Origin of the sequence: Clostridium sp. CM027, assembly GCF_024730565.1 — a bacterium.
In the GTDB taxonomy this organism is placed as follows: domain Bacteria; phylum Bacillota; class Clostridia; order Clostridiales; family Clostridiaceae; genus Clostridium_AD; species Clostridium_AD estertheticum_B.
The window spans coordinates 2,249,189-2,479,874 of record NZ_CP077725.1 but is presented as its reverse complement, the minus strand read 5'-3'; the positions used below and the strand labels follow the sequence as shown (position 1 = coordinate 2,479,874).

Genomic DNA, 230,686 nt, shown 5'->3' with positions numbered 1-230,686 from the left:
AGTATAATGATAAGATAAGAAAATAGTAGGAGTTGAGAAATATGGCTGCGTCAATAAAAGATGTTGCAAGAGAAGCGGGAGTTTCTATTGCCACAGTATCCAGAGTTTTAAATGATATAGATGTGGTAAATGAAGACACTAAGAAAAAAGTAAATGATGCTATAAAAAAATTGTCGTATAGGCCTAATATAGTTGCAAGAAGCTTAAAAACTCAAAAATCTAGTACTATAGGGATAATTATACCGGATATATCAAATCAATTTTATCCTGAAATTGTTAGAGGCTGTGAGGATGTAGCTAATATTTATAAATACAACATTATGCTTTGCAACGCGGATTTAGACGTAGATAAAGAAATGGAATCTTTAAGAATACTTAAAGAGAAAATGATAGATGGGGTTATATACATGAGTAATTCCATAGAGAATAATGTTATAGGCTTAATAAAAGAGCTCGAAATGCCGACGGTTCTTGTAGAAACTACAGATGCTGGAGGAATATTACCTAGTGTTACTATTGATAATGTAAGGGCAGCGGCTGATGCGGTAAAATATTTGATAAATAAGGGCAATAAGAAAATTGCATATGTAGGTACTGATATAGAAAAAGTTAATGCGCTAGCTAAAAGGCACACTGGCTATATAAAAGGGCTTGAGGAAATGGGAATAACACTTGATAAAGAGCTAATTTATCTTGGCGGAGTTAAGGCTAGAGATGGATACAAGGGGATTAATGCGATATTAGATAAAGGTGTCCAAATAGACGCAGTATTCTGTGCTAGTGATGAAATTGCTATGGGAGTAATAAATGCATTAAGAGATAAATCTATTAAAGTTCCGGAGGACATAGATGTTATGGGCTTTGATGATATTTATTCAGCTTCAATATTCTATCCTAAATTGACTACAGTGGCTCAACCAATGTATGACATGGGATCTGTAAGTATGAGAATGCTTATAAAAGCTATAAATAATTTAGAAGTTGAGGAAAAACATTTTGTATTACCATATAGAATAGTGGAGAGAGATTCCTGTAAATAAATATAAGTCTTATTAAAACAAAATAAGTTTTAATAAGACTTTTTACATTATTTTCATGAGCCTTGAATATACAATTAGGTGATTTTATAAATGTCAAATTAACAAGTTGGAGGTAACGAAGTTTTGAATATTAATAATAAAGTAGAAAAAATATTTTCATATTTACTAAGTATAAAAAATATGAATCAAAAAACTATAAGAAATATTAATGAATATGAAAATGTACATTGGCAAAAGGAACTCCAAAATATTAGTGGGTGCACTTTTAATGTTGATGAAAATAAGGATTATTGGTTAACTATAGATGAGAGAGCAGGAAAATTATACGCTCAGTTTCAGAAAACATATTTAAAACTAGAAAAAAACAGTGAAGATTTAGAGGTGATTTGGTCAAATGGGCTTTTAACTTGGGAAAAAGAGGGCAAAAAAGTAGTCCATCCTATTTTTACGACTAAAATAGAAATAAAGCTTGATTCAATGAAAAAAATATTTACCCTAAAACCATATAATAACCAAACCAATGTGGAGCTTGAATTTTTAAATGAATACCTCGAAGTAAACTTAGACAGTTTACTAAGCATTCGCAATAAAGCAAAAGATATGGCTCTGGATGTAAGAAATATTGAAATGGCTTCGAAAATATTCGAAGAGATAGCTATGCTTTTAAAAGCTCACAGGTCGGGTTTTTATATTGAGGAGCTAAGCGGTGAATCAGATATAAAGATTCAAAGTAACATGCAATTTTACAATGCCCCATGCATCATACTTCGTAAGGTTGACACAAGACTTTGGAATATGGAACTAAATGATGTATTAACGCAAATAAGAGCGGGATTTCCTATTCCTAAAACTATAGAAGCTTTAGTTTCGGAGGAAGATATGGTGCAAGATATCGAGGAACTTAAAGAGTGGACGGAAGTGGGACAAGATGTATTATTTCCTTTGCCTGCAAATCAGGAGCAAATGGAAATAACTAAGAGACTCGCTGAAAACTTTGGCATTGTTGTACAGGGACCGCCAGGTACTGGTAAAAGCCATTCTATAGCTAATTTAATATGCCATCTTTTGGCACATGGCAAGAGGGTACTAGTGACAAGCCAAACAGATAGAGCATTAAGGGTTTTGTCTAATAAAATCCCCGAAGAAGTTAGGGCATTATGTATAAGTATATTGGGAAATGATACGAAATCACTAGAAGAATTGGACGAGTCTGTTAGAAAAATAACTGAAAATTTATCAATGGATACTAAAGAATTACATAAAGACATAAAACTCTTAAAATATAAACTTAGTAAGTGCATCGAAACTCAAAAAAAATTATATGAAGGGTTAAAATGCATTGAAGATAGAGAAAACGACAAGGTAGAGTATGAAGGTCAAAAATACACATTAATGCATATGGCTAAGTGGGTTAAAGATAATGAAGATGCTCATTCTTGGCTAGTAGATAAGGTTGATTTTAATAAACAAAATCCCTTAGGTCATGAAGAATTTAATAAGTTAGTTACATTATCAAGTAGAATTACAAAAGAGCAAATACATGAAATAAATAACATAGATAAGTACAGAGCGATATTGCCTAAAGAAGACGAGTTATGTTATAAAATATTAGAATTATTTAAATTAGAACAGTATCAACATATTCATGAGAATAATATTAAAGACTGGAATAATGTTAAGTCTATAGATTATGGAAATAGAAGATTACTAAAACTTGTAGATGATGCAATAGAAAGACTAGAAGGGTTTGAAAATAGCTGGCTAAATAATGTTATGACACATTATTATTCTAATAACGAATCACAAGGTGTTTGGCAACAATTAGTTAATAAGTGTAATGAATATATAAGAAGTATAAGGGAAATTAAGCAAGAATTAAATGATCACAAGTTAGAAATACCGACTGATGTTGATATAAACAAATTTAAAAATGACTTTGATGTTGTATCAAAAACAATAAATGAAAAAGGCAAACTGGGAATTGTATTTAAAATGATCCATGGTAAGTTTAAATATATATTCGCGGGTTGCAAGGTGGATTATGAGCTTATAAATAATAGTGAACAAATAAGGGTAGTTAATTTATATATAAAGCTACAGCTATTAGAAAGAGAACTTAAAAATACTTGGAATAATACAATAGAAGAGTATGGGGCAAAGATTATAGATGATTCAAACTTAAACTATGTAAGTGAAGTCGCGGGTTGCATTAGGGGTATTGAAACGATTATTAACTGGGACAAAGACTTTAGAAATAATATAATTAATTTTTTACCAGATAAAAACCTGACGATTAGTTTACGTTGGTATGAAAAAGAATCATATATCTATCTAAAAAATGGATTTGAGAGTTTAAGGCTTATAAATAAATATAATAAATTAAAACTAGAAATGGAAGGGATAGAGAAAACATTCAATAATGTAGGGTGCATGCAAAAGTTACACAATGCTATAAAAACAAGAGACGTTGATAGTTTACATTCTGTTTATATGGAGATTGATAGTCTAATGCAAGTGGCGAGTAGTGTGTTAGAATTAACACAATTAAGCAAAAAGATAGAAAAATGCTGTCCGATATTACTTGAAAATATCACAAATGATAATAAAAAGGCCATGAAGAGTTTAGAAAATTTAAATTGGGAAAAGGCATGGAAGTGGAAAAAATGGAATGATTTTTTGTGCGAATTAGAAGAAATTGATGTAGAAGCTTTAGAGAAAAATATAGCCCAGGAAAAAATTAAAGAAAAATATATTATAAGAGAACTTGTTTCTAAAAAAAGTTGGTTTAATCAAATAGAGCGTACTACTGAGGCTCAAAAAAGAAGCTTATTTACTTGGATGGAAGCTATAAAAAGAATAGGAAAGGGCACAGGAACTCAGGCAGTGAAATATAGGAAAATTGCACAAAAGGAAATGGAAAATTGTAAGGATGTAATTCCTGTATGGATTATGCCAATAAATAGAGTCATGGAGAATTTAAAGCTTACGGATAATTTATTCGATGTGGTAATTGTGGACGAGAGCAGTCAAAGTGATATATCAGCTATAACAGTTTTAATGAGGGCTAAGAAGGCAATTATTGTAGGAGATGAAAAGCAAATAAGCCCAGAAGCCATTGGAAAGGACCATGTTGCTGTAGAAACTTTAATAAACACATATTTAGAAGACATTCCACATGCAGAATGGTTTGATCTAAAAACTAGCTTGTACAATACAGCCCTAAGGGTATTCCCAAATAGATTATTATTAAAGGAACACTTTAGGTGTGTTCCAGAGATAATAGGATTTAGTAATGAATTGTGCTATTCGGGCGAAATAATACCTTTAAGAAGAATAGACGCTAAAGAGATAGTTGGCCCATTTATAGTAACCTCTAAAGTTACTCAGGGATGTAGGGATGAAGCTAAGGCTATAAACGCAAACGAAGCAAAAAGCATTGTAGATAAGATAGTAGAGTGTTGTAGTGATGAGAGGTATAATGGCATGACAATGGGAGTTGTATCGTTACTAGGGGACGCTCAAGCTGAATTAATACTGGGCATGTTGGTAGAGACACTTGGCATGGAGGAAATACTGCAAAGAAGACTTATATGTGGAGATGCTTATTCCTTCCAAGGGGATGAGAGAGATGTAATGTTCCTATCGATGGTTATTGCAAATAATGCTAAATTTACAGCTTTAACTAAGGGATCAGATATAAGAAGATTTAATGTAGCGGCAAGCCGTGCAAGGAATCAAATGTGGCTATTTCACTCAGTCGATTTAGATAACCTCAATAATAAATGTGTTAGATACTCACTATTAAAATATTGCCTTGAGGAGAATGAACCTAAGGAAGAAATTAAATCACAACAATATTTATTATTAAACGATTTTGAGGAGCACATAGAAAAATGCATAAAAGAAAATGGATATAAGATCACACCAAAGGTTAAAGTGGGAAAATATACTATAGACTTTGTTGTAGAAACGGATTTATCCTTGGATATTCCTGGAGGTCATTATAAAAAAATAGCAGTTAAATGCATTGGAATGCCACAAGATGAAAATTATAATTGGCAAAAGCAGTATGAAATGCAAATGTGTCTTGAAAGGGTTGGATGGGAGTTTTATAAAATACGTGCCAGTGAATTTTATAGAAATCCTAGTGTAGTTATGGATAGATTATCACAAAAATTAAATAACTAGAAAACACATAAAACCTACTTAGTGAAATTTTTGTTTGCATATTATTCCAATTAAGTTATAATAAGTATAATGACAGAGCATGATAATAGTATGATTTTTAATAAGAGGGTGAGAGGAATGACTAGCAAAGTGAAGAACGTAATATGGATGATATGGAAGAATGAACAAGAAGAAACATTTAAAGTAGGCGAATTAAGTAAAGGAACGGAAAAATATTATTTCAAATATGATATTGAGGGTGTTAAAAAGGCTGAAGCATATGGATTCTCTCCATTGCCGCGTTTTCCTATAGTAAATTCAAAGTATTTCAGCGAAGAATTATTTCGTTCATTTGTAACGCGACTACCATACCAGGGAGAAAAGGATATGACCTCTGTTTTAAAGGAATATAATATTGACGAATACGATGATTTAGAATTACTTGGAAAAAGCGGAGGCAAAATGTCAACAGACAGATTTGAATTTGTTTCGCCTTTTGATGAAGAGCGTATTGTTTTAGATAAAGAAGGTATTATCTCGGATGAGAAATAAAAACATCTAGACAAAAAGTGTGTAGGATGAAAAATATATTTTTCAGCCTACACATTTTTTGTTTTTCAAAATATGATAAGAAGTATAAGCAATTTTCAAATTTATAAAACTAAATACTTAAACAATATTATAAATTGTTCTCACAACATAGACTTATGAATCATAAAATGAAATGAGTAATAATTTGGGGTGGTATTTTGCTATACGTACTAATCTTAGCAGGTGGAAAAGGAACAAGACTTTACCCTCTATCTCGTGCACAAAACCCGAAGCAGTTTTTGAATATTATCAATAATAAGAGCTTTTTAAGAAGCACTGTGGATAGAATAAAATGTTTAGTTAGAAATGAAAATATTTATGTAGTTACAAATGAAGATTATTTTGATAAAATATGTGAGGAACTTCCAGAAATTAATAAAAAAAATATATTTGTGGAACCTAGTAATAAAGAAACTGCCACTTGTATAGGTCTATCCGCTGCCAAGCTAGTGAAGCAGGACAAGGAAGCAACCATGATAGTTTTACCTTCTGATCATTATATAGAAAATGAAAAGGAGTTTAAAGAAACTATTTTACAGGGAGTTGAAATTGCAAATAAAAAAAGAGGACTAGTCACCATAGGTGTACAGCCCACAAGACCAGAAACTGGGTATGGTTATATAGAAATGGGAGATAGGGTAAACGCTGATATGCCTACGTTCAAAGTAGAACGATTTTTAGAAAAACCTAATACCGAAGTAGCCAAGGATTTGCTCTTAAAAGGAAACTTCCTTTGGAATAGTGGTATGTTTGTATGGAGAGCAGATGTGTACTTACGAGAGATGGAGAAGTATTTACCTAAGATGTATAAAAGATTAATGACTATATATCAAGCTTTAGAGACTGATGAAGAAACCGAGGTAACAAAAGAACAGTACAATGAAATAGATGGAATATCAGTAGATTTTGGCATAATGCAGAAAACTAGAAAGGCATTTGTTATAAAATGTGACTTTGTATGGGATGACATAGGAACTTTTGCAGCACTTTCAAGGTTTCTAAGTAATTTACGAGGTAACAATGTATTGGGTAACACGTTTATGGAAGAGAGTGAAAATTGCTCAGTATTTGGTAAGGACAGACTTATAATTGGGTTTGGTGTAAAGGATCTTATAATTGTCGATGCAGGAGATGTAATACTCGTAATGGACAAGAATAAGGATCAGGAGATTAAGCATTTGGTTAATGAACTTAAAGAGTATGAAGAAACGGAAAAATATATATAATTTAATTTTAATAAGCCCCACCTATAGGGGGGGCTTATTGGTTACTTTATCCATACAAATTCATAGGGGTTTAGATCAATATTACCCTTTATTTCTCTGCCTGTAACTATGTCAATCCCCACAATATTAGGGTTGATTTTTACTGTTTTTGAGTCTACATTTACTATAAATGTTATCTTTTCTTTAGTATGGTCATTATATCTTTCTAATACAAATATATTTTCTCCTAAATCTAAAACCTCTTGAGATGCAAAAGGTGAAAATGCTGAATGTGTTTTTCTAATTTCAACTAATTCCTTTGTTCTATTAAATATAGCCTTTTTTCTTTCATCATTATCTAATTCATTAGATAGCTTGCTAAATTCAAGCTTTTCTCTATTAATTCTTCTATTTATTCCTGACGATTCTAAGCCCTTATAATCATTTCTTGATCCTAATAATGAATGATAGTATATAGCAGGTACTCCTACAAAAGATAGTAATATTGAAATTGAAGCTATTATCTTATTAACTTCATCCTCTAAAGTAATATCTTCATCTATATTTATAATAGCATCATTATAATTAATATTAAGTTCATATACCGACCTACTTCCATCCGCATTATTCTTATAAGAAACTCTTCCTCCATTTTTATTAACCTTATCTACTAAAACTTGTCTTTCATTATCAGTTAAGATTCCTTCTGTTGGTCTCATCCCTATTCCATCATGACTTGATAAGAAGTTAAAATATGTAGCTGTATCAGATACCTTATCTATAGTATTTGCCCACTCTGTTAACTTTTTAGAATTATGGGTTGTAAGAGTGTATAGTACTAGTGGTGGTAACGGAAATTGATATACCATATTTGCTTCATTACTCTTATCTCCAAAGTAACTTATATTTTCACTGTGAGGTACATTAGTCTCCGTTATTATTTGAGTGTTTTCTTTAAAGTAATCAAACAATAGTCTCCAAACCTCAATAACTGCATGGGTTTGAGGGAGATGCATGCAGTTTGTGCCAGACTGCTTCCATAAGAAACCTATAGCATCTAACCTTATTGATGTTGCGCCATTTCTAGCATAGTTTAATAATATATCTGTCATTTCTAATAAAACTGCAAAACATCCAAAGTTCACATCGATTTGGTCTTCACTGAACGTTGTCCATACTGTTTTTATTCCACTTTCGCCTTCATACTTATGGAATAATGGTGATGTTCTGGGCCTTATAACATTTTTAGTATTAAAATTATTATCTTCTTTTATAAAATAATTTTCATATTTTTTTTCATTACTTAAGTAGCCCTTAAACCAGCTACTTGATTTAGAAATGTGATTAGCTACAAAATCAAACATTAATCTATAATCCTCAGATAAATTTTTTATACATCCCCAATCACCTAAATCTTTATTTATTTCCATATAATCAACCACAGAAAATCCATCATCAGAGGTATAAGTAAACATTGGAAGAATGTGAATGTCTGTTATAGTGTTTCCTACCTTTTTATTTAAGAACTTCTTTAAAGTTCTTATTGTTGGAACCCCCTCCTCATAGATGCTATCTCCATAAGTTATCAAATATACATTTTTTTCTGAAATAGCATCTGCCTTTGTAAGTCTTATTTCTTCCCACTTATTTATCAGTTTTTCAATTTCATCTTTAAATTCATCTTTATATTCTGATCCATAAATAAACTTTAATTTTTCAACTACAGCGCTAGTTAATTCTAAATTATTCATAAAAACCTCCACTTCTTATACTATTATCTTTATAGTTACATATCCTCTAGGCTTAACTTTAATTTCTCCATTAACTTCTTCAATCTCTTTTTCATAAAGATTAGTTAACTTTATGGATTTAAATTTATCACAATATAAGTTAACCACTTCTTCACTATATCCTGGATTAAATAATCTTACTATAAACCCATCTTTCTCGTAGGATTCTTTACATACACTTTGTATTATATTTGCGTTATCTATTTTCATTAATGAATATTCATCTCCATTAACATCAAGATTTAATGGAATCTCAAACCTTTCTACTCTCTCTTCAAATAAATTCAGATTCTGCTTTTGGTAACTTGTATATCTTCCAATGAATTTGTCAACTTGTTTAAATAATTCTTCCGAGGAATCCCTTAGAGTTATGGCATATTCAAAATTCATTTTTTTGATCATTTGTGCATCTGGAGTGTAAACAACCTTATTGTTTATTCCAGAAGCTCTACCTGGTCTCCAGAGTAAATCATCACGTCCAAGTAACCCAACACTTCTAAATAGTGTTAATGCTATCTTTGAATTCTCTAGAATTTCATATTCTTTAATGCCCTTGGTAATAACCCCATAAGTATACTTTTCATCCTTTAACATAACCATATTCTCTAAGGCATATATTGGTACTGGTGCTTCTACAAATCCACTTTCTCTCCAGTTTTTTAGATATTTATTAGTATTACTTCTTTCAATAAAAGAGAATCCCTGGTCACTTAGTGAAGTTGAACTAACTACATTAGTATTTAAAACAACTCTTACTCTATGATCCTTTGCCGTATTATCTATATGATGCTTGATTCTTATAGTGGATTCACCATTTCTAAGCTCTATTTCTGTGTTTACAATTATCTCACAAGATTTATAATTAACTCCTCTATGCTGAATAATCATCTTGTTTATGTTCTTAGATTTTTTAACTTCTAAAAGAATAGCCTTACTTATAACTGTGCGTTCTCCATTTGAAGATGGAGAATAATCGTAAGAATCTCCACAATCTTCACTATCTTCAAAATAGAAGATGTCCGTAACTTCTTCACTTGTTTTTTTGTTTATTAATGTAATTTCATTATCCTTTAACCTTATTTTATAGAAGTTATTTTCTATTTCATGGTCCTCAATAACTTCTAGTATATTTTCACTGTTTATTTCACCTTCATTAACGATAAGGGTCTTATATCCCAAAGCTTTAAGCTCTTCATTTTTTATAATTACTTCACTTCTATAATAGCCAGGAAGCTCTATTTGAGTATCTCCATCAGCACTTGCCACTACTTGCTTTCCGCCACTTATATAATCTCTTTTAACTATATCAAACTCGGCCGAATTTCCTTCTATTGTATTTAAGTTAAAGTTTTTTTTCACACTAAATATAACTGTTTCAACATTTTCTACTGAGCTATAAACTTTAGTATTAAATAATACAACTATATTTTCATTTCTTACTTTTTTACTAATAGCTGTAGTAATTTGCTTTTTAATTACATTAATTAATCCTGAGCAAATCCTATCAGACTTCTCGATCCTATTTAAAATTCCTCTATTTGTAGCATCAGAATTACATCCACCTATACTATCATGAGCATGAACATCAAATAATGATTTCCACATTATATCTACCCATGGAGTTGGATATTTTAACCCTAAGGAGTTCCCTATAACAGCAAGTGGCTCTAATATATAAAGTATCTTATTTTCCACATCATAGTTAGCTTTTTTAATATCATACCTTTGAGATTTTATAGTATTATGTATCCTTGATTTTTGACAAGCTATTAGTTCTCCTTTTATCTCATTTTCAAAAGATTTATTCATTGTATCCTTCATAAAGTCTTCATAGTTAGACAATATAAACTCATACTTATACTGCTTTTCATTAAGCTCTTTTATAGTTTTTGGAAAATGATTTCTAACTAGAACTTGGTCTCCTCCTGCTGGCAATAATAGGTCATCTGAGCCCACATTTAAAGATTCCAACTTTTCTAACATTGGTATTAGTTTTTCTTCTATATATTTATCATCTGTAGTTAGAAATTTACCCGGGCCATAACCCAAGAAAATATTATTAGCCTTAACTCTTTCTCCATCAGGTGATGACCATCTAAAGTTTAAATTATCTTTTAAATCCTCTGTGTATACTCCTCTTTGAAGTATGCTGTCTTCTATATCAAAACCCCTAAAAATTGAAGGTAAATATTGATTTTGTCCAAATACATCGGGTAGATATCCTACCGTCATAGAGTGGCCAAATTTATTTCCTAGTCTTGTTCCATATAATAAGTTTCTTATTATTGATTCTTTATTTACAAGCAATGTATCAGTTTGAGTATACCAAGGCCCTACAAATATTCTTCTTTCCTTAATCAATTCTTCTAATTTCACCCTATCTTCTGGATAAAGCACTAAATATTCCTCAACTATTGATAATTGTGCATCTAATGTATAAGAATTAAATTCTGAGTCCTTTTCTAACACTTCAATAAGGTATGGAATGTTTTGGCTTAGCAGTACGTTTGAATCCTCTATTGTAAAGTACCATTCTCTATCCCAATGAGAATGTGGTACTATATATACCTTTTTCTTTTTATTCATATTCTCCTCCTAAATCATAATCACTAGTGAAAGAACTAAAAGCTATAAATATAGCTTTTAGTTCTTTTATTTATAAAGCTGTCTTTTTCTCGTGTTTTCTAATAATATGATATCTTATAAAAATATTAGCAAAAGCTATGAATAATACACCTACTATTAATCCTATTATGTAAGCCCATAAATTTTCTACTAAAGGCCATCCCCATATTGCTGGTAATGGATTCCATTGAACAGCGCCTAGCGCAACAGCTGTACATGAACCAATTATTGCACCAATTACATTGATTGGAATGGTTATTAATGGATTTTTTAACATAAATGGTATTGCGCCTTCACTAACTGCTATGAGCCCTAACACAATAGATGTATTACCAACAACTCTTAAGTTTTCATCAAATACTCTTCTTCCAACTATATATTTATCTAAAACTGTTGCAAGTCCAAGCCCTATTGGAGGAATTACTATAGATAATACTCTTCCTGTTAAAGGGAATATTTCATCTGCTGCAAGCCCCATAGCTATAGCACCTGCTGCCTTGTTTACTGGCCCTCCAAGGTCAAATGCTGTACAAGCTGCTATTATAGAAGTTAATATTAATGTACTTCCAGTATTAAAAGAAGCAATTAAATTTGATAACCAACCATTTAAACCTCCAAAGACAGGATCAATAACATAGAAATTTAGCACAAAAATAACAAATACAACTATACCTGGTAATAAGAACATTGGCTTCATTGCTCGAAGATCTTTTGGTAACTTGATCTTTTCATTTAAGAACTTGGTTAAGTAACCTGCGACTAAACCAAGAATTAAAGCACCTAAGAATCCTGAAGGTATCCCTCCTTTGATTTCCCAGAAGGTATAATGCAATCCACCGGCAAAAGCACCACCTATAAATCCTGGTACAAGACCCGGTCTATCTGCAATTGAATATGCTACATATGCTGCGAATACTGGATATATAAACTTAAATATTAATGCACCAAACTTATCTAAATAATATAAGAATACGTATAATTGATTTGCGCTTTCTCCTAATTTATTCAAGTTATCTATTTGACCTAGGCCCATAGCCCAAAGTTTTGCTATACCCATCATAAGACCAGCTGCAACTATAACTGGAATCATATAAGAAATACCAGTCATTATAGCTTCCATCATTCCAGCTAAGAAGCCTTTTTTAACACCGCTATCCACAGAGGATTCTGATACAGCTCCACTCTCTACTTTGCCATCTGGATTTTCTAAAACTCTCACAATTAAACCCTTAGCATCCTTTAGTGGTTCTGCTACCTTTACCTTTACAAATGATTTACCATTGTATCTTTCAATGTTTTTAACGGCTATATCACAGGCAAATATTACTCCATCTGCATTTTTTATATCGTCCTGGCTATGTCTATCTTCTATACCGTTAGCGCCTTGCTTTTCAGTAAGCACTCTAACTCCCATTTCCTTACCGGCCTTTTCTAGTGCTTCAGCAGACATATATGTATGAGCTATTCCTGCTGCACAAGATGTAACAGCTAAAACTGTCTTATTATATTCTACAACTTCATTATTAACCTTTTTATAATCTAGCGCCGCTATAAACGCTTTAATATCTTTAGCCTTCTTTAAATTTGTGGTAAAGTCTTCATACATTAAAGCTGATGCAAGTTCACCTAACAATTTTAAATGAGTTGAGCCTTCTTCTGCTTTGGGGATAGCTAATAAAAATACTAATTCAACATCATTATTTTCCGTTACACTTTCCCAATCATTTATAGGACTTTCTAACCTAGCCACTGCAAAAGCTGCTTTATTTACTGAAGTTGATTTACCATGTGGTATTGCAACCCCTCTTTCTAGTCCTGTTGGAGACTGTGATTCCCTCTCCATTACAGTTTTAAAAAATTCTTCTTTTGATGAAAGTATACCTTGATCATAAAGTTTGTCTATTAGTTTTTTTATAACTTCTTCTTTTTTTAAAGATTTTTGATTTAAAATGATTAATTCACTATTAGTCATATTTTTTAAATCCATGATCATTCTCCTTTATCATTTTATATATGAGGGCTTATTGATTTGTGAAATCTTTTACATTTACAAGATAATTATTACATAAAGAGATAAAGTTTTGTTATACAAAGAAAGTATAATTTTACTTTTCCGCATTATGATGTGTATAATGTAATTATAATATTCGTTATAAAACATCATAAAAATTGGAGGTATTATATTTGAGTGTTGTTGTTAACTATTTCGCTGATAAGTTAAATTACTTAACTTATGCTGAAAAACATATTTTCTATTACATAGACTCAAACTTAGAAAAGGCAAAAGAACAATCTCTTACCAAGATGGCTGAAGAAAACAATGTCAGCAATACCACTATTGTTAGAATGTGTAGTAAACTTGGACTATCTGGTTTTTCAGAGCTTAAATATATATTAAAAAATATTGACATACCATCTACTCCTAACATATATAACTATATAGGTGTAATTAAAAACAATATCAATCACTCTCTTGATAAATTATCTATAGGAAACATTAATAAACTAGTCAAAATGATAAAAGGGTCTCAGAAAATCATTATAGTCGCTGTTGGCCTCTCAAAGCCCATGGGTGAATATTTTTCAAAACTATTAATGCAGTCCAACAAGAGTAGTTTCTATATATATGAATCTCAGATAATTGATCTTTTAGATAAAAGTTCAACCCATGATGATTTGATAATTTTTATATCAAACAGTGGAGAGACTCATACATTAACTACTATTGCTGAAAAACTAAGCTATAGGAATTTTAAAACTGTTGCTATTGTTAATACTCCTGATTCTACTTTATCTAAACTTGTAGATATTTCTATAAATGCTTATTCTGAAAAAAACAATTTATATGGTTATGATATAACAGCACGCTCTACTCTTTTGGTTATTATTGACATAATTTTTGCTTATTATATTAATAACACAAAAATAACATAAATAAGGAAAATTGATGATGTAATTAATCTATATAAGCCAATATTAATACGAAATTAAACCCTCTTAATTAAATAAGAGGGTTTAATTTCATTTAAAATGGAAGTCATCTACGGAATAAGTGGGGTGGATTTTAAAGCGAAGATAGCTTGCTATCATCGTTATTATCGAATTTTCCGTTAGCAATCATTATTTTTTTGTCAGCGAATGTAGCTACTTTTGATGAGTGAGTAACGATAATTACACATTTGTCTTGCTGCCTTGCCAGTTCTAAAAAAATCTTCATTATGCCTTCTTCTGTGTCTTTATCAAGGTTACCTGTTGGCTCATCAGCTAAAATTATATCTGGATTATATGATAATGCTCTTGCTATTGCAACTCTTTGCTGTTCACCACCAGAAAGCTTTAGGACTCTACGCTTTGATTTTGTTTCATCAAGTTCTAAATTTGATAACATATTTAGAGCAATTTCATTTTTATTTTCTAGTTTCTTTCCAGATACATCAAGTGATAATACCACATTTTCCTGTGCTGTCAGTTGAGGCAACAAATTGTATCCTTGAAATATAACTCCCACCATTCGGCTCCTATATTGGTATTTATCTATTTTTTTAATATCTTTACCATCATATAAAATCTTCCCTTCAGTTGGAGTAGTTAACCCCGATAATACAGATAAAAGTGTACTTTTACCTGCGCCTGATTTTCCAATAATTGCATAGATTTTGCCCTTTTCAAATTCAAAATTAATATCATTTAAAATCTTTTGATTATTACCATCATAAGAATAAGACAAACTTTCAAGTTTTAATATACTCATATACCTCTCCCCCTAATTCCTATTTGACAATATCTTAAGCGGTTCATAGCGTAAGATAAATATTGTTGCTCCACAACTACTAATTATTGTAAGTAGTATACCAATTCCAATTAACTGCAATATTACATTAATATCAGTTACTGCTGTTATATTTTTAATATAGCTGACATCGTTATTTTTTGAAGAATTTCGAATTTGAACACTTCCTCCAGCTTGACCCATTCCCGGTCTTCCAAAATTTTCATTTTGGGTGGATTGCTGTGTTTGAGCTGATGTTACTTGGCTTTCAAGTAATGTGTTTGCAATTGGTACAGAAGCTATTGCTCCAATTGATGTCCCAATAATTATTGCAACAAAAGTAACTAAAAATAGCTCTATAACAAACTGAAATGCAACTTTTATTTTTTTCATTCCAATAGCAGTCAATACTCCTACCTCATATTTACGTTCACGAATATTGAAAATGTTAAGTACAACTAAAATCGTTCCACCGATTATAAAAACAAGTAAAAGAAATATGTCTGCGAATTTGTTTAAATTTTTAAGTGGAACTAAGCTTTGCTCGTAATTAGTTACATCTTCTGATGTAACCGCATAGTCTTTGGATAGTCCAAGTGATACCACATCAGCTTTAAAGTTATTAAATTGTTCTATATTTGAAAAAGAATATATACCACTAGTTTGGTATCTTAAAGCTGTTGTAGTTTCGTTTTCATTCTGGTCAGTAGATTTTTGCGCCTTATTTTCTGAGTTATTAGTAATTGCTTTTAGTGTGTTGTAGTTTGTATAAATATAATTTGCAGGATCCTGCGATGCGGAAAATCTCATCATTTTATTATCGCTTGTAGCGGTTGTGCTATAAATGCCCTTTATGGTGAGTTCATATGTTTCCGTACTTAAATTAGGGTTTGATAACTTTATTTTATCACCAACCTTTAAATTGTTAAAAGTTGATAGTGTATCACTTATTAGGCAGGAGTTATCTGCTTTATCAAATGAAAAAATTCCACCGGATGCAATTTTATTTGTACCATTTACAAAGGATGTCATTGCATTTTCTGTGTTATATCCCCTAATTGTGAAATCACCCTGTTGCCCCATACCTCCAAAGTCTTTTTTGTCACTAGTGACAACTTTAAATCCATTTGTATCTCCGGTTGTCGTGGTCTCAGTTTCAGTGTATGGCTCGATGCCATCACTTTTTGAAATAGAACTTTCTAATGAGTAATTAAAATCTTTAACATAGCTTGAATTTGAGTATTTTTGCATTTCAGCTAAGGTAATAGCCGGATTGTTTTGCATAAGCTGACGTAATGCCTGTCTGTCATTCTTAGCTTGTTCTTGGATTTTTGTCATGTCCACTCCAATTGTGGCTGTAATTGATAAGTCTTTTAGTCCCTCATTCTGGGCAGTTTTTGCTGCTTGTTTAATAGATAAAGCAACACAGCTAGAAACTGCGATTACAAGCGCAATAATTCCTATTAAAATATTTCGACCTAGATTTCTCGAAATATTTTTAAGTGCATTTTTGAAAATATACATAGTGACTAATCATCTCCTTCTTTAATTCTAATTATATTTAACAGTTGTGATGTTTTTGTGAGCTTAAATAAAAAAATCTGCTTAACGCCTAAGCGTTAAGCAGATTAAATTATTAATTTGTGCTTTTCAAAGAAAACCAAAATTCAACGCCACCGTCATGATTTATAACACCATAATCGCCTTCATGAGCGTTAATAATTGTTTTAACAATGTAAAGCCCTAATCCAACATTGTTTTCGTCATTTCTTGTTCTTGCTTGATCCGTCCTATAAAAGCTGTCCCATATCTTGTCGATATTCTCAATAGGAATATTTACGCCCTCGTTATATATTGAAAACACCACATTTTCTTGTTGTTTCTTAACAGATATCTTAACCATATTATTTGGTTTTGTGTGTGAAATTGCGTTTATCATATAATTTTTCATCACTTGCTCTAAGTGTATTTTATCACCACTAACGCAGCAATCATTTTCAAAATGCGGACTATAGATAATATCTTTTTTTGCAAACAATACATGGTTTTTTGCAGTAAGAAGTGATGCAACTTCTCCCAATTTAATATTTTCTTTTTTTAATTTAACCAAATTATTTTCAATGCTTGAAATATCAAGCAAGCTCTTAACAAGCTGATCCATTTTTTGGCTTTCATCAATAATTACATCATAATAAAAGGTTTTATCGATACCCTCTACATCATTTTTTAACATTTCGGAATATCCCAATAATAATGAAAGTGGGGTTTTTAACTCATGGGAAACATTCGCAATAAATTCTCTTCTCATTTTTTCTATTTGCTTTTGGTAATCAATACCTTTCTGCAGGACTTGATTTGCGCTTGTAAGCTTTGAAATCATTTGTGAAAGTGTATTCGACATGATATTAATGTTCTTAGCTAACCTTCCTATTTCATCATCAGGCAAATTTTCATCTGCTTTTTTAGTAAAATTCAAAATAGCCACATTTCGTGCCACTTCATCAATTTGTTTAATAGGTTTACTGAATTTCGAAGCAAATATATATGCTGCAAATCCACCAAATAGTAATGCAAAAATAGAAATAAACACACTAAATTTAGCGAGAATTTTTGCGCTCTGTTCAACTCCAGAAATGGGTGTTTCAATTACAATGAATCGTTTTCCATTTTTAGAATTTATTATTCCGTGAAGCATTAAGCTTTCTTCATTTGTTCTATAGTTCACCTGCAACTCAGCGCGTGGATTTTCAGAAAATATTACTCTACCCTTTTCACTTTTAAAACGAGGAGGTGCATCTGGGGGAAATGGATTATTTCCCCCATAACTATTATAAATAACATTATTTAATTTATCTAAAATTGTAATTTTTAAATTATCAGTTTCTTCGCGGTGGTTAACGATATTGTATAAATTTGTATCATCATCACTGTAATTTTGATTGATTTGACTAAATAGTTGCTCAATTACATTGCTTTTTTGTGCCTTAAAATATGGATTTGCTAAAAATATATTGAATATTACTTGTAATATTACAATTGAAAAAATAATTAGCCCAACAAATATAGTAACTTTAGTTTTAATTGTCTTATTCATTTTTCACCTCAAAGCGATAACCAACGCCATGGACGGTTTTGATATATTGGCAATTGAATACAAGTTTTGCTCTTAATTGCTTTATGTGTGTATCAACTGTTCTTGCATCGCCTACATAATCATAATTCCAAACGGCATCTAAAATTTGTTCTCTGGCTAAAACTAGTTCATTATTTTCAATAAAGTATAAAAGTAAATCATATTCTTTGGGTGTAAGGTCTAATTTTTCATTGGCACAAACTACTTCTTTTTTTAACTTATCAACTGATATATTGCCTATAACAACATTTTCGACCTTTCGCTTACCAGTTCTTTTTAATACAGCTTCAAGTCGTGCAAGAAGTAATGACGGCGAAAAAGGTTTAGATATATAATCATCTGCACCAAATTTAAATCCAGCCAATTGATCATATTCCTCCCCCTTAGCAGTAAGCATAATAATTGGAGTAATCGAGTCTTCACGAATTTCAGAAAGTACATCAAATCCATTCTTCATTGGCATCATTACATCTAATAAAATTAAATCTATCTTACTGTTATTAGAATAAAACATTTCCATCGCTTCTTTTCCATTGCTTGCCTCAAGTATCTCATATTTATGACTAACGAGAAAGTCCTTAAGCATTCGTCTAATTCTACTTTCATCATCAACAATAAGAATCAGACCTTTTATTACATCCATTATTATCACCGCCTTAAAATGATAGTATACCATAACTATGATAAAAATATGAGAAGTAAACATTAGTCACTACAGACCTTTTTCAGCTGACTGTCCAATAGATATTACTTGAATTAGTAACGTAGTGAACAATTTATATTAGCTAATTATCAAGATTCAGATCCCCATAATAGGTATTATAAAGGAAATACTTTAATAATTTTACAAATTAATAAAACAAAAGTATACTGAAATTATATAAATCTAAACTATATATGGATAAAATTCCATATGTAAGATGATGTATGAAATTAATTTATAAAGGATGAGTAGGATGAATGATAATATAAGTGTATTGGTGGTAGAAGATGATATAGATATAAATAATTTGTTATGTGGAATATTGAGTAAACATGGATACTATGTGAAAACTGCATATTCAGGATCGGAAGCAAGAATGTGCATAAATCAGTATGATTTTCACATTATCTTATTAGATTTAATGATACCGGGTATATCTGGGGAGGAGCTTATATCAATCATAAGAAAAATTAAAACTATGCCAATAATAGTTTTATCTGCGAAGACAGCACAGGATACAAAAATAGAAGTACTAAGACTAGGTGCAGATGATTTTGTGTCCAAGCCTTTTGATGTAAATGAAATTCTAGCAAGGGTTGAATCACAACTCAGAAGATATATGATATTTTCTAATAAAAGTAAAAGTGAAAATATTTTAAAGTATAAAGATTTAATTTTAAATAGTGAAGCAGTAGAGGCACTAGTTAAAGGAGAAAATATTAACATTACACCAAGAGAGTTTCATATCTTAGAGATGTTAATGTCTTACCCAAATAAGGTGTTTACTAAAGCAAATATATTTGAGACTGTATGGAATGATGAGTTTTTTGGTGATGATAACACTGTAAATGTTCATGTGAGCAACCTTCGCTCAAAAATAGCAAAAATTGATCCAGATAGTGAGTATATTCATACAGTATGGGGAATTGGTTATAAGATGAGCTAGAAATCTTAATACTTTCTTAAGGGTTTCCTTAAGGTTTCTTATACTTTAAGTACTATTATAAATATATAAGATAAGGGGAGGGAATTTAATGGGGGATATAATTTTAAAAACAAAAAAATTAACTAAAAAGTATGGTAAGGACTTTGCCGTAAATAATGTTGATTTAGAATTAAAACAAGGGGATATTTACGGACTTGTAGGTAAGAACGGTGCAGGAAAAACAACAATTCTTAGGATGATATCTGGATTATCTATACCAACAAGCGGAGAAATAGAACTTTTTAATGAAGTATCAAAAGCCGGTTTAAATAATTCAAGGACAAAGCTTGGATGCATGGTTGAAACACCAAGTTTTTTCAAGTATTTATCAGCAAAGAAAAATTTGGAATACTATAGATTGCAAAGGGGCGTTGTAGAAAAAGAATGTGTGGATAAGGCAATTAAAATGGTAGGTCTTGAGGATGTGGGCAAGAAAAAATTCAAAAATTTTTCACTTGGCATGAAACAACGATTAGGGCTCGCGCTAGCTATAATGACAAGTCCTGACTTACTAATCTTAGATGAACCTACCAACGGTCTTGACCCTACTGGAATAATAGAATTAAGAGAACTTTTATTAAAATTTAATAGAGAAAGAAATACGACAATAATTATATCTAGCCATATATTAAGTGAGCTATCTCAACTTGCAAATACCTATGGATTTATTAATAAGGGCGAGTTTGTAGAGCAAATATCTGCAAAGAATCTAGAAGAAAAATGTAGAAGATACCTATTAATTAAAGTAGATGATACCTCAAAAGCCACCGTTATAATAGAAAATAAGCTAGGAGCCATGGAATATGAAGTGTTAAATAGAAATGAAATTAGATTATATCAGCACATAGATACTCCAGAGAGAGTGTCAGAGGCGCTTATTAATAATGGAATTAAGCTATTTTCAATTAATAACAGTGGTGTGAGTTTAGAAGAGTATTTTGTAAATTTAATTGGGGGTAATAAGCATGATTAATTATATAAAAGCTGAACTTTATAGAAGTTTTAATAGAGTATATTTTTGGGCTTATACAGCTTCTATAGGTATTTTATCTATATTAGCTAATGTTATGATTTTAAATGTACATTGTCATATTCCCACTGATAGTATTAATAGTATGTTTGATAAGTTCACTATGTCAACCCTTATTATACCAATATTTCTAGTAGTTGGATTTGTGGATATGATTACATCGGAGGAAAACAAAAATGAAACGCTTAGAAATGTTGTGGTTTTTGGAGTTACAAGAAGTAAAATAATTTTATCAAAGCTTATAACTACAGTTATCCTTGCATTTATAGCAGAAATTATTATATTAGTTTTGTATTTTGGGAGCGCATTTGTAGTATTTGGAGTAAATAATGAACTAATTATAACTATAATAAGGTTTTGTCAAAAATCATTAGTAGCCACGCCTCTATGGATAGCAGCTATAGCAATATGTACTTTCTTAGCTGTTATTATTAAAAATAATACTATTTTTGCATTTGTCTATTCTGGAATATTTATATTTACAGACAAGATTATTGGAGTGCTTTCATTCTTTGTTTCTGATAAGTTTAAATACCTGGAAAATATTCTTATTACAAAAAAAATAAATGAAATTTCAACATCATCATTAACAAGCGAAACTATAATATCTTCGGTTTTAATGGGAGTTATTTATACATTAGTATTTACAATTATAACTATAGTGTATTTTGAAAAAAAGGAAGTTAAATGATCTCCTGCGGAGCTGCAACAGCTTCACAGAAGTTGTATTATCGACTTCAGAAGGAGATTTATATTCCCACTGAAGTTTTCTATTTATTAGGGCAAGTAACTCCTACTTATAGAAGAGGGGGACTTTCCTTCTGAAATGTCGTTAAATAAATTAGAGTAGCATACGGATAATATATTTTAGATATTAGAGGAAGGGGTGATATTTATGCAAAGAATAATAATAATTTTATTACTAGCTGCGGTAGTCATATCTGTTACCCTTTATGTTTTCCTATATAGTGAAATTAAAAGTATAAACAATCAATTAAACAAAATTAATAAGACTAAGACTAGTTCAAAAATACTATTATCTTATGATAATAAGCAATTACATGGGTTAGCTTTGGGAATAAACAAAAACCTAGAAGAAAAACAAAAGTCAGAAGCTAAATATAAAAAGATGGATTTAGAGCTTAGAAAAGCTATTTCAAATATATCTCATGATTTAAGGACTCCATTAACTTCGATAATGGGGTATATGCAATTAATTGATAATAATAGTTTATCTGAAGATGAAAATAAGAAATATATAGATATAGTAAAAAACAGAACAAAATCCTTAGAATCCTTAATAACTAGTTTTTATGATTTATCAAGACTAGAAGGTAATGAATATAAATTTGATATGAAATCATTAAACTTAAATAATATATTGTGTGAATGCGTGGCTTCATTTTATAATGATTTTTTAAATTGCGAAGTGGAACCTAAAATTGATATAGAAGAAAAACCTTATTTTATTATAGGAGATGAAGTTGAAGTAAAGAGAGTGTTTTCAAATCTAATACAAAACATTATTAAATATGGTGAAGGATATGCAGCCATCTCTTTAAAACGCAGTAATGAATACATTGTTACAATATTTCAAAATGCTGCCCAAAATTTAAGTGATGAAGATGCGAAGCGTTTATTTGAACGATTTTTTACAGCAGATAGAGCAAGAACAGGGAAAAGTACAGGGATTGGACTTGCTATAACAAAACAACTAGTTGAACAAATGGGGCATGAAATTTCAGTGGAACTAGTAGAAGGAAATCTTAGCATAATAATAAGGTGGAAATGTTTAAAGTCTATTACAGAGTAGATAGTCCGAATTTAAAGTAAGTCATCTTCAAAAAAATAACAAGCCACCTTCTGGCTTGTTATTTTTTGATTATATAGGAAACAGCTTTCGGAAAACAATGTGGATAACTTTTTTCATCTATATAATATATATTTAATGTAATATACACCTTTATTAAAATAACCAATTTGGTAAGTAATATAATATATGTAATTTAACGACAGTTAAACACATATATAGTATACTTAGGATGGTATAAACTGCAACTATGTTAAAATATAATAAGTTAGAGGGTGTTATAATATGAAATTTTTAAAAAATATAGAAAATCAAGCGATAACTGTTAAACAAATGACTATAATTAAAGCTTTTCTTGTAATGCTTACAGCAATTTTATTGGAGATATTAGGTCAAATACCCATAGAAATTTTAAATTTATTTTTTAAACGTTTTACAAAAGTAGCCCCCTATTTGAAATTTGTTACAGGAGTGTTAGTTAAATATTTCATTATTACTCTTTTATTAAAGTGGCATAGTAAAAATTCCTGTGAAAAAATTCATAAAAAAAGGTTTAATAGAAAGAATTTTATTTATGTTGCTTTAATAATTATAGGCTTTCGTATAGTATATGATAATAGTTTAATTTACTGGGTTAATAAGATACCTATGCCTGATTTTATAAATCAAGCATTTGAGGAGCTGGCGATGTCACCTATTATAATGATACTTAGTGCTGTTGTTATAGCACCTATATATGAAGAAATTGTTTTTAGAGGGATATTGCTAAGGGGTATGGCTAACAAAATAAATCCAACATTGGCACTTATAGTATCAGCCTTATTTTTTGCGTTGATGCATATGAATATTCCTCAGGGCATAAATGCATTTTTGCTAGGATTAATTATTGGATCTATATATTTGAATACAGGTTCAATTTATTTAAGTATATTTGCACACTTTATAAATAATTCTACGGCGATCTCAATTTCAGGAGCCTTCCAATTAATAAGCGGAAAGTATGCTACATTAATTCATGGTACAGCTTTTATTGTAGGAAGCATAATTTTAATTGTTGCCTACAGATGGCTTAATCAAAATAAACCAGGAAATAAGCTAGATATATACAAAGAATCTATAGAAATATAATATTAGGCCACAAAACAAAATCCTCCATTATAAAGATAATTATCTTTATAATGGAGGATTTTGTGCATTTTATTACTTTAAAGAAAGATACAATTATTACTTAAGGGTATAGGGAAATATTGATATGAACAAAAAAATGACGGATTAATTATAAGAAATTGCAGAATATCTTTACAAAATTGCGTTTAGGCTATATAATAATAAATAAATTGAAAGTTTAATGCATATAAAATTCAAATATGTATATTCTATAAATAGAGATAGGGTATACAGCAAGGAGGAAAATAAATGAAAGAGATGAAGATAACAAATTACAATGATTCCCATAAGAGGGTAATAAATAATTTTAAGGCAAGTAATGAAGAACAACCTAGGTTATTTAAAGAAATATTTCCATACTCAGAAATTCCAAAAATGGTTTTTAATAATGAACAGATTCCAATGTTTATACCTGAAGATATTTGGATTACGGATACTACTTTTAGAGATGGGCAACAGGCAATGGATACCTATACTGATAAACAAATAATTAAAATATTTGATTACCTACATAAACTTGATAATAATTCAGGGATAATAAGACAAACGGAGTTTTTTTTATATACCGAAAAAGACAGAAGAGCGGTTGAAAAGTGTTTAGAAAGAGGATATAAATTTCCAGAGGTAACTTCGTGGATAAGAGCCAACAAGGAAGATCTTAAGCTAGTGAAGGACATGGGGCTCAAAGAAACGGGAATACTTATGTCTTGTTCTGATTATCATATATTCAAAAAATTGAATAAAACAAGACAGCAGGCCCTGGATTTGTACATCTCATTGGTAGAAGAAGCATTAGAAAATGGCATAACTCCAAGATGTCATTTCGAAGATATAACTAGAGCTGATTTCTTTGGATTTGTGGTGCCACTAGCACAAAAACTTATGGAACTTTCTAAGAAATCGGGTATCAAGATAAAGATTAGAGCATGTGATACATTAGGCCTTGGGTTACCTTACTCGAGAACCGAGTTACCAAGGAGTGTACAAAACATCATACATGGATTAAGAATTTATGCAGGAGTTCCGCCTGAGTGTATTGAATGGCATGGACATAATGATTTTTATAATGTAGTGACCAATGCTACTACAGCATGGACTCATGGATGTGCAGCTATAAATACGTCGCTTTTTGGTATTGGTGAGAGAACAGGTAACTGTCCACTTGAGGCTATGATTATAGAATATGGTCAACTAAGAGGAAATGTAAAAGATATGAATCTTAAATTGATAAGTGAAATTGGCAAATACTTTGAAGGTGAGTTTAAATATAGTATTCCACCTAGAACACCATTTGTAGGGAGTGAGTTCAATGTTACGAGAGCTGGCATACATGCGGATGGAATATTAAAAGATGAAGAAATATATAATATTTTTGATACTGAGAAAATATTAGGCAGGCCAATTGTTGTAGCAGTTAATGAACATTCAGGACACGCAGGTATAGCAGCTTGGGTTAATACTTACTTTAGATTAAGGGGAACAGACAAGATAAGTAAAAAAGATGAGGGAATTAATGTTATAAAAGAATGGGTTGATAAGCAATATGAAACTGGAAGAAATACTGTAATGAAAAGTGAAGAGCTTGAATTAATTGCAAAAGAGATTATTCCACAGCTAAGTGTAAAGTCACAAAAGACTGCAGCTTGTTAATATAAGTTAGACATTGTAAATTCTATTTATAAATGAAAAATGGAGGGATATCATGGCATTTACTGTTGCACAAAAAATAATTAAGGCTCATTTAGTTAAGGGTGAAATGATTTTCGAACGTGAAATCGCAATTGAAATAGATCAAACGTTAACACAAGATTCTACAGGTACAATGGCTTATCTTCAATTTGAGGCTATGGGAATTGATAAAGTATTAACCAAAAAATCAGTTGCATATATAGACCATAATATTTTGCAAACCGGGCCTGAAAATGCAGATGATCATTTATATATACAAACTGTTGCTAAAAAACATGGCATATATTTTTCTAAACCTGGCAATGGTATTTGCCACCAAGTTCATTTAGAAAGATTCGGAGTTCCAGGTGAAACTTTACTTGGCTCGGATAGTCATACTCCCACTAGTGGGGGAATAGGGATGCTTGCTATAGGTGCAGGAGGATTAGATGTTGCGGTTGCTATGGGCGGTGGAGAATATTATATAACAATGCCTAAAATTGTAAAGGTGGATTTATTAGGAAAGCTTAACCCTTGGGTTTCAGCTAAAGATATTATATTAGAATTATTAAGACTCTTAACGGTTAAGGGCGGAGTTAATAGAATATTTGAATATGCTGGCTCCGGGCTGAAAAATCTAAGCGTACCAGAAAGAGCAACAATTACTAATATGGGCGCAGAGCTTGGAGCCACAACTTCAATCTTTCCGAGTGATGAGATTACACATGAATTCTTAAAAGCACAAGGTAGAGAAAAAGATTATGTGGAACTTAAAGCAGATGATGGTGCAGTATATGATGAGATAGTTGAAATAGATTTAAGTAAAATTGAGCCTCTTGTTGCTTGTCCTCATAGTCCGGATAGGGTAGTCTCTGCATCATCTTTAAAAGACATAAAGGTAGACCAGGTGTTAATAGGAAGCTGCACTAATTCTTCTTATGTTGATATGATGAAGGTGTCGAAAATACTTCTAGGAAAAACCATACCTGATGAAGTGTCACTTGCTATTGCACCAGGCTCAAAACAGGTTCTAAATATGCTTTCCAAAAATGGTGGACTCGGAGATATGATTGATGCTGGTGCAAGAATTTTAGAGAGTGCATGTGGTCCATGTATAGGAATGGGACAAGCGCCTTCAACTGGAGCAGTATCACTTAGAACCTTTAATAGAAACTTTAAAGGTAGATCTGGAACGGTGTCTGCGAATGTTTATATTGTAAGTCCAGAAGTGGCTGTTGCATCGGCACTTACAGGATATATAACGGATCCAAGAGAGCTCGGTGAAGCAATTAAAGTGCCCATGCCAGAAAAATTCTTGATTAATGATAATTTAATAATAAACCCAGCAGAGGATGGTAAAAATATAGAAGTGAAAAGAGGACCGAATATAAAGCCATTCCCTAAAGCGGAAGAATTAAAGGGAAATGTGGTAGGAAAAGTTTTAACTAAATTAGAAGATAATATTACAACGGATGATATAATGCCATCTAATGCAAAATTACTTCCATTTAGATCTAATATACCTTATTTATCAGAATTTTGTTTAACTCCGTGTGATGAGAAATTTCCAGCTAAGGCTAAGGAGAATAGTGGTGGAATCATAGTTGCCGGATCAAATTATGGGCAAGGCTCCAGTCGTGAACATGCGGCATTGGCACCTCTTTACTTAGGTATTAAGGCCGTTATCGCGAAATCTTTTGCAAGAATTCATAAGGCTAATTTGATTAACAATGCTATAATCCCATTGGTATTTGAAGACATTAAAGATTATGAAGATATAGCTATTATGGATGAATTAATAATAGAAGGTGCCGTAGATCAAATTAAAAAAGGCATAGTTATTGTAAAAAATATAACAAAAGGATCTGAGTATAAAACTCTACCTGAAGTAACGGAGAGAGAAAAAGAGATGCTTATATATGGTGGATTAATAAATCTTATAAAAAACAAGAAAAAGGGAGGGGTTTAGAAGTATGGAACATAATATTACACTTATACCTGGTGATGGAATTGGGCCGGAAGTAACTTCTGCTGCAGTTAAAGTAATAGAAAAAAGTGGAGTCACAATTAATTGGGAAACGGTGCGTATGGGAGCCGCGGTTATAGAGGAATTTAATACTCCTATGCCTTCCTACGTTTTAGAAAGCATTAAAAAGAATAAAGTTGCACTTAAAGGGCCTGTAACTACACCGATTGGTAAGGGGTTTAAAAGTGTTAATGTTACATTAAGACAGGAATTAAATCTTTATGCTAATATAAGGCCTATAAAAACACATGAGGGGGTTCCATCAAGGTTTGAAGATGTAGATATAATAATAGTAAGAGAAAACAGTGAAGATTTATATGCAGGAATAGAACATATGATTACAGAGGATATTGCTGAGAGCATAAAGGTAATAAGCAAGAAAGCTAGTGATAGAATAGTAGAATATGCTTTTAAATTGGCAAAAGAGCAGAATAGAAAACAAGTAATAGCTGTTCATAAAGCAAACATTATGAAACTTTCCGATGGATTGTTCTTAAGATGTGCAAGAAACATAGCGACCATGCACAAAGATATAGGCTTTGGAGATGTTATAGTAGATGCGATGAGCATGAAGCTTGTAATGAACCCAGAAAAATATGATGTGCTTGTAATGCCTAACCTATACGGAGATATATTATCAGATATGGCAGCGGGGTTAATTGGTGGGCTAGGACTAGTTCCAGGTGCAAATATTGGAGAAGAAGGTGCGGTTTTTGAGCCAGCTCATGGATCTGCTCCAGATATAGCTGGCTTAAACTTAGCAAATCCTACTGCGTGTATTCTATCAGGTGTTATGATGCTAAGATTTATAGGAGAAGTAGAAGCGGCAAATAAAATAGAGAAAGCTGTGGATGATGTTTTAAAAGAAGGCGAACATTTAACTTGTGATTTAGGTGGAAATACTGGGACTCGCGAGTTCGCTGAAGCGATCATTGGAAAAATGGGGAAATAAAATAATTAACAACAAATAACTCATGAGCAACTTGCTCATGAGTTATATTTGGTATAATGATACAAAGAGATTAAAGTAGTTTAGATGACTAGTGAAAGGATAAAGATTTATTATGAGAATAAATAAACTGCTTAGCAATTATGGTATTTGCTCAAGAACTGATGTTAATAGGCTTATAGATGAAAAAAGGATAATGGTAAATGGGAAGCTTTGCACCACCGGGCAGTGGGTAGAAAAAGAGGATAACATTCTTCTTGATAATGAGAATATTGTAGTGAGAGAGAAGATTTATATTGCGCTAAATAAACCCGTCGGGATTACATGTACTGCAGAAAAAACAGTAGAAAACAATATAATTAATTTCATGAACTATCCAGAATACATATTTCCAGTTGGAAGATTAGATAAGGCATCTCAAGGGTTAATACTTATGACTAATGATGGTGATTTGGCAAATAATATTTTAGAATCTGAAAATGAACATGAGAAAGAGTATATAGTAACTGTGAATAAGCATTTTGATGAATCTTTTCTCAAAGCAATGTCTGAAGGTGTTCAAATTTGTGGAGTTAAAACAAGACATTGCAAAGTTATCGCAGTTAGCGATGATACTTTTCGTATTATTTTAACACAAGGACTAAATAAGCAAATTCGCAGAATGAGCAAAACTTTTGGATATACAGTTGTAAGATTAGAACGAGTTCGAATTATTAATATAAAAATTGATGAGACAGATATTGGCATGTGGCGTTACCTAACAGAGAAAGAGGTAATAGAATTAAGGAATAGTTAGAAAGGGTACCTTAGTAGAAATATTAAGGTACCTTTTGTTTTTTATGAAAAAACTCAATTAGGTGGTTTTAAAAGTCAAACAATCTGTTTCTGAATAGAGATTAACATTTTCGCCACTAACGTCTATAGATTTAGCATTACAGAGCTGATTAGAGTTATAGGTGCAAGTACATACATTACAAGCAATTACGTCGCATCCATTGCTATTGGAATTAATGATATTTGTAAGAGAACTATAGACAATACTATCTAAAAAAGTAGCACAACAAGTATCAGAATCTTTTTTAGCACTTTTTCCACCAACATTTATTATGTTAGCATAACATGTGTTTTTGTCATTATGGGAGCAATTTGAAACGCTACAATTGATTTTTGACATTATATCTCCTCCTTAGTGTATCTACTAAGAAGTTTAACCAAAAGGAAAAGAAAATATTTATAATATAGGGTTTGTTTAAAATTTCTATTTGATAGATTTTTTATAAGAATGTTGCCGTAAAACATATTTTCGATTGAATATTGTTGTATTTTCATATATAATTAGAATTAAGTAAGAAAATGTAACGATATACATATTATTCAAAGTATATCGTTTATTAAATTATAGGGAATATATATCTATTGTCGCTTGTATTTTATCATGAAAACGAGTGCAATAGGTATTGATGGACCCCTTTGACTTCAGTATAAGTTAGCTTAACCCCTTGCTATTGCAAGGAGTTATATAAATAAACAGATAGTGTTAACATTATCAAAAAATATGAAGGGGGAGAATTTATGAGGTATGTTAATAAAACATTAAAAAGATATGGTAGCTTTGCTTTATCTTTAGTGATAGCTCTTAATTTAATGCTATCTTTTTCATTTAAAACGTATGCATCAACTATACAATCTGACTACAAGTCATTTGTAATGGCTCCATTGGAAAAAGTAACAGATTGGAATGCGTTCAAAAATCAATTAATAACCATTAAGAACAATGGAGTCTATGCCCTTACCACAGATGTGTGGTGGGGAGATGTTGAAAGTGCGGGTGACAATCAGTTTGACTGGAGTTACTACAAGACTTATGCAGATACTGTTCGTGCTGCAGGATTAAAGTGGGTGCCTATTATGTCCACTCACCAATGCGGTGGTTCTGTGGGGAATTCAGTAAATATACCTTTACCTACATGGTTATGGAATAAAGATAGTGCTGAGAATATGCAGTTTAAGGATGAAAAAGGAAATTATGATAAGGAATCTCTTAGTCCATGGTGGTCTGGTACAGATAAACAGTACAATGAACTTTATGTGTCTTTTGCTGAAAACTTCAGCAGCTATAAAGATATTATAGCTAAAGTTTACCTTTCTGGTGGTCCATCAGGTGAATTAAGATTTCCTTCTTACAATCCATCATTAGGTTGGTCATATCCAGGTCGTGGATCTCTACAATGCTACAGCACAACAGCAAAAACAGATTTTCAAAATACGATGAAAACTAAATACGGCACTATTTCGGCAGTTAATAGTGCATGGAATGCAAGTCTAACAAGCTTTACACAAATTATGCCTCCAACAGATGGGGATAATTTTTTTGAAAAGGGTTATAAGTTAACTTATGGTAATGACTTTTTAACTTGGTATCAAAGTGTACTTGCAAAACACTTGTCGAATATAACGGCTATAGCGCATAACAGTTTTGATTCAGTTTTTGATGTTAGAATAGGAGCAAAAATAGCAGGTATACACTGGCTAATGAATAGTCCTACTATGCCACATGCTGCGGAGTACGGTGCAGGTTATTATAAGTATAGTACTTTACTCGACCAGTTTAAGACATCAAATGTAGATTTAACATTTACATGTCTTGAGATGGATGATTCAAACGCATATGTTAGTCCAAGCTATTCAGCTCCTAAAAGTCTCGTTATAAATGTTGCCAATTTGGCTACATCGAAAGGTATAAGACACTTTGGAGAGAATGCACTAGCTATTTCTAATAATAATCAAGCGTATCAAAATGCTGCTGAAATGCTATTTAATTATAATTTCTCTGGATTTACACTTTTGAGATTTGCAAATGTTGTTAACCGCAATGGAACAGCTACTTCTGAAATGGCTCCCTTTGCAGATACTTTAGTTATGAAGCCAGTTCCTGTAACTTTTACAGTGAACAACGTTAATCCAGGCAGTGGTCAAAATGTATACTTATCAGGGAGTAGATGGGAATTATCTAACTGGACTACAGGCGTATATCCTTTGCCACTTACTAATAGCAATGGAAGGTATACAGGAACCACATATCTTGGTGAAGGCCGTGACTATCAATTTAAAGCAATTATGAAAGATGGTGATGGAAACGTAACCTGGGGAGGTGGCAACAGTCAATCTTATACTGTTCCTACAAGGGGAGGTTCCTATACCTGGAACTGGTAGCTAGAAAAAATACCATTATAATTTTTTTGCACGTATATTGGCAGTTTTAAAAAAAAGTTTAAGTTTATCGTAAAATTAAGAGCCACTACTCTGATAAATATGATATAATTAAAATAATGTAGAAAAATAAACATGTGTGTTCTAGAGAAAATTGAATTGTTATTAAAAAATTAGGGAAATATTAAAGTTATATATAATTTTAAATCCCTTACAAGGCATATGAAAAAAATAGACTAGCGTGCTGACTGGTTATTTTTTTGAAGATGCCTAAATAGAAGAAAGAGGTGTCCTATCATAAAAAACGAAAATGAAAATAAAAAAGAAACTACTAAAGTAGAAATTAAATCAAACAAATATCAGACGCTAGAAAATATTACATTTTTAAAAATAGTTAAAAAAGATGGAACAACTATTGATTGTAAAATAGATACTGAAGATTTACAAAAGGTATTAGAAAAAGGTCGTTGGTTTGCAGAGTGGAATAAAGATTTTAATAATTTCTTAGCGCAGAATCTAGGCAGTTATTATATCGAAGAAAAGAAATATAGAAGAAAACAGAGTTTGCAGTCATTCATATTAGATGTTCATCCAAAAGCACCTGTAAGACATATCAATGGAGACACTCTAGATAATAGAAAATGCAACTTAGAAGTATATAATCAAAATACAATTAACGATTATGAAGAATTAGATGAAGAAACTGTTGCTATAATATTAAGAGATAGATATGGTAAAGAAAAATCTAGGACTATAATCGATAAAGAAGATTTAAGCAGAGTGGTTAATAATAGTTATACATGGGTTCTCTTTAAGAAAGATACAGAACCTTATGCTGTAGCAAACACTCCTGAAGGAAAAATTTATTTGAATAGATTTATAATGAGTACAACTGAAGATATGGTTACTCATCCTATAAATCTTAATACATTAGATAATAGAAAAGCTAATTTAGAAAACAAAAAAGTTGAGTTAGAATTTGATAAACCAACTGAAGAAACAGAAGTTTAATGACAGTTTAGAAGGAAAGTCATTAATCCAGCTCCGCAGGAGATGATTTAATAAGCATTGTAAAGCAGTATAGAAGATAATTCTATACTGCTTTTATTGTGCGCCCGGCATGGGCGCAATCTAATGGGTGAAAGTCCCTAGCACGGGTTAATAGTGCCAAGTGCATAGCTTAAGACAAGGGTGTCCATCGTGAGATGGAATCTGAAGGAAGTTGGCGGCCAAACTCCGGTCTGACGAACAGAAACTACATATAAGGCATATGCTTGTGGGTAAGTTTGCAATACAAAACGAAGCCCAAAACTATTCGAAACAAGTGGTGTAAATGTAGCAGATAGATGGAGTGAAAGATTGCGTTCTTACCCGGGGAGATCTGATAGGTAAGTTGTGGATATGAATTTAGAAATAACAACCCATACAGTGATGTATGGCTGAACTATCAGAAGTCAGCAGACGTCATAGTACCATGCAAAACGCGTTAGCGTGGGAAGGACTGAACAATAGGAGGTTTTGGAATTTTGAAGGATACGAGAAAATATGATAAAAGCAGACAACTTCATAAAGAAGGCTCTCTACGAGAGAATAGAGTGGAACTCGAAGGTAATGTAGAAGTGCATAGTATTTCCTCTATGTCAGAAGAAGGAAGAAACGATGTGAATGAATATGATAATGGTTTACTCGAGCAGATATTATCGAGAGATAATATGAATAAAGCATATAAAAGAGTAAAAGCCAATAAAGGAAGTCATGGGATTGATGGTTTGACAGTAGATGAACTTCTACATTATCTAAAAGAGCATGGACAAGAATTAAGGCAATCATTATTAGAAAGTAGATATAGACCTCTAGCCGTAAGAAGGGTAGAAATACCAAAACCTGACGGTGGAATTAGGCTACTTGGAATACCTACTGTATTAGATAGAGTTATTCAACAAGCGATATCACAAACTCTAATACCAGTATATGAAAAGAAATTTTCTGATAATAGTTACGGTTTTAGACCTTTAAGAAGTGGAAAACAAGCTGTTGAAAAATGTAGGGGATATATTAATGCTGGACATACATGGACGGTGAATATAGACCTTTCTAAATACTTTGATACGATAAATCATGATAAATTAATAAGGATACTATCGGAAGATATTAAAGATAGTAGAGTAATTTCTCTGATACGAAAGTATCTACAAAGTGGAGTGATGATAAATGGGGTATTTATGAATACAGAAGAAGGAGCACCTCAAGGCGGGCCTTTGTCCCCATTATTAAGTAACGTAATGTTACATGAACTCGATGTAGAACTAACAAAACGAGGACTAAACTTTTGTAGATATGCTGATGATGCGAATATATACGTCAAAAGTGAGAAATCAGCAAATAGAGTAATGAAGAGTATTACGAGATTTATTGAGGAAAAGTTAAAGCTTAGAGTGAATAAAGAAAAGAGTACAGTAGATAGACCTTGGAAACTTAAATTTTTAGGATTTTCATTTTACCGGGCAAAAGGTGAATACAGAATGAGAGTTCCTCAAAAACCTATAATCAAATTCAAAGCAAAGCTAAAAGAATTAACTTCAAGAAGTAATGCGATGAGCATGAAATATAGGTTTATGAAACTTAAGCAAGTGATAGTTGGATGGATAAATTATTTTGCTATTGCAGACATTAAAAGTATTCTTAAAACACTTGATGAATGGTTAAGGCGAAGAATTAGAATGTGTTTTTGGAAACAATGGAAAAAGATTAAAACAAAATATGGGAACCTTGTTAAATTAGGAATACCAAACAATAAAGCTTTGCAATATGCAAATACAAGGAAAGGCTATTGGAGAACATCCAATAGCCCTATATTAAACAAAACATTGACCAATAAATACCTTAAAAATATAGGATTAGTTTCTATATCTGAGACATATTTATTAAAACATTAATTTCTATTGAACCGCCGTGTACCGAACGGTATGCACGGTGGTGTGAGAGGTCGCTAAATAAATTAATTATTTAGCTCCTACTCGATTTTTTGATATTGGGTCAGAAACAACTTGAAATTGATTTGTTTTTCCCATAATATAAGCTAAATTAATTATAGACTTTTCTTCCTCGGTCATTTCCCTTTTGAACATTTTTTCGAATTGTTTCATTAAATTACAAGTGTCAAGTTTGTAACTTTCAGCAGCGGGTCTAGTTACCCTTGTGTTTTTATGAGGATTATATATCCTAGATTTAATTTCACTGCTATAAATTTTCTTGAAAACTTCAGCTGTATAGAATGCATCATTATAAGCATTATGAAACTTACTTTCAATAGGTATGCCTAATAGCTCTGCTGCATTACCTAGCCCAATGTTAATTCCTTTTTGACAATTAAGCTCTTTAGAAGCGTAGGACTGAATGTTTATGTATTTTGTGGGTACAATCAAGGTATCTAATTCATGATATTCTATATTTCGAAATAATTCTTTTATATCAGCGACTCCCCATACACACAATATGCTTGAGTCAGCGTTTATAAACTCTGAAAGTTCTTTATACAGTTCTTTAAAAGGTTTGCCTTTATCTAATTCATCCATTGTTATTCCGGTAAGTTCTTTTACAAAGGGATTGATGATAGTATATATTTCCGGTTTTATTAATACATCTAGAGTCCCAATCGTTTCAAAATTATCATTTAGTTTTATGGCACCTATCTGAATTATTTCGAAAGGACATTTAGGATTTGTTATGTTCGTAGTATCTTTTGTGTAATTGTAGCCTTGATTAAACTCTAAGTCAAATATTATATAATTCATGTAATTACCTCTAAACTTATTTAATATTATAGTGCATAGTGATATATTACTATATCATGTAGTATATCATTTTCTTTAGTAAAAAACACCTGCACTATTACAGTTTTAGCTGCAAAAAATTGAATGTTGTATATAAAGTAGTTTATAATGAGTATAGTTGCTATATCATATTTTAATAAAATAAGTGAAATCAATCCGTGCAGCGTATGCTACACGTGATATATAAGAGAGGAAGTTTTATATATGGGAAAAATATTGGTGCTTGCAGAGAAACCCTCTGTAGGCCGTGAACTAGCGAAAGTTTTAAATTGCACTCAAGGTGGAAATGGGTATTTAATGGGACAAAAGTATATTGTAACTTGGGCACTCGGACATCTTGTTACACTAGCTGGTCCGGAGGATTATGATCAAAAATATAAAAGTTGGAAAATGGAAGATCTTCCTATGCTGCCAAAGGACTTAAAACTGGTAGTTATTAAGGAAACTTCAAAGCAATATAAGATTGTACATGAACTCCTAAAAAGAACTGATGTAGATGAGCTTATTATTGCTACAGATTCGGGACGTGAAGGAGAACTAGTAGCACGTTGGATTATTCAAAAAGCAGGATTTAGAAAGCCAATTAAAAGGTTGTGGATTTCTTCTCAAACTGAAAAAGCAATAAAGGATGGATTTGCGAATCTTAAACCTGGAAAAGATTATGAAAACCTATTTTGGGCAGCGCAATCAAGAGCAGAAGCAGATTGGCTAATAGGGCTTAATGTTACAAGAGCATTAACTTGTAAATATAACGCTCAATTGTCTGCAGGAAGAGTTCAAACACCAACTTTGGCACTTATTGTTGAAAGAGAAAACGAAATTAAGAGATTCATTCCAAAGGATTACTGGACAGTAAATGGAAAGGTAAATAATTTTACAGTTCATTGGTCTAGTAAAAATGGTGAAGCACGTACATTTGACAAGCAAAAGGCAGAAGATATAGCTAATAAGGTAAATAATCAAATGGGAACTGTTTCCGAGTTAAATAAAGCATCTAAAAAAGAGCTCCCTCCACTTGCATATGATTTAACGGAGCTTCAAAGGGATGCAAATAGAAAATTTGGATATTCTGCAAAGCAAACTCTTAATATAATGCAGAGATTATATGAAAATCATAAGATATTATCTTATCCAAGAACGGACTCTAGACATATTACCACAGATATTGTAGCAACGCTTCTCGACAGATTAAAGAGCATTGCTATAGGACCGTATGAGAAAGCTGCTAGAAGTATAATAAAAGGAAGGATACATACTACAAGTAGACTTGTGGATAATAGCAAGGTATCAGATCATCATGCTATAATTCCAACAGAGCAACATGTAGATTTATCAAGCCTTAACAAAGAAGAAAGAAGCATTTATGACTTAGTTGTAAAAAGATTTTTAGAGGTTCTAAGTCAACCTTTTGAGTATGAGCAAACTACTGTGAAGATAAATGTTAAGGGTGAGACTTTTTCTGCAAAAGGAAAAATAGTTAAGTCAAAGGGCTGGAAAGAAATAAGCAGTTCTGAGGGTGGAGAAGACAAAGATCAGTCACTTCCACCAATTAATAAAGGTGAAGAAGTTAAACTTACTTTAGTTAAATTCGAAAATGAAAAAACTAAGCCACCAGCAAGATACAATGAAGCAACGCTGCTTACAGCTATGGAGCATCCAGGAAAAAATATCCAGGATGAAAGTCTAAGAGAAGCATTGGATAATACATCAGGTCTGGGAACTCCAGCTACGAGAGCAGATGTTATTGAAAAATTATTTAACATCTTTTATATGGAGAGAAGAGGCAAAGATATATTCCCAACCTCAAAAGGAATACAGCTAATAGGTTTAGTTCCGCAGGAATTAAAATCCCCAGAGCTTACGGCTAAGTGGGAAAAACAGCTTCAACTTATAAGTAAAGGAAAAGCTAATTCCATGAATTTCGTAAAAGATATGAGGGAATATGCAGTGAAGCTTGTGAAGAATGTTGCAGCTTCTGGCGAAATATATAAACATGACAACGCCACAAGAATGAAATGTCCTGAGTGTAGTAAGTATCTTCTTGAAGTTAAAGGCAAAAGGGGAAAGATGCTCGTATGCCCAGATAGGGAATGTGGATATCGTAAAGGAGTTTCACAAGTTTCTAATGCACGTTGCCCTACTTGTCACAAGAAAATGGAGATTAGAGGGGATGGAGACAATAAGATTTTTGTTTGTGGTTGTGGATACAGAGAAAAACTTTCAGCCTTTAACAAACGTCGCGACTCAGAAAAAAGTGCTTTAAACAAAAAAGATGTCAGTAGATTTTTGAATCAACAGAATAAGGAAGATGAAGGAACTGGTAATTCTGCAATGGCCGAGGCTTTTGCTAAGTTTAATTTAAAATAGTGAAAATGACACAATGTATAAGATTTTTTATATGTTGTGTTTTTTTATTCTCGAAATATATCTCAAGCGCGCTTAATTATTGATTAAGCTTAATTAAAAGGCTAAGGATATTTAATGGTGATTTTATTCATAATTATTCATAATTATCCTATTTTTATTTAACAATTGAATTGTATGATAATCTTATGATGATAAATAAGTTATTCATTAATAATAAAAGAAAGGACGATTGTAAGTTATGTGGGTTAAAAAATTAAGACAACGAAAAATGCAGAGCATTATGATTTTTTTTATCATATTAATTTGTACCATGCTAATGTCAAGTTCTATAATGATGATATCATCATTACAAAAACCCTTTGAAGATCTCCAAAAAGAGTGCCAATCTCCGAAAGTAAAAGTATTTCCTCTTGAAAAAGGAGAAAAAGAAATCGGTGAGTTATCCAAAAGAATAGAAGGATTAGACTCTGTATCAAAAACAGTATTAATTAACAGACATTGGATAACAGAAAAAATATCTTATAAAGGTAAAAATGTGGAAACATTTGCAAGTTTAACCAAATATGAGGGAAGTGTATATGGGAAGATAAGATCTATTAGCAATAAAGTTGATGTGCCTAAGGAAGGAGAGTGCTTTATTCCAGCTGCACTCTCAAATGAATATAATATAAAGGTTGGCGGAAAAATTGTTTTATGGAGTGGCAGTAGAAATTATACTTACAAAGTAGCAGCCATTTATGCAGATCCATACTCTATATCTTTAGCATTTAATTGTGAATTTCTTGTGAGTGAAATTCCAGAAGAGTTAGAAACTTCAAAGGTTATAGCAGTGTTTAGCGATAAGAGTATTACTGGAAATGATATTATTAGCGAATACCGCGTGAAAAATCATGGCGTATTAGAAGGAAGAGCCATGACCATAGAAGATAGTATGAGTAACAGTGCTATATCAGAGAAGATTTTAGGCGGTATATTGCTGGCAGCAAGCATTCTTGTGCTTTTAGTAAGTAGCATGATGATTCGCTATATGATCAAAAATGCTCTAATTCAAGATAGCAAAACTATAGCTATTTATAAAACCATTGGTTATTCATCAAAATCTATTATGAGAATTTATATGGAACTATATTTCTTTATTGTAGCAAGTGGAAGTGTTCTAGGAATCATTTGTTCTTCATTTATTTCAAGTAAATTTACTAAGCAAATCTTTGCTAATATTGGTGAAACTAATCATGCTAGTATATGGTTTCCTGCATCAATATGTTTTTTCTTAATCAATGGCTTTGTATTACTTCAAGTTTATTTAGTAATAAATAAATTGAAAGATATAAAACCGGTTATTGTGTTAAATGGAAGAGAAAATCAGCTTGGCACTCGTAAAACAAAAAATCATCCCTTTACAGAAAAATTAAGTTTTTCTCCACTAGGAATAGCAGTTAGAAATATGCAAAGAGATAAAAAAAACACCTGTTATATTATTCTCACTTGTGTGATTTCTATTTATTGTGTAAATTTTGCGTTATCATCCATTTCCGTATTAGATACCATGAAGGATAACAATTACTATTGGATAGGTTTTGATAAATTTGATGTAGCAGCCGTTTCTGAAAACCAGGTGAAATTTGACGAAAATTGCCGTGTTTTATTAACAGATGCAGATGTTAAGCGTGTTATTAAAACAACTGCAAATTCAAATGTTATGATGAAATGGACCAAAGGGATGGGAGACCCCAATATTGCAAGGATGGTGTATGAGACTTATAAAAATATTGATATGCCGGTAGTGAAAGGACGCAATCCAATACACAGTGATGAAATTGTGCTAGGAAATTTAATCGCGAAAGAAATGAAAAAGGATGTAGGCGATTATGTGGATATCTATTTAACCCCAGATAAAAAAGTAAGCCTTCTTATTGTAGGAACTAGCCAAGGGTACTATGAGCTTGGGAGAACCTGCAGACTTCTAAGTTCTACCTTGGAAAAAAATGGAGTAAAGTTTTCTTTCGATGAAGCATCCATTTATCTAAATAAGAATGTAGATAAAAATCAGTTTATTGTGAAATATAATAATAAAATGAAAAATGATTTGAAAATAATAGATCGATCAAATAAATACAGCAATATTATGGATATGATATGTGGACCTCAAAAGGAGGCAATTGCTCCCTTTATGGTATTGGTTATGATTATTGGTGCATTGAATCTTTTCTGCATAGTATATTTAAAAAATATAAAAGAGCGAAAGAAACATAATATTTTCAAATCTATTGGCTATACAGGAAAGCATTTATTACTAACGAATTTATGTTACATTGGGATTATTGCATTAGTATCAATCTTAGTAACTGTGCCAATCTTTATTGTAACATTTCCTAAAACTATGGTTATGGCCTTATCTATGTTTGGATTTTCACAATATCTGGTGACTTATAATGTTGCAACTTTGGTTATGGGTAATACTGGAATACTATTTGTGTTCTTACTAAGTGCTGTATTATCATCAACTGGATTATTTAGTAATCACCTAACAGAGCTCGGGCAAGAATAAAAAAATAAAAAATAGTGAGGTAGAATTTTATGGATAATGTTATAATTAAAACAAGCTTATTGTGCAAAAGTTTTTTAAGTGATGGTGAAGTAAATAACGTAATCAAAAACTTAAATCTTGAGATAAATAAAGAAGACTTTACAGTAGTTATGGGAAGTTCCGGCTCTGGTAAATCCACTTTGCTTTATCTGTTAAGCGGTATGGATGGAGCAACTAGTGGAGAGGTATTTATAGGTGATGAAAATATTACAAATTATAAGGAAAGTGAAATGGCTGATTTACGAAGAAACAAAATCGGATTTGTATTTCAAGGGATTAACCTTATTCCTGATCTAACCATTTATGAGAATATTGTAAGTCCAACCTATAAAACTAATAAAAAGAAATTTGACATTGATAAAAAAATTGATGAGTTATTAGAGAAAATGGAGTTAACAGATCACAAAAAAAAATTCCCCAGTCAATTATCTGGTGGACAAAGTCAGAGGGCGGCAATTTGCAGAGCGCTTATAAATGAGCCTGAACTATTATTTGCCGATGAACCTACAGGTGCACTTAACTCAGCTCAAGGAGAAAATGTACTAGATATTTTTTCTGATATTCATAAGGGCGGTCAAGCAGTTGTTATGGTTACCCATGACTTAAAGGCTGCGCTTCGAGGCACTCGAATTATATTCTTAAAAGATGGCTATATTGATGGAGATTTAAAATTAGATGAATATAAAAAAGAGACAGCTGATGAAAGAGAAAAAATAGTTTATGAATTTTTAAAACAAAGAGGATGGTAAAAAAATAGGAGATATTATGGAGCAAAAAACGATTTTAATTATTGAAGATGAGAAAGAGTTAGCTGAAATATTACGCGATTATCTAGAAATAGAAGGTTTTAAAATATTCATTTCATTTGATGGCGAGGAAGGATTAAAACTTTTTAAATCCAAAAAACCAGAACTTGTACTTCTTGATATTATGCTCCCTAAAGTAAATGGTATGGAGGTTTGTAAGCAAATTCGAAATAATTCTAATATACCTATAATAATGGTATCTGCTAAAAGTGGAGAGATGGATAAAGTGATTTCCCTTGGAATTGGAGCAGATGATTATGTCACAAAGCCCTTTAGTCCGTTGGAACTTGTGGCAAGAGTAAAAGCCCATTTAAGAAGGTATAAAGAGCTCGAACAATCGAAAGCTCCTTCTGTGATTATTACTATTGGTAAGCTTAGAATTAGTAAGGAAAGCTATGAGGCAAGTATAGATGAAAAAATCATAGATTTTACCACAAAAGAATTTGAAGTCTTATATTTTTTTGCAAGGCATGTAAATCAAGTATTTTCAAAGCAGCAAATATACCAAGAGGTTTGGGGTATGAATGAATTTGGTGATATTAGTAGTGTGGCAGTTTATATAAAAAGAATTCGAGAAAAGTTGAATAATTTTGGACTTTGTTATATCAAAACAGTATGGGGAGTAGGATACAAGTTATCTGTATAAAATTATGAAAAATAGAATTTTCAAACAACAAATAGGGTTACATTTTTTTATAGTGCTCATTTTGGTAATATCCACATTAATGTCCATGATAAGATATTCAAATAATAAAGAGGAAATTCTTTATAATAAGGCCAGAATTCTAGTAGCCAGTCAAGTCAATGAACTAGAATCAAAACAATATAAACAAGGTGAGTTTTCTTATACAGTGTTTGATTTAGATGGAATGGTTGTTTATACCAGTGACAAAAATGATTATAAACAAGGGGAATTTATAAATCTTAAAGAGGTTCTCCAAACTGATAAAAGTTTTTATGAAAAGAATAACAAACAAATTAAAGTTTCCTTTGTTTTGTTAAGTGGGAAAAAGGTAGACAAATTTGCTGTGTTTACTATACCAAGACAGCAGATATTAAAGCGTACAGAAATAGAAAACTTGTTCTATTTATTTGCTCCAATTATTTGTGGAATTATCCTTGTGCTACTTATACTAATTGCCATAAATATTTATATGAAATACCATGTCTTAGATCCACTGCTTGAAATAAACCAGTCCTCAAAAGCAATTATTGAAGGTAATTATGACATTCCAGTAGCACGCGCAAGAGGCAATAGATTGCTACAGAATGAAGTGGCTGAATTAACATATGGGTTCGAATTAATGCGAGATCAATTAAAGGAAAAGAGAGAAAAAGAAAAGGAATTAAAAAGGTCTCAAAAGGAACTTATTTCCTGCATTTCTCATGATTTGAAAACACCTATATCGACAATTAAAGCTTATAGTGAAGGCATGCGAGATGGCATTTCAAACACTGAAGAAAAACGCAAAAAATATGTGGAAGTTATTATTCGAAAATCTGAGGTAATTACTAAAATGGTTAACGATTTGTCAGAGCATTCCAATGCAGAATTGAATGAACTGAAAATTGTAAAAAGTGAGTGTTATTTGGATATATATTTAAAAAAGGTAATATTAGAATTAAAGCTTTTAGTGGAACATTATGGACTTACCTTTGAATATCAGTGCAATGCTGCAAATGTAATGGTTTCTATGGATAAAAGCCGTATAACACAGGTAATTTACAATCTTATAGAGAATAGTATAAAATATACTAATCATGAAAATGGCAAGATAAAAATTACTGTTTTTTATCTTGAAACTGAAAATAAGATAGCTTTTTCTGTAATGGACAATGGAAGTGGTATTAGTTTAGGAGATATGACCTATGTTTTTAATAAATTCTATAGAGCAGAAAAATCTAGAAGTATGAGCATCCCGGGTTCTGGACTCGGATTATCAATATGCAAATATATTGTAGAAGCCCATGGCGGAAACATTAAATGTAAGAATAACCAAGTAGCTGGGGCAGAATTTATATTTACTATTGATATATAAACATCCCTTGTGTGCTTATTTTTATATTTATGAGAAAATAGTAAGTAAACTTTGCGACGATTTTGAGAAATAGATTTTCGAATAAATAAAAAAACTATTATTGGAGGGATTTTAAATGGCAGAAATTAAATTTGAAATAAAAGAAAAATCAGGGGTGATTTCCGAGTCAGCAAAGGGATGGACAAAGGAACTAAACCTTGTCTCTTGGAATGATAAAGATCCTAAATATGATATTAGAGATTGGGATTGCGAGCATAAGAAGATGGGTAAGGGGATTACTTTATCTGTAGAAGATTTAAAGAAACTTAAAGATATTTTGAATAGTATGGAAATATAAGAATATTACTATGGGGATATTGACTTCTTAAAATAAAAATGGATAAAAGAATGTGTTAATTAAAATTAGCATTTCTTTATCCATTTTTTTTAGTGAAATAATAAAAGGAAAAGCTCCTATAGAAAGTTATTTATCCTACTTTAATTTAGAGGCACATTTGGGACAAATATTCCACTCAGGTTCTACTGGGAATCCACAAGAACTACAGTTATCTTTAAGCTTAAAGCCACAGAATGGACAATTCATAAAGTGATCATCTACAGGATTTCCACAGCTTTTGCACATTGTTTTAGTGTAGGAATTCCTTACGACTAGATAGATTATTAAACCTATAAGGTTTGGAACAAATAGTGCCACCATTGTCCAAAGCCAAGGGTCCATACCCCTTCTCTTTGAATCCATAAATACAAAATGACCAATTAAATAAATTACTCCAAAGATTAATAAAAGTATTAAAGGTAGTATTATGAGAGGTGGAACTATTTCAGAGATATTTGTGTTCCCATGTCTATAGTCCGAGGCTATGGCGAAAGATATGAAAATAATAAAAGATAAAAAGAGTAGAGGAAGTATTGTTATAAGGGTAAAAAATATTTTTTTTGAATTTTTCATTTTAATCTCTCCTTTAAATAGTAATTGAAAATTTTAATTTAAACTGCCCTTTAAAAAATATTAGAGGTAATATTGATAAGCTTGAAAAAAAACTGTATAAAATATATAGACCTATAATTCCTTTAAAATTAAATTTGAAATATACAATAATAATTAAACTTATAAGTGAAATAATATTAAAAAAAACTGACATACAAACAATGGGCAAAAAGTGTATGTTACTTATTTTTTCTTTAGTATTTTGAACTAAATTTTTAGGAAGATTAATATCTTCATTACCTAGTTCAAAGAGAAGCTCTTCTAAATGTTTATCTTCCATAGTTATTATCCTCCATATATTCTTTTAATAACTTTTTAGCTTTATTTAATCTGGATTTTACAGTTCCTTCAGGTATTTTAAGAATTTCTGAAATTTCTTTTTGCTTTAATCCGTTGTAGTAAAATAGTATTATTACCATTCTAAATTCATCTTTTAAATTATTCACACTATTTCGTAACTGTTGCTTATTTTGGTTATTATCATAAGATTCCTCAGGAAGAAAGGTAGTTGACTTTATATTTTCCATTACAATGTTTTTTTCATTAATATCAAAAAAATCTATAGATTTTGAAACCCACCGTTTTAATTTTCTATAATTATCTTTATATAGATTAATAGCAATTGTAAAGAGCCAAGGTTTAAAATTCTTAATTCTGTTAAAGTCATCCATATATTTAAAAGCTTTTATCCAAGTATCTTGAAATAGATCTTCAGCACTAGTACTGTTTTTATGCAAATGTATACAGAGCTTATAGAGAGGAATTTTATATTTTTCTATAAATAGTGCAAGCGCTTGATTTCTATCAGTATCAAAAGTTATCCAAATAAACTTATCATCCAAAACCTTGCCCCCTTTCACTATTTACTACGCGTGAAAATATAAAAGGTTCATTTAATAATTTAGAATCAACCTTCGTTAGCGTAGGAAATAATATTATAAAATATATTTTACACTAAATAATATAGTAATATAAAGAATCATTTTAAGAAGGGTCATTGAGAATGAAATAAATAATCATTCTCAATGAGTTTAGTGATATAATAATAAACAAACTTTAAGGAAAAGGAGTTACAATAATAATGAATATTTTTAAAAAATTTAAAAGTTACTATAGACCATACAAGGGGCTGTTCTTTGCAGATATGTTTTGTGCATTAATTTTATCTGTAATTGATTTGGTGTTTCCCTTAATAGTTAGATATTTGCTAAATGATGTTTATGTATTAAATGATGGAAATAAGATATTTAAATATGTTTTATATGTGGGGATAGCACTATTACTTATGTATATTGCAAGGTATTTTTGTCAGTATTTCATAACCTCATGGGGACATATAATGGGGGCAAAAATGGAAGCGGATATGAGAAAAGATATTTTTAACAATCTTCAAAAACAATCTTTTTCTTATTACGACGAAGCGAATACCGGAAAGCTCATGTCGAGAATAGTTACAGACCTTTTTGATATATCAGAACTTGCGCATCATGGGCCTGAGGATGTATTCATATCCATACTAAAAATAGTTGGGTCTTTTGTTATACTCGCAAATATAAATTCAAGAATAACACTTATACTTCTTTTATTTACACTGGCAATGTTATTTTTTTCATATTTCTATAATCAGAAAATGCGAAATGTTTTTTCAGAAAATAGGGAAAAGATAGCAAGTGTAAATGCCCAAATTCAAGACAGTTTAGCAGGTATTCGCGTGGTGAAATCATTTGCTAATGAGAATATAGAAAATACTAAATTTGCTAAAGGTAATAACGAATTTTTAAAGACAAAAGAGGAAAGTTATTTTATAATGGGCAAATTCCATAGTGGTAACAGCTTTTTTCAAGGATTACTTTATCTTAGCGCTATACTTGTAGGGGGTATATTTATAAGTGATGGCTCATTAAAAGTATCTGATCTTGTAATTTACATACTTTATATAAATACATTTTTAAATCCTATTGATAAGCTTGTAAATTTCACGGAGCAGTTTCAAAGAGGGCTTTCGGGATTTGAAAGATTTGTTGAAGTCATAAATACAAAGCCAGACATAATCGATAAAGAAGATGCAGTTGAATTGGTTAATCCAAAAGGAGAGATATCTTTTAATAATGTATCATTTAGTTATAATAATATGCATAAAGTATTAAGTAATATAAATATAAAAATACAATCAGGTAAGAATATTGCACTTGTTGGTCCATCGGGTGGTGGTAAAACAACCTTTTGCAGTCTTATACCAAGATTTTATGAGGTAAACCATGGTTCAATAACAATAGATGGCATCAATATAAAAGATATAAAACTTAAATCACTTAGAAAATCTATTGGGATAGTCCAGCAGGATGTTTATTTGTTTTCGGGAAGCATTAAAGAAAATATATCATATGGCAGACCGGGAGCATCGGAAAAGGAAATAATTGAGGCGGCTCAAAAGGCAAATATTCATGAGTTCATTATGAGCCTTGAACATGGGTATGATACTTATACTGGAGAAAGAGGAGTAAGACTTTCTGGTGGTCAAAAGCAAAGGATATCTATAGCAAGAGTATTTTTAAAGAATCCAGCAATTTTAATACTTGATGAAGCTACATCAGCTCTTGATAATGAAAATGAACAATATATTCAAAAATCATTGGAAGACCTTACAAAAAACAGGACGACGCTCGTTATTGCTCATAGATTAAGTACAATAAAAAATGCGGATGAAATAATTGTACTTACTGATGAAGGAGTAAACCAAAGAGGAACGCATGACGAGCTTATAAAGCAAGAAGGATTATATTCTTATCTTTACAATATGCAGTTTAAGCAAATAGAGTAGGAGTGATAATATGTTTTCGAATAAAACTGGTTTATTTAGAGAAGCAAAACAAGCGAAGGTACTTCCTAATATTATTTTATGTTTATTTTGGGTATTGCTTTTTCTAATTGGAGGGCAAGGAATAGGTGAAATATTGGCTCATTTTACAAAGAAAATTATTGGCAATGATCCTTCCGTTTTATTACTAAATCAACTTATTTGTGGTTTTATATTTATAACATTATTAGTATTTGCTAGAGTAAAGTTTAGAGAAAAAAGAAGTATTTCAAGCATGGGATTAAAAAAAGAAGGATTTATAAGAAAGTATTTAATAGGTTTTGGCATAGGAATTTTAATGTTTTCAATAGTAGTTTTATTGCTTAGTGTTAGCGGGCATACTGTAGTAAATAGTAATCCAGTAGGTCTTTCAGGTGTAGCAGCTTTAAGTGGTGTGCTAATTGTTATACCAGGGTGGATGATACAAAGTGCTGCAGAGGAGATTCTTTCAAGAGGATGGTTTATGAATGTTTTAGGTGCAAGATATAATGTAGCTGTAGGTTTGATTGTTTCCTCTACGTTTTTCGGATTTATGCACCTTGGAAATCCAAATGTAAGTGTTTTAGCTATAATAAATATTGTTTTAGTAGGTTTGTTTTTTGGCGTATATGTTATAAAAACTAATGATCTGTGGGGGGCTTGTGGACTTCATGCTGCGTGGAACTGGACTCAGGGAAATATTTTTGGGTTTGAGGTAAGTGGACTAAAAGTAGCAACAGGTAGCTTGATGAATTTAAAGTTAACTGGTGCAGAATTGTTCACTGGTGGAGTATTTGGTCCTGAAGCCGGTATGGCAGCAACCATAGTTCTTTGTATAGGAATTATAATTGTATATTTTATTCCACTACATAGAAAATTGGAATCTGCGAGGAGTTTATAGAAATAATACCAAAAAATAATTTATGTTTGTAATTAACACAATACAATAACTATTTTCTCTTTATTAGGTGGGCCAATTGAACAGTTATATTTACTTAATTAAATAAAATAACAACATTTTTTTAAAAATGTTGTTATTTTTTTATGAGACAAAGTATATAATATACCCTCCAAAAAACTATGGAGGGTACCTCAGTAATTTTTTTTATCTTTTTCTGAAATAAACATAGTTAATAGGGCAAGTATTGCTATATTAGTGACAAGTTATATTATATAAATGACAATATAACTTGTCCCAAAAACTAAATGGTAGTATACTATATTTTGATAACAATTTAAGGATGTGACTTTATGAAAGAAGAATTAATATTAAAAAATAAACTTAAATTAGCTAGAGCAGAAAACAATCTGTCTCAAGGAGATTTAGCGGAAATGGTTGGCGTTTCCAGACAAACAATTAGCTCAATAGAAACAGGTCAATTTAATCCAACTGCAAAGTTAGCGTTGATATTTTGTATTGCATTAGATAAAAAATTTGAAGATTTATTTTACTTTGAGTAGGGTAATGAGCTATAGTAAAAGAGTTTGTTAATCATGAAAAAAACACAGCAAAGCACTAATAAGGCTACATTCCTTTAAACTATATTTATAGATTTAACTATAGTGAAAATATATTGAATTATATATTATATTATATTTATAAAAATAAAATGAAAGTTTAAAATGGTGATGAAATGAAAAAAAGAAAAAAAATTAATAGACATAATGTCCTATTTGTAATTATGTTAGCTATATTTTCAATAATAATTGCAAAGTTATATTATTTACAAGTATTAAATGGACAATATTACAAGGATACAGCAAATGCCAGTGCTCAAAAGGTCATAACTGTAGAGGCCCCAAGAGGACTCATAACAGATAAAAATGGGATAAGCCTTGCAAATGAAACGCTAGGATATAACCTTACATATACAGACACAGCTAATGCTAGTACTCAGATATTTACAACTTTACAAAAAATATTTGCAATTTTGGACGAAAATGAAGAAGTTCAGACAGATAGTTTTCCTTTGAAAATTGAACCATACAGATTTGAATTTAGTTCAAGTGATCCTAAGGCAATACATACCTTACAGTTAAGATTTTTAAAAGATAGAGGGATTCAAGGTAATATATTGAAATCAAAATTTGAAAATAAAAAAGAGGAAGATTTAAATTCTTCTGAAACTACAAAACTTAATAATGAACTTTTGAAATTAACCCCAGAGGAAGTATATAATGAACTGCTAAAGGAATACGGTGTAATAAAAGGAGTTTCAAGTTTACATATACAGGAAACTCCAGATTTAATAAGAAAATATTTAATTGTAAAAGATGATATAAAAATGAACTTTTTTTCTTCATACAAATCAATTAACATAGCAACTAATATAAAGAAGGATACGTCATTTATATTCGAGCAAAGTCTCTCAGATTTACCTGGAATTAAAGTAGAAAATATGCCTATGAGACAATATCCCTATGGACAGCTCGCTTCATCGGTTTTAGGATATATAAGCAAAATAAGCCCTGCTGATAAGGAAAAATATTCAGCAAAGGGTTATGATACAAGCACAGATTATGTGGGATACTCTGGAATTGAAGCTGTAATGGAGAGCAGTCTCAAAGGAGTTAACGGAGGAGAAAAGATACCAGATGCGAATCAGGGTAAGGTAAAAAGTGAAATCACTAGTAAGAAGGCAACTCCTGGAAACAATGTTCAGCTTACAATAGATGCAAATTTGCAATATGCCACAGAAAGCGCTTTAAATAGTGAAATGAAGAGATTAAGAGGACTAGGAATGGTAAATGGCTTAAATGTATCAAACGCTACAAGAGGCGGAGCTGTTGTAGAAGATATTCACACTGGTGACATATTAGCACTTGTTAGCTTACCGGGTTTTAATCCAAATGATTTCTCTACGGCGCAAGGATTAACTGAAGCTCAATCAAAAAAATATTTTAATCAGGATTATGAAGCCATGGCAAAAGCTCAGGGAAAACCACAAAGTTTAATTGATTATATGTTCCCAATAGACAAAAGTATAAAGGGAAATACCACAATTAGAAAGGACAAATTTGATTACTATCCAAAGTATTTGTATAATTATGCAACTATGTCGTTAATTCCTTCTGGTTCTATTTTTAAGCCAATGACTGCAATTGCAGGTCTTGAAGAAGGAGTTATAGATGCTAATTCCACATATGATGATAAAGGTGGGTATGATATGGGTGGTGATAATAAAGTTGGGGGTGTAAATTGGAATCCTTTCGCAACAGATGGAGCACTTGGTATTGTAAACGTAGTACGTGCATTAGAAAAATCAAGTAACCCATTTTTTATGAATGTAGGTGATTTATTAAGGTCAAAATCTGGAGATGACATTTTAGCTAAATATGCATGGATGTTTGGACTAGGAGCTGACCCTAAAGTAGTGAAACCTAGTACTGGGATAGAAATAAACGAAAATTTTGGGCAAGTATATAATACAGTATCCCAGAAAAATCTATCAGCATCGCAATATCTTTTGACTATTGAGGATGATTTAACTAATGGAGTTTCTGGTATAGGAACAAAATTCTCCCCATTAGATTTGTACGATAGAGAGGGGGATGTTCTTATTGTTTATAAGGGGAAAAAACTTTCAGAAATAAAAACTGAAATTAAAAATAAAATAAAAGACTCTGTAAAGAATGGAACTTTTTCAAAGAGTAACTACGAGGTTTTATTTAAGCAATTAATTGCTGCCGATCCTAAGAATAAAGATAAGAAGTTTACTGATGCTGATATACAAGCAATTGTAGATGATGTATATTACCAAGCTGTACAGACAGGGCATGGTTCTTTAAGCTTACCATACAATATGTATATTGCATCTATTGGTCAAGGTATGGATAATTTCACGCCGCTTCAGATGGTAAATTATATAGCAACCCTTGCAAATGGTGGAACAAGATACAAACTTAACTTGATTGATAACATAAAAGATTTTAATGGAAAGTTAGTATCTCAATCAAAACCTGAGGTGTTAAATAAAACCAATATGAGTGCAGAAACAAGAAATCTAGTTATGCAGGGCATGAACAACGTTACAGGGCCAGGCGGTAATACCGACGGTACTGCGTCTAAAGCACTTGCTGGATTTCCTATACCTACAGGTGGTAAAACGGGTACAGCGCAGTTTAATAAACCTGAAATACAAAATAAAGTCGGTAGAGGAGATTATGCTTGGTATGTAGGTTATGCACCGGCTGAAAATCCTGAAATTGCAATATCTGTAGTTATATTTGACGGTGGTTATGGTAGTGACGCTGCAAATGTCGCTAGAGGTATGTACGAGAGTTATTTTAAAAATGATCCTCGGATGGCAAAGTATAAGAATACGTATGACATAAAATTAAAACGTATGAATTAGAGACCTTAGAAAATACTAAGGAGATGAAAACTTTAATTGTATTGCATTAAAAAAGCACTCTATAACAATAAATTGGATTATTCAAAATATTAATTATATTTTCCGTTTATAGCTTAATTCAAAACAGTTAAACTAACACAATAAGTGTAATTACATGAATATATGACATAATACAACATAAATTCCATCAATAAAAAAACTATAAACCTCATTTAGATGATAGAATGTGTATACAAAGTAAAAATCACGCTTTGTATATTATAATTAGAAAGGTGAGGTAAGAAAGATGAAAAAAACATTAAGATTATGTATATTAACTTTAGGGATTTTAGTAACAACAGGAATAAGTTCAGTAGCGTACGCAGCAGGGGATACCATAAATTACACAGTTAAGTCAGGAGATTATTTGTGGAAGATTTGTGTTAATTATGAGGTTGGAGTTTCAGAGGTTTTAGCTGTCAACCCTCAGATAACTAAGCCTGATCAGATAAACGTTAACCAAATAATAAAAATACCAAACTTAGTTGGGGATAAAAAATTGGAGAAAGATGTAGTAATACTAGTTAATCAAGAAAGAGCAAAACAAGGACTAGCTCCATTAAAAGATAATTGGGAACTTTCCAGAGTGGCTAGATATAAGTCACAAGATATGGCAGATAAAAACTATTTTTCTCATACATCACCAACTTATGGATCACCTTTTGATATGATGAAAAACTTCGGCATAACATATAAATCTGGTGGTGAAAACATTGCAATGGGTCAGCAAACAGCGGCTTCAGTAATGAGCTCTTGGATGAATTCTCCAGGACATAAAGCTAATATTTTAAGTAAGAATTTTACTGAAATAGGAGTTGGGGCGGCAAGAGATAAAAATGGAACTATTTATTGGACTCAACAATTTATAGGAAAATAAATAATTTAATTACATTTCAGAAGGAAAGTTTCCCACCTCTATAAGTGGGGGTTAACTACCATAGCAAAAATAAAACTTCAGTGGGAGTATAAATTTCCTTCTGAAGTCATTAATATTACAGCTCCGCAGGAGATGATTTAATATGATCTGTGTTTTTAAATATTGAGTTTTAACAATATTTAGAAACTCAGATTTTTTTTGTTAAATGAAATATTCTAGCTAGATAATAATATTGATTATACATAACCAAAGTTGCCATTATGTTCATATATCATCTTATAAAATTATGTTACACTTAAAAATATAATATGAGAAAGGATAGTGAATATATGATGAAAACAATAAGCATCTAATGGAGTTTATAAGGGAATATAGCCCGAAGAGGGACGATTATATATAAATAGAATAAAGGAAAAAAACTACATTAATTTAAATAGAGAGAGTGATCGAATGAATTTTTTAAGAAACATAGAAAATGGAGCTATAAATATTAAAAAAATGGGAATCATTAAAGCTCTTCTTGTCATGTTTCTATCAATTTTGTTGGAGGGATTAGGGCAATTACCTGTAGAAGTTTTAAATTTATTCTCTGGGAGATTTGAAAAAGTAGTGCCTTATATAATTTTTGTTTTTGGGGTATTGGTTAAATTGTATGTTATTATCATTTTATTCAAGTGGCTTAGTAATAAAGCAAATGATCAAAAACCTAAACAACAATTGAATTGGATGGATTTTGCTTATGCAGCCCTCATGATTATAGCCTTCCGTCTGCTATTTGATAACAGTGTAACTTTGTGGGTTAGCAAGATATCGATGCCAAATTTTATAAAACAATCATTCGAAGAACTACCTAGTTCGCCAATTATATCAATATTTAGTGATATTGTCGTAGCGCCTATATATGAGGAAATTGTTTTTAGAGGAATATTATTGAAAGGAATGACTAAAAAAATAAATCCAACTATAGCGCTTGTAGCATCTGCATTATTGTTTGCTCTAGTTCATATGAACATTCCTAAAGGTATAAATGCATTTTTCCTAGGACTAGTTGTCGGAGTTATATATTTAAGAACGGGCTCAATTTATTTAAGCATATTTGCGCATTTAGTAAATAATATTCTGGCTATTTTGGTTTCTCCGCTGTTTTCATTAATAGGAGGGAAATATGCTGTGGAAATTCATGGGATGTTTTTGACTGTAGGGGTCATACTTTTAGTTATAGCTTGTAGTGGACATAATCATAATAAAATTAAAAACAAACCAGGCATATATAAGCAAGTTATAGAAATATAGATATTGTTTTTTGTTAAAAAGAAAAATAGGTGAAATGAAAATTATATATATACATAAAGAAGCCTCTAACAACTTAATCTGTTAGAGGCTTCTTATAGTTAATGAAAAATTATTATATTATAATTAATTATTTTAATTCATTCATCATTTGGTTAGCTTCATCTTTTAATTGTTGAACTTCATTATCTGCAGCATCTTTTGTAGGATACCATCCTTTTTGTTTCATAGCGTCAAATATCATATATTGAATGTTTTGATCGTTTTTAAAATTGTCAATTAGGGTACTCCTCAAATTTGTACAAGAAGATTCAGTTATTCCTGTACTATAAGCAGAAATAACCTGTTTTTCTGTAGCAAGTAAATCATGCATCAAATCTTTTTCGCACATACTTGTATTCATATAATATCCCTCCATTTATATATTATTGATGAGAATCAAGGTAAGTTTTTAATGTATTAAAGTTTTGTTTATGTGTTTGGCTAGCTTCAGTGCAAAGATTTTTTAAATTTTGATCTGTACATTGTGAACCATATTCATTAAATTTTTTATTAAGTAATGATTCATATCCTAATTGGTCTTTAATAACTTTTAGGTTGTTGCTTTCAATTTGTTTATTTTCAGCATTCATCATATTTATTACCTCCAGTCTTTTATTTAAATCGGAACAAGAGTATTATCTGCTTTTTGTATTAAAATATAACTGGTAAATTAATGTAATATTAATGTAGAATTAACTTATCGAATAAAGGTAATTTATAACAAGAATGTTTCAATAAAAATTTATTATAAATAGATTTTTTTTGAAAATTAATAAAAATTAAGAAAATTTTAAGGTAACATTAATCAATATTTAATAATAATGGAGTACAATATATATATAATAAGAAAGTTAGATTAGACGGGAGTGACTATTATGCCTACTATAAATATGCTGTCAACAGCTGATAAAGTCAAAGGTCAAGGAGTAGGCTCAGCTTATTTAGAACAAGTAAATTTAGTCCAAAACGGATTAGATAAAGAATATAAAGTTGTAATAAATAAAATAGCGAGAACCGAAATAATGCATTATCATAGTATTGATTTTAAGCATTATTTGAGTATACCTTTTGCTAAAAGAAAAGGGGTAACAGTGGGCTATGTGCATTTTTTGCCTGAGACTATTGAAGGAAGTATTAAATTACCCAAGTTAGTTGAAAAGATTTTTTATAAGTATATAATAAGTTTTTATAATAGTATGGACTATTTAGTTACAGTAAATCCTAATTTTATAACTAAACTTGAATCCTATAATATTGATAGAAAGAAAATTACTTACATTCCTAATTTTGTTTCTACTGAAAAATTTTATAATCTTTCAATTGAGGATAAATACATAGCAAAGGAAAAAATGAAAATTGCAAAGGATGCCTTTGTTGTGCTTGGAGTAGGCCAAATACAAACAAGGAAAGGTGTTATTGATTTTATTGATATCGCAAAAAAACTTCCGGAAGTACAATTTATTTGGGCTGGTGGGTTTTCTTTTGGAAATATTACGGACGGATATAAAGAACTAAAAAATGAAATAGAAAATGCACCTGAAAATATCTTATTTACAGGGATAGTTGAAAGAGATTTGATGAATGATATATATAATGTATCAGATGTTCTTTTTATGCCATCTTATAACGAGCTTTTTCCTATGTCAATACTTGAGGCAATGAATACTCACACTCCAGTACTGCTAAGAGACTTGGAACTATATGAGGACATATTATTTGATTATTACTTAAAAGAACATGATAATGAAGGGTTCATTAAGGCTATAGAAAAATTAAAAAATGATGCAACTTATTATAAGCAGGCTAAAGAAAAAGCTATAAGAGGGCACAGTTTTTATTCTAGAGAGAATGTACTTGCTATGTGGAAAAAATTTTACGAAAAGGTATATAGAATAAAGGGTAGGTAATCTAATGAAAAAATATAAATTTAATATTATTTTGGGGATAGCTTCTGGGGTTATATTTGTTTTGTTGATCATTTTCACAAACGGTTGGATGGATTTAATTCATCAAATGAAAAATTTGCAAATCCAATGGATATTCGTAGCAGTTATTTCCATGATGCTATATTGGATTTTTGAAGCTAAAACTTTGCAAAGTATTATACTTTTAATGAAAAAAGACTATAAATTCAAACAAGCATTTAAAGTTACTATGGTAGGGCAATATTTTAATTCAATTACTCCATTTGCATCTGGGGGTCAGCCAATGCAACTATATTCACTTACAAAACAAAAATTGGGAGCTGGCAAATCTGGTTCAGCGCTGATGATTAAATTTATTATCTATCAGACGATATTGACTATATATTCTTTAATTCTTATATTTTGGAAAGCAGCTTTTTTCAAAAGTAAAATGAGCAATTTATTTTATTTAATAGGGTTTGGATTTACAGTTAATGCTAGCGTGATTATATGCTTAATTATATTTTCTAAGTATCGGAAATTAACACGAAAATTAATAATAGCTTTTTCTAAAGTATTAGGAAAATTTAGAGTGGTAAAGAATATATCAAAGCTAGAAATACGTATTAATGAGAATTTAGATCAATTTCATGATAATATGGAGATAGTAAAGCATAGCAAGGGATTGATGCTTAAAGCTGTTGTTTATACAGTATTTCAACTGACAATATATTTTAGCATCCCTTATTTTATTTATCTTAGTTTTGGAATGAAGGGTGCTAGCATAGGCAGTATGATAGCTGCAACCGCGTTTGTAATTATGCTCACAGCGTTTATACCATTGCCTGGAGCTATTGGTGGAGCAGAGGGTGCTTTCTATATGTTTTTTAGTTTGTTTTTCGTATCTAATAATATAATGGCTGCTATATTATTATGGAGGATAATTACATTTTATTCCTGTATAATTTTTGGGTTTTATGCTACTGTAAAAAATTAGCTTCATTGGGAGTATAAATATCCTTCTGAAGTCGATAATGCAGCTTCTGTGAAGCTGTTGCAGCTCCGCAGGAGATGATTTAATGCATATTAAGCAAGAAAATTTTATAAGGAAATTATAGTGTTTAAAGGGGATTGATTATGAATATTGGAATTTTTACTGATGCTTATTATCCACAAGTAAGTGGGGTAGTTACTTCTACTATTATATTGAAAAATGAATTAATTAGACTTGGACATAATGTAACCATTATTACTGTTGCACACCCAGATGTAGAGGAGCAGGAGGGTATCATTAGATTGCCTAGCATACCATTTTTTCTTTTACCTTCACAAAGAGTTGGGATGATATATTCACGTAAAATTATGAATAAGATAAAAAAAATAGACCTAGATATAATACATACACAAACGGAATTTAGCATAGGAATATTTGGAAGAATAGTTGCTAAAAGATTAGATATTCCTGTAGTTCACACCTATCATACTATGTATGAGGATTATATCCATTATATATCTCATGGCATAATGCTTAAGCCTGCTTCGCAATTAGCTAAGAAGGTAAGTGAGCTATATTGTAGAGATTGTAGTGCTATAATAGTTCCTACAATAAAGGTGAAGGATGCATTGGAAAATTATGGCTTAACAAGGCATATAGATGTAATACCAACTGGAGTTAACATTGAACCATTCAAAAGAAGTAATTACAATAAAGAGACTATCAAAGATGAAAAGAGATCTTTTGGAATAAATGAAACCCAACCAGTTGTACTATTTATTGGGAGAATAGCAAAAGAAAAAAGTATAGATATAATTATAAATAGTATGAAAGAACTAACTAAGAGAATACCGAATTGTAAATTGCTCATTGTAGGTGATGGACCAGAACGTGAAAATCTAGAAGATTTAGCTAAGGCATTGGGCATTGAAAAATCTGTAGTATTCGCAGGAGAAAAACCTTGGGAAGAAATTGGCAGGTATTATCAGATGGGAGATGTGTTTGTAGGTGCCTCACTAACTGAAACGCAAGGCTTAACATTTGAGGAAGCTATGGCGGCACAAATTCCTGTGGTAGCTAAATACGATAAAAATTTAGATGGTATAATTCGCGATAAAATTAATGGAAGATTCTTTTATAAAGACGAAAATTTAGCTGAAATATTATTCCAAATATTAATGGACAAAGAGGAATCTGCATTAATGGTGAAAAATGCTTATGATAGAATGGAACCATTATCGTCTAAGTGCTTTGGAGAAAACGTTGAGAAAGTTTATATGGAAGTTGAAAAACAAAATTGTATGCTACAAAATCAAAAAGTAACATAATGAATTTAACAAAAGAGAATTAATTCTAAGCCACATTCCTATATTCTATAGGAATGTGGCTTTTTAATGTCAGCTGAAAATTTTCGTAGTTATACCAATGAATATATCTTCTTACCCATAATAAAATGCTGTCACACAAGTTAAGGTCTAAGTATTTGGGTAGTAGCGCTTTACATCATTTGGTATAAACTGCCTGTATTCTAATTTATTTAAAGTAATTATAATTGTAAGAATAAATTGAAAAAAACCGAAATTAAAGTAAAAGTATATTGAAATTAAAGTAAAATGTTGATAAAATAACAATTGAAAGGTTTACAAAAGGAGGGAGACTAATATGAAAAGAAAAAAATGTGATGAATTATTAAATGAATTCAAACTTCAAAAAGTTGAATTTAAAGCTAATAAATTAAAATTTGTTTTAAATGACAATAAAGATATATATAACATAACAGCACCATTTGAAATTGATAATGAAGTAGTTATAGCAGGAAGAGTTGAAGCAAGGGATTCCGAACATTCGAAAATAATGTTCTTTAAAGAGATTGAAAATGAGTGGAGAGTAATTGAGGGAACCCCGATTTTTGATTTGCAAGATCCATTTGTAACTAAAATAAATGGAGAATTAGTTTTAGGTGGAGTAGAGATTTACGAAACAGGAAATGAAGACATGCCTATATGCTATAGAACTGTATTTTTAAAAGGAAATTCATTAAAAAAATTAGAAAGATTTGCTGTTGGACCAGACAGAATGAAGGATATAAGACTACTCGAGTTATCAAATAATAAAATATTAGTATTTACAAGACCACAAGGTGAAATTGGGAATAGAGGTACTATAGGTTACTTTATTATGAGGAGTTTAGAAGAGCTTACTATAGAAAACATAGAAAGTGCGAAACTTTTAGATAATATGTTTTATGAAGAAGAATGGGGTGGAGCAAATGAGCTTCATTTACTTGAAGATGGTACTATAGGAGTTTTATCTCATATAGCTAAGTTTGATAATGAGGGAAATAGACATTACTATTCATCAGTATTTACATTTAATCATGAAACTTCAGAATATAGCAAAATGAAGTTAATTGCAATAAGAGATAATTTTGAAGAAGGGGCAGCAAAGAGACCTGATTTAATAGATGTAATATTTAGTGGTGGATTAATAAGAAAAGAAAACGGACAAGCGGAACTTTACTGTGGAGTAAGTGATGCAGAAGCTCACAAAATATTAATTAGAGATCCTTTTAAATTTTAACTGCATTTCAGAAGGCAAGTCTCCCACTTCTATAAGTGGGAGTATCTACTATAAGTAGGAGATACTTGCCCTAACAAATAGAAAACTTCAGTGGGGGTATAAGTCTCATTCTGAAGTAGTCAATGCATCTTATGCGAAGCTATTGCAGCTGCCCAGGAGATGATTTAATGAGAAAATAGTAAGGGAGAAATTTAAAATGAGAAAAAATAAAGTAGTTGCAGTTTTAATGAGTTGTTTATTAGGAACGTCATTATTAGTAGGGTGTGGTGGAAGCAATAAAGCGAACTCAAGTAATAATCCGGATGGAACACTAGTTATTAATGGTGATTACATAGTGCCTCCAGCTGCACATGGCAATCCATTTATAGGCGGATTTGTAAACGGTATCGAACCGTATATGCAAGATAACCTATTTGTATATGCACCATTTCCGTCAGCAAAATTTAAATCTCATTTAGGGGAAAGTTATACATTTGAAAATAAAGTTTTAACAGTTAAATTAAAAGATGGACTAAAGTGGAGTGATGGGTCACCATTAACTACTAGAGATGTTGAGACTACTTTCTATATGAATATTGGAAGAAGACAGGTTTGGGAATTTTTAGAAAATATACAAATTGTAGATGATACAACTATGAAGTTTAACTTTAAAACAGAAAGTCCATTAATAATAAATATGGCCTTTGATATTAAAATTAATGCACCTACATCAGTATATGGTAAGTGGGCAGAAAAATATAAAGAAATAGCAATGACAGGAAGAAAGTATCATCCAGAAACACTAACTTTCTGGTATTTAGAAGAGTCTAATAAGAAGTTACAAGACTTAAATATTCAATTAGAAGGATTTAAGCCAAAAGTAGAGGAAACTATTGGATCAGGCCCATTTACTGCAAAAAATATTACAACTTCAGAAGCGTTATTAGTTCAAAATCAAAATTACCGTGAAGAATTAGATATTAAACAATTAAGGGTTATGAGAGTAGTTACACCGGAAACAGCGGCAACAGCTATGGTGGATGGAACGCTAGATATGCACAGTGGTGGTATTGTTAGAGATGTAGAAGAACAAATTAAAAAGGGTTTAGACACATATAAAGCGCAGTATGTTTCAGAATTTAGTCAAATGTCAGTTGTATTTAACACACAAAAATATCCTGCAAATAAAAAAGAATTTAGACAAGCTATGGCTTATTTAATTAATAGAGAAGAAATAATGCCATTAACAGAACCAGGTAGTTTAAAAGGTGAGACTACATTAACAGGTCTTCCAGCTACATTACAAGAAAGCTGGGGAGTAAAAGATTTTGCGAAAAATGAATTAACAGATTATTCATTTGACCCTGAAAAGGCAGAAAAATTACTAACATCGATTGGTTGGAATAGAAATGCTGCTGGTACTTGGACAAATGAAAAAGGCGAAGTTGTAACATTTGAATTAGCTTGTAACAATGGGTGGGGTTCAGCTATGTTGCCAGGTGAAGCAATTGCAACAAAACTTAAAGAGTTTGGATTAGATGTTCAATTTAGGCCAATGGAAGGTTCAGCGTTTAATGATTACTTTACTAAGAAAGAGCACACTGTAATTATTGAATTTGCCCCAACTGGAAATGTACTATATGCACATCCATATGGAAGTTACGAAGCAATTTATAGATCGAGACCATTCTTAATGGGATTAGAGACAAACGAAGAAGGAAATATAATTATTGAGTCAGAAGGTGAAGAAGTAAATGTAACTGATTTAGTTAAGAAACTATTTACAGCCAAAGGTGATGAAGTACAAGAAATAACTAAGAAATTAATGAAAATAACTAATGAGCAAGCATATTTTATTCCTTATTTAGAAAAAGGATTCCCGATAAGAACTCTAAAAGATAATGTTACTTTAGGGTTTGGAAATGATGAAACAATAAAAGATGTTAGATACTCCGGTGTAGGAGAAAATCTACTTGCAACTTTAATAAAAGAAAAGACTATAACTTTGGGAAAATAATATTAAAGGTGTCTTATACATATTATAGGACACCTTTTTTCAAGGGAGGATCATTATGATAAAGAAAATTTTAATGTTATGTTTAACTGTTATATTTGCAGTTATAGTAACATTTTTAATAATAGAACTTATGCCCGGAGATCCTGTAGATGTATTAGCTAGAGAAATGGTTAGTACACAAGGAGTGCCTTATGAGGAAGCATATAAAAGAGCTGTTATGCAGTTGAATTATGATCCAAATGTTCCACTGGCTGAAAGGGTTTTAGATTTTGGTGAAGGAATATTAAATGGAGATTTAGGACAGTCATTAAAGTTTAAAACAGATGTTAAAGATATAGTAATGTCAGCATTGCCATGGACATTGCTTATAACCGGTGTTTCAACAATACTAGCATTTACAGTAGGTATAAGCATTGGGATGGTTGCTGCGTGGAAAAGAAGTAAAAAGCTAAATCTTTTATTAGATACCTCGGCATCGGTTTTAGGAGCTATACCAGAGTATATTATAGGGTTTTTCTTAATATTAATATTTGCAGTGAATTTAAGGATGCTACCATCTAAAGGGGCCTATTCAACAATGGTTGATGTCGGATTTAACATGGCTTTTATAGCAGATGTTGCAAAACATGCTATTTTACCAATACTGGCATTCTTCATTGTTAACGTAGTGAACTGGATAGTAAATATGAGATCAATAGCAGTTGGAATATTAAATGAAGATTATATTCAATATGCAAGGGCAAGAGGAATAACTAATAAAAAGATAATTTTTAAATATGTAGGTAGAAATGCAATGTTGCCAATGGTTACATCATTAGCAACTACTTTTGGATTATTAGTAGGTGGTTCACCACTTATAGAAAATTTATTTTCATATCCAGGGGTTGGTTATTATTTAAATAATGCAACAGCAAATAGAGATGTTACTTTAATGCAAGGGATGTTCTTTGTAATAATAATAACAGTTATTTTATGTAACTTCTTAGTAGAATTATTATATGGGTTTGTAGACCCTCGTTTAAGAAGGAAGGGGAGAGCATAAATGAAAAACAAGCTAAGTTCATTATGGGAAGGGATAGTTAATTTCTCGAGAGTAATAGTTACAAATAAACAAGCAACTTTTGGAGCTTTTATATTAATCATATTTACATTGATGGCAATATTAGGACCAATTATGTTAACTCCTGATAAGGCTAACTATGTAAATAGATTACAAGGATCATCATTTCAACATTTATTAGGTACCGATTTTGCAGGAAAAGATACATTGAAACAATTCATATTAGGTTCAAGAGAGGTTTTAACAATAGCTCTTTATGCAGGTGTTTTCACATTGAGTATTGGGGTTACAGTAGGGATTACATCAGGATTACTTGGTGGAATAGTTGATGATATTTTAATGATGATAACTAATGTAGTTCAGACAATACCTAACTTTCCTGTATTAATGGTTATGTCATTAATAGTAAATATTGATAGTTCATTAAAGTTTGGGCTTATATTAAGTATATGGTCGTGGGCGGGACTTGCAAGGGCAGTAAGGTCACAAACATTATCTTTGAAAAATAGAGATTTTATTGAGGCAAGTAGAATTTTAGGTATGAGTAAGATTTATATTATTATAAATGACATTTTACCAAATATTATATCATACATAGCAGTTAACTTTATTATGATAATGAAATCATCAATACTAGCAAGTGTTGGATTAATGGTATTAGGATTAGCTCCGTTTGAAGGAGATCATTGGGGAATAATGCTGGATATGGCATTAAACAAAACGGGAGCATTATTTGGTTCAAAAGCGATAATATATCTATTAACACCAATTGTAGGGATTGTTTTATTCCAATTAGGATGCTTTATGTTTAGTAAAGGGTTAGAGGACGCATTTAACCCAAGAATAAAAACTACTATAGCTATAAAAAGAAAAACAAAAGTAATGGGAGTTTAGGGGTGAGAGTATGGAAAAATTATTAGAATGTAAAAATATAACTGTAGAATTTGACGTAAAATATTTTAATGAAGATAAAGTTTTAAAGGCCGCAGATAATATTACTTTAGATATTTATAAAGGTGAAATGTTAGGGATAATAGGAGAAAGTGGAAGCGGTAAATCAACTTTAGCTTCAGCCATGTTAAATTTAGTAAGAGAGCCAGGTAGAATATCAAGCGGAGAAGTTGTTTATTTTAATGGTGTAAATTTATTAGCCCTTTCGGAAAAGGAATATAACAAATATAGATGGAAAGATATATCAACAGTATTTCAAGCTGCACAAAATTCACTTAATCCAATAGCAACGATAAAAGATCATTTTGTTGAAACTTATACTACACATTTAGATAAAGTATCTAATGAAGTAATGATGAACCGTATAAAAGAGTTATTGAACTTTGTTAGGTTAGATGAAAAAGTTCTAGATTCTTATCCGTTTGAGCTAAGTGGTGGAATGAAGCAACGTGTATTAATAGCATTAAGTTTATTACTTGAACCAAAGTTAATAATATTGGATGAACCTACTACTGCTTTAGATGTAATAACCCAGTGGTATATATTGGAGATATTAAGAAAAATAAATAAAGAAAATGGAGTTTCTATAGTGTTTTTAACTCATGATATATCAATAATAGGCTCTATGGTTGATAGAATAGCTGTAATGTACGCAGGAGAATTAGTAGAAGTTGGTGATGTTTTAGATGTATACGAAACGCCGAAGCATCCATATTCAAAAGCATTATTAGCTGCAATACCTTCATTATATGATGATGTAACCACAAGAAGATCTATAAAAGGGGCACCTATTAATATGTTAGATTTAAAAGGTGAATGTAGATTTAAAAATAGGTGTATTTATAAGGGAAAGGTTGGCTGTGATGGGTCGGATGAAAATAGTAAAGAGCTTATCAAGGTAAAGGATAATCATTATAGTAGATGTAAGTACTGGGAGGGAATTTAAAGTGAGTAATTTAATAAAAATAGAGGGTGTAAGTAAAAGTTTTGGAGAAGGAAAGGAACAGGTTAGAGTATTAAAGGATATTAATCTAGAAATTGGAGACGGTGAAATATTAGCTGTAGTAGGGGAAAGTGGTTGTGGTAAAACTACTTTAGGAAAGATTATCGCAGATGTTCATAAACCGACAGAGGGGAAAATACTTTATAAAGGAACAGATATAAATGTTCTAAAAAGGGGGGATTATAAGGACTTTAGAATGGGGGTGCAAATGGTGCATCAGGATTCATTTGCAGCATTAAATCCAAATAAAACTATCTTCCAATCATTAAGCGCCCCTATACTAAAACATAAAATTGTTAAAACAAATGGAGAAGCTTTAGATCTATGTACAGAATATCTAGAGGAAGTAGAATTAACTCCAGTTGATCAGTTTTTACATAAATATCCGCATCAATTAAGTGGAGGACAAAGACAAAGAATATTATTAGCAAGAGCTTTATTAGTGAAACCTAAGCTTATAGTAGCAGATGAGCCAGTATCGATGGTAGATGTATCATTAAGAATTTCGTTATTAGATTTAATGGCAAGGATGAACAAAAAACATGGAATTTCTTTTGTTTACATAACACACGATTTAGCTACAGCAAGATATATAGCTAATGAGGGGAGAGTTCTGGTTATGTATTTAGGATCAATTGTGGAATTAAATAATATAAATGATGCAATAACAAATCCTAAACATCCATATTTTAAAGCTTTATTAAAAGCGGTTCCAGTTGCAAATCCAAGAAATAAAAATATGATTTCAAACTTACCGTTAAAGACAATGGATATTCCAAGTCTTAAAGATTTACCAAGTGGATGCAAGTTCAATCCAAGATGTATTTATTCAAATGAATTATGTGAAAAAGAAGAACCAAAACTAAGAAAACTTGGGGATGGATTTGTTGCATGTCACCATGCAGAAACTATTTAACGACATTTCAGCTCATCAGGGGATGATTTAATATAGCAAATAGGAGTGTGTTATTACGGTGGAGCGAATTTCTATAGACATTAGTAAAGATGAAAACAAGAAATACACAGTAAGTTTGTTGAATAGTAACAAAGTTGTAGCAAAGGATGATATTAAAAATATAAAGATTACTATAGAAAATGAAGATAGATCATATAGAGAGGTTATAAGTAATATAGATATTGATACTGTTGGTTATTATGAAAATGAAATTATCTGTAATTGTAGATATTACTGCAAGATGCTAGAAACGTATATAGATATTCAAGTTGTTTATAAAGTAGTTAATGAGGCCTTAGTGGAGAAAAGAATAATACTTAAGCAAACAAATATACCTATGCTGTTTTATAGTATAGAGAACTCTATAATTCCAAGTGAGGAGCCAAAATGTTATTGGAGTTTTGATAATGATAATAACAATGGTGGTGTGGTGAGAGAAGTATTTCCAGCAGCGGGATATGTAGTGGGAAAAGCATATGTTGGATTGCTGACAGATGCTGGACACAGAAATTATTGGACAAGAAATATTAGAAGAAGGCCACATTATAACAAACTAGGATTTACAGCAATAAAAGAGGCTTGTGATATTAATCTTTATAGAGTTTCAACTTTATCTGATAGAGAAAAAGGTGATCATTATGTGAAGATAACTTTAGGAGAATTAATAGATTTTAATAACGGGAAAAAAGAAGTTGTTGAAGTAGATAATGATTTTATAAATAAAGATAATGAAGGAAGTTTAATCATAACACTAGATCTTGAAGATGGGTATTATGATATAAGTTTTGATCATAGGATAAATGGAGAATTAAGTGTAGTTGTTTTGAAAGAATTAACAAAAGATAATTACGAAGTACATGGTTTTGATTATCAGAATAATATACCATCTTATAAGGAAACATGGACTAGCTTCCAAGATGGATTAATACTATCAAATACGGAAAATAAAAAGAGCCTCTTAGTGATAAAGAGTAATGATAATGAATCTATTGATATAAAAAACTTAAAGGTAACTAAGGTAAATGGTATAGAAAAACCATTTCATAGGTTGGAACAAGGTAAAAGTTGTGAGAAGAAGTTATTCATACTTATTAAGCGAATGGATGGTCTTCGAGATATACGTTACTACAGCCAAGTGTTATTAGCAGATGGGTTAGGGTTTAATGGAAGTGATGTTGAAAAAATTCTTTTTGCAGATATGCAGATGTTAACATGGATAACTAGTGCATATGACTTTTTGCCATTAAATGTACCTAGCTTAAATTATGCCCCAGATATGTATAATAGAGATTCTTTTTGGAGTGTAGCGGGGGTAAATGATAAGGAATTGAGCAAAAAACTTTGGGAAAAGTGGGGTTCAACTCAAAATGAAAATGGAACAATAGGAACCATAATAACCCCATATATGGGAAGCTTAGAAGTAAAAGGTAACGAAGCTACTTGTGAATGGATATGGTGGGCATATATAAATAAAATCAAGTATGGAATAGAACCTAATATGAGCAAAGTTAAAAAAGCTTATAACTATTGTATTAATGAGTTTGATGAAGATGGTGATGGTATAGCAAAATCACATTTTGTATTAGGTCAAAATGATGTTCAAACATATTTTGAAGGTGGAAAAACATCAAGTGTATCAGTTAATCAGGGTGTATTTGCAGTGACATTAAAAGTTGCTAAGGCCTTAGGCATAGATGTGCCAGATGATTATATAGAGAAAGCTAATATTGGGTATAAAAGCTTTTATAGCAATGAAAAAGGATACTTATTAAATACTTTAGACTATAAAGATGCTATATCAGTAGGTGATTTGATGCCTGAATTTGTTTCATTATGGTTCTTTAATGAAGGGTTACTTAATGAGGGAATTGTAAAAAATACACTTGAAAAAATACCAGTTATTAATGATTGCGCAACTTTTATAGGACATGTTAATAACAAGTATTTTAGTGGGGTTGATAGTCCTTTTGATGAAAAGTTTAGCTGGAGTGATGGAGTATATTATAATGGTGGTAGCTGGCTTAGAGAAGAGATAATGGCATATGCAGTTGGAGTGAGATATGGATTAGATGACTATAAGAACAGGATTTTAAATAGAATGGATAGAGAGATAAACCTAATTAAAGATGATCCGGTAAGTCATGAATTTTTACCAACGGATTTATCTAAGGAAGGGTGTTTATGGAAATCTATAAGGGTTTTTTCTTGGAATGTATTTGCAATAACAGCATTAGAGGTAGCAGGAATAAGAAAAACAAAAGGGTGTGTTAATAATGAGTTTTGCTAAAAGAAGTAATATGAATCCCCTTATAAAACCAAGTGACGTGAAACCAAGTAGAGAAGATTTTAAAGTTGATGGCGTATTTAACTGTGGTGTTTGTAAATATGATGATGAATATCTATTATTATGTAGAGTTGCAGAATCTGTTAAAGTTGATAAGGAAGATGAAGTAAAGATACCTGTAGTAGTAAACATAGATGGAAAAGATGTAATAGACATAGTTTCATTTAATAAAGAAATAGATACGCAATATGATTATTCAGATGCACGTTCTTTATGGATTACGCATATTGGAGGAGTAAGAAAAATTGCTTATTTAACTTCATTATCACATATAAGGATAGCAAGATCAAAGGATGGAGAAAATTTCATCATAGAAGATGAAGCTTTTATTAAACTTACAGCTTCAGAAGAAGAATGGGGAATGGAGGACCCAAGAATAACTAAAATAGAGGATACATATTATGTTAATTATACATCTGTGACTAGAAATGGTGCAGCCACTTCGTTAGTTTCTACAAAGGATTTTAAAACTTATGAAAGACATGGAATTATATTTGCCCCAGAAAATAAAGATGTAACTATATTCCCAGAAAAAATAAACGGGAAATATATAACATTTAATAGACCCGTTCCATGTGCAATCGGCGGAGCAGATATGTGGATAGCAGAATCACCTGATTTAGTACATTGGGGAAAACAAAAACATTTTTATGGTGGTTCAAATGAAGGAGCATGGGAAAATGGAAGGGTTGGAGGAGGTGCAGTACCATTCTTAACAGAAAAAGGTTGGATAAAAATTTATCATGCAGCAGATAAAAATGATAGATATTGCTTAGGAGCATTCTTACTTGATAAAAATGATCCTAGCAAAATATTAGCCAAAACAAGTAGAGCTATATTAGAACCAAAAGCTACCTATGAAAAAGAAGGTTTTTTTGGTAATGTAGTATTTACATGTGGATGTTTATTTGAAGATGGTATTGTTAAAATATATTATGGCGCAGCAGATGATAAAGTTTGTAGAGCAGATATAAAAATAGAAGATATATTCACTTTGATGGATAAATAACACATAAATCCTTAATATTGTAGCTCCGCAGGAGATAATTTGATAAAATTAACTGATAGCCTTATAGTATATTTATGGTAGGAGATATTAGATGAGAAAAGTAATAATGAAAGATATAGCAGATAAATTAAATATATCTATTAATGCAGTATCATTAGCATTAAATAGAAAGGCAGGAGTTAGTGAAGAAACAAGAAAGACAGTTCTTGATGTGGCAGAGCAGATTGGTTATTTGGAAAAATCAACTAAATTCATTCTGTCATATGCAAGTAAAAATATATGTGTTTTAATAAGAAAATTATATTTTGAAGATAATTATTTTTATTCTAAGATAATGATGGGGATAGTTGAGGAAGCGAGAAAAAATGGATACGACATAATTACGTGTATGATTGATGAAAATGAGGAAAATATTCCAAGTTGCATTGAACATAAGAAGGTATGTGGAGTAGTTGTAATAGGTGCAATAGATGATGATTATTTGATAAAGCTAAAAGGTTATAAGGCGCCAGTAGTTTTAGTAGATCATACATCGTTATTAGAAAGTACAGATAGTATTTTGACAGATAACAAGCTTGGAAGCTTTAAGATTACGAAATTACTTTTAGATCGTGGATATAAAAAAATAGGTTTTTTTGGAGAGCTAGAATATTCTCTAAGTGTAAAGGAAAGATTTTTTGGATATCAAGAAGCTATGAAAAAATTTATAAATTTCAAGGAAGAAAATAAAATGATTGATTTTATAAATAGATATTCAGTTTTAGATAATTTAGAAGAGTATGTAATAAGACAAGATTTAGAATGGGTAAAAGAAAAAATAAAGTGCTTAAAGGATATGCCAGAAGCATTTGTATGCTCAAATGATAATGCTGCTATTATTCTAATTTCATCACTTAAGGAAATGGGATATTCAATTCCACAAGATATAGCAGTTGTAGGCTTTGATGATATAGTGTTAAGCTCATTTGTTGTGCCTAATATTACAACAGTGAGAGTAGAAAAGGAATTAATGGGACGTAAAGCTTTAAATAAATTATTATGGAGGTTAGATCATAAAAACGAACTAAATGAAAATATAATTATGAGTGTAAGTGTAATTGAAAGAGATTCAGTAGGTGTAAAAGAGTAAAGTATAGATTAATTTATAATCTGTTCAAATAGGGAGAAGTAAAAAACATGGATAAAAAGTGGTGGAAAGAATGTGTGTTCTACGAAATATATATGTCAAGTTTTATGGATGGAAATAACGATGGAATTGGGGATTTTAAAGGAATAACATCTAAATTAGATTATTTAAGTGAATTAGGTATTAAGGGGATTTGGCTTACACCATTTTATCCATCTCCTAAAGTTGATAATGGTTATGATATATCAGATTATTATAATATTGATAAATGTTATGGTACTTTAGAAGAATTTAAAGGATTCATAAATAAGGCACATGATTTAGGAATAAAAGTAATAGTTGATATAGTTTTAAATCATACATCAAGTGAACATTCATGGTTTAAAGAATCAAGAAGCTCTAAAGATAATGAAAAAAGAGATTTTTATATATGGAAAAAAGACAAACCTAACAACTGGGAGTCATTTTTTGGTGGAGATGCTTGGGAATTTGATAAGAAAACAAAGGAATATTACTATCATGCATTTGCAAAAGAGCAAGTAGATTTGAATTGGGCAGAACCTAAGGTTTATGATGCAATGAAAGATGTACTTAAATATTGGATTGACCTGGAAGTAGATGGATTTAGATTTGATGTAATTAACTTTTTAACAATAAAAAATGACTTTAATAAAGATAATCCATATGATGAAAAAGGTGAACAAATACATAGAAATGATAAAGATCAAGATGGAATTATAGACGTTATAAAAACTTTAGTAAAAGATATAAGAGAAATAAAAGAAGATATTTTCCTCGTAGGAGAAATTGGATCAGATGAGTTAATTGAACTGAAAAATTACTCCGGTAAGAATTTATTAGACGTAGTGTTCAATTTTAACTTAGGTAGTATGAAGGAATTTTCAGCGGAGAAAATATATAAAGAAATTAAAGCTATGAATGAGGAATACAATTCAGAGCAAATACCAACAATATTTTTTAATAGCCATGATATGGGAAGAAGTGTTTCAAGATTTAATCCAAATGGAGAGAAAAATGGAATTGAAAGAGCGATGGCAGCTTTATTATTAACAACTTATGGTGTTCCATTTATGTATTTTGGAGAGGAAATTGGGATTAAGGATTTGGTTTGCCTCGATATAAACAAAATGAATGATGTTCAAGGGATTACAAAATATAATATAGAAATTTCAAAAGGGAAAAGTAGAGAAGAAGCATTAGCTAGTGCAAATAAGAGTTCTAGAGATAAATCAAGAAGTCCAATGCAATGGGAAAATTCGGAGTTTTATGGATTTAGCAAGAGTAAATCTTGGATAAACATAGAAGATAAGGTAGATGACATATCAGTAGAAGTTTGTAAAAAAAATAAAAAAAGTTTATTATACTTGTATAAAGACCTTATTAAAATAAGGTATAATAATCCATGTTTATTATATGGAACATATAAAACTATTTTCTTTAAGAAAAATATACTTATTTTAGAAAGAGAACTTCATAATGAAGTAATTAGAATTGTAATTAACTTTGGTATTAAGGTATATATAGAAAATAGCATTGGTCAAGTTTTATATTGTAGCAATAGTAGAGAAAATGGGCTGAAATTGTATCAGTTTGATTTTATAATAATTGAAAAGAAATAGGTATATCAAAGCAGATATACCTATTTCTTTTCAAATATTAAGGCTTTTGTTTTAGAATTTAAATAAAAAAGTCAGACATAGTAATAAATATATCGCATAATAATAAGTGCATATTTTTTTATAATTTATATATATATAACCTATAATATTTATTTATTTGGTACAATAAGATAAATACAAAAGAAATGGAGTGGATGAGAATGAAAATGCTTTATTATGATTGTTTTTCAGGTATTAGTGGTGATATGAATTTAGGAGCGTTGCTAGACTTAGGTATAGACGAGAAATATTTAATCGAGGAATTAAAAAAGCTAAATATAAATGGGTATGAAATAAAAGTATCGAGAGATAGTAGAAAAGGTATAGAGGGCACTAAGGTGGATGTAGATTTAGAGGAGCATCATCATGTACATACTCAGGGTGGAAGTGAAGGAGAACACTCTCATGGGCATGTGAGCAATAATCATAGCCATGAGGAACATAGAAACCTTAAAGATATTGAGAAAATTATAGATTGTAGTGAGTTAAGTTCTAAAGTGAAAGAATTAAGCAAAAAAATGTTTATGAGGGTTGCGAGAGCTGAGGCAAAGGTTCATGGAAAAACATTGTATGAAGTTCACTTCCATGAGGTAGGTGCAATAGATTCTATTGTGGATATAGTAGGAGCTGCTATTTGCATAAGTCATTTAAATGTTGATAAAATAATGAGCTCATCTATAGAACTTGGTGGTGGGTTTGTTAAATGTGCTCATGGACTTATACCAGTACCAGCACCTGCTACTGTGGAAATTTTGAAGGGGATACCGGTAAAAATGGGAGCTGTACCTTTTGAAACTACAACACCTACAGGTGCTGCAATTCTTGCAGCTAACGTCTCTGAATTCAAAGATGATAACGATTTTATTATTAAGAAGATCGGCTATGGCATTGGTAACAGAGATACTGAAATTCCTAATGTACTGAGGGTCATGTTAGTAGAAGAGGTAAATAATTTGTCTGATACTGAAAAGAAAGAAAATGAAGGGGAAGTATTTCAAGAAATTGTGGAATGTAATATAGATGATATGAATCCAGAGATATATGAGTATATTCTTGATAAGCTTTTTACAAAGGGTGCTTTGGATGCATACTTAACTCCAATTATAATGAAAAAAGGCAGACCAGGCGTAAAAATAAGTGTTTTATGTAAAGAAGATAAAATTGAAAAGATGAAAGAAGTATTATTTAGAGAAACTACTACATTTGGAGTAAGAAGTTTTAAAGTACATAAAACAATGCTCCAAAGAGAATTTACTAAAATGAACACTAGCTATGGTGAAGTTACTGTGAAAGAAGCTTACTACAAAGGTGAAAAAATAAAGAATAAGTTAGAATATGAGGAGTGTAAGAAAATAGCCCGAAGTGTGGGACTCCCTATAAGCAAAGTATATGAGACATTAAGGAATGAAATATAACATTATAGATATAAAAACATAAAACTGTAAGCTTAAATTAAAAAAGGTGGAGAATATATGAATACAGAAGAAATGAAGAAATTCCTTAAGTCCGTTAAAAATGGTAATATATCCATTGATGATGGTGTAGATAAGTTAAAAGATTTGTCTTATTCAGATTTAGGATTTGCAAAAATCGATAATCATAGAGAACTTAGAGTTGGTTACCCGGAGGTTATATATTGTGAAGGGAAAACTGTGGATCAAATAAAGGGTATAGTTAGTTTAATGATTACTAAGGATATAAATATTCTTGGTACAAGGGCCTCTAGGATCATGTATGAAGGGGTAAAAGAGGTATGTGATGATGCTGAGTACAATGAACTTGCAAGAACAATTGTAATTAAAAAAAAGGACGTAGAGATTCCAAGTACATATATTGCATTAGTAACAGGAGGAACTTCTGATATATCAGTAGCGGAAGAGGCAGCTATTACAGCAGAAATCTTTGGGAATAAAGTTGAAAGAATTTATGATGTAGGAGTAGCGGGTATTCATAGGTTGTTTGAAAATCTAGATGTTATAAGGCGCGCGAAGGTAGTTATTACTGTGGCGGGAATGGAAGGCGCTTTAACTAGTGTAGTTGGAGGCTTGGTGGATAAACCAGTTATAGCTGTTCCAACTAGTATAGGATACGGAGCTAATTTTAAAGGACTTTCGGCATTGCTATCAATGTTAAACAGCTGTTCTAGTGGAGTTAGTGTTGTTAATATTGACAATGGCTTTGGCGCAGGATATTTAGCAAGTATTATCAATAAACTATAAATTAATTTTTAAAAAGGAGGCTTGCATACTCATTATGCAAGCCTTAATTATGGTGTGTTTGAAAAGTGTATATTACATAAAATATAGTTGCAGTAATATATACTTTTCTTATTGAGCAGGGGATTCGCGATTGTATATATCTGCATAGACTTTGAGAGTGCATTGTGCAGTGTTCTGCCATGAAAATTTTTTAGATCTTATTAATGCTTTAGAACTTAATTCTGATCTTAGAGCTTCATTACTTAATAAGTTACCTATGGCGAGAGACATCTCTGAGATATCATATGGATTTATTAAAATCCCACCGTCACCCACTACCTCGGGAATAGAAGTAAGGTTAGATGCTATTACAGGAGTGCCGCAATTCATTGCCTCTAAAGGGGGGAGTCCAAAGCCCTCATAAAAAGATGGATAGATGAAAGTATCACAGCAATTATAGAAAAGTGGTAAATGATCTTCAGGTACAAAACCGATAAAAATAACATGCGAGCCTATTTTCAATTCATTCGCAAGTTTTATGAGTTTTTGACCGGAATCTTTATAGCCACCTACAATAACTAAATTATACTTTTTATTTAAATCTTTATATATTTTAGAAAAAGCAATTATGACAGAAGCCACATTCTTTCTTTCACTAAATCCTCCTAGGTAGAGTATAAAGGGATCTGTTAAATTATATACAGCTTTTAGGAAATTCCTACAGTGGACCTTATCTAAAGGAACATATTTTTTATCTGCAGCTAAAGGAGTTACAAAAATCTTACTTTCGTCTACTGGGAAAAATTTTAAAATATCGCGTTTAGAGAATTCGGATACAGTTATTATCCCATCAGAGCCTCCTATAATCATTGGCATCTCTTTTAAAAATTTCAGCAAATAGCCTCGGCCTACTGTTTCGGGCATAACATATGGAATTAAATCATGTATCGTGACTACTTTCTTGCAAGTTATTTCCTGAGAAAAACCTATACCATTTTGGGGCATATGATATATGTCTATGTTTTCTTTTGAAATGTTTTCTGGAAAATAGTAATCTTCAAAAAATCTTTGATGCTTTTTAGAGGTCATTACTATTTTGCAGTTTTCTTTTTTTATAATTTCATAATTGTTGCCTGACCAAAAAACATGGTAATTATTTACATTATCTATGTTAATTAAATTTTTAAACACATTTTCGGTATAAGTTCCTATACCTGTTCCACTATAGAAATTGATGCCTCTAGCATCAATTGCAATCTTCATAGGTTTCACTCCTTAAAATTATTATAAAAACCCTATATTTATAATTATAAATTTCATTTGAAAGACAATATATATTAATATATTGTTTTTACTTAAAAAGTGTGCTAATTATAAAAATATAATTAAGCACAAATTATTGAGAAAGTTCATATACTGCAATAGAACAATATTGCGGAGGCATGCATTTGGAAATCCAGGAAGTAAAGGAGACGGTACAAGATAATTATTCTCTTTGTATTAATGATATAGTGAAAATAAAAAATGTTTACAGGATAGAAACTGAGAATGACATGTATTGTTTGAAAATCATTAATTATGACTTTAAGCATTTTTTATTTATTATTGGTGCAATAAAACATCTGCAGGGCAATGGTTTTGAAAATATACCGGAAATTATTGAGACTATCGATAACAAGGAGTATATAGCCATTGAGAATAAATACGCTTATTTAACACCTTGGCTAAAAGCAAGGGAATGTAATTATGATAATCCAGTGGAAATAAAATTATGTACTTCAAAGCTTGCAGAGCTCCATAAAAAAAGTTTGAATTTTAAAGTTACGCCGGACATGTCGCCCAGAATAGGATGGCTTAAATGGATAGAAACTTTTAAAACTAGAGAAAGAGAAATATTGGATTTTAAAAGAAGAATAGGTGAAAAAGAATGCATTACGGAATTCGATAGCGATTATTTAAGAATAATGGGGGAAGAGCTCGCACGGAGTAATAGATCAATAGAAAATTTATGCAAGAGTGAATATGTAAGTAAGATGAAAGGAGAAATTAAACATAGGGGATTCTGCCATCACGATTATGCTCATCATAATGTATTATTAGATAAAAGTGGTGGCGTGAATGTTATTGATTTTGATTATTGTATTCTAGACACTCATTTACATGATTTAAGTAGCCTTCTAATACGAAGAATGAAGAATGGCAAATGGAGTCCTGAAAATGCGCTTTTTATAATGGAAGCGTATGATGATGCATTTTCGATATATAAAAGTGATATAGAAGTAATGGCAGCATTTATGGAATTTCCTCAGGAATATTGGCAAATAGGAATTCAATATTATTGGGAAAAAAAGGATTGGGGAGAGGAGTTTTTCTTAAGGAAACTTGAAAAAATGCGTGAGGATAGAGTGGATAAGCAAATTTTTATTGAGAAATTCATAAAAATAAAATATGGGAGGTAGTATTGTGGGGAAAAATAAAAAGGATGGGTGCATTGATGAGCTTGAAATTGATGTAATTGATCCGCAGGAATCCACTGTAGAGGAATATGACATAAGGCTCGAGAATATGGAAGAGGAAGTTAAAAAACTGAAAAAAATAAGAAAAAGGAAAAAGAAAATTAGTGAGCTTGAATTGCAGCAAAGAGAGATATTAAAGAAAATGGACAAAAATTATAAAAAGACCAGATAGTACTTGGCTATTATATATCAATTGACTAATAGATTTAAATTGAGGTGGTGCGAGTGGCGATAAGCATCTATAATGAATTTTCAGATTATATGATGTTTAAAGGTATTAAAAATGTAGGTGAAATTGAATCTAAGAACATAGACGTAACTGAAGAAGCAATAATAGAACAATTTCGTGCTATTTATGCTTTGCATGAAAAATCTCTTGGATTTAATGGGTACCTAAGGAATAAGTTAAATAACAATACAGGGAAAATCATAGAGGATTATAAAATTTCTATTAAAAAGTTGGCCGGAGACATAAATAATATTATAAAATATGAACCGAAAAATTCATTTGAACAATTAATTGTTAAATATGGAAAGGAAGTTATAGATAGAGGGCAGCGGTGTATAAGAGAAGTATACCAATCAGATTATTTAGGGATTATAACAAGAAGCATGAGGCGTTGCGAAATATGCTTAGGAAATACAGATTTTAAAAATATTAGAAAAAATAATTTTATTGAAGTGGTTAGTTTTAAAGACTGTAGTTACAATATGGTGGAAATGGATTGTTTCCTTTTGCTTAGTAAGTTAAAAAGAAAAGGAGTGAAACTTGATTTTCATAATCTTACTCAAGAGTTCTGCTACATTGAAGGGCTAGACACAAGAAGTTCAAAATTTTTAATAGCTTTAATTTCTTACCCTCATGAATTCATGAGATGTTGTAATAAGCATCGGGCAGGTAAAAAGAATTGGAATGAAGAAAGGTTTTCTGAGAAACTTATAAAGGCTTTGATTCAAGATGGGGATTCATTAATTTAAGTTATTAATGCAATGATAAAAGAGGTGAGAACATGTTAGATGTTAGATTTAAAGATAAGGCTTATTTAAGTAAATATGATTTAGATGTAGATTTATTTAGCGAGTTCGATCTAGTAGTTGATGATGTTATTCCGGTAAGAAAAGTATTCATACTTAATACGGATAAAGGTGATAAGGTTTTAAAAAAAGTAAACTATAGCATTTCCCAACTTGAATTCATTAATTATGCGATTGAGTATATTAGAAATAATAATTTTAATAGGATCATTGAATTCGAAAAGACAAAATCCAAACTCATATATGTCCCTTGGAAAAATGATATATATTGTATTATGAATTTAGTAGAAGGGAGAGAGTGCGAGTATAGTAACCCAGTGGATGTAATGCTCGCGTCTAGGGCAATAGCTGAGCTTCATAAGGCATCGGAAGGGCTTGTATATGAAGGTCCATTTGAAAGGTTACTCGCAAAAAATGAGCAACGGTACTTATGTGGTAGAATAATACAAAATTTTAAAAAAAAATTAAATGATCTTATGTTCTTTAAAAGCATAGCAACTCGAAATGAAAATAAAAATGAATTCGATTATATATTTCTAGAACATGAGGAATATTATGAGAAAAATATAATGCAAAGCATAGATATTCTAAGCGAATCAGATTATTACAATTTATGCAAGGAAAAAGAGAAAATTGTATTTTGCCATCATGATTTAGCTCACCATAATATATTGATTAATAGGGAAGATGTATATTTCTTAGACTTTGATTATGCAGTTATAGACTTAAAGGTGCATGATATTTGTAACTTTACAAATAAAGCCATCAAAAATTCTGCTTATGATATAGAAAAGGCCAATGGTATTTTAAGCGAATATATTAAAGTATTACCATTAGATAATCGCGAATTAAAGGTATTGTATGGCATGCTTAGCTTTCCAGAGGACTTTTACAGTATAGCTAGAGATTATTATACAAGGAAAAAACAATGGAGTGAAGAGGTGTTTTTAAGCAGATTAAAGAAGAAAGTGGAAGGCAGAGAAGACAGAGAAGGGTTTTTAGAGGCCTTTAAGAATCATTATAATTGTTAGTTTAAAAGCCCTACATAGTTGTAATTACACTATGTGGGGCTTTTGTTTTGATAATTTGATAATAAGGACATTTATTTAGGTGTCCCTAATATATTTTGATAAGCACTTAGAGTAGTTGCAGCTGTATGTTCCCAAGTTAGGGTGGAGGCTCTTTTTAATCCTCTAGTTATTAGGGATTGTCTTAGGTCATTATCAAGGAGCACATTATACATTTTTTCACTTAAGGAATTAATATCATATGGATTTACAAGTAAAGTTGAGTCCTTAACTATTTCGGGGATAGAGGTGGCGTTAGAGGCGATTACAGGAACGCCACAAGCCATTGCTTCAATTGGAGGTAATCCAAAACCTTCATAAAATGAAGGGTATACAAACAGCTCACAAGCGTTATACATGAAGGGAATATAGGTCATGGATATAAAACCTGGGAAAATTACTTTATCGTCAATGTGTAAATCTTGTGCTCTTTTTTTATATATATCATATGATTTACCTTTGCTACCTGCAATGACTAATTTAATATCTTTTTTTAATTTTGGTAAAAGCAGACTAAATGAATTTAGTAATCCGAGAATATTTTTTCTGGGACTAAATCCTCCAATATAAAGAATATAGTCTCCTGTAATAGAGTAATTTTTTTCGATTATAGATTTACTAAGAGCTTTGTCATAAGGTTTATAAATATCTTCACTAGCTAAATAAGTGACATATATTTTTTCTCTTGGGTAGTTAAAAGCTTTAATAATATCTTCCTTTGAATATTCAGACACAGTAATTATTCCATCACATAAGGGAATGATATTGGGCAATTTTTCATTGAAAATTTTTAAATATTGCTCACCAACTGTATCTGGCATTTTATACGGAATAACATCATGTAGCGTAATAACGAAGGGACAGGTTTTCTTTGACGGCAGCCCAATGCCGTTTTGGGGAACGTGATATATGTCCAAAGATTTATCTATTAATTTGTTAGGAATATTCACCTCGTTCCAAAAGTTATTTTGACTATCTTGCTTAATGCTTTCTATATGAAAATTTTCTTTAAAGGGTATGGCAAGCTTACAGTCGTCTGGCACAAAAAGCGAATAATCATTAAAATTGTCTATTTTGTTTAAAGAATTAATTAGCTGGTAAGAATAAGTTCCTATACCAGTTCCTCTATACCATTTTGCAGCTCTAGCATCAATTCCAATTTTCATTTTAAGACTCCTTAAATACTGATTTAATAGATGGATATATTTTATTATATTAAGCGAAAGCATAAATGTTGTTAAAACATACAATAATTTATTCTAAAATGAAATATTAGTAATATAAATTATAGGGGGGGTGAGTAACATGATGAGGGAATTTGAAATTGAAAGACAATATGGTATTAAGATAGAAAGTATACGTCCCAATAAGGGAGTGTATTTTTTAAAGACGGATGACGGAGCTAAGTGTCTAAAGAAAATCAGTTACGGGACACAAAAACTTTTGTTTGTATATGGAGCCAAAGAGCATCTTGCAAAAAATGGATTTGACAAGGTTGATAGATATTTTTTAAATACTGAAGGAAATCCTTATGCATTAGTTAATGAAGATATTTATACACTATCAACCTGGATAGATGGTCGCGAATGTGATTTTCACAATGAGGAGGATTTAGTTGAGGCCGCAAAAGAATTAGCTTATATGCATATTGCATCCAAAGGATATGATCCACCAGAAAATAGTAAGTTAAAAACGGATCTTGGAAGATGGCCACATCTGATGGAAAAACGAATAAAGTCCTTTGATAAAATGCAAGGTATGATTAGAAAAAAGAAGAATTTTAAAACAGATTTTGATATGAATTATATCAGGAGTGTTGATGATCAAAAAGAATTAGCCAAAAGAGCTATGGCAATACTCGATGACTCTAGGTACTTCGACATATGTAGGCAAACAGAAGAAGAAAAAGGATTTTGCCACCATGATTATACTTATCATAATATTATTATTGATAAAAATAATGATGTTAATATAATTGATTTTGATTACTGCAAAAGAGAAGTAAAAGCATACGATTTATCTAATTTTTTGATCAAGATGCTTAAAAAGCAGGATTGGGACATAAAATATGCTGAAATAGTATTAGAGGCGTATAGCAGTGTAAATCCTCTGTTAGAAGAAGAGTACAGACTCATATATGCATTTTTAGTATTTCCACAACGATATTGGAGGCTTTGTAATAGGTACTATTATAATGAAGTTACCTGGATTCAAAATACTTTTAACAAGAAGATGGAGGAGTTAATTTCTGAAAAAGAAAAGTATATGGCATTTATTGAAGAATATAAAAAAGTCTTCAATCAGAGGTAGAATAAACCATGGTATTTATTAAAGTTATGTAAATATAATGTTTACATAACTTTTTTTGATTTCACCTATTCACTATATTTTCATAATATATATTATGGGTTTAAATATGGAGGTGGTATTGTGAAAATAGGCGACATCGTAGTAAGAAAATCTTATGGCGGAGACATTACATTTAAAATAATAGATATTGTGCCAGGAGATAATGATGAGGTGTATTTACTTAAGGGAATAAATTTAAGAATAGAAGCTGACTCTTTAAGTGAGGATTTAGAATTAGTAGAAGAAGATGCCATTTATGAAATTGATAAGGTTTTTAATAAAAAGGTAAATGCATCTATTAAAAGAGTATTAATGAATAGAATTAAAGGGAGCAGGGGAGACAGAGGATCGGCTATAGATTTCAAAGGGAAAATTAAAGATTTGCAGTTAAAACAAGAAAAATACAAAGAGTACAAAAATAAAGATATGGTTTTTGGAAGACCCGGAAAAATACTGCACGTTGATGGTGATGCAGAATATTTAGAAGTGTGCTTAAAAACTTATAAGCAGTTATCATTAAATGCTGTAGGGATGATAATATCAGAAAAAAATCAACCAAATGAAATAGTGAATTTAGTAAAAGAAGTTAAGCCGGATATAGTAGTAATAACAGGACATGATGGTATGGTAAAAGGAATAAATGATTATATGAATTTAAATAACTACAGAAATTCAAAGTACTTTGTAGAGGCGGTTATGGCTCTTAGATCTTATAATAGCAATTATGATGATTTAGTAATATTTGCAGGGGCATGTCAATCCTGTTATGAGGCAATTTTAGATGCTGGTGCTAATTTTGCTAGCTCTCCAAATCGCGTCTTAATCCATTGTTTAGACCCCGTGTTAGTTTCTGAGAAGATTGCTTATACAAATATAGAAAATGTTGTAGCTATAGAAGATGTTATACAGAACACTATAACAGGATTAGATGGAATAGGTGGATTACAAACTAGAGGAAAGTATAGAGAGGGGTTTCCTAAGTCTAAGTATATATAGGTGCGTAGGTTATCTTTAAAAAATTTACTAGAATGCTGGTTATTTTATTTTGAGTAGTTAAACAAACTATCATAGATTGTATTAAAAATGGTATGTAAGTATACTACATTAGTGATTTATAAGGTAAATGCTCATAAAATAGATAATAATTAATTATGCGACGAATAATCGATGAAAATGAATTTTGTTAACATAAAATCAACATTGACAAAATTGTTAAAGTAGTGATAAAATATAAAGCTTACTTGACAAAGAGGAATATATGATATATAATGTAAAGTGTGGAAAGAGGGTGTTTGCTTTGGAAAAAATAAATGTACTGACTTCAATAAAAGATGAAATTGAAAGTCATGTTGGCGAAAGAGTAACATTAAAAGCTAATGGTGGAAGAAGAAAGATTCTTGTGGATAATGGAGTTATTGAAAAGACTTATCCAAATATTTTTGTTATTAGATTAGAAAAAGACACCCACAGGACAGTGACGTATAGTTATTCAGATGTTTTGACAAAAACAGTTCAAATAGTTTTTGCAGGATAAAACGATACTGTATCATAGTATCGTTTTTTATATTTATAAATAGAGAATAGGCATATGAAAACAAATAACAAATAACAAATAACAAGTAAAATATACTAGCTTGTTATTTGTTTTCATGTGACTGATATAAGATTAACAGAGCATATATTAAAGGGAATGCATTGGGTTATTAATAACTGTGTATTCCCTTTATTATATGGTTTTTTATTATGTTTAAAATGTATTACCGATTTTGAGCATTAATAGTAATATATACTTTTTTCTTTCTTATTAGAGAATTATGTTGAATTTTGCAATACGAATAAAAGTATTAAATATCATATTTAAGTGTCTATTTCTATATATATTAATAGTAGGTATTTTAGGAGGGTAACAACCTATAAGTGGTACCCCAATAGAAATACGAGGAGGCATAATGTGGAAATAAATTTGAAAAGAGAAAACATAGAGTATGAACAATTGTTAGGAGAAAATACTGTTGATACAGTAGTGAAAGAAGAATATGTAATACCGGATACTCATCCTGATGTTAAGGAAATTCTTATGTTAGATGTTAAAGCCTTAATAAATTCTAAAGAAATAATTCAAGATAAGGTATATTTAGAAGGCGAAATTCAATATAATGTACTTTATATTACAAAAGGTCAAGAACGTACTGATGTGGAGAACGTTGTATATAGTTCAAAGTTCTCAAATACAATAGATATAATGGGCGCGATGCCTGAAATGCTTTGTGATGCTGAATGTTTTGTAGAACATATGGAGTGTAGAATAGTTAATGAGAGGAAAATATGTCTAGAGGGTATTTTAAAATCAAAATCTGAGGTATATAAAAATTTCAATTTCCAAATAGTTAAGGATATTGAAGCAGTTAAGGATATTCAATATTTAAAAAATCCTACGAGTATAGATAAAGTCATAAGGAATTTTAATGGTGAGCTTATTGGAAAGGCTAATATAAAAGTTCCAATGGAAAATCCAGAAATTGCTAAAGTTATAAAATGTGATGTTAATATTCATAAGAAAGAAGTGAAATTGTACGAAGGAAAAATTCAAATAAATGCTTATGCAGTTATTAATATGATATATAAGGGCAAAGATAGCAGGGAATTAATTTATATTGGGCATGAGGTTATGCTAAATAAAGAGTTAGATTTTCAAGATGTGAATCCTTACATGGATCAGTATACAGACTTTAAGGTAGATGCTATGGAATATGATATTAAGGAAGATGATTTGGGAGAAAAAAGAATTATTGATGTAGAGTTTTTGATAAAAACTAATACGAGAGGCATGCACAAAGAGGAAGTGGATATGATTGAGGATGTATATTCACCGACTACAAAGCTTGAGATGGATAAAAAGGATTATGGACTTAATGTAATGCAAGGACAATTATTAACGGAGACCTTAGTTAAAGGAGATATAGAACTAGATAGCAGCAAGGGTAAGCCTAGCAAGGTCATTATGTGTAATGCCACCGTTTGTGTAACAGATAAAAAGGTGATTGAGGATAAGGTTATAATTGATGGCATAATGAATGTAACTATATTATATAGAAGTGATGATGAAGAAAAATATCTTTCCGCTGTGACTGATGAGATCCCTTTCAGCTGTGGGGCGGATATATTAGGTGCTAAGATAAATATGAGCAGCATGTGTAAAGTTTCACTCGAAAATATAAATGTAGATATTGAGGCAGCGAATATGGCTGTTAGAGCTGTGGTTAAAGTATATGTAAGAGTAAATTATATGGTACAGAAAAAATTTTTAGTTGATGTTTATCCAATAGAAGGGGAGGCGCCTAAGAAAAAGGCTAGTGTTACTATTTATGTAGTTCAATCATCAGACACCTTGTGGAAAATAGCTAAAAAATATAATACAACAATGCAAGAAATTGCAAGAGTGAATCAAATAGAAGACCCTAATATTATAAAAGTTTCACAAAAACTTATAATACCAGGTAGAATAATCATATAAAAAATAATATGGCTGACTGAAAATTGATTGTATAAATTAGTTTTCAAGTAGCCCTAACCCCTATGTGGTATAAATAACACATAGGGGTTTTATTATGTTTGGCATAGCATTTTTTAAATTATAGGTAGCAATATTAAATTTGTTGTAATATACTGATTTTATTAACAATGTTTCACAAGAAATGATTCATCTTATATAAACCTTGGAATCCCTTAAGGGGGGGCTGAACAATTATTAATTGAATTGCTTTTGTGAATTATCAATAAAGAGTTGGAGGAAAATCATGTTAGTAAAAGCTTATGGAAAAATAAACATATCTTTAGATATAGTAGGTAAAAGAGAAGATGGATATCATTTACTGAAAATGGTTATGCAAAATGTAGATCTATATGATTCTATGTCCTTTCAAAAATGTAACAAAGGTATTAATATAAGCTGCAATAAGCCGTACATACCTACAGATGATAAGAATTTAGTATATAAGGCTGCAAAACTTTTTATGGACACCTATGATATTAGCGAAGGTATAAATATATATCTTAAGAAAAATATTCCTGTAGCAGCAGGTATGGCAGGTGGGAGTGCGGATGCAGCAGCTGTTTTTAAAACATTGAATCAAGTATTCAAAATAGATGTAGATGACAATGAACTTATGAAGTTAGGTGTCCAAATAGGTGCAGATGTCCCTTATTGTATAACAGGGGGGACTGCCTTGTGTGAAGGTATAGGAGAAATTATTACCCCGCTCGCGCCTTTTAAAAATTATATTTTAGTATTGGTTAAGCCAAATTTTGGAGTATCTACTAGGGAGGTTTTTAAAAACTTAGATATTAGTAAAATTTTTAAGCATCCAGATACAAATGCATTAATAAAAGCTATGGAACAAGAAAAATTAGCAGATGTATGCAGTAGTATGAAAAATTTACTTGAAAATGTTACACTAAGAAAATATCCAGTTCTCAAAAGAATAAAAGAAGATATGGTTAAAATGGGTGCAATGGGTTCAATGATGAGCGGAAGCGGACCGACGATATTTGCTTTTTTTGATGACATGTTAAAAGCCCAGAGATGCTATGATAAATTTAAAATTCAATATAAAGAAGTATATATAACAAGAACGATATAAATATAATTTTATAGTGAAATATAAGAACGTGTAAAAACCCTTTGTGGTTTTTGCGCGTTTTTATATTTATATAAGTGAATATTTTCTACCAGTGTCGTAAAAGCTAGTTAAAACAAAGTAGGGTAAGTTGCTTAATCATAAAGTTTATATTGTTTTGATAATTATACTAAAATAGGGAGTAAAGGTATGAGAGTTTTAGAGTTGTTTGATATCTATTTTCTTACAATGATGGTAGTTCAAGGCGCCGTTGTACTTGCTGTGGATGTGAGAAACTTTAAGAAATCTGGAATGGGAATTATTAGTAAAAAAGCGCGTGTCTTAGGATGGCTTGCAATTATTACAGCTATCGTTCTATTTACACTGAGGTGGATATTTTAACGACATTTCAGAAGGAAAGTTTCCCGCTTCTATAAATGGGAGTTATATGTCCTAGTAAATAGAAAACTTCAGTAGAGGTATAAATCTCCTGCTGAAGTCGTTAATGCATTTTCTACGAATATGTTGCAGCGACCCAGGAGATGAGTTAAGGCTATAGTCGATCAATACATATAAGGAAGTGAAGGATATGAAAGAGAGCATTAATGATAAAATTGAACTTGATGCAGGAAAAAATATAGAGTACTTAAAAGAACTTTTACAAGATAATTCAGATGTTATTTTTAGAATTTTTAATGTGGGAGAGTGGAAAGCCGCATTAGTTTACATTGATGGGATGGCAAATAACCAGCTACTCAATCATTATGTATTAGAGCCATTAATGTTATGGTCAAAGGGGATAGAGAATGTAGAGGAAATAAAAGACACTGTACTTGCAGTGACTGATATGCGGGAAGTGAAAAAATTAAGTGAAGGAGTTAATGCTGCCCTTTCTGGGGACACATTAATGTTTATAGATGAACTAAATTGCGCATATGTTATTGCTACCCGAGATTGGCCTGCTAGAGGGGTAGGTGATCCATCTGGTGAAACGGTAATTAGAGGAGCGAGAGAAGGATTTACAGAAACTATAAGATTCAATACGGCATTAATTAGAAGGCGAATTAGAGATACAAAGCTAAGAATTAAACCTAAAGCTATAGGAACTAGATCGAAAACCGATGTGGCTATTATGTATATTGACGATATAGTAAATAAAGAAGTACTTCAAGAACTTGAGGATAGAATAGAAAGAATAAACATCGATGCAGTTTTTGATAGTGCTTACATCGAGCAGCTAATAGAGGATAATAAATATTCTCCATTTCCTCAAATACAAAGTACAGAGAGACCAGACGTAGTAGCAGCAGCTTTATATGAAGGTAGAGTAGCATTGGTTGTAGATAATTCTCCTTTTGCAATTGTTGTTCCAGCTACATTACCTAATTTATTTCAATCCCCAGATGATTATTATCAAAGGTGGATGCATAGTTCTATGGTTAGAGTTATTAGAATGCTTTCTATATTTATTTCTCTTACTGCACCAGCACTTTATGTAGCAATTACCTCTTTTCATACAGCTATAATACCTACTAAATTAGCTTATGCTATAGCAGCTTCTAGGGAAGGAGTGCCATTTCCTGCATTTGTAGAGGCTATAATTATGGAATTATTCTTAGCGCTTCTTATGGAAGCTGTGGTTAGATTACCGAGGCCCATTGGAGCTACTATTGGAATAGTAGGAGGACTTGTTATAGGGCAATCTGCAGTGAGTGCGGGAATAGTTAGTCCAATTATGACAATTATTGTGGCAATTACAGCTATTACTACATTTGTAACTCCTAATTATGAAGTTACTACAGCTTTTAGACTTGTCAGGTTTCTGCTTATTATTGCGGCGGCAATTGTAGGATTTTATGGAATAATGATTGGGCTCATTATACTTCTAATTCACCTAGTTAGGATGAAAAGTTTTGGAATACCTTATTTAGCGCCAGCGGTGGATATTAACATTAAGGATTTAAAAGACATGTATATTAGAGCGCCAATATCTTCTCTAAAAGAGAGGCCTAAATATATGAAAACGGGAGATAAGATAAGACAAAAATAATTTGTACATCTTTTATGTGGAGGCTAAAGGGATATTATGAGAGATAAAAAGATAATTGGAGACTTTGGGTTGTTTACTACTGTAGTGGTAGCTATAGTAGGCGTAGGGATATTTTCCAGCCCAAGAGAAGTCATAGATAAAGTAGGTAGTGACGCGTGGATAGTTACTTTAGCCGGCGGAATAGTTGTTTTTTTATTACTGTATCTTATGTACATGGTTATGGATAAAAACGATTTTGAAGAACTTACAAATATATTGCAGAATAATTTTGGAAAGCTTCTTGGAGGCATATTTGGGATTACATTTGCAATTTATAGTATATTTATTGCTTCTCTTGGAATGAGGGAGTTTGCTGAAGTAATTAAATTACATTTATTAAGGCGAACTCCTACAGAATTTATTTTGATGATTACTATTTTAACAGGAACTTACTTAGTTAGAGGTGAAATATGTGATTTAGTTAAGTTTAATGAAATTGTATTTTGGATTATGTTTATTCCCGCTTTTACAGTTTTCATACTTATCGCAATAAATGCAGATTTTACAAATTTATTACCAGTACTTAATAATAAGCCGTCCGATTACTTTAGGGCTTCTAGGTATATTTTATTCTGTTTTGGTGGGATTGAAATAGCCTACCTTATTCTCCCTTATGTTAAGAATAAGAGCAATTCACCCCGTGTGTTAAAAAAGAGTATTATGTTTGTAACAATCTTTTATCTAATTGTAATGATACTTGTTTTAGCGGTGTTCTCTAAATCGCAGAGTAGAATTTTATTATGGCCAACTATTTCCATGATAAGATCATTATATATACCAGGTTCATTTATAGAACGGTGGGAAGGAATAGTAATGGCGTTCTGGATATTTTTTTATTTCGCCACCTTTGTTAATGCTTATTTCTTTTCGGGGGAGATTGTAAAAAATGTATTTAAATTGAAAGATATTAAACTATCTTCACTTTTAATTATGCCTATTATTTATGTCGTAGCACTATATCCACAAAATATAGCAGAACTTTATGCTTTGCAATTTAAAACGACACCAGTTATATTAACGGCGATATTTCTTTTTCTACTCTTGCCGATACTCATCTTATTGGTAGGTAAATGTAAAAGTAAGGGTAAAGGGGGGCGGAAAAGTGCGGATGAAATTTAAGAAGGTTTTACCGGTTATCTTAAGCTGTATGTTGCTTAGCGGATGCTGGGATAAAGTAGAAATAGATAGGCTTAATTTCATATCTACTATAGCTGTTGACGCAGGGGAAGATATTGATAAAGAAAAGGAATTAAAAAGTATTAATCCGGAAGAACCATTTGCTGAGGCGAAGATTAAAAAAATTGATGTAACTTATGGATTTCCAGACATGAGTGTGATAGGGGGGGATAAAGGTGGGAGTCCACAGGAAAAATACATTAATACGCAGGCATCCTCTATGGAGGATGCTGCGTCAGAAGCCATAGCTAAAAGTAGTAGAGATATATATATGGGGCATGCTAAGTTACTTATATTAAGCGATGATGTATTAAAATATAAAGATACTGTCAAAGAGATTGTGGATTATATGCAACGAAATCCTAGCATAAATAGAATGCTTCAGGTAGTTGTTTCGGAAGGCATAGCTGAAGACTATATAAAATTTAAACCTATGACAGAAAATAGCACCCAATATTATATTTCTGGACTTATGGATAACAGCAAGAGAAATTCTAGAATTATGAGCATAAATTTAAATGAATTTCTTATTCTTTTAAGCGAAAATGGAAGTGCGTTACTACCTAGAATAACTTTAGATAAGGGGAAAAAAGAATTGATTTTAACTGGTGCTGCTATAATTAAAGATTATGAATTAAAAGGATATTTTACGCCAATCGAGCTGATGGATATCCAATTGTTAAGTGGGAAGTTTAAAGCTGGTAAAAAAGTTATATACATGGAAGGACACCCTGTTGATTATATAATAGACGGATATGAAAGGAAAATGAAAGTTACGCAGGAAGGAGGTAAGTTAGCTATTGATATAGATATAAGCCTTGAGGGTCAGCTGGGTGGCTATTATGTAGGTAAAAGAATACTTGAAAAAGGTGAGTTGCAAAGACTGCAAAATACTTTTAATAAGTCAATTAGTGAAGAATGTGAAAAAAACATGGGAATTGCTATAAAAAGATTTGAGATAGATCCATTTGGAACCCGTGAAAATATTGAAAAATTTAACCCTTCGTTATGGAACAAAATAGAAAAGGATTGGGATGGGAAATATAAAAATGCAACAGTAAATGTGACTGTTAATACTAAAATTCGAAGAATCGGAGCAGTTCAATGAATAAAATTGCATAATATGTTAATACTTTTAATGTGAATCATTATATCCGGGGGGGATAAACATGAAAAAATTTATATTAACAAGCATTACCATAATTATTTTAATTTCCATAGCTTTAAATACAAATAATATGAGTGGAAAAGTAAACCAAAGTGATGTTGCTGGTAAACTTATAAGGTTTCATGTAATAGCTAATAGTGATGACAAAACAGATCAAAAGTTAAAATTAAAAGTAAGAGATTCTGTTTTAAAATATATATCACCAAAACTTAAGGATTGCAAGAGCATAGAAGAATCAAGAAAGATTATAAAGAATGAAAATAAAAACATTAAAAAAATTGCGGAAACGGTTATAAAGAAAAATGGGTTTAAATATTCCGTAGCATCGACACTTTCAGAGGAAAACTTTCCAGTTAAAACCTACGGAAATATAACTTTGCCTCAAGGTAAATATGAGGCTTACAGAATTATTATTGGAACTGGCACAGGCCAAAACTGGTGGTGTGTTATGTTTCCACCATTATGTTTTGTAGATATTACTAAAGGAAATGTATCATATGAAAAAACGGAAAAAGAAATGAAAACAGTATTGTCGGATGATGAGTATAATTTGGTAGATAATACTGTAAATAATAAAAAAATAGTTGTTAAATTTAAAATTGGCGAGATTTTTAACAAATTATTTAGTTGAAAAAATATCTAGAAGACTACTAGGAGGATAATAATTATTATCCCCTTATGAAGAATACCGGGAGGGAAACATATGAAAATGCTAAAGAAAAGAATTTTGTATACAAGTGTTGTAACTATAATTGTTGTATTTTCAACTACTTTTGCTATACTAATGTTTTTGGAAAGATTAGATTATAGAAATTATCTTCAAGGTCAATATAGTAAAAATATGTATGAACTTGTTAGTTCTGTACAAAATATAAGGGTAAACCTAGGTAAATCTGCTATTGTGGGGTCTAGAGAACAGAGCATAGTAGTCTTTGAAGAAATATTTAGACATTCAGCCACCGCAAATGATAAATTACATTCGTTGCCACTCGAACAATCAGTTATTTCGGATACTAGTGAATTTTTAACTCAAGTAGGAGATTTCTGCTACACTTTAGGCAAAGCATCATCAGAAGGAAAGGAACTTAATGATAAGGAATATGAATTAATTGACAAATTAGAGATGCAATCGTATACGCTCCAGGAACAATTAAATGGAGTGCTTTCTGAAATAAATGAAGGTAAAGTCAAATGGGGAGAGATTAGGAAAAAAAGTAGTGGAGTATTTGCAAAAGAGGGTAAGAGCCTTGTGACTGAAAAATTCACGGGTATACAAAAACAAATAGTTCAGTATCCAGCATTAATTTATGATGGGCCTTTCTCAGATAATGTATTAGAAATAAAGCCTAAAATAATGTCCCAAAAGGAAGTAAGCGAAAAAGAAGCAATCAAGATAATAAAAAATATATTTGGAGAAGATAAAATTGAAAGCATTGAAAGTAACCCACAAGAAGGGAAGACTAAAATACCTGCTTACAACTTTCATGTAACATTTAAAGGTAGAGGTAAAGGTGATGGTAAAGCAGTAATAGAAGTAAGTAAAAATGGAGGTAGAATAGTATATTTATTAGATAATAGGGCTATAGGAAAACCAACTTTGAATGCTGATAAGGCAATACAAAGTGGAAGTAAGTTTATTAGTAAAATAGGATATAAAAATATGGAGTCTACATACGTGCTGAATTATGATAATACAGTAGTGGTAAGTTATGTGTATAAACAAGGAGAAGTGGCGATTTATCCAGATCAAGTAAAGCTTAAGATTGCGCTAGACGATGGTAGTATTATAGGAATTGAATCTGAAAAATTTCTAATTTCTCATGTTGAAAAAAGGAAGAACGTTAAACCAAAAGTAACAGCAGCAAAAGCGCAAGAAAAGGTTGGTAAAAGGCTGAAAATAAATAAAATTAGTTTGGCTGTCATACCAACCGAGACTAATAAAGAAGTATTGTGCTATGAGTTTTTAGGGTTATATAAGGAGAAAAATTTTATAGTGTACATTAATGCTGATACTGGTTATGAAGAAAGAATAATGGAAATAATAGACACGCCTAATGGCAAGTTAACTATTTAGTATAATAAAAGGTTAAGAGGACGAAAATATTACATGTAGTAGTCAATTAAAGAGAGGATATATGTGCGATTTATGCACGTATATCCTCTCTTTAATTGAGTTGTTTTAACGACGTTTCAGACGGGAAGTATCCCACTTCTATAAGTGGAGTATAAATCTCCTTCTGAAGTCGTCAATTCATCTTCTTCGAAGCTATGCAGCGACCCAGGAGATGATTTAATTTGCCATTATAATTTTGAGTGGTGTTATTAGAGAAAGTGAGTTTTGAAAATTAAAATACAAAGGAATAGATAAAAATGATATAATATGATACAATACTAAAAAAATTTAGTATTATATACTAAAAAACTAGTATGTAATACTAAATTTATTTGGAAAATGGTTACTATGGTTATAAGGAGTGAGCGTTAATGAAAAAGAAGATAGCAGTGTTATTTGGTGGTCAGTCCACAGAACATGAGGTTTCGAGAATGTCAGCAACATCAGTATTGAAAAATATTGATCAAACAAAATATGATATATACCCTATAGGAATAACTAAGGATGGGCTATGGTTTGAATATACTGGTAAATTAGATAACATAGAGAATGGTGAATGGGAAAAGGACGAATATTATAAGAGGCCAGAGGGACAAAAAATTATATTTAATAAAGAAGTGGATGTAGTATTCCCAGTATTGCATGGTTCATTTGGAGAAGATGGAACTATTCAAGGTATGTGCAAATTATCCAATATTCCTTGCGTGGGTCCCGGAGTAATGTCCTCTGCTATTTGCATGGATAAAGTATATACAAAATACTTATTAGAAAAATTCAATGTAAAGCAAGCTGATTATGTGGTAATAAATTCGAGCGAACATGCAAAAGACAAAGAAATATTAATAGAAAAGATAGAAAAAAAATTGGGCTATCCAGTATTTATTAAACCGTCTAATGGAGGGTCCTCTGTAGGTATAACAAAAGCACACAACAAATATGAATTAATGCTTGGAGTAGAAGAAGCTCTAAAATATGATAGAAAAATTTTAGTTGAACAGGCCATTAATGCAAGGGAAATTGAGGTTGCTGTAATAGGGAATGATTATCCTGAGGCGGCTATTCCGGGAGAAGTAATCCCCGCAAAAGAATTTTATGATTATGAAGCTAAATATAAAAACGAGGAATCTAAACTTTTAATACCTGCAGCGCTCTGTGAAGCTAAGCTACAGACCATTAAAGATGAAGCTATAAAAATTTATAAAATACTAGATTGTGCTGGAATGGCAAGAGTGGATTTCCTAGTGGATAAAGAAACAGAAGAAGTTTATTTAAATGAAGTTAATACTATACCGGGTTTTACTCAAATAAGTATGTACCCTAAAATGTGGCAAGCTACAGGGAAAACTTATGTGAAGCTTATTGATGAACTTATTGAATTGGCTATCAATAGGAACAATAAATAGTAGTTTTAACGACATTTCAGCTCCGCAGGAGATGGTTTAATAGGAATTATTAAAATACAGTAAAGAGAGGTATTGCTTATGACAACAGCTTTGGCTATGATTTCTGGAGGCCTTGATAGTATATTAGCAGCAAAACTTGTAAAAGATCAGGGAATAGAAGTCATTGGGATATGCTTTAAATCACACTTTTTCAATGAGGAAAATGCATTGAAAATCGTTAAACAAATAGATATACCATTAGAAGTTATAGACTTTTCAAATGAACATTTTGAAATGGTAAGAAATCCAAAACATGGATATGGGAAGAATGTGAATCCTTGTATCGATTGCCATGCTATGATGATGAGATATAGTGGAGAGCTATTAGAGAGATTTCATGCGGATTTTATTATAACAGGAGAAGTGTTAAATCAAAGACCTATGTCGCAAAATAGATCAGCTTTAGATATAGTGAAAAATGAATCGGGTATAGGAGATAAAATCTTAAGACCATTATGCGCTAAGAATCTTAATCCAACTCAAATGGAGATTGAAGGGTTAATAGATAGAAATGCTCTTTTGGATATAAAAGGGAGAAGCAGAAAGACTCAAATGGAACTAGCACAAATGTGGGGTATTCTAGAGTATCCATCACCTGCTGGTGGATGTAAACTTACGGAGCCTAACTATTCTATAAGACTTAAGGACCTCTTCGAGTATAAAGAAGATATATCAAAAAAAGATCTAGAATTATTAAAAATAGGAAGACATTTTAAGGTATCTAAGGATGCTAGGATTATATCTACAAGAACTCAGGAAGAGGGGGAATTATTAAAACAACTTTTAACGCAGGAAGATTTAGTATTCTTATCTGCGGATTATAATGGGTCTACTGTTGCTATAATTGGCAAAGAGACAAATGAAGATATTGAATTTGCAGCTAAAATTGCGGGGAGATATTGTAAGGGTAAGGATGAAAAAAATATATCTATTAGTTATGGCAGTTATGATCAGCCTTTAAATAAATTTATAGATATAACGCCTGCAACTGATGAAGAAATAAACAACTACATTTTAAAATAGCGAGGGGTAAGGGTATGAAGAAAAACGCAATAATTTCAGTTGTTAGCAAACAAGCTGACAATGAAGATGATGGTGAAGCAATTGAGGTGGTGACACCGGGTAAATTTTATAAAGAAGATGATTGCTATTATGCAGTATATGAAGAGACCGAGATTTCAGGAATGAAGGGAACTACTACTACTTTAAAAATTGATGAAGAAAAGTTTACACTTATAAGAACAGGAACTACTAATACTGAAATGAAATTTAAGAAGTATGTAAGGGACTTAACTTTATACAATACGCCCCATGGAGCATTAGATCTTACTGTGGATACTAAGGAGTTAAAGATGAATGTGGACGATAACGGCGGAGATGTATTTATAGATTATGATATGATAATAGGGAATCAACAAGTTTTAAGTACGACTTTGCAAATTAACATTAAAGCACAATAAAAATAAAGGCTATGTTCTAATTTTAGAACATAGCCTTTATTAACATGATACACTTTTTTTTTAACAACAAGTTAAAGTTATGTGTATAGTTTTTGTGTATAAGTGTCAATAATTTAAGTGACAACATAATATATAGAAAATCTAGGAGTGATTTAATGTTAAAAAATATTAATTATGAGAAGATAATAGAAGCTATTTGTTACGTTAAAGGCATAAAAAGTCATGAATCATTAAAAATATTAAAAGACAGAGAGTGTAAGTATATTTTATTCTTATTATTAAAAAAGTATAAATGTGGAGATGAAGAAAGCGCTTATAAGAATTTTCTGATTTCAAACAAAAGAGCTGCTAATTATGGGTTAAAAAAAGCAGAGGAACGATTTTTCATTAATAAAGAATTTAGAGAGAGGTATTTCGAAATAGAAAACATATTAGATAGAGACAACTAGAAATGTAAATATTTGAGATTATACATAACAAAACTCAAAAAAAAAGAAAAACAAAAAAACACTGGTGAATGACAAAAAAATATGCTAAAATAATAGTATTATTTTAATAATAAATACGCCATTATACCATACTATTCAATTTATAGGGTAATTCCTATTATAGAATTATAAAGAACATTTGTCAAGTTGTTTTTTATAATAGTTAAATAACTTATGATGAGCAATAAAACATAGGGGGAGTAATTATGAGTGCTAAGTACATATTTGTTACAGGGGGAGTAGTGTCATCTTTAGGGAAAGGAATAACAGCAGCTTCGTTAGGAAGGCTTTTAAAAAATAGAGGGTTAAAGGTTTCTATTCAAAAATTTGACCCATATTTAAATGTGGACCCGGGCACCATGAGTCCATATCAGCATGGTGAAGTTTTTGTTACGGATGATGGTGCGGAAACAGATTTAGATTTAGGGCATTATGAGAGATTTATTGATGAGAACTTAAGCAAGAGTAGTAATGTAACCACAGGGAAAGTATATTGGTCAGTCATATCAAAAGAGAGGCGAGGGGACTATTTAGGTGGTACAGTGCAAGTAATCCCACATATAACTAATGAGATAAAAGAAAGGGTCTATCGAGTAGCTAAAGAAAAAGACGTAGATGTTGTTATAACTGAAATCGGTGGAACTGTTGGGGATATTGAGTCTTTACCTTTTTTAGAGGCTATAAGGCAGGTGAAGTATGAAGTAGGAATAGAGAATGTTTGCTTTATCCATGTTACATTAGTGCCATATTTAAGGAAGGCTGGAGAACTTAAAACCAAGCCAACCCAACATTCTGTAAAAGAATTGAGAAGTATAGGCATTCAGCCAGACATCATAGTATGTCGTTCTGAGAAGGAGATATCTGATGATTTGAAGTCCAAAATAGGTCTGTTCTGTAATTTGGAGGCGAACTGCGTAATTCAAAACTTGGATGCTGAGAATTTATATGAAGTGCCACTTATGCTTCACAAAGAAGGATTAGATACCCTAGTGTGTAAAAAATTAAAATTTACTTGTCTTGAAATAGATAATAGTGCGTGGATTAATATGGTAGATAAATTAAAGAGTTTATCTGGAAATGTAAAAATAGCTTTAGTAGGAAAATATGTAGAACTTCATGATGCATATATTTCTGTTGTTGAGGCATTGAGTCATGGAGGTCTTTTTAACGATTGCAATGTAGAAATTAAATGGGTAAATGCCTGCGATATAACTTCAGAGAATGCAAGTGAAATATTGGAAGATGTTGACGGAATATTGGTGCCTGGAGGATTTGGTGATAGAGGAATTGAAGGCAAAATACAGGCGACTCGATATGCTAGAGAAAATAAAGTGCCGTTCTTTGGGATATGCCTTGGTATGCAATGCGCTGTTATAGAATATGCAAGAAATGCGTCGGGACTCAAAACCGCTAATAGTTCAGAAATCGATGCGCAGACGAAGTATCCAGTAATAGATTTAATGCCAGACCAAAAAGATTTAGATGAAAAAGGAGGTACAATGAGACTAGGGCTATATGCATGTAAATTAGCAAAAGATTCTAATGCTTATGAAGCGTACAAAGATGAAGTAATATATGAAAGACATAGGCATAGATATGAATTTAATAATGAGTATAGAAAAGAAATGATTGACGCAGGACTTTTGCTTACAGGAACAAGTCCTGATGAAAAATTAGTAGAAATAGTTGAAATTAAAGATCATCCTTGGTTTGTTGGAGTTCAGTTTCATCCAGAACTTAAATCTAGACCTAATAAACCACATGTATTATTTAGTGCATTTATTAAGGCCTCGCTTAATAAATGATATAGTTAAAGGGCTGTAAGTAACATAAGCAGCCCTTTATTTTTTTACTCCATAACAAATTATTAAACAATTTTAAATTATAATGATTTTTATATAAAACTTACTAATAGTTTCAATTTAAATTTAGCAGGAATTTAATTAAATTTATAGAATTTAGTATTAAACACTATAGCCAAGAAAAATGGATTTGTTTTAACGGCATTTCAGCACTGCAGGTGATGATTAGTAATCCTTATGTAAAAAAATTCACATAAGAAGTATAAAATATGGAGGTGAAGTAATTGGTATTTGATACTAATATTGCTATGGCTTTGAAAAATCCTAATGGTGAGTACAAAATTTGCGAACTGACAATATTTGAAATAGAGAACATGGAAACTGTATTTCCCTCTTTAAAAGTTGAATTACATAAAGGTACTGAAATATTAATTAAGGTTAAGTGTTCGCTATGTGAGGAGTTTCATTTTTATCATTATAATATTAAGGAGTTTTTTAAAATAAATATGGTTATAGGAGGATGTGAACAATTAGCCTTACCTATATTTTTAATTGGCAAGAATCAAAAAGTTATTGAAAAAGTAAATGAATATAGACAGACTATAGAGAAGATTTACGCTATGATATAAAAGAAAAAACAAGTAATTAGGCGGGACATGGAACTATATAGGTTGCTGGGGAATTTAAATATAGTGGATTAAAATTGTGAAATAGGATATAATTTAAAGAATATATCATTTCAAGAAAATTCATTGGATAGTAGACTCGTTTTAAAATTCCCATGATATTTATTAAATAGATATTATATATGAAATACCCTTCGGAGGTGCAGATTTTTGATAAATAAAGATTTTGATAATAGGACAGTAGTCGAGCTGCGGGAACATTGCAAAGAACTCGGCATTAAAAATATTTCTAAACTTAAAAAAAGTGAATTAATTGAGGAAATAAAGAAGATAACGCCAGTTTCTATGCAAAAGGATGGAGTTATTTTAAGAGAAAAAATAAGTCCCAAAAACACTTCTACAGCTGGAGACAATATTATAGGAAATTCAGAGAAGCAAATCGAAATTAACCCAATTCAAACTACTCAAGCTACCAATAATTCAGAACATGATACAGGTTTTAAAAATCAAAATGAAAATAAAAAAGAAAAATTACAAGAAATGATAAATGAATCGGGATCGGCAAGAGGAGTTCTGGAAATAATCGAAAACAATAGTTATGGGTTTCTAAGAGGGAATAATTACTTATCAGGCCCTGACGATATATATGTTTCGCCATCTCAAATTAGAAGATTTAACTTAAAAACAGGTGATGAAGTAGAAGGTAAGGTTAGAACGCCTAAAGAGGGTGAAAAATTTAAAGCTCTGTTGTATGTACAACAAGTAAATGGAGAAAATCCTGACAGAGCTGTAGGTAGAAGACCTTTTGAAAAGTTAACTCCGATTTATCCAACTCAAAGATTGACACTAGAAACATGTGCAACTGATTTGTCTTCGAGAATGATGGATATTATTTCTCCTATAGGAAAAGGGCAGAGAGGCATAATTGTAGCACAGCCAAAGGCGGGAAAAACAACACTTCTTAAAAAAATCGCTAACAGTATCTCTATAAATCACCCAGAAGTAAAACTAATTGTTGTTTTAATAGATGAAAGGCCTGAGGAAGTTACTGATATGCAGAGATCTATTAATGGTGAAGTTATTTATTCAACTTTTGATGAAGAACCAGATCATCATACAAAAGTAGCTTCTATGGTTCTTGAGAGAGCTAAAAGAATGGTAGAACAAGGCCAAGATGTAGTTATTCTATTAGATAGTTTAACTAGGCTTTCTAGAGCTTACAATTTAACTGTGACCCCTTCAGGAAGAACTCTATCCGGAGGACTCGATCCTAGTGCACTTTTGATGCCAAAGAAATTTTTTGGAGCGGCTAGAAATATAGAAGAGGGTGGAAGTTTGACAATTCTTGCTACTGCTTTGGTAGAAACAGGAAGTAGAATGGATGATATGATTTTTGAGGAATTCAAGGGTACAGGAAATATGGAAGTTCACTTAGATAGAAAACTTCAAGAAAGAAGAATATTCCCAGCGATAGATATTTATAAATCAGGGACAAGAAGAGAAGATTTATTGCTTACTAAGATTGAAATGGAGACTATATATAATTTAAGGAAGATAATGTATAGAGAAGGTAATGCATTAGGTGTAACAGAAAAACTCCTAAATTTATTAGCTACAACAAAGAGTAATAATGAATTTTTTGAGATGATAAATAAGAATTTTGAATTATTAGCTAGATAACATAATTTTTAAATTAGTATAATTAAAAAAATGGAAAAGATAATTAAATCTTTTCCATTAATATATTATTCTGCATCTTCGTTTTTTATGTTAAATTTCTTCATGAATCTATCAACTCTTCCACCGGCATCAATATTCTTTTGCTTACCAGTGTAGAATGGATGGCAATTAGAACATACGTCTACTTTAAGTTCTTGTTTAGTAGATCCTGTAGTAAAAGTGTTTCCACATGCGCATTTAACAACTGTGTCGTGATGGTATTCTGGATGTATTGCTTCTTGCATATTTTTCACCTCTTTCAAAAAAAAATATATACCCGTATTGTCAACTCTTTAATTTTATCATATAATTAATAATTAAGTCAATAAGAATAAAAATATATTAAAGTAAAAAAACATGTGTAAGATTTGCCATAAAATTATAAGGCATACTTAAAGCTATGCTTTTAAAACATGGATTAACAAATTGGAGGGAAAAATATGTACGGACCAAAAAATCATGGCTGGGTGGAAGTTATTATAGGGCCTATGTACAGCGGGAAGTCTGAGGAGCTTATACGTAGGATAAGAAGAATTAAAATTGCAAGACAGAAAGTGCAGGTTTTTAAACCTGAAATTGACAATAGATACAGCAGGGGAGACGTGGTGTCTCACTCCGGAACTAAGGTAGATGCAGTTCCGGTTAAGGATAGCGCACAGATGTTGCAGCTCTTAGATGCGGATACACAAGTTATTGCTATAGATGAGGTACAGTTTTTTGATAAAGGTATAATTGATGTAATCACTACCTTAGCTGATAGCAATAAAAGGGTTATATGCGCGGGTTTAGATATGGATTTTAGAGGGATACCTTTCGGACCGATACCTACACTTCTGGCTGTGGCGGAATTTGTTGACAAAATTCAGGCGATTTGTGTAGTGTGTGGCAATCCGGCTACTAGAACTCAACGTTTAATTAATGGGAAACCGGCTAAATATGAAGATCCCATTGTCTTAATTGGAGCTACGGAATCCTATGAAGCGCGATGTAGAAAGTGTCACATTGTCCCAAAAGAAGGGGTGTAACTATGGCTAAAAACATAAATGTCGGAGGTCAGGCAGTAATTGAAGGGGTTATGATGAGAGGAAGCGCGGGAATTGCCACCGCGGTGAGAACTGAGCAAGGGGAAATTGTAGTGGAGAAAAAAGGATACACAGCTTACACTAAAAAAAATAAAATTTTGGGGCTTCCAATAATAAGAGGGTTTGTTTCTTTAATTGAGTCTTTAGTTATAGGTGTAAAAACTTTAAATTATTCAGCTTCTTTTTTTGAAGAAGAGGAAGAACCTTCAAAATTAGATAAATGGATAAAAAAAGTATTCAAGGAAAAAAGCAATGATGTAATTGTGGGGATATCTCTCGTCATTTCATTGATTATATCTATAGGGTTATTTTTTATTTTACCAACTCTTGTAGCTAGTCTTTTTAGTAAGGTGGGCGCAAGCACAATGGGTATGAATATTGTAGAAGGAATTATTAGAGTTTTAATATTTTTAATATACGTATATTTAATAGGAAAAATGGAAGATATCAAGAGGGTATATCAATACCATGGCGCAGAACATAAAACTATATTTTGTTATGAAAACAATGTTGAATTAACTCCAGAGAATGCAGCTAAGTTTGGAAGACTGCATCCAAGATGTGGTACGAATTTTTTGTTTTTAGTTATGATAGTTAGTATAATAATGTTTTCTTTAACTGGTTGGAATTCAATCTGGGAAAGAATAATGTATAGAATAGTACTTCTTCCTTTGATTTCGGGTGGAAGCTATGAAATTATTAAATGGATGGGAAAAAGCACAGGCACCCTAGCTAAAATCCTTTCTTATCCAGGACTGAAATTGCAGAACCTAACTACGAGGGAACCGGATTTGTCTCAGATAGAAGTGGCAATAAAGGCGCTTAAAGTAGCTGAGGGTATTGAATGTGTCTAATATAAAAAACAAATATATTCATCCCGTGGTAATCATAAATGAAGGTGGTAGGAAATGAATATAGGAGAAATACTTCTAGAATCGTATGAAATTTTAAAAAAAGTTCAGATTGAAAGTTATTTGTTGGATTCACAACTCTTACTTGCTAAGGTTTTAAATAAGGATAAATTGTTCATAATGCTTAATAGAGATTTTAATCTTAATCAAAAGCAGGAAAATGAATTTTCGCGGTTAATTCAGATTAGAAAAAGTAAAATGCCTATAAAATACATTCTTGGTGAATGCGAATTTATGGGAATGGATTTTATAGTAAGGCCAGGAGTTTTGATACCGAGGCCTGACACTGAAATTTTAGTTGAAGAAGTAATTAGGCATATAAATGAAAAAGCTTATACTGAAGTGTGTGATGTTTGTAGTGGAAGTGGAGCTATTGGCATAGCCATAGCTGAATTCATTAAAAGTACGAAGGTAACGCTGTATGATATAGCTGATGACGCTTTAACTGTGGCAAAATTGAATATAGAAAGATTTGACTTGGCTATTAGAGTTAACGTGGAGAATAGTGACTTATTGAAAGCTCCTATTGAACAAAACAAGAAATTTGAAGTGGTAGTTTCCAATCCACCTTATATAAGAGAAGATGTTATACCAACTTTAATGGATGATGTAAAGGAATATGAACCGTATATAGCCCTTAGTGGTGGAAGAGATGGTTTAGATTTTTACAGGAGGATTACAGAAGAGAGTTTACAGGTTTTGAAAAAGGGAGGGCTCTTAGCTTTTGAAATAGGATATGATCAAAGAGAAGAAGTTAGCAATATTCTTTTAAAATCAGGATTTAAGAAAATAGAATGTATTAAAGATTTGGCTGGGAATGATAGGGTCATTAAAGCCATTTTAGTGTAATAAATGTTAAATCATCTCCTGCGGAGATACACAGCTTCGACGAAGGTGTATTAGCTAGATGCAATTTGTATTTTGAATCTAATTGTGATAAAATAATATGATGTGAAAATATATATACGGAGTGATAAATATGTTGGGTAGGCTTGATTTTACAGAAAATAAATACGATGAGATTTCAATTAAAATTTGCGACCCGTTGGTTATAGCTAATCAAAAGGAATGGCAAAAGTTATGCAAAGAACATGCAGAATTGGAAATACTCGTTACAAAATATAGAATATATAAAAAAGCTAAGCAGGATTTAGAATCAAACAAAGAAATGCTTAGAGAAGAATCAGATAAAGAAATGAAAGATATGATTCAAGAAGAGATGAAGGACTTAACTCAAACTAAAGAAACTATGCAGGAAGAATTAAGAATTTTACTTTTGCCTAAGGATCCAAATGATGATAAAAATGTATTTGTTGAAATTAGGGCAGGAGCAGGTGGAGATGAAGCAGCATTGTTTGCAGCAAATCTATTCAGAATGTATACAAGATATGCAGAGCGTAATAGATGGAAAGTTGAAGTAATGAGTGCTAATGAAACTGATATTGGCGGATTCAAAGAAGTGGTATTTATGATAAAAGGTGAATCTACATATAGTAAATTTAAATACGAAAGTGGAGTACACAGGGTTCAAAGGGTTCCAGATACAGAGTCGAGCGGAAGAATTCATACGTCTACGGCTACTGTAGCAGTGCTGCCAGAGGTTGAAGATGTAGACATTGAAGTTAGTGCTAACGATTTAAGGATAGATGTGTTTAGAGCATCTGGTAATGGCGGACAGTGTGTTAATACAACAGATTCAGCAGTAAGAATGACACATATCCCTACAGGACTTGTAGTTTCTTGTCAGGATGAGAAGTCTCAGTTAAAGAATAAAGAAAAAGCACTAAAAATATTAAAATCTAGATTGTTTGATAAAGCTGAGGCTGAAAGATCGGCAGGAATAGCTGAAGATAGAAGGAGTCAAGTAGGTACGGGAGATAGAAGTGAGAGAATAAGAACTTACAACTATCCTCAAGGAAGGGTAACAGATCATAGAATAGGGTTAACATTGTATAGATTAGAATCTTTTCTTGATGGAGATATAGATGAAATGCTAAATACCTTGATAACTGCTGATCAAGCAGAAAAGATGAAATCCATGGGTAATAATGATTAGAATTTAGTGTAGGCACATGAAAATAGACTAGCATATTGATTTGTGTTTTATAAGGACTCTAATTATTATAAGTGAAAGGTGAAATTATGAATATAAATAAAGCCATTAGAAAGCAAAAGAGGACTTACAAATGTTTATGCTATCAATGTGCTTTATTTTTGTTTTATCGCCAAATATATTAATAGATCAAAGATTATAAATATATTTTTTTATAATATATTTAGTTTGCATCGAGCTGATGATTACGTTTGTAGTACTTCATAACAAATTAAAATTCAAAATTTAGAGGAAACTTATTTCTATTTTATAATTAATAAAGGTGGATTTAAGAAATATATTTTACTAGATAACTTATATAGACCTTGTGTTCAAGCAGTCTTTTCTGATGATGATATAGAAAAAATTAAAGATTGCGGCATAAACCCCCACTGACACAAATAAAATTAGTGTATAGGGAAATAAGCATAAAGCTAAACGCTTCTATACTTTATTCTCATATGGAATTGTAGCATATATGATTATAATTCTATAAAAGTGGGGGTATAAATTTGAATAGTAGTATTGTTTTGATAATCATATTTTCAGGAGTAATAGCTTTGATTGGTACTATGACAGGGGCGTTTTTAGGTGTTATTATAAACAAACCTTCACAAAAGTTCTTAGGAAATATTATAGGATTTTCATCAGGACTTATGCTTTCTATTGTAGTTTTTGAACTTATTCCAGAAGCTACAGAAAAAACAGGATTGCTAGGAACCTTATTATTTTTAATCCTAGGAATTATTGTTGTTGTAACAATAGACAAAATCAGCAATTTAAGTGGCAATGCAAATTCTCAATATACAAAGGTGGCTTTTATGGTTGCCATTGGAATAATGATTCATAATTTTCCAGAAGGTCTAATAATGGGATTTGGGTTTGTTAACGGAGAGAACTTAGGACTTAAAATGAGCGTTATAATTGCAATACATGATGTGCCGGAAGGCTTGGCTGTGGCAGCACCTCTAATGCTTTCGGGGACAAAAAGCAGAAAAATATTATTTTACGCATTTTTAACAGCCTTGCCTACTGCAATTGGCGCTTGGATAGGAATTTATATTGGCAGCATATCTGTAAATATATTAGGTGGTGCTCTAGCATTTGCGTCAGGTGTTATGTTATATGTGATTTACGGAGAGATGATTCCACAGTCTAAAAAGCTTTGGTCAGGAATCACAAACACATTGGGAATACTTTTGGGGATAATAGTTGGGTTAATAGTGACTAATGTGCTTTAACGACATTTCAGAAGGAAAGCTTCCCACTTCTATAAGTGAGGGTATAAATCTCCTTCTCAAGTCGTCAATGCATCTTCTTCGAAGATGTGCAGCACCGCAGATGATGATTTAATTAAGAGGTGTAAGGATGAAAACGAAGATAACAATAATAGATGAAAATAATATTGAACAAAATATAATTAATGAGGCTGGGCTCGTTATAGCTGAAGGCGGATTAGTTGTTTTTCCTACGGAAACAGTTTATGGTCTTGGTGCGAATGCCTTAGATAAGATTGCTGTAGAAAAAATTTTTAAGGCTAAGGGAAGACCACAGGATAACCCCCTTATTGTGCATGTGGCAGATTTTAATATAGAGTATTTAGTTAAAGAAATACCCTATATAGCCAAAGAAATTATGAATAGATACTGGCCTGGACCAATAACGCTTATTTTTAATAAGTCTGATTTGATACCTATAACTACAAGTGCGGGACTCAATACTGTAGGTATACGTATGCCAGCGAACCTCATTGCAAGAAAACTTATTGAGGCAGCTGGAACACCTATTGCAGCCCCATCAGCTAATATATCTGGTAGACCCAGTCCAACTGATGTAGAAAGTTGTATTGAAGATTTAAATGGAAAGATAGAGTATATTCTAGGGGGAGATAAAAGTAAAGTAGGCCTTGAGTCAACAATAGTTGATTGTACTTGTACCCCTATATGTATACTAAGGCCGGGGGCTATAACCATTGAGATGTTAAGAGAGATAGATGAGAAAATATATATTGATAAAAATATAATGTCTAAACCAAAGGACGATTTTAAACCTAAAGCACCTGGTATGAAGTATAGGCATTATGCACCAAAATCTCCAGTTAAAATTATATGTGGAGATTTAGAAAAAACTGTTGCAAAAATCAATGAAATAGTGCAGAATAATATGGGCAATAAAAAAATAGGGATTATAGCGACAGATGAAACTAAAGCTAAATATTGTTGCGGCACTGTTATTTCCTTAGGTAGCAGAAAGCACTTAGATAGCGTGGGCAAAAATCTTTTTGAAGTTTTAAGAAGTTTTGATGATACCGATGTAGATTTAATATTATCAGAAGCGTTTGAGGAAAAGGGTATAGGTGTTGCTATAATGAATAGGCTTAAGAAATCTGCAGGCTTTGATATGATTGAAGTATAGTAGATAACAATTTATAGTTGATATCTATTCCAGATGAATATGAGGAGGATAACTATGGGTATATCGTATATTTGTAATGAAAAAATGCGAAGAAACTATATGCTAGAAGCTATTTATAGTAAAATATATACTATAAATATTATAGACCCATATGTTAAAGATGTCTTAGTATATTCGAAAGAATTTAGTGGATTAAAGAATAATGTATTCTTATTATTGGATAAGATAAAGAAGATAATAGTATTTAAATAGTTTATTTAAATACCGATATCTTCTTTTTTTGTAACATAATATCTTTAGATAATAAAATATTTCTTGGAGGTGTTTCATAATGAAAATAGCATTAGGTAGTGACCATGGTGGTTTAAGTTTGAAAAAAGAGATTATTAAACATCTGGAGAGTAAAAACATCCAGATAGCGGACTTTGGTACTTATACTGAGGAGTCTTGTGATTATCCAGATTATGCTCTAAAAGTTGCACAGGAAATAGCAGTTAAAAATTTTGAACTTGGTATACTAATATGCGGTACAGGGATTGGAATAAGTATTGCTGCCAATAAAGTACCTGGGATAAGAGCTGCACTATGCAGCGACACTTTTAGCGCCCATGCAACGCGCGAGCATAATAATGCTAACATACTAGCGCTTGGCGAGCGAGTTATTGGCACCGGGTTAGCCCTAGATATTGTAGATACTTTTATCGCTGCAAAATTTCAAGGGGACAGACATCAAAAAAGAATTGATAAAATAAATAAAATTGAGGAAAAATACTCTAAATAAACATTAAAAAAGCAGGAGGAATTACATATGAGTAAAGTAACGCAAATCACACATCCACTTATACAACACAAATTGGCATACATAAGAGACAAAAACACAGGTTCAAAGTATTTTAGAGAGTTAGTTTCAGAGGTCGCAATGCTTATGGCTTATGAAGTTACACGTGATATACAATTAGAAGAAGTAGAAATTGAAACTCCTATTTGTATTACTAAATGCAAAGTTTTGGCTGGAAAGAAAATGGCTATAGTACCTATATTAAGAGCAGGTTTAGGAATGGTTGATGGTATGCTAAATCTTATACCGGCAGCTAAGGTTGGACATATAGGAATGTATAGGAATGAGGAAACGTTGCAACCAGTTGAGTACTTCTGTAAATTGCCTCAGGACATTAGTGAAAGAGATGTAATTGTTACGGATCCTATGATTGCTACAGGAGGTTCTGCGATAGATGCAATTTCAGCTCTTAAGAAAAGAGGAGCAAAAAATATAAGAATTATGTGTCTTATAGCTTCACCTGAGGGAATTAAGGCTATTACGGAGGCACACCCAGATGTAGATATATATGTAGCCTCAATTGATGAAAAATTAAATGAAAAAGGATATATTGTACCGGGTCTTGGTGATGCTGGAGATAGATTATTCGGAACTAAATAGTTAAATATTACAATTTATATATGAAAACTTAAAAAGCAACTTACAGAAAATTATCTGTAAGTTGCTTTTTTTTACTTAATTGAATTTTATTGAAAATATCTATTAAGTAATCCCTTAAATGCGCAGCCGTGACGTGCTTCATCTTTGCACATTTCATGTACTGTATCATGAATTGCATCATAGTTAAGTTTTTTAGCTAAAGTAGCTAAATCTTTTTTACCTTGACAAGCTCCGTGTTCAGCATCAACTCTCATTTCAAGGTTTTTCTTAGTGTCTGCGGTTACAACTTCTCCAAGCATTTCAGCGAATTTTGAAGCATGTTCAGCCTCTTCAAAAGCTATTCTCTTATAAGCTTCTGCGACTTCTGGGAAGCCTTCTCTATCAGCTTGACGGCTCATTGCTAAATACATACCAACTTCAGTACATTCTCCAACAAAGTTAGCTCTTAATCCTTCTATAATTTCTGCATCTACGCCTTTAGCAACTCCAATGACATGTTCATCTGCCCATGACATATCATTTTCAGTTTTCTCTATAAATTTATCGCTTTTTGCACCACAAACTGGACAAACGCTAGGTGCGGAGTCTCCCTCGTGAATATATCCACATACTGTACAAACAAATTTCTTCATATTAATTTCCCCCTCGTATTCTTTTGAGTAAGATAACAATTATAAATTGTATCCCCTCGTATATTAGTTATATAATTTACTAAATAAATAAAAAATATGTGTTTATCTTTGCTACAATTACTACTATACACTAACGGATAATAATTATCAAGTAAAATTTAATATCTTTTAGTGGAAAAAGTTCGAGCATATTCGACAAGTTGCTAATTTAATATATTTTCTATGCCAGCTAAATCTTTTATTTGAATTAAATTCTTGTTGAAATCTATTAAGCCATCAGCTCTCATATTCACGAGCTCTCTTGAAAGAGATGGTCTCTGTACACCTAGATGATCAGCAAGGCTTTTTCTAGAAATAGGAAGTAGGAGTGCTAAGTTTTTTTGAATTTCATATTGAGAAAGTAAGTAATTAGATATTTTTTGCCTTAGGGTTTCAAAAGAGAGTTCTTTAATCTTTTTATTTAATAAAAGAATTTTACTTGATAATAATTGCATGAAGTTGTTTAGTACTTTAGGGTAGGAGCTACACATAGCTATAATATCTTTTTTTGAAATATAAAGTATAATTGAACCTTTATAAGATACTATAGTAGCTGGGTATATATTTGTCTCTGAAAAAGCGATTGCTTCTCCAAAAATTTTTCCTTTATCTAATTTTGCAAGGGTAACAACTTTTCCACTAGCATAATGTTTTTGTACTTCTAGTTTACCTTCAATTACAATGCCTAGAGATTCACAGATTTCACCCTCAAGAGCAACAATGCAGGTTTGGCATTCAGTACAATTTTTGCAGTTATTGGAGATTGAATAATTTATACTTGTAATTAAATTTTGCAATTCGTCACAAGTTAAACCTTTAAATAAAATACACTGTTTTAAATGATTTACCAGTTTATCCATCAAATCACCCTCAAATTTTTATTTTGGTAACGTAAGTTACATATTAGTATAAGTAATTTTAATATAATTAACATATACAGTCAATTAAAAAATTAATTAGGTACATGAAGATAAATAAAATAGTATACGAATTGTTATTTATTTGAATGGGCATCAATGTGAATATATAAAAAATGGAGGAGTTAAAATATGAAAAGGAATATTATTAGTATAGATGAAAATAAATGTAATGGTTGCGGATTATGCATAAATGCTTGTCATGAAGGAGCCATAGAGCTCGTTAGCGGTAAGGCTAAATTAATAAGCGATGAATATTGTGATGGTCTGGGAGATTGTCTGCCAGGGTGCCCAACAGATGCTATTAAAATAATACAAAGAGATGCTGTAGAGTATGACGTACAGGCCGTTGAAATAAAAAAGAAACAAAATGATGCTAAACCAAATTTACCCTGTGGATGTCCTGGTACAATGGAAAAATCCATAAAAAGAAATGTGAATTTGAATATTAAACTAGCTGCAACTAAAATAAGCAGTTACGATGCTTCGCCACTAGAGTCAGAATTAAACCAATGGCCAGTACAGTTAAAGCTAGTTAATTCAAAGGCAGGATTTTTAAAGGGTGCAGATATATTAATTGCTGCAGATTGCACGGCGTATGCTTATGGGGGTTTTCATAAGGAATTTATTAAAGAAAGAGTAACGTTAATAGGATGCCCAAAGCTCGATGATAATGATTATTACAGACAAAAAATTTCAGAGATATTAGAAAATAATAATATTAAAAGCATTACGGTAGTTAGAATGGAGGTACCTTGTTGCGCGGGTATTGTTAATTCTGTAAAGGAAGCTATGCTTCGAGCTGGAATAATAGTTCCATACAAAGAGGTAACTATTGGTATAAACGGAGTAATAATTTAGTATTGATATAGAGGGCTGCGAACCCACCCCCTTTCTATACTTGAGCACGTCAAGGAGGCATATAATATATGTTTCTCTTGACGTGCTTTATAGTAAGTTAGCATATATAGTTCATTAAACACTTTAAATCATCGTTGTTTTAGTGTAAAATAACAGTGATTGATTATTAGATTATAAATTTAGTTTTTAATTTTTAATCTACATAATTAAAATATGTTTATATGAGGTATAATTATGGAAAGAATTGATAAGCATAATTATTATTTGGATATATGCGAAACAATATCTGAACGAGGTACTTGTTTACGTAGAAATTTTGCAGCTATAATAGTGAAAAATGATGAAATTATGTCTACTGGATATTCAGGAGCGCCTAGAGGAAGAGCGAATTGTTGTGATTTAGGGGTCTGTAGAAGAGAAGAATTAAAAGTCCCAAGAGGGACAAGGTATGAACTTTGTAGATCAGTACATGCTGAGCAAAATGCAATTATATCAGCCCGGAGAAATGATATGTTAGGGTCGACTTTGTATTTAGTTGGGAAAGAGGTTAATAGTGGTGAATTAGTTATAAATGCGTCTCCATGTTCTTTGTGCAAGAGGTTTATAATTAATTCGGGTATAGAGAAGGTAATAATTAGAGATAACAAAACGCAATATAAAATTGTATATGTAGAGGAATGGATAGAAAATGATGATTCAATTCAAGGTGATGGTGGATATTAATTATGAAATTCTGTAAATTGGTTTCATAAACTTTAACGACATTTCAGCTCCGCAGGAGATGATTTAATCTATATTTATCAAATAGAAACAATATTTTTGTGAAAGAAAGGTTTTTTATGAGTAATAGGTATATTTTAGCAATAATTACAGCTTTAATTTCTTTTATAATTACCCCTTTAGTTAAGAAATTAGCAATAAAGGTGAATGCCATAGATATTCCTAAAGATGAAAGGCGAGTTCATAATAAGCCTATTCCAGTTATGGGAGGGCTCGCTATATACATAGCCTTTGTTATAGGAATAATTTTATATAATGGCATCCTAACAACTTCCCAAATAGGTATAATTATTGGAGCAACTATTATTGTTATTGGGGGCATTATAGATGATATTAAAGATTTAAGTCCTAAATATAAGGTTTTAATACAGGTTATAGCGGCCATATGCCTTTTAGTATCAGGTATAAGGATATCAACTGTAACTAACCCTTTTAGAGAATTTTACCCTTATCTAAGTATAGGATGGGTTTACATCCCGGTAACAATAATATGGATTGTAGGTGTGACTAATGCTTTTAATCTAATAGATGGATTAGACGGTTTAGCAGCAGGTATAGCATTTATATCTTCTGTTACCTTAATGATAGTTTCTTTGCTTAATGGAAGACTCGAAGCAGCATTTTTGACTGCTGTCTTAAGTGGTGCTGTTTTAGGATTTATACCATACAATTTCAATCCAGCTTCTATATTTATGGGGGATACGGGATCTCAATTACTAGGGTTTCTTCTGGCAGCTATTTCAATTGAAGGGGCTATTAAATCTGCAACATCTTTTGTTATTGCAGTACCAATTTTAGCTTTTGGATTACCTATTTATGATACTCTTTTCGCTATGATTAGAAGGAAAGTTAATGGGAAATCTATGATGCAAGCAGATAAAGGCCATTTGCACCATAGGCTTTTGGATATGGGCCTCAGCCAAAAACAAGCAGTTATTATCATGTATTTTATAAGCGCTGTTTTAGGTGGGATTGCCATTATAGCTATGCAAATTAGTAATCAAAGGGCATATTTTTTGTTAGCATCAGTAATGGTTATAATAGTTTTAGTGGCTTGGAAATATGGAATTTTTCAGCAAAAAGAGTAATTTAGTTAACATGTGGTTATAAATTAAAATTAGGAGGTATCTGGTGGAAAATATTAAGGTTATAGTAATATTTGGTACAAGACCTGAGGCTATAAAAATGGCACCTCTTATTAAGGAATTAGAAAAAAATTCTCAAATACAATGCACGGTATGTGTCACAGCGCAGCACAGAGAAATATTAGATCAAGTCTTGGAAATTTTTGATATTGTACCTCAGTATGATTTAAACATAATGAAAGCGAAACAAAGCTTAACGGGGATAACATGTTCTGTTCTTCAAGGTTTAGAGGAGATTTTTGAAAAAGAACAACCGGATATAGTACTTGTACATGGAGATACAACAACAACATTTGCAGCGTCTCTGGCAGCTTTTTATAGAAAAATACCTGTTGGTCATGTAGAAGCAGGGCTAAGAAGTCATAATAAATTTTTTCCTTACCCAGAAGAAATTAATAGGAAGTTAACTGGCGCTTTAGCAGATTTGCATTTTGCACCTACAACGACCTCTAAAGAAAACCTATTAAGAGAGGGAATAGAGGGAAGTACTATTTTTGTTACGGGAAATACAGTTATTGATGCTATGAAGTTTACAATTAAAGAGAAGTATATTTTTGAAAATTGTGAGCTAAATGAAATTGATTATGAAAACAAAAAAGTCATAATGGTTACGGCTCACAGAAGAGAAAATTGGGGAATTGGAATTGAAAATATATGTAATGCTTTGAGAATTGTTGTTGAAGAAAATCGAAATGTCGAAGTATTATATCTAGTTCATCCTAATCCAGTAGTGAAAGATACGGTTTACAGCATTTTAAAAGGCGTAAGTAGGATACATTTACTCCAGCCTATAGATACAAAAGAAATTCATAATTTAATAAAAAAATGTTATCTAGTAATGACCGATTCAGGAGGAATTCAGGAAGAAGCTCCTCATTTAGGTAAACCAGTTTTAGTTCTTAGGCAAGTTACGGAGAGAGTAGAAGCGCAGCATGCTGGCACTGTAAGGCTAGTTGGGACAGATATAGATAAAATTGTATTGCATGCTAATAATCTTCTTAGAAATGCAGATGAGTATAATCACATGAGTAATTCAATTAATCCTTATGGAGATGGAAATGCTTCTGCTAAAATAGTAGATGAACTAGTGAATTACTTTGATAAAGATAAAACATAAAGGTATATGGGAAATGCAATTAAGGTACTAATAAATAATTTTTAAACTAAGTCTAAGGAGGCAGAAATTAAATTCTTAGACTTATTTTTTTGCGGTTTTTACAAGTGAATAAGCTTAAAATAACAGTTTACGAAGTGAAAAAAATCAAATGCATGTATAACAACGAAGTAGACTTAAATATATCGTTTATTATAATATACGGTATTTAAAAGCTTATACCTACTAAAATATCTAAATACAATGTATATTTTTACCGTTAGATGATAATTATAAGGTGAAATACGTAAAATAGCATAAAATTTTTGAATTAAAAGAATATATATATTGCAATTGTTTTAAAAATTAAAAAAAATTAATAGAAGATATATCTATTAATAGATTTTTTGTAAATGTTTAACTGAACAGAATCTATATTTTAAAGTTATTAAAAGTTAATAAAGCCATTAATATTGAGAAGAATAGTGAGAATATTACGAACATTTAGTACATTGAGCACATTGAAAGAAATAGATTAATTGAATAAAACAAGTATGTATTATTCTTTAAGCCTTAAAATATCTTAAAACAGAGATATACAGAAGAAACATAAGATTATTAATATAAAATCGACTTATAGCGCTATATAGCTTTGAAAATTAAGAAATACTAGGCTTTGTTTATGAAAATTAGTAGACTATAATATAAAAATATTAGCGAATGATGAGAGGAAGAAAAAAGTGAATGTTAAATCAGCACAGATGTATAAAAAAATTAATTTTTTTAACTTTTTTATAGCACTTATTGGGACTGTAGTAATTTATTTTATTAATAAGGAATACGCAGTGTTTTTTTTATTAGGTTTAATATTGGCAAGTATTAATTTGTTATTTAATTTAATATCTGTTAATTTTATATTATGCAAAGTAAAAAACAAATATGGAGTTGTTACTTTATTTGGCTTTGTATTTAGGGTGATTATAGTATGCGTAACAGGCTTGATGGTTTTTAATTATTCTAATTTTGCTATAATTGCGTTTATATTGGGGTATAGTTCACAATTGATTTCTCTAGTACTTTACGGAATTAATATTAAAGAGTGTGAAGGGAAGTGAGTAAGTGGCAACGATCGCACAACTACCTAGTGTGAATTTGTTTGGATATAATTTTCAAATTACAGCTAGTTTAATAACACAGTGGGTAATAGTTTTGGTATTGATATTACTAATAGCATTTATTAATAGAAATCTAAAAAAAATACCAGACAAAAAACAGAGTGTAGTTGAAATTTTTGTAGAATTTGTTCAAAAAACAATAGAAGAGACCATGGGTAAAAATTTTAAGGCTTTTGTTCCATTTATTGGTACATTAGGAATTTATCTTTTATCAATGAATTTAGTAGGTATACTTGGAATAAAACCACCTACTACAGACTATAGTGTAACTTTGGGAATGAGTTTAATTACATTTATAGTGATACAGGGTTATACAATTAAGAAATCCGGTGTTATACAGTATTTTACTGGCTATGCAAAACCATTACCTTTATTACTTCCAGTAAATATAATGGAGAGAATTATGTTGCCGGTATCTTTAAGTCTAAGATTATTTGGAAATATGTTTGCGGCAACTATAATTATGGAATTAGTTTATAGTGCATTGAATAGCGTTACTTGGGTGGCGCAACTCGGAATACCGATACCGTTACACATGTATTTTGATTTATTTGATGGTACTATCCAAATGATTATTTTTGTAATGTTAACAATGATTAATATTGTAATAACTTCAGAAGAGTAAAATAAAAATGAATAGGAGGAATATTTTATGGTTTCAACAGGATTTGTCGCAGGAATGTCAGCAATAGGAGCTGGAATAGCAGCACTTGGGGTTATAGGTGGTGGTATAGGAACAGGAAATGCTACAGCGAAGGCTGTGGAGGGTATTGCAAAACAACCAGAAGCTAGTGATAAAATAACAAGAGTGTTAGTTATAGGTGGTGCACTATCGGAGGCAACAGCTATCTATGGTTTCTTAATAGCGTTATTATTAATTTTATTCGGTGTAAAAGGTTAAAAAGAAATAGGTAAAGGGAAGGTAGGTGAAAGTTTCGGTTTCGTAATGGTAAAAGAAATTTATAAACCGAGATTTTATATATATGGAGATAGGGATGGACTTAGGTAATATTATAGCTGCAATGATAAATTTCCTTATACTACTTTTTATTGCTAAACGTTATTTATTTACACCAGTAAATAGGATTTTAGACACAAGAAAACAAGAATTAAACTCTTCTTTTGAACAAGCGAGGAATGATAAAGAAGAAGCTAAGAGATTGAAAATAGAAAATGGTGAAAAATTAAACTTAGCAAAAAAAGAGGGTAAGGAAATAGTTGAAAAATACAAACAAAAAGCAGAAAAGATATCTGGAGAATTAATTAAAGATGCAAAAAAAGAAGCTTTGCTTATTATTGAAAGATCAAGAGTCGAAATAGATAGAGAGCGAGAAAAGGCGCAAAGTGAAATTAAAAAGCAAGTCATAGATTTATCTTTAGTATTATCTGAAAAAGCTCTTGGACAGCATATAGGTGAAGAAGAGCACAGAAGACTGATTGAGGATTTTATTTTTAAGGTAGGTAGCTAAAATGTATGAATACTTAGATAAAAGATATGCACTTGCACTATATACAGTTGCCGAGGAAAAAGGGAAAGTTGAAGAATACTTAAATGACTTGCGAGAAATAGTTTCACTTATGAAGAATGACTCTGAGTTCCTAAAAGTTATTAAATACCCACAAATAAGTACTTCTGCAAAAAAGAAGATGTTTATTAGGATTTTTAAGGGCAAAATTGATGAAGATCTTTTATCTTTTTTACTTATTCTTATAGAAAAAGACAGAATATTGTTTACAGCAGAAAAACTTAAGCAGATGGAAAAAATCCACTTAGAGCGTAATAACACTTTAATGGTGGTGGTTAAAACAGTAATACCTCTCAAGGAAACCGAAAGAGAAAACTTGCGCATGAAATTATACAAAATGTATGATAAAAAAATCATATTTGATGAAAGATTAGATAAAAGCGTTATAGGCGGAGTGTATATAAGGGTTGGCGATGACGTTATTGATGGCACGATAAAAAGTAAATTAGAGGAAATGAAAAAATTAATGTTTAAATAGGAATGGAGGTGAGTTTATGAATATAAAACCAGAAGAAATAACATCCATAATAAAGAAAGAAATTGAAAGATATGAAAAGACGATTGACACTGTTGACTCAGGAACAATAATTCAAATAGGTGATGGAATTGCCAGAGTATATGGGTTAGATGAATGCATGGAAAATGAACTTTTAGAGTTTCCTAATGGAATATTTGGTATGGCACTAAATTTAGAACAGGATAATGTAGGATGTGTACTTTTAGGACCAGAAGAGGGCATCAAAGAAGGGGACATAGTAAAAAGAACTGGTAGAGTAGTAGAAGTTCCTGTAGGTGAGGCTTTAATAGGAAGAGTTGTAGATGCTCTAGGTGTACCAATAGACGGTAAAGGCCCAGTTAAGACTACGGAGACAAGAGCAGTAGAAGTCGAAGCGCCTGAAGTTATTGAAAGACAATCAGTTAAAGAACCACTTCAAACTGGAATAAAAGCAATAGACTCTATGGTACCAATTGGAAGAGGTCAAAGAGAACTTATAATTGGAGATAGGCAAACAGGTAAAACAGCTTTAACTATAGATACTATTTTAAATCAAAAGGGCAAAGATGTTATATGTATATATGTAGCTATTGGTCAAAAGCAATCTACTGTTGCACATATTGTTAATACCCTATCTGAAATGGGAGCACTAGATTATACAATAGTTGTAGCGGCTACAGCTTCTCATTCGGCACCATTGCAGTATTTGGCACCCTATGCTGGATGTAGTATGGGAGAATACTTTATGCATAATGGTAAGAATGTGTTAATAGTATATGATGATTTATCTAAACATGCGGTGGCATATAGAGCTATGTCTCTATTACTTCGTAGACCGCCAGGTAGGGAAGCTTATCCAGGAGATATATTTTATATTCATTCAAGACTACTCGAAAGAGCAGCAAAGCTTTCAGAAAAATTAGGTGGGGGTTCATTAACTGCCCTTCCTATAATAGAGACTCTTGCAGGCGATGTTACGTCATATATACCAACTAACGTTATTTCCATAACGGATGGGCAAATATTTCTTGAAGCTGAATTGTTTCATTCAGGGCAAAGACCGGCAGTTAATGCTGGAATATCTGTATCAAGAGTTGGTGGAAATGCTCAAATAAAAGCCATGAAGCAAGTTACTGGAACTTTAAGGTTAGAACTTGCTCAGTATAGGGAGCTTGCAGCTTTTGCTCAATTTGGTACGGATCTTGATAAAGATGCAAAAATGAGACTAGAAAAAGGGAAAAGATTAATTGAAATATTAAAGCAAGATCAATATATGCCAGTGTCAGTAGAGAAACAAGTTATGATCTTCTTTGCTGGGACAAATAACCATCTTATGGATATTCCGGTACATCAAGTAACGAGATTCGAGAGTGAGTTTTTGGAGTATATGGACACACATCATAGAGAAGTAGGTAAAGCAATAATGGATAATAAGGTACTAGATGATAAAATAAAACAACAACTTATTGAAGCTATAGATGAATTTAAAAAAATGTTCTTAGTTGAAAAATATTAACGACATTTTAGAGGCGAGTCGTTAGTGTAGCACCTAAAGGTGATGATATTAATAGCGCCTTTAGGTGATAATTAATTTGTCTTGATAATATATTATCAAGACTAAAGAGAGGTGAAACATGGCAGGTATGGGGCTTATTGCAATTAAGCGAAGAATAAAATCCATAACAAATACTACAAAAATTACCAGAGCCATGGGATTAGTTGCCACATCTAAATATAAAAAAATAAGAAATAAGGTGGATGTTAACAATAATTATCTATATAGGCTTGAGGAAATTGTTAAACAGGTTAAAGATAATTATGAAGATGATAGTATCTATACACGAGGAAACAATAACAGCAAAAAATTGTATGTTGTATTGACATCAGATACAGGTCTTTGTGGTGGATTTAATTGGTCAGTAGTTAATGGACTAACTAATAGCATAAAAAGCAATAAAGAAGATTACAATGTAATAATTGTAGGTCAAAAAGGTAGAGCTTTACTTAAAAAAATTAATATTGAAACTGTGGCTGAATACGTTGAAATTTTAGATGTGCCTACTCAAAAGGAAGCTTCTACTATTAGTAATCGTGCACTTGGTATGTATAGTAGCGGAGATGTTGGTGAAGTTTACATTGTTTATAAAAAGCTAATTTCGGCATTGAAAAATGAAGTTATAATTGAAAAGTTACTTCCTCTAGGTTCTGATAATGAAGAGAATGGCAGTAAAGAGTATGTAGATATTGAGGCAATAGATGAAAACGCAATATATGAGATTACCTCATTATTTTTAAGTGGTAAAATGCTGAATTCTATGCTGCATTCAAAAGCAAGTGAGCACAGAGCTAGAATGGAGTCTATGGGATCGGCTACTAACAACGCCAATGATATACTTGATAAACTTAATTTAAGTTATAATAGGATTAGACAAAGTGCAATTACACAAGAGATTTCAGAAATAGTTGGAGGAGCGGAAGCTCAAAGGTAAAAGGGAGTGAAAACAATGCCAGGACATATAGGAAAAGTAGTTCAAATAATAGGGCCTGTTATAGATATAAAGTTTGACTCAGATAGTCTTCCCAATATTTACAACAGTATTGAAATTCAGATGAATGATAGAGTGGTTGTAGCCGAGGTTGAACAGCATATTGGTGATGATATTATAAGAGCAATAGCTATGGAAGGCACAGAGGGATTAAGCCGCGGTCTTGAGGCAGTTGATACAGGTAGTCCAATATCAGTTCCAGTTGGGAATGTAGTACTAGGAAGGCTGTTTAATGTTCTTGGAAAGCCTATGGATGAAATGGGAGAAGTTAAAGTAGATAAATATATGCCTATTCACAGGTTAGCCCCAACATTTGCAGAACAGTCTGTTGAGCCAGAAATGTTTGAAACAGGTATTAAGGTAATAGACTTAATAGCGCCATATCAAAAAGGTGGTAAAATTGGTCTTTTTGGTGGGGCAGGAGTTGGTAAAACGGTTCTTATTCAAGAACTTATGAATAATATTGCAAAAGAACATAATGGACTTTCAGTATTTACCGGAGTTGGTGAGAGGACTAGGGAAGGTAATGATCTTTATAATGAAATGAAAGAGTCAGGAGTTATATCTAAAACGGCTTTAGTTTTTGGACAGATGAATGAACCACCTGGAGCTAGAATGAGAGTTGCGTTAACAGGGCTTACCATGTCAGAATATTTTAGAGATCATGGTCAAGATGTACTTTTATTCATAGATAATATATTTAGATTTACACAAGCAGGTTCAGAGGTGTCTGCGCTACTTGGCAGAATACCAAGTGCGGTCGGGTACCAACCAACACTTGCTACGGAAATGGGACAATTACAAGAGAGAATTACATCTACAAAACAAGGATCTATTACATCTGTTCAGGCTGTATATGTACCGGCAGACGATTTAACTGATCCTGCACCAGCTACTACATTCAGTCATCTTGATGCTACTACAGTGCTTTCTAGAGGGATAGTTGAATTGGGCATTTATCCAGCGGTAGACCCACTAGAATCTACTTCAACAATGCTTGATCCTAGAATAGTTGGTAGGGAACACTATGATGTTACAATAAAAGTTAGACGTATCCTTGAAAGATATAAAGAACTTCAAGATATTATTGCAATATTAGGGATAGATGAATTATCTGAAGAGGATAAGATGGTAGTATTAAGAGCGCGAAAGGTTCAAAGGTTTTTATCTCAACCATTTACTGTAGCGGAGCAATTTACAGGAATGAAAGGTAAATTTGTACCAGTAAAAGAAACGGTAAGAGGATTTAAAGAAATCATTGAAGGAAAGCATGATGACTTACCTGAAGCGGCATTTATGTTTGTTGGATCTATAGAAGAGGCAGTAGAAAAAGCGAAAACTATGGCTGGTTAATAAAGTATTTTAAGAATATGTGCATAGAAATGGAAGTGTATTTATATGGAAAATCATATAAAGCTTACTATACTTACTCCGGAAAAGGAGTTTTATAGTGGTGAAATACTGAGTTTGAACACGGAGAGTGATGATGGCAGATTTGGTATTTTTGCCAATCATGTTCCTATGATATCTCCATTAAAACCTACGGTGACAACATTTACAGATGTAAGTGGTAAAAAGTTAAAAGCTTTTACATCAACGGGAGTTTTAAGAGTGATTCAAGGTGAGGTAGAAATGTTATGTAGTGCCTGTGAATGGCCAGAGAATATAGATGTTGAAAGAGCAAGGCAGGCTAAAGAAAGAGCAGAAGAAAGATTGAGACATAAGCATGGAATTGGTTTTATAAGAACAGAGAATGCTATTTTAAGAGCGCTTGAAAGAATCAAGACAAAAGGATAGAGATTATAAAATGAGGATATTAATATATCTTCATTTTTTTTTGATAAAAAATGGCATTTGATTTTTTTTAGCACATTTCCACTAAAATTTTATATATTAATAATATAAAGAATGGATATATACTAAATATCAATTTTTAAAATAACCCTACCTATATAATGAATCAAATAGCCCTCTTCACACTTGTGCTGGGGGATGATTTTATTAATAACATGAATATTAAAAAACCATTATTTATAGAATAAAAAAATAAATTATGGTCAAGAATTTAATTGAAGGGTAGGGGGATTAAAATGAAAAGAAAAAGTATCGCACTTTTGTGTATAGTATTAAGTCTAATTATTTTACAAATTAATGTTAAAATCTCAAATGCACAGGAGGTAGTTAATTTATTCGATGAAATATTACTCCAAACTAAAAGCAAAACTGTGGAGTATGGATTGAAAACATGCTTTAAAACTGGAGAAGAACCAAAACAATTTTGTGACTATTTAGTTAAGTCTTTAGAACTTAATAACAGAAAAATAAAATTAAACATTTCCGAAAATGAGAATTCTTATTGTATAGAGTTTTCTGGTGAAAATGTTGAAGGATATATAGAAGCATTAAAATACAAAAATGAGAATGATATAACGATAAACATAAGTAAGATAGGTAACGAAAATGGACTAGTATCTCTTAAAAATAAAGTTAGCACTAGTATTGGCTATAGAGGCAAAAACATCAAATACTTTCAATACCTAAAGGCGAAAATGGGAGAGAGTAGTTCAAGTGTTAAAAATGAAGACATTTATGGTGTTAATAATAGGATAATAAAAGTTTTGAAATCCCATGGGACTTACAATATTGAGACTGTGAGTATAAATAATGGACTAAGTACTATAGCATATACTAAAAAATACGATGAGCTGGTAATCAATAAAAAGTCAATCGATTTTAATTATGCTGTATGTAATTATTCATCTGGAAGATACATTATCATTGGTACACCTGAAATAATTACAACTTATTAAAAATAACAATATAATGGAGGAAGTAAATGAATAAATTAGTTATAAAAGGTGGGAAAAAATTAGAAGGTGAAGTGGATATAAGTGCATCTAAAAATTCGGTTCTTCCTATACTTGCAGCAACAATATTAAACGGTAATAGTTGTACCATTGAAAATGCTCCTATGCTTGAAGATGTATTTGTAATTTGTGATGTATTAAAATCTCTTAAAGCAGATATTAATATAGATAAAATTACTAAAATGGTGAAAATTAATACTACTAATTTATTTAATAATGGAGCTAATGATGAATTAGTTAGAAAAATGAGAGCATCTTTTTTAATAATGGGTCCTATGCTTGGAAGATTTGGAAACTTCAAAATTTCTCTGCCGGGTGGATGCAATATTGGAACTAGGCCTATCGATCTTCATTTAAAAGGATTAGCAGCTTTAGGTGCAGAAGTATCAGTAGGTCACGGGTATGTGGAAGCAAAAGCAAAAAAACTAATAGGCAGCAATATATATTTAGATTATCCGTCAGTTGGGGCAACGGAAAATATAATGATGGCAGCAACGCTAGCCGAGGGAGAAACAATAATAGGAAATGCAGCAGAAGAACCAGAAATTGTAGACCTAGCAAAGTTCTTAAGGGCTATGGGAGCAAAAATATATGGAGAAGGAACAGACACTATAAGAATTTTAGGCGTTAAAGATTTTAAAGAAGTTGTTTATAAGCCGATATATGACAGGATAGAGGCGGGTACATTTATGATAACTGCTGCAATAACGAAAAGCTTGTTTAAAATTAATGGTATTGATGAAATTCATTCAAAACCAATAATAGCAAAACTTACAGAGATGGGAGTAGGAATAGAAATTAATAAAAATAGCATAATAGTTGATGGTAGGAAAAAGTTAAGCCCAATAGATATAAAAACTATGCCATACCCTGGGTTCCCTACAGATATGCAAGCTCAGATGATGAGTTTACTGTGTACAGTAAAAGGAACGAGTATAATTACAGAAACTATTTTTGAGAATAGATTTATGCATGCCACAGAATTAAAGAGAATGGGAGCAAATATAAAAATAGATGGTAGAAGTGCCGTAATAGAAGGTATAGATAGGTTTACAGGTTCAGAAGTTACAGCTACAGATTTGAGAGCGGGAGCGGCATTAATACTTGCAGGACTTACAGCAGAGGGCACAACTACAATAAATGATATATATCATATTGATAGAGGCTATGTTTCTATTGAGGAGAAATTAAAGGGACTAGGAGCAGACATAGAAAGAGTGAGTTCTCATAAATAACAGGGAAATTCAATAAGCGATAAAAATATATGGCGGTTCACTTATAATTTAAACTTGGATAGTTGGAATATATAAGTGTTATATTCCAATTATTTTATAATAAGCACCTAAAAATAATAAACTAGCACAATGACTAGTATATTATTTTTGGGTGCCTTTTGGTTACAACTGGTCTAAATCTTTTTATCCGTTATCTCTATTAATAAATGCATAATAGTATGCACTATTATTTTACAGGGATTTAGTCAATGGAAAAAAGTAATATTTTTTATAGTTATTTAATATGTATAAGGTAAAGGTTGTTTTATAACGAGAGGAGAAAAAAATGAGAAGAGTTTTTATTACAGTACATTTAAAAAATATCCTTCTATTAATAACTGCATTTATTGCATTTATAGTTATTACTTCTGTTTTAATAGTGGGGGTAGGAAATAATAAAAGTATAAATAAGGGTAAAAACTCTGCAATTAAGGTAGAAGACAATGAAAATATTATAAAATATGGTTCACTAGCCAAAATCACTAAAGTTAAAGTTTTTATGTCAAAAGAAAATAATATAAAAGAACTTAGTTTAGAAGAATATGTTACGGGAGTTGTTGCAGCGGAAATGCCAGCTGATTTTGGAATAGAAGCTTTAAAATCTCAAGCAGTGGCGGCTAGGACTTATGCTTTAGCTCATGTCACAGAAATGGGTGGAACCCCATGTAAAAATGGTAATGGAGCTGATTTATGCGATACAGTCCACTGTCAAGTTTATAGGACTAAAGAAGAGCGTATAAAAGAATGGGGAAATTCTGGTGAAAAAAATTGGAATAAGATTAAAATGGCGGTTAAAGGAACATTAGGACAAGTTTTAACATATAACAACAACTTAGTAATGGAACCTTATTATTTTGCAACTAGCAGTGGGAAAACGGAAAATTCCGAAGAGGTATTTAGCGATAGCATACCTTATTTAAGGAGTGTAGAAAGTCCAGGCGAAGAAAGAGCAGGAAGCTTTAAGAGTAGTAAAATTTTAAAGTATAAAGATCTAAGTCGAATTATAAATAAAAACTATAATAATGCTAAGGTAACCTCAACTAATATTAAGAAACAAATAACGGTAATTGATAGGACTGAGGCAGGGAGTGTTAAGAGTATTAAGGTAGGGAATATAACCATGACAGGCAGTAAGTTTAGAACAATGCTCGGTTTAAAATCATCGAATTTTGAAATGAAGTTTAATTTAAACAATATAGAAATAGATTGCAGCGGATATGGTCATGGTGTAGGGATGAGTCAATGGGGTGCGGATGCGATGGCGAAAGATGGGAAAACCTATATTGAAATATTAACTCATTATTATCAAGGGACTGTTATATCCAAATGAAAAAAAATACACATAAGCTGGTTATCCTATATAAAAAATGGATAATCAGCTTTGCTTTTTATAAAAATAAACTTGAAGATGATTTAAGCAAAACTAAGGGTGAATAATTTAAAATTTAAAATATGTTTTAAACTATAAAATATAAATATTATTAAAATGTAGATTAACTTAAATAAATTTTAGGAAATATGTATGTTTTAATAAAATATGGACAAAAATACAAATGGAGGTGTTTGTATGAATAAGAATGAAAACAATAAGACATTAAATTTTTTTAAGAAGGAAGGATTCTATGTAATTTTATTTGTTTGTTTATGTATAGTAGCTTCAGTGGCGTCTATAACAGCAAATAATAATAAGAAGCTTTCAAGCAAGCAAGAAGCATTACAAAAACAACAAGCAAATGCAGGAGATGTTATAAAAGCGCAACAAAAAGAATATGAGGGTGCTCTTCAAGTAAAAGAAGAAAAGAAAGCTAAGGCTGAAGCGCTTAAAGCGGTACCAGATATCAAAAAGGTTACAACAGGAAAAGCGGCATCAGCAGTATCTAAATCAGTTAATGCTAAATTTGAAAATCCCGTAGCAAATGGATTACTAGCAAGGGCATATTCAAAAGATATTGATTCAGTAGTGTGGAAGACTGATGGAAGCTATAGGACAAATTTAGGTATTGACATTCAAGCAAAAATAGGGGAGCCAGTTGTAGCGGTTATGGATGGAATAGTTAAAGAAGTTGGTACTGACGTTAATGGCCAAAAAGGTAAGATGGTTAAGATTGATCATCAAAATGGATTTATTACTAACAGTACTAATCTAGATGAAAAAATATTAGTAAAAAAAGGCGATAAAGTAACTAAAAAACAGCAAATTGGTACAGTGGGAAACACTAGTTTAAATTCATTTAAGGAAGAATATGGATCTCACTTACACTTTGAAGTTCTGCAGAGTAATAAGAATGTTGATCCTGCTAAATATGTAAAATATGAGAAATATCAACCTGCAGAAACTAAGAAATAACCAATAACCATCTCAATTAGCCATTTTTTAAAAATATATTAGAAGATGACTAATTGGAATGGAATTTAAAAGCAAGATAATGCATATTTATAAATATATAAGGGTTAAGGAGGCAACACTTGAAAGACTATATTGAAGATCGAGTACTAGAAGTTGCTAAGTACATTATCGAGTCAAAATCTACAATAAGAAGAACTGCCAAAGTGTTTGGCGTTAGCAAGAGTACTATACACAAGGATATGACGGAAAGATTACCCACAATAAATCCTCAAATTGCCAGCGATGCAAAAACAATTTTGGATATAAATAAAGCTGAGCGGCATATAAGAGGCGGAAGAGCAACTAAATTGAAATATAAAGAAGCACAAGGATAAAAACATTCGAAGCTAAAAACTATAAAAAAATTTTAAAATTAAAAGAGGGTTTTCTTATAGCTTTATAGAATAGAGTTTAGTGTAATTTAAATATTGAATATACTAAAGAGCAGGAGTGGTTTTGAAATGTTTTTTTTTAGAATGGGTACAGATATGGGAATAGATTTGGGTACATCTACAGTGCTTGTATATATTAAAGGAAAAGGTGTTATATTAAAAGAACCTTCTGTTGTTGCCATAGATAGAAATAATAATAAGGTATTGGCAGTAGGAGAAGAAGCTAGGCAAATGATAGGAAGGACACCAGGCAATATTGTGGCAATACGCCCTATGAGGGACGGTGTTATTTCGGATTATGACATAACTGAAAAAATGTTAAATCATTTTATCAAGAAGGCTTGTGGGAAAAGAAGGCTATCTTCTCCAAAAGTTGTAATATGTGTACCTTGCGAAGCAACGGAAGTAGAAAGAAGAGCGGTAGAAGATGCAGGTAGAAATGCCGGAGCTAAGAAAGTTCAACTTATAGAAGAACCACTAGCAGCGGCAATCGGAGCGGGACTCGATATTACTAGAGCAAGTGGTAATATGGTTATTGACATTGGTGGAGGCACGACTGATATTGCAGTTATTTCTTTAGGAGGCATGGTTGTACGTGAATCAGTTAAAGTAGCTGGTGATAAGTTTGATGAAGAGATTATAAAATATATCAGAAAAAAACATAAATTAATGATTGGTGAGAGGACTGCAGAGGATTTAAAAATCAACATAGGTTGTGCTTATAAACAAGAAGAAAAGACAAGCATGGAGATAAGAGGGAGAGATTTAATTACAGGTCTTCCTAAGAATTTAGAAGTATCATCAGAAGAAATGAGAGAAGCTTTAAAAGAGGCGGTATATTTAATAGCAGGATGTGCACATTCCGTATTAGAAAAAACACCACCTGAGCTTTCAGCAGATATAGCTGATAAAGGTATAGTTATGACTGGTGGAGGTGCATTGTTAAAAGGCTTAGGTAAGCTCATACAAGAGGTTACTAAAGTTCCGGTATATCTAGCGGAGGATCCGATTTCATGCGTAGCACTCGGAACAGGTAAAGTATTGGATTATATGGATAAGTTAGATAATTCATTCAATGGAAGAGAATTATGCTTAACAGAATAAAAAGTATAAGCAAGCTATAAAAATAAGCAATACAATTATTAGTTTAATTGCATTGCTTATTTTTATATTATATAAGATTTGTAAGTTTAAATTGTGGATAATTATTTAAAACTAATTAAAGCATGTTAAACAGGGCTCAAATTATTTTCTTCATTGGTAAGGGAGTGCAAATAGTATGAATGCAAGAGGGATCTGCTTAAAACATTAGCAATATCCATTACCAAGCTCAATCTTATGTTTCTATTTGTAAATAATTCACTATCATCACTTGAATCTACTATACCTATTAATGAAAGAGTGCCTACCTTAGGAAGGGTTTTCCCTACACCTTTGCCAGGATGAATTGGATAATTTCTAGCTTGGAGTTCTCCAATATTTGAAATGTCTCCTAAACAAGCATCTACACCTATTATAGTACAATTTGGGTGCAATGCATTTATTTTAGATAATTTACTATCTATGTTTAAGGCATGAATTGGATTATCTATAGTGCCATATACAGGTAATGGAAAGGAACTATTTTTTAAAAGTGTACCAACTAAAGGACCTAGACAATCGCCTATACATCTATCGGTACCTATGCAAACAACTAAAGTATTTTTGTCAATATAGTCTTTTAGAAAATTAGAAAGTGTATAGTATGCTAAAGGATCTTTATAATGGGTTTTAGCTTTACTCAAGAAATATACCTCCTTGTATTGCGCTGGGGAAAAATTATTAGTTTCCTATGAATAATTTATATGAATAAATCCCGTGTATTATTATAATAAAGAATAAAAAAATGATTAATTAAAAAATGATATATAAGTATATTAACTATATGAAGGAAAACCAAATAAAAAATATAATAAATTATTTGTGCAAATAGTAAGTTGTATCAATGCTTAATATTAAGCAAATATGCGAATAGTATAGTTATGGAGAGAAGAAGTCGTTTATTAAAGGATAATAGACTTGAAATTAATTAATTAAAGTTGTATAATAATTCTTGTCGACACGGTAAAACGGTAAAACGGCAAAATGATAAAACATAATATGCTGGCATGGCTCAACGGTAGAGCAGCTGACTTGTAATCAGCAGGTTGTAGGTTCAATTCCTATTGCCAGCTCCATAAGTGGAGGAGTTCCCGAGTGGCCAAAGGGGGCAGACTGTAAATCTGTTACGTAATGTTTCGATGGTTCGAATCCGTCCTCCTCCACCATTTATAATGGTTTACAATAAATTATGGTTTACAATAAATTATGGGAGCATAGCTCAGCTGGGAGAGCATCTGCCTTACAAGCAGAGGGTCACAGGTTCGAACCCTGTTGTTCCCACCATAATAATCTTTTTAAAATAGAATAAAATGCATGCTGGCATGGCTCAACGGTAGAGCAGCTGACTTGTAATCAGCAGGTTGTAGGTTCAATTCCTATTGCCAGCTCCACATATGGAGGAGTTCCCGAGTGGCCAAAGGGGGCAGACTGTAAATCTGTTACGTAATGTTTCGATGGTTCGAATCCGTCCTCCTCCACCAAAAGACATCTATAGATGTCTTTTTTTATTTTTTACAGGGTTTAGATTCTGTTGACACCATAGAATGCATATGGTATTATAATTAAAAGTTAATAATTGATAACTCTTATCAAGAGAGGTGGAGGGAAAAAGGCCCTATGAAACCCGGCAACCGGTGCAATGCACCATGGTGCCAATTCCTGCAGTTATAATCTGCAAGATAAGGGAGATGATTAAATCACCTCTTCTTATATTTGGAAGAGGTTTTATTTTTTTATAGGGAAATTTTAGAGAATAGAAGGGAGAATTATAATGAAAAGATTATTTACATCAGAATCCGTTACAGAAGGACATCCAGACAAAATTTGTGACCAAATTTCAGATGCTGTACTTGATGCTATTTTAGAGCAAGATCCTTATGCTAGGGTTGCTTGTGAAACAGCGGTTACTACAGGAATGGTTTTAGTAATGGGAGAGATAACAACTAGTTGTTATGTAGATGTTCCTAAGGTTGTTAGGAATACCATTGAAGGCATAGGATATACTAGAGCAAAATACGGGTTTGATGCTAGCACATGCGCTGTACTTACGTCTATTAATGAACAATCAACAGATATAGCTATGGGAGTAGATGAGGCATTAGAATCTAAAGCAGGCGAGATTGATAAGGTTGACGCAATAGGTGCTGGTGATCAAGGCATGATGTTTGGATTTGCAACTAATGAGACACCAGAATACATGCCACTACCAATTGCTATGGCTCACAGATTAGCAAGAAAGTTAAGCGAAGTAAGAAAAAATGGCACATTAGATTACTTAAGACCGGACGGAAAGACTCAAGTTACTGTAGAGTATGAAGATAATAAGCCAGTAAGAATAGATACTATTGTTATTTCAACTCAACATGCAGAAGAAGCAACTCATGATCAAATTGAAAATGATTTAAAAGAGCATGTAATAAAACCTGTAGTTCCAAGTGGATTATTAGATGAAAATACTAAATATTATATAAATCCTACAGGCAGATTTGTAATTGGAGGACCGCAAGGAGACTCTGGTTTAACAGGAAGAAAAATAATAGTAGATACTTATGGTGGATATGGAAGACATGGAGGTGGAGCATTCTCAGGAAAGGATGCAACAAAAGTTGATAGATCCGCTGCATATGCTGCAAGATGGGTTGCTAAAAATTTAGTTGCTGCAGGAGTTTCAGATAAATTGGAAATTCAGTTAGCTTATGCTATAGGTGTAGCTAAACCGGTATCTATAGAGGTCGAAACTTTCGGAACAGGAAAAATTGACGATGATAAAATAGTTCAAATAGTTGAAAAAGTATTTGATTTAAGGCCAGCTGTAATTATAAGAGAATTAGAACTAAGAAGACCTGTTTATAAACAAGTAGCTGCCTATGGACATTTTGGAAGAATTGATTTAGATCTTTCATGGGAAAAACTAAACAAGGTTGATGAAATAAAAAAGTACGTATAATATAAAAAAAGGGATAACAATTATTAATTGTTATCCCTTTTTAGTGCATGTGATTATTAAGTAGTATTTTGATAAAACCTAAGATAGGGGTATACTGAACATAAGAGATGTAAAATACATATGATATAATAACATTAATAATAATATTATTGCTAATAATATTATTATTAATGTTATTATATGAATTTATAAATAGGAGAGATTTTATGCCGGAAATACAAGGGATAATCGAAGATGTAGTATTTCATAATGAAGAAAATGGATATATAATTGCTCATTTGAATGATAATAAAAAGCAGATAACTGTGGTAGGCATTGTGCCATATATAAGTGAAGGGCAGAACCTGAAATTAACGGGGGAGTGGGTTACTCATCCTCAATTTGGCAAGCAATTTAGAATAATACAATGTGAGGAAATAATACCTAGTTCACTTGAAGGTATAGAAAAATATTTAGCTTCAGGAGTTATTCAAGGAATTGGACCAATAACTGCTAAAAAAATTGTACAGCACTTTGGTGAAAACACCATGAATATATTAGATAATGAAATTGAAAGATTAAAAGAGATTGATGGTGTAGGACAAAAAAAGATTCAATTAATTTTTGAATCATATTCTAAGCAACGAGAAGTTAAAAATATAATGATATTTCTTCAAACATATGGAGTAACACCTAACCAATGTGTGAAAATTTATAAAAAATATGGAGGAGACTCTATAAAGGTAGTACAGGATAATCCTTATGTGTTAACTGAAACCATTTCTGGAGTAGGATTTAAAATTGCAGATAAGATAGCACAAAGTTTAGGCATTGACAAAGAGTCGCCTTTCAGAATACAAAGTGGAATTAATTATGTGGTAAATGAATTTTGCGCTATGGGAAATACTTATATGCCGTTAAACAAATTATACCAAGAATCTAAAAATATTCTTGGGGTTACGGCTGAAGAAATTGAAAAAAATGTTTATGATAATGTATTGCAGGGAAAATTGAAAGTCGAAAATATTGATGAAGAAGACTGTGTTTTCACTATGCCGTTCTATTACTGTGAATTAGCTATTACTAAAAAAATTATAACCTTATCTATAGAAAAGTATGACGAATTAGAAATAGACATAGAAGAAAAGATTAATGACTTCGAAGAAGAAAAAAACATAAAATTTGCAACGTCTCAAAAGACTGCTATTTGTGGTGCTGCAGAAAATAGTATTGAAATAATAACGGGAGGTCCAGGTACTGGCAAAACTACTATAATTAATTGCATTATAGAGGTATTTGAAGAAGCAGGAATGAAAGTTTATATGGCTGCGCCCACCGGAAGGGCTGCCAAAAGAATGACAGAGGCTACTGGTCGCGAAGCCAAAACCATACATAGGTTATTAGAACTTGGAGTAGGCAGAGATGATGGGTCGCAGTTCTCTAGAAGTGAGGAATCGCCTTTAGATTGTGATGTGCTAATTATTGATGAAGCATCTATGATAGACATAATGCTTATGAATAGTTTATTAAAAGCTATCAGCGTAGGAACTCGACTTATAATTGTTGGTGATGTTGACCAATTGCCATCTGTCGGACCGGGTAATGTACTAAGAGATATTATTGACAGTAAATGTGTTAAAGTAGTTAAGCTTAAGGAGATTTTTAGGCAAGCACAAGAAAGTATGATTATTGTGAATGCTCATAAAATTAACAATGGCGAGATGCCTATTTTGAATAAAAAGGATAAAGATTTTTATTTTATTGAGAATAATGAGCCGGAGAAAATCTTGGACAGTATAATTGCTTTAATTAATACCAGATTGCCAAAATTTAACAAAGAGTGGGATAAGATGAAGAACATTCAAATACTCTCTCCTATGAGAAAAGGGATATTGGGTATAGAAAATCTAAATGGAAAGCTTCAGCAAATATTGAACCCTAAATCTAAGTATAAAAAGGAAAAGGAATATAGGAATACTATATTTAGGGTAGGCGACAAGGTTATGCAAATTAAAAATAATTACTCTATAAAATGGAAAAAAATTAATGCAAAAGCTGAAGATGGAGTGGGCATTTTTAATGGTGATGTAGGGTATGTTGAAGATATTGATGAAGATAATGAAAATGTTATTGTGATTTTTGATGATGACAAACGGGTAGAATATGAAGGTGTATATTTAGATGAACTAGCTTTAGCGTATGCTATTACAATACATAAAAGTCAAGGTAGTGAGTTTGAAGTTGTAATTATGCCTATGTTTATGGGGCCCCCACTTTTAATGAACAGAAATTTACTTTATACAGGGATAACTAGAGCAAAGAATATGGTTGTTTTAGTGGGAGCAATAAAAGCTGTTAATTTCATGAAAGATAACAACAGAAGTTTCGAGCGGTACTCCGCTTTGGGCTGGAGAATAAGGCAAATAGTAGATGCAAATGTGGGCCATGATGAAAATTAGATTGATTTGTTTGGAAGAAATATTAAATTGCAAAGGAGATTTTACATGCTTTTCTACGCAAAATTAAACCTTAGTAAAGAAAAAGATGAGATTAGCAAAGAAATTTTAAGATGTTCTTTAAACAGCAAAAAAAGAATTGATGTTGTATCTATGTTTTACAATTCCTCTGATATATTGTTAGAAACTATAATTGAATATGTTAATGAAAAGAAAAATATATTGTATATAACTAATGAAAACCAGAGGAGTATTGATATTATTTACTTCATAAATAAATTTAGTAATTTAGGTCAATATGTATATTCACCTGAAACGAATTATGGCAGTGTGAATGAGTATTTACATATATGCAATCATGAAAATGCGTTAAAACTCCAAGAAAAATTTGATTTGATTATTTATAATGATATTAGAAGTTTTCCTAAATACACTAAGCAACAAATAAAAAAAGTGTTATTAAGAATGTGTAAAGCAAATAGTGTAGCTATAGCCTATTCTGTAGAGAATGTTTTAAGCGAGGGCACGCCAATAATGTTTCCGTTAAAAAACAATAATATTCCGATTATAGAGCCTAGAATCATAACTACGAGGATAAATCTTAGTACGGATATACCTTTGGTTGTTTATCAATATTTGAATTGGTCAATTATATCTAATAGAAAGGTAATAATATTTACACCAGATGAGGAAAAAACTATAGCGGTCTTTGAGTATCTATGTAATTTCAAAGAAAAGTTAAGTGAAAATATTTTTTTGTTTATTAGTAAAAAAAGCGATGCTAATATTAAAGTAAAGTTCATGAATGAAGATGAGGGGATAATAGTCACTAATGACTTTGAAGAAAGTTATTTAGAATTTCATTCAATTGATGTTATAGTTTATTTTGCTGATAATGATAAATATAATCATAAGCAACTATTATATTTATCAAGTAAGGTTGGGAGATATGAAAGTATACAAAGGGGAGAGGCTATATTTTTAGCTAATGTTGAAACTGTGCAAATGGATAAAGCTAAAAATATAGCTAGAAAATTTAATGAGAAAGCGTGGGAGCGAGGATTATTAAATATATAAGAAAAATACTTTATTGTTTAGTTCAGCTCATATATTCAGGCGATGAACAGTGCGTGATTTGTAGTGGATATAGTGAGGAAAGTGAAGCTTTGTGTACTAAATGCAGAGAAAAATTGAAGCGCTGTGTGCAAAGCTTTTGTATAGGTCGCAATGAAGAAAAATATCTTGTTTGGTCAGTGTTTTATTATTCTAATATAGTAAAAGAATTAATTATTAGGCTTAAATATAAAAGCGATTTTATATGCGGTGAAATCTTAGCGGAATACATGTTACAACTTGTAAAAAGCAATGAATTACAGTTTGACTTAATATCTTATGTACCTATGACTAAAAAAGCTTTAAAAAATAGGGGGTATAACCAAAGCGAGTTTTTGGCAAGCTATTTATCGCGATTTTTAAATATTCCAGTGATTTGCAACTTGATTAAAACTGAGGATACTAAAGATCAAATAGGTCTCAATGGCGAAGAAAGATGGAACAATATGGAGAAATGTTTTGAGATCCAAAAAAATGAAGCTATAAAAAATAAAAATATTTTGCTCATTGATGATGTTATAACCACTGGGGCTACAGCGTTTCATTGTGCTCACAAACTGAAAGAAAGTGGGATAAATAATATTTATATATTGACAATAGCCAAAAGTAATGTATAATACGTATTGTAGTAAGTTAGGTTTGTGGTTGAAAGTCGATGCCAGTCGCAGGCGAAACGATCCACGTAAGTTAAACAAAGTTTAGCGAGCATGGTGCGGCTTAGAGGTTAGTCCTGCCGTTTAGTAGACGAGAGTGTTAGTAGTGAGAGGGTAATTCTGGGTAGCAAAAGCTCCAGCAGGCGAGTGTGGGGTCAAAGACCAGGTCAACTAACTTAATATATAAAAACTCCTAATATTATATTAGGAGTTTTTATTTTATTGGTACCTAAAAATATCGAATATAATTTAAATTGTATTAATATTATGTGAATTCTGATTTTAATGGTTGCTATTTAGCATTAAAAGTAATAGAATTGAAATATAAAACATATATCATGCTTAGCAATTAAGCAGTATGTAGATATTAGAGAGGGGCTGTAAGTATGAAAGTCAAAGTAATAGGAAGAAATATAGAGATAACAGAAGCCTTGAAAAATATTATAGACAAGAAAATAGCAAGATTGGATAAGTATTTTAGTCCAGATGTGGAAGCACAGACAACATTAGGCGTTTGTAAGAATAGACATACAATAGAAGTTACAATCCCTTTTAATGGAGTTATTTTAAGATCAGAAGAGCAAAATGAAGATATGTATACATCATTAGATATTGTAGTTGATAAATTAGAAAGACAAATTAGAAAAAATAAAACAAAATTAGAAAAAAGGAATAGAGGAACATCTCTTAAATTTCAAGGCATACCAAAATATGATAAGAACGAAGATGATGGTATAGATCCTAAGATAGTAAAGATGAAGAAATTTGCATTTAAACCTATGTCAGCAGAGGAAGCAGTACTTCAAATGGAACTCGTTGGTCATAGTTTCTTCGTATATATGAGTGATGGTAGTTCAGAGGTAAATGTAGTATATAAAAGAAAAGATGGAAATTATGGTTTGATAGAACCAGAATTTTAAAATATATTAAATTTAAAGGATTAAAGTAAATTTACTTACTTTAATCTTTTTTTAACTTAAAAAAAGTATAGTGAAAAATTATTAATGATAATTTACAAAATTTATAAATTCGTATAAGTTGAACAGTAACAAATTAAGTGGTATAATTTTAAGTATATATTTAGGGACTATTAAAATGAATAGTGAGGATGAAAAGTATGAAATTTTTTGAAAAGTTATTTGGTAGTTATAGTGATAGAGAGATAAAAAGAATAATTTCAACAGTAGATAAAATAGAAGAATTAGATCCGTTGATGACTAGTTTAAGCGATGAAGAACTTAAATCAAAAACAGAAGAATTTAAAACTAGATTAAATAAAGGAGAGACTTTAGAGGATATATTACCTGAAGCCTTTGCGGTGGTTAGAGAAGCTTCATGGAGAGTTCTTAACATGAAGCATTTTAGAGTACAACTAATTGGTGGAATAGTACTGCACCAAGGAAGAATAACAGAAATGAAAACGGGTGAAGGAAAGACCTTAGTGGCTACACTTCCCTCATATTTGAATGCGTTAACAGGAAATGGTGTTCACATAATTACAGTTAATGACTACCTTGCCAAAAGAGATAGCGATGACATGGGACGAATACACGAATTCTTAGGTATTTCTGTAGGCGTAATTATTCATGATTTAGATCAAACACAAAGGCAAGCGGCCTATAATTCAGATATAACATATGGGACAAATAACGAATTTGGGTTTGACTATTTAAGAGATAATATGGTTGTTTATAAAGAAGAAAGAGTTCAAAGAAAATTAAACTTTGTAATCGTGGATGAGGTTGATTCTATATTAATAGATGAAGCTAGAACACCGCTTATAATATCTGGAGAAGGAGAAAAATCTACGGATTTTTATAAAGTAGCAGATTATTTTGTTAAGGGTCTAGTGAAGGAAGAAGATTATACTATAGATGAAAAAGCTAGTGCTGTTATATTATCTAATGCTGGTATAGATAAAGCGGAAAAATATTTTCATTTAGAGAATTATGCTGATGCAGAAAATATGGGTATACAGCACCATACAGTTCAAGCTTTAAAAGCAAACTTCATCATGAGAAAAGATAAAGATTATATGGCAAAGGATGGTCAAGTTATCATAGTGGATGAGTTTACTGGAAGACTCATGGAAGGCAGAAGATATAGCGATGGGCTTCACCAAGCTATTGAAGCAAAAGAGAGCGTCAAAATTGAAAAAGAGTCAAAAACTCTTGCAACTATTACCTTCCAGAACTATTTTAGAATGTATAATAAGTTATCGGGCATGACTGGAACTGCGCTTACAGAAGAAAATGAATTTAGAGAAATATACGGATTGGATGTAATAGTAATACCTACAAATATGCCATTAACAAGAATTGATAACGCAGATTTAGTGTTTAAAACTGTTAATGGGAAATATAAAGCTATAGTAGATGAAATAGTTGAAACTTATAAGAACAAGCAGCCCGTTCTCGTAGGAACTGTTAGTATAGAAAAATCAGAATTATTATCTGATATGCTTAAAAAAAGAGGAATTCCTCATCAAGTACTTAATGCTAAATATCATGAAAGAGAAGCGGATATAGTCTCTCATGCAGGAGCACGTGGCATGGTTACCATAGCAACTAATATGGCGGGCCGTGGTACAGATATTAAGCTTGAAGAAGGCGTTGTTGAAGTTGGTGGACTCAAGATAATTGGAACTGAAAGACATGAATCTAGGCGTATTGATAATCAGCTTAGGGGTCGTGCTGGTCGTCAGGGAGATACTGGAAGCTCAAGATTTTACATATCACTCGAAGATGATTTAATGAGAATATTTGGGTCTGAAAGACTTCAAGGGGTTGTAGGAAAATTAGGATTAACTGATGAGGACGCTATTGAAAGCAAGATGGTAAGTGGTGCTATAGAAAGTGCTCAAAAGAAAGTTGAAGGAAATAACTTTGATATAAGAAAAAATGTTGTTCAATATGATGATGTAATGAACCAACAGAGAGAAATAATTTATAGACAAAGAACAGAGGTTCTTCAAGGCGAAAATATAAAAGATCAAATTGAAGAAATGATACAAGATGTTGTTTTCTCTGCAGTTGATTCACATATTAGTGGAGTTGAGGAAAGTTTTGATGAGGAATTAGTAAAACTTATTAACTATCTTGAAGAAATATATCTTCCAAAGGGTATGGTTTCAATAGAAGAACTTTCTAAAACATCTAATGAGGAAATTAAAAATACTCTTTTAGAAATAGCTAAAAAAATCTATGAACAAAAAGAAGAAAATTTTGGTGACGAACAAATAAGAGAAGTCGAAAGGGTTATTCTTCTAAGGGTAGTAGATAGTAAATGGATGGATCATATCGATGAGATGGAACATTTAAAGCAGGGCATTGGACTTAGAGCTTATAAGCAACAGGACCCATCACAAGCCTACCAAATGGAAGGTAGCGATATGTTTGCTGAAATGATTGAAAATATAAAGACGGAAACTGTTAAATACTTATTTCATGTGCAAATAGAAAAAGCACCTGAGAGAGAAATGGTTTCTAAGATTACATCAACAAATCATGATAATTCCATTAAAAATGAGCCAATTAAAAAAGTTACTAAACAAGGAAGAAATGATGAATGTTCTTGTGGTTCAGGGAAAAAATACAAAAATTGCTGTGGCAGAGGTTAATAATTATTAATAACTTCAAACAACCGCATAAGGGATAATAATAGTTGGAAATATAAAACCGTCAATTTCCAACTGAAAAGGGATGAGCAATTGATTCTTGCTTATCCCTTTTCAAATATAATGAAAGAGGTGCTATAATTGATAATACTAATCGAAGAAACAATAAGTGAATTAAACGTATTAAAAAGTAATGTAGAAGAGATTAGGGTGTCTCTTTGACGTAGCGTCTATGGAAAAACAATTAAAAGAACTTGAGTTTACAATGCAGGAGACGAGCTTTTGGCAGGATATAAAAGCGGCACAACAAGTTACTCAAAAAGCTAAGGGTATTAAAGATAGAATTGATAGATTCAATTTAATAATTAGTAAGATAGAAGATTTGGAAGTGCTAATTGAACTAAGTGAGGAGGAAGAAGATGATTCCTCTATAGCAGAAATGAAAAGTGAATTAAAAGACCTAACGCTGGATACAGATAGGTTCAGGATAGAAATTTTATTAGCTGGGAAATATGATATAAATAATGCGATTTTAACGCTTCATACCGGTGCAGGTGGAAGTGACGCTCAAGATTGGACAGAAATGCTTTATAGAATGTACTCAAGGTGGTGTGAAAAGAAGGGATATAAGATCGAAGTTTTAGATTATCAGCCATCTGATGAAGCGGGTATTAAAGCAGTGACATTAAAAATAACTGGCGAATATGCCTATGGATATTTAATGGCCGAAAAGGGAGTGCATAGGTTAGTGAGAATTTCACCTTTTAATGCAAATGGTAAGAGGCAAACCTCGTTTGCATCTTGTGAAGTACTTCCAGAGCTTACCGATAATCAAGATGTTGAAATAAAGCCTGATGACCTGAGAATAGATACTTATAGATCTGGAGGGGCAGGAGGTCAACATGTAAATAAAACTGACTCAGCCATAAGGATTACCCATATACCTACGGGTATAGTAGTACAGTGTCAAAATGAAAGAAGTCAGCATAGTAATAAACAAACTGCGATGAAGATGCTTATGGCAAAATTATTGGATTTAAAGGAAAGAGCTAAAAAAGATAGAATAGAAGACTTAACCGGGGATTTGAAAGAAAATGGTTGGGGAAGTCAAATTAGATCTTATGTATTTCATCCATATAATTTGGTAAAGGATCATAGGACTAATACAGAAATGGGTAATGTAGATGCAGTTATGGATGGGGATATTGATATTTTTATCGAGGCGTACTTAAGGCAGAACAATAAATAACATCAGGTATAGCTACAATAAAGAAGGGTGGTACCATTATAGAAATGTAGACACATTTCTATTTGAACCTAAAAGATCCAGCAGAATATATTGTATATTCTGCTGGATCTTTTATTTTTGTTATGTATAGGTCATAAGCATTTTCATCTTATGACTTACATTTAAAGTTTATTATTTTGTTATCACTGTTCCTGCTGTTCCGCTTATTGCTTCTCTAGCTTTTTCGAGTGATGTTATAATTGCTTTTCTGCCTTCTTGTGCTTCAACGAAAGCAAGAGCCGCTTTTATTTTTGGAAGCATAGAACCAGGAGCAAAATGTCCTTCTTTAATATAAGTTTTAGCTTCTTCAACAGTTATTATTGAAAGATTCTTTTGATTTGGAGTACCAAAGTTAATAGCAACCTGTTCAACGGCTGTAAGTACAACTAATGCATCAGCATTTAGTAATTCAGCTATTTTAGAAGAAGCAAAATCTTTATCTATTACTGCTGGAACGCCCTCAAGGTTTCCATTTCCATTATCAATTACAGGTATACCGCCACCGCCAACAGTTATAACAATATGTCCAGCTTCAACTAATGTTTTGATAATAGGTTCTTCAACTATAGCCATTGGAAGTGGTGAAGCCACTACGCGTCTCCATCCTCTATTTGAATCCTCTTTCATTATATATCCTTTTTCAATCATTAATTTCTTAGCCTGTTCCTCTGTAAAGAAAGAACCTACTGGCTTAGTTGGATCCTTAAATCCTGGATCATTCTGATCAACAATTACCTGAGTAACTACTGTTGCAACGTCCTTATTTATTCCTCGTTTTCTCATCTCTGATCTAATGCTTTGTTGCAGATGATAGCCTATATAACCTTGGCTCATAGCACCACATTCAGGAAAAGGCATTATTGGGCTATTTTCATTTATAGAAGCGGCTGCTTCATAAGTAGCTACGAGTTGACCTACTTGAGGTCCATTACCATGAGCAACAATAACCTCGTGACCCTCTTCAATTAAATCTACAATGGCTTCTGACGTCTGTCTTGCTGTTACTAATTGTGCTTCTGATGTAGTATCCTTTGGATTTGCTTGAAGGGCATTTCCACCAAGTGCTATTACTATTCTTGACATATATATTTCTCCTTTTATATTATATATAAAATATAATTTATTTAATAACTTAAAAATATTTTATAAAATTTCATTGAAATAATGTTTAAAGTTGAATTTTGCCAATTGAAAGCAGTATAATCATTAAGATTGCAACTACCATAATGGCTACCATTCCTATTTTCTCGTTTATTTTAATAGGTTCATTCTTTTCTTTCCTAGCCTTTAGATATACAAATATACCCACTGCATATAGTATTACTGCTGCTCCTAGATAATTTATTCCTACTGCGTAAATTACATATAGTGAATAGGTACAGGCTAATATAGAAACTATCTTATCTTTAGCTCCTAGGACATCTGTAAATGCAACTTTAACTGCATATAGTGATGAAAGCAAATATGGAATTAAAATACATGTTGTTGAAATTAAAAACACACTACCATATGCAGACTGAAGTGCTGGTAAAAGTAGCGAAAGTAAAAATATTTGAGTTAATCCATCAGTTAGTAATAATGAATTTACTGCAGCACCATTGTCATTTTGTTTAATAAACCATTTTGGCATTGTGCCACCCTTTGCCGCAACATAAGGAATTTCTGCTGCAAGCATAACCCAACTAATTAGGCAGCCTACAAGTGAAATAATTAAACCAACTTTAACGATTACAGCTCCAATACTGCCAAGTACAGTAATTGATAACATATCTGCTAGAGGGGTTTGTGAACTAGCAAGAGTATTAGCTGAAATTACTCCCATAGCGGTTGTTGAAACCAGTATATAAAGCACTAAAGTTATAATTAAACTTATTATTGTAGCAGTTCCGACAGTCTTTTGAGATTTCGCTCTCTCAGAAAGCACTGTTGCAGCTTCGATACCAATAAAGCACCACAAAATTGTACCCATTGCTCCTTTAATTTGCAAGAACACGGTGGTAGAACCCCCCGTAGAAGCTAATATTGTTTTCCAATTATCAACATTAAAAGTTCTAGTTTTAAATATTGCAAGACCAAATACAATTACCATTAATAAGGGTATGATTTTTGCAACTGTGGCAACGGCATTTATTATTCCGGCGCTCTTAACTCCACGCATTTGTATATAATGAATTATCCATAATAGTGCAGATGCTAATAAAAATGTTACTATAGGTTTTACGTCACCTACTAAACTATTAAAAGTTTTAAATATAAGAATAAAAAATGCAACGTTTCCAAGCCAAGCGCTTAACCAATATCCCCAGGCTGAATTGAATCCAACAAATTCTCCAAAGCCTTCTTTTGCATAAGTGAATATGCCCCCTGTAAGCGCTGGTCTTTTGTTTGCAAGTAATTGAAATACTAGTGCTAAAAATGCCACGCCAAGTCCACCAATTACCCATGCAATAATTACTGCTTGAGGGTTTGCTTTACCGATAAGATCAGTTGGGCTATTAAAGATGCCACCACCAATCATGGAACCAACTCCAAGAGCAATTAATAGAGACAAGCCTAGCTTCTTATCTTTATCCTTTTCCATTTTATAATCTCCTTTTGATTAATGTATTAGCCATATTTTAAATTGGTGAGAGCAATAATATTGCCCTCACCAATTAATTTTATAATTATTTTAGGCTAGTTTCCAAGTGTAGCAACCATAATTGCTTTGATTGTATGCATTCTGTTTTCTGCTTCATCAAATACTATAGAATGTGTACTTTCAAATACTTCATCTGTAACTTCTAAACCTTCAAGACCATATTTTTCAAATATATCTTTACCTACAAGTGTTTTTAAATCATGAAAAGCTGGTAGGCAGTGCATGAATTTAACGTTTTTATTACCTGTCTTATTAAGCATTTCCATATTAACTTGGTATGGCCTTAATAATTCTATTCTTGATGCCCATACTTCGTCTGCTTCGCCCATAGAAACCCATACGTCTGTGTAGATTACATCTGCATTTTTAACTCCTGCATCCACGCTATCTGTAATAGTAATTTTTGCTCCTGTTTCTTTAGCAATTTCATTGCATTTTGAAACTAATGCTGTTTCTGGGAATAAGCTCTTTGGTGATACTATTCTAAAGTCCATACCCATTTTAGCAGCACCAATCATCAATGCATTTGCCATGTTGTTTCTTCCATCTCCAGCATATACAAACACAATGTCGCTTAATGGCTTGTCAAAGTGTTCTTTTATAGTTAAAAAATCTGCAAGAATTTGTGTTGGGTGGTCTTCAGTTGTTAATCCGTTCCATACTGGAACTCCTGCATATTTTGCTAGTTCTTCAACTATTTCTTGGCCATATCCTCTATATTCTATTCCATCATACATTCTGCCAAGAACTCTAGCTGTATCTGCTACAGATTCCTTTTTGCCAATTTGAGTTCCTGTAGGTCCAAGGTAAGTTACATGAGCTCCTTGGTCTAGTGCTCCTACTTCAAAAGCACATCTTGTTCTTGTAGAACTCTTTTCAAATATTAGCGCAATATTTTTACCTTTTAATTTCTGTTGTTCTGTACCTGCATACTTAGCTCTTTTTAAATCTCTAGCTAAATCTAAAAAGTAGTTTATTTCATTTGGAGTAAAGTCCATCAAAGTTAAAAAGTTTCTGTTTCTTAAGTTAAACATAATAAATTCCTCCTAATATTGTTGTTTTTATAAGTTATCTCTATTTAGTGGCATACTCATACATCTTGGGCCGCCTCTTCCTCTTGAAAGTTCGGCACTTGGCATTGTGAGTACTGTTACACCATGTTTTGATAAAATTTCATTAGTAACATAATTTCGTTCATAAGTTATAACTTTTCCTGGTGCAATAGCTAGAGTGTTTGATCCGTCGTTCCATTGTTCTCTTGCTGCTACAATAGCGTCACCACCTCCGCATCTTATTAAATCAACTGAAGGCACTTTTAATGCAGATTTTAATACATTTTGTAATATATCTTTTTCTTGCTTAATATTTAATTGTCCATTGACACCTTTTGTAATTTCGAAAACATTAAGTGGTCCTTCTATCTCTGGGTGTATTGTAAATTTATCATAATCAACCATAGTAAATACAGTATCAAGATGCATAAATGCTCTACTAGATGGAATTTCTAATACTAATACTTTTTCAAAAGTAGTATGTTTTTCAAACAAATTTCTTGCTACAACTTCTATAGCTTCAGGTGAAGTTCTTTGACTACACCCTATTGCAAGGGTTGTGGCAGATAATATAAGTTCGTCTCCACCTTCGATATTACTTGGAAGGCTTCTATCATACCAAAGTGGCACTTCATTTTGTTTGAAGGAACTATGATATTCATGAATAAATTCTAGGAACAAAGTCTCACGTCTTCTAGCTTCAGTTTGCATAGTATTTATAGTAATACCATTTCCAATTGAAGCACCTGGATCGCGAGTAAAGTAAAGATTAGGCATAGGATCTAAGTAGAATGGATACTGGGTTCCTATTAATCCTCTTAGAGAATGAATCTCCTTAACAGCTATTTCGTTTTTTCTAACTCCAGCCATAAGTATATCAATCATTTCTCTTGTAGGCTTTGACATTAAATAATCATAAAGAGATTTATATATTTCTTTATTACTAATGTGACTTTCAAGTAAAAACTGTTGTAAAAATATTTTTTTGGTTTGATCCTCGATTAAAGCCTCTGTAACAAGTTCTTCTAAATAAAGGACTTCCACATCGTTTTCTTTTAATATTTTTGCAAATATATCATGTTCTTTTCGCGCTACTTCTAAATAAGGAATATCATCGAAAAGTAATCTTTCAAGAAGATTCGGTACTAAATTTTCTATTTCTCTACCGGGTCTATGTAGCATTACTTTATTAAGTTTTCCTATTTCAGAAGTTACATTTATAAATGATTCCATTTAATTTAGCCCCCTATTCGTTTTTGTTTATGCCATCATTATAAAGTGTACATTTATATAAGGAAAACCGAGAATTCTACTATAATTCCATATATATCGTACATGTAAGCTTTGTTATTGATTTAACACTGCTTATTTATGCTAAGCTTTATTTTACTCGGTAATACTATGGATGTTTCTGCTTGAAAATTTAGAATATTAGATTATGTGTATATATATTCATAATGTTTTAGTTTATTATGCATAATGCTAGAAATAAGGTATAAACATTCATAAAACTTTTTTTTGGTTATTTATACCTATAAATGTATAGCAATATCTAGATAAAGGTTACATAGCCTATATATTATTAGTTATTGCGTTAATAATTATGCATATAAACCTATTTTTCATCATAATATCGCACTGAAATCGTTAATGATATTATTTATTTACAAAATGTTCATAATGTTGATATATAAAAGGTGATGATGTGAGATAGAAAAAAAATAATTAAATTCCGGGAAGGCATCTATAAGGGGATTATTGTATTAAATAACAATTAATTAGATTGAGGTGGCGAAGTTCTTTTCTTTCCCTTGATTTTGAGTGATTTATTAATAGTTTATAGGGGGAAGAAAAAATAAGAAACCTTTACTATATTAGTAATGACTGGTATTATATCTAGAAAAGAATTAGTGTCGCAATTTATTTTGATGGGGTGGGTATTAATGAAAAAAGTAGTTACTATTAAGGATGTTACAATTGGTGAAGGCTTACCTAAAATTTGCGTTCCAATGGTTGGAGAAACTATTCCACAGCTTATAGAAGAAGCTGAAATTTTAAAAAGGATTGATTTAGATGTTGTAGAATGGCGTGTAGATTTCTTCGAGGATGCTACAAATATAGAGAGAGTTAAGAAAGCATTACAAGCAATTAGGAAAGTGCTAGTTGACAAGCCCATTATCTTTACATTCCGTAGTGCTAAAGAGGGTGGACAAAAGGAGATTAGTACTGCATTTTATTTTGAATTAAATAGATTAATTTCTGAAACAAAGCTTGTTGAAGTTATAGATATTGAATTATTTAACGATGAAAAAGATGTAAAAGAATTAGTTGAAGCAGCACATGCAAATGGCGTAGCGGTTATTATATCTAATCATGATTTTCATAATACACCAGAGAAAGAAGAAATTATATCTCGATTACGTAAGGCTCAAGGATTAGGTGCAGATATTCCTAAAATCGCAGTAATGCCTACTTGTGCAGAGGATGTGATTATACTGTTAGATGCAACGCGTATTATGAATGAAAGATATGCGGATGGTCCTATTATTACAATTTCTATGGCGGAAAAAGGGATTATCAGTAGAATATCAGGTGAATTATTTGGCTCCGCATTAACATTTGGCGCAGTCAAGAAGGCTTCTGCACCAGGTCAGATTGCTGTAGTAGAATTACGTAGAACTATTCAATTACTTCATAATAACACGTAAAAAAATTAGACCGCAATAGGATGATTTAATGATTTTTATTTATTATGATCAATAAAAAAGCCATAGAGGTATAACGCGATTTATTAAGGTATAAATTTAAAAAATTAAAAGCGATTGGCATAAACCAATCGCTTTTATATTTAAATTTAATAAGCTCTTCCCCAAATAACTGTAGCTTTAGATGGTTTTCCACAACATAAGCAAACGCCTTTTTCTTCTGGCATATTAAATGGCATGCATCTAGAAGACGCACCGGCTACTTCTTTTACTTTTTCTTCGCAAGCGAGTTCTCCACACCATGGAGCGCTAACAAATCCTAAAGTTTTATCAAGAAGTTCTTTTAATTCTTCTACGGTGCTCGCGTTAAAGGTTCGGGTATCTTGTGCATTTTTAGCTTTTTCAAATAAAGATTTTTGAATATCTTTTAAAATCTCGGGTACTAATGCTTCTAGTTCTGACATTGGAACAATTATTTTTTCGCGGCTATCCCGTCTCACAAGTACTACTTGGTTGTTTTCTATATCTTTTGGACCAACTTCTAAACGTAGCGGAACACCTTTCATTTCGTATTCGCTAAATTTCCATCCAGCCATTTTATCGCTAATATCCATTTTTACACGTGAAAGCTTTGATAATATATTTTTAAGTTCTGTAGCTTTTTCAATTACGCCTTCTTTATGAGGTGCAATTGGAACTATGATAAGTTGAATTGGAGCTACTGCTGGTGGCAGTATTAGACCATTATCATCACCGTGAACCATAATTAAAGCGCCGATAAGTCTTGTAGACATTCCCCAAGAAGTTTGGTGAACATAAGCAAGTTTACCTGTTTTATCTGAATACTGTATGTTAAATGCTCTTGCAAAACCATCTCCAAAATTATGAGAAGTACCACATTGAAGTGCTTTTCCATCATGCATTAAACTTTCAATTGTGTAAGTTTCATTTGCTCCTGCAAACTTTTCTTTTTCTGTTTTCTTACCTTTTATAACTGGAATAGCAAGGGTTTCTTCACAAAAGGTTGAATATATATTAAGCATTCTAAGAGTTTCCTCTTTTGCTTCTTCCGCCGTTGCATGAGCGGTATGGCCTTCTTGCCATAAAAATTCTGAACTTCTAAGAAAAGGTCTTGTGGTTTTTTCCCAACGAACAACGGAACACCATTGATTATATAATTTAGGGAGATCATTGTAAGATTGAATTATTTTTGAATAGTGGTCACAAAATAATGTTTCAGAAGTTGGCCTAACGCAAAGCCTCTCTGCTAGTAGCTCGTTGCCTCCGTGTGTTACCCAAGCAACCTCTGGTGCAAAGCCTTTAACATGATCTGCTTCCTTTTGAAGTAAGCTCTCAGGAATGAACATTGGCATATATACATTTTCATGACCTGTATCTTTAAACATTTGATCTAAAGTTTTTTGAATATTTTCCCAAATTGCATAGCCATAAGGTCTTATTACCATGCAACCTCTAACGCTCGCATAATCAGCAAGTTCCGCTTTTTTTACAATATCGGTATACCATTTTGCAAAATCTTCTTCCATAGAGGTAATAGATTCTACAAATTTTTTTCCTTTTGCCATAATTATTTTCCTCCGATTCAATAAAATATTTTAAAATAAATACAAAAAAACCCGTAAAAGGGCACTATAAAATCAATCATAGAATAAAAATAATAATATGTCAAGAAAACAATTCGTAAGGATTATTAATACCGCTTGTAAAGTTAACAAAGCATTTTTTTGAATCTATATAGGGTATAATATATGTGTTAACTATAAAAAAGCAATATAAGACAAAGGGTTAAAAGACAAGACCATATTAACCTTTCGAATATTTCTCCTAAAAATTTCTATATAGTGTATAGATATGAGGATAGAATTCGTGGTATGATTAAATATGTTGATTTTAGTCCATTAAATTTAAAATATAAATTATGTGAGGAGGAATAGCTATTTAGGTACATGAAAATAAAGTATCATAGTGCTTGTTATTTATTTAAATGTGACTTGCAAAAATAGCTAAAAAACATGGGGAATATAACTAACAGATTAATTAAAGAATTTTCAATAACTAAAGAACAGGCGGAAAGTGTAATTGAATTATTAGATGAAGGGAATACAGTTCCTTTTATAGCTAGATATAGAAAAGAGAGAACTGGGGGACTTGATGATATAATCCTTAGAAACTTTACAGAGAGGCTTATATATCTTAGGAACTTAGAAGAACGAAAAACAGATGTAGTACGTCTTATCGGTGATCAAGAAAAACTAACAGCGGAAATTGAGGAGTCAATAAGAAAAAGCGAGACATTGACAGAAATAGAGGATATATATAGACCCTTTAAGCCTAAGAAAAGAACTAGAGCTATCATTGCGATAGAAAAAGGGCTTAAACCTTTAGCTGAAATTATTGTATGCGGCGAGTTTAAGGGTGATATAAATGAGTATGCAGAGAAATTCTTAAGTGAAGAAAATGCAGTAAATAGTACTTCGGACGCACTTCAAGGTGCTGGGGATATTATTAGTGAAATGATTTCAGATGAAGCTGATTACAGAAAGTGGATTAGAGCATTAGTGCATAATCAAGGAAATGTTGAAACTAAAGGCGGTTCTGATGACACTACTCCATTTGAAATGTATTATGAGTATAAAGAAGGGGTTAAATCTATTCCACCGCATAGAATTCTTGCTATAAATAGAGGCGAAAATAGTAAGATACTTTCTGTGAAAATCAAAGCCGATAATGATAAGATTACTCAGTACTTAAGAGCTAAATGTTTAAAAGGGAATAATGAAACTGATAAGTATATAGAGTTAAGTATAGGTGATTCCGTAAAAAGACTTATATTCCCATCAATTGAGAGAGAAATAAGGTCCGGACTCACAGAAAAGGGTGAAACTAGCGCTATTGAAATATTTAAAGCTAATTTAAAGGCACTCTTAATGCAGTCACCTATAAAAGGAAAGGTAGTGCTTGGATTTGATCCTGGGTTTAGAACAGGGTGCAAAATAGCGGTGCTTGATGATACTGGTAAGCTTTTAGATATAGCTACAGTATACGCTACTGCGGGCAGTAAGGACGGTATTCAAAAATCTATAGATATTATTAAAAAATTGGTAATTAAGCATAATGTAGAAGTAGTGTCACTCGGTAATGGGACTGCTAGTCGTGAATCTGAAGAAATTTTAGCGCAGATAATTAAAGAACTTAAGGATGAATGCTCAAAAGATTTGTACTATGTTATAGTCTCGGAAGCGGGAGCCTCAGTATATTCAGCGTCAGAGCTTGCATCTAAAGAATATCCAGATATAGATGTATCTATTAGAGGAGCTATTTCTATAGGGCGAAGACTTCAAGATCCATTAGTGGAGCTTGTGAAAATTGACCCGAAAGCTATTGGAGTTGGACAATACCAACATGATGTAGCAGCTAAAAAACTCGATGAATCCTTAAAAGGAGTAGTTGAAGATTGTGTTAATGCTGTTGGCGTAGATCTTAACATTGCAACACCCTCTTTATTAGCTTATATATCAGGGATAAATGCTGCTATAGCTCAAAATATTGTAGCGTATAGAGAAGAAAATGGTAAGTTCAAAACTAGAAAAGAATTATTAAAAGTGAAAAGATTAGGAGCAAAAGCATATGAGCAATGTGCAGGATTTTTAAGGGTTATGGAGAGTAATGAATTTTTAGATAACACCTCAATTCATCCAGAAACGTATAATGCTACTAAAAAATTATTGGATTTTTTAAGGTACACAAGAGAAGATCTTAAATCTTTAAACTTTAAAGATTTGGATGATAGACTAAAAGATATTAATATTAATATGGATGAGCTTGCACAAATATTGGAGATAGGTGTTCCAACTCTTAGAGACATTATTAAAGAAATTAAAAAGCCTGGTAGAGATCCAAGAGAAGAACTACCGAAGCCGATATTAAAAACGGGTGTAGTTCAAATGTCCCATCTTAAACCGGGAATGAAACTTATGGGTACTGTTAGAAATGTGTCTGACTTTGGAGCTTTTGTTGATATTGGAGTTCATCAGGATGGGTTAGTGCATATAAGCCAGTTATCAGATAAATTTGTAAAGCATCCATTGGATGTGGTTAAGGTTGGCGATATAGTAGAAGTTAGTGTGATAGAAGTTGATGAGAAAAGAAAAAGAATATCATTATCAATGAAAAATAATTAATTAATATGTTGCTTATTTTACTGTATTTATATATAATTAAATTATAAAATAAAATTTAATAATCTTCAGGGCGGGGCTAATTTCCCCACCGGCGGTAAAGCCCGCGAGCCGTAAGGCTGATTCGGTTTAACGACATTTTGGAAGAGAGTTTTCCTTCCGAAGTCGTTAAGACAGCACCCTTGGGTGATGATTTGATTCCGAAGCCGACAGTATAGTCTGGATAAAAGAAGATGTGATATATATATAAATTTGCCCTGGCATAGTACTATGTCAGGGCTTGTATTATATCCATCCCTAGGAGATATAGTTAATTAGGGGGCACTAAAAATGAGAGACGAAAAACTTGTTAAACTAATCAAAATATCACTTTTATCTGTTATGGCTTTTCTTTTGATGTACATTGAGTTACCAATACCGATTTTCCCTGATTTCTTAAAAATTGACATCAGCGACCTGCCAGCACTTTTAGGGGCCTTTGCATTAGGACCAATAGCGGGAGTAGTTATTGAACTCTTTAAAAATATATTACATGGAATGCTAGCTACTAAAACAGCCTTCGTTGGAGAAGTAGCAAATTTTCTAGTGGGTTCATGTTTAGTATTAGTATCGGGATATATTTACAAGGCCCGCAAAAGCAAAGGTGGGGCTATTGCTGGATTATTAATAGGAGTAATTTGTATGTCGATTTTTGCAGGGATATTAAACTATTTTGTTGTTTTACCTTTATATGAAAAAGTATTAGGATTCCCAGTAGCTAGCGTTATAGAAATGGGATCAAAAATAAATCATAACATTGTCGATTTGAATTCTTTCATTATTTGGTCAATTATTCCTTTTAATTTACTTAAAGGAATGGTATTATCAGCAATGACCTTAGCTTTATATAAGAGTGTTTCGCCTATACTTCATAAAGAGAATATGGAGAGAGAATACAAAAGTAGAGAACAAAAAATATAAAAAACACTGGTATATAAATAGGGACTTATTTCAAAGATTTTAAAAAAAGGGTATTAACAAACTAAAGGATGACTTCTGCACAATGCAGAAGCCATCCTTTAGTTTTATTGTTCACCATTCACAATTAACCATGCTTTTAAATGTAGATATGGATGTTTTAGGATATATTCCATATCTATTTAGCTCTAGTAAAGAATCTCCTCTCTTTACGCTTCCATTATTAACAGTAACAGCCATTCGTATTCCTATTTTAGGCAGAAGGGTTAATACATCATCGTTATGGTGTCCATAAGGATAAGATAGATAATGGCTGCCGGTTAGTTCCGTATTTTTTATTAAATCTTTTTTTACATAATCTAAAGGTTTTGTAATTAAATAACCCTTGTTATTCTCTGTTTTATGTAAATTATGGGTATGGTTTGAATATTCAAATACATCAGTAGTTTCAGAAATATTTTTCCAACTTAAGAATTGTTGTGTTTTAGGATTAAATTCAACACTATTATCCTTGACATAAGATGTAATTAAAAATTGTGCAGCTTTAAAATTATATTTCTTCAAAATAGGATAGGCATAAATGTAGCTACTTAAATATCCATCATCAAATGTTATACATACTGATTTTTTAGGTAGTTCCAAATTCCCTAAAAGCCACTGTTCTAATTCAGCTAGATTTATTGTAGTGTATTTATTAGTGTATAAGTAGTCCATTTGTTGCTGAAAATTTTCAAGATTTAATACTACACCATTATTTGTAAATGTGTTTTCTTTTTTCTTTAGTAGATGATGATACATCAATATTGGTATTTTTTTTGACACACCTTCAGTTTGATCAAATGTTCTAACAATCGGATCTTTAAGCGTTGTTGATAAGCGTGGGATGTTAGATGAATTATCTACTGGTTTTGGTGATTTACTCTGAGAATCATCTGAAACTATTGTGCTTTTACTGGAAGTTGGACTAGCTAAGGAATTGCATCCAACCAATAGTAATGCAAAAAATAGTGCTAATATAATTTTTTTGGTCATAAATATTACCCCTTACTCTAATATATTTTAAACAGTTCACCCACATTATACCATTTTATTCTCATGCTTGCTAAATTTTTAGTAGAGAATAAAAAAAAGACTGGCAAGAGCTAGTCTTTTTACGCTATCTGCTATAGGTGTCGATTCCACATAATTACTGCATCTTCCCCGTTATCTTCATAATAATGACGTCTAATGCCTTCATTTTCAAAGCCATACTTTTGATATAAGTTTATAGCAGCGAAATTTGAACTTCTAACCTCTAAGGTTATTGCTGTAACTTTTAGTTTCCTGCAAATTTTAAATAAGGCTTCCACGATGAGGTCGCCGCCGCCATGACCACGGGCATCAGGGTGAATTGCAACATTAGTAACATGGGCTTCATCTATAATTAGCCACATTCCTCCATAACCTACTATAGAATTGCCCTTTTTTAATACAACATATTTAGCAAATTTATTATCTAGTTCACTTTGGAGTGATTCGTAGCTCCATGAAATAGGAAAGCTTAACTCGCTAATATTGAGTATGGATTTAATAGATGATGCGTCCATTGGGCAAATTTTAAAATCGCTATTCATTTTTTATTTGCCTCATCTTTTCTTCGTACTCCCTCTCAGCTTGCGGCTGCCTAAGGTAAATAGGCACTGACGAGTATATATCATCGAATGTTCCATTAGATAAAAGGTTGAGCCCTAATTCGCCTAGGGATGAAGCCTTAGCTAAGTTTAAATGCGCTGGAGCAAAATTGGCTTTAGGTAAATTTGCTATAAGTTTTTCTTTGAATTTGAAAGTTCCATCTCCTACAAAGGAAATATTGCAATTTTTCTCTTTAAGCATATTTATTAATTCATCTAAGGAAATATTAATATAGTCACTGATGCGGGTGAGCTCGTAATTATTAAAAGTATATAAGGCAGTATAAACATTATCTCTTAAAGCATCTAGCAAAGGACAAATAATTCCATCTGTATATGCTAAGTTATATGCTAAAGAATCTAAGGTAGATACAGTTACAAAAGGCTTTTTTGAGCCTTGGCTTAACCCCTTAATGGTAGCCATCCCTATTCTAAGGCCTGTAAAGGAACCGGGCCCCTTTGATGCTACAAAGGCATCAATATCACTTATGGTTATTCCTGTATTTTTTAATAATTGATCAATTATATGCATAAGTATTTGAGAATGTTGTTTTTTATAATTAAAAGTTATTTCACCAAGAACTTTGTTATCGTCAAGGATAGCACAAGTTGCTGATTGTGTAGCAGAATCCAGACTTAAAATCTTCATAGTTTTATCTCCTTTATATAATCATATCTTTTATCAGAATATCGGATGTTGATCTTTCTGAAATCATCTCCCAATCTAGGAAGTTTTTCTATGGTAATGGATAAATTATTGGGTGGAATCAGTTCTTCAATATAATTAGCCCACTCAATAATACTAACGCCATCACTAAATATATATTCATCAAAGCCTATAGCTGCTATTTCGTCAGGGTCATTTACCCTGTAGACATCAAAATGATATAATTTCAAGCGACCTGTATATTCATTTACAATTGTAAATGTAGGGCTTGTGATATGATCTTTTATATCTAAGCCTTTTGCAATTCCTTTTGTTAAATGAGTTTTGCCAGTGCCTAAGTCACCAATTAAGCAAACTATGTCCCCTGAATTTACATGTGAACCTATTAATTCGCCTATTTTATAAGTTTCGTCTACTGTAGTTACTATGTATTCCATAAGTTTCACCTCACTAAATATTTTATCCTAAAACATAGAAAAAGAAAAGGCCTCAGTGTTTCCTAAGAGATTAAAATGGTAAGTTGTATAATGAAATGACCGAAGAGTAACAAAAAATAAAGACTCAAGAGAAATACTCTTGTATAATGTTAAGTGACTAAACCAACATATACGGGAGGATTTCAAATGAGTCAATTAGATTTTATCACACAGAGCAGAAAAGGTAAACACCTAACATACGAGGAACGCATAAAGTTAGAAGCTTTACACAAAATGGGACTTAATTCAACTCGTATTGCGGAGCAAATAGGTGGGCGCTCAGAACGTACAATAAGGCGTGAAATTGCTAAAGGAATTGTAGAACTATTGAATAGTGACTTAACCACTCGAATGGAATATAGCGCAGAAATTGGGCAGTCAGAGCATGACAAACAAGGTACCGCTAAAGGTCCTGCATTAAAAATAGGAAAAGATCATAAATTGGTGAAGTACTTAGAAAAAGCTATTGGTATAGATGGCGAATCTCCGTATGCAGCTATTCAAAATATCACAAATAAAGATCTACAATTTGAAACAACTATTTGCTTCAAAACTGTGTATAACTATTTGGATAATAATTTGTTTTTAAATATAAGTAACAAAGATCTGCCTGTTAAAAAGAATGCTAAAAAGAGAAACTATAAAAAAATAAGATCAGCGTATAACAATACCAAAGGAACTAGCATATCGGAGAGACCTGCAGCTGTAGCTGCACGTGATGAGATAGGCCACTGGGAAATGGACACTGTAGTTGGCAAACAGGGTACAAAAACTGTCTTGATGGTGTTAAGTGAAAGAGTAACTCGTAAGGAGTTAGTCTTTAAAATACCATCTAAATCACAGGCGGCTGTCGTGAAAGAATTGGACAAATTGGAGCGTAAAATGGGAATGTTATTCTCGAAAACATTTAAAACAATCACCTGTGATAACGGCTGTGAGAACCTTGATTTCGAGGGTATTGAGAACTCAGTAAGAAATAAACGAAAGAGAACTAAAGTATATTATGCTCACCCATATAGTTCATGGGAGCGAGGCACAAACGAAAATATCAATAAAATGATACGACGATTTATCCCAAAAGGTGTGGATATTTCAGCATTCTCTAAAAAACAAATTATGCAAATACAGCACTGGATCAACAATTATCCAAGAAGGATTTTCAACGGTTTATCTGCCAATATGATGGAACAGAAAACCATTACAACTTAACATTATATTTTTCTTGAAAATTTCGGACATTTTATATTGCAATCTACACTAAGAGATTAAAATATAAAAAAATCTTGCATTTATTTATAACACGTGATATAATTCAGATGTATTTTAGGGGTATGGCTCAATTGGTAGAGTAGTGGTCTCCAAAACCATTGGTTGTAGGTTCGAGTCCTACTACCCCTGCCATTTTTACATTTTTACATTTTTACATTTTTGCATTTTAAAAGTTAATAAAGGGGTATGGCTCAATTGGTAGAGTAGTGGTCTCCAAAACCATTGGTTGTAGGTTCGAGTCCTACTACCCCTGCCAAATAAAACCTGTGAAATTATTTTCACGGGTTTTTACGTTACTTATTTAAATATGCATTATAATGAATCATTAAATTTTAATGTTAGGCATCTGAAAAAAACTGGAGGGTATGTAATGCAACTATATGACATAGTAGTAATTGGGGGAGGTACAGCAGGCCTTGCAGCAGCTATTTCAGCTAAAGAGCACTATAAATGTAGAATTTTGATTTTAGAAAGAGAAAATCAATTAGGCGGAACAATAAATCAGTGTATTCATAATGGATTTGGCAAGAATATTTTTAGTGAAGAATTGACAGGACCGGAGTTTGTGCAGAAATTTATAGATAAAGTTAATAAATTGGGTATTTCATATAAATTAAATACTACTGTTTTAGATTTAAGTAATACTAAAGAAATTAATGCAGTGAATGCGTGTGATGGGATTTTTAAAATTGGAGCGAAAGCTATAATAATTGCGACCGGGTGTAGAGAAAGGCCAAGAGGATTTTTGAATCTGCCAGGTAGTAGATGTGCAGGTATATACACGGTGGGGTGTGCACAGAAATTTATAAATATAGAAGGATATATGCCAGGAAAAGAAATAGTTATATTGGGTACAGGAGATATTGCATTAACAGTAGCAAGTAGGCTAGCAATTGAAGGAGCTAATGTTAAAGCTGTAGTTGAAAGTAAAGATTTTATTGAGGCAACTGACAAAAAACTCATTGATTCCCTGAATGATTTTAATATACCTTTAAAAATAAAACAGAAGGTGGCGGATATCAAAGGCAAAACAAGGCTTGAGGGGATAACTTTAGTAAAAATTAATAAAAATAATGAAGTTATTAAAGATAGTGAGGAATATATTTCTTGTGATGCGTTACTATTATCTGTAAACTTATATCCGGACAATGAATTAGCAAAACAAGTAGAAATACTAATTAATGAATCAACAGGGAAAATTGAATTAAATGAAAGTTCACAAACTAATATAGCCGGCGTCTTTGCCTGCGGAAGCGTAGCTATTGGTTATGATTCTTCTGAAAATGTGGTAAAGCAAAGTTATAACATAGGTATTAGCACTTCGCAATACATAAAGAATTCTAACATCTAGTACGTAAACTTTTATGGTTTACCAATATAAGTGAATTTAAAACTGTTAGCTTATTTTAATGGTTTTTTTTATTTGTGTAAATATAAACGTGAAAAATAATGACATAAAAACAAAAAAATAGTATTGACATATTTTGATGTTAAGAATATAATAAAGAAAAGTAATTCATACTGAAATACTAGGAAATACTTAGAAGAAGGAAAGTAATATAAGAAGAATTTACAGAGAGAGAGTCTAAAGCTGAGAGGATTCTTATGGTCGACTTATATGAAGTGCCCTTTGGAGTTATGCACCGAAAAAGTCACATGAATGTGTCTTTGGTAGGCTGCATCGGGATTCACCCGTTATAGTGATAGAGCATAGCGCTGTGCTTGAAAAAGTGGCTTTATAATCAATTTAGTGGTTATAACTTAGAGTGGACCACGAAGTAAAACTTCGTCTCTAAATTAGAGGGAGTTTTTTTTGTACCCAAAAACTTTTGAAATATTAAAAATATAATTATATACGTGATGATTTTTATTTAAAATACTAAGGATGCAGGAATATAGATAGCTTTTGAAGGTAGATTACTTATTTTAAAATTGGAGGGATATTATTATGATGTATAACAATGTTTTAGATATGATAGGAGCAACACCGGTTCTAAAATTAAATAAATTAGTTGAGGGTGATATGGCTGATATTTTTGTGAAATTAGAAAAATACAATCCAGCTGGAAGTATAAAAGATAGAGCTGCCCTTGGAATGATAGAGAAAGCTGAAAAACTAGGAATATTAAAAGAAGGATTTACTATAGTTGAACCAACCAGTGGAAATATGGGAATAGCTTTGGCTATGATTGGAAGAATTAAAGGGTATGAAGTAATTATTGTTATGCCAGATAGCATGAGTGTTGAAAGACGCAATTTGATTAAGTCTTATGGAGCACAACTTGTACTTACAGATGGGATAAAAGGGATGAAGGGTGCTATAAATAAGGCAAAAGAAATAGCGGAGGGAAATTCTAGCTTTTTTATGCCACAACAATTTATTAATTTAGCAAATCCAGAAAAACATTATGATACTACTGCAGAAGAAATTATTAGAGATGTAGAGGACGTAGATATTTTTGTAGCTGGAGTAGGAACTGGAGGAACAATTGCTGGGATAGGAAGAAGATTAAAAGAAGCTAAACTTGGAATTAAAGTAGTTGCGGTTGAACCAGAAAACTCTCCCGTATTATCAGGAGGGGAACCTGGACCTCATAAAATACAAGGAATAGGAGCAGGTTTTGTGCCAGATATCTATGATAGTAGTGTAGTTGATGAAATAATAAAAATTTCTGATGAAGAGGCTTTTGAAATAGCAAAAAGAATAGCTAAAGAAGAAGGCATATTAGTAGGGATTTCAGCAGGGGCTAATATCGCAGCAGCTATGAAAATTGCGAGTAAAGTAGGCAAGGGTAGAAAGATTGTAACTGTTGCACCTGACGGAGGAGAAAAATATATTTCAATGGGAATCTATGATTAAATTTTTAACGACATTTCAAAAGGAAAGTCTCCCACTTCTATAAGTGGGAGTTACTACCCTAACAAATAGAAAACTTCAGTGGGGGCATAAATCTCCTTTTGAAGTCGTTAATTTATCTTCTACTAAGATGGTGCAGCTCCGCAGGAGATGATTTAACAAGGTGAAAATATTTATTTCTACTCTATAGATAAGTAGTCTGTGGGTTAACATATATGGAAATTTATATCTAAGAATATGAATTTCGATATTCACAAAATATAATTCTATAGGAGGGAATTATCATATGTTTAAAATGTTTAAATTGCTAGGATACGAAATTAATAATGTATTAGAAAAGGATCCAGCAGCTAAGAATTGGGTAGAAGTAATATTATTATATCCGTCTATCCATGCTATAATAATATATAGAATAGCTCATTTATTATATAATCATAAAATCTATTTTATATCTAGATCTATATCTCAATTAGCTAGGTTTTTTACTGGAATAGAAATTCATCCAGGGGCTAAAATAGGAAAAGGATTATTTATAGATCATGGGACGGGAGTAGTAATTGGAGAAACTACAGAAATTGGGGACAATGTGACCTTGTATCAAGGAGTTACACTAGGTGGAACAGGTAAGGATACAGGAAAAAGGCATCCTACTTTAGGCAGTGATGTGGTGGTGGGTGCTGGTGCAAAGATTTTGGGACCAATTAAAATAGGAACTGGTAGTAAGATTGGTGCCAATGCTGTAGTTTTAAAAGATGTATTAGCTAAGGCCACTGCTGTAGGTATTCCTGCTAGAATAATTTTTGTAAAGAATTCAACTATAATAGAAATTAAGGATTATGCAGGTGAAACTAAAAGAATGTACAACGATATGGTAATATAAAAGGGAAAGACAATATGGATATTAAAGAAGAAATAATAAAGTTTTGTAAAAAAAATGGCTTAGATGTAATAGGATTTAGCAAATGTAGAATTTTCTATGAGCTAAGTCCTTATTTTGAGAAAAGAAAAGAACTAGGGCTAGAAAATGAGTTTGAGGAGCAAATTGTAGATAATAGAATAAATCCATTTATATATATGCCCAGTGGGAAAACTATAATTTCTATTGCGTTTCCATATCTATATGATTTAGATTTTAATCAGAGAACGCATTTTTCAAAATATACCATGGGTAGAGATTATCATGTTGTTACAACTGAGTATATGGAAAAAATTTGCAAATTCATTGAAGGCATGGGTGCAAAAGCTATGTGCTTTGTGGATAGCAATGCGCTTCCGGAAAGATACATTGCGTGCAGTAGTGGAGTGGGATTCATAGGAAAAAACAATACTTTGATAACTGAAAAGTACGGCTCATATGTTTTTTTAGGAGAAATAATAACAGATCTAGTAATAGAGCCAGACAAGCCACTTAAGCAAAAATGTGGTGATTGTGAGATGTGTTTAGCAGCCTGTCCTACAAATTCTATAGTCAAAGGGAGAGTAGGAATAAATAATGATGCAAATATATGTCTATCCTACATAACACAGAAAAAAGATATAGAGGATTCTTGGTTCGGAAAATTAAATGGTAGACTATTTGGTTGTGATACCTGTCAGAGAGTATGTCACTTTAATAAAGAAATTGAATTTAGCTCTATTGAAGAATTTAAACCTTATGAACATATGAAGAGAATCGACGTGCAAGCATTAATGAATATTGATAATCAGTTATTTAAAGATAAGTACAAAATAACTTCTTGTGGATGGAGAGGTAAAAATATACTTAAGAGGAATGCAATGATTAATGAGGTTATTACAGAAAAATGTAAAATTATAACTATAAAGAAGGATACATCGCCTTATATAAGAGATTATTATTATAGACTTTTAAAGCTTTTAAAATTATAATAATGTTATAATTATTTATTATGAAAGGTGGAATTGTGATGGTTTCTAAAGCGGTGTTAAGAATAATAGACATTTTGCCAGATAAAGTTGTATCCTTTATAGCAAATAAACTAATTGATTCATATATTAATAAATACGCAAACATTAAAACTCACGGAATAGAGAAAATTAATGATATAAAATCTCCTATAATTTTCATATGCAATCATTTAAGCAATGCAGATGGTATAGTTATGAATAAGTTATTAAAGGACCACAATGTAACTTTTGTTGCCGGCGTAAAGCTAACAGATAATAAGCTTACAAAATTAGGTTTTCACGTTGCTAAGACAATAAAGTTAAAACCTAATTCAGCAGATAAGGAAGCTATATCTAAAATTGTTAGTACGCTAAAACAAGGCAATAACATTATGATTTTTCCAGAGGGTACTAGAAGTAGAAATGGAAAAATGATAGAGGGTAAGAAGGGTCTTATATTAATGGCTAAATTATCAAAGGCAACAATTGTTCCAATAGGTATTTGGGGAACGGAAAAGTTACTATCAATTAATGACAATGACATGGCGTCAGAAAGATTTAATTATGCAGATGTAAACATTAATATTGGTGGGCCTGTTTTACTCCCAAGTAAAAACCAAGATGAGGATAAAAACGAGTATTATGATAGGGTTATGCATGAAATAATGTCAAGTATAGCTGTGATGCTACCAGAGCAGTATAGGGGAGTATATTCCGATTGTAAATGAAAGAAAAGTTTCATTAGTATAAAAAAATGAAGAAAAAAACTTTATGATGGATTTTATTTGATAGAAAAGTATATAAAAAACATTTTTTACATTAAATTGGAATAAATTTTATAAATTAAAGGCATTTTACTATTAAATGATATATAATAGAGTTATGATTAAATATGAAATTCTCATGGATTATAATGAGAATTTCAAAAATAAAAAGTTGGAGGTATGTTACATGGGAAGTAAAGTACTTGGGAAATTTTTAAAAGAAAATTTAGAAGATTTGAAAAGTAAAGGTTTATATAATGTGATAAATACCCTAAAGAGTTCAAATGGGCCTGTTATTACAATTGGAGATAAAAAATTAATTAACTTATCTTCAAATAATTATTTAGGTCTTGCTACTAATCCTAGAATGATTGAGGCTACTATTGAAGCAACTAAAAAATATGGTGCAGGAGCAGGTGCTGTTAGAACAATAAATGGTACTTTAGAAATTCATATTGAATTAGAGCAAAAACTTGCTAAATTTAAACATACAGAAGCAGCTATTGCTTTTCAGTCAGGGTTTAATTGTAATATGGGCGCAATTTCAGCAGTAATGAATAAAAAAGATGCAATTCTTTCAGATTCATTGAATCATGCATCAATAATAGATGGATGTAGATTATCTGGTGCGAAAATCATAAGAGTAGAACACTCTGATATGGTAGATTTAAGAAATAAGGCAAAAGAGGCAGTAGAATCGGGTTTATATGAAAAAATAATGGTTATTACCGATGGCGTATTCTCTATGGATGGGGACATTGCGAAACTTCCGGAAATTGTCAAGATAGCAGAAGAGTTTGACTTAATAACATATGTTGATGATGCTCACGGTTCAGGAGTCCTTGGAAAAGGGACAGGCACCGTACATCACTTTGGATTGTCAGATAAAATAGATTTCCAAATTGGGACTTTATCAAAGGCTATTGGAGTTGTAGGTGGATATGTAGCTGGATCGCAGAATCTAATTGATTGGCTCATGGTTCGTGCTAGACCATTCCTATTCTCAACATCACTAACTCCAGGAGCTGCAGGTGCGGCTATTGAAGCTATTAATATTCTTACAGAAAGCACTGAGTTACATGATAGGCTTTGGGAAAATGCAAATTATTTAAAGAATGGTTTAAAAGAACTTGGCTTTAATATTGGAAATAGTGAAACTCCTATTACTCCATGTATAATAGGAGACGAAGTTAAAACTCAAGAATTTAGTAAGAAACTTTTTGAAGAAGGCGTTTACGCAAAATCGATAGTATTTCCAACTGTTAGAAAGGGAACTGGGAGAGTAAGAAATATGCCCACGGCAGCTCATACAAAAGAAATGTTAGATGAAGCTTTAGCTACTTATGCAAAAGTTGGCAGAGAAATGAACATAATAAAATAAGGAATATGCAGCTCCGCAGGAGCTGATTTAATTTAGGTATAACACATAATTACTAGGTGTTATACCTAAATTAATATTAAATATTAGGAATATTTATTTAATGTAGAGAGGAAGGGTGTAAAATGAAAAAAATATTAGTAACAGGGGCATTAGGACAAATAGGTTCTGAACTCGTAATGAAAATGAGAGAAATTTATGGCAGTAATAATGTAATAGCTACAGATTTAAGGAAATCTGAGGATAGTCAAGTAGTTACTTCAGGACCTTTTGAAATACTGGATGTAACTGACCATAAAGCTATGCTTGAGCTTTGCAAAAAATATGAAATAGATTCATTAATTCATTTAGCAGCCTTATTATCAGCAACAGCTGAAGCAAAACCACTACTCGCTTGGAATATAAATATGGGTGGACTTGTAAATGCTTTAGAGGTTGCTAGAGAACTTAAATGCAAGTTCTTTACACCTAGCTCTATAGGGGCGTTTGGACCATCTACACCTAAAGATAATACTCCTCAGGATACAATCCAAAGACCAACAACTATGTATGGTGTAAATAAAGTTTCAGGAGAATTATTATGTGATTATTACTATAAGAAATTTGGGGTTGATACAAGAGGAGTACGCTTCCCAGGTTTAATTTCTTATGAAGTTCTTCCAGGTGGAGGGACAACAGATTATGCTGTTGATATATATTATGAAGCATTAAGGTCAGGTAAATACACTTCATTCATTGGCAGCGGGACAAAAATGGACATGATGTATATGCCAGATGCAATAAATGCAATAATTAAGTTAATGGAAGCTGATGCATCAAAATTAATACACAGAAATGCATTTAATATTGCGGCTATGAGTTTTGAACCAGAAGAAATAGCTAATGAAATTAAAAAACATATTCCAGGGTTTATTATGGATTATAATGTAGATCCAGTAAGACAAGGAATAGCTAATTCATGGCCAAATTCAATGGATTCAACCTGCGCTAAAAATGAATGGGGATTTACTGCTGAATATAATTTGCCTAAAATGACTATTGATATGCTCGAAAAATTAAGAGCTAAAGGAATTGGCGCTGAGTAATGAAAAGTAGGTGACTTATATGAATAAAAAAACAATAAAAGCAGTGCTTGAAATTCTTAACGAAACGTATGCGGGGACAAAGTGTGGCTTGGATTTTACAACGCATTATGAACTTTTAGTATCAACCATACTATCAGCACAGTGCACAGATGATCGAGTAAATATTGTTACAAAGAAGTTGTATAAGAAATATAATACACCAGAATCCATGATCGCTTTATCAGACTTAGAACTAGGTGAAAAAATTAAAAGCTGTGGATTTTATAATAATAAGAGTAAAAATATTTTGGGAGCTACAAAATTAATATTAGAAAAATATAATGGAGAAGTGCCAAGCACGATGGAAGAATTAATAGATCTTCCAGGAGTTGGGAGAAAAACTGCTAATGTGGTTTTATCTAATGCATTTGGTATTCCGGCAATTGCTGTAGATACTCACGTTTTTAGAGTATCAAACAGAATAGGGCTTGCCCCAGGAAAGAACGTTTACGAGGTAGAGCAGAAGCTTATGAAAAATATTCCTAAAAAAATGTGGAGTGATGCTCATCATTACATTATATGGCATGGCAGAAAAATATGTAAAGCTAGGAAACCTAATTGCGAGGTGTGTCCAATAGCTCCTTATTGTGAATTTCTAAATGGAAAAGGAAAATAGGTAGCAAACTTTAGCTAGCTGAAAATCGAAAAATAAAAGCCCTTTATATTTTGAAAATATTAAAGAGCTTTTATTTTTTGAATATACTAATGGAATTATATTTTTAAAATTTTTACTATATTAAATTTAGTTAATGTACATTATGTACTTAAACATAAGTATAAAATGACAAAGGCTTCCAAGCATAATAAAAATATGAAATATCTCGTGAAATCCAAAAAGCTTTAGGTTTATTTTGGGACGTTTAGTAGCGTATATAACAGCTCCTACAGTATAAAAGAGCCCACCGGCTAGTAGCCAGATAAATCCACCTAAGGATATAGCCTTTATAATAGGGACAATAGCAATGACAGAAATCCAACCCATTAAAATATAGAATCCAGTGTATAGCGATCTAGGGGCATCAAACCAAACTATCTTCAAAACAATTCCTATAAGAGCTAAAATCCAAATACCAAAAAAAAGGAGGGTTCCAATGGTGCCTTTTAAAGCGATTAAGCATATAGGAGTATATGTCCCTGCTATTAGAACATATATCATAGAATGATCTACTCTTCTAAGTATTTTTATAACCTTTTGTGAAGATAAGGACTGGTGATATGTTGAACTCGCACAATAAAGGAGTATTGAACTTACCCCAAATACTGCAAGTATAATAGTGTTATACATATTTGAAATGATTAAGGAATATTTAATTAGAAGAATTAAACCTATTAGGGATAAAAAAGCGCCAGCTAAGTGTGTAAGGCTGCTTACAGGTTCTCTAAATTTTGATAACAAATCACTCACTCCTTTAAAATTAAAATTTATTATTTAAATCTAATGATTTTAAAAAATAAGGATAAACTTTTTGTAACATTTACTAGTTAAATATAGGTTTCAGTTATAGTAAGTCGATATATAGTTTTTGAAACTATATTAGCTATGTATTAATACTACATTATAAAGTGATAAAAATCAATAGTAATAATATTAAATTTATAGTTAATATTGTAACATCTAAGATGATGATTTAATTATTACAAACACCATCAAACAAAAGTCATAAGTTAGAGTGCTTATAATTGTAGATTATTCATAATTGTGGATTATGAGTAATCTATGCTATATAATGAAGGCGAGGTGGAATAAATGGATTATAACAAGGAAAGTCTAAATGAATTAGTTGAAGAGATTATAGGAACAAAAGATATCAATTTAATGGAAATACCGTGCGTAGATTTATATATGGATCAGGTTACAACTTTTTTTAATGAAAAGCTTGGAAGTCTTAGAAGAAATGAAGAAGATAAAATTCTTACAAAAACTATGATTAATAATTATACTAAAGGTAAGGTTTTGATGCCAGCAAAAAATAAAAAATATACTAATGAACATATGATTCTGCTGACACTTATCTATAATTTGAAGCAGACTATATCAATTAATGATATTAATACAATATTTAATCCTATTATTGATATAAAAGCTCCTCAAAGTATGAGTATTCCATTAAAAGATTTATATAATAATTTTTTAGCAATTAAAGAAGTTCAAAATCAAGAGTTTGCAGAAGATATAGATAAAGATACCGAATTTATAAAAGAGAGAATTAAAGAAATGGGAAAAAAAGATGGGGAGTTAATAGAATTAATATTAATGATATTACTACTTATTAATAAAGCTAATATGCAAAAGAGAATGGCGGAAAAATTAATTGATAACTTTTTGAAAAAAAAATAATAAATTTTGTACATATTTCATTTATGGAGTTCTGATATAAAACTTAGTAATGAAAAATAAACTATTAACAGTTATTTTATTTAAATATGCTTATAAAAAGTGTTTAAAATTCGAGCTAATTGTAATATAATGGTATATATCTAGTGAATTAGTTTATGAATGATAAGGAGATGAGCATATGTCAAAAGTTGTAGAAAAATTTTTAAAGTATGTTAGTTACGATACTAAATCTGATGAGGAATCAACTACGGTTCCAAGCACAACTGGCCAAATGAGACTTGCGACAGAATTAGTTAAGGAATTAAAGGCAATGGGGCTAAAACAGGCAAGTGTAGATGATAATGGATATATAATGGCGACTGTCCCCGCAAATGTACAAAAAAACATACCAACTATAGGATTTATAGCACATATGGATACCGCTCCAGATATATCAGGAAAAAATGTTAACCCTAAATTTGTGTACAACTATGATGGCGAAGACATAATATTAAATAAAGAAAATAATATAGTACTGTCTCCAAAAGATTTTCCGGAACTAAAGAATTACGTAGGGAAAACCCTTATAACCACCGATGGAACTACGTTACTGGGGGCTGATGATAAAGCAGGAATTTCAGAAATAATGTCTGCTGTAGAATATTTAATAGAAAACCCCCATATCCCACATGGTACTATTCGTATTGGATTTACACCAGACGAAGAAATAGGCCGTGGTGCAGATATTTTTGACGTGAAAAAATTTGATGCAGATTTTGCATACACTATGGATGGAGGAACTATCGGAGAACTAGAATATGAAAATTTCAACGCCGCAGGAGCAAAAATTTGTATTCATGGAAGAAATGTTCACCCGGGTTCGGCGAAAGGAAAGATGATTCACTCTACACTTATAGCAAACGAATTTGTAAATTCAATGCCACAAAATGAGACACCCTCAAATACAGAAGGTTATGAAGGATTCTATCATTTGATTAGTCTTAATGGTGAAGTTGAGGAATCAAAACTTCAATATATTATAAGGGATTTTAATAGTGAAAGATTTGAAAATAGGAAGGTATTTATCAAGGATGTAGCATATAAACTAAATAAAAAATATGGTAATGGTACAGTTGAAATAGATGTTAAGGACCAATATTTTAATATGAAAGAAAAGATAGAGCCGGTTAAACATATTGTAGATACAGCATTCTTGGCTATGAAAGAAGTAGGGATAAATCCTATAACGCAACCTATTAGAGGCGGTACGGATGGTGCAAGGCTTTCCTTTATGGGACTTCCAACGCCCAATATATTCGCAGGTGGACATAATTTCCATGGTAAATATGAATTCATTCCAACATTTGCTATGGAAAAAGCTGTTGAAGTGATACTTAAAATAGTTGAGTTATATGCTGGTAAATAATACGGTGAATCTTTACAATAAAGAAAACCATTATATTTTTATATAATGGTTTTCTTTATTATTTCATCATCTTAAGCGATTATGAAATGTCGTTAAACAAATAATATTAATTAAAAGTTTGTTAACAAGTTTGTCACTAAATTGTAACATAAAGGTCTTAGAATGTAATTAAAGATAAAATAAAAAAAAGTATATATAAATCAAATTTTATTATAATGTTTGAGGGAATAATAGTTAATGACTAATATCTATACACCGGGGTAAATGAGGAGGAAAATAATATGAGCGACGATACAAATAACAATGAAACGAACGAAAACATAATCCATAGTGAAGGGGTTAACGAAAAACTTACGGTAAATGCAGATAATGATGGGTATAACGAAAAAGAAAGTGAAAACACTAATCTTAAGCTAGAAAATATTAATTATACGGAAGTAAACAATAAAAAGGTGAAAAAAAATAAATGTGGGATGGGTAAGAGAATATTATCTTACATAATAGTAGGTATAGTATGTTCTGCGCTTGGAGGTGTAGGTTCTGCTGTTGTAACAATGAATATGATTAAGGACACAAGAACGACTGGTACACCTGCAACTAATACACCGGCGTCTAGTAATTCAAATGTAAAGCTTACTACTGCTAATAGTACAGAGGAGTTAACTACACCTGAAATTGTAAAAAAGGTAGGGCCCGCTGTAGTTGCAATTTCTACAAATACATCTAGTGTAAGTAAGGATGTTAGGAGGCAAGATCAACAGCAAGAAGGTGTTGGAACTGGAATAATATTTAGTAAAGACGGATATATTTTAACTAACTATCATGTCGTAAGCGGGGCTCAGAATATTAAAGTTATGCTTAGTGATGGAAAGGAAGTTTCTGCAAAAATAATCAACTATGATGCTACAGCTGATGTAGCTGTAATTAAATTAGCTGATAATACTAATGTTCCAGGTGTGGCTGAATTTGGAGATTCAGATACGCTTCAGGTAGGGGAATCTGTGGTAGCAATAGGTAACCCTTTAGGGAAAGAATTACTGGGGTCTGTTACTAAAGGAGTTGTTAGTGCAGTTAATAGGCAAATAAGTATTGAAAATAAAGATTTAAAGTTTATTCAAACGGATGCAGCAATTAATCCAGGTAATAGTGGTGGCCCGCTTGTGAATTCTAAGGGACAAGTTATAGGGATAAATACTGCTAAAATAGGTCAAGAAGGAGTAGAAGGATTGGGGTTTTCAATACCGATTAATACAATAAATCCTAAAATTGAGAGTTTGCTTAAACCGGTTCTTAACATAGGAATTTCTTGCAGAGACATCACTGAAGATATTTCAAAGGAATACAATATTCCAGTGGGAGTATACATTGCACAAATTAAAGAGTTTAGTGCCGCAGAGAAATCTGGAATGCGAGTAGAGGACACAATTATTAAATTTGATGGTAAAAAGATTAAAACTGTGGAAGAAATAAATAAGATTAAAGGTACACATAAAGCAGGTGACATAATTAAAATAGAATTGGTTAGAGAAGGAAAGACGATAAAAGTAAATTTAACACTTTCTGAGTAAATTTAACGACATCAATTCGCGGCTCCACAGGAGATGATTTAATGTATAGGATAAATAAAAGAAGCAGGGAATCATACGATTCTCTGCTTCTTTTATTTATTAACAAATTTTTAAATTTAAAACACATAAAAAATATCTTTTGTGGGAAAATAGCAGTGAAGGAGTGATGAAAATGGAAATGAACACCAGAGACACTATTATGAAAAAATTATTAGATGCACAAGAAAATACTAGAGATTATCAATCATTTGCAAGAGAAGTATCGGAAGAAACAGTAAGTAATACATTTAGGGAATTTGCAGAACAATCTGCAATGCAAGCTCAAAAATTGCAAGAATTATTAAATGTGCATGACGGAAAGTAGAAATATTAGCTATTTAAATTAAGTTACTTATAACTCATATTATATTGCAGCCCTAAAAGTGATAATTAACAAGGGTAAAGCCACTTGGCTCATTGAGCATCAGGTGGCTTTAAATTCTAAGTTTTATAAAACTCTTTTTATAAGTTTACTCGTTGTTCTTTAATAAGTCCTTTTCTGTATGCTGTAAGAAGCGACTCTAAATCTTTAATTTGATCCTGAATGTCGAGACCTACATCCGTATCTATTACACGTATACGATACGTAGATTTTTCTAGAACTATAGTAGAAGAAAGAATATCCTTACCTTCATCGATAGCCTTTTGCGTAGATTCAAAAGGTGCATGGGATGCTAAAAGCAATCCATAGGAATTATAAATAAGTGTATAGCCTGCGATGCCTGTTTCTGGTTGGTAAGCCTTAGAAAAACCACCATCAATAACTAAAAGTTTACCATTAGCTTTTATAGGACTCTCTCCTTGTATAGTTCTTACAGGAACATGACCATTTATAATATGTGAATCATGGGGGTTTAACTCAAATTCAGCCAATATATTATTGCATATTGTTTCATCATCCCTATATTTATAGTATGGATTTTTAACTTCTGTATGAGCGCTTTTGTCATTTATAAAATATCGCTCAAAGGTAGTCATTCTATCCTTTCCAAATAAAGGCGAATTACAACCACACCACAAATACCATATGGTGTCCAAAGCATAAAGCTTAGATTCTGAATTTGCTTTCCCAAAATAGGCTTCTCTTGCGACACGTTCAGTTCTATCTATATAGGATTTTCCACTATAAGTGATGTTATCTATTTTCATTTTCTTAAAACTACCATCATCAGTCAGTGCAACGCATCCATGATAAAGCAAATTGGAGTTATATCTTAAGTACATACTACCTTTAGAATATAAGAAACGTATATGCTTTTGGAGCTTTTCACTATTTGAGAAAGAGGATTTAAGTTTGTCAATAAGTTCCCTTTCCTCTTCAGATAATTTATAAGGGTTACTTGGATCTATAGTTGGGAAATTAGTATCGTTTAGCGTATATTCTTTTCCCTCAATTTTAATGATACCCTTTTCATAGTCTATCTCATCAAGAAGTAGCCTGTCCTGCATTTCATAATTAGGACGCCTTTTTATTATCGCACCTTCAAGCTTAAATTGAATTATAGAAATGGCTTTATGCATTTGAGACATTAGGTTAAGGTCTTTTTCTCCATAATTATCTTCAGAAAGAACTTTAGGCTTAAAGGATTTACATGGGTCATCCTTATAAAAATGTAGAGCGAAGGTTGCCAGGGGCAATAAGTTAATGCCATAACCTTCTTCTATAGTATCTAAATTTGCATACCTCGTTGAAATACGAAGAACAGTAGCAATACAACTTTCAGAGCCGGAGGCTGCTCCCATCCAAAGTATATCGTGGTTACCCCATTGTATATCAATAGAGTGGTAACGCATAAGGGTATCTAAGATTATATGAGCTCCAGGTCCTCTATCATAAATATCGCCTAAAATATGAAGCCTATCTACAGTAAGCCTTTGAATTAGGTTTGAAATAGCAATTATAAATTCTTTAGCTCTCCCAATTTTAATTATGGTTTGAATAATTCCATTGTAATACTCCTGTTTATTAAAAGTGCTTTGTTGTTCGTGAAGTAATTCTTCAATAATGTACGAAAAATCTACAGGCAGTGCTTTCCTGACTTTAGATCTAGTATATTTTGAGGAGATGGTTCTACAAATTTTAATAAGTTTATGAAGAGTGATTTTGTACCAATCGTCTATATCATCCTCTTCTTTAAGCGCTAGGTCTAACTTTTGTTCAGGGTAATATATAAGGGTTGCTAGTTCTTTTTTTTCACTATCTCTCAGTGAATTACCAAAAATATCATTAATCTTTCTTTTGATTACGCCAGAGGCATTCCTAAGAACATGGTTGAAGGATTCATATTCGCCATGAATATCTGTAAGAAAATGCTCAGTTCCTTTAGGTAGGTTTAAGATAGCTTGTAGATTTATTATTTCGGTACAAGCATCTGGAATTGTGGGATACTTGCTAGCCAACAACTTAACATATCTCAAATCTTCCTCTATAGCATCAATTGGTGTCTCACTAGAAAATATCATTTTTGACTCTCCTTTATAATGGAAATAATTCTATTGGGGTAGCCCATTTAATATAAAGGCTACAGTTAATAGTATAATACATTTATATAGATTATTGTAATATTAAAGCAAAATATTTTTTATTTTAAATATAGGTTAATTACAAAAATATGATTTTGGAGAGTACTTGTATTTGAAACAGGTAGGGCTTAAACAATAAAAAGTACACTGACTTATGCCAATGTACTTTTTAGTATAGGTAAGATATCTCTTACTATTTTATAAAATTTGATGTTTTAATGAGACTTTAGGAGTTTTCAGTAGTAAATTAGCCCTAGCAATAGCTTCTTCAACATTACTGCAGAAATTTTCTTTTCCTAGAATATCTATAAACCCATATTTTTCAAGAACATTAGTAGGCTGTTCTTGAAGATTTAATATTATTAACTGAGTGTGATGTTTTGTGCAAAGGGAGTGAAGCATTTTTAAAGCGTGGTATCCCGTAGCATCTATAGCAGGTACATTGGGCATTTTTACAATTAAAATTTTAGTAGGAATACCTATTTCTCTAATAGCATGTACAAATTTATCTGCTGCACCGAAAAAGAAAGGTCCATTAATTTCATATAGAGATACATTTTCTGGAGTCTTTATGCTATCTATAAGCTCTACTTGGTCTTCGTCTTTATGTTCATCTAGAACAAATCGTACGTCTGTAACATCTGCCATTCTTCTCATAAATAGCAATGATGCAAGAAGTAAGCCTACTCCTATAGCGATTACTAGATCGAGGAAGAGTGTCAAAAAAAAGGTAACTAAGAGCACTAAAGCATCACTTTTAGGAGCTTTAAATATTTGCTTAAAGGATTCCCATTCTCCCATATTGTACGACACTATAATTAATATTGCTGCCAAAGACGACATAGGTACAAGTTTTACATATGGCATAAATAATAAAAGTATTACGAGCAGTGCTAAAGCATGAACAATACCCGCAACAGGAGTTCTGCCACCGTTTTTTACATTAGCGGCAGTTCGTGCTATTGCACCAGTTACAGGAATGCCTCCCACAAGACCAGAACAAATATTAGCAAACCCTTGAGCTACAAGTTCCATATTAGATCGGTGTGAACCACCAATCATACCATCAGCGACTACTGCAGATAGTAAGGACTCTATACCACCTAAAATTGCAATTGTTAGAGCTGGAAGCATGAGTTCTTTTATCATACTAAAAGAAGTATGAGGAAGAGAAATACTGGGCAATGAACTTGAAATCTCACCAAACCGGCTTCCGATAGTTTCTATATTTAAATTAAATAAAAGGGTTAATATAGTGGCTATCACTATCGAGACAAGCGTCCCTGGAATTTTTTTATTTACTTTAGGCCAAAATATAATTATTAAAAGTGAAAGAATACCAATAATCATACTTTGCATGTTTAAAGTGTTTAAATTATTAAAGTAAGCAATCCATTTAGGAACAAAGTCTGAAGGCACGGTTTGCATGGTTAGCCCAAAGAAGTCTTTAATCTGAGTGGAGAAAATAATAATAGCGATACCGCTTGTAAATCCGGTGGTAATAGGGTAGGGAATAAATTTTAACATACCACCAAATTTAAGAAGTCCCATTATTATAAGAAAGATGCCTGCGAGTATTGTCGATACAATTAGGCCATCGATGCCATATTTTTCAACAATACCAAATACAATAACTACAAAAGCACCAGTAGGACCACCAATTTGAACCCTGCTTCCTCCAAGCAAAGAGATTACAAATCCGCCGACGATTGCTGTATAAATCCCTTTTTCGGGAGAGGCACCAGAAGCTATGGCAAGAGCGATAGATAAGGGGAGAGCAATAATAGCAACAATAATTCCAGCAACAAAATCTTTGATGAACTGCTCTTTAGAATAATTTTTTAAACAGGTAAATAGTTTTGGGACGAACATAATTTTCACTCCTCTATTTTAATTAGCATTCGAATATTAAAAATAACTATAAAAGAGTATTATTTTAATTAGCATTCGAATATTAAAAATAGATACATATGAGTACTACTTTACTCCAAATATAATTATTTTTAATATTATTATACTTGAATATTACTTTACTCCAAATATATTAGTTTTTGATATTAAAATTCTATAAACAACAAAACTGTATTTAGGTATACGTGATATTAAATACTGTATAACATATTTATTATATCATATTTTACACAAAAAAAATATATTTTGTTATAAGAGAAAATCCTTTTATTGATTTGGTATAACATTTTTGATACAATATTGAATGTTAGATAGGCGTGTGAAATAATAAATCCTATTAATGCTAAACTAACATATAAGGGGACATATTATGGAACAAAATGAGCATTTGTTTAATATACATTCGTTATATAATCTAGCGAGATATGCTTTTTTAAAAATTGAATCTAATTACGCAAGGATGGTAGAAACTTCAGGTATAACTTTGCCACAACTTAGAATTCTTTGGATTATCAAAGTGTTTCCAGGAATTTCACTTAGTAGCGTCGCAAGGATTGGATGCTGGACTTCGCCTACTGTTAGTAATATGATTAAAATTTTGATGAGCAAAAATTTGATATTTAAAGAAGAAGCTAATAATAAAAAGGCATATAAATTTCAATTAACAGAAAAGGGTAATTGGTTTATTTATATAAATAAACAGGATAAGAAAAAAAAGATCTATCTTTTTGACTTAATAGGATTATTTTCACATAAGGAATTAGATTTTATTATAGAAATTTTTACTGGAATTATAATAAAAGAAGACAAAGAGTTTATTTTTGATTATATTGAGAAGCTTAATGAAATGAATTTAAAGATTGATTTAACAGATTTTGATACAAATGAAGTTAGTATTATAAAAAAGACTATTAGTGTATATAATCTTTTAAGAACATTCATATTAACTATTAAAAGCAATCATAGTGAACCACTTAAGGAATTTAATGTAACTTATGCTCAGCTTAGAGCCTTGTGGATAATTGCTGCATTCCCAGGTATTACATCAAGTGAATTAAGTGAAATTAGCTTTTGGTCACCTTCTACAGTTCATGTAATAGTAAAGAATTTAAATAGTAAGCATTTTATTCATAAAGAAAAAGCTCTAATAAAAAATGCCTATTACTTAGATATATCTCAGCAAGGCGAAGTGTTAATAATAGAAGATTATAACAAGAATCAAAAAACTTTACTGATCTTTGAAGAATTGAAAGAGATTAGTTCGCAGGAAATTTTAAAGTTAAATTCTCTTTTAGTGAGAATGAATGTTAGATTAGGAAATTACAAAACAGAAGAATACATAAAAAAAACCTTCGCGTTTATTGAAAGTAGTGCATTGGGAGAGTGAAAATTTAGGGTCTGTTTAAGAATGCTAGATAATTTAGTAAAATAAAGGAAGCCATAATGAACTGCCCCCTGTCAAGTAGACAGTGGAAATAATTAAAGATTTTATGTAAGGTGTCTATCATTTGGTAGGCGCTTTATTTATGCTGCATTACCTAATAGATATCGCTGATATTCCATTGGTGTCATGCACTTTAAACGTTTTTGATAACGTCTATTATTATAATATTCTATATAGTCTTCAATCGATTTCTTTAAGCTTTCATAGTCTTCAAATTTATGAAGATAATACATTTCTGTTTTTAAGATTCCCCAAAATCCTTCCATTGGACCATTATCAATACAATGCCCAACCCTCGACATGCTCTGTATCATTCCAGCTTTTTTTAGTTTTTCTTTAAATATTTTTGAAGTATACTGGAAACCTCGGTCACTATGAAATATTGGTTTAGCATCAGGGTATACTTTAACAGCAAGATTAAAGGTTTGATAAACCAATTGGTTATTATTAGAATGACCAATGACATATGAAACAATACTTCTATCACCTAAATCAAATATTGCACTTAGATAAGCCTTTTGTCCACTTCTCCCATATTTAAACTCGGTTACATCTGTAAGCCATTTTTTATTGACTTGTTCTGCTTTAAAATTTCTATCCAAAATATTTTCTGCAGTAACTTCAGGAGTTGACTTAATATAATTATATCTTTTTTTTCTGCATACGGATTTTAATCCTAATATCTGCATCAGACGATAAATTCGTTTATAATTAACTTTTTTATTATATTCTCTACGGATTTTAATCGTCATCTGGCGATAGCCTAAGATACCGTCTTTTTCCTCATATAACTCACAAATAAGCTTTAATAATTCTTCGTTTTTCAATACTCGGTTACTTTTTTCTCTGTGTAGCCATTTATAATATGCAGAATGGCTAACGCCGCCTATAATGCACAACTCAGTTATAGGAAATTTATCTTTGTTAGATAATTCTTGGATTGCAAGATAAGTATCTTCGTATCTAGCTTCGCTTAATATCGCCTTCTTTCTATCTCTTGGATTTTTTTTAGAAGAGCATTCTCCATCCGTAATCTTCTATTTTGTGCTTCTAAAAGCTTGTATTGAGCTTTTAGCTTTTCATCTTCTGTCATTAACTCTTCAGCCTTTGGCTTTCCACGTCGGTCCAAAAGCCCTTCAATACCAAACTGATTATACTTCTTCATCCAGGTATAAATCTGAGGATAAGATACCTTATATTTTTCAACAGTTTTATTATAACTGTTATTGTTTTCAATACAGTACTTTATGATTTCAATGCGTTCAATATAAGAAGTTTTGCGTCCTTTGGTCATGATTATTTTTCCTCCTGTTCCAGAAGATTTTATGTTTTCATGACCATTATACTTCTTTATCCAATTGCATAAAACTGTATTTGACGAAATATGATACTTAATGCATAAATCATTCAGTGAGCCATGCCCATCAAGATATTCTTTTACAATGTTAATCTTGATTTTGGCAGTATAAGAAGTATTTTTGCTAGAATGTTTTAACCCAGCTTCACCTTCTGATTTATATCGTATTACCCATTTTTGAAAAGAACTCTTATGTACTTGAAGTTTGTTGCATAAACTTAACATACTAGCTTTTCCATTTAAATATGATGTTACAGCCTTAATTTTTTGTTGGTCTGATATAGTTGATTTTCTTCCCATAAAAAAATAGCCCTCCTTATAGTAAACAGTTTTATTATTTTAACTGTCTACCATAAGGGGAGCATATCATAATGGGTTCCTTTATTTTATATTCCAATCAGATTTTACAATTATTTAAAATTTAATAAAAGGTTGTTAACCAAAGGATAAATTTAAATAATATATTTTTGAAATAATACATAATTTTAAAGAATAAATAGCAAATTAGTATAGTACGCTTAATGAATTCATAAATTATTATATAAGGATAAATTTGCTTTAATAATTATATCTATTATAATTAGATACATGAAATAGTTAATAACTATTATATATTCTATAAAACAAAAAGGTGGTATAGAAATGAATAAAACATTAAGAACGATTGCAATTGTTGCAGCAATATTTCTAGTAATAACAATGCCTATTATTGGAGGTTACAATAAGATTGTAAGTTTAGAACAAAAGGTAAAAGTTACAGAAGGAAACATAGATACACAATTGCAAAGAAGGTCTGATTTAATTCCTAATTTGGTAGAAACGGTGAAAGGCTATGCATCTCAGGAAAAAGATATATTTATAAAAATAGCAGATGCCAGGGCTAAACTTGCAGGAGCAAAAACGGTGCCAGATAAAGCGCAAGCGGATAGCGAACTTGGAAGTGCGGTTTCAAGGCTATTAGTAGTTGTAGAGAATTATCCGGATTTAAAATCTAGTCAGAATTTTAGGGACTTAACGGTAGCTCTTGAAGGTACAGAAAATAGAATAGGAACAGCGAGGCAGGATTATAACACAAATGTTTCAAGTTACAACAGCACAATTAAAAAATTCCCGACGAACATTATTGCAGGGATTTTTAGATTTGATGAAAAGGCATATTATAAGGCTAGTGAATCAGCTAAAGTAGTACCAAAAGTTGACTTTACTAAGTAGGAGATAGAATATGAAGACTTATTTAATGAAATTAATTAGGAACATTCATAATTTTTCATCAAGCATGATTACGAAAGCAAAAATCAGCACAAAAGTTATTTTTGCAGTTATGATAAGCGTATTTTTACTGAGTCAAGTAACAGTTATAAATATAGTGAATGCAGAGACCAAATATCCTAAAGCTACAGAATTAAAATATGTTAATGATTACGCTGGAGTGATAGATAGTAAATCTACAGAATATATTTTGTCAGTAGGTAAGGAATTAGAAGCCAAAACAGGTGCACAGGCTACTGTTGTGCTTATAGATTCGCTGCAAGGAGAGCCTATAGAAGCGTATACTACTGGGATTTTTAGAAGTTTTGGTATTGGACAAAAGGGTAAAAATAATGGGCTATTAATTTTATTATCAATGAAAGAAAAAAAGTGGAGAGTTGAGGTAGGTACAGGTCTAGAAGGGGCTGTTACGGATATATACTCCTCAAGGGTTATGAATGATTTTGCAGTGCCAAGATTTAAGCAAAATCAATATGGAGAGGGTCTTAGGGCAGCATATTCAGCTTTAGCAGATAATATAGCTAAAGAATATAATGTAAAACTAGATAAGAATGTTAATGTTCCACAATATGTTGAAAGTTCAAACGTCTCTAAAAAGGGAAGTGGAATTCTAGCAATAGGATTTATCGTATTAGTTTTTCTTGACTTTGTTCTTAATAGAGGAAGAATAACCAGATTTATTATTACATTGCTATTTTGGAGTTCAATCGGTAGACGTGGTGGCGGAAATGGTGGTGGCTTCGGAGGTTCCGGAGGTGGCTCTGGAGGCTTTGGAGGAGGTTCATCAAGTGGAGGAGGATCTTCTGGAGGTTGGTAATAAAATAATTTGGTGGAATTAAATATTAAAAAGCAGAAAACAATGTGTTTTCTGCTTTTTAATATTTCAGACCGTTGACAAACATAAAATGTAAAACACTCTAATTTAAAATTGGAGTGTTTTTTTTCATATTCAAAAAGGATTTTAGGACATCAATGTCGAATATATATAGTATACAAACTTTATAATTCGGAGGGCATTATTATGATTAATGAAAAGAACTTCACACAACAAAAACTAGAAATGGTGTATTTAGAAGATTTAGTTCCTAAAGACCATATTCTGAGAAATATAGATAAATACATGGATTTCTCTTTTATAAGAGAACTGACTAAAAAATATTACTGCTTAGATAATGGAAGACCTGGCGTAGGTGCGACCTTAATTACAGCATAATATCCTCGTAGTAGAGTGAACACTGCTGTAGACCTACAATTATTATTGTAGGTAACTAATATTTTCGAGACCAGCATGAGAGCCTAATATCTTATGGATACTGAGTCTGACTAATACTCCTGCCAGCCTTGCAGTAATGTAACGTTGCGAAGCATAGGTGAAGACGGAGACACTGGCAGTAATGCTACACTTCGGGTCCAGTCATATATGGTTATAATTTCCTTGTATTTAAATTTCGTAACAGATAATCCCTATCCCTAGTTCAGATGGGAGGGTGTAAAAATTTTTTTACCTCAATGTATGTCTACGCGTGCAGAAGGGGGACGACCTTATGGTGGTTGGAGAATGCGTGTGAGACGTATCCAGGTAAGAACTGAAAAGAACGGAATATAGAGGAGACCTAAGTATGATATATAAAGCGAAAATATTGGGAAAGGTGATTGACCTAATTACACTCCGTGTAATAATAATTGGGGACTGATTGCACCGAAAGGGTAAATCAATAAAGATTATGAATGGGTTAACAGCGAGGCTGTAGTACCGTTAGTATCCTATATTAAGAAATATAGGAGAGGAAAGAGCCTTAGACGTGTGATGTATATAAAATAATTTGTAAATTTCTAATTCGCCAAATTAGATGAAAGAGACTATTCGTACAGAAATGAGGAGAGTCAGACTAACGAGTATAAATAATATTTACTTCATAGATATGAAACAGAGATTTGAAGATTTTAAAAATGGAAATATAGATTTGCGTAATTTAAGTCCTTTAGTTTATTCCGAAGAGAATGTTATGCTAGCAGTACGTCAACTTAGCAAGGGTAAAGGAAGAATGACAAAAGGACCAGATGGTTCTAATTATGATACCATAGCAAAAACGAATTTTATTGAGTTAGGTATGATAGTAAAAGACCGTTTACTTAATAAAAAGATGGATTATGTTAAACGTATTTATATTCCTAAAGGTGATGGTAAGAAACGACCTATTGGCATATGCACAATCTGGGATAAGCTTGTTGAGAAGTGTATTCAGCTAGTATTAGACCCGTACTGTGAAACTAAGTTTGTTCCTAGTTCCTTTGGATTTAGGGAGCAAGTATCAACACATAATGCAATAGCAAAAGTTAAAAACCAAACTAATGTTATGCCATATGTCTTATCTGTAGACATGAAGGATTATTTTGGAACTATAGACCCTAATATTATGTATAGGGAACTATGGCATATGGGAATACATGACCAAGTAATATTAAACTATATTTATCGTTTTATTAAGAAAGGTTACCTAGAAGCAGGGTGCAAAATCTATGACCCGAAGGGTTCTGCACAAGGTAGTATTATAGGACCATTATTATCAAATGTGTACCTTCATCGTTTTGATGTATGGTTGCGAGATCAGGGTGATGATTGGCATGATAAAAGTGTTAATAAGTTTCATAATATAGACAATAGACGTTCAAATATGAGAAGAACTAATTTGAAAATTGGTATCCATGTAAGGTACGCTGATGACATTTTAGTTTTATGTAAGAGTAAGAGTGATGCTGAAAAGTTTAAATATAGTGTAACGAAATATCTTACAAAAAATATGAAACTTATTATTAATGAAGATAAAACTAAAATTTATGATTTAAAGAAAGAAAAGATGAAATATCTGGGCTATAATTTTAAGCTTTATCAAAAACGTAGTAGAATAAGAAATGGTAAGGAGCTAATGGTAATTAACAGCTTACCAAAGGATAAGGGGAATTTAATAGTAGAAGAATGTTGTAAAAGACTTAATGATATTAAAAAAATACCTAGTTATGAGAACATCATGGCTTGGAATGTATATATTATAGGATTACATAATTACTATAAAGGTATGAATGAGTTTAATAAATGTTTTGGAAAGTTAGGATGGCGAATTTACAAAAGGTTTTATAATACAATGGAAGGTCGAATTAAGTTTATAACAGAACAAAAAATCAAGAATAATTTTAGAAAGGGTACATATAAAAGTTGGGGTAAAACAGGATACTACATGTTGTATGATATACCAATTGTTCATATAGAATGGGCTAATTGGGAATATAAATTAGTGAGTGCAATAAAAGGTAAAATATGTAGAATCAATCCGTACGATTATGGTGAAAAGAAAAACCATAAGCCTGGTGTATCTCTTAATGATATTAAGTACCTTGTAGAGAGTGCTAAATTATCTCGTCAGGCAAGTAGATTTAGTCAATTTAGAATTAGTAAATATAGTTCGTTACATGGATTGAGTCATATCTCTGGGGAAGTAGTTCCAGTAGAAGATTATCATTGCCATCATATAGTGCCTTGTAATAAGGGTGGTAAAGACGATTATAATAATCTATGCATACTAAGTAAGGAGCAACATATCATACTACATAGTAATAATAGAGCAAAATTATATGATGTGGTTGGAAAGAAGTATCATAAAAGGGTCGAAGAATTGATAAGTTTGCTATAAAAAAAAAAAAAAAAAAAAAAAAAAAAAAAAAAAAAAAAAAAAAAAAAAAAAAAAAAAAAAAAAAAAAAAAAAAAAAAAAAAAAAAAACTTGATTTCAAAAGTGGTTATAAATATATTTGAGTTTTCAGTTTGTCAGACGTTGGAACGCTGTATGCGATGAAAGTCGCCCGTACAGTGTGGGAAGGGGGAAAAGACCGAGGTAGTAATATCAGAGTCTTACCTATCTTCATATCCTATTATACTTTTTAAAATGCTGTTTATTGGGTACTTATTTGGAATAAAATCTGAACGACAACTTGTAAAGGACATTGAAGTAAATGTGGCTTATAGATGGTTTCTAGGACTAAGTCTTACTGATCCTATTCCAGATCATTCAACAATTAGCCAAAATAGACGTAGACGGTTTAAAGGTACAGATGTGTTTCAAAAAATATTTGACGAAGTAGTATTTAAGGCTATAAATCTTAAGATGGTAACCGGTAAAATACTTTACACAGATTCTACACACCTAAAAGCAAATGCTAATAAGCGAAAGCTTGTGAAAATTGAAGTTGAAAAAACGCCGAAAGAATATGTAGCTGAACTTAATAAAGCAGTGGAAGAAGATAGAATAAACCATGGTAAAAAACCTTTAAAGGAAAAAGAACCTGTTACCAAAATAAAAGAAACTAAAGTTAGCACAACCGACCCCGACAGTGGATATATGATGAGAGATGGCAAGCCGGAAGGCTTCTCATATTTAGATCACAGAACTGTCGATAGCAGACATAATATAATTACTGATGTGTATGTTACTCCTGGAAACATAAATGATGTTGATCCTTATATCGATAGATTAGATGTGCAAATAAAAAAGTTTAATTTTAATACAAAATATGTTGGTGCAGATGCTGGTTATGCTACAAATCTTATATGTAAAGAACTATATGAGAGGGAATTAAAATCTGTAATGGGATACCGTAGGTCTCCACATACAAAAGGAATGTACACAAAAAATAAATTCCAATATGTTAAAGAACAGGACATTTACGTATGCCCTGACTTAAGGGCTTTACATTATAAAACGACAACAAGAGAAGGATATAAAGAATATGTTGGTAATGCAAAATATTGCGAGATATGTCCAAATAGAGCTCAATGCTTTTCTGCAAAAAGCAAGTTTAAAACTATTAGAAGACATGTTTGGGAAACGTATAAAGAAGATGTTGTAAAGTTCACCAGAACAGATAAAGGCAGAAATATATATAGAAGAAGAAAAGAAACTATAGAGCGAAGCTTCGCAGATTCAAAACAACTGCATGGGCTTCGCTATTGCCATATGCGTGGATTAGAAAATGTGCAAGAGCAGTGTCTGCTTACAGCAGCAGTGCAAAATATGAAAAAGATAGCTAGACTGTTATCTTTACTGTTTTTTGATTTTCTAACTAAGAAGATATTTGTTATTTTAAATTTATCCACAACTCAAAATGCTATCGCATAATTGCATGTAAAAAGCCCAGTATAATAAAAAAATTATACTGGGTTTGTAAACAACCTGAAATATTAAAAAGCAGAAAACAATGTGTTTTCTGCTTTTTAATATTTACAAATAATCACTATGAAAGCTTATGAGTGGTATTGGTATCGAAGGGGTAATTATCAGGTTCTAAAGTGCTATTCGCAACCTCTGCATCCATAAAGGAGAATAAGCAAACGAATTCCTATGCTTTAATTTTACCTTATCTGCTATATAAGATTAGAAGTTAATGAGCATATTATTTATAGTGTAGTCCAGTTTGTTACTCCTGTAATTACTAAAGGTGTATCAAGTATTCATGTACTTGACATAGCAACATAGTTGCAATACAATATAGTGACTAGGTTGTTAAATTACATGGTAGGTGATATAATATGGCAAATTATTCTCAATTATTAAAAGGAATTTTAGAAGGTTGCATATTAAAAATAATTTTAAAAAAAGAAACCTATGGATATGAATTATATAGTTCATTAAAAATTAGTGGTTTTGAGGACTTATCTGAAGGAACTTTATATCCTTTGCTAATCAGGTTGGAAAAAAATGGGTTATTGTCCTCGGTAAGCAGGGACTCACCGCTGGGACCAAAACGAAAATACTATTCTCTTACTAAATTAGGGGAACAGGAATTTTTAGACTTTTGTAGCTCCTGGGGTAAAATTTCAAAATCAGTTAATAAGATATTGGGGGACGACCTAAATGATTAAAACAAAGGCATTAATAATGCAATTAAATAAAGCATCTGAAAAATTATCTTTAGAAAGCAAAGATGTATTTGATGACATTGTAGTCTATGTAAGAACATCCAATATAAAAACAAGGGACGCTGAAGAATTTCTACAACAGATACTAGACAGCTTTTTAAATGCAGAGCAGCAAGGTGTAAGCATTGAAAATGTACTAGGAACAACAGATATTAAGCATTACTGTGAAGAAATAGTAAATACCTATAAATCAAACTATCATTACTCATCACTATGTAGCGAATATGTTATGTACACAGGTATGATCATAACAATATTATCAATTATTAATTATATTACACAAAATTTCGAAGCAATTATAAAATATGGTATTAATGATTTTACTCTCATTCTAAATTTTAATTTAGGAATTATTTTGCAATTTTTGATTATAGGTATTACGATCTTTGCTATTATCATTTTTCTCAAAAAAAACTGCTTTAAGAAAACTTTCAAAGTTAGCAAAACAAAAGAGTTTTTTAAAGTTTGGGTAATAGGATGTCTATGGTTTTGTATTATGTTTGCTTGCACATTTTTAAGGGAAATATTAGAATTTAAATTAAATATAATTTTAGTTCTTATTATTGGAATCGCGTTATATTTTGTAGGGAAATATGCATCAGAAAAATAAAGACAGACTTTGCATTTGTCACTTTAAAATATTTAAATGCAACTTTATTGGAATCTAGGGCTTGCACCTTCAATTGCATGAACAAAGTTAAAATTGAAATTAACCAATTTTACTGGTTTTCAAAAAAACAATACAAATTATGTGAAACGTAAATTTTCTGTCATAAGCAGTTATTTTCATATAAAACCCATTTAATTGGAATGAGAAAATAACAATGACGTGAAAAGAGACTTTAACGACATCCTTAATATATTAAACCCCATATCTAATGATATGGGGTTACTTGAGACGATATTTGTTGTACATAAGTTCAACCTATTATTAGGTTTTCTCATTTTGGTTTTAGTTTCTCACTGCCAAGCAATAATTTACATTATCAAAGGCTGTTATAGGATGCTCTGGATTTAATTTATTATATTTTTTGAAATACTGCTCTGTTATTTCATTCGGTGTCAAATGCTCATAAATCAAGAAATTACTATCAGCTAATAAATTTTTAAGCTCTGAATAGGAATAGCTTGCAAGCATTTTCTCATTAGCCCCACCAGCCAGTGCTACTTGTTTTTTTGTTCGTTCTCCTGCTTTTGGGGTATATGAATCCTCATCTGGATAATCAAAAATAATAACACTGCCTTTTGGTACAATACATGAAATAGTGTTGAGTGTTTCAGCAAAAGTCCGCTTAGACAAATAGTAGCTTATCCCAAGCAAACTGCAAAAACTGATTTTACTTTGATCAAATTCAAAGCAGTCAATTAAATTGCTTTCCCAGTTGTTTTCTGTAAAATCAATTGATACGTAGTGCAGATTGGTAGGTTTTTCTGATAATACTGATTGAATACGATTTTGTTTGTCAGAACCAGTGGCCGGATGGTCAAGTTCAAAAATTTGAATGTTTGATGCCCAATCAGGCTGACGATATGCAAATGTATCATAACCGGCAGCGAAAATTACATATTGTTTTGCGCCAACTCTCACAGCATTTTCAAGTGCTTTCTCCGCAAATGCTGATCTACCAAGTGGAGTTGGAGATAACTGATTATCTACAATCCAATGTAATGCTTCTTTCTGTGTACCGTCAAATAATGGATTGAAAAAATTGATTCCTTTTGACATGTTACTTGAAATTTGTTCGTATTCATTCTCAGTTAAAATGTCTTTTGCCAAGTAATCATCAAATACTTTTTCTGTATTTTGTACTGAATGATATGACCTTGAAAATGCGCTTATCAATGCGGTCATGCTTTTTTGATCCATAAAATTATCACCTCTAATAATTAATACCATTTCATTATCAACAGTACAAGACTTGAAATTTTCCTTATTTTGTGGTATAATATAGGATGAAAATATAAAAGTTTACAAAATAGTAACATTTATAACGATGGCTTTTAGAATTCAGTAGAATAACAAAAGCCATCGCATCTATGAAAGAGTATATAAAAAACAAAATTAATAAATAACCATGAAAAGAGACAAATGACGTGAAATAAAAATTGAACTAAACCGCTAACAGCGGTGGCAGACGAGTGCTAATACGTTAATTTAATTTTTACTTAAATAGAATATAAAGAATTATCTTAAGTAACTAAGATAATTCTTTATTAGAAGGTGCACTTCCTACATACTTTTATTGTCGAAATATTAATAAGGGGAACCGAGATACGCGTAAAATCGGTAATTTAATGTAAAAGTTTTCCATCAAATTACCGGTTCAATTATTTCTTCATCAAGACTTCCCCATTCTATTACACTCGAAATTTTCCCCACAACAACTGTTGGTTCTGCTATAATTTACTCTTTTCCGTTAAAATACAATACTTTTATCAATCTAGCAATATTTTCAGATGCTTTTTTAATGCTATTATATCCATCTTTCAGCGCTTCCTCTAAGTTTTTAGGCTTATCTACTATACCAAAAACTGAAGTTACTCCCATTGAGTATAATTCGTCTATATCATCTCCAACTTTGCCAGCGAGCACAATGGTTGGTATATTATACTTTTTAGCAATGTGTGCAACTCCAGCTATGGTTTTTCCATACTTTGTTTGGCCATCTATACTTCCTTCACCAGTTATAATAAAATCTGCATCTTTAATTCTCTCCTCAAATTTAGTGTGCTTTATAACTAAATCTACACCTCTTAATAAACTACCATTTAATAAAAGGAAAGCCCCACCTAATCCGCCTGCAGCACCGGTCTTTGGTATATTAGAAATATCAAAGTCAAAGGTTTCTACTAATGCCTTGGCAAAATTAATCATTCCAAGTTCGAGTTCATCTGCAATTTCGCCTTTGGCACCCTTTTGAGGTCCAAAAACTTTAGTTGCCCCATTTTCCCCAACAAAAGGATTTTGGACATCACAGGCTACTTCTATACTTATTTTTTTTAGTCTAGTATCCATCTTAGAAATATCTAATTTATGAATTTTAATTAACTCTTTTCCACCAAGTCCTAATTCATTACCCTCCGTATCTAGAGCTATCACTCCTAATGCTTGTAACATCCCTAGACCTCCATCGTTTGTAGAAGATCCTCCAAGTCCAATTATTAAGTGATCTGCTCCTTTATTCAAAGCATCAAGAATCATTTCTCCAACTCCAAAAGTTGTTGTAAACATTGGATTTCGTTTAGAGTGTTCCACTAAATACAGCCCACAAGCTTCTGCCACTTCAATTACTGCCTTTTTTTCTTCTACTAACCATCCATATCTAGCCTCTGTCTTTTCACCTAAAGGACCTGTAACTATTACGTTTCTAAATTCTCCTTTTTGAGCATTTACTATAACCTCAGAGGTCCCTTCCCCACCATCCGCCATAGGAATAATATCAAATTCTGCATCTTTAAAGATACTCTTTATGCCACTTTTCATAGCATGGGATGCTTCAAATCCACTTACACTTTCCTTAAAAGAATCAGGTGCAATCACAAATTTAAGTTTTTTCATTATATCCCCTCTTTATAAATCGCTTATAAATCAATTGCAAAGTTTATTTAAGTTCTGGCCAATATCCTTTATTTGCTAAAATTAACGCATCAAGTACTTTACGTGCTTTTTCAGCAGATACTACTGTTCTATTTAAAGTTAGAGCTTGCAAAGCTTTTTGGTATGAACCTTCCATATATGCATCGACAGTTAGCTTTTCATAAGCTAATTGACCCTCCATTAATCCTTTATAGAAAGTAGATATATTTCCTACAGCGAGGGGTCTTGGTCCATTAGATGTCATTACAGCTGCTACTTCTACCATTGCATCATCTTGAATATTTGAAATCACACCATTATTTTCAGTTATTACTATATATATACGTTGTTTATTATAAGCAATAGACTGGGCAACTTCTATCATGAATTCACTATGTGCATCATTGTGTACAAGTACCGAACCTCTTGAAGTACCCACTTGTGTAACTCGTATGCATTCTTCAAACACTTTTCTTTCTCTACCATCCATTACTTCATTAGCACGAGTATAATTTGGATCTGAGTGTGCTACTTTTTCGCTTGGATATAAATAATATTGTAAGTAGGTATTTGGAAGATACTCTGGGAAGTCTTTAAGCATCTTTGAAACATTCTCATAAGTTGCAAGCCAAGATTTGTCGCGTTGCTCTGCATCAACAGGCTTAAACCCATTTTCACATATTAATTCTCTTAACTTTGGAGCTAAGTCTGTTCCATCTTTATCAAATAAATGTGTAAACCAACCAAAATGATTTAATCCAAAGTAAACTGGTTCAAACTCACTAGAATCCATTCCTAAAATTTTACCGTAAGATCTTAATAAATTTACAGGTTGATCACACATGTTCAATATTTTTTTATCATCCGGAAATACTCTTCTAACTGCCTCTGCCACTATAGCTGCTGGATTTGTATAGTTTAAAATCCATGCATCTTTTGAGTATTTACGGATATCATTAATAGTGTTTATCATATCACCTATAGAACGTAATCCATAAGCAAATCCACCCGCACCACAAGTTTCTTGTCCTACAAGCCCCATACTTAATGGTATTTTTTCATCTTTTTCACGCATTTTAAATCCGCCAGTTCTCATCTGCATAAACACAAAATCCACGTCTTTATAAGCCTCTTCTACATCTGTTGTATAATAAAATTCTAATTCTGGATAGTTTTCTGAAAATAACACCTTTGCAAATTCACCAATAATTGATTGTCTTTGCGCATCAATGTCAAACAGGACTAACCTATTCATTGGGAATGTTTCTTTCATTTTACATAGGCTTTGTAATAGTCCTGGAGTCCATGTACTTCCTCCCCCAACTAGCGTTACGTTAAACTTTTTCAATTGAATCACTCCTATTTATATTATTTTACTGATTTTAAATTGTAAATATAATCATCTACCATGTTTCGTATTTTTGTAACTCTTCCCCCATAAACAATATGAATTGTATTTGGATCAGGAATAATTATACCATTTGGTTTTGTCTTTTTTATTAAATCCTTATTTATTTTTGAACCATCTTTTAACTCAACACGCAAACGTGAAATGCAGTTATCTACATCCACAATATTGTCAAGACCGCCTAGGCCTTCAACGATATTACGTGCTGAAATTTTATCATCACCAGTTAAAGCTTCTCCAGTTCCCGTTTCTTCTTCAGAATCTTCAAAGTCAGATTTACTTCTTCCAATTGTCATTACGTTGAATTTAGAAATAATAAAGCTAAATGAGAAATAATACATTGCAAAGAAAATCGGGCCTAAAAACAAGTAAATAACCCATTTCGTTTGTGCACCTTGTAATACTCCGAAAACAAACCAGTCAATAATTCCACCTTGAATATTTCCAATAGCAGCATGAAACATAGCAGGTACTAAAAATGAAAGACCTGCAAAAACAGAATTCACAATCCATAAGAGAGGAGAAATAAATATGAATGTAAATTCAATCGGTTCTGTAATTCCTGTTAGAATAGCCGCAGTTAAACCAGCTAAAAAGAATTTAATCACTTTGTCTCGTTTCTCTGGAAGAGCTTTACGGTAAATAGCATATACTACAGCTGGCATTCCAAATGCCATGTGTAAGATTTTACCTTGTGCTAAATACTGTGTTGCATTTGTTGAAAACTGTAAATTGTTATCTAGTTGATAAAGATAAATCTGCATTGCACCAACTAAATTATTCCCATCGATAGTCTCTATCCCACCTAATGCCGTAAAACGGAATGTTTGGTTTAAAATATGATGTAATCCTGTAGGATTGATGATCTTTTCTGTAAACCCATAAAGGAAAACTCCAAATAGTCCTGCTTCACTGATAAGTTTTCCTGTGGAAATAATTGCTGCATTAATCGCTGGCCAAACAAATGCTAGTATCATACCCACAATTACCATGATAAGTGCTGAGATAATTGGAACAAATCGCTTACCACTATAAAATGATAAGGCTGGATGTAATTCCGTTTTTCTGAATTTATTATGGATTAGAACTCCCATAAGACCTGCTATAATACCGCCAATCACATTCATGTTATAGACAAATATTCCAAGCATATTTGTAAATAATGAATTCTTCAAGATTGCATCCACTTGACTCATTGATTTATTTGCCGTTAAATATTCAACAGTTGTTGTTAATGGTGTAAGTCCTTGCACGCTTAAAATATAACTTATACCAACAAGCATTGCAATATAGCCAACAACTGCAGAAAACACTGCAACTTCTTTATCACGTTTTACCATTCCAAGTGGGATTGCCATAGCAAACAATAAAGGAAGTTGTGCAAATGGCAGTCCGGATACTTTACGGATAAGTCCTAAAAAGATTTGTAATGGCTCATTTCCTAAAAAAGGTATCGCTTTAATAATGTTTGGATTCTGAAGCGCTGCAGCCAGCCCCAAAAATATTGCCATAAAGGACAATAAAGAAATTGGAAATAATAATGACTTCCCAAAGCTTTGAAAATTCTTCTTAAAATTTGACATTTAATAGCCCCCTAATATTTAGGTTAATTTTAAATTTATGTTATTAATTAGTTATAACTAAAAGAATTCTATTTTTTAATTATAATGTTTAAAATTTCTTGTGGTTTAATAGTGTAGGCTGTTATTTTCTCTAATTTGTTTTCGGTTGGAGTTGCTAAGTAAGTTTCTTCTGTGAAAACAAGTGAAACATTCTCATCCTTAGGGTTAAACATCCGTATAAAAAGATCATTTGTTTGTTCTGTAAGTTTTAATGCAGATACAACGCATCCATTTAAATCCAAATTTAAACTTGTATTAATATTGGTTGTAAACCTAGGTATATTAACATTAAAACGATTAAATTCCTTTAATTGATACCCCATAATAGGAGTTAAAAATTCTTTTCCTTCAAAGGCTTTATTAACCTTTGGCTTATGGAAAGTAAATGCTAAGTTAAATGTAAATTTCTGATTTTGGAGTTGATTATCAGGTGTTTCAATTTCAATGCCTGAAGGTCTTCCTGGCCGATTTATAAGTTCACGTTTTCCAAGGTGGGAAAAGCATCTAAAGAGTGTAATATAAATGTTTTTATCGTAAACCTCATATTCTTTTAATCCATAAGCAAAAATAGTTCCTTGCTTATCTTCATTTTCTAAAGAAATATAGGATTGAAAAGTTTCAATAGAGACAGGTTTTTCCACCCATTTTTCTTCTTTCCAAACTGAAAGTTCTTTATGGTTATACACAGGCTTTTTAACAACAGATAAATGAGAATCTACCTGGACTGTATCGGAAACAATCTCTGTATTAAATACCAATCGATATCTGGCATCCATGGCCATATTGGTATGCCTTATTTGCACATAACCTTTTGCATCTCCCTTATATAAGGTTATGTTAACTTCAAAACATACCTCTGTGCTAAGCTTGCCTTCTGCTCTTTCATTAAGGTCATTTGGTACAATATAATTAAGCTTACATTTTAGTACTTCTAAATTACTATCTTTGATGGTGGTAATATTTGTAATGTTAACATTTTGATGATTTATAAGTATATCTTTGTGTGGCGGTGAATAATCATAACTATCACCTGCATCACCACTATTCTCAATGGAAATTACATTTTGTACAACTTCACCGGTAGATTTATTTTTCAATGATATTGTATTTTCCTGAACTAGCAGTTCATAAAATTCATTTTCAATGGACTCATCATTGTTTATATTTACCTGCTTATTCCCCTCAAGGTCTTTATAACTTAAATAGCGAATACTAAGCCCATCAATTTCATTTATTTTTGCTTTTACTTTACTTTTATAGACTTTTATATCCAATAAGCGAGCAGCCACTTGACGATCAATAAGTCCCGCATCAACCAATTCTTGTTCTAATAACACATATTCAATATGATTACTTTCTTCATCTAGGATCTCGAAATTACTTGAACGGGTAATCAATTCAATTTCTACAAATTGATCTTTTCTTAAATGCGGTAAAAAGTTGTAAATTGTAATAGTTTTTTCATCTTGATTCTTATTTCCTAAAGAAATTAACCTCATATACAACTCAGTTTGTGTATCCACGGCCTCTTTCACATTTAGTAATCTTTTCTTAATATCTTGATTTACATAATCTGAATTACAACCGCCTATACTATCATGAGCATGAGCGCCAAACATCTGTTTATAACATTTAGCGAATAGTGCATGAGGGTAGTCTAATTTTAAATGCGATGCTAAAACTGCTAAAGGTTCTAAAATATTGTACATTTTATATTCAATTTCAGTATTAAGTAGCTTAATATCCATTCTTGTAGAATTGATGGTTCGATGAATTCGTGCATGCTTGCTGTGGATAAGCTCTCCTTCTACAACTTCAAGCTTACAATCCCTTAAAGAATCTACGTAACTCTCAAAATCACTAACGCTTATATTATCGTCGGGATATATTTTTTTTAAGTGTTTTATAATAAGATGTATATCTTTTTGGATAGGCATCTGATCGTGACCGTTCATAACAAGCCTGGCATTACCTGCACTGTAGTTATCTAGTACCTCTAGAATTTTCCCCGTACGCTGCTTCAAAGCATCATAATCAGACTCTAAATATTTGGCTCCTTGATAACCAGTGGCAAGATTAATTCCATAAATTCTACTTCCATCAATTCCTTCCCAAATAAAGTCTGATTTTGGGGCCATTAATTCACTGAACCCTCGCCAAAAGACTGTACTTTCAATACCAAACTGTTTGTAAATTTGTGGCATCTGACTGGAATGCCCAAAAGTGTCTGGCGCATACCCAACTTTCATCACGTCTCCATATTTAAGTGCGGTTTTAATCCCATAATATAAATTACGAATTATTGATTCTCCATGGACAATCAGTAAGTCTGTTTGGGTGTACCATGGTCCAGTGCGAAGCTGATTTGACTGTACTACCGCCCTTAACCGATCTTCCCATTCTGGTGCCACCTCCAAAAAATCATCTATCATGACACTTTGACCGTCTAATATATATATAATATCTTCATGTTCCTCTAAAAACTGAATTACTTCCTGGAAATGGTTTCTGAGTAGCACCTGTGTTTCATCTTTTGTAAAATACCATTCACGATCCCAATGCGTATGCATAAGTATCTTTATATCTCTTTTCATTGTGACCCTCCCTACTGCGATGTAATTCTTTACATTTTCATTATACGACGTTTTATTACCTTGTTATCTCCAAGTTTACGGATAATTATACATAAAATTTGTGCAAAAAAAAACATAGTAGTGGTTCTACTATGTGAAAAGAATACAATTCATTTTTTTATAATACCTTGGCTATTTGATCAATAAGCTCATTTACCATAATAATCATATGAATTTGTTGTTCCCTAGAAATACCATCTAGTTTATCCATATTAACTTCATGGTAAAAAACACCATCACTAATTTGAGCAAGGCTACTATCTTTTTTAGTAATTGATACCAGCTGCATATTGTAACTCTTAGCTTTCCTTGCTATTTGATTTATCCTAAGAGTTTCCCCAGAGCTTGAAAAAATAACAATTACATAATCCTTAAATTGATCAAGCATTTTTATTTCGCTAACAAATACTGTAGGAATTCCGAGGTATAATAGCTGTCTTTGAAAATATTTAGCTGAAATTTCTGATCCTCCAAGACCATAAATCAATAATTTCACATAACTCCCTTTGAAATATTTAATAATATCTTTTGCACTTTCGAAATTTATTTTTTCTAGAAAAAATTCTGTTTTATTAATACGCTCTTGACTGTGAGTTTCGATAAATGATAGATCTTCTTTAATTGCATACTTCAGTTCACTATAACCATTAAACCCTAAAGTTTTGCATGCACGATTAATGGTTGCTTGCGATGTAAAACTTTTCTCACTTAGTTCTATAACTGACAACCGAGGGATAGAATTAAAATGCTTTTCTAAATAGTCAAATACTGCCTCTTCACTTTTAGAAATTTTATTAATAAACCTACGCTCTTTCAATTTATGAATCACTTTATACTGCAAAGCTCTCCTCCTCTAATCTTCCACCCACCTGGTTCGTGTTCTTTCTTATTAAAATGGAAGCTCCTCATCACTTATTTCATTATTTTCAACTAACCCATTTTCAAAAGCCTGCTCACATGTTATACCAAAAGGAAACCCAATAAAAGTATATCATACTATACTCAAACATCGCACATGTAAAAATTTGATAATTATCTTTAAATACTGTCGCAAAATATAAAATTCATAGTTTTGTGACATCAAATAATGCCAACAAAAAAGGTTTACTTTTGTGACATTTATAGGTTTGTAAAAACAGTATATAATGGTATAATATTCTTAGAAGCTATGTCTGATTGGTATTGTATTATTACATAATGGTAGAAAAACACAAATTGTATATAATGAGGTGCAGAACATGATTGATTATAGTGAAATTATAAAAGAGAACTCTATCTTAGAATCAAACAGATTAATTCTGAGACCATTTTCTATAGAGGATGTAGATGATGTATTCTTATATACCAGTGATGATATTGTAACAAAATATTTAACATGGCCGTCGTATAAGGATATATCACAAACTGAGGACGTAGTAAAAAAAATTTATATAGGTAAAATTGGAGTTTTTGCAATTGAATTAAAATCAGAGCATAAATGTATTGGATGCATTGATTTAAGACTATGTATTCAACATAATAAAGCAAGTTTTGGGTATGTATTGAATAGGAAATATTGGAACAATAATTACATGTCAGAGGTGTTAAGTTTAATATTAGACCTTTCATTTTCAAAATTGGAATTGAATCGCATTGAAGCTACACATTATGTAGGAAATGAAGGTTCGGGTCGTGTTATGCAGAAATGTGGAATGAAATATGAAGGAACAGGTCTACAGGAAGTAAAGGTTAAAGGTACTTTTTATGACGTTGTTCATTATGCAATTTTAAGAGAACATTGGATTAATCCAACACAAGTTCAAAACTTATAAATAGAAATTACAAACTAAGAAGTTGTTTCCTAACTCCATTATTGCAGGGGTTTTTAGATTTGATGAAAAGACATATTATAAGGCTAGTGAATCAGCTAAAGAATTACCAAAAGTTGATTTTAATAAATAGGAGTTACAATATGAAGAATTATTTAATGAAATTAATTAGGAAGATTTATGATATTCCATGGAGAATACTTAACAAAGAAAAGATTAAGATGAGAATTATCTTTGTAGGTATGATAAGTATATTTTTACTGAGTCAAATAACAGCGATGAAGCTAGTGAATGCAGAGACCGAATATCCTAAAGCTACAGAATTGAAATATGTTAATGATTACGGTAAAGTGATAGATAGTAAATCAGCAGAATATATTTTGTCCATAGGTAAAGAATTAGAAGCTAAAACAGGTGCGCAGGCTACTGTTGTAGTTATAGATTCACTGCAGGGAGAAACTATAGAATCTTATGCTACTGGCATTTTTAGAAGCTTTGGTATTGGACAAAAATATAAAAATAATGGATTATTAATTCTGTTATCAATGGAAGAAAAAAAGTGGAGAGTGGAGGTAGGCACAGGTCTAGAAGGGGCGGTTACGGATATATATTCCTCAAGTGTTATGAATGATTTTGCAGTTCCCAAATTCAAGGAAAATCAATATGGAGAAGGTCTTCGTGCAGCATATTCAGCTCTAGCAGATAATATAGCTAAAGAATACAATGTAAAACTAGATAAGGACGTTAATGTTCCACAATATGTTGGAGACTCAAATGTCTTTGAAGACTCACATGTACTTGAAAGCTCAGATCTTGTTGAAAGGGGTAAGAAAAGCCTGATAATAGGATTTTTTGCATTATGGCTTTTTCAATTTGTTCGTAATATAGGGAACGGTGATGGCTTCGGAGGAGGTTCATCAAGTGATGGAGGATCTTTTGGAGACTTCGGAGGTTCTGGAGATGACTCCGGAGGCTTTGGAGGCGGTTCATCTAGTGGGGGAGGATCTTCTGGAGGATGGTAATATAATGATTTTGTAAAATTAAACATTAAAAAGCAGAAAAACAATGTGTTTTCTGCTTTTTTATAATTAGAAATAATTACTATTAAATTTTAGGAGTCTCATATGCGCCTCATATGGATGTATCCTTTTTATTTTTCATTTGAAAATTATTGTTACATTTTTAAAACCCATATTTGATAGCATGCCTTGTAAAAGTAATTTAGTATTAGCATTAGCGCTATCTAAAAATCCTGTTTTTATTAAATCAGCTTCAACCTTAACTTTTTCATTACTGATTTCGTTTATCATATCTTGCATACTAAGCTTGTTAAACATTGAGGATTTTTCATCATAAATGAATAAGTCTTTACTATTTATTACATGATCTAAGATTTTAGCTTTTTTTAAAGTTATAGTAACGCTATCATTAGTGACAAGAACATCTAAATCTTTTAAATCTACTCCAGCTTTAATATAGCCATTGTATTTTATTAAAAATGATTTTTCAGTAAATGGAATAGAGTAATCTTTTAATTTTTTATTATCTCTTAGAGATATTATGTTTGAATAATTATACCTTAATGTAGAAAGTTCTGAAATTTTGGACAATCTTTCCGAAATAAGGGTAGAAGTTATAGAATTATCATTATTAAATTTGATTATAATCGAATTAATCATTATTACCCCGATTATTAATATTAAAAAAATAAATTTATTTTTACGATTTAGGGGGTTAAAGGCGGATTTTAAATTCATACTAACACAACTCCTTATAATATGTGGCGATAACGATTAAAGGGAATTTTACAATTAAATAATAAGTACAGTTATTGTATTATATGGTACTAAAGCATAGTTTTAAAACTAGAAATTCAAAAAAAACGATAATTTTTAAACAAGTGAGGAACCTTAATAAAGTATTTTTAGGAAAATATGTTTTTTTGTGCAAACGCGTGCATTAAACTAAAAAATTATGTATAATGATTATAAAAGATACAATTACAACAAATACAAAAGAAAACAACCAATTAAAAATTAAATTTAATTTTTAATTGGTTAGTGCTAAAAAAGTATAGGAGGGAAAATTAATGGATATTAACAATCTTCCAAGAGTTGCTTATTTTTGTATGGAGTATGGACTACAATCAGACTTTAAAACTTATGCAGGTGGACTAGGAATACTTGCAGGTGACCATTTAAAAGGAGCTAAAGATTTAAATCTACCACTAGTGGGAATAGGTCTCAAGTGGAAACAAGGATATACTGAGCAACTTGTAGATGAAAATGGAAAAGTATACGATACATATCATAATTATAATTATGATTTTTTAAAGGATACAGGGGTAAAAGTAACTGTTAAAATCAGAAATTTGGATGTAGTGTGTAAGGTTTGGAAATTAGAGGAATTTGGGAATAACCCAATATACCTTTTAGATACTGATATACCGGAAAATGGTGACAATTGGATAACTGGACAGTTGTATGGATGGTTTGGAGAAGAAAGAATTGCTCAAGAAATGGTGCTAGGTATTGGTGGAGTAAAAGCTTTGAGGGCATTGGAAATTCCTATAAATGTATACCATTTCAATGAAGGGCATGCGGCACTCGCGGCTACAGAGCTTATTAAAGAAAAAATGCAATCAGGATATAGTTTTGAGGAGTCTTGGAGTAAAACACGTGAGGAAGTAGTATTTACAACTCACACTCCAATAGTTGAAGGTAATGAATCTCATGATGTTTCCAAATTAGAGTACATGGGAGCATTTAATGGATTAACTAGGCAGCAAATGATTAGATTTGGTGGAGAACCATTTAATATGACAATAGCAGGACTTAGGCTTTCAAGAAAGGCTAATGCCGTAGCTCAACTCCACATGGAAACTGCAAATAAAATGTGGAAAACAGTTGCTGGAAGGCCATCTATTATTGGGATAACTAATGGAATTCATAAACCTACTTGGGTAGATAATCGAATCACTAAGGCATATGAAAATAATGGAGACCTATGGGGTACCCATATAACTGTTAAAAAGGAATTAATAGCGTTTATTAAAGAAAGAACGGCCATAACGCTTGATCCGGATAAGTTACTTATCGGATTTGCAAGAAGAGCTGCACCGTATAAGAGAAGCGATTTGATATTTACTGATGAAGAAATTATTTCTCCATTACTCCAAAGTGGAAAAGTTCAAATCGTATTCTCAGGAAAAGCTCATCCACTTGATGATACAGGAAAAGAAATAGTAGCAAAGCTTGTAAGGATGATGAAGAAGTATCCAAATAGCGTAGTGTTTTTAGAAAATTATGACATGAATATAGGAAGGATGCTAACTAGGGGCTCGGATGTTTGGTTGAATAATCCAAGGAGACCTTTAGAAGCTAGCGGAACTTCGGGAATGAAGGCTGCGATGAATGGTGTACTTAACTGCTCTATTCTAGATGGGTGGTGGCCGGAAGCTTGCAAGGATGGTGTAAATGGATGGCAGTTTGGAGATGCAGTGGGTCTTGATGATTTATCAGAAGTAGAATTAGATAAACATGATACAGAAGCTCTTTATGATACTTTAATAAATAGGGTTATGACTACCTATTATGAAAATAGAGAAAAGTGGATAGAGATGATGAAAGAAAGTATTAAAACTACAAGCTATGAATTTTCAGTAGAGAGAATGTTAGACGAATACTATAACAAGATGTATATAAAATAAAATATAAAAACAACTTCAAAACTATTTACAGTCTCTTCAAAATGAAATTTTTAAGGATTGGGAAATAGACTCAATGTGAAAGTAACACAATTAGTATTGTGTTACTTTCAGTTTGAATGTTACTTAATACTAATATTTGATATTATTATGTAATATATTACTTTTAAGTACACAGGGATGCCGTACTGCCTCATATTAACAGGCTAATATACCTTTTCGGGGGGGGGCGGGTACAGCCAACATACGGGTAAAAATAGGCCACATGATGGAAGTAATATCCAACATGTGGCTATATATTGTTTTATAAGTGTTGCAACAAGCCTATTTCTATTTGAAACATTTCATATGTCCTTTTTATAACCCCAGTGAAACATATTTTAATAGTGTCATTAGGTACGCCCTATTGGTATAATTGATTAGTAATGGTAAAATAAGTATTTGGACTGTCCCATAAGACTTGTATCAGAATGGAGGCGGACATTTGAGAAAAATAGGATATGTTCGTGTAAGCTCACAGGACCAAAATGAAGAAATGCAAATTAAACAATTAAATGAAATTGGAGTAGATATTATTTATCAAGAAAAAATATCTGGAGCAACTTTGGATAGAGAGAAACTTAAGAATATTACTATATAATTCTATTTTAATCCATTTTTAATGATTTTTTATAGTATATAAAAATCATTACTACCGTAATATATCCTTCAACTATTGCAAAATGCATTTCTCTGTTGTAATATATACACTATCAGAAAAATAATAGCGTTTAAATAATAAATAAAATTTTTGTTATTCCTAATTTAAGGATATATAAATATAACAAGAATTGTTTAGATAATAGATAGGAGTAACTATGATAGAAATATATTACTATACGATTGTTATGATTGTTATAGCAACCTGGATAATAAGTAGAATTATAATTAATTCTAAAAATAAGCAAATTAATTGGAAATATGAACTTAAAAGAGCGTTTATATTCTTTTGTGTAGCTGTAATACTAAGATTTACTTTCTTTCCTTTTGATTTAGTCAATGGTCATATACAGCCACTTACTTTGGAAATGAATAAAATTTATCCATTCAGAATAAATTTTATTCCATTAGTTAATCTTTTTGATTATGAAGGCTCTATCCGAGATACACTGATTAATGTAATTGGAAATACTGCTATGTTTATCCCTATCGGTATCATAATACCTCTTACATTTTCAAAATTAGATAGTTTTTCAAAAGTGATTACAATAGGCTTTATTACTTCCTTAATCATTGAAATAATGCAACTTCCATTTATTAGTAGGGTATCTGATATTGATGATCTTATTTTAAATACAGTTGGATGTGGTATCGGATTTGCTTTCTATTATTTAGCTCATAGAGTTAAACAATATTATACTAAGAAACTAAGACTGTAAGTTCATTAGTATTGTAGAAAATATTAGTATATGTCCTAAAACCCCTCTTATTTTACAATTTAGGGAATAGTTAAAACGAAAAAGAGTGTATCCATTGAAATTAATTACTTTCATGAGGTACACTCTTTTTTTGTTCTCTCGTTTTCCATGAAACTTTATTTTTTAAACTTTTCCAAATTCTACTGGAACCAAAACGGCAATAGAATTACCATATTAGCCTATATTTATTACAACTACCATCTCCTTCGGTAAAACAGTTCTTTGCATCAGCTTCATTTCTATAATCCTTTGAAAATATTACTTTATAAATCAAATCATGTTAATATAAATAAGGGATTTATAAATTAACATGATTTTTAATTTGCATTGGGGGGCCTCTATGAAACGATACATACTATATATGTATAGTCTCAGTCTACTTAGTTTACACTCATATATCTAAAAAACAAAGAAAAGTTAGATGCCGTGAAACCAAAATTTAACTGCATAATTGGTGCCTAATTGACAATATCGGGTACAGCCCCCTAATATTAAAATATTTTTAAGAGATATGAAAGGAATAAATATATGTATGATATTACTATAGTAGGGTCAGGAGTTAGTGGGATGTTCCTCGCATATACTCTGGTACAGACAAAATCAAAATTAAAAATACTGATGATAGAAAAGGGAAGAAAATTTATAGACAGGGTATGTCCAATGGAAAACGGATTAAGCAAAAGATGTATCCATTGTAAACCATGTAATAAATTTCAAGGTTTTGGTGGTATGGGTAGGTCTGAGGGAAAATTTAATTACACTAATGATTTTGGTGGTTATTTAGGTGAAAAAATAGGAAACAGAACTGCACTAGAATTAATGGAATGTATTGATAATATCTTATGTCTATTTGGTGCAGACACAGTTAAATTATATAGTACAGAGAATGAAGAACTTAGTAGAAGAGTAAAAGAGAAAAATTATAATATACTAACTACAAAAGTAAGACATTTAGGAACAGCATTGTCTTATGGAATTTTAAATAAAATGTATTCACATCTTAAGGATAAGGTAGATATTAAGTTTGAGTTAGATATAACTTCTATAGATAAAATGAATAATGTATTTAACTTGAATAGTAAAGAAAATGTTTTCCAGTCTAAGATAGTTATATTAGCTACAGGTATAAGTGGAGGAGCGGAATTTCTGAAATATTGTCAAGCTTTTAATATTGAGCCCTATAGAAAAAGGCTGGATTTAGGGGTAAGGGTTGAAATGAAGGGTGATCAGTTAGACTCTATTCTTAAAGATTCTTTTGAAATTAAGATTAATTACAAAGGTGATGGATTTGAAGCTACAACTTATTGTATGAATCCTAAAGGAAAAGTAATCAAAAAGTTTCAAAAAGGCATCGTAATGGCTGATGGTCAAAATTATCTTGAAACAGACAGTCCGAGTTGTAACTTAAATTTTTCTATTCTTGTACCAAAATATTTTTCTTGTTTTATTGAGGCGAACGAATATGCCACAAGTATAATAAAATCTATAAATAAAGATAGAGAAAGAATAGTACTTCAAAGATTTGAGGATTTAATAAATAATAGGGCAACTACAAAAGAACAACTTACTAAAAATAGTATTCAGCCGTCGATTGAAGGTGAGGGTGGAAATCTATATAATGAAATTCCGAAGATTTATATAGATGCACTATTAAAAATTATTAAATCAATAGAAGATATAATAGGAAAAGAGATTTCTGAAGACACTTTATTATATGGAATTGATGCAAAATTTTATGAACCTGAAATTAGTACTAATGAATATTTTGAGACCAAACAAGAGGGACTTTATGTTTTAGGAGATTGTTCAGGAACAACCTATTCTTTATCACAGGCGGCTGCAAGCGCAGTATATCTCGGTAGGTATTTGTTAAACAATAATAATAAATAATAAGATACAAAAGGGTTTGTAATAACATTTTATATAGTTTAAAACGTATCTATAGGATTATGAATAAATATGACCTCTTTAAAATATCTTTCGAAATATTTGACATAAAAATACTCCTCCTTGCAATTTTTGATAATTAGCTTATCTCAATTATTGGCAAGAAAGAGTACTTTTTATTCTGTTTACACAAAATTACTTACAGGCCCTTTTGAAGTTGTTTTTTGTTATAAAATGATTATTTTACTTCCACAATCCAGCCTTCAGGAGATTTTATTTCTCCAAATTGGATTCCGTAAAGAGTATCATAAAGCTTTGTAGTAACTGGGCCCACTTCTGTCTCGCTGTGGAAAACATGAAGTTTACCGTTATATTCTATACCACCAATAGGCGTTATTACAGCAGCAGTTCCACAAGCACCTGCTTCTTTAAATTCACTAAGAGTACTTATTGCGACATCTCTTTCTTGTACTTCCATTTTTAAATATTCTTTTGCAAGATAAAGTAATGAGCGCTTAGTTATGCTAGGAAGTATTGATGGTGATTTTGGGGTTACAAATATATTATCATTTGTAATTCCAAAGAAGTTTGCAGAACCAACTTCTTCGATGGTGGTATGAGTTGCTGGATCAAGGTAGACACAGTCAGCAAATCCTTTTTCTTTAGCTTTTTCATAGGCAAGAAGGCTTGCAGCATAGTTTCCTCCAACTTTTACATTGCCTGTTCCATAAGGGGCGGCTCTATCATAGTCATCAGATGTCATAAAGTTTACTGGGGCTAGTCCTCCTTTGAAGTAAGCGCCTACAGGGCAACAGAATATTCCAAATAAAAATTCAGGAGCTGTACTTACGCCAAGGTTATCCCCAATACCTATCATATAAGGTCTAAGATAAAGTGTTGCTCCGGTTCCATATGGTGGAACAAATTTTTCGTTTGCTTTAACAACTTGGATACATGCATCAACAAATTTTTCAACGGGGATCTCAGGCATGAGAACGCGTGAACAACTGTTCATCAAACGCTTGGCGTTTTCGTAAGGTCTAAACAATTGGATATTGCCTTTTTTTGTACGATAAGCTTTTAATCCTTCAAAACATTGTTGGCCATAATGAAGAGCGGTTGAAGCTTCACTTATACAAAGTTTGTTATCTTCAACTAGTTTTCCGTCATCCCATTTGCCATTATTCCATATTGAAATATAACGTAAGTCTGTCTTGCTATAAGTAAAACCTAATTTATTCCAATCGATGTTAACATTTGCGGTCATATTAATCCCCCTATTTTGTAATTGGTTTTTATTTAAACGATGGTTTATACAACAGTATAAATATAATATTAAATTCTAAATGTTGTAAAAATTCGTATAAGATAGAATATGAGTATTATTGTAACATAAAATATGTACGGCTATAGCTTTTTCAGTATTTTCAGTATTTTAATAAGCTAAATTTAAAACATTTAAAGAATGAATAAAAAGTTGCATTAATGCAACTTTTTATTCATTCTTTAAATGTTTATTTTGAGATGATTAAGTTATTAATTTGACACTTCGGGAATATTATTTTTATCTTTACTCTTACTGCTATTAATATCATTTATAGATTGAAGACTTGTGCTGTTTTCCATATTAGCTATTGCGTCATTAACTTTTTTGTTTTTAGTCTTTTTATTTCTGTTCATGAGTTATATCTCCCTTCATATTTTTGTAGTAGGTATATTAATAGCATAGCCAGATTTTTTTGTAATATGTATGTGTAAATAGTAAAAGCTCAAACCATTTTACAAGTTAGAATGGTTTGAGCCTTTACTAAAATAATTTTTTGAAGCAGTTTTTGCATATAGTAGTTTTACCCTTATTGGCTGAAATGCATTCATCCTTTGACACCGGCTTTCTACATATTTCACATATTAGTGTTGACGTAGAGCTGTTAAGAGCCACAGATTTTGGCTTATTTACTTTAGCACCTATGGTGTTTTTTTTATTTGAGGGTGGATCGTAATTTATAGGTTGCTGTTTTTCTTTTTTTTCAACTATTGCGTAATTCATAGCATATGTACTTTCAGCAAAAAGTTCTAATTCAAATCTAGGATTTTCTTTATCATAAAACTCCTCAATAATAAGTCTTGTAACTTGGGCATCATTTACTATAAGACCACTTTTCTCTATACCATCGAAAATGCTTTTAGTTATGTTGTTTGTATCAGGATGCCTTTTTATACTTTTATAATATACTTTTAGAACAGCAATAAGGGATTCTGTTAAAAAAATATTACAGTTTTGGATTCTGCATTGATAAGCAATCTCTTCCTCATACAGAGCGTATCTATCATGGTACTTCCCGGAATTATAAGGTAAAATAGCTCTGCCATTCATGTTGAAAAGTTTAAAATTAGATTTTGAAATAGGTGAGCCTTTTATTATGACCTTTGCGTAGGTGTTACTCATATGTCCCTCCTAGGATCTATCTTAAATAGATAATAACTAATAGCCATATTCAAAAAAGTTTGAATATTTGATTTGTTATTTTTTGATGACTTAATTGAACTTTCTATAATATAATCATATATGCAATTATATCATAGAAAGATAGATACTTAGTTTAAATCTATTTATGTACACTTAAGTAAGTAAGTGAGTACACTTAAGTAAGTAAGTGAGTACACGTAAGTGAGTACACTTGGAAATGCATATAAAAATTTGATATGCTAAAGTTAATAAAGTATAATTAATTTATGTTATTAACAGATGTAAACATTCATTGAACATAAAGTTCTTAGGATGTTTTTATGAATATAGAGAAAAAATTATATAAACTATATTAAAGGTGGTAAAAACAATGGAAAAGGATATTAAAATACTTGCAATTGAATCGAGTTGTGATGAGACAGCGGCGGCAGTAGTCGTGAATGGTCGTGAGATTCTATCAAATATAATTGCATCACAAATTGATATACATGAAAAGTTTGGGGGTGTTGTTCCTGAGGTGGCATCTAGAAAGCATATAGAAGCAATAAGTGCTGTAGTTCAAGAGGCGTTGGACGAGGCTAAAGTTACATTAGACAATATAGATGCAATAGGAGTAACTTATGGCCCAGGGCTAGTAGGGGCACTACTGGTAGGAGTTCAATATGCTAAGGGGCTCGCATATGCAACGAATAAACCTTTAATTGGAGTTAATCATATAGAAGGTCATATAAGTGCCAATTTTATTCAATATAAAGAACTTGAACCACCATTTATGTGTTTGGTAGTTTCGGGTGGACATACATTTATTGTATATATGAAGGACCACGGTGAATTTGAGGTTATGGCTCAAACTAGAGATGATGCAGCAGGAGAAGCCTTTGATAAGGTGGCTCGGGCAATTGGGCTAGGATACCCTGGTGGTCCTAAAATAGATAAAATAGCAAAAGAAGGCAATGCAGGTGCTATAAAATTTCCAAAAGCTAAATTTCATGAAGATACTTTAGACTTTTCTTTTAGTGGGGTTAAATCTTCGGTGCTAAATTATCTGAATAAAATGAATATGAAAAATGAAACAATTAATGTACCAGATGTGGCCGCATCTTTTCAAAAGGCAGTGGTTGATGTTTTGGTTCATAATGCTCTAGAGGCATGTGAAATTAAAGGCGTAGATAAAATAACAATAGCGGGTGGTGTGGCATCAAATTCTTGCCTTAGAGAGACAATGATAAAAGAAGGGCAAAAGAAGAACATAAAAGTTTTGTTTCCAGAAATGATACTTTGCACTGATAACGCAGCTATGATTGGAAGTGCAGCTTACTTTGAATTAATTAAAGGAAGAATTTCACCGCTAACGCTAAATGCGATACCGAACTTAAAACTTGGAGAAAGATAGGATAATATAAATATAGAGTTACTAAAGAACGAACATAGTGAATTTTATATAAAAAAGGAATGCGGATATATTACAATATATCTGCATTCCTTTTTGAAAATATTCTTATAATTCAATATCCTTTTCCGCAAGCTTCCTGTTAATGAATCTTTCAACTATCAGTAAAATAATCGCCATTGTGGGTACTGCAAGGAACATTCCAAGAACCCCAAAGGTTCCGCCACCTATGAGTATTGCAAGGATAATAAGTAAAGGGCTTAAACCAACAGATTTCCCAAGGATCTTTGGCCCTAAATATAATCCATCAAATTGCTGAAGAATAATAATGAATATAAGCACCCAAAAAGCCTTTATAGGGCTAAAGAATAGGGTAATGAAAAAAGCAGGAACCATTCCAATTAATGGTCCGAAATAAGGAATCATATTTGTAATTCCAACTATTAAGCTTATAAGTATAGTATTAGGTATTCTAAAAATACTAAGTCCTACAAAGCATATAATACCAATGATAACAGAGTCAATAAATTTTCCGATAACAAAACCTGAAAAGATATAATTGGCTTCTTTGCTAAATTTTATAAAACCATCTGCATTTTCTTTTTTTAAGATAGCATAAATCAGTCTCTTTATATTTAATATTAAGGATTCTTTATCCTTTAAAAGATACAAAGATACAACAAATCCAAGCAGAAATTTCATAAAAGAAGAGGTGAAACCTACGGCTGTTAGCAAGGCAACACTGATACCGGTATTTAGATATTTACTTAAGTTAGACATAAGTGTTAAGGTAGTTTCGTCTAAATATTTAGTTACACCATATTTATCAAGCAATTGAACCTTATCCATATTTTCATAAAACCAAATTCGAGTTTTAGATATATATTCGGGAGTTGAAACTGTTAGTTCGCGAATACTTTCACCTATACTAGGCGTTAGTATAGTGATACTAAAAACTATTATGCCTAAAACACATATATACATAATAAGTAGAGTTAGATTACGCTTTGTATGGAACTTTTTTTCAATATTGACCATAACGGGGTTTAATAAGTAGGCTATACCGAATGCCCATATAAATGAACTTATGTATGATATAAAAATACTAAGGGCATTGGTAACTAATTCTATGTGGTATACTATTCGAAATAAAATAAGCGATAATAAGATTATAGGGATTAAATTTAAATAAGGGATTTTTTTATCTTTGAACAAGCTCAATTCACTTCCTTAATTAATAATTATTTTAAAAATAATACGATGATGTAAGTATATCATAAATATAAAAATTAAAGAATATTTATAACATATTTCAGGTCACTATAAGGTTTATAGTGAATATTTTTGTTTTTTGCGGGACGGTTAGTAAGTATTTAAGTTAGCAATTAACAAATAACAATATTATGGATATTTACAATATATTTACAATATTATTATTGACTAATGGTAATAAAAGTATATAATAAATAAGTATGGTGAACAAATGACCGATGGTCATAAATTAAAATTAAAACCTAGGTGGTAAATGCATTATGAAAAAAGTTGAAATTATTAAAGAAAAACAAAGTAAATCGGAAATGAACAAATTAAAGAAGAAAAAGAGATTATACGACTCAGCTTATGAACTTTTTACAACTAAAGGGATTAATGACACTGCTATAAACGATATTGTAAAAGGAGCAGGAGTTGCCAAAGGAACTTTTTACCTTTATTTTAAAGACAAATATCACATTATTGATTTGATAGTCTTAAGAAAGAGTTCAAAAGTTTTAAAAGAAGCTATTGAGGTATCTATGAATAAGGAGTTTGAAGAATTTAATGATAAAGTAATATTCTTTGTAGATTATATAATTGAATATTTAAGGGAAGATAAAAAGCTTCTAAGGCTTATATATAAAAATCTTTCTTGGGGTATTTATAGAAAGGTGATAGCAGAACCTTTGGAGTACAACGAAATGAAGGAAATCGCAAAAGTATTTATGGATAATATAGTGAGCGAAACGATGTGTATATCGCAAGCTGAAAAGATATTATTTATGATTATTGAACTAACAGGTTCGGTTTGCTATAGCTCAATTATTTTAGAGGAACCAGATACTATAGATAATATGAAACCTGTGTTATTTAAAACTATTAAGAAAATATTGCAAAATTAATTTTCTAAGGGAGGGATGACCTAATTGAAAAAGTTCGGACATTTTATAGCTAAAAATAGGATAATAATTTTAATTATTTCTACATTGCTACTGGTTCCATCCGTAATTGGAATGGTAAACACAAAAATAAATTATGATCTTCTTACCTATCTACCGCAAGAACTTGATTCCATGAAGGGACAAAATATTTTAGACAAAACATTCTCAAACGCAGCCACTTCAATGCTTATTGTTGATAATATGGAAGGCAAGGATGTTTTAAAAATAAAAGAAAAGGTTTCAAAGGTTAAAGGTGTAGAAAAAATTATTTGGGTAGATGATATTTTAGATACTACTATACCTAAGGAGATTTTGCCAGATGAAATTAAAAGCTCTTTTTATAGTGGCAATTCTACTATGTTAATAATTAAATTTAAAGAATCAGCATCTTCAGAAGCCACACAAAATGGTATAACCAATATAAGGAAGGTAACAAATAAACAATGTTATTTAAGTGGTATATCGGCAATTGTAAAGGATACTAAAGATTTATCGGATAAAGAAACACCATTTTATGTAATGATTGCAGTAATACTATCAGTCGTAGTTTTATCTTTAACAATGCAATCAGTTATAATTCCATTTATTTTCTTGTTAGGGATAGGGTATGCCATATTATATAATATGGGAACAAATATATTCTTAGGGCAAATTTCTTATGTAACAAAGGCATTAGCAGCAGTACTTCAACTTGGTGTAACTATGGATTATTCAATATTTTTACTTCATAGATACGATGAGGAAAGAGAACTTATGCCAAATGATCGTATAGGGGCAATGGGTGATGCTATAGCAAATACCATGGTCGCTATATCCGGAAGCTCACTCACAACTATAGCAGGTTTCTTAGCATTATGTACCATGCAACTTGCATTAGGTAAGGATATCGGGCTAGTAATGGCAAAGGGCGTTTTGCTTGGGGTTATAACTACGGTAACAGTATTGCCTGCATTGATTTTAGTGTTTGATAAACCTATTCATAGATTTAGTCACAAAACCATATTACCTGAATTTGATAAAACATCAAAACTGGCTACCAAACACTATAAAGTAATAACTATAGTATTTTTACTTGCATTTATACCAGCTATTTACGGAAATAACCACACTAAGGTTTATTATAACTTAGATGAATCGCTACCAAAGAATTTGGATTCTATTGTGGCAACAAATAAACTAAAGAAAGATTACAATATGACTTCGACACACTTTATTGTAATAAATGATAAGCTTGAAACTGATAAAGTTAAGGAAATGGTAAAGAAAATAGAAAAGGTAGATGGAATTGACAAGGTACTTGCTTCAGATAAGTACTTAGGACCACTTATTCCAGAAAGTTTTATCCCAGAAGATATTAAAGCCATTGTTCAAAAGGGCGGATATAAACTAATAATGGCAAATTCTAAATATAAGGCAGCTACAAAAGAAGAAAATGATCAGATAGATGAAGTAATTAAAGTTACAAAACAATATGACCCGAAATCAATGGTTTCAGGAGAAGGACCTCTTACTAAAGATTTGACAGAAATAGCGGATGTTGACTTTAAACATGTTAGCATAGCATCTATTGGCGCAATATTCGCTATAATACTTATAGTGTTTGCATCTGTATCTTTGCCAGTAATTCTGGTCTTAGCTATACAGCTCGCAATATTCATAAATATGGCAATTTCATGTTATATGGGAAATGTGATTCCATTTGTAGCATCTATAGTTATTGGAACTATACAGTTGGGGGCTACAGTTGACTATGCAATATTACTGACAACAAGATTTAGAGAAGAAATGAGAAATGGATACGAGAAAAACAAGGCTATGGAAATCGCAGTTAAGGGCTCTGCTAAATCTATTGTAACCAGTGCATTAACCTTTTTCGCAGCTACTGCAGGGGTAGCGATCATTTCTGACATGGAAATGATAAGTTCACTATGCACAATGATGGCAAGGGGAGCAGTAATAAGTATGGGAATTATCCTTTTTGTTCTTCCATCTATACTATTAGTAAGTGAAAAATTAATAATAATTACGAGTAGAAATTTTAAATCTAAAACACAAGCAAGTAGTGAACTAAAATCAGAATCACAATCAGAAAATTAAGAAGAACTTTTGAAAGCAAAACTATAGGGGAGATGTATTAACGTGAAAAATAAATGTATGTCAAAAAGATTATTAAGTATCGTGTTAATAGGTGCATTAGTTATTCCAAATATGACTTATGCTACTGAGTTAATTCAAAAGGATGAGACTGTTTATGTTACGTTAAATCAGCAAGGGGAGGTTAAAGAAAAAATAGTAAGTGATTGGCTTCACTCTAACGAGAAAAATATTGAAATTCATGATAAATCTATATTAAAGGATATAAAAAATGTAAAGGGTGAAGAAAAACCAAATGGTATTGGTGAGAGTTTAAATTGGAAGATAAGTGGTAATGATGTCTATTATAGAGGTACTACTGATAAAAAACTACCTATTGATGTAAATGTTAAATACTTGCTTGATGGAAAAGAAATTAAACCAGAGGATTTGGCAGGTAAAAGTGGAGAAGTGAAAATAAAAATTGATTATAAGAATAATGAAAGCCGTATGGTTAATATTAAAGGGAAAAACAGAAAAATATATACTCCATTTAGCACTGTAACTGTACTAGATTTGCCAATAGATAATTTTAGAAATGTTAAGATTAGCGGTGGGAAAATGATTAATGATGGGAATAATCAAATAGTCACTTTCATTTCTCTTCCAGGTATGAAGGAAAGCTTGGATTTAGAAAAGACTACTTTAGACTTAAAAGAGAATTTAGAAATTACTGCACAGGTAGAAAACTTTGAAATGGGTCCTATAATGATAACAGGGACGCCAGAACTTCCTGATATGGAAGAGTTTAAAAGTGCCTCATCTTTAGGGGATTTAACTAAAGGCATTAATAACATACAAGATGCTAGTACCAAGCTAGCTGAGGGAACAGGCAAATTAGACCTTGGTCAAAAGGCTTTAGCTGATAATATGACATTATTTAATGGTGGAGTAACTAAGCTAGGCGTTGGGGTTTCAGGATTAAATACTGGTATGATAAAGATTGGCGACGGTACAAGTGCAGCACAAAGTGGTGCTCAGAAGGTGGCAGGTGGATTAAAAGCATTTGAGGCAGGAACTAGAAAACTCGGTAGTGGAGCACAGCAGTTTGGATCAGGTACAGTAGAATTTGCTGCAAATTCAAAAGCATTTGCAGATGGAGCAGGTAAGGTAGCATATGGAACAGATAAATTAGTTGCAGGTTCTAAAGGGCTATCAGATGGAGCTAATAAGTTAGCTGAAGGGACTAATACAGTGTCGGCTAAAATGGAATCACTAAGTGAGGGACTAGATACAATGGTGAATTCTACAGGGGATCTACAGCAAGGTCAAAAAAAAGTAACAGATGGTGCAGAGCAAAGCTTAGAAGGTATAGATAAACTAAAAAAAGGTAAAGAGTCAGAGATAAAAGCTACTGATTCTTTAATATCAGGAATTGAAAAATTACAGGGACTTATTGGGTTCCTTGGGGAAATTCCTGGTACAGGTGAAATAGCAGGAAATTTAAATGGTGGATTAGAAAATGAAAAAGGGGGCCTTGTAGCTTTAAAGGATGGCGGCAATGAATTGTTACAAGGATTAAATGAACTTGAAGAAGGCATAGAAAAAATCAAAACTTGTTCACAGCAGGTAGATACAGGTATGGGCCAGCTTCAAGAAGGACAAAAAAATGCAGTGTCAGGGTCAAAAGAATTAGCTAAGGCCACAAAACAAATATCAGATAAAACTGGTGAATTAGCTAATGGAGCAGGAGGACTTGCGCAAGGCACAGAACAATTAGGAACAGCTGCAGGAAAGCTTAAAACTGGTAGTCGGGGACTCATAGGTGGAGCAAATAAGTTAAATAATGCAGCTGAAGACTTAAGCGCAGGAACAAAAGTTATGGGAGAAAACACTAATAAATTAGTGGTAGGATCTCAAAGCGTGGCAGATGGTTTAACAAAATTAAATAATGATGGGATAAAACCATTAACACAAGGATCAAGTAAACTAAATTCAGCGGTGGGTGAACTTTCTGTAGGGTCAGGAAAATTAAAAGAAGGTGCCAATAAATTAGCAAATGGAAATAAAGAATTAGATAAAAATATGAAAAAATTTGATAAAGAGGGTATTCAAAAGATAAGTGGCGAAATTGACAGCAAAATGGGAGATGTGCGAGATATTATTGATGTGAAAGATGAACTTGTAAAAATATCTAATAATTATGGTACATTTTCAGGTGTAGGTGATAAGATGGATGGTAAAGTTAAATTTGTTATGAAAACTGATGGGATAAAAGTAAAGACTGTGGCAACTAAAGAAGATAAAAAAGTTGTAGAGATAAAAGAAGAAAAGAAGGGCTTTTTAACATGGGTAAAGAACATATTTAGCAGTAATGATCAAATGAAAAAATAATAAATCTAAAAATGAAGGTAGATACCGATTTAAATCGGAATGTAGAATTTATGGAAAGTATCTATAACAAATGCGAAAATAATTTCAAAAGTAATAAAGGGCGTTAGTTTAAATTTAAACTAATGCCCTTTATTACTTTTGAACGGATAAACCAATGTTAATATTTACAAAAAATTCATAATTAAAAGATAAAATAAACATTGTATATTTTTAAATTGTAAACATATAAATAACAGTGTAAAACACAAAAGAATCCAGTTGATACACTAATATAAGTGGAGTATAATAATCTAAGTTTCAATGATTTAAAATAATAATTATTATGAATTTAAATGAGGAGCAAAATTATGACTGGCCATAAAAAAATAACGAAAAAAAAATTAAAGTTACTCATTGTAGCGATGTGTTTATCGCTAAGCATATTGACACTGAGGGCTTATTTAAATAAAATCAATAGAAATTCGAGTAAAAATATAGAGACTATATCTAGTAAAGATGCTGAAATTAAAAGTAAGGATCAAAATGCAAAGCTAACAAAGATAGCATTCGAGAAGAATAATAATGTTTATCTTTATGATGAAATAAATGAACAGATTAAATCTTTAGGGGATAATTCAAATTCAAAAGATCTATTACAACTTTCTCCAGATAAAACAAAAATAGTATTTAGATCTTTTAATGAAGAAAAAGAAATAAATCCCCCACATATAATTGTTTATGATATTAAAACTGAAAAATCAACAGAGATTGATATAAATAATAAAGACGTTCAACAAATTATTGAACTCAAGTGGATAGATAATGAAAACATTTTGATTACGGGTCATATTAATCCGTCAGCTTCAGGTTATGCAATATATAACATAAAAAACAAATTGGAGTTAATATCATGCGTTGGTACCATAAGAGATATTATTATAAATAAAAAAAGCATCCTTTATAGCGTTACACCTCATATATTTCCAAAACCTAGGGCCAATTTATATATTAATGGTAATAAAATTTTTGAAAGTATAGAGGATAAGGAAGAAATATATGATGGAGTGATATCTAAAGATGGTAAAATGCTTGCCTTTAGAAGTTGGCTTTCAGATTCAAAGAATTCGAATGGTGAAGTAAGTGCTTATATTAATGTAGCTAAAATTAATAATGATGGAAAATCAATAAGTGATTTAAAGAAGACAAGCATAAATAGTGACATAACTGGAGATTTAAAATTTGATGATAAAAATAATATAAATATTATAGGGGACAAATTTATATATAAATTAGAAGCAGGCAATATTATTAAGGAAAAAAATAATTTGCCAAAGCAAGCAGAACTTTCTGCTGCGCAACTTAAAAAATTTAAACAAATTTTGAACAAGCAATTCCCCGAAGAATCTATTTTAGAGCAAACAATATTAGAAGATATAGATATATATAATGTGGTAACTTTTTAGAATTCGGAACTAACCTAGAAATTAAAGGAGGGTTAAAAATGAATAATAACTATAAATTTTTTAAAAATAAAGATTGCGAATATTTCCCATGCCATCAAGTTAAAGATGATGAAAAATTTAATTGTCTATTTTGCTATTGTCCACTATATTTTCTAGAGGAGTGTGGTGGAAATGGGAAATTCGTAAGTGGTGTTAAAGATTGCTCAATTTGCATGATTCCACATTCTGAAAATGGATATGAGTATATAGTAAGCAAGATAGTGGAAGTAAACAAAGCAAAAAGAAATAATAACTAAGAAAAAGTATTTTTTACTAAAAAAGTATAATTTTAAAAAAACATTGCATTTGAAACGTTTACGTATTATAATTAAGTAAGAGTTAAAAATAAAATTTAATAGTTTCACATAAATAGAGGTGCAGATAAAGAGGTAATTTTTGAATGATAAGGATATGAACATCCAATATCAAAAATGAAGTATTTGTTTGCCGAAAGAATATTTTGGTTCTTCAATTTATTCTTGGGGATAGAAAGTAGTATTTCTATCACTGCCATAAGAGTTCTTATGGAGAGCTATTTATGTAATGAAAAGATGTTTTTTCATTGCATTAATAGACCTAGTACTTTGGTTAATTAAGGCGCTGAAAAATCAGTGCCTTTTTTTATTTCAAAATAAATTAACATAAGGCATTTTCTAAAAGATACACAACACAGATTTGTTGTTTTTTACAAAATTCCTAAAAATTACAAAATGAATAACTACAATAAACGAGGAGGAAAATAAAATGAAGTCTTTAATAAGGTTAAGAATGAGTGCACATGATGCACATTACGGTGGAAATTTAGTAGATGGAGCAAGAATGCTTCAATTATTTGGGGATGTAGCTACAGAACTTTTAATTATGAACGATGGTGATGAAGGATTATTCAAAGCATACGATGCTGTAGAATTTTTAGCACCAGTTTATGCAGGTGACTATATAGAAGCTGTTGGAGAAATAGTGAAGGTAGGGAATTCATCAAGAAAAATGATTTTCGAAGCAAGAAAAGTTATAGTACCAAGACCAGATATAAATGATTCAGCTTGTGATGTATTAGAAGAACCAATAATAGTTTGTAAGGCAAGCGGAACTTGCGTAGTTCTAAAAGAAAACCAAAGAAAATAATATGCAAGAGAATTAATGTAAACTTTTTCACCTAGTGGTTAATATTTTAGTTGCTAAATAAGTTTGTGCAAAATTATCATAATATACATAACTTATCATAAATATTATGGTAGATAGTAATTATTTTTGCACCACGAAGCACTATAAGGAGGTAGCACATGGAAAAATTAATAATTACTGCAGCTATATCTGGAGCGGAAGTTACAAAAGAACATAATCCAAATGTACCCTATACTGTTGAGGAAGTGGCAATAGAAGCGGAAAAAGCTTATAAAGCAGGAGCTAGCATCATTCATTTACACGTAAGGAAAGATGATGGAACACCTACTCAAGACAGGGAAAGATTTAGAGCTTGTATTGAAGCTATTAAAGAAAGATGTCCGGATGCAATTGTTCAACCATCAACAGGCGGAGCTGTCGGAATGAGTAATGCAGAAAGATTACAACCAGTTGATTTAGGACCAGAAATGGCAACCTTAGATGCAGGTACTTGTAATTTTGGTGGAGATGATGTATTCGTAAATACTGAAAACACTATTAAAGAATTTGGTAAAAAGATGATTGAAATGGGTGTAAAACCAGAAATTGAAGTTTTTGATAAGGGCATGGTAGACATGGCAATAAGACTTCAAAAGAAAGGTTTTATAAAAACACCAATGCATTTTAACTTTGTTATGGGTGTAAATGGTGGGATAACTGCTTCGCCAAGAGATTTAGTATTTATGGCAGGAAGCGTGCCAGAGGGAAGTACTTACACTGTATCAGGTATTGGTAGATTTGAATTTCAAATGGCAGCTGTGACTATTGTAATGGGTGGTCATGTAAGAGTTGGATTTGAAGATAATGTGTATATTGAAAAAGGTATACCAGCTAAATCAAATGCAGAATTAGTAGAAAAAGTAGTTAGACTTGCGAAAGAACTTAACAGAGAAATTGCCACTCCACAAGAAGCAAGAGAGATATTGGGTTTAAACAAAATATAAAACTGATAATTGTTATATCTTCAAGATAAATAAGAGGAGGTAAAATAAATGAATAAGGTTGTATCTTTAGAACAAGTTAGGCCATTACTCAAAGATGGAATGTCAATAATGATAGGTGGATTTTTAGCCTGTGGAACACCTGAAAAGATGATAGATCTATTAATAGAAACAAATGTAAAAAACTTAACTATAATAGCAAATGATACAAGCTATGTAGATAGGGGCATAGGAAGACTTGTAGTAAACGGTCAAGTTAAAAAAGTTGTGGCTTCTCATATAGGAACAAATGCTGAAACGGGAAGACTTATGACAGAAGGAAAAATGGAAGTAGAACTTGTGCCACAAGGAACACTAATTGAAAGAATAAGAGCAGCGGGAGCTGGGCTTGGTGGAGTGCTTACCCCTACAGGAGTTGGTACTATGATAGAAGAAGGAAAACAAAAACTTACAATAGAAGGAAAAGAATATCTATTAGAGCTTCCAATTAAAGCAGATTTAGCACTTGTTTATGCAAGCGTCGTAGATGAAATTGGAAATGCAGTTTATTATGGAACAACAAAAAACTTTAATCCAATTATAGCTACTGCTGCAGAAACTGTAATAGTAGAAGCTGAAAAAATTGTTAAAATTGGAGATTTAGATCCAAATAATATTGTGACTCCATGTGTATTGGTTGATTATATTATAGGGGAGGCTAACTAATATGATTACAGATAGCAAGATTGCAAAACAAATTATTGCAAAAAGAATTGGTAAAGAATTAAAAGATGGACAACTTGTTAATTTGGGCATAGGGCTTCCAACATTAGTTACGAATTATATTCCAGAAGGCGTCCATGTTACTCTCCAATCAGAAAATGGAATGGTTGGAATGGGAGCTTCTCCAGCAAAAGGAGAAGAAAACAAGGATGTAACTAATGCAGGTGGTCAATTTACTACAATACTTCCTGGCGGAGCATACTTTGATACCGCAATGTCTTTCACTTTAATAAGAGGAGGACACGTTGATATGACTGTTCTTGGAGCATTGGAAGTAGATCAGGAAGGAAACTTAGCTAATTGGATTGTGCCAGGCAAAATGGTTCCTGGTATGGGTGGAGCAATGGATTTAGTAGTAGGAGCCAAAAAGGTTATTATTGCAATGCAACATACAGCTAAAGGGACTCCTAAAATATTAAAAAAATGTACGCTGCCATTAACAGCAAAGGCACAAGTTAACCTTATAGTTACAGAACTTGGAGTAATGGAATTTACTGAAAAGGGACTTGTACTTACTGAAATTCATAAAGATACAACAGTTGAAGAAGTTAAATCACTTACTGAAGCTGAATTAATAATATCAGAAAATCTAAAAATAATGGATGTATAGGAGGAAGTTATTATGAACAAAGGATGTAAATACGGAACTCACAGGTCACTTGAACCAAAAGGTGCATTGCCACAACCAGCAACTAAAATATCAAATGATATGAATATATTTGATAATGAAATTTTAATTGATGTTCAGGCTTTAAACATAGACTCAGCTAGCTTTACTCAAATAGAGGAAGAAGCAGGACATGACATTGAAAAAATAAAATCTAAAATCATGGAAATTGTAGCTGAAAAAGGAAAAATGCAAAATCCTGTAACAGGTTCAGGTGGAATGCTTATTGGAACAGTTGAAAAAATAGGCGAAGCTTTAAAAGGAACAACAGATCTTAAAGTGGGAGACAAAATCTCTACATTAGTTTCACTATCATTAACTCCTTTAAAAATAGAAAAAATTGTTGATATCAAACCAGATATCGATAGAGTTGAAATAAAAGGAAAAGCTATTTTATTTGAAAGTGGATTATATGCAAAACTTCCAAAAGACATGAATGAAAATCTAGCATTAGCAGCATTAGACGTTGCAGGAGCGCCAGCTCAAGTTGCTAAACTTGTTAAACCAGGTCAATCAGTTCTTTTACTAGGCGCAGCAGGAAAATCAGGAATGATTTGCTCTTATGAAGCAGTTAAAAGAGTAGGACCAACAGGAAACGTTATAGGCATTGTAAGAAATGAAGAAGAGAAAGCGAGATTAAAAAGATTAGGTCTAAAAATGCAAATAGTTATTGGAGATGCTAGAAACGCTATTGATGTAATGAACACTACTCTAGAGCACAACAATGGATGTGAAGTAGATGTAGCAATAAATATGGTTAATGTTCCAAATACTGAAATGTCATCAATTTTACCAGTAAAAGATGACGGAATAGTATACTTCTTCTCAATGGCTACAAGCTTTACAAAAGCAGCTCTTGGAGCTGAAGGTGTAGGTAAAGACGTTACTATGATCGTAGGAAACGGATACACTAAAGGACATGCTGAAATAACCCTTGAAGAGTTAAGAGAAAATGAAACATTAAGAAAAGTATTTGAAGAATTATACGTTTAATGACATTTCAGCTTCGAAGAAGATGATTTAATTGTGATTTAGAGAATACAATATAAAGTTATATTGTATTCTCTCTAAACCATATTGATATATCAACTACATATTATAAAATTAAAAATTATTATACGATGGAGGTACTAATATGAAAGTTAATAGAAGATTTGAATTATTTAAAGATGTAACTGATGAGCAATGGAATGATTGGAAATGGCAGGTTAAAAATAGAATTGAAAATGTGGATCAACTAAAAAAATATATACCATTAACGCAGGAGGAAGAAGAAGGAGCTAGGAAATGCGTTCAAACATTAAGAATGGCTATAACTCCTTATTACTTAGCATTAATAGACCCTAATGATCCAAACGATCCAATAAGAAAACAAGCTATACCAACAGGGCTTGAATTACATCAGGCACATGCTGATTTATTGGACCCATTACATGAAGATTCAGATTCTCCAGTACCAGGGTTAACTCATAGATACCCAGATAGAGTATTACTATTAATAACTGATCAATGCTCAATGTACTGCAGACACTGTACAAGAAGAAGATTCGCAGGTCAAAGCGATAGTGCTATGCCAATGGAAAGAATAGATAAAGCAATCGAGTACATTAAAAATACTCCACAAATTAGAGATGTATTATTATCAGGCGGAGATGCTCTACTTGTTTCAGATGATAAATTAGAATATATAATTAAAAAATTAAGAGCAATTCCACACGTTGAAATAATAAGAATGGGTTCGAGAGTACCAGTGGTTCTTCCACAAAGAATTACAAAAGAATTAGTTGATATGCTAAAGAAATATCATCCAATTTGGCTAAACACTCACTTTAATCATCCAAATGAAATTACAGAAGAAGCAAAACTTGCATGCGCGCGGCTTTCAAATGCAGGAGTACCTCTAGGAAATCAATCAGTTCTTTTAAGAGGGGTTAATGACTGTGCACATATAATGATGGACCTTGTACATGAGCTTGTTAAAATTAGAGTAAGACCATACTACATCTATCAATGTGATCTTTCAATGGGACTTGAGCACTTTAGAACACCAGTATCTAAAGGGATAGAAATTATTGAAGCTTTAAGAGGCCATACTTCAGGATTCTGTGTTCCAACATTTGTTGTTGACGCTCCAGGTGGCGGTGGTAAAATACCAGTAATGCCAACTTATATTATTTCTCAAAGTCCTGAAAAAGTGGTACTTAGAAACTTTGAAGGCGTTATAACTACTTATGAACAACCAACTAGTTATACTTCAGGTTGTCGCTGTGAAGTTTGCGAAGGAAAGAAAAAGGTTCATAAAGTAGGAGTGGCAGGGCTATTAAACGGTCAGCAAATGTCTATGGAACCAGCTGGACTTGAGAGAAATCTAAGAGGACATCACGAGTAAAATTAAGGACAGCATAAACAACCCAAGCATTTTCAATATGATTCAAAAATATGACAGTATTTCTATCATAGGAATGAATAAAAATGTAGGAAAAACAACCACCTTAAATCATATATTGAGGGAAGCCAGAGGGGAAATATCCCTTGGGCTTACCTCTATAGGAAGAGACGGAGAAGAGTTGGACCAAGTAACTGCTACTGAAAAACCTAAAATTTACATTGAAGAAGGAACTATAATTGCTACTGCAAAACAATGCTTATTGAATAGTGATATTACCAGGGAGATTTTAAAAACTACTGGTTTCAACACTCCTATGGGTGAAATAATTATATGCAGAGCATTAAGTGACGGATATGTAGATTTAGGCGGTCCATCTGTAAATTCCTATATGACTTTAATATGTGATGATCTTAAAAGGTTTGGAAGTGAGCTTGTAATTGTGGATGGTGCCCTTAATAGAAAAACCTTCGCCTCTCCATCAATTACAAATGCTACAATTTTATCAACTGGAGCGGCGCTGTCAAAAAGTATGGATAAGGTTATAGAAGAAACTAGTCATACTGTTAAATTACTTTCATTGGAAAATGAAAAGAATAATGAAGTATTAAATCTCGCTAATGAAGTTTTACGCATCGGCAGAATAGGTATTATTTGCAAAGATAATACTATAAAAATGCTAGATGCAATTACAGCATTGGGATCTTCTAAGGAAATTGTTGGGTCTTTAGATGAAAATGCCTCCTATGTAGTTATTAAAGGTGTAGTTTCAGATAACCTACTAGAAGATATTATGACATCTACAAATAAGTATAAAGGTGTAATTTTCCTAGTTGAAGATGGAACAAAGCTCTTTTTAACTAGGGAAACCCTTTATAAATTTAAAAAGCAAGGTGGAATTATAAAAACAATAAATCCCATTAATATAGTATGTGTTACATCCAATCCAAAATCACCTTATGGGTATGAATTTGATAAGCAGAAGTTTTTAGATGGGCTTAGGGATAAATTAAATATACCTGTATTTGATGTTATTGGAGGGGAGTAAAATGAAATTTTTAGATAAGCAGCAGAGGGATCAAATTGGTTTTTCTTTTGTTATGGATAAATTGGGGATAACTACTTCTTATGGGCTTGAGGAGAAAAAAAATATTAGACCATTTAAAGATTCAGAAATAAATGAATTAACTCATGAATTAAATAGTCTAGAAAATATGATTAAATCAATGAGAGCTCATAGTCAAGAGTATAATGGAATAGGACGAATATTTTGTAAACTAAAAGATATTAGAAATTCTATTAAAAGATGTAATGAATCAGAAACATTAGATGAAGTTGAATTATATGAAATTAAATATTTTTCAATATTAGTAACAGATTTAAAAAATATTTTGGATAAATTACAGCTTGATATAGAGGAGGTTCATCTAAACTCTTTAGATGAGATTATCTCCCTCCTAGACCCACAGAAGAAGGGAATGTCTACTTTTTATGTTTATGATGAGTATTCTAAAACTTTGAAAAGCATTCGTGAAAAGAAAAAACAAAAGGAAAAAGAAATTTTTACTGTGAAAACCGAGGAAGAAGTAAATGAACTAAAGAAGCAAAGGTTAGATTTAGTTATAGAAGAAGAAGAGGAAGAACTAAGGATTAGAAAAGAGTTAACACTCCAGATTTCTAAGGAAACTGAGATCATAAACCAAAATATAAAAGCGATAGGTAGATTAGACTTTTTGATTGCCAAAGCGAATTTATCCATAGATTATAATGGTTCCCGTCCGAAAATTTGTGAAGAAATGAAGATTAATCTTGATGAAGCCTTTAATCCTGAAATTAAAGAAATATTAGAAAAAGGTAAAAAGGTATTTACCCCAGTTAGTATAGAGCTATTTGGTGGTACAACTATTATAACTGGTGCTAATATGGGTGGGAAAAGCGTTACCCTTAAGACTATTGTTCTGAATTTACTGCTTGGGCAAATGGGCTTTTTTGTATTTGCAAAAAAAGCACAATTTCCAATCCTTAATTTTATTCATTTTGTTTCAGATGATATGCAGTCCATATCCAAAGGCTTAAGTACATTTGGTGCAGAAATAATAAAGTTAAAAGAAGTGGTAGAGTCTGCAAAAATAGGAAATGGATTTATAGCTCTAGATGAGTTTGCAAGAGGTACTAATCCAAAAGAAGGGTACTATCTTATGAAATCTCTTTCTAAATACTTGACTAAATTTCAATCAATAAGCTTAATTTCAACTCATTACGATGGAGTAGTTGAGGAGAATATGGAACATTATCAAGTAATGGGACTTAAAAATGTAGATTTTAATGCGCTAAAGTACAAGATAGATTTAAATAAAACTCATTCTGTTGAAATAATACAACAACATATGAATTACAAGCTAGAGAAGGTTTCAAAAGAAAATGAAGTGCCAAAAGATGCACTTAATATAGCATTATTACTAGGACTTGAAAAGGAAATAGTGGATATAGCAAAAAGTTTCTACAATTAGGAGGAATAAAATGGAAAGCAAATTAAATATGAATTGGGATGTTGTGAGTAAAGCTAGACAATCAGCTAAAAACATAGCAAAAGATACTCAAGAATTTATTGACATACATACTACAGTAACAGTAGAAAGAACGGTGTGTAGACTTTTAGGTATTGATGGGGTAGATGAAGTTGGAGTACCAATTCCAAATGTAGTAGTGGATAACATTAAAAATGGTAATGGATTAGCACTTGGTGCGTCAATGTTTATAGGAAATGCTATGGTTGAAACTGGTCTTTCACCACAAGAAATTGCTGAGAAAGTAGCAAAAGGTGAAATGGATTTAACTAAAACTCCTATGCATGAAGAATTCGAAATAAAAATGGCTGTAGATAAAGTAGCTAAAGAAATGGTTGCTAAAATTAAAGAAAATAGAGGCAAAAGAGAATCATACCTTGAAAAATTTGGCGATAAGAGTAGCCCATATCTTTATGTAATAGTTGCTACAGGTAACATTTATGAAGATATAACCCAAGCAAGAGCAGCTGCTAAGCAAGGCGCAGATGTAATAGCCGTAATAAGAAGTACAGGACAAAGCTTACTTGACTTCGTTCCATACGGAGCTACAACGGAAGGTACTGGAGGAACACTTGCAACACAAGAAAACTTCAGACTTATGAGAGCGGCCCTTGATGAGGTTGGAGAAGAATTGGGGAAATATATAAGACTTTGTAATTATTGTTCTGGATTATGTATGCCTGAAATAGCTGCTATGGGAGCTATAGAAAGATTAGATGTAATGCTCAATGATGCTTTATACGGAATTCTTTTCCGCGATATCAACATGCAAAGAACTATAGTTGACCAATATTTCTCAAGAGTAATAAATGGATTTGCGGGAGTTATTATAAACACTGGAGAAGATAATTATTTAACTACTGCAGATGCAGTAGAAGAAGCTCATACAGTGCTTGCTTCACAATTTATAAATGAACAATTTGCATTAGTTGCTGGAATTCCAGAAGAACAAATGGGACTTGGGCATGCGTTTGAAATAAGTCCAGATGTTGAAAATGGATTTATATATGAATTAGCACAAGCGCAAATGGCAAGAGAAATCTTTCCGAGAGCACCACTAAAATATATGCCTCCAACTAAGTTTAAGACTGGAGATATATTTAAAGGACAAGTACAAGATACATTATTCAATATGGTTACTATTATGACAGGACAAAAGTTACATCTTCTTGGAATGCTTACAGAAGCAATACACACTCCATTTATGTCAGATAGAGCGTTATCAATAGACAATGCTCAATATATATTTAGAACTATGAAGGATTTAGGATCAGAAATCACCTTCAAAAAAGGTGGCATGATGGAAACAAGGGTTGATGAAGTATTAAATAAAGCAGCAGATTTAATTGGAGAAATTGAAAAAGAAGGCTTATTCAGTACGATACAGCAAGGGAAATTTGCAGGAATTAAGAGACCTTATACTGGTGGAAAAGGACTTGCAGGAGTTGTAGAAAAAGAAAAAGCTTACTTTAACCCATTTATAGATTTAATGTTAGGGGGAAATAAATAATGAGCGAAGGACAATATTCATTAGAAGTTAAAGAGTATGATCAAAATTTGGATTTAACAAAGATTAAACCCTATGGAGATACTATGAATGATGGTAAGGTACAAGTGAGCTTTACACTTCCAGTAGAAGATAATGAAAGAGGAGTAGAAGCAGCACTTCAACTTGCTAAAGCTATGGGACTTAAAAATCCAAACTGTGCTCATCATGCATCTTTAGATAAAGAATTTTCTTTTTATGTTATTTATGGTTCATTATCGCATTCTGTAAACTATGAAGAAATTCATGTTCAAACTGTAGAAGTAGAAACAATGGATATGAAACAAATTGGAGAATATATAAAAGAAAACATTAAACGTGACGTTGTAATAATTGGAGCTAGTACAGGAACAGATGCTCATACAGTTGGGATAGACGCTGTAATGAACATGAAGGGATTTGCAGGACACTATGGTCTTGAGAGATACCCTATGATAGAAGCTTTGAACTTGGGAAGCCAAGTTGAGAATGAAGAATTTATCAAAAAAGCTATAGAGCTTAAAGCAGATGTTCTTTTAGTTTCTCAAACAGTTACTCAAAAGGATGTACACATCCAAAACCTTACTAATCTAGTAGAATTATTAGAAGCAGAAGGAATCAGAGATAAAGTTGTCTTAATTTGTGGAGGTCCAAGAATAACTCATGAACTTGCTAAAGAGCTTGGATATGATGCAGGTTTCGGACCAGGAAAATTTGCTGATGATGTAGCAAGTTTTGCTGTTACGGAGATAGTTGAGAGAGGTTTAATTTAATAAATTTATAATAAAAAAATAGGGGGTACATCTTTAATTGATTTATTTAATCATTTAAAGATGTACCCCTTTTGTTGTTATAATAAAAACTTCCTAGAAAAGGAATAATCCTAACCCAATAATAATACCTGAGTATAATAAGTCAATTACACAAAAACCCATTACGTCCTTAGCACTGAGTCCAGCAATTCCAAGAGCGGGTAATGCCCAAAAGGGTTGAATCATATTAGTCCATGCATCTCCCCAAGCAATAGCCATAGCAGTTTTCGCAGCAGGTACGCCTAAAGCTGCACCGGCAGGCATCATAATAGGAGCTTGAACAGCCCATTGACCACCGCCAGATGGTATAAAGAAGTTAACAAGTCCTGCACTTAGAAAAGTGAATAGTGGAAAGGTATGTTGATTAGATATACTAACGAAAGAAGTAGACATAACACCTGCAAGAGAAATTCCAGCAGCGCTTGTACCTACCATCATTCCCATAATACCTGCGTAGAATGGGAATTGAAGTATAATTCCAGCAGCGCCTTTGGCGGCGTCTGTAATTGCATTAACAAATCTTCTAGGAGTTCCATGAAGAGCAACTCCTAGGAACAAGAAAATAGCATTAACAATGTTTAGATCGAGGCTACCACCTTTAACAAAATAGTAAACAATATAACTAAAGCCCATAATTGCTAATAACATTGAGATAAGGGTGCTGTTTTCAAGTTTATCAGCAGGAGTCATTGCTTCTTTAGCTATTATAACTACTGGGTTCTCAACCAAAAGTTTTGTATCTATAGTGACAGTATGATCAATGTCAGGATGCATAGCTTTGTTTATAAGAGGCAATGTAATTAATAGTACAGCTAATATAATTAAATTGTAACCTGAAAACAATGTTGCACTAGTTGGTATAGGAGAAGTAACAACGCCTGCAGTAGCTTTTACAACTTCAGGACCACCAGAAGCAACTACTAGTGGGATAGAACCAGAAAGACCAGCGTGCCATACTAAAAAGCCTGAATAAGCAGAAGCTATTAAAAGCCTATAATCTACTCCTTTAACTTCTTTAGCTAATTCCTTAGCGAAAATAGCCCCAATAACTAAACCAAAGCCCCAGTTGATCCAACAAGCTATAGTAGAAATAAGTGTAACCAAAATAATTGCTTGACTCGGTGATTTAGGTATTTTTGCAAGGGTCTTAAGACCTTTTTTAAAAGATGGTGCATTGGCGAGAGCATGGCCTGTAACTAATACCAATGCCATTTGCATTGAAAAAGCAAGTAATGTCCACAAACCTTTGCTCCAGTGAATAGTCATAGCCAAAGGACTTTGTCCAGTAAGAACTATGCCTAAAATTAATACAAAGAATGTTAAAAGTACAGCAAATATGAATGGGTCTGGTAAATATTTTTGGACAAGATTAACACAACCATTTGTAAATTTTTTGAACATTTTGATTCCCCCTTATTAGCTATATAAATTTAAAATGCTCCTATGTAACAATATTCTATATTATGCAAAAAAAGTACCTGTAGATCAGACACTTTTACCAAAGTGTCCGATCTACAGGTATCGATATAAACTTAAAATAACTTTTAATCAGTTTGAGACAGTCCCTTAGCTATTATGATATAAACATTAGCCCTAGTCCAATAATAACACCTGAGTATAATAAGTCGATTATACAAAAGCCCATTACGTCCTTAGCACCGAGACCGGCAATTCCAAGAGCGGGTAATGCCCAGAAAGGTTGAATCATGTTAGTCCATGCATCTCCCCATGAAATAGCCATAGCAGTTTTTGAAGCAGGCACACCTAAAGCTGCACCAGCGGGCATCATAATGGGAGCTTGAACAGCCCATTGTCCACCACCAGATGGTACAAAGAAGTTAACAAGTCCTGCGCTTAGGAAAGTGAATAGAGGGAAGGTATGTTGATTAGATATACTAACAAAAGAAGTAGACATAACTCCTGCGAGAGAAATTCCACTAGCACTTGTACCAACCATCATACCCATAATACCCGCGTAGAATGGGAATTGAAGTATAATTCCAGCAGTTCCTTTAGCAGCGGATGTAATTGCGTTAACAAACCTTATAGGAGTTCCATGAAGAGCAATTCCTAGGAACAAGAAGATAGCATTAACAATATTTAAATCAAGACTACCACCTTTAACAAAATAATAAATAATATAACTAAAGCCCATAATTACTAATAACATTGAGATAATAGAGCTATTCTCAAGTTTATCAGCGGGAGTCATTTTTTCTTTAGCTATTATAATCATTGGTTCCTCCACCAAAAGTTTTGGATCTATAGTAATAGTATGTTCAGTGTCAGGATGCATAGCTTTGTTTATAAGAGGCAAGGTTACTAAAAGTATAGCTAATATAATTAGATTATAACCTGAAAACAATGTAGCGCTGGTTGGTATAGGTGAAGTAACAACACCTGCAGTAGCTTTTACTACCTCAGGACCACCTGTAGCAACTACTAGTGGTATAGAACCAGAAAGACCGGCATGCCATACTAAAAAGCCTGAATAAGCAGAAGCTATTAAAAGTCTATAATCTACGCCTTTAACTTCTTTAGCTAATTCCTTAGCAAAAATAGCTCCGATAACTAGACCAAAGCCCCAGTTAATCCAGCAAGCTATAGTAGAAATAATTGTAACAAGAATAATTGCTTGACTTGGTGATTTAGGGATTTTTGCAAGAATTTTAAGACCCTTTTTAAAAGATGGTGCATTGGCAAGCGCATGACCTGTAACTAATACTAGCGCCATTTGCATTGAAAAAGCGAGGAGCGTCCACAAACCCTTACTCCAGTGAATAGTCATAGCTAATGGTCCTTGACCAGTAAGCACCATCCCTAAAATTAATACTAGAAAGGTAAGGATTACAGCAAATATGAATGGGTCTGGTAAATACTTTTGGACAAGATTAACACAACCATTTGTAAATTTTTTAAACATTATTATTCCTCCTATTTTATTATGTGAAATTAATCTATACAAGAAAACATATTTATGATTTTTTGTGAAAAAATATTAATATGTATGACAAAATTATACATGACATCATATAATAAGTCAAAAAAGGAGAAATATATTTTTATGAGTGAAAATTTATATACAAAGGAGGAGGCAAAAAAAATAGGTGTGGTATTTTATTCGTTAAAACCTGCAACATTTTTATTAAAATTCATATAATAGTATTATAGAAAAATTTAGGAGGGTAAAAGTTGCAAACCCTAAAAATAGGCTCAAGAGGAACATCGGTAATGGAAATACAAGCACTACTTAATAAATTAGGCTATGATGTAGGAGGAATAGACGGAATTTACGGAACTAAAACGGCACAGGCAGTATTGATGTTTCAAAGATATTTTGGCTTATCACCTACAGGCACAGTAAATGATGATACTTATAAACTTATGAATAGATTTTTAATGGGTTATGATACTTATAGAATTAGACCGGGTGATACAATATACCTTATAGCAAGTAAGTACTTTGTGACCGTAGAAAGTATAATTACTGCAAATCCTCAAATAAATCCTAACAACTTGCAGGTTGGAGAGGTGATCATAGTTCCATATTCATTAGATGTAGTTTATACAAATATTGATTACACTTATGATATTATGAAAAAAGATTTAGAAGGGCTAAAGGCTAGATACCCATTTATTGAAGTGGCTAGTGGCGGCAAGAGTGAGCTTGGAAAAGAACTTTATTATGTGAAACTCGGTAATGGACCCAATAAAGTTTTTTATAATGGATCTCATCATGCTATTGAATGGATAACTACTGTGCTTTTGATGAAGTTTATTGAAAACTTTTCTAAAGCCTATGCAACAGGTGAAAATATAGAAGGGTATAGTGCCTTAGATATCTGGAATAAAAGTACTATATACATTATGCCTATGGTAAATCCAGATGGGATTGACTTAGTGCTTAATGGCCTAGAGAGGAGTAACCCATACTACAATGATTTAATTAAGTGGAATAATGGGAGTTCTGATTTTTCTAAAACATGGAGTGCTAATATTCGCGGTGTAGACCTTAATCATAACTATGATGCTATGTGGCAAAAATCAAAGGACGCGGAAAAAAGTTATGGCGTATATGGACCGGGCCCTACAAGATATTCAGGTACTGCGCCAGAATCAGAATCAGAGTCTAAAGCGGTAGCAGATTTTACAAGAAAACATGGGTTTAGATTAGTAATAGCGTATCACACCCAAGGGGAAGTAATATACTGGGATTTTCAAAATTTGGCAAGTGCTGAGGCTAGAAAAATAGGAGAGATATTTTCCTCTTTAAGTGGTTATGAATTAGCAGAAACCTATGGAATCACAAGCTATGCAGGATATAAGGATTGGTTTATAGAAAAATATAGAAGGCCGGGTTATACCATTGAGGTCGGAATTGGAAAAAATCCTCTGCCAATAAGTCAGTTTAATAAAATTTATAAGGACAATATTAAAGTTTTATTAGAAGGGGCATTAATTTAGGTATCTAAAAGAAAAAGCTCTTAGACCACAAATGTTTGATTGTGTGCTAAGAGCCTTAATTTTTAGTCCACTTCCGATATAAAGTCTTCCCAGTTTGCATAAAGAGTTTCAAGTTCGGTTTTAATACTAGAAATTTGATTGTTTGTCTCAACACTCCGACTAGGACTTGAATAAATCTCTTCAAGGCAAAGATCACTATTTAATTTTTCTAATCGCTGTTCCGATGAGGTAATTTTATCTTCTAGGTCTTTTAAATCGATTTTCTTTTGTTTTTCTAGTTTTTGTTCATCTCTCTTCTTTCTTTTATCAAGATTAATTTGAGTTTTTGACATGCCGTCGTAGGCTTCTTCTACTTGGAACCTTAGAGGGTTTTTCTTTTTTTCTATATAATAAGTATAATTACCTAAATACTCTTTAAGACCATCTTGTTTTAATTCAAGTATTTTAGTAATTACCTTGTTTAAGAAATACCTATCATGAGATATTACAAGAACAGTACCGTCATATCCAAGTATCGAATCTTCTAAAGCTTCACGAGACATAATATCTAAGTGATTTGTTGGCTCATCTAATAGTAAAAAGTTGGATTTTGATAGCATTATTTTTAGAAGATTAATTCTACATCTTTCACCACCACTCAATGTGGATATACTTTTAAATACATCTTCTCCTATGAATAAAAATGCAGCTAATGCAGTACGTACTTCTGTGGTAGTAAGTTTAGGAAATTCATCCCAAACCTCATCTATTATAGTTTTTTCTGGATTCAAATTTGATTGTTCTTGGTCATAATATCCTACAAAAATATTTTTGCCCAATATTTTTATACCTGTATCACTTGAAATTTTATCCATTATAATATTTAAAAGAGTGGTTTTGCCACGACCATTTTCACCAATAAGAGCGAACTTTTCGGATCTTTTTATATCTAGATTTAAATTCTCAAACAAAAGATTGTCTCCAAATCGTTTTGATAAATTTTCTGCATGGAGAACGTCATTTCCGCTTTTAATTTCTGTTTCAAATTTGATTTTAGTTTCCCTAGGAGCTGTGTCGGGGGAATCAACCCGGTCGAGTTTATCTAAGGATTTTTGTCTGCTCTCTGCAGCTCTTACACTTTTTTCTCTATTAAAGGATCTATATCTAGTTATGATGTCCTCTTGCCTTTTTATTTCTGAGCGTTGCAAATTGTATGCTTTTAATTGAACTTCATAATTTTTTTTCTTTAAATCAATAAAATTTGTATAATTTCCATTATAAGAATCTACATGACCGTTAGTAAGTTCAAAAGTTTTATTGGTAATAGCATCTAAAAAGAATCTATCGTGGGATATTATAAAAATAGTTCCTTTATAAGATTTCAAATAATCTTCTAACCATTCTATAGCATCTAAGTCTAGGTGGTTAGTAGGTTCATCTAATAAAAGAATATCGGGATTTTTAAGTAATAATTTGCATAGTGCAACTCTAGTCTTTTGACCTCCACTTAGTATGTTTATTGGCTTATTATAATCTTCTTCCATAAAGCCAAGACCTTTGAGAACCTTATTAATTTCAGCTTTATATGTGTAGCCGCCCCTGTTATTGTAAAGTTCACAGATTAATGTATATTCTTTTATTATTCTATTATTATATTCTTCTTTGGAAGTATCATAAGGTTCATTCATTTTTGATTCTAAATTGTTAAGTCTTTTTTCGAGGCCTAATAGATCGTGGAATACTAAAAGAGTTTCTTCATATATAGTATTACTTAAAGTTAATTCAAGATTTTGAGATAGATAACCAACTTTTTTATTTTTATCTATAAATAGCTCACCATTATCATAATCCAATTGTGATGTGAGTATTTTAAAAAGCGTAGATTTACCTGCCCCATTAGCACCAATAAATCCAATCTTTTCACCTTCATTTATACTTAAAGTTATTTTGTCTAAAATAACATCTATGCCGTAACTTTTGTGAATATCCTTGCAACTTAAAACTATCATTGTTTTCACCTTCCCTGTTATGTAGTATTAAAAAAATTCAACTTAATTAGTTATAAATATTAATTAAAGTTGCTTCATATATTATTGTACTATTTATATTTAATTTTTTGTAGTAAAAAAGAAATATATATAGATTAATTTTTAATAATAGTATATATATATATATAATGGTAATAATTTCACAATAACTACTAAATTTATAGCAAAAGTAGTTTTAATTTATAATAGTGTGTTAGTATAGATAGTATGTAATTTATGATATTCGTAGAGGAGTGTATATTGTGGAAAGAAAAAAGAATATATCAATGGCAGTTATTAAAAGATTGCCTAAATACCATAGATATTTAAAAGAACTTTTAAGAAATGATGTAGATAGGATATCCTCGAAAGAATTGGGCGAAAAGATTGGGTTTACAGCATCTCAAATTAGACAAGACTTAAATTGTTTTGGAGATTTTGGACAACAGGGATACGGATATAATGTTAAAGAATTGTTGAATGAAATTAGTGGAATACTAGGACTCTCAAAAGAATATAAGATGGTAATAGTAGGCGCGGGGAATATCGGGCAAGCTATTGCCAATTATACTAATTTTGAAAAGCTATCATTTAACTTGGCGGGTATTTTTGATGTTAACCCAAAGCTTATAGGATTAAAAATTAGAGATGTTGAAGTAATAGACTTAGATGAATTAGCGCGTTTCCTTAAAGCGACACCAATAGATATTGGCGTAATATGTGTTCCACATATTAGTGCTCAAAAAGTTAGTGACATAATGGTAGCAAATGGGGTTAAAGGTATATGGAATTTTGCACCTGTGGATTTAGAGGTGCCTGTAGAAACCATTGTGGAGAATGTCCATTTAAGTGAGAGCTTGCTAACACTTAGTTGTTTAATGAATGACAAATCATATTCATAAAATTTACAAAGTTTATAAAGTTTATGAAATCAACAAGATTAATTTAAAAGATTATGAATATTTCTTGTTGAAATAATTACTATAAAGAGATATAATGTAATTGAGGCGAAGGGCTTCAATTACATTTAGGTTTATTTGTTATATTATTAACAAATATTTAATGAATGGATTAATTCGTAAGGAGTTGATTGTTATGGAATACAAGAATATTGTTCTTCAAAAAGAAGACAAAGTCGCAATACTTACAATTAGTA

General features: G+C 31.6%; 197 protein-coding genes, 7 tRNA genes, 3 pseudogenes and 3 riboswitches (1 of these 210 only partly in view). Of the genes and pseudogenes, 158 read left to right on the top strand and 49 right to left on the bottom strand.

The window, feature by feature from the left end:
• Positions 1-41 precede the first annotated feature (41 nt).
• The 4 genes from KTC92_RS11695 (at position 42) to KTC92_RS11680 (ending at position 7,024) form a co-directional block, all read left to right on the top strand.
• Positions 42-1,040, top strand: coding sequence for a LacI family DNA-binding transcriptional regulator (locus KTC92_RS11695; RefSeq protein ID WP_216303318.1), 999 nt, complete (start codon positions 42-44; stop codon positions 1,038-1,040).
• A gap of 123 nt (positions 1,041-1,163) precedes the next feature.
• Positions 1,164-5,228 carry an AAA domain-containing protein gene (locus KTC92_RS11690; RefSeq protein WP_216303319.1) on the top strand — a complete coding sequence of 1,355 codons (4,065 nt, stop codon included), beginning with the start codon at positions 1,164-1,166 and terminating at the stop codon, positions 5,226-5,228.
• 117 nt (positions 5,229-5,345) lie between these two features.
• On the top strand, positions 5,346-5,759 hold the full coding sequence (locus KTC92_RS11685) for a HipA N-terminal domain-containing protein (protein WP_220286911.1): 414 nt from the start codon (positions 5,346-5,348) through the stop codon (positions 5,757-5,759).
• A gap of 197 nt (positions 5,760-5,956) precedes the next feature.
• Positions 5,957-7,024 (top strand): mannose-1-phosphate guanylyltransferase, encoded by a 1,068-nt coding sequence (locus KTC92_RS11680; protein WP_216303321.1) that lies wholly within the window; start codon positions 5,957-5,959, stop codon positions 7,022-7,024.
• 41 nt (positions 7,025-7,065) lie between these two features.
• Here the strand turns inward: KTC92_RS11680 and KTC92_RS11675 are convergent, their stop codons facing one another.
• From KTC92_RS11675 to KTC92_RS11665, 3 genes are all read right to left on the bottom strand, one after another.
• On the bottom strand, positions 7,066-8,754 hold the full coding sequence (locus KTC92_RS11675; RefSeq protein ID WP_216303322.1) for a sugar phosphorylase: 1,689 nt from the start codon (positions 8,752-8,754) through the stop codon (positions 7,066-7,068).
• Positions 8,755-8,769: 15 nt separating this feature from the next.
• The gene (locus tag KTC92_RS11670; protein WP_216303323.1) at positions 8,770-11,379 is read right to left on the bottom strand and encodes a glycoside hydrolase family 38 C-terminal domain-containing protein; all 2,610 of its coding nucleotides are present in this window, start codon (positions 11,377-11,379) and stop codon (positions 8,770-8,772) included.
• 70 nt (positions 11,380-11,449) lie between these two features.
• A complete protein-coding gene (locus KTC92_RS11665) occupies positions 11,450-13,405 on the bottom strand; it encodes a fructose-specific PTS transporter subunit EIIC (protein WP_216303324.1) in 1,956 nt (651 codons plus the stop codon).
• 197 nt (positions 13,406-13,602) lie between these two features.
• Here KTC92_RS11665 and KTC92_RS11660 point away from each other — a divergent pair, with 197 nt between their 5' ends.
• On the top strand, positions 13,603-14,352 hold the full coding sequence (locus KTC92_RS11660; protein ID WP_216303325.1) for a MurR/RpiR family transcriptional regulator: 750 nt from the start codon (positions 13,603-13,605) through the stop codon (positions 14,350-14,352).
• Positions 14,353-14,482: 130 nt separating this feature from the next.
• On the opposite strand, the gene KTC92_RS11655 is transcribed toward KTC92_RS11660, so the two are convergent.
• The 4 genes from KTC92_RS11655 to KTC92_RS11640 form a co-directional block, all read right to left on the bottom strand.
• Complete coding sequence (locus tag KTC92_RS11655; RefSeq protein WP_216303326.1) at positions 14,483-15,169, bottom strand: ABC transporter ATP-binding protein; 687 nt, start codon at positions 15,167-15,169, stop codon at positions 14,483-14,485.
• Positions 15,170-15,181: 12 nt separating this feature from the next.
• Positions 15,182-16,711 (bottom strand): ABC transporter permease, encoded by a 1,530-nt coding sequence (locus KTC92_RS11650; protein WP_220286910.1) that lies wholly within the window; start codon positions 16,709-16,711, stop codon positions 15,182-15,184.
• Positions 16,712-16,823: 112 nt separating this feature from the next.
• On the bottom strand, positions 16,824-18,281 hold the full coding sequence (locus tag KTC92_RS11645) for a cell wall metabolism sensor histidine kinase WalK (RefSeq protein WP_216303328.1): 1,458 nt from the start codon (positions 18,279-18,281) through the stop codon (positions 16,824-16,826).
• Entirely contained in the window at positions 18,274-18,963 is a 690-nt protein-coding gene (locus tag KTC92_RS11640) for a response regulator transcription factor (RefSeq protein WP_216303329.1), read from the bottom strand. Before KTC92_RS11640 ends, KTC92_RS11645 begins: the two co-directional genes overlap by 8 nt.
• Before the next feature lie 313 nt (positions 18,964-19,276).
• Here KTC92_RS11640 and KTC92_RS11635 point away from each other — a divergent pair, with 313 nt between their 5' ends.
• The 9 genes from KTC92_RS11635 (at position 19,277) to KTC92_RS11595 (ending at position 29,454) form a co-directional block, all read left to right on the top strand.
• The gene (locus tag KTC92_RS11635) at positions 19,277-19,969 is read left to right on the top strand and encodes a response regulator transcription factor (protein ID WP_216303330.1); all 693 of its coding nucleotides are present in this window, start codon (positions 19,277-19,279) and stop codon (positions 19,967-19,969) included.
• An 88-nt stretch (positions 19,970-20,057) separates the two neighbouring features.
• Positions 20,058-20,981, top strand: coding sequence for an ATP-binding cassette domain-containing protein (locus tag KTC92_RS11630; RefSeq protein WP_220286909.1), 924 nt, complete (start codon positions 20,058-20,060; stop codon positions 20,979-20,981).
• Positions 20,974-21,729: an ABC transporter permease gene (locus KTC92_RS11625; RefSeq protein ID WP_220286908.1), complete on the top strand. Its 756-nt coding sequence runs from the start codon at positions 20,974-20,976 to the stop codon at positions 21,727-21,729. The genes KTC92_RS11630 and KTC92_RS11625 overlap by 8 nt, the downstream gene beginning before the upstream one ends.
• 204 nt (positions 21,730-21,933) lie before the next feature.
• A complete protein-coding gene (locus KTC92_RS11620) occupies positions 21,934-22,851 on the top strand; it encodes a HAMP domain-containing sensor histidine kinase (protein ID WP_220286907.1) in 918 nt (305 codons plus the stop codon).
• Between the two features lie 282 nt (positions 22,852-23,133).
• The gene (locus KTC92_RS11615; protein WP_216303334.1) at positions 23,134-23,976 is read left to right on the top strand and encodes a CPBP family intramembrane glutamic endopeptidase; all 843 of its coding nucleotides are present in this window, start codon (positions 23,134-23,136) and stop codon (positions 23,974-23,976) included.
• A 297-nt stretch (positions 23,977-24,273) separates the two neighbouring features.
• The gene (locus KTC92_RS11610) at positions 24,274-25,665 is read left to right on the top strand and encodes a 2-isopropylmalate synthase (protein WP_220286930.1); all 1,392 of its coding nucleotides are present in this window, start codon (positions 24,274-24,276) and stop codon (positions 25,663-25,665) included.
• Between the two features lie 52 nt (positions 25,666-25,717).
• A complete protein-coding gene (locus KTC92_RS11605) occupies positions 25,718-27,652 on the top strand; it encodes an aconitate hydratase (RefSeq protein ID WP_220286906.1) in 1,935 nt (644 codons plus the stop codon).
• Positions 27,653-27,656: 4 nt separating this feature from the next.
• Positions 27,657-28,661, top strand: coding sequence for an isocitrate/isopropylmalate dehydrogenase family protein (locus KTC92_RS11600; protein ID WP_216303336.1), 1,005 nt, complete (start codon positions 27,657-27,659; stop codon positions 28,659-28,661).
• A gap of 112 nt (positions 28,662-28,773) precedes the next feature.
• The gene (locus KTC92_RS11595; RefSeq protein WP_216303337.1) at positions 28,774-29,454 is read left to right on the top strand and encodes a pseudouridine synthase; all 681 of its coding nucleotides are present in this window, start codon (positions 28,774-28,776) and stop codon (positions 29,452-29,454) included.
• A 57-nt stretch (positions 29,455-29,511) separates the two neighbouring features.
• Here KTC92_RS11595 and KTC92_RS11590 read toward each other — a convergent pair whose 3' ends face one another.
• Positions 29,512-29,832 carry a DUF1540 domain-containing protein gene (locus tag KTC92_RS11590; RefSeq protein WP_216303338.1) on the bottom strand — a complete coding sequence of 107 codons (321 nt, stop codon included), beginning with the start codon at positions 29,830-29,832 and terminating at the stop codon, positions 29,512-29,514.
• Between the two features lie 398 nt (positions 29,833-30,230).
• Here KTC92_RS11590 and KTC92_RS11585 point away from each other — a divergent pair, with 398 nt between their 5' ends.
• From KTC92_RS11585 to ltrA, 3 genes are all read left to right on the top strand, one after another.
• Complete coding sequence (locus KTC92_RS11585; protein WP_216303339.1) at positions 30,231-31,871, top strand: family 14 glycosylhydrolase; 1,641 nt, start codon at positions 30,231-30,233, stop codon at positions 31,869-31,871.
• Between the two features lie 561 nt (positions 31,872-32,432).
• Positions 32,433-32,879 (top strand): hypothetical protein, encoded by a 447-nt coding sequence (locus KTC92_RS11580; RefSeq protein ID WP_253198201.1) that lies wholly within the window; start codon positions 32,433-32,435, stop codon positions 32,877-32,879.
• A gap of 515 nt (positions 32,880-33,394) precedes the next feature.
• Positions 33,395-34,804 carry a group II intron reverse transcriptase/maturase gene (ltrA, locus tag KTC92_RS11575; RefSeq protein WP_258280593.1) on the top strand — a complete coding sequence of 470 codons (1,410 nt, stop codon included), beginning with the start codon at positions 33,395-33,397 and terminating at the stop codon, positions 34,802-34,804.
• A gap of 66 nt (positions 34,805-34,870) precedes the next feature.
• On the opposite strand, the gene KTC92_RS11570 is transcribed toward ltrA, so the two are convergent.
• The gene (locus KTC92_RS11570; protein ID WP_216304161.1) at positions 34,871-35,662 is read right to left on the bottom strand and encodes a 3'-5' exonuclease; all 792 of its coding nucleotides are present in this window, start codon (positions 35,660-35,662) and stop codon (positions 34,871-34,873) included.
• Positions 35,663-35,905: 243 nt separating this feature from the next.
• Between KTC92_RS11570 and KTC92_RS11565 the strand changes: the two genes are divergently transcribed.
• The 6 genes from KTC92_RS11565 to KTC92_RS11540 all read left to right on the top strand — a co-directional run bounded on the left by KTC92_RS11565 (position 35,906) and on the right by KTC92_RS11540 (position 43,837).
• The gene (locus KTC92_RS11565) at positions 35,906-38,068 is read left to right on the top strand and encodes a DNA topoisomerase III (protein ID WP_220286846.1); all 2,163 of its coding nucleotides are present in this window, start codon (positions 35,906-35,908) and stop codon (positions 38,066-38,068) included.
• A 238-nt stretch (positions 38,069-38,306) separates the two neighbouring features.
• Positions 38,307-40,616, top strand: a complete 2,310-nt coding sequence (locus KTC92_RS11560; RefSeq protein ID WP_216304151.1) for an ABC transporter permease — start codon at positions 38,307-38,309, stop codon at positions 40,614-40,616.
• A 29-nt stretch (positions 40,617-40,645) separates the two neighbouring features.
• The gene (locus KTC92_RS11555; protein ID WP_220286847.1) at positions 40,646-41,404 is read left to right on the top strand and encodes an ABC transporter ATP-binding protein; all 759 of its coding nucleotides are present in this window, start codon (positions 40,646-40,648) and stop codon (positions 41,402-41,404) included.
• A 16-nt stretch (positions 41,405-41,420) separates the two neighbouring features.
• Complete coding sequence (locus KTC92_RS11550) at positions 41,421-42,107, top strand: response regulator transcription factor (RefSeq protein ID WP_216304150.1); 687 nt, start codon at positions 41,421-41,423, stop codon at positions 42,105-42,107.
• Positions 42,108-42,111: 4 nt separating this feature from the next.
• Positions 42,112-43,500 carry a cell wall metabolism sensor histidine kinase WalK gene (locus KTC92_RS11545; RefSeq protein ID WP_216304149.1) on the top strand — a complete coding sequence of 463 codons (1,389 nt, stop codon included), beginning with the start codon at positions 42,112-42,114 and terminating at the stop codon, positions 43,498-43,500.
• A 115-nt stretch (positions 43,501-43,615) separates the two neighbouring features.
• Positions 43,616-43,837 (top strand): YdbC family protein, encoded by a 222-nt coding sequence (locus KTC92_RS11540; RefSeq protein WP_216304148.1) that lies wholly within the window; start codon positions 43,616-43,618, stop codon positions 43,835-43,837.
• A 135-nt stretch (positions 43,838-43,972) separates the two neighbouring features.
• On the opposite strand, the gene KTC92_RS11535 is transcribed toward KTC92_RS11540, so the two are convergent.
• Genes KTC92_RS11535 through KTC92_RS11525 form a run of 3 tightly spaced genes read right to left on the bottom strand, consistent with a single transcriptional unit; the run spans position 43,973 to position 45,330 of the window.
• Positions 43,973-44,449: a zinc ribbon domain-containing protein gene (locus tag KTC92_RS11535; protein WP_216304147.1), complete on the bottom strand. Its 477-nt coding sequence runs from the start codon at positions 44,447-44,449 to the stop codon at positions 43,973-43,975.
• Between the two features lie 13 nt (positions 44,450-44,462).
• The gene (locus KTC92_RS11530; RefSeq protein ID WP_220286848.1) at positions 44,463-44,768 is read right to left on the bottom strand and encodes a hypothetical protein; all 306 of its coding nucleotides are present in this window, start codon (positions 44,766-44,768) and stop codon (positions 44,463-44,465) included.
• Positions 44,758-45,330: an RNA polymerase sigma factor gene (locus KTC92_RS11525; protein WP_220286849.1), complete on the bottom strand. Its 573-nt coding sequence runs from the start codon at positions 45,328-45,330 to the stop codon at positions 44,758-44,760. Before KTC92_RS11525 ends, KTC92_RS11530 begins: the two co-directional genes overlap by 11 nt.
• Before the next feature lie 239 nt (positions 45,331-45,569).
• Here KTC92_RS11525 and KTC92_RS11520 point away from each other — a divergent pair, with 239 nt between their 5' ends.
• From KTC92_RS11520 to KTC92_RS11495, 6 genes are all read left to right on the top strand, one after another.
• Positions 45,570-47,309 (top strand): ABC transporter ATP-binding protein, encoded by a 1,740-nt coding sequence (locus KTC92_RS11520; RefSeq protein ID WP_216304145.1) that lies wholly within the window; start codon positions 45,570-45,572, stop codon positions 47,307-47,309.
• Positions 47,310-47,319: 10 nt separating this feature from the next.
• Positions 47,320-48,225: a CPBP family intramembrane glutamic endopeptidase gene (locus KTC92_RS11515; protein ID WP_216304144.1), complete on the top strand. Its 906-nt coding sequence runs from the start codon at positions 47,320-47,322 to the stop codon at positions 48,223-48,225.
• Between the two features lie 350 nt (positions 48,226-48,575).
• Complete coding sequence (locus tag KTC92_RS11510) at positions 48,576-48,785, top strand: helix-turn-helix transcriptional regulator (protein WP_216304143.1); 210 nt, start codon at positions 48,576-48,578, stop codon at positions 48,783-48,785.
• 173 nt (positions 48,786-48,958) lie between these two features.
• A complete protein-coding gene (locus KTC92_RS11505; protein ID WP_216304142.1) occupies positions 48,959-51,679 on the top strand; it encodes a penicillin-binding transpeptidase domain-containing protein in 2,721 nt (906 codons plus the stop codon).
• Positions 51,680-51,965: 286 nt separating this feature from the next.
• Entirely contained in the window at positions 51,966-52,595 is a 630-nt protein-coding gene (locus KTC92_RS11500) for a CAP domain-containing protein (protein WP_216304141.1), read from the top strand.
• 450 nt (positions 52,596-53,045) lie between these two features.
• Positions 53,046-53,888, top strand: coding sequence for a CPBP family intramembrane glutamic endopeptidase (locus KTC92_RS11495; RefSeq protein WP_220286850.1), 843 nt, complete (start codon positions 53,046-53,048; stop codon positions 53,886-53,888).
• A 127-nt stretch (positions 53,889-54,015) separates the two neighbouring features.
• On the opposite strand, the gene KTC92_RS11490 is transcribed toward KTC92_RS11495, so the two are convergent.
• Positions 54,016-54,288 (bottom strand): spore coat protein, encoded by a 273-nt coding sequence (locus tag KTC92_RS11490; RefSeq protein ID WP_369811875.1) that lies wholly within the window; start codon positions 54,286-54,288, stop codon positions 54,016-54,018.
• A 22-nt stretch (positions 54,289-54,310) separates the two neighbouring features.
• On the bottom strand, positions 54,311-54,520 hold the full coding sequence (locus tag KTC92_RS11485; RefSeq protein ID WP_165413274.1) for a hypothetical protein: 210 nt from the start codon (positions 54,518-54,520) through the stop codon (positions 54,311-54,313).
• Positions 54,521-54,802: 282 nt separating this feature from the next.
• Here KTC92_RS11485 and KTC92_RS11480 point away from each other — a divergent pair, with 282 nt between their 5' ends.
• From KTC92_RS11480 to KTC92_RS11470, 3 genes are all read left to right on the top strand, one after another.
• Entirely contained in the window at positions 54,803-55,834 is a 1,032-nt protein-coding gene (locus tag KTC92_RS11480) for a glycosyltransferase family 4 protein (RefSeq protein WP_216304139.1), read from the top strand.
• Between the two features lie 4 nt (positions 55,835-55,838).
• Entirely contained in the window at positions 55,839-56,828 is a 990-nt protein-coding gene (locus tag KTC92_RS11475; protein WP_165413272.1) for a lysylphosphatidylglycerol synthase transmembrane domain-containing protein, read from the top strand.
• A gap of 140 nt (positions 56,829-56,968) precedes the next feature.
• Entirely contained in the window at positions 56,969-58,153 is a 1,185-nt protein-coding gene (locus KTC92_RS11470) for a glycosyltransferase family 4 protein (RefSeq protein WP_216304138.1), read from the top strand.
• A gap of 25 nt (positions 58,154-58,178) precedes the next feature.
• On the opposite strand, the gene KTC92_RS18705 is transcribed toward KTC92_RS11470, so the two are convergent.
• Entirely contained in the window at positions 58,179-58,292 is a 114-nt protein-coding gene (locus KTC92_RS18705; protein ID WP_369811874.1) for an IS3 family transposase, read from the bottom strand.
• Between the two features lie 195 nt (positions 58,293-58,487).
• Between KTC92_RS18705 and KTC92_RS11465 the strand changes: the two genes are divergently transcribed.
• The 12 genes from KTC92_RS11465 (at position 58,488) to larB (ending at position 73,747) form a co-directional block, all read left to right on the top strand.
• Complete coding sequence (locus tag KTC92_RS11465) at positions 58,488-59,405, top strand: DUF1861 family protein (RefSeq protein ID WP_220286851.1); 918 nt, start codon at positions 58,488-58,490, stop codon at positions 59,403-59,405.
• A 196-nt stretch (positions 59,406-59,601) separates the two neighbouring features.
• Positions 59,602-61,401, top strand: a complete 1,800-nt coding sequence (locus tag KTC92_RS11460) for an ABC transporter substrate-binding protein (RefSeq protein ID WP_220286852.1) — start codon at positions 59,602-59,604, stop codon at positions 61,399-61,401.
• Between the two features lie 55 nt (positions 61,402-61,456).
• Complete coding sequence (locus KTC92_RS11455) at positions 61,457-62,443, top strand: ABC transporter permease (protein ID WP_253198204.1); 987 nt, start codon at positions 61,457-61,459, stop codon at positions 62,441-62,443.
• Positions 62,444-63,355, top strand: coding sequence for an ABC transporter permease (locus KTC92_RS11450; protein ID WP_220286853.1), 912 nt, complete (start codon positions 62,444-62,446; stop codon positions 63,353-63,355).
• A 10-nt stretch (positions 63,356-63,365) separates the two neighbouring features.
• Positions 63,366-64,358, top strand: coding sequence for an ABC transporter ATP-binding protein (locus KTC92_RS11445; RefSeq protein ID WP_216303391.1), 993 nt, complete (start codon positions 63,366-63,368; stop codon positions 64,356-64,358).
• Position 64,359: 1 nt separating this feature from the next.
• The gene (locus KTC92_RS11440) at positions 64,360-65,331 is read left to right on the top strand and encodes an ABC transporter ATP-binding protein (RefSeq protein WP_165413266.1); all 972 of its coding nucleotides are present in this window, start codon (positions 64,360-64,362) and stop codon (positions 65,329-65,331) included.
• Positions 65,332-65,389: 58 nt separating this feature from the next.
• Positions 65,390-67,657 (top strand): hypothetical protein, encoded by a 2,268-nt coding sequence (locus KTC92_RS11435; protein WP_220286854.1) that lies wholly within the window; start codon positions 65,390-65,392, stop codon positions 67,655-67,657.
• Positions 67,644-68,723: a glycoside hydrolase family 130 protein gene (locus KTC92_RS11430; protein WP_216303389.1), complete on the top strand. Its 1,080-nt coding sequence runs from the start codon at positions 67,644-67,646 to the stop codon at positions 68,721-68,723. The genes KTC92_RS11435 and KTC92_RS11430 overlap by 14 nt, the downstream gene beginning before the upstream one ends.
• Before the next feature lie 91 nt (positions 68,724-68,814).
• Positions 68,815-69,852: a LacI family DNA-binding transcriptional regulator gene (locus KTC92_RS11425; protein WP_216303388.1), complete on the top strand. Its 1,038-nt coding sequence runs from the start codon at positions 68,815-68,817 to the stop codon at positions 69,850-69,852.
• A gap of 47 nt (positions 69,853-69,899) precedes the next feature.
• The gene (locus KTC92_RS11420; RefSeq protein WP_220286855.1) at positions 69,900-71,489 is read left to right on the top strand and encodes an alpha-amylase family glycosyl hydrolase; all 1,590 of its coding nucleotides are present in this window, start codon (positions 69,900-69,902) and stop codon (positions 71,487-71,489) included.
• Positions 71,490-71,689: 200 nt separating this feature from the next.
• Complete coding sequence (gene larC / locus KTC92_RS11415; protein ID WP_220286856.1) at positions 71,690-72,943, top strand: nickel pincer cofactor biosynthesis protein LarC; 1,254 nt, start codon at positions 71,690-71,692, stop codon at positions 72,941-72,943.
• A gap of 57 nt (positions 72,944-73,000) precedes the next feature.
• Complete coding sequence (gene larB, locus KTC92_RS11410) at positions 73,001-73,747, top strand: nickel pincer cofactor biosynthesis protein LarB (protein WP_216303385.1); 747 nt, start codon at positions 73,001-73,003, stop codon at positions 73,745-73,747.
• A gap of 108 nt (positions 73,748-73,855) precedes the next feature.
• On the opposite strand, the gene KTC92_RS11405 is transcribed toward larB, so the two are convergent.
• Complete coding sequence (locus KTC92_RS11405) at positions 73,856-74,989, bottom strand: glycosyltransferase family 1 protein (RefSeq protein WP_220286857.1); 1,134 nt, start codon at positions 74,987-74,989, stop codon at positions 73,856-73,858.
• A 185-nt stretch (positions 74,990-75,174) separates the two neighbouring features.
• On the opposite strand from KTC92_RS11405, the gene KTC92_RS11400 reads away from it, so the two are divergent.
• The 4 genes from KTC92_RS11400 to KTC92_RS11385 are packed head-to-tail and all read left to right on the top strand — an operon-like array spanning position 75,175 to position 78,308.
• Positions 75,175-76,185, top strand: coding sequence for a CotS family spore coat protein (locus KTC92_RS11400; RefSeq protein WP_216303383.1), 1,011 nt, complete (start codon positions 75,175-75,177; stop codon positions 76,183-76,185).
• Positions 76,186-76,189: 4 nt separating this feature from the next.
• Positions 76,190-76,414: a hypothetical protein gene (locus KTC92_RS11395; RefSeq protein ID WP_216303382.1), complete on the top strand. Its 225-nt coding sequence runs from the start codon at positions 76,190-76,192 to the stop codon at positions 76,412-76,414.
• 53 nt (positions 76,415-76,467) lie between these two features.
• Complete coding sequence (locus KTC92_RS11390; protein WP_220286858.1) at positions 76,468-77,220, top strand: spore coat protein; 753 nt, start codon at positions 76,468-76,470, stop codon at positions 77,218-77,220.
• Between the two features lie 32 nt (positions 77,221-77,252).
• Entirely contained in the window at positions 77,253-78,308 is a 1,056-nt protein-coding gene (locus KTC92_RS11385) for a CotS family spore coat protein (protein WP_216303380.1), read from the top strand.
• A 71-nt stretch (positions 78,309-78,379) separates the two neighbouring features.
• On the opposite strand, the gene KTC92_RS11380 is transcribed toward KTC92_RS11385, so the two are convergent.
• Positions 78,380-79,510 (bottom strand): glycosyltransferase family 1 protein, encoded by a 1,131-nt coding sequence (locus KTC92_RS11380; protein ID WP_216303379.1) that lies wholly within the window; start codon positions 79,508-79,510, stop codon positions 78,380-78,382.
• A gap of 139 nt (positions 79,511-79,649) precedes the next feature.
• On the opposite strand from KTC92_RS11380, the gene KTC92_RS11375 reads away from it, so the two are divergent.
• From KTC92_RS11375 to rho, 18 genes are all read left to right on the top strand, one after another.
• Positions 79,650-80,654, top strand: coding sequence for a CotS family spore coat protein (locus KTC92_RS11375; protein ID WP_165413253.1), 1,005 nt, complete (start codon positions 79,650-79,652; stop codon positions 80,652-80,654).
• A gap of 120 nt (positions 80,655-80,774) precedes the next feature.
• On the top strand, positions 80,775-81,689 hold the full coding sequence (gene yabG, locus KTC92_RS11370; protein ID WP_216303378.1) for a sporulation peptidase YabG: 915 nt from the start codon (positions 80,775-80,777) through the stop codon (positions 81,687-81,689).
• Between the two features lie 262 nt (positions 81,690-81,951).
• Positions 81,952-82,227 (top strand): Veg family protein, encoded by a 276-nt coding sequence (locus KTC92_RS11365; protein ID WP_369811873.1) that lies wholly within the window; start codon positions 81,952-81,954, stop codon positions 82,225-82,227.
• 417 nt (positions 82,228-82,644) lie between these two features.
• Positions 82,645-84,207, top strand: a complete 1,563-nt coding sequence (locus tag KTC92_RS11360) for an SPOCS domain-containing protein (protein ID WP_216303377.1) — start codon at positions 82,645-82,647, stop codon at positions 84,205-84,207.
• A gap of 283 nt (positions 84,208-84,490) precedes the next feature.
• On the top strand, positions 84,491-85,333 hold the full coding sequence (ispE, locus tag KTC92_RS11355; protein ID WP_165413250.1) for a 4-(cytidine 5'-diphospho)-2-C-methyl-D-erythritol kinase: 843 nt from the start codon (positions 84,491-84,493) through the stop codon (positions 85,331-85,333).
• 186 nt (positions 85,334-85,519) lie between these two features.
• Entirely contained in the window at positions 85,520-85,711 is a 192-nt protein-coding gene (locus KTC92_RS11350; protein WP_216303376.1) for a CLC_0170 family protein, read from the top strand.
• Between the two features lie 187 nt (positions 85,712-85,898).
• Complete coding sequence (locus KTC92_RS11345) at positions 85,899-87,359, top strand: spore germination protein (RefSeq protein WP_165413248.1); 1,461 nt, start codon at positions 85,899-85,901, stop codon at positions 87,357-87,359.
• Between the two features lie 36 nt (positions 87,360-87,395).
• A complete protein-coding gene (locus tag KTC92_RS11340; RefSeq protein ID WP_220286859.1) occupies positions 87,396-88,517 on the top strand; it encodes an endospore germination permease in 1,122 nt (373 codons plus the stop codon).
• A complete protein-coding gene (locus KTC92_RS11335) occupies positions 88,507-89,682 on the top strand; it encodes a Ger(x)C family spore germination protein (protein WP_220286860.1) in 1,176 nt (391 codons plus the stop codon). Before KTC92_RS11340 ends, KTC92_RS11335 begins: the two co-directional genes overlap by 11 nt.
• A gap of 61 nt (positions 89,683-89,743) precedes the next feature.
• The gene (gene spoIIR / locus KTC92_RS11330) at positions 89,744-90,373 is read left to right on the top strand and encodes a stage II sporulation protein R (protein ID WP_165413245.1); all 630 of its coding nucleotides are present in this window, start codon (positions 89,744-89,746) and stop codon (positions 90,371-90,373) included.
• Positions 90,374-90,445: 72 nt separating this feature from the next.
• Entirely contained in the window at positions 90,446-91,816 is a 1,371-nt protein-coding gene (gene ypeB, locus KTC92_RS11325) for a germination protein YpeB (protein WP_220286861.1), read from the top strand.
• A 410-nt stretch (positions 91,817-92,226) separates the two neighbouring features.
• Positions 92,227-93,258 (top strand): D-alanine--D-alanine ligase family protein, encoded by a 1,032-nt coding sequence (locus tag KTC92_RS11320; RefSeq protein ID WP_220286862.1) that lies wholly within the window; start codon positions 92,227-92,229, stop codon positions 93,256-93,258.
• Positions 93,259-93,336: 78 nt separating this feature from the next.
• Positions 93,337-94,320: a tRNA 4-thiouridine(8) synthase ThiI gene (locus KTC92_RS11315; RefSeq protein WP_216303371.1), complete on the top strand. Its 984-nt coding sequence runs from the start codon at positions 93,337-93,339 to the stop codon at positions 94,318-94,320.
• Positions 94,321-94,334: 14 nt separating this feature from the next.
• Positions 94,335-94,757 (top strand): DUF1934 domain-containing protein, encoded by a 423-nt coding sequence (locus tag KTC92_RS11310; RefSeq protein WP_165413042.1) that lies wholly within the window; start codon positions 94,335-94,337, stop codon positions 94,755-94,757.
• A 155-nt stretch (positions 94,758-94,912) separates the two neighbouring features.
• On the top strand, positions 94,913-95,206 hold the full coding sequence (locus KTC92_RS11305) for a ribose-5-phosphate isomerase (RefSeq protein WP_216303370.1): 294 nt from the start codon (positions 94,913-94,915) through the stop codon (positions 95,204-95,206).
• Between the two features lie 245 nt (positions 95,207-95,451).
• Positions 95,452-97,050, top strand: coding sequence for a CTP synthase (locus tag KTC92_RS11300; RefSeq protein ID WP_220286863.1), 1,599 nt, complete (start codon positions 95,452-95,454; stop codon positions 97,048-97,050).
• Between the two features lie 281 nt (positions 97,051-97,331).
• Positions 97,332-97,676, top strand: coding sequence for a hypothetical protein (locus tag KTC92_RS11295; protein ID WP_220286864.1), 345 nt, complete (start codon positions 97,332-97,334; stop codon positions 97,674-97,676).
• 207 nt (positions 97,677-97,883) lie between these two features.
• Positions 97,884-99,353 carry a transcription termination factor Rho gene (rho, locus tag KTC92_RS11290; protein WP_216303367.1) on the top strand — a complete coding sequence of 490 codons (1,470 nt, stop codon included), beginning with the start codon at positions 97,884-97,886 and terminating at the stop codon, positions 99,351-99,353.
• Between the two features lie 65 nt (positions 99,354-99,418).
• Here rho and rpmE read toward each other — a convergent pair whose 3' ends face one another.
• Positions 99,419-99,637 (bottom strand): 50S ribosomal protein L31, encoded by a 219-nt coding sequence (gene rpmE / locus KTC92_RS11285; RefSeq protein WP_165413047.1) that lies wholly within the window; start codon positions 99,635-99,637, stop codon positions 99,419-99,421.
• A 195-nt stretch (positions 99,638-99,832) separates the two neighbouring features.
• Here rpmE and KTC92_RS11280 point away from each other — a divergent pair, with 195 nt between their 5' ends.
• The 9 genes from KTC92_RS11280 to upp all read left to right on the top strand — a co-directional run bounded on the left by KTC92_RS11280 (position 99,833) and on the right by upp (position 107,330).
• Positions 99,833-100,417 (top strand): thymidine kinase, encoded by a 585-nt coding sequence (locus tag KTC92_RS11280; RefSeq protein WP_165413048.1) that lies wholly within the window; start codon positions 99,833-99,835, stop codon positions 100,415-100,417.
• Positions 100,418-100,419: 2 nt separating this feature from the next.
• Positions 100,420-101,328 (top strand): DUF1385 domain-containing protein, encoded by a 909-nt coding sequence (locus tag KTC92_RS11275; RefSeq protein WP_220286865.1) that lies wholly within the window; start codon positions 100,420-100,422, stop codon positions 101,326-101,328.
• Positions 101,329-101,382: 54 nt separating this feature from the next.
• Positions 101,383-102,234: a peptide chain release factor N(5)-glutamine methyltransferase gene (prmC, locus tag KTC92_RS11270; RefSeq protein ID WP_216303365.1), complete on the top strand. Its 852-nt coding sequence runs from the start codon at positions 101,383-101,385 to the stop codon at positions 102,232-102,234.
• Between the two features lie 130 nt (positions 102,235-102,364).
• Positions 102,365-103,441 carry a peptide chain release factor 1 gene (gene prfA / locus KTC92_RS11265; RefSeq protein ID WP_216303364.1) on the top strand — a complete coding sequence of 359 codons (1,077 nt, stop codon included), beginning with the start codon at positions 102,365-102,367 and terminating at the stop codon, positions 103,439-103,441.
• A gap of 548 nt (positions 103,442-103,989) precedes the next feature.
• On the top strand, positions 103,990-104,718 hold the full coding sequence (locus KTC92_RS11260; protein WP_216303363.1) for a ZIP family metal transporter: 729 nt from the start codon (positions 103,990-103,992) through the stop codon (positions 104,716-104,718).
• Between the two features lie 127 nt (positions 104,719-104,845).
• Entirely contained in the window at positions 104,846-105,892 is a 1,047-nt protein-coding gene (locus KTC92_RS11255; protein WP_216303362.1) for an L-threonylcarbamoyladenylate synthase, read from the top strand.
• 54 nt (positions 105,893-105,946) lie between these two features.
• On the top strand, positions 105,947-106,144 hold the full coding sequence (locus tag KTC92_RS11250; RefSeq protein ID WP_216303361.1) for a hypothetical protein: 198 nt from the start codon (positions 105,947-105,949) through the stop codon (positions 106,142-106,144).
• A gap of 79 nt (positions 106,145-106,223) precedes the next feature.
• Entirely contained in the window at positions 106,224-106,673 is a 450-nt protein-coding gene (gene rpiB / locus KTC92_RS11245) for a ribose 5-phosphate isomerase B (protein WP_216303360.1), read from the top strand.
• A 27-nt stretch (positions 106,674-106,700) separates the two neighbouring features.
• A complete protein-coding gene (upp, locus tag KTC92_RS11240) occupies positions 106,701-107,330 on the top strand; it encodes a uracil phosphoribosyltransferase (RefSeq protein WP_165413055.1) in 630 nt (209 codons plus the stop codon).
• An 86-nt stretch (positions 107,331-107,416) separates the two neighbouring features.
• On the opposite strand, the gene KTC92_RS11235 is transcribed toward upp, so the two are convergent.
• Entirely contained in the window at positions 107,417-107,962 is a 546-nt protein-coding gene (locus KTC92_RS11235) for an NADH peroxidase (protein WP_216303359.1), read from the bottom strand.
• A 203-nt stretch (positions 107,963-108,165) separates the two neighbouring features.
• Positions 108,166-108,861, bottom strand: a complete 696-nt coding sequence (locus KTC92_RS11230; RefSeq protein WP_216303358.1) for a Crp/Fnr family transcriptional regulator — start codon at positions 108,859-108,861, stop codon at positions 108,166-108,168.
• Positions 108,862-109,050: 189 nt separating this feature from the next.
• Here KTC92_RS11230 and KTC92_RS11225 point away from each other — a divergent pair, with 189 nt between their 5' ends.
• The 19 genes from KTC92_RS11225 (at position 109,051) to KTC92_RS11135 (ending at position 126,563) form a co-directional block, all read left to right on the top strand.
• Complete coding sequence (locus KTC92_RS11225) at positions 109,051-109,779, top strand: ATP-binding protein (RefSeq protein ID WP_220286866.1); 729 nt, start codon at positions 109,051-109,053, stop codon at positions 109,777-109,779.
• Positions 109,780-110,013: 234 nt separating this feature from the next.
• Complete coding sequence (locus KTC92_RS11220) at positions 110,014-110,502, top strand: deaminase (protein WP_216303356.1); 489 nt, start codon at positions 110,014-110,016, stop codon at positions 110,500-110,502.
• A 116-nt stretch (positions 110,503-110,618) separates the two neighbouring features.
• Positions 110,619-111,647, top strand: coding sequence for a glycosyltransferase family 4 protein (locus KTC92_RS11215; RefSeq protein ID WP_216303355.1), 1,029 nt, complete (start codon positions 110,619-110,621; stop codon positions 111,645-111,647).
• 43 nt (positions 111,648-111,690) lie between these two features.
• On the top strand, positions 111,691-112,821 hold the full coding sequence (gene wecB, locus KTC92_RS11210; RefSeq protein ID WP_220286867.1) for a non-hydrolyzing UDP-N-acetylglucosamine 2-epimerase: 1,131 nt from the start codon (positions 111,691-111,693) through the stop codon (positions 112,819-112,821).
• A 716-nt stretch (positions 112,822-113,537) separates the two neighbouring features.
• Complete coding sequence (locus KTC92_RS11205) at positions 113,538-113,912, top strand: ATP synthase subunit I (RefSeq protein ID WP_220286868.1); 375 nt, start codon at positions 113,538-113,540, stop codon at positions 113,910-113,912.
• Between the two features lie 4 nt (positions 113,913-113,916).
• A complete protein-coding gene (locus KTC92_RS11200; RefSeq protein WP_165413063.1) occupies positions 113,917-114,597 on the top strand; it encodes a F0F1 ATP synthase subunit A in 681 nt (226 codons plus the stop codon).
• Positions 114,598-114,624: 27 nt separating this feature from the next.
• Positions 114,625-114,873: an ATP synthase F0 subunit C gene (gene atpE / locus KTC92_RS11195; RefSeq protein ID WP_165413064.1), complete on the top strand. Its 249-nt coding sequence runs from the start codon at positions 114,625-114,627 to the stop codon at positions 114,871-114,873.
• 94 nt (positions 114,874-114,967) lie between these two features.
• Positions 114,968-115,441, top strand: coding sequence for a F0F1 ATP synthase subunit B (locus KTC92_RS11190; protein ID WP_187351425.1), 474 nt, complete (start codon positions 114,968-114,970; stop codon positions 115,439-115,441).
• 1 nt (position 115,442) lies between these two features.
• Entirely contained in the window at positions 115,443-115,976 is a 534-nt protein-coding gene (locus KTC92_RS11185; RefSeq protein WP_216303352.1) for a F0F1 ATP synthase subunit delta, read from the top strand.
• A 16-nt stretch (positions 115,977-115,992) separates the two neighbouring features.
• Entirely contained in the window at positions 115,993-117,510 is a 1,518-nt protein-coding gene (gene atpA, locus KTC92_RS11180) for a F0F1 ATP synthase subunit alpha (protein ID WP_165413066.1), read from the top strand.
• A gap of 118 nt (positions 117,511-117,628) precedes the next feature.
• Complete coding sequence (gene atpG / locus KTC92_RS11175; RefSeq protein ID WP_216303351.1) at positions 117,629-118,483, top strand: ATP synthase F1 subunit gamma; 855 nt, start codon at positions 117,629-117,631, stop codon at positions 118,481-118,483.
• Positions 118,484-118,498: 15 nt separating this feature from the next.
• Positions 118,499-119,893, top strand: a complete 1,395-nt coding sequence (atpD, locus tag KTC92_RS11170; RefSeq protein ID WP_216303395.1) for a F0F1 ATP synthase subunit beta — start codon at positions 118,499-118,501, stop codon at positions 119,891-119,893.
• Positions 119,894-119,938: 45 nt separating this feature from the next.
• Complete coding sequence (locus tag KTC92_RS11165) at positions 119,939-120,337, top strand: F0F1 ATP synthase subunit epsilon (protein ID WP_216303350.1); 399 nt, start codon at positions 119,939-119,941, stop codon at positions 120,335-120,337.
• 293 nt (positions 120,338-120,630) lie between these two features.
• The gene (locus tag KTC92_RS11160; protein ID WP_220286869.1) at positions 120,631-121,350 is read left to right on the top strand and encodes a YwmB family TATA-box binding protein; all 720 of its coding nucleotides are present in this window, start codon (positions 120,631-120,633) and stop codon (positions 121,348-121,350) included.
• A gap of 26 nt (positions 121,351-121,376) precedes the next feature.
• Positions 121,377-122,642: a UDP-N-acetylglucosamine 1-carboxyvinyltransferase gene (gene murA, locus KTC92_RS11155; protein ID WP_216303348.1), complete on the top strand. Its 1,266-nt coding sequence runs from the start codon at positions 121,377-121,379 to the stop codon at positions 122,640-122,642.
• A gap of 325 nt (positions 122,643-122,967) precedes the next feature.
• Positions 122,968-124,011 (top strand): stage II sporulation protein D, encoded by a 1,044-nt coding sequence (gene spoIID / locus KTC92_RS11150; RefSeq protein ID WP_220286870.1) that lies wholly within the window; start codon positions 122,968-122,970, stop codon positions 124,009-124,011.
• 237 nt (positions 124,012-124,248) lie between these two features.
• Complete coding sequence (locus tag KTC92_RS11145) at positions 124,249-125,028, top strand: M23 family metallopeptidase (protein ID WP_216303346.1); 780 nt, start codon at positions 124,249-124,251, stop codon at positions 125,026-125,028.
• Positions 125,029-125,147: 119 nt separating this feature from the next.
• The gene (gene spoIIID / locus KTC92_RS11140) at positions 125,148-125,402 is read left to right on the top strand and encodes a sporulation transcriptional regulator SpoIIID (RefSeq protein ID WP_165413074.1); all 255 of its coding nucleotides are present in this window, start codon (positions 125,148-125,150) and stop codon (positions 125,400-125,402) included.
• A 126-nt stretch (positions 125,403-125,528) separates the two neighbouring features.
• Positions 125,529-126,563 (top strand): rod shape-determining protein, encoded by a 1,035-nt coding sequence (locus KTC92_RS11135; RefSeq protein ID WP_216303345.1) that lies wholly within the window; start codon positions 125,529-125,531, stop codon positions 126,561-126,563.
• 125 nt (positions 126,564-126,688) lie between these two features.
• Here KTC92_RS11135 and yyaC read toward each other — a convergent pair whose 3' ends face one another.
• The gene (gene yyaC / locus KTC92_RS11130; protein WP_216303344.1) at positions 126,689-127,243 is read right to left on the bottom strand and encodes a spore protease YyaC; all 555 of its coding nucleotides are present in this window, start codon (positions 127,241-127,243) and stop codon (positions 126,689-126,691) included.
• A 357-nt stretch (positions 127,244-127,600) separates the two neighbouring features.
• On the opposite strand from yyaC, the gene KTC92_RS11125 reads away from it, so the two are divergent.
• The 12 genes from KTC92_RS11125 (at position 127,601) to prfB (ending at position 138,612) form a co-directional block, all read left to right on the top strand.
• Positions 127,601-127,675: transfer RNA gene (locus KTC92_RS11125), tRNA-Thr, on the top strand.
• Between the two features lie 5 nt (positions 127,676-127,680).
• Positions 127,681-127,765, top strand: a tRNA-Tyr gene (locus tag KTC92_RS11120).
• A gap of 42 nt (positions 127,766-127,807) precedes the next feature.
• A tRNA-Val gene (locus KTC92_RS11115) sits at positions 127,808-127,883 on the top strand.
• A gap of 32 nt (positions 127,884-127,915) precedes the next feature.
• Positions 127,916-127,990: transfer RNA gene (locus KTC92_RS11110), tRNA-Thr, on the top strand.
• A gap of 5 nt (positions 127,991-127,995) precedes the next feature.
• Positions 127,996-128,080: transfer RNA gene (locus tag KTC92_RS11105), tRNA-Tyr, on the top strand.
• A 102-nt stretch (positions 128,081-128,182) separates the two neighbouring features.
• Positions 128,183-128,285: riboswitch (SAM riboswitch) on the top strand.
• Positions 128,286-128,370: 85 nt separating this feature from the next.
• Positions 128,371-129,546: a methionine adenosyltransferase gene (metK, locus tag KTC92_RS11100; protein ID WP_220286871.1), complete on the top strand. Its 1,176-nt coding sequence runs from the start codon at positions 128,371-128,373 to the stop codon at positions 129,544-129,546.
• A gap of 206 nt (positions 129,547-129,752) precedes the next feature.
• Complete coding sequence (locus KTC92_RS11095) at positions 129,753-131,984, top strand: ATP-dependent RecD-like DNA helicase (protein WP_220286872.1); 2,232 nt, start codon at positions 129,753-129,755, stop codon at positions 131,982-131,984.
• Positions 131,985-132,029: 45 nt separating this feature from the next.
• Positions 132,030-133,058 carry a hypothetical protein gene (locus KTC92_RS11090; protein WP_216303968.1) on the top strand — a complete coding sequence of 343 codons (1,029 nt, stop codon included), beginning with the start codon at positions 132,030-132,032 and terminating at the stop codon, positions 133,056-133,058.
• Positions 133,031-133,711, top strand: coding sequence for a ComF family protein (locus KTC92_RS11085; RefSeq protein WP_258280592.1), 681 nt, complete (start codon positions 133,031-133,033; stop codon positions 133,709-133,711). The genes KTC92_RS11090 and KTC92_RS11085 overlap by 28 nt, the downstream gene beginning before the upstream one ends.
• Positions 133,712-134,133: 422 nt before the next feature.
• Complete coding sequence (gene hpf / locus KTC92_RS11080) at positions 134,134-134,667, top strand: ribosome hibernation-promoting factor, HPF/YfiA family (protein WP_165413081.1); 534 nt, start codon at positions 134,134-134,136, stop codon at positions 134,665-134,667.
• A 197-nt stretch (positions 134,668-134,864) separates the two neighbouring features.
• Positions 134,865-137,366 (top strand): preprotein translocase subunit SecA, encoded by a 2,502-nt coding sequence (gene secA, locus KTC92_RS11075; protein ID WP_216303966.1) that lies wholly within the window; start codon positions 134,865-134,867, stop codon positions 137,364-137,366.
• A gap of 138 nt (positions 137,367-137,504) precedes the next feature.
• Positions 137,505-138,612 (top strand): peptide chain release factor 2 gene (gene prfB, locus KTC92_RS11070; RefSeq protein ID WP_216303965.1). Its coding sequence is split into 2 segments (ribosomal slippage): positions 137,505-137,582 and positions 137,584-138,612, totalling 1,107 coding nucleotides; the frame shifts between segments, so codons are not numbered across the junction.
• Between the two features lie 171 nt (positions 138,613-138,783).
• Here prfB and arcC read toward each other — a convergent pair.
• The 4 genes from arcC to arcA all read right to left on the bottom strand — a co-directional run bounded on the left by arcC (position 138,784) and on the right by arcA (position 143,577).
• The gene (gene arcC / locus KTC92_RS11065; RefSeq protein ID WP_165413083.1) at positions 138,784-139,734 is read right to left on the bottom strand and encodes a carbamate kinase; all 951 of its coding nucleotides are present in this window, start codon (positions 139,732-139,734) and stop codon (positions 138,784-138,786) included.
• Between the two features lie 85 nt (positions 139,735-139,819).
• Positions 139,820-141,232: a basic amino acid/polyamine antiporter gene (locus tag KTC92_RS11060; protein ID WP_216303964.1), complete on the bottom strand. Its 1,413-nt coding sequence runs from the start codon at positions 141,230-141,232 to the stop codon at positions 139,820-139,822.
• A 95-nt stretch (positions 141,233-141,327) separates the two neighbouring features.
• Positions 141,328-142,326 carry an ornithine carbamoyltransferase gene (argF, locus tag KTC92_RS11055; protein ID WP_258280591.1) on the bottom strand — a complete coding sequence of 333 codons (999 nt, stop codon included), beginning with the start codon at positions 142,324-142,326 and terminating at the stop codon, positions 141,328-141,330.
• Between the two features lie 27 nt (positions 142,327-142,353).
• Positions 142,354-143,577 (bottom strand): arginine deiminase, encoded by a 1,224-nt coding sequence (gene arcA, locus KTC92_RS11050; protein WP_216303963.1) that lies wholly within the window; start codon positions 143,575-143,577, stop codon positions 142,354-142,356.
• A 710-nt stretch (positions 143,578-144,287) separates the two neighbouring features.
• Here arcA and aroD point away from each other — a divergent pair.
• A complete protein-coding gene (gene aroD, locus KTC92_RS11045; protein ID WP_220287802.1) occupies positions 144,288-145,052 on the top strand; it encodes a type I 3-dehydroquinate dehydratase in 765 nt (254 codons plus the stop codon).
• Between the two features lie 146 nt (positions 145,053-145,198).
• Here the strand turns inward: aroD and proS are convergent, their stop codons facing one another.
• Positions 145,199-146,635, bottom strand: a complete 1,437-nt coding sequence (proS, locus tag KTC92_RS11040; protein ID WP_216303961.1) for a proline--tRNA ligase — start codon at positions 146,633-146,635, stop codon at positions 145,199-145,201.
• Positions 146,636-147,082: 447 nt separating this feature from the next.
• Here proS and KTC92_RS11035 point away from each other — a divergent pair, with 447 nt between their 5' ends.
• On the top strand, positions 147,083-149,251 hold the full coding sequence (locus KTC92_RS11035) for a Tex family protein (RefSeq protein WP_220287803.1): 2,169 nt from the start codon (positions 147,083-147,085) through the stop codon (positions 149,249-149,251).
• A 57-nt stretch (positions 149,252-149,308) separates the two neighbouring features.
• Positions 149,309-149,487, top strand: a riboswitch (FMN riboswitch).
• A gap of 91 nt (positions 149,488-149,578) precedes the next feature.
• The gene (locus KTC92_RS11030) at positions 149,579-150,208 is read left to right on the top strand and encodes an ECF transporter S component (RefSeq protein ID WP_216303959.1); all 630 of its coding nucleotides are present in this window, start codon (positions 149,579-149,581) and stop codon (positions 150,206-150,208) included.
• A 111-nt stretch (positions 150,209-150,319) separates the two neighbouring features.
• On the opposite strand, the gene KTC92_RS11025 is transcribed toward KTC92_RS11030, so the two are convergent.
• The 4 genes from KTC92_RS11025 to tsaE form a co-directional block, all read right to left on the bottom strand.
• Positions 150,320-151,237 (bottom strand): polysaccharide deacetylase family protein, encoded by a 918-nt coding sequence (locus KTC92_RS11025; protein ID WP_216303958.1) that lies wholly within the window; start codon positions 151,235-151,237, stop codon positions 150,320-150,322.
• Between the two features lie 131 nt (positions 151,238-151,368).
• Positions 151,369-151,818, bottom strand: a complete 450-nt coding sequence (gene rimI / locus KTC92_RS11020; protein ID WP_216303957.1) for a ribosomal protein S18-alanine N-acetyltransferase — start codon at positions 151,816-151,818, stop codon at positions 151,369-151,371.
• Positions 151,811-152,524 carry a tRNA (adenosine(37)-N6)-threonylcarbamoyltransferase complex dimerization subunit type 1 TsaB gene (tsaB, locus tag KTC92_RS11015; protein ID WP_220287805.1) on the bottom strand — a complete coding sequence of 238 codons (714 nt, stop codon included), beginning with the start codon at positions 152,522-152,524 and terminating at the stop codon, positions 151,811-151,813. The genes rimI and tsaB overlap by 8 nt, the downstream gene beginning before the upstream one ends.
• The gene (gene tsaE, locus KTC92_RS11010) at positions 152,521-152,979 is read right to left on the bottom strand and encodes a tRNA (adenosine(37)-N6)-threonylcarbamoyltransferase complex ATPase subunit type 1 TsaE (RefSeq protein ID WP_216303955.1); all 459 of its coding nucleotides are present in this window, start codon (positions 152,977-152,979) and stop codon (positions 152,521-152,523) included. Before tsaE ends, tsaB begins: the two co-directional genes overlap by 4 nt.
• A 186-nt stretch (positions 152,980-153,165) precedes the next feature.
• On the opposite strand from tsaE, the gene KTC92_RS11005 reads away from it, so the two are divergent.
• The 11 genes from KTC92_RS11005 to nth all read left to right on the top strand — a co-directional run bounded on the left by KTC92_RS11005 (position 153,166) and on the right by nth (position 162,931).
• Positions 153,166-154,227, top strand: coding sequence for an IS30 family transposase (locus KTC92_RS11005; RefSeq protein ID WP_220287898.1), 1,062 nt, complete (start codon positions 153,166-153,168; stop codon positions 154,225-154,227).
• A 116-nt stretch (positions 154,228-154,343) separates the two neighbouring features.
• Positions 154,344-154,419, top strand: a tRNA-Trp gene (locus KTC92_RS11000).
• A gap of 48 nt (positions 154,420-154,467) precedes the next feature.
• A tRNA-Trp gene (locus tag KTC92_RS10995) sits at positions 154,468-154,543 on the top strand.
• Between the two features lie 114 nt (positions 154,544-154,657).
• Positions 154,658-155,638 (top strand): NAD(P)/FAD-dependent oxidoreductase, encoded by a 981-nt coding sequence (locus tag KTC92_RS10990; protein WP_216303954.1) that lies wholly within the window; start codon positions 154,658-154,660, stop codon positions 155,636-155,638.
• A 597-nt stretch (positions 155,639-156,235) separates the two neighbouring features.
• Positions 156,236-157,147: a cysteine synthase A gene (gene cysK / locus KTC92_RS10985; RefSeq protein WP_216303953.1), complete on the top strand. Its 912-nt coding sequence runs from the start codon at positions 156,236-156,238 to the stop codon at positions 157,145-157,147.
• A 283-nt stretch (positions 157,148-157,430) separates the two neighbouring features.
• Positions 157,431-158,024, top strand: a complete 594-nt coding sequence (gene epsC / locus KTC92_RS10980) for a serine O-acetyltransferase EpsC (protein ID WP_187351438.1) — start codon at positions 157,431-157,433, stop codon at positions 158,022-158,024.
• Between the two features lie 14 nt (positions 158,025-158,038).
• Positions 158,039-159,031, top strand: coding sequence for a tRNA epoxyqueuosine(34) reductase QueG (queG, locus tag KTC92_RS10975; RefSeq protein WP_220287732.1), 993 nt, complete (start codon positions 158,039-158,041; stop codon positions 159,029-159,031).
• A gap of 38 nt (positions 159,032-159,069) precedes the next feature.
• Complete coding sequence (locus KTC92_RS10970) at positions 159,070-159,777, top strand: 1-acyl-sn-glycerol-3-phosphate acyltransferase (RefSeq protein WP_165413622.1); 708 nt, start codon at positions 159,070-159,072, stop codon at positions 159,775-159,777.
• Positions 159,778-160,000: 223 nt separating this feature from the next.
• Entirely contained in the window at positions 160,001-161,194 is a 1,194-nt protein-coding gene (locus tag KTC92_RS10965) for a glycine C-acetyltransferase (protein WP_216303951.1), read from the top strand.
• A 122-nt stretch (positions 161,195-161,316) separates the two neighbouring features.
• Positions 161,317-162,276, top strand: a complete 960-nt coding sequence (locus KTC92_RS10960) for an L-threonine 3-dehydrogenase (protein ID WP_220287729.1) — start codon at positions 161,317-161,319, stop codon at positions 162,274-162,276.
• 19 nt (positions 162,277-162,295) lie between these two features.
• Complete coding sequence (nth, locus tag KTC92_RS10955; protein WP_216303950.1) at positions 162,296-162,931, top strand: endonuclease III; 636 nt, start codon at positions 162,296-162,298, stop codon at positions 162,929-162,931.
• A gap of 126 nt (positions 162,932-163,057) precedes the next feature.
• Here nth and KTC92_RS10950 read toward each other — a convergent pair whose 3' ends face one another.
• Positions 163,058-163,711, bottom strand: coding sequence for a hemolysin III family protein (locus KTC92_RS10950; protein ID WP_216303949.1), 654 nt, complete (start codon positions 163,709-163,711; stop codon positions 163,058-163,060).
• 351 nt (positions 163,712-164,062) lie between these two features.
• Between KTC92_RS10950 and KTC92_RS10945 the strand changes: the two genes are divergently transcribed.
• The 4 genes from KTC92_RS10945 to KTC92_RS10930 all read left to right on the top strand — a co-directional run bounded on the left by KTC92_RS10945 (position 164,063) and on the right by KTC92_RS10930 (position 167,990).
• Positions 164,063-164,653 carry a DUF1836 domain-containing protein gene (locus KTC92_RS10945; RefSeq protein ID WP_220287727.1) on the top strand — a complete coding sequence of 197 codons (591 nt, stop codon included), beginning with the start codon at positions 164,063-164,065 and terminating at the stop codon, positions 164,651-164,653.
• 178 nt (positions 164,654-164,831) lie between these two features.
• Positions 164,832-166,058, top strand: coding sequence for a peptidase T (gene pepT, locus KTC92_RS10940; protein WP_216303948.1), 1,227 nt, complete (start codon positions 164,832-164,834; stop codon positions 166,056-166,058).
• A gap of 281 nt (positions 166,059-166,339) precedes the next feature.
• A complete protein-coding gene (locus KTC92_RS10935; RefSeq protein WP_216304583.1) occupies positions 166,340-167,626 on the top strand; it encodes a S1C family serine protease in 1,287 nt (428 codons plus the stop codon).
• A gap of 172 nt (positions 167,627-167,798) precedes the next feature.
• Complete coding sequence (locus KTC92_RS10930) at positions 167,799-167,990, top strand: hypothetical protein (protein WP_165413630.1); 192 nt, start codon at positions 167,799-167,801, stop codon at positions 167,988-167,990.
• Between the two features lie 137 nt (positions 167,991-168,127).
• Here the strand turns inward: KTC92_RS10930 and KTC92_RS10925 are convergent, their stop codons facing one another.
• Both KTC92_RS10925 and KTC92_RS10920 read right to left on the bottom strand, forming a co-directional pair.
• Positions 168,128-170,128 (bottom strand): fructose-1,6-bisphosphatase, encoded by a 2,001-nt coding sequence (locus KTC92_RS10925; protein ID WP_216304582.1) that lies wholly within the window; start codon positions 170,126-170,128, stop codon positions 168,128-168,130.
• A gap of 258 nt (positions 170,129-170,386) precedes the next feature.
• The gene (locus KTC92_RS10920) at positions 170,387-172,060 is read right to left on the bottom strand and encodes a SulP family inorganic anion transporter (protein ID WP_216304581.1); all 1,674 of its coding nucleotides are present in this window, start codon (positions 172,058-172,060) and stop codon (positions 170,387-170,389) included.
• Positions 172,061-172,469: 409 nt separating this feature from the next.
• Here KTC92_RS10920 and KTC92_RS10915 point away from each other — a divergent pair, with 409 nt between their 5' ends.
• A complete protein-coding gene (locus KTC92_RS10915; protein WP_216304580.1) occupies positions 172,470-173,486 on the top strand; it encodes a MarR family transcriptional regulator in 1,017 nt (338 codons plus the stop codon).
• Positions 173,487-173,623: 137 nt separating this feature from the next.
• Here the strand turns inward: KTC92_RS10915 and KTC92_RS10910 are convergent, their stop codons facing one another.
• Both KTC92_RS10910 and KTC92_RS10905 read right to left on the bottom strand, forming a co-directional pair.
• Complete coding sequence (locus tag KTC92_RS10910) at positions 173,624-174,523, bottom strand: IS3 family transposase (RefSeq protein WP_258280758.1); 900 nt, start codon at positions 174,521-174,523, stop codon at positions 173,624-173,626.
• Positions 174,517-175,200, bottom strand: a complete 684-nt coding sequence (locus tag KTC92_RS10905) for a helix-turn-helix domain-containing protein (RefSeq protein ID WP_258280590.1) — start codon at positions 175,198-175,200, stop codon at positions 174,517-174,519. Before KTC92_RS10905 ends, KTC92_RS10910 begins: the two co-directional genes overlap by 7 nt.
• Before the next feature lie 342 nt (positions 175,201-175,542).
• Here KTC92_RS10905 and KTC92_RS10900 point away from each other — a divergent pair, with 342 nt between their 5' ends.
• From KTC92_RS10900 to KTC92_RS10870, 7 genes and pseudogenes are all read left to right on the top strand, one after another.
• Positions 175,543-176,112 carry a LemA family protein gene (locus tag KTC92_RS10900; protein WP_216304635.1) on the top strand — a complete coding sequence of 190 codons (570 nt, stop codon included), beginning with the start codon at positions 175,543-175,545 and terminating at the stop codon, positions 176,110-176,112.
• A 43-nt stretch (positions 176,113-176,155) separates the two neighbouring features.
• On the top strand, positions 176,156-176,986 hold the full coding sequence (locus tag KTC92_RS10895; RefSeq protein ID WP_375294771.1) for a TPM domain-containing protein: 831 nt from the start codon (positions 176,156-176,158) through the stop codon (positions 176,984-176,986).
• 204 nt (positions 176,987-177,190) lie between these two features.
• Positions 177,191-177,373 (top strand): annotated as a pseudogene (locus KTC92_RS10890) (IS5/IS1182 family transposase); the annotation flags it as partial.
• A 718-nt stretch (positions 177,374-178,091) separates the two neighbouring features.
• A complete protein-coding gene (locus tag KTC92_RS10885; protein WP_220287873.1) occupies positions 178,092-179,858 on the top strand; it encodes a reverse transcriptase domain-containing protein in 1,767 nt (588 codons plus the stop codon).
• A gap of 232 nt (positions 179,859-180,090) precedes the next feature.
• Positions 180,091-181,338, top strand: a pseudogene (locus KTC92_RS10880) (IS1182 family transposase); the annotation flags it as partial.
• A gap of 410 nt (positions 181,339-181,748) precedes the next feature.
• Positions 181,749-182,081 (top strand): PadR family transcriptional regulator, encoded by a 333-nt coding sequence (locus tag KTC92_RS10875; protein ID WP_216302338.1) that lies wholly within the window; start codon positions 181,749-181,751, stop codon positions 182,079-182,081.
• Positions 182,074-182,748 (top strand): DUF1129 family protein, encoded by a 675-nt coding sequence (locus KTC92_RS10870; protein ID WP_216302337.1) that lies wholly within the window; start codon positions 182,074-182,076, stop codon positions 182,746-182,748. Before KTC92_RS10875 ends, KTC92_RS10870 begins: the two co-directional genes overlap by 8 nt.
• A gap of 342 nt (positions 182,749-183,090) precedes the next feature.
• Here the strand turns inward: KTC92_RS10870 and KTC92_RS10865 are convergent, their stop codons facing one another.
• The 6 genes from KTC92_RS10865 to KTC92_RS10840 all read right to left on the bottom strand — a co-directional run bounded on the left by KTC92_RS10865 (position 183,091) and on the right by KTC92_RS10840 (position 192,219).
• Positions 183,091-184,005 (bottom strand): class I SAM-dependent methyltransferase, encoded by a 915-nt coding sequence (locus KTC92_RS10865; protein WP_220287250.1) that lies wholly within the window; start codon positions 184,003-184,005, stop codon positions 183,091-183,093.
• Between the two features lie 537 nt (positions 184,006-184,542).
• Positions 184,543-185,697 (bottom strand): glycerate kinase, encoded by a 1,155-nt coding sequence (locus KTC92_RS10860; RefSeq protein ID WP_216302335.1) that lies wholly within the window; start codon positions 185,695-185,697, stop codon positions 184,543-184,545.
• A 43-nt stretch (positions 185,698-185,740) separates the two neighbouring features.
• Positions 185,741-187,063: a 6-phospho-alpha-glucosidase gene (locus KTC92_RS10855; RefSeq protein ID WP_220287252.1), complete on the bottom strand. Its 1,323-nt coding sequence runs from the start codon at positions 187,061-187,063 to the stop codon at positions 185,741-185,743.
• Between the two features lie 20 nt (positions 187,064-187,083).
• Entirely contained in the window at positions 187,084-188,706 is a 1,623-nt protein-coding gene (locus tag KTC92_RS10850; RefSeq protein ID WP_216302333.1) for a PTS transporter subunit EIIC, read from the bottom strand.
• Positions 188,707-188,774: 68 nt separating this feature from the next.
• Complete coding sequence (locus tag KTC92_RS10845) at positions 188,775-191,339, bottom strand: glycoside hydrolase family 38 C-terminal domain-containing protein (RefSeq protein ID WP_220287254.1); 2,565 nt, start codon at positions 191,337-191,339, stop codon at positions 188,775-188,777.
• A 157-nt stretch (positions 191,340-191,496) separates the two neighbouring features.
• Complete coding sequence (locus KTC92_RS10840; RefSeq protein WP_165413641.1) at positions 191,497-192,219, bottom strand: MurR/RpiR family transcriptional regulator; 723 nt, start codon at positions 192,217-192,219, stop codon at positions 191,497-191,499.
• Between the two features lie 397 nt (positions 192,220-192,616).
• Between KTC92_RS10840 and KTC92_RS10835 the strand changes: the two genes are divergently transcribed.
• From KTC92_RS10835 to KTC92_RS10825, 3 genes are read left to right on the top strand one after another with little or no spacing between them, the layout of a single operon-like run.
• The gene (locus KTC92_RS10835) at positions 192,617-193,189 is read left to right on the top strand and encodes a GNAT family N-acetyltransferase (RefSeq protein WP_216302331.1); all 573 of its coding nucleotides are present in this window, start codon (positions 192,617-192,619) and stop codon (positions 193,187-193,189) included.
• Between the two features lie 22 nt (positions 193,190-193,211).
• Positions 193,212-193,319: a LemA family protein gene (locus tag KTC92_RS10830; protein WP_216302330.1), complete on the top strand. Its 108-nt coding sequence runs from the start codon at positions 193,212-193,214 to the stop codon at positions 193,317-193,319.
• A gap of 10 nt (positions 193,320-193,329) precedes the next feature.
• A complete protein-coding gene (locus KTC92_RS10825; RefSeq protein ID WP_220287257.1) occupies positions 193,330-194,208 on the top strand; it encodes a YgcG family protein in 879 nt (292 codons plus the stop codon).
• 135 nt (positions 194,209-194,343) lie between these two features.
• Here the strand turns inward: KTC92_RS10825 and KTC92_RS10820 are convergent, their stop codons facing one another.
• Complete coding sequence (locus tag KTC92_RS10820) at positions 194,344-194,865, bottom strand: DUF4230 domain-containing protein (protein WP_220287259.1); 522 nt, start codon at positions 194,863-194,865, stop codon at positions 194,344-194,346.
• A 410-nt stretch (positions 194,866-195,275) separates the two neighbouring features.
• Between KTC92_RS10820 and glgP the strand changes: the two genes are divergently transcribed.
• The 4 genes and pseudogenes from glgP to KTC92_RS10800 all read left to right on the top strand — a co-directional run bounded on the left by glgP (position 195,276) and on the right by KTC92_RS10800 (position 200,239).
• Positions 195,276-196,895 (top strand): alpha-glucan family phosphorylase, encoded by a 1,620-nt coding sequence (glgP, locus tag KTC92_RS10815; RefSeq protein ID WP_220287261.1) that lies wholly within the window; start codon positions 195,276-195,278, stop codon positions 196,893-196,895.
• Between the two features lie 481 nt (positions 196,896-197,376).
• A pseudogene (locus KTC92_RS10810) lies at positions 197,377-197,523 on the top strand (recombinase family protein); the annotation flags it as partial.
• A gap of 226 nt (positions 197,524-197,749) precedes the next feature.
• Positions 197,750-198,310 (top strand): VanZ family protein, encoded by a 561-nt coding sequence (locus KTC92_RS10805; RefSeq protein ID WP_220287264.1) that lies wholly within the window; start codon positions 197,750-197,752, stop codon positions 198,308-198,310.
• Positions 198,311-198,877: 567 nt separating this feature from the next.
• Positions 198,878-200,239 (top strand): NAD(P)/FAD-dependent oxidoreductase, encoded by a 1,362-nt coding sequence (locus KTC92_RS10800; RefSeq protein WP_220287266.1) that lies wholly within the window; start codon positions 198,878-198,880, stop codon positions 200,237-200,239.
• Positions 200,240-200,474: 235 nt separating this feature from the next.
• Here KTC92_RS10800 and KTC92_RS10795 read toward each other — a convergent pair whose 3' ends face one another.
• The 3 genes from KTC92_RS10795 to KTC92_RS10785 all read right to left on the bottom strand — a co-directional run bounded on the left by KTC92_RS10795 (position 200,475) and on the right by KTC92_RS10785 (position 202,682).
• Positions 200,475-201,503, bottom strand: coding sequence for a branched-chain amino acid aminotransferase (locus KTC92_RS10795; RefSeq protein WP_216302323.1), 1,029 nt, complete (start codon positions 201,501-201,503; stop codon positions 200,475-200,477).
• A gap of 269 nt (positions 201,504-201,772) precedes the next feature.
• Positions 201,773-201,916: a hypothetical protein gene (locus tag KTC92_RS10790; RefSeq protein WP_220287267.1), complete on the bottom strand. Its 144-nt coding sequence runs from the start codon at positions 201,914-201,916 to the stop codon at positions 201,773-201,775.
• 127 nt (positions 201,917-202,043) lie between these two features.
• A complete protein-coding gene (locus tag KTC92_RS10785; protein ID WP_220287268.1) occupies positions 202,044-202,682 on the bottom strand; it encodes a RusA family crossover junction endodeoxyribonuclease in 639 nt (212 codons plus the stop codon).
• Between the two features lie 391 nt (positions 202,683-203,073).
• Between KTC92_RS10785 and tsaD the strand changes: the two genes are divergently transcribed.
• Positions 203,074-204,096: a tRNA (adenosine(37)-N6)-threonylcarbamoyltransferase complex transferase subunit TsaD gene (gene tsaD, locus KTC92_RS10780; protein ID WP_220287269.1), complete on the top strand. Its 1,023-nt coding sequence runs from the start codon at positions 203,074-203,076 to the stop codon at positions 204,094-204,096.
• 105 nt (positions 204,097-204,201) lie between these two features.
• Here the strand turns inward: tsaD and KTC92_RS10775 are convergent, their stop codons facing one another.
• Positions 204,202-205,308: an AI-2E family transporter gene (locus KTC92_RS10775; RefSeq protein ID WP_216302319.1), complete on the bottom strand. Its 1,107-nt coding sequence runs from the start codon at positions 205,306-205,308 to the stop codon at positions 204,202-204,204.
• A gap of 317 nt (positions 205,309-205,625) precedes the next feature.
• Here KTC92_RS10775 and KTC92_RS10770 point away from each other — a divergent pair, with 317 nt between their 5' ends.
• The 15 genes from KTC92_RS10770 to KTC92_RS10700 all read left to right on the top strand — a co-directional run bounded on the left by KTC92_RS10770 (position 205,626) and on the right by KTC92_RS10700 (position 223,021).
• On the top strand, positions 205,626-206,249 hold the full coding sequence (locus KTC92_RS10770) for a TetR/AcrR family transcriptional regulator (RefSeq protein WP_216302318.1): 624 nt from the start codon (positions 205,626-205,628) through the stop codon (positions 206,247-206,249).
• Positions 206,250-206,273: 24 nt separating this feature from the next.
• The gene (locus tag KTC92_RS10765) at positions 206,274-208,385 is read left to right on the top strand and encodes an RND family transporter (RefSeq protein ID WP_216302317.1); all 2,112 of its coding nucleotides are present in this window, start codon (positions 206,274-206,276) and stop codon (positions 208,383-208,385) included.
• 42 nt (positions 208,386-208,427) lie between these two features.
• A complete protein-coding gene (locus tag KTC92_RS10760; RefSeq protein ID WP_220287270.1) occupies positions 208,428-210,755 on the top strand; it encodes a hypothetical protein in 2,328 nt (775 codons plus the stop codon).
• Between the two features lie 347 nt (positions 210,756-211,102).
• A complete protein-coding gene (locus tag KTC92_RS10755) occupies positions 211,103-212,197 on the top strand; it encodes a hypothetical protein (protein WP_220287271.1) in 1,095 nt (364 codons plus the stop codon).
• 38 nt (positions 212,198-212,235) lie between these two features.
• The gene (locus KTC92_RS10750) at positions 212,236-212,493 is read left to right on the top strand and encodes a cysteine-rich small domain-containing protein (protein ID WP_216302314.1); all 258 of its coding nucleotides are present in this window, start codon (positions 212,236-212,238) and stop codon (positions 212,491-212,493) included.
• Between the two features lie 105 nt (positions 212,494-212,598).
• Positions 212,599-212,779: riboswitch (Lysine riboswitch) on the top strand.
• A 201-nt stretch (positions 212,780-212,980) separates the two neighbouring features.
• Positions 212,981-213,361, top strand: coding sequence for a hotdog fold domain-containing protein (locus tag KTC92_RS10745; RefSeq protein WP_216302313.1), 381 nt, complete (start codon positions 212,981-212,983; stop codon positions 213,359-213,361).
• A gap of 158 nt (positions 213,362-213,519) precedes the next feature.
• Positions 213,520-214,344, top strand: a complete 825-nt coding sequence (locus tag KTC92_RS10740; protein ID WP_216302312.1) for a 3-keto-5-aminohexanoate cleavage protein — start codon at positions 213,520-213,522, stop codon at positions 214,342-214,344.
• A gap of 48 nt (positions 214,345-214,392) precedes the next feature.
• Positions 214,393-215,046, top strand: coding sequence for an acetate CoA-transferase subunit alpha (gene atoD / locus KTC92_RS10735; RefSeq protein WP_220287272.1), 654 nt, complete (start codon positions 214,393-214,395; stop codon positions 215,044-215,046).
• A 1-nt stretch (position 215,047) separates the two neighbouring features.
• Positions 215,048-215,713 (top strand): 3-oxoacid CoA-transferase subunit B, encoded by a 666-nt coding sequence (locus KTC92_RS10730; protein WP_165412589.1) that lies wholly within the window; start codon positions 215,048-215,050, stop codon positions 215,711-215,713.
• A gap of 12 nt (positions 215,714-215,725) precedes the next feature.
• Entirely contained in the window at positions 215,726-216,763 is a 1,038-nt protein-coding gene (locus KTC92_RS10725; RefSeq protein ID WP_216302310.1) for an L-erythro-3,5-diaminohexanoate dehydrogenase, read from the top strand.
• A gap of 142 nt (positions 216,764-216,905) precedes the next feature.
• Complete coding sequence (gene ablA / locus KTC92_RS10720; RefSeq protein WP_220287273.1) at positions 216,906-218,159, top strand: lysine 2,3-aminomutase; 1,254 nt, start codon at positions 216,906-216,908, stop codon at positions 218,157-218,159.
• A gap of 37 nt (positions 218,160-218,196) precedes the next feature.
• A complete protein-coding gene (locus tag KTC92_RS10715; RefSeq protein ID WP_216302308.1) occupies positions 218,197-219,204 on the top strand; it encodes a hypothetical protein in 1,008 nt (335 codons plus the stop codon).
• 1 nt (position 219,205) lies between these two features.
• Positions 219,206-220,666: a hypothetical protein gene (locus KTC92_RS10710; RefSeq protein WP_216302307.1), complete on the top strand. Its 1,461-nt coding sequence runs from the start codon at positions 219,206-219,208 to the stop codon at positions 220,664-220,666.
• 10 nt (positions 220,667-220,676) lie between these two features.
• A complete protein-coding gene (locus KTC92_RS10705; RefSeq protein ID WP_216302306.1) occupies positions 220,677-222,233 on the top strand; it encodes a lysine 5,6-aminomutase subunit alpha in 1,557 nt (518 codons plus the stop codon).
• Positions 222,233-223,021 carry an OAM dimerization domain-containing protein gene (locus KTC92_RS10700; RefSeq protein WP_220287274.1) on the top strand — a complete coding sequence of 263 codons (789 nt, stop codon included), beginning with the start codon at positions 222,233-222,235 and terminating at the stop codon, positions 223,019-223,021. Before KTC92_RS10705 ends, KTC92_RS10700 begins: the two co-directional genes overlap by 1 nt.
• 93 nt (positions 223,022-223,114) lie before the next feature.
• Here KTC92_RS10700 and KTC92_RS10695 read toward each other — a convergent pair whose 3' ends face one another.
• The gene (locus KTC92_RS10695; RefSeq protein ID WP_220287276.1) at positions 223,115-224,461 is read right to left on the bottom strand and encodes a short-chain fatty acid transporter; all 1,347 of its coding nucleotides are present in this window, start codon (positions 224,459-224,461) and stop codon (positions 223,115-223,117) included.
• A gap of 172 nt (positions 224,462-224,633) precedes the next feature.
• A complete protein-coding gene (locus tag KTC92_RS10690; protein ID WP_216302303.1) occupies positions 224,634-225,983 on the bottom strand; it encodes a TIGR00366 family protein in 1,350 nt (449 codons plus the stop codon).
• Positions 225,984-226,252: 269 nt separating this feature from the next.
• On the opposite strand from KTC92_RS10690, the gene KTC92_RS10685 reads away from it, so the two are divergent.
• On the top strand, positions 226,253-227,524 hold the full coding sequence (locus tag KTC92_RS10685) for a M14 family metallopeptidase (RefSeq protein ID WP_216302302.1): 1,272 nt from the start codon (positions 226,253-226,255) through the stop codon (positions 227,522-227,524).
• A 62-nt stretch (positions 227,525-227,586) separates the two neighbouring features.
• On the opposite strand, the gene abc-f is transcribed toward KTC92_RS10685, so the two are convergent.
• Entirely contained in the window at positions 227,587-229,512 is a 1,926-nt protein-coding gene (abc-f, locus tag KTC92_RS10680; RefSeq protein ID WP_216302301.1) for a ribosomal protection-like ABC-F family protein, read from the bottom strand.
• A 281-nt stretch (positions 229,513-229,793) separates the two neighbouring features.
• Here abc-f and KTC92_RS10675 point away from each other — a divergent pair, with 281 nt between their 5' ends.
• Both KTC92_RS10675 and KTC92_RS10670 read left to right on the top strand, forming a co-directional pair.
• Positions 229,794-230,432, top strand: a complete 639-nt coding sequence (locus KTC92_RS10675) for a redox-sensing transcriptional repressor Rex (RefSeq protein ID WP_165412578.1) — start codon at positions 229,794-229,796, stop codon at positions 230,430-230,432.
• A gap of 193 nt (positions 230,433-230,625) precedes the next feature.
• A protein-coding gene (locus KTC92_RS10670) for a short-chain-enoyl-CoA hydratase (protein WP_165412577.1) crosses the window boundary here: on the top strand, positions 230,626-230,686 show its start. Its footprint extends 719 nt past the window's final position; only the first 61 of its 780 coding nucleotides appear in the window; the start codon lies at positions 230,626-230,628; its stop codon lies off the right edge, out of view.

Coding starts and splice junctions, on each gene's coding strand:
- KTC92_RS11465 (WP_220286851.1), top strand. CDS start 58,488: ATGAAAAGAAAAAAATGTGATGAATTATTAAATGAATTCAAACTTCAA.
- KTC92_RS11135 (WP_216303345.1), top strand. CDS start 125,529: ATGTTTTTTTTTAGAATGGGTACAGATATGGGAATAGATTTGGGTACA.
- KTC92_RS11190 (WP_187351425.1), top strand. CDS start 114,968: ATGGACTTAGGTAATATTATAGCTGCAATGATAAATTTCCTTATACTA.
- KTC92_RS11280 (WP_165413048.1), top strand. CDS start 99,833: ATGTACGGACCAAAAAATCATGGCTGGGTGGAAGTTATTATAGGGCCT.
- metK (WP_220286871.1), top strand. CDS start 128,371: ATGAAAAGATTATTTACATCAGAATCCGTTACAGAAGGACATCCAGAC.
- KTC92_RS10850 (WP_216302333.1), bottom strand. CDS start 188,706: ATGTCAAATTTTAAGAAGAATTTTCAAAGCTTTGGGAAGTCATTATTA.
- KTC92_RS10755 (WP_220287271.1), top strand. CDS start 211,103: ATGACTGGCCATAAAAAAATAACGAAAAAAAAATTAAAGTTACTCATT.
- KTC92_RS11555 (WP_220286847.1), top strand. CDS start 40,646: ATGGATAATGTTATAATTAAAACAAGCTTATTGTGCAAAAGTTTTTTA.
- KTC92_RS11655 (WP_216303326.1), bottom strand. CDS start 15,169: ATGAGTATATTAAAACTTGAAAGTTTGTCTTATTCTTATGATGGTAAT.
- KTC92_RS11545 (WP_216304149.1), top strand. CDS start 42,112: ATGAAAAATAGAATTTTCAAACAACAAATAGGGTTACATTTTTTTATA.
- KTC92_RS11665 (WP_216303324.1), bottom strand. CDS start 13,405: ATGGATTTAAAAAATATGACTAATAGTGAATTAATCATTTTAAATCAA.
- KTC92_RS10700 (WP_220287274.1), top strand. CDS start 222,233: ATGAGCGAAGGACAATATTCATTAGAAGTTAAAGAGTATGATCAAAAT.
- KTC92_RS11230 (WP_216303358.1), bottom strand. CDS start 108,861: ATGGATAAACTGGTAAATCATTTAAAACAGTGTATTTTATTTAAAGGT.
- KTC92_RS11460 (WP_220286852.1), top strand. CDS start 59,602: ATGAGAAAAAATAAAGTAGTTGCAGTTTTAATGAGTTGTTTATTAGGA.
- KTC92_RS11475 (WP_165413272.1), top strand. CDS start 55,839: ATGAAAAAATATAAATTTAATATTATTTTGGGGATAGCTTCTGGGGTT.
- KTC92_RS11520 (WP_216304145.1), top strand. CDS start 45,570: ATGAATATTTTTAAAAAATTTAAAAGTTACTATAGACCATACAAGGGG.
- KTC92_RS11005 (WP_220287898.1), top strand. CDS start 153,166: ATGAGTCAATTAGATTTTATCACACAGAGCAGAAAAGGTAAACACCTA.
- KTC92_RS11035 (WP_220287803.1), top strand. CDS start 147,083: ATGGGGAATATAACTAACAGATTAATTAAAGAATTTTCAATAACTAAA.
- KTC92_RS11670 (WP_216303323.1), bottom strand. CDS start 11,379: ATGAATAAAAAGAAAAAGGTATATATAGTACCACATTCTCATTGGGAT.
- KTC92_RS10870 (WP_216302337.1), top strand. CDS start 182,074: ATGATTAAAACAAAGGCATTAATAATGCAATTAAATAAAGCATCTGAA.
- spoIIR (WP_165413245.1), top strand. CDS start 89,744: ATGAAAAAATTTATATTAACAAGCATTACCATAATTATTTTAATTTCC.
- KTC92_RS10885 (WP_220287873.1), top strand. CDS start 178,092: ATGAAACAGAGATTTGAAGATTTTAAAAATGGAAATATAGATTTGCGT.
- KTC92_RS11340 (WP_220286859.1), top strand. CDS start 87,396: ATGAGAGATAAAAAGATAATTGGAGACTTTGGGTTGTTTACTACTGTA.
- KTC92_RS10725 (WP_216302310.1), top strand. CDS start 215,726: ATGAACAAAGGATGTAAATACGGAACTCACAGGTCACTTGAACCAAAA.
- KTC92_RS10845 (WP_220287254.1), bottom strand. CDS start 191,339: ATGAAAAGAGATATAAAGATACTTATGCATACGCATTGGGATCGTGAA.
- atoD (WP_220287272.1), top strand. CDS start 214,393: ATGAATAAGGTTGTATCTTTAGAACAAGTTAGGCCATTACTCAAAGAT.
- murA (WP_216303348.1), top strand. CDS start 121,377: ATGAATAAATTAGTTATAAAAGGTGGGAAAAAATTAGAAGGTGAAGTG.
- argF (WP_258280591.1), bottom strand. CDS start 142,326: ATGTTTAACTTAAGAAACAGAAACTTTTTAACTTTGATGGACTTTACT.
- tsaD (WP_220287269.1), top strand. CDS start 203,074: ATGGAAAAGGATATTAAAATACTTGCAATTGAATCGAGTTGTGATGAG.
- KTC92_RS11335 (WP_220286860.1), top strand. CDS start 88,507: ATGAAATTTAAGAAGGTTTTACCGGTTATCTTAAGCTGTATGTTGCTT.
- prmC (WP_216303365.1), top strand. CDS start 101,383: ATGAATATAGGAGAAATACTTCTAGAATCGTATGAAATTTTAAAAAAA.
- KTC92_RS11445 (WP_216303391.1), top strand. CDS start 63,366: ATGGAAAAATTATTAGAATGTAAAAATATAACTGTAGAATTTGACGTA.
- KTC92_RS11375 (WP_165413253.1), top strand. CDS start 79,650: ATGATGAGGGAATTTGAAATTGAAAGACAATATGGTATTAAGATAGAA.
- KTC92_RS10915 (WP_216304580.1), top strand. CDS start 172,470: ATGGAACAAAATGAGCATTTGTTTAATATACATTCGTTATATAATCTA.
- KTC92_RS11385 (WP_216303380.1), top strand. CDS start 77,253: ATGTTAGATGTTAGATTTAAAGATAAGGCTTATTTAAGTAAATATGAT.
- KTC92_RS11310 (WP_165413042.1), top strand. CDS start 94,335: ATGAAGAAAAACGCAATAATTTCAGTTGTTAGCAAACAAGCTGACAAT.
- KTC92_RS10750 (WP_216302314.1), top strand. CDS start 212,236: ATGAATAATAACTATAAATTTTTTAAAAATAAAGATTGCGAATATTTC.
- KTC92_RS10990 (WP_216303954.1), top strand. CDS start 154,658: ATGCAACTATATGACATAGTAGTAATTGGGGGAGGTACAGCAGGCCTT.
- spoIID (WP_220286870.1), top strand. CDS start 122,968: ATGAGAAGAGTTTTTATTACAGTACATTTAAAAAATATCCTTCTATTA.
- KTC92_RS11540 (WP_216304148.1), top strand. CDS start 43,616: ATGGCAGAAATTAAATTTGAAATAAAAGAAAAATCAGGGGTGATTTCC.
- KTC92_RS11315 (WP_216303371.1), top strand. CDS start 93,337: ATGACAACAGCTTTGGCTATGATTTCTGGAGGCCTTGATAGTATATTA.
- KTC92_RS11275 (WP_220286865.1), top strand. CDS start 100,420: ATGGCTAAAAACATAAATGTCGGAGGTCAGGCAGTAATTGAAGGGGTT.
- KTC92_RS10945 (WP_220287727.1), top strand. CDS start 164,063: ATGGATTATAACAAGGAAAGTCTAAATGAATTAGTTGAAGAGATTATA.
- KTC92_RS11585 (WP_216303339.1), top strand. CDS start 30,231: ATGAGGTATGTTAATAAAACATTAAAAAGATATGGTAGCTTTGCTTTA.
- secA (WP_216303966.1), top strand. CDS start 134,865: ATGAAATTTTTTGAAAAGTTATTTGGTAGTTATAGTGATAGAGAGATA.
- KTC92_RS11250 (WP_216303361.1), top strand. CDS start 105,947: ATGGGTATATCGTATATTTGTAATGAAAAAATGCGAAGAAACTATATG.
- KTC92_RS10925 (WP_216304582.1), bottom strand. CDS start 170,128: ATGATATTTTCTAGTGAGACACCAATTGATGCTATAGAGGAAGATTTG.
- arcC (WP_165413083.1), bottom strand. CDS start 139,734: ATGTCAAGAATAGTAATAGCACTTGGTGGAAATGCCCTTCAAGCAAAT.
- proS (WP_216303961.1), bottom strand. CDS start 146,635: ATGGCAAAAGGAAAAAAATTTGTAGAATCTATTACCTCTATGGAAGAA.
- KTC92_RS11625 (WP_220286908.1), top strand. CDS start 20,974: ATGATTAATTATATAAAAGCTGAACTTTATAGAAGTTTTAATAGAGTA.
- KTC92_RS11685 (WP_220286911.1), top strand. CDS start 5,346: ATGACTAGCAAAGTGAAGAACGTAATATGGATGATATGGAAGAATGAA.
- KTC92_RS10965 (WP_216303951.1), top strand. CDS start 160,001: ATGGGAAGTAAAGTACTTGGGAAATTTTTAAAAGAAAATTTAGAAGAT.
- KTC92_RS11505 (WP_216304142.1), top strand. CDS start 48,959: ATGAAAAAAAGAAAAAAAATTAATAGACATAATGTCCTATTTGTAATT.
- KTC92_RS11630 (WP_220286909.1), top strand. CDS start 20,058: ATGGGGGATATAATTTTAAAAACAAAAAAATTAACTAAAAAGTATGGT.
- KTC92_RS11495 (WP_220286850.1), top strand. CDS start 53,046: ATGAATTTTTTAAGAAACATAGAAAATGGAGCTATAAATATTAAAAAA.
- KTC92_RS11650 (WP_220286910.1), bottom strand. CDS start 16,711: ATGTATATTTTCAAAAATGCACTTAAAAATATTTCGAGAAATCTAGGT.
- KTC92_RS11430 (WP_216303389.1), top strand. CDS start 67,644: ATGAGTTTTGCTAAAAGAAGTAATATGAATCCCCTTATAAAACCAAGT.
- KTC92_RS11425 (WP_216303388.1), top strand. CDS start 68,815: ATGAGAAAAGTAATAATGAAAGATATAGCAGATAAATTAAATATATCT.
- KTC92_RS10900 (WP_216304635.1), top strand. CDS start 175,543: ATGAATAAAACATTAAGAACGATTGCAATTGTTGCAGCAATATTTCTA.
- KTC92_RS11160 (WP_220286869.1), top strand. CDS start 120,631: ATGAAAAGAAAAAGTATCGCACTTTTGTGTATAGTATTAAGTCTAATT.
- KTC92_RS10875 (WP_216302338.1), top strand. CDS start 181,749: ATGGCAAATTATTCTCAATTATTAAAAGGAATTTTAGAAGGTTGCATA.
- KTC92_RS10960 (WP_220287729.1), top strand. CDS start 161,317: ATGAAAAAAATATTAGTAACAGGGGCATTAGGACAAATAGGTTCTGAA.
- KTC92_RS11510 (WP_216304143.1), top strand. CDS start 48,576: ATGAAAGAAGAATTAATATTAAAAAATAAACTTAAATTAGCTAGAGCA.
- KTC92_RS11405 (WP_220286857.1), bottom strand. CDS start 74,989: ATGAAGATTGCAATTGATGCTAGAGGCATCAATTTCTATAGTGGAACA.
- arcA (WP_216303963.1), bottom strand. CDS start 143,577: ATGGAATCATTTATAAATGTAACTTCTGAAATAGGAAAACTTAATAAA.
- KTC92_RS11060 (WP_216303964.1), bottom strand. CDS start 141,232: ATGGAAAAGGATAAAGATAAGAAGCTAGGCTTGTCTCTATTAATTGCT.
- tsaE (WP_216303955.1), bottom strand. CDS start 152,979: ATGGAATACATAGTAACTACAGTAGACGAAACTTATAAAATAGGCGAA.
- aroD (WP_220287802.1), top strand. CDS start 144,288: ATGAAAAAAGTAGTTACTATTAAGGATGTTACAATTGGTGAAGGCTTA.
- larC (WP_220286856.1), top strand. CDS start 71,690: ATGAAAATGCTTTATTATGATTGTTTTTCAGGTATTAGTGGTGATATG.
- KTC92_RS11350 (WP_216303376.1), top strand. CDS start 85,520: ATGAGAGTTTTAGAGTTGTTTGATATCTATTTTCTTACAATGATGGTA.
- KTC92_RS11185 (WP_216303352.1), top strand. CDS start 115,443: ATGTATGAATACTTAGATAAAAGATATGCACTTGCACTATATACAGTT.
- KTC92_RS10820 (WP_220287259.1), bottom strand. CDS start 194,865: ATGATTAATTCGATTATAATCAAATTTAATAATGATAATTCTATAACT.
- KTC92_RS11600 (WP_216303336.1), top strand. CDS start 27,657: ATGGAACATAATATTACACTTATACCTGGTGATGGAATTGGGCCGGAA.
- KTC92_RS11695 (WP_216303318.1), top strand. CDS start 42: ATGGCTGCGTCAATAAAAGATGTTGCAAGAGAAGCGGGAGTTTCTATT.
- KTC92_RS11145 (WP_216303346.1), top strand. CDS start 124,249: ATGAATAAGAATGAAAACAATAAGACATTAAATTTTTTTAAGAAGGAA.
- KTC92_RS10785 (WP_220287268.1), bottom strand. CDS start 202,682: ATGAGTAACACCTACGCAAAGGTCATAATAAAAGGCTCACCTATTTCA.
- KTC92_RS11645 (WP_216303328.1), bottom strand. CDS start 18,281: ATGAATAAGACAATTAAAACTAAAGTTACTATATTTGTTGGGCTAATT.
- upp (WP_165413055.1), top strand. CDS start 106,701: ATGAGTAAAGTAACGCAAATCACACATCCACTTATACAACACAAATTG.
- larB (WP_216303385.1), top strand. CDS start 73,001: ATGAATACAGAAGAAATGAAGAAATTCCTTAAGTCCGTTAAAAATGGT.
- atpA (WP_165413066.1), top strand. CDS start 115,993: ATGAATATAAAACCAGAAGAAATAACATCCATAATAAAGAAAGAAATT.
- KTC92_RS11500 (WP_216304141.1), top strand. CDS start 51,966: ATGAAAAAAACATTAAGATTATGTATATTAACTTTAGGGATTTTAGTA.
- KTC92_RS11215 (WP_216303355.1), top strand. CDS start 110,619: ATGAGTAATAGGTATATTTTAGCAATAATTACAGCTTTAATTTCTTTT.
- rpiB (WP_216303360.1), top strand. CDS start 106,224: ATGAAAATAGCATTAGGTAGTGACCATGGTGGTTTAAGTTTGAAAAAA.
- KTC92_RS11480 (WP_216304139.1), top strand. CDS start 54,803: ATGCCTACTATAAATATGCTGTCAACAGCTGATAAAGTCAAAGGTCAA.
- KTC92_RS10865 (WP_220287250.1), bottom strand. CDS start 184,005: ATGGATCAAAAAAGCATGACCGCATTGATAAGCGCATTTTCAAGGTCA.
- KTC92_RS11455 (WP_253198204.1), top strand. CDS start 61,457: ATGATAAAGAAAATTTTAATGTTATGTTTAACTGTTATATTTGCAGTT.
- epsC (WP_187351438.1), top strand. CDS start 157,431: ATGTTTAAAATGTTTAAATTGCTAGGATACGAAATTAATAATGTATTA.
- prfA (WP_216303364.1), top strand. CDS start 102,365: ATGTTGGGTAGGCTTGATTTTACAGAAAATAAATACGATGAGATTTCA.
- KTC92_RS11610 (WP_220286930.1), top strand. CDS start 24,274: ATGAAGATAACAAATTACAATGATTCCCATAAGAGGGTAATAAATAAT.
- KTC92_RS10695 (WP_220287276.1), bottom strand. CDS start 224,461: ATGTTCAAAAAATTTACAAATGGTTGTGTTAATCTTGTCCAAAAATAT.
- KTC92_RS11025 (WP_216303958.1), bottom strand. CDS start 151,237: ATGACCAAAAAAATTATATTAGCACTATTTTTTGCATTACTATTGGTT.
- KTC92_RS11570 (WP_216304161.1), bottom strand. CDS start 35,662: ATGAATTATATAATATTTGACTTAGAGTTTAATCAAGGCTACAATTAC.
- KTC92_RS11560 (WP_216304151.1), top strand. CDS start 38,307: ATGTGGGTTAAAAAATTAAGACAACGAAAAATGCAGAGCATTATGATT.
- KTC92_RS11620 (WP_220286907.1), top strand. CDS start 21,934: ATGCAAAGAATAATAATAATTTTATTACTAGCTGCGGTAGTCATATCT.
- atpD (WP_216303395.1), top strand. CDS start 118,499: ATGCCAGGACATATAGGAAAAGTAGTTCAAATAATAGGGCCTGTTATA.
- KTC92_RS10710 (WP_216302307.1), top strand. CDS start 219,206: ATGAAATTTTTAGATAAGCAGCAGAGGGATCAAATTGGTTTTTCTTTT.
- ispE (WP_165413250.1), top strand. CDS start 84,491: ATGTTAGTAAAAGCTTATGGAAAAATAAACATATCTTTAGATATAGTA.
- atpE (WP_165413064.1), top strand. CDS start 114,625: ATGGTTTCAACAGGATTTGTCGCAGGAATGTCAGCAATAGGAGCTGGA.
- KTC92_RS11535 (WP_216304147.1), bottom strand. CDS start 44,449: ATGAAAAATTCAAAAAAAATATTTTTTACCCTTATAACAATACTTCCT.
- KTC92_RS11470 (WP_216304138.1), top strand. CDS start 56,969: ATGAATATTGGAATTTTTACTGATGCTTATTATCCACAAGTAAGTGGG.
- pepT (WP_216303948.1), top strand. CDS start 164,832: ATGTCAAAAGTTGTAGAAAAATTTTTAAAGTATGTTAGTTACGATACT.
- KTC92_RS11235 (WP_216303359.1), bottom strand. CDS start 107,962: ATGAAGAAATTTGTTTGTACAGTATGTGGATATATTCACGAGGGAGAC.
- KTC92_RS10770 (WP_216302318.1), top strand. CDS start 205,626: ATGAAAAAAGTTGAAATTATTAAAGAAAAACAAAGTAAATCGGAAATG.
- KTC92_RS10930 (WP_165413630.1), top strand. CDS start 167,799: ATGGAAATGAACACCAGAGACACTATTATGAAAAAATTATTAGATGCA.
- KTC92_RS11380 (WP_216303379.1), bottom strand. CDS start 79,510: ATGAAAATTGGAATTGATGCTAGAGCTGCAAAATGGTATAGAGGAACT.
- KTC92_RS11515 (WP_216304144.1), top strand. CDS start 47,320: ATGTTTTCGAATAAAACTGGTTTATTTAGAGAAGCAAAACAAGCGAAG.
- KTC92_RS11595 (WP_216303337.1), top strand. CDS start 28,774: ATGAGAATAAATAAACTGCTTAGCAATTATGGTATTTGCTCAAGAACT.
- KTC92_RS10835 (WP_216302331.1), top strand. CDS start 192,617: ATGATTGATTATAGTGAAATTATAAAAGAGAACTCTATCTTAGAATCA.
- KTC92_RS11165 (WP_216303350.1), top strand. CDS start 119,939: ATGGAAAATCATATAAAGCTTACTATACTTACTCCGGAAAAGGAGTTT.
- KTC92_RS10825 (WP_220287257.1), top strand. CDS start 193,330: ATGAAGAATTATTTAATGAAATTAATTAGGAAGATTTATGATATTCCA.
- KTC92_RS11590 (WP_216303338.1), bottom strand. CDS start 29,832: ATGTCAAAAATCAATTGTAGCGTTTCAAATTGCTCCCATAATGACAAA.
- KTC92_RS11550 (WP_216304150.1), top strand. CDS start 41,421: ATGGAGCAAAAAACGATTTTAATTATTGAAGATGAGAAAGAGTTAGCT.
- KTC92_RS10740 (WP_216302312.1), top strand. CDS start 213,520: ATGGAAAAATTAATAATTACTGCAGCTATATCTGGAGCGGAAGTTACA.
- KTC92_RS11450 (WP_220286853.1), top strand. CDS start 62,444: ATGAAAAACAAGCTAAGTTCATTATGGGAAGGGATAGTTAATTTCTCG.
- KTC92_RS11615 (WP_216303334.1), top strand. CDS start 23,134: ATGAAATTTTTAAAAAATATAGAAAATCAAGCGATAACTGTTAAACAA.
- KTC92_RS10905 (WP_258280590.1), bottom strand. CDS start 175,200: ATGGGAAGAAAATCAACTATATCAGACCAACAAAAAATTAAGGCTGTA.
- KTC92_RS11365 (WP_369811873.1), top strand. CDS start 81,952: ATGATATATAATGTAAAGTGTGGAAAGAGGGTGTTTGCTTTGGAAAAA.
- KTC92_RS10920 (WP_216304581.1), bottom strand. CDS start 172,060: ATGTTCGTCCCAAAACTATTTACCTGTTTAAAAAATTATTCTAAAGAG.
- ablA (WP_220287273.1), top strand. CDS start 216,906: ATGAAAGTTAATAGAAGATTTGAATTATTTAAAGATGTAACTGATGAG.
- KTC92_RS11220 (WP_216303356.1), top strand. CDS start 110,014: ATGGAAAGAATTGATAAGCATAATTATTATTTGGATATATGCGAAACA.
- KTC92_RS10800 (WP_220287266.1), top strand. CDS start 198,878: ATGTATGATATTACTATAGTAGGGTCAGGAGTTAGTGGGATGTTCCTC.
- KTC92_RS11030 (WP_216303959.1), top strand. CDS start 149,579: ATGAGAGACGAAAAACTTGTTAAACTAATCAAAATATCACTTTTATCT.
- KTC92_RS10860 (WP_216302335.1), bottom strand. CDS start 185,697: ATGAAAAAACTTAAATTTGTGATTGCACCTGATTCTTTTAAGGAAAGT.
- KTC92_RS10715 (WP_216302308.1), top strand. CDS start 218,197: ATGATTCAAAAATATGACAGTATTTCTATCATAGGAATGAATAAAAAT.
- KTC92_RS11320 (WP_220286862.1), top strand. CDS start 92,227: ATGAAAAAGAAGATAGCAGTGTTATTTGGTGGTCAGTCCACAGAACAT.
- KTC92_RS11300 (WP_220286863.1), top strand. CDS start 95,452: ATGAGTGCTAAGTACATATTTGTTACAGGGGGAGTAGTGTCATCTTTA.
- KTC92_RS10730 (WP_165412589.1), top strand. CDS start 215,048: ATGATTACAGATAGCAAGATTGCAAAACAAATTATTGCAAAAAGAATT.
- KTC92_RS11345 (WP_165413248.1), top strand. CDS start 85,899: ATGAAAGAGAGCATTAATGATAAAATTGAACTTGATGCAGGAAAAAAT.
- queG (WP_220287732.1), top strand. CDS start 158,039: ATGGATATTAAAGAAGAAATAATAAAGTTTTGTAAAAAAAATGGCTTA.
- atpG (WP_216303351.1), top strand. CDS start 117,629: ATGGCAGGTATGGGGCTTATTGCAATTAAGCGAAGAATAAAATCCATA.
- KTC92_RS11530 (WP_220286848.1), bottom strand. CDS start 44,768: ATGGAAGATAAACATTTAGAAGAGCTTCTCTTTGAACTAGGTAATGAA.
- KTC92_RS10745 (WP_216302313.1), top strand. CDS start 212,981: ATGAAGTCTTTAATAAGGTTAAGAATGAGTGCACATGATGCACATTAC.
- KTC92_RS11675 (WP_216303322.1), bottom strand. CDS start 8,754: ATGAATAATTTAGAATTAACTAGCGCTGTAGTTGAAAAATTAAAGTTT.
- KTC92_RS11565 (WP_220286846.1), top strand. CDS start 35,906: ATGGGAAAAATATTGGTGCTTGCAGAGAAACCCTCTGTAGGCCGTGAA.
- KTC92_RS11640 (WP_216303329.1), bottom strand. CDS start 18,963: ATGGATGTAATAAAAGGTCTGATTCTTATTGTTGATGATGAAAGTAGA.
- cysK (WP_216303953.1), top strand. CDS start 156,236: ATGATGTATAACAATGTTTTAGATATGATAGGAGCAACACCGGTTCTA.
- KTC92_RS10805 (WP_220287264.1), top strand. CDS start 197,750: ATGATAGAAATATATTACTATACGATTGTTATGATTGTTATAGCAACC.
- rimI (WP_216303957.1), bottom strand. CDS start 151,818: ATGAATAGCGATTTTAAAATTTGCCCAATGGACGCATCATCTATTAAA.
- tsaB (WP_220287805.1), bottom strand. CDS start 152,524: ATGAAGATTTTAAGTCTGGATTCTGCTACACAATCAGCAACTTGTGCT.
- KTC92_RS10690 (WP_216302303.1), bottom strand. CDS start 225,983: ATGTTTAAAAAATTTACAAATGGTTGTGTTAATCTTGTCCAAAAGTAT.
- nth (WP_216303950.1), top strand. CDS start 162,296: ATGAATAAAAAAACAATAAAAGCAGTGCTTGAAATTCTTAACGAAACG.
- KTC92_RS11255 (WP_216303362.1), top strand. CDS start 104,846: ATGAAAACGAAGATAACAATAATAGATGAAAATAATATTGAACAAAAT.
- rpmE (WP_165413047.1), bottom strand. CDS start 99,637: ATGCAAGAAGCAATACATCCAGAATACCATCACGACACAGTTGTTAAA.
- KTC92_RS10970 (WP_165413622.1), top strand. CDS start 159,070: ATGGTTTCTAAAGCGGTGTTAAGAATAATAGACATTTTGCCAGATAAA.
- ypeB (WP_220286861.1), top strand. CDS start 90,446: ATGAAAATGCTAAAGAAAAGAATTTTGTATACAAGTGTTGTAACTATA.
- hpf (WP_165413081.1), top strand. CDS start 134,134: ATGAAAGTCAAAGTAATAGGAAGAAATATAGAGATAACAGAAGCCTTG.
- KTC92_RS11420 (WP_220286855.1), top strand. CDS start 69,900: ATGGATAAAAAGTGGTGGAAAGAATGTGTGTTCTACGAAATATATATG.
- abc-f (WP_216302301.1), bottom strand. CDS start 229,512: ATGATAGTTTTAAGTTGCAAGGATATTCACAAAAGTTACGGCATAGAT.
- KTC92_RS10935 (WP_216304583.1), top strand. CDS start 166,340: ATGAGCGACGATACAAATAACAATGAAACGAACGAAAACATAATCCAT.
- KTC92_RS11095 (WP_220286872.1), top strand. CDS start 129,753: ATGCCGGAAATACAAGGGATAATCGAAGATGTAGTATTTCATAATGAA.
- KTC92_RS11225 (WP_220286866.1), top strand. CDS start 109,051: ATGAAAAGGAATATTATTAGTATAGATGAAAATAAATGTAATGGTTGC.
- KTC92_RS10705 (WP_216302306.1), top strand. CDS start 220,677: ATGGAAAGCAAATTAAATATGAATTGGGATGTTGTGAGTAAAGCTAGA.
- KTC92_RS10795 (WP_216302323.1), bottom strand. CDS start 201,503: ATGACCGCAAATGTTAACATCGATTGGAATAAATTAGGTTTTACTTAT.
- glgP (WP_220287261.1), top strand. CDS start 195,276: ATGGATATTAACAATCTTCCAAGAGTTGCTTATTTTTGTATGGAGTAT.
- KTC92_RS11485 (WP_165413274.1), bottom strand. CDS start 54,520: ATGATGAATGCTGAAAATAAACAAATTGAAAGCAACAACCTAAAAGTT.
- KTC92_RS10790 (WP_220287267.1), bottom strand. CDS start 201,916: ATGAACAGAAATAAAAAGACTAAAAACAAAAAAGTTAATGACGCAATA.
- KTC92_RS11490 (WP_369811875.1), bottom strand. CDS start 54,288: ATGAATACAAGTATGTGCGAAAAAGATTTGATGCATGATTTACTTGCT.
- KTC92_RS11305 (WP_216303370.1), top strand. CDS start 94,913: ATGTTAAAAAATATTAATTATGAGAAGATAATAGAAGCTATTTGTTAC.
- KTC92_RS11635 (WP_216303330.1), top strand. CDS start 19,277: ATGAATGATAATATAAGTGTATTGGTGGTAGAAGATGATATAGATATA.
- KTC92_RS11605 (WP_220286906.1), top strand. CDS start 25,718: ATGGCATTTACTGTTGCACAAAAAATAATTAAGGCTCATTTAGTTAAG.
- KTC92_RS11090 (WP_216303968.1), top strand. CDS start 132,030: ATGCTTTTCTACGCAAAATTAAACCTTAGTAAAGAAAAAGATGAGATT.